The organism is Paenibacillus sp. JJ1722, from assembly GCF_048282685.1.
Taxonomy (GTDB): domain Bacteria; phylum Bacillota; class Bacilli; order Paenibacillales; family Paenibacillaceae; genus Paenibacillus; species Paenibacillus polymyxa_B.
The window spans coordinates 5,049,161-5,279,846 of sequence record NZ_CP182500.1 but is presented as its reverse complement, the minus strand read 5'-3'; the positions used below and the strand labels follow the sequence as shown (position 1 = coordinate 5,279,846).

At 46.4% G+C, this 230,686-nt stretch carries 175 protein-coding genes and 3 pseudogenes (2 of these 178 cut by a window edge); 132 read left to right on the top strand and 46 right to left on the bottom strand.

Annotated elements, in window-relative coordinates; genetic code table 11:
* From ACM1ND_RS23465 to ACM1ND_RS23430, 8 genes are all read left to right on the top strand, one after another.
* A protein-coding gene (locus ACM1ND_RS23465) for an amino acid adenylation domain-containing protein (protein ID WP_418026611.1) crosses the window boundary here: on the top strand, nucleotides 1–4,062 show its 3' portion. 10,905 nt of this gene lie to the left of the window's left edge; the window shows 4,062 of its 14,967 coding nt (coding positions 10,906–14,967); the start codon falls outside the window, past its left edge; its stop codon occupies nucleotides 4,060–4,062.
* Between the two features lie 154 nt (nucleotides 4,063–4,216).
* Complete coding sequence (locus tag ACM1ND_RS23460; RefSeq protein WP_310168857.1) at nucleotides 4,217–7,525, top strand: amino acid adenylation domain-containing protein; 3,309 nt, start codon at nucleotides 4,217–4,219, stop codon at nucleotides 7,523–7,525.
* Complete coding sequence (locus tag ACM1ND_RS23455) at nucleotides 7,515–9,341, top strand: ABC transporter ATP-binding protein (protein ID WP_028542658.1); 1,827 nt, start codon at nucleotides 7,515–7,517, stop codon at nucleotides 9,339–9,341. Before ACM1ND_RS23460 ends, ACM1ND_RS23455 begins: the two co-directional genes overlap by 11 nt.
* Nucleotides 9,338–11,071, top strand: a complete 1,734-nt coding sequence (locus ACM1ND_RS23450; RefSeq protein WP_028542659.1) for an ABC transporter ATP-binding protein — start codon at nucleotides 9,338–9,340, stop codon at nucleotides 11,069–11,071. Before ACM1ND_RS23455 ends, ACM1ND_RS23450 begins: the two co-directional genes overlap by 4 nt.
* Nucleotides 11,072–11,301: 230 nt before the next feature.
* A complete protein-coding gene (locus ACM1ND_RS23445) occupies nucleotides 11,302–30,144 on the top strand; it encodes a non-ribosomal peptide synthase/polyketide synthase (protein ID WP_418026610.1) in 18,843 nt (6,280 codons plus the stop codon).
* A gap of 500 nt (nucleotides 30,145–30,644) precedes the next feature.
* A complete protein-coding gene (locus ACM1ND_RS23440; protein WP_160789375.1) occupies nucleotides 30,645–30,860 on the top strand; it encodes a hypothetical protein in 216 nt (71 codons plus the stop codon).
* 146 nt (nucleotides 30,861–31,006) lie between these two features.
* Complete coding sequence (locus tag ACM1ND_RS23435) at nucleotides 31,007–31,261, top strand: hypothetical protein (protein WP_071558199.1); 255 nt, start codon at nucleotides 31,007–31,009, stop codon at nucleotides 31,259–31,261.
* Nucleotides 31,236–31,511, top strand: a complete 276-nt coding sequence (locus tag ACM1ND_RS23430; protein WP_023990460.1) for a hypothetical protein — start codon at nucleotides 31,236–31,238, stop codon at nucleotides 31,509–31,511. Before ACM1ND_RS23435 ends, ACM1ND_RS23430 begins: the two co-directional genes overlap by 26 nt.
* A 92-nt stretch (nucleotides 31,512–31,603) precedes the next feature.
* Here ACM1ND_RS23430 and ACM1ND_RS23425 read toward each other — a convergent pair whose 3' ends face one another.
* The 3 genes from ACM1ND_RS23425 to ACM1ND_RS23415 form a co-directional block, all read right to left on the bottom strand.
* Nucleotides 31,604–32,707 carry a sensor histidine kinase gene (locus ACM1ND_RS23425; RefSeq protein WP_028541743.1) on the bottom strand — a complete coding sequence of 368 codons (1,104 nt, stop codon included), beginning with the start codon at nucleotides 32,705–32,707 and terminating at the stop codon, nucleotides 31,604–31,606.
* Nucleotides 32,700–33,380 (bottom strand): response regulator transcription factor, encoded by a 681-nt coding sequence (locus ACM1ND_RS23420; RefSeq protein ID WP_053326163.1) that lies wholly within the window; start codon nucleotides 33,378–33,380, stop codon nucleotides 32,700–32,702. The genes ACM1ND_RS23425 and ACM1ND_RS23420 overlap by 8 nt, the downstream gene beginning before the upstream one ends.
* A 163-nt stretch (nucleotides 33,381–33,543) precedes the next feature.
* Nucleotides 33,544–34,110 carry a class I SAM-dependent methyltransferase gene (locus ACM1ND_RS23415; protein WP_418026609.1) on the bottom strand — a complete coding sequence of 189 codons (567 nt, stop codon included), beginning with the start codon at nucleotides 34,108–34,110 and terminating at the stop codon, nucleotides 33,544–33,546.
* 809 nt (nucleotides 34,111–34,919) lie between these two features.
* Between ACM1ND_RS23415 and ACM1ND_RS23410 the strand changes: the two genes are divergently transcribed.
* From ACM1ND_RS23410 to ACM1ND_RS23385, 6 genes and pseudogenes are all read left to right on the top strand, one after another.
* On the top strand, nucleotides 34,920–35,510 hold the full coding sequence (locus ACM1ND_RS23410) for a DedA family protein (RefSeq protein WP_023990456.1): 591 nt from the start codon (nucleotides 34,920–34,922) through the stop codon (nucleotides 35,508–35,510).
* Between the two features lie 44 nt (nucleotides 35,511–35,554).
* Nucleotides 35,555–35,836, top strand: coding sequence for a hypothetical protein (locus tag ACM1ND_RS23405; RefSeq protein ID WP_028541746.1), 282 nt, complete (start codon nucleotides 35,555–35,557; stop codon nucleotides 35,834–35,836).
* The gene (locus ACM1ND_RS23400) at nucleotides 35,837–36,433 is read left to right on the top strand and encodes a DedA family protein (RefSeq protein WP_068938306.1); all 597 of its coding nucleotides are present in this window, start codon (nucleotides 35,837–35,839) and stop codon (nucleotides 36,431–36,433) included. It begins immediately after the preceding gene.
* A gap of 1 nt (nucleotide 36,434) precedes the next feature.
* Nucleotides 36,435–36,560, top strand: a pseudogene (locus ACM1ND_RS23395) (winged helix-turn-helix domain-containing protein); the annotation flags it as partial.
* A gap of 547 nt (nucleotides 36,561–37,107) precedes the next feature.
* A complete protein-coding gene (locus tag ACM1ND_RS23390; protein ID WP_338532875.1) occupies nucleotides 37,108–38,277 on the top strand; it encodes an MGDG synthase family glycosyltransferase in 1,170 nt (389 codons plus the stop codon).
* Between the two features lie 46 nt (nucleotides 38,278–38,323).
* Entirely contained in the window at nucleotides 38,324–39,022 is a 699-nt protein-coding gene (locus ACM1ND_RS23385) for a polysaccharide deacetylase family protein (RefSeq protein ID WP_418026608.1), read from the top strand.
* A 193-nt stretch (nucleotides 39,023–39,215) separates the two neighbouring features.
* On the opposite strand, the gene ACM1ND_RS23380 is transcribed toward ACM1ND_RS23385, so the two are convergent.
* The 3 genes from ACM1ND_RS23380 to ACM1ND_RS23370 form a co-directional block, all read right to left on the bottom strand.
* Nucleotides 39,216–40,364, bottom strand: coding sequence for a sensor histidine kinase (locus ACM1ND_RS23380; protein ID WP_075154804.1), 1,149 nt, complete (start codon nucleotides 40,362–40,364; stop codon nucleotides 39,216–39,218).
* Nucleotides 40,357–41,037 (bottom strand): response regulator transcription factor, encoded by a 681-nt coding sequence (locus ACM1ND_RS23375; RefSeq protein WP_023990449.1) that lies wholly within the window; start codon nucleotides 41,035–41,037, stop codon nucleotides 40,357–40,359. Before ACM1ND_RS23375 ends, ACM1ND_RS23380 begins: the two co-directional genes overlap by 8 nt.
* Nucleotides 41,038–41,125: 88 nt before the next feature.
* Nucleotides 41,126–41,716 (bottom strand): class I SAM-dependent methyltransferase, encoded by a 591-nt coding sequence (locus ACM1ND_RS23370; protein WP_160789371.1) that lies wholly within the window; start codon nucleotides 41,714–41,716, stop codon nucleotides 41,126–41,128.
* Nucleotides 41,717–42,170: 454 nt separating this feature from the next.
* Here ACM1ND_RS23370 and ACM1ND_RS23365 point away from each other — a divergent pair, with 454 nt between their 5' ends.
* From ACM1ND_RS23365 to ACM1ND_RS23340, 6 genes are all read left to right on the top strand, one after another.
* Nucleotides 42,171–42,845, top strand: coding sequence for a phosphatase PAP2 family protein (locus ACM1ND_RS23365; protein WP_028541750.1), 675 nt, complete (start codon nucleotides 42,171–42,173; stop codon nucleotides 42,843–42,845).
* 210 nt (nucleotides 42,846–43,055) lie between these two features.
* On the top strand, nucleotides 43,056–44,162 hold the full coding sequence (locus tag ACM1ND_RS23360; RefSeq protein WP_076295693.1) for a TolC family protein: 1,107 nt from the start codon (nucleotides 43,056–43,058) through the stop codon (nucleotides 44,160–44,162).
* Between the two features lie 33 nt (nucleotides 44,163–44,195).
* Complete coding sequence (locus tag ACM1ND_RS23355; protein ID WP_076295692.1) at nucleotides 44,196–45,650, top strand: efflux RND transporter periplasmic adaptor subunit; 1,455 nt, start codon at nucleotides 44,196–44,198, stop codon at nucleotides 45,648–45,650.
* Entirely contained in the window at nucleotides 45,647–46,384 is a 738-nt protein-coding gene (locus tag ACM1ND_RS23350; protein ID WP_341063815.1) for an ABC transporter ATP-binding protein, read from the top strand. Before ACM1ND_RS23355 ends, ACM1ND_RS23350 begins: the two co-directional genes overlap by 4 nt.
* On the top strand, nucleotides 46,381–47,595 hold the full coding sequence (locus ACM1ND_RS23345; RefSeq protein ID WP_418026607.1) for an ABC transporter permease: 1,215 nt from the start codon (nucleotides 46,381–46,383) through the stop codon (nucleotides 47,593–47,595). The genes ACM1ND_RS23350 and ACM1ND_RS23345 overlap by 4 nt, the downstream gene beginning before the upstream one ends.
* A 133-nt stretch (nucleotides 47,596–47,728) precedes the next feature.
* Entirely contained in the window at nucleotides 47,729–47,980 is a 252-nt protein-coding gene (locus ACM1ND_RS23340) for an RNA polymerase sigma factor (RefSeq protein WP_418026606.1), read from the top strand.
* Nucleotides 47,981–48,315: 335 nt separating this feature from the next.
* Here ACM1ND_RS23340 and mprF read toward each other — a convergent pair whose 3' ends face one another.
* Nucleotides 48,316–50,961 carry a bifunctional lysylphosphatidylglycerol flippase/synthetase MprF gene (gene mprF, locus ACM1ND_RS23335; RefSeq protein WP_418026605.1) on the bottom strand — a complete coding sequence of 882 codons (2,646 nt, stop codon included), beginning with the start codon at nucleotides 50,959–50,961 and terminating at the stop codon, nucleotides 48,316–48,318.
* Nucleotides 50,962–52,262: 1,301 nt separating this feature from the next.
* Here mprF and ACM1ND_RS23330 point away from each other — a divergent pair.
* Both ACM1ND_RS23330 and ACM1ND_RS23325 read left to right on the top strand, forming a co-directional pair.
* Nucleotides 52,263–52,664 (top strand): VOC family protein, encoded by a 402-nt coding sequence (locus tag ACM1ND_RS23330; protein WP_071558210.1) that lies wholly within the window; start codon nucleotides 52,263–52,265, stop codon nucleotides 52,662–52,664.
* 208 nt (nucleotides 52,665–52,872) lie between these two features.
* Complete coding sequence (locus tag ACM1ND_RS23325; RefSeq protein ID WP_023990439.1) at nucleotides 52,873–53,109, top strand: hypothetical protein; 237 nt, start codon at nucleotides 52,873–52,875, stop codon at nucleotides 53,107–53,109.
* 403 nt (nucleotides 53,110–53,512) lie between these two features.
* On the opposite strand, the gene ACM1ND_RS23320 is transcribed toward ACM1ND_RS23325, so the two are convergent.
* A complete protein-coding gene (locus tag ACM1ND_RS23320) occupies nucleotides 53,513–56,362 on the bottom strand; it encodes an alpha-amylase family glycosyl hydrolase (protein ID WP_110455570.1) in 2,850 nt (949 codons plus the stop codon).
* Nucleotides 56,363–57,143: 781 nt separating this feature from the next.
* A complete protein-coding gene (bglS, locus tag ACM1ND_RS23315) occupies nucleotides 57,144–57,857 on the bottom strand; it encodes a beta-glucanase (protein ID WP_023990437.1) in 714 nt (237 codons plus the stop codon).
* A 500-nt stretch (nucleotides 57,858–58,357) separates the two neighbouring features.
* Here bglS and ACM1ND_RS23310 point away from each other — a divergent pair, with 500 nt between their 5' ends.
* From ACM1ND_RS23310 to ACM1ND_RS23290, 5 genes are all read left to right on the top strand, one after another.
* Nucleotides 58,358–59,335 (top strand): LacI family DNA-binding transcriptional regulator, encoded by a 978-nt coding sequence (locus tag ACM1ND_RS23310; RefSeq protein ID WP_023990435.1) that lies wholly within the window; start codon nucleotides 58,358–58,360, stop codon nucleotides 59,333–59,335.
* Nucleotides 59,336–59,499: 164 nt separating this feature from the next.
* On the top strand, nucleotides 59,500–60,825 hold the full coding sequence (locus ACM1ND_RS23305) for an ABC transporter substrate-binding protein (RefSeq protein ID WP_418026604.1): 1,326 nt from the start codon (nucleotides 59,500–59,502) through the stop codon (nucleotides 60,823–60,825).
* 59 nt (nucleotides 60,826–60,884) lie between these two features.
* Nucleotides 60,885–61,769: a carbohydrate ABC transporter permease gene (locus ACM1ND_RS23300; protein ID WP_029519358.1), complete on the top strand. Its 885-nt coding sequence runs from the start codon at nucleotides 60,885–60,887 to the stop codon at nucleotides 61,767–61,769.
* Nucleotides 61,769–62,596 carry a carbohydrate ABC transporter permease gene (locus ACM1ND_RS23295; RefSeq protein ID WP_068938300.1) on the top strand — a complete coding sequence of 276 codons (828 nt, stop codon included), beginning with the start codon at nucleotides 61,769–61,771 and terminating at the stop codon, nucleotides 62,594–62,596. Before ACM1ND_RS23300 ends, ACM1ND_RS23295 begins: the two co-directional genes overlap by 1 nt.
* 83 nt (nucleotides 62,597–62,679) lie before the next feature.
* On the top strand, nucleotides 62,680–64,095 hold the full coding sequence (locus tag ACM1ND_RS23290) for a glycoside hydrolase family 32 protein (RefSeq protein ID WP_068938299.1): 1,416 nt from the start codon (nucleotides 62,680–62,682) through the stop codon (nucleotides 64,093–64,095).
* Between the two features lie 75 nt (nucleotides 64,096–64,170).
* Here the strand turns inward: ACM1ND_RS23290 and ACM1ND_RS23285 are convergent, their stop codons facing one another.
* Nucleotides 64,171–65,358, bottom strand: coding sequence for a macrolide family glycosyltransferase (locus tag ACM1ND_RS23285; RefSeq protein WP_068938298.1), 1,188 nt, complete (start codon nucleotides 65,356–65,358; stop codon nucleotides 64,171–64,173).
* Nucleotides 65,359–65,557: 199 nt separating this feature from the next.
* On the opposite strand from ACM1ND_RS23285, the gene ACM1ND_RS23280 reads away from it, so the two are divergent.
* The 17 genes from ACM1ND_RS23280 (at nucleotide 65,558) to ACM1ND_RS23200 (ending at nucleotide 84,675) form a co-directional block, all read left to right on the top strand.
* Nucleotides 65,558–65,752, top strand: a complete 195-nt coding sequence (locus tag ACM1ND_RS23280; protein ID WP_023990429.1) for an H-type small acid-soluble spore protein — start codon at nucleotides 65,558–65,560, stop codon at nucleotides 65,750–65,752.
* A gap of 19 nt (nucleotides 65,753–65,771) precedes the next feature.
* On the top strand, nucleotides 65,772–65,942 hold the full coding sequence (locus ACM1ND_RS23275; RefSeq protein WP_007432293.1) for a hypothetical protein: 171 nt from the start codon (nucleotides 65,772–65,774) through the stop codon (nucleotides 65,940–65,942).
* A gap of 247 nt (nucleotides 65,943–66,189) precedes the next feature.
* Nucleotides 66,190–66,915, top strand: a complete 726-nt coding sequence (locus tag ACM1ND_RS23270; protein ID WP_023990426.1) for a FadR/GntR family transcriptional regulator — start codon at nucleotides 66,190–66,192, stop codon at nucleotides 66,913–66,915.
* A 48-nt stretch (nucleotides 66,916–66,963) separates the two neighbouring features.
* A complete protein-coding gene (locus ACM1ND_RS23265) occupies nucleotides 66,964–68,148 on the top strand; it encodes a M20 metallopeptidase family protein (protein ID WP_023990425.1) in 1,185 nt (394 codons plus the stop codon).
* 69 nt (nucleotides 68,149–68,217) lie between these two features.
* Nucleotides 68,218–69,765 carry an ABC transporter substrate-binding protein gene (locus tag ACM1ND_RS23260; RefSeq protein WP_068938297.1) on the top strand — a complete coding sequence of 516 codons (1,548 nt, stop codon included), beginning with the start codon at nucleotides 68,218–68,220 and terminating at the stop codon, nucleotides 69,763–69,765.
* An 85-nt stretch (nucleotides 69,766–69,850) separates the two neighbouring features.
* Nucleotides 69,851–70,768, top strand: coding sequence for an ABC transporter permease (locus tag ACM1ND_RS23255; protein WP_023990423.1), 918 nt, complete (start codon nucleotides 69,851–69,853; stop codon nucleotides 70,766–70,768).
* Between the two features lie 17 nt (nucleotides 70,769–70,785).
* Nucleotides 70,786–71,718 (top strand): ABC transporter permease, encoded by a 933-nt coding sequence (locus ACM1ND_RS23250; protein ID WP_023990422.1) that lies wholly within the window; start codon nucleotides 70,786–70,788, stop codon nucleotides 71,716–71,718.
* Between the two features lie 23 nt (nucleotides 71,719–71,741).
* The gene (locus ACM1ND_RS23245) at nucleotides 71,742–72,719 is read left to right on the top strand and encodes an ABC transporter ATP-binding protein (protein WP_023990421.1); all 978 of its coding nucleotides are present in this window, start codon (nucleotides 71,742–71,744) and stop codon (nucleotides 72,717–72,719) included.
* Complete coding sequence (locus ACM1ND_RS23240) at nucleotides 72,716–73,720, top strand: ABC transporter ATP-binding protein (RefSeq protein ID WP_053326145.1); 1,005 nt, start codon at nucleotides 72,716–72,718, stop codon at nucleotides 73,718–73,720. Before ACM1ND_RS23245 ends, ACM1ND_RS23240 begins: the two co-directional genes overlap by 4 nt.
* A 45-nt stretch (nucleotides 73,721–73,765) precedes the next feature.
* On the top strand, nucleotides 73,766–75,790 hold the full coding sequence (locus ACM1ND_RS23235) for a S9 family peptidase (protein WP_103744683.1): 2,025 nt from the start codon (nucleotides 73,766–73,768) through the stop codon (nucleotides 75,788–75,790).
* Entirely contained in the window at nucleotides 75,783–76,250 is a 468-nt protein-coding gene (locus ACM1ND_RS23230) for a hypothetical protein (protein ID WP_076161037.1), read from the top strand. The genes ACM1ND_RS23235 and ACM1ND_RS23230 overlap by 8 nt, the downstream gene beginning before the upstream one ends.
* A gap of 186 nt (nucleotides 76,251–76,436) precedes the next feature.
* Entirely contained in the window at nucleotides 76,437–77,675 is a 1,239-nt protein-coding gene (locus tag ACM1ND_RS23225) for a sensor histidine kinase (RefSeq protein ID WP_028541767.1), read from the top strand.
* Nucleotides 77,672–78,322: a response regulator gene (locus ACM1ND_RS23220; protein WP_069080157.1), complete on the top strand. Its 651-nt coding sequence runs from the start codon at nucleotides 77,672–77,674 to the stop codon at nucleotides 78,320–78,322. The genes ACM1ND_RS23225 and ACM1ND_RS23220 overlap by 4 nt, the downstream gene beginning before the upstream one ends.
* Before the next feature lie 201 nt (nucleotides 78,323–78,523).
* Nucleotides 78,524–79,915 carry an efflux RND transporter periplasmic adaptor subunit gene (locus ACM1ND_RS23215; protein ID WP_028541768.1) on the top strand — a complete coding sequence of 464 codons (1,392 nt, stop codon included), beginning with the start codon at nucleotides 78,524–78,526 and terminating at the stop codon, nucleotides 79,913–79,915.
* Complete coding sequence (locus ACM1ND_RS23210; RefSeq protein WP_023990415.1) at nucleotides 79,912–83,022, top strand: efflux RND transporter permease subunit; 3,111 nt, start codon at nucleotides 79,912–79,914, stop codon at nucleotides 83,020–83,022. Before ACM1ND_RS23215 ends, ACM1ND_RS23210 begins: the two co-directional genes overlap by 4 nt.
* Before the next feature lie 167 nt (nucleotides 83,023–83,189).
* Nucleotides 83,190–83,651 (top strand): MarR family winged helix-turn-helix transcriptional regulator, encoded by a 462-nt coding sequence (locus ACM1ND_RS23205; protein WP_028541769.1) that lies wholly within the window; start codon nucleotides 83,190–83,192, stop codon nucleotides 83,649–83,651.
* Nucleotides 83,638–84,675, top strand: coding sequence for a threonine aldolase family protein (locus ACM1ND_RS23200; protein ID WP_069080158.1), 1,038 nt, complete (start codon nucleotides 83,638–83,640; stop codon nucleotides 84,673–84,675). Before ACM1ND_RS23205 ends, ACM1ND_RS23200 begins: the two co-directional genes overlap by 14 nt.
* A 224-nt stretch (nucleotides 84,676–84,899) precedes the next feature.
* On the opposite strand, the gene ACM1ND_RS23195 is transcribed toward ACM1ND_RS23200, so the two are convergent.
* Nucleotides 84,900–85,739: a helix-turn-helix transcriptional regulator gene (locus ACM1ND_RS23195; RefSeq protein ID WP_023990412.1), complete on the bottom strand. Its 840-nt coding sequence runs from the start codon at nucleotides 85,737–85,739 to the stop codon at nucleotides 84,900–84,902.
* A 188-nt stretch (nucleotides 85,740–85,927) separates the two neighbouring features.
* Here ACM1ND_RS23195 and ACM1ND_RS23190 point away from each other — a divergent pair, with 188 nt between their 5' ends.
* Together ACM1ND_RS23190 and ACM1ND_RS23185 are read left to right on the top strand one after the other, a co-directional pair.
* A complete protein-coding gene (locus tag ACM1ND_RS23190; protein ID WP_103744681.1) occupies nucleotides 85,928–89,236 on the top strand; it encodes a pectinesterase family protein in 3,309 nt (1,102 codons plus the stop codon).
* 189 nt (nucleotides 89,237–89,425) lie between these two features.
* Nucleotides 89,426–90,643 (top strand): macrolide family glycosyltransferase, encoded by a 1,218-nt coding sequence (locus tag ACM1ND_RS23185; RefSeq protein ID WP_418026603.1) that lies wholly within the window; start codon nucleotides 89,426–89,428, stop codon nucleotides 90,641–90,643.
* A 7-nt stretch (nucleotides 90,644–90,650) separates the two neighbouring features.
* Here ACM1ND_RS23185 and ACM1ND_RS23180 read toward each other — a convergent pair whose 3' ends face one another.
* Nucleotides 90,651–91,877, bottom strand: coding sequence for a sugar efflux transporter (locus ACM1ND_RS23180; RefSeq protein ID WP_023990409.1), 1,227 nt, complete (start codon nucleotides 91,875–91,877; stop codon nucleotides 90,651–90,653).
* A 457-nt stretch (nucleotides 91,878–92,334) separates the two neighbouring features.
* On the opposite strand from ACM1ND_RS23180, the pseudogene tnpB reads away from it, so the two are divergent.
* A pseudogene (gene tnpB, locus ACM1ND_RS23175) lies at nucleotides 92,335–92,585 on the top strand (IS66 family insertion sequence element accessory protein TnpB).
* 196 nt (nucleotides 92,586–92,781) lie between these two features.
* On the opposite strand, the gene ACM1ND_RS23170 reads toward tnpB, so the two are convergent.
* Nucleotides 92,782–94,287, bottom strand: coding sequence for an alpha/beta hydrolase family protein (locus tag ACM1ND_RS23170; protein WP_418026602.1), 1,506 nt, complete (start codon nucleotides 94,285–94,287; stop codon nucleotides 92,782–92,784).
* Between the two features lie 430 nt (nucleotides 94,288–94,717).
* Nucleotides 94,718–95,491, bottom strand: a complete 774-nt coding sequence (locus ACM1ND_RS23165) for an alpha/beta fold hydrolase (RefSeq protein WP_069080161.1) — start codon at nucleotides 95,489–95,491, stop codon at nucleotides 94,718–94,720.
* Between the two features lie 185 nt (nucleotides 95,492–95,676).
* On the opposite strand from ACM1ND_RS23165, the gene ACM1ND_RS23160 reads away from it, so the two are divergent.
* The 3 genes from ACM1ND_RS23160 (at nucleotide 95,677) to ACM1ND_RS23150 (ending at nucleotide 99,082) form a co-directional block, all read left to right on the top strand.
* A complete protein-coding gene (locus tag ACM1ND_RS23160) occupies nucleotides 95,677–97,269 on the top strand; it encodes an alkaline phosphatase family protein (RefSeq protein ID WP_418026601.1) in 1,593 nt (530 codons plus the stop codon).
* Between the two features lie 81 nt (nucleotides 97,270–97,350).
* Nucleotides 97,351–97,704 carry an ArsR/SmtB family transcription factor gene (locus ACM1ND_RS23155; RefSeq protein WP_418026600.1) on the top strand — a complete coding sequence of 118 codons (354 nt, stop codon included), beginning with the start codon at nucleotides 97,351–97,353 and terminating at the stop codon, nucleotides 97,702–97,704.
* Nucleotides 97,705–97,792: 88 nt separating this feature from the next.
* Nucleotides 97,793–99,082, top strand: a complete 1,290-nt coding sequence (locus ACM1ND_RS23150; RefSeq protein ID WP_023990404.1) for an arsenical efflux pump membrane protein ArsB — start codon at nucleotides 97,793–97,795, stop codon at nucleotides 99,080–99,082.
* A gap of 30 nt (nucleotides 99,083–99,112) precedes the next feature.
* Here the strand turns inward: ACM1ND_RS23150 and ACM1ND_RS23145 are convergent, their stop codons facing one another.
* Nucleotides 99,113–99,508 carry a winged helix-turn-helix transcriptional regulator gene (locus ACM1ND_RS23145; RefSeq protein ID WP_023990403.1) on the bottom strand — a complete coding sequence of 132 codons (396 nt, stop codon included), beginning with the start codon at nucleotides 99,506–99,508 and terminating at the stop codon, nucleotides 99,113–99,115.
* Between the two features lie 159 nt (nucleotides 99,509–99,667).
* On the opposite strand from ACM1ND_RS23145, the gene ACM1ND_RS23140 reads away from it, so the two are divergent.
* Nucleotides 99,668–100,228, top strand: a complete 561-nt coding sequence (locus ACM1ND_RS23140) for an NAD(P)H oxidoreductase (protein ID WP_028541776.1) — start codon at nucleotides 99,668–99,670, stop codon at nucleotides 100,226–100,228.
* 122 nt (nucleotides 100,229–100,350) lie between these two features.
* On the opposite strand, the gene ACM1ND_RS23135 is transcribed toward ACM1ND_RS23140, so the two are convergent.
* The 3 genes from ACM1ND_RS23135 to ACM1ND_RS23125 form a co-directional block, all read right to left on the bottom strand.
* Complete coding sequence (locus tag ACM1ND_RS23135; RefSeq protein ID WP_023990401.1) at nucleotides 100,351–101,601, bottom strand: ABC transporter permease; 1,251 nt, start codon at nucleotides 101,599–101,601, stop codon at nucleotides 100,351–100,353.
* On the bottom strand, nucleotides 101,585–102,904 hold the full coding sequence (locus ACM1ND_RS23130; RefSeq protein ID WP_023990400.1) for an HlyD family secretion protein: 1,320 nt from the start codon (nucleotides 102,902–102,904) through the stop codon (nucleotides 101,585–101,587). Before ACM1ND_RS23130 ends, ACM1ND_RS23135 begins: the two co-directional genes overlap by 17 nt.
* A 134-nt stretch (nucleotides 102,905–103,038) precedes the next feature.
* A complete protein-coding gene (locus ACM1ND_RS23125) occupies nucleotides 103,039–103,572 on the bottom strand; it encodes a MarR family winged helix-turn-helix transcriptional regulator (protein WP_076161070.1) in 534 nt (177 codons plus the stop codon).
* Nucleotides 103,573–103,907: 335 nt separating this feature from the next.
* Here ACM1ND_RS23125 and ACM1ND_RS23120 point away from each other — a divergent pair, with 335 nt between their 5' ends.
* The 4 genes from ACM1ND_RS23120 (at nucleotide 103,908) to ACM1ND_RS23105 (ending at nucleotide 107,902) form a co-directional block, all read left to right on the top strand.
* The gene (locus ACM1ND_RS23120) at nucleotides 103,908–104,474 is read left to right on the top strand and encodes a helix-turn-helix domain-containing protein (RefSeq protein WP_023990398.1); all 567 of its coding nucleotides are present in this window, start codon (nucleotides 103,908–103,910) and stop codon (nucleotides 104,472–104,474) included.
* A 251-nt stretch (nucleotides 104,475–104,725) separates the two neighbouring features.
* Complete coding sequence (locus ACM1ND_RS23115) at nucleotides 104,726–105,961, top strand: CynX/NimT family MFS transporter (RefSeq protein WP_028541778.1); 1,236 nt, start codon at nucleotides 104,726–104,728, stop codon at nucleotides 105,959–105,961.
* Nucleotides 105,962–105,963: 2 nt separating this feature from the next.
* On the top strand, nucleotides 105,964–106,395 hold the full coding sequence (locus tag ACM1ND_RS23110; RefSeq protein WP_023990396.1) for a universal stress protein: 432 nt from the start codon (nucleotides 105,964–105,966) through the stop codon (nucleotides 106,393–106,395).
* A gap of 331 nt (nucleotides 106,396–106,726) precedes the next feature.
* Nucleotides 106,727–107,902, top strand: a complete 1,176-nt coding sequence (locus ACM1ND_RS23105; protein WP_023990395.1) for an alanyl-tRNA editing protein — start codon at nucleotides 106,727–106,729, stop codon at nucleotides 107,900–107,902.
* 12 nt (nucleotides 107,903–107,914) lie between these two features.
* On the opposite strand, the gene ACM1ND_RS23100 is transcribed toward ACM1ND_RS23105, so the two are convergent.
* Together ACM1ND_RS23100 and ACM1ND_RS23095 are read right to left on the bottom strand one after the other, a co-directional pair.
* Nucleotides 107,915–108,616: a YoaK family protein gene (locus ACM1ND_RS23100; RefSeq protein ID WP_023990394.1), complete on the bottom strand. Its 702-nt coding sequence runs from the start codon at nucleotides 108,614–108,616 to the stop codon at nucleotides 107,915–107,917.
* Between the two features lie 194 nt (nucleotides 108,617–108,810).
* Nucleotides 108,811–109,329: a DJ-1/PfpI family protein gene (locus ACM1ND_RS23095; RefSeq protein WP_023990393.1), complete on the bottom strand. Its 519-nt coding sequence runs from the start codon at nucleotides 109,327–109,329 to the stop codon at nucleotides 108,811–108,813.
* A 149-nt stretch (nucleotides 109,330–109,478) separates the two neighbouring features.
* Between ACM1ND_RS23095 and ACM1ND_RS23090 the strand changes: the two genes are divergently transcribed.
* Complete coding sequence (locus ACM1ND_RS23090; protein ID WP_013312050.1) at nucleotides 109,479–109,871, top strand: winged helix-turn-helix transcriptional regulator; 393 nt, start codon at nucleotides 109,479–109,481, stop codon at nucleotides 109,869–109,871.
* A gap of 170 nt (nucleotides 109,872–110,041) precedes the next feature.
* Here the strand turns inward: ACM1ND_RS23090 and ACM1ND_RS23085 are convergent, their stop codons facing one another.
* Nucleotides 110,042–110,377, bottom strand: a complete 336-nt coding sequence (locus ACM1ND_RS23085; RefSeq protein ID WP_023990392.1) for a winged helix-turn-helix transcriptional regulator — start codon at nucleotides 110,375–110,377, stop codon at nucleotides 110,042–110,044.
* Nucleotides 110,378–110,644: 267 nt separating this feature from the next.
* Here ACM1ND_RS23085 and ACM1ND_RS23080 point away from each other — a divergent pair, with 267 nt between their 5' ends.
* The 5 genes from ACM1ND_RS23080 (at nucleotide 110,645) to ACM1ND_RS23060 (ending at nucleotide 119,129) form a co-directional block, all read left to right on the top strand.
* Entirely contained in the window at nucleotides 110,645–111,751 is a 1,107-nt protein-coding gene (locus ACM1ND_RS23080; RefSeq protein WP_339200950.1) for an FAD-dependent monooxygenase, read from the top strand.
* A gap of 68 nt (nucleotides 111,752–111,819) precedes the next feature.
* Nucleotides 111,820–112,584, top strand: coding sequence for a GTP cyclohydrolase II (locus ACM1ND_RS23075; RefSeq protein ID WP_075154778.1), 765 nt, complete (start codon nucleotides 111,820–111,822; stop codon nucleotides 112,582–112,584).
* The gene (gene ribD / locus ACM1ND_RS23070) at nucleotides 112,581–113,681 is read left to right on the top strand and encodes a bifunctional diaminohydroxyphosphoribosylaminopyrimidine deaminase/5-amino-6-(5-phosphoribosylamino)uracil reductase RibD (RefSeq protein ID WP_028541782.1); all 1,101 of its coding nucleotides are present in this window, start codon (nucleotides 112,581–112,583) and stop codon (nucleotides 113,679–113,681) included. Before ACM1ND_RS23075 ends, ribD begins: the two co-directional genes overlap by 4 nt.
* A gap of 580 nt (nucleotides 113,682–114,261) precedes the next feature.
* A complete protein-coding gene (locus ACM1ND_RS23065) occupies nucleotides 114,262–117,180 on the top strand; it encodes a glycosyl hydrolase (RefSeq protein WP_418026599.1) in 2,919 nt (972 codons plus the stop codon).
* Between the two features lie 830 nt (nucleotides 117,181–118,010).
* A complete protein-coding gene (locus ACM1ND_RS23060; protein ID WP_069080674.1) occupies nucleotides 118,011–119,129 on the top strand; it encodes a slipin family protein in 1,119 nt (372 codons plus the stop codon).
* Nucleotides 119,130–119,191: 62 nt separating this feature from the next.
* Here ACM1ND_RS23060 and ACM1ND_RS23055 read toward each other — a convergent pair whose 3' ends face one another.
* Nucleotides 119,192–119,605 (bottom strand): chemotaxis protein CheW, encoded by a 414-nt coding sequence (locus ACM1ND_RS23055; protein WP_023990387.1) that lies wholly within the window; start codon nucleotides 119,603–119,605, stop codon nucleotides 119,192–119,194.
* A 275-nt stretch (nucleotides 119,606–119,880) separates the two neighbouring features.
* Here ACM1ND_RS23055 and ACM1ND_RS23050 point away from each other — a divergent pair, with 275 nt between their 5' ends.
* The 14 genes from ACM1ND_RS23050 (at nucleotide 119,881) to ACM1ND_RS22985 (ending at nucleotide 133,801) form a co-directional block, all read left to right on the top strand.
* On the top strand, nucleotides 119,881–120,816 hold the full coding sequence (locus ACM1ND_RS23050; protein WP_023990386.1) for a sugar-binding transcriptional regulator: 936 nt from the start codon (nucleotides 119,881–119,883) through the stop codon (nucleotides 120,814–120,816).
* A 209-nt stretch (nucleotides 120,817–121,025) separates the two neighbouring features.
* Entirely contained in the window at nucleotides 121,026–121,688 is a 663-nt protein-coding gene (deoC, locus tag ACM1ND_RS23045; RefSeq protein ID WP_025722509.1) for a deoxyribose-phosphate aldolase, read from the top strand.
* A 30-nt stretch (nucleotides 121,689–121,718) separates the two neighbouring features.
* A complete protein-coding gene (locus tag ACM1ND_RS23040) occupies nucleotides 121,719–122,114 on the top strand; it encodes a cytidine deaminase (protein ID WP_023990384.1) in 396 nt (131 codons plus the stop codon).
* A gap of 75 nt (nucleotides 122,115–122,189) precedes the next feature.
* Nucleotides 122,190–123,368, top strand: coding sequence for a NupC/NupG family nucleoside CNT transporter (locus ACM1ND_RS23035; RefSeq protein WP_023990383.1), 1,179 nt, complete (start codon nucleotides 122,190–122,192; stop codon nucleotides 123,366–123,368).
* 29 nt (nucleotides 123,369–123,397) lie between these two features.
* Nucleotides 123,398–124,582 (top strand): phosphopentomutase, encoded by a 1,185-nt coding sequence (deoB, locus tag ACM1ND_RS23030; protein WP_418026598.1) that lies wholly within the window; start codon nucleotides 123,398–123,400, stop codon nucleotides 124,580–124,582.
* A gap of 91 nt (nucleotides 124,583–124,673) precedes the next feature.
* On the top strand, nucleotides 124,674–125,381 hold the full coding sequence (gene deoD / locus ACM1ND_RS23025; protein ID WP_023990381.1) for a purine-nucleoside phosphorylase: 708 nt from the start codon (nucleotides 124,674–124,676) through the stop codon (nucleotides 125,379–125,381).
* A 32-nt stretch (nucleotides 125,382–125,413) separates the two neighbouring features.
* Entirely contained in the window at nucleotides 125,414–126,715 is a 1,302-nt protein-coding gene (locus tag ACM1ND_RS23020; protein WP_025722513.1) for a pyrimidine-nucleoside phosphorylase, read from the top strand.
* 134 nt (nucleotides 126,716–126,849) lie between these two features.
* The gene (locus tag ACM1ND_RS23015) at nucleotides 126,850–127,899 is read left to right on the top strand and encodes a leucine-rich repeat domain-containing protein (RefSeq protein WP_028541786.1); all 1,050 of its coding nucleotides are present in this window, start codon (nucleotides 126,850–126,852) and stop codon (nucleotides 127,897–127,899) included.
* Nucleotides 127,900–127,927: 28 nt separating this feature from the next.
* On the top strand, nucleotides 127,928–128,422 hold the full coding sequence (locus ACM1ND_RS23010; RefSeq protein ID WP_316244237.1) for a hypothetical protein: 495 nt from the start codon (nucleotides 127,928–127,930) through the stop codon (nucleotides 128,420–128,422).
* A 116-nt stretch (nucleotides 128,423–128,538) separates the two neighbouring features.
* Complete coding sequence (locus ACM1ND_RS23005; RefSeq protein ID WP_053326131.1) at nucleotides 128,539–129,222, top strand: hypothetical protein; 684 nt, start codon at nucleotides 128,539–128,541, stop codon at nucleotides 129,220–129,222.
* 354 nt (nucleotides 129,223–129,576) lie between these two features.
* Nucleotides 129,577–130,641, top strand: coding sequence for a sulfate ABC transporter substrate-binding protein (locus tag ACM1ND_RS23000; protein ID WP_023990376.1), 1,065 nt, complete (start codon nucleotides 129,577–129,579; stop codon nucleotides 130,639–130,641).
* Nucleotides 130,642–130,719: 78 nt separating this feature from the next.
* Nucleotides 130,720–131,553, top strand: a complete 834-nt coding sequence (gene cysT, locus ACM1ND_RS22995) for a sulfate ABC transporter permease subunit CysT (RefSeq protein ID WP_028541788.1) — start codon at nucleotides 130,720–130,722, stop codon at nucleotides 131,551–131,553.
* A gap of 79 nt (nucleotides 131,554–131,632) precedes the next feature.
* A complete protein-coding gene (gene cysW / locus ACM1ND_RS22990; RefSeq protein ID WP_013312030.1) occupies nucleotides 131,633–132,508 on the top strand; it encodes a sulfate ABC transporter permease subunit CysW in 876 nt (291 codons plus the stop codon).
* 162 nt (nucleotides 132,509–132,670) lie between these two features.
* A complete protein-coding gene (locus ACM1ND_RS22985) occupies nucleotides 132,671–133,801 on the top strand; it encodes an aminotransferase class V-fold PLP-dependent enzyme (protein WP_418026597.1) in 1,131 nt (376 codons plus the stop codon).
* An 85-nt stretch (nucleotides 133,802–133,886) separates the two neighbouring features.
* Here the strand turns inward: ACM1ND_RS22985 and phnE (ACM1ND_RS22980) are convergent, their stop codons facing one another.
* The 4 genes from phnE (ACM1ND_RS22980) to ACM1ND_RS22965 form a co-directional block, all read right to left on the bottom strand.
* A complete protein-coding gene (phnE, locus tag ACM1ND_RS22980; protein WP_013312028.1) occupies nucleotides 133,887–134,684 on the bottom strand; it encodes a phosphonate ABC transporter, permease protein PhnE in 798 nt (265 codons plus the stop codon).
* Entirely contained in the window at nucleotides 134,681–135,535 is an 855-nt protein-coding gene (phnE, locus tag ACM1ND_RS22975; protein WP_034095097.1) for a phosphonate ABC transporter, permease protein PhnE, read from the bottom strand. Before phnE (ACM1ND_RS22975) ends, phnE (ACM1ND_RS22980) begins: the two co-directional genes overlap by 4 nt.
* Entirely contained in the window at nucleotides 135,532–136,302 is a 771-nt protein-coding gene (gene phnC / locus ACM1ND_RS22970) for a phosphonate ABC transporter ATP-binding protein (protein WP_023990372.1), read from the bottom strand. The genes phnE (ACM1ND_RS22975) and phnC overlap by 4 nt, the downstream gene beginning before the upstream one ends.
* Nucleotides 136,303–136,435: 133 nt before the next feature.
* Entirely contained in the window at nucleotides 136,436–137,404 is a 969-nt protein-coding gene (locus ACM1ND_RS22965; RefSeq protein ID WP_025722520.1) for a phosphate/phosphite/phosphonate ABC transporter substrate-binding protein, read from the bottom strand.
* Nucleotides 137,405–137,656: 252 nt separating this feature from the next.
* Between ACM1ND_RS22965 and ACM1ND_RS22960 the strand changes: the two genes are divergently transcribed.
* The 4 genes from ACM1ND_RS22960 to ACM1ND_RS22945 all read left to right on the top strand — a co-directional run bounded on the left by ACM1ND_RS22960 (nucleotide 137,657) and on the right by ACM1ND_RS22945 (nucleotide 144,162).
* Nucleotides 137,657–139,567, top strand: coding sequence for a bifunctional 2',3'-cyclic-nucleotide 2'-phosphodiesterase/3'-nucleotidase (locus ACM1ND_RS22960; RefSeq protein ID WP_069080671.1), 1,911 nt, complete (start codon nucleotides 137,657–137,659; stop codon nucleotides 139,565–139,567).
* Nucleotides 139,568–139,813: 246 nt separating this feature from the next.
* The gene (locus tag ACM1ND_RS22955) at nucleotides 139,814–141,220 is read left to right on the top strand and encodes a hypothetical protein (protein WP_023990369.1); all 1,407 of its coding nucleotides are present in this window, start codon (nucleotides 139,814–139,816) and stop codon (nucleotides 141,218–141,220) included.
* Between the two features lie 197 nt (nucleotides 141,221–141,417).
* Complete coding sequence (gene thiD, locus ACM1ND_RS22950; RefSeq protein ID WP_013312022.1) at nucleotides 141,418–142,227, top strand: bifunctional hydroxymethylpyrimidine kinase/phosphomethylpyrimidine kinase; 810 nt, start codon at nucleotides 141,418–141,420, stop codon at nucleotides 142,225–142,227.
* Between the two features lie 237 nt (nucleotides 142,228–142,464).
* On the top strand, nucleotides 142,465–144,162 hold the full coding sequence (locus ACM1ND_RS22945) for a M3 family oligoendopeptidase (RefSeq protein WP_028541792.1): 1,698 nt from the start codon (nucleotides 142,465–142,467) through the stop codon (nucleotides 144,160–144,162).
* 159 nt (nucleotides 144,163–144,321) lie between these two features.
* Here the strand turns inward: ACM1ND_RS22945 and ACM1ND_RS22940 are convergent, their stop codons facing one another.
* Complete coding sequence (locus ACM1ND_RS22940; RefSeq protein ID WP_316244231.1) at nucleotides 144,322–145,296, bottom strand: ring-cleaving dioxygenase; 975 nt, start codon at nucleotides 145,294–145,296, stop codon at nucleotides 144,322–144,324.
* A 250-nt stretch (nucleotides 145,297–145,546) separates the two neighbouring features.
* Here ACM1ND_RS22940 and ACM1ND_RS22935 point away from each other — a divergent pair, with 250 nt between their 5' ends.
* A complete protein-coding gene (locus tag ACM1ND_RS22935) occupies nucleotides 145,547–146,077 on the top strand; it encodes a GNAT family protein (protein ID WP_316244230.1) in 531 nt (176 codons plus the stop codon).
* Between the two features lie 231 nt (nucleotides 146,078–146,308).
* Here the strand turns inward: ACM1ND_RS22935 and ACM1ND_RS22930 are convergent, their stop codons facing one another.
* Both ACM1ND_RS22930 and ACM1ND_RS22925 read right to left on the bottom strand, forming a co-directional pair.
* Entirely contained in the window at nucleotides 146,309–147,829 is a 1,521-nt protein-coding gene (locus ACM1ND_RS22930) for an MFS transporter (protein ID WP_069080669.1), read from the bottom strand.
* Nucleotides 147,826–148,023: a hypothetical protein gene (locus tag ACM1ND_RS22925; protein ID WP_023990363.1), complete on the bottom strand. Its 198-nt coding sequence runs from the start codon at nucleotides 148,021–148,023 to the stop codon at nucleotides 147,826–147,828. Before ACM1ND_RS22925 ends, ACM1ND_RS22930 begins: the two co-directional genes overlap by 4 nt.
* A gap of 172 nt (nucleotides 148,024–148,195) precedes the next feature.
* On the opposite strand from ACM1ND_RS22925, the gene ACM1ND_RS22920 reads away from it, so the two are divergent.
* Both ACM1ND_RS22920 and ACM1ND_RS22915 read left to right on the top strand, forming a co-directional pair.
* Nucleotides 148,196–148,663, top strand: coding sequence for an Lrp/AsnC family transcriptional regulator (locus tag ACM1ND_RS22920; protein WP_023990362.1), 468 nt, complete (start codon nucleotides 148,196–148,198; stop codon nucleotides 148,661–148,663).
* 289 nt (nucleotides 148,664–148,952) lie between these two features.
* Nucleotides 148,953–149,268 (top strand): annotated as a pseudogene (locus ACM1ND_RS22915) (transposase); the annotation flags it as partial.
* Nucleotides 149,269–149,457: 189 nt separating this feature from the next.
* On the opposite strand, the gene ACM1ND_RS22910 reads toward ACM1ND_RS22915, so the two are convergent.
* The 4 genes from ACM1ND_RS22910 to ACM1ND_RS22895 all read right to left on the bottom strand — a co-directional run bounded on the left by ACM1ND_RS22910 (nucleotide 149,458) and on the right by ACM1ND_RS22895 (nucleotide 154,372).
* The gene (locus tag ACM1ND_RS22910) at nucleotides 149,458–151,998 is read right to left on the bottom strand and encodes an ABC transporter permease (protein ID WP_418026596.1); all 2,541 of its coding nucleotides are present in this window, start codon (nucleotides 151,996–151,998) and stop codon (nucleotides 149,458–149,460) included.
* Nucleotides 151,995–152,672: an ABC transporter ATP-binding protein gene (locus ACM1ND_RS22905; RefSeq protein ID WP_023990360.1), complete on the bottom strand. Its 678-nt coding sequence runs from the start codon at nucleotides 152,670–152,672 to the stop codon at nucleotides 151,995–151,997. The genes ACM1ND_RS22910 and ACM1ND_RS22905 overlap by 4 nt, the downstream gene beginning before the upstream one ends.
* 108 nt (nucleotides 152,673–152,780) lie before the next feature.
* Entirely contained in the window at nucleotides 152,781–153,698 is a 918-nt protein-coding gene (locus ACM1ND_RS22900; protein WP_069080676.1) for a sensor histidine kinase, read from the bottom strand.
* Nucleotides 153,695–154,372, bottom strand: coding sequence for a response regulator transcription factor (locus tag ACM1ND_RS22895; RefSeq protein ID WP_069080668.1), 678 nt, complete (start codon nucleotides 154,370–154,372; stop codon nucleotides 153,695–153,697). Before ACM1ND_RS22895 ends, ACM1ND_RS22900 begins: the two co-directional genes overlap by 4 nt.
* 328 nt (nucleotides 154,373–154,700) lie before the next feature.
* On the opposite strand from ACM1ND_RS22895, the gene ACM1ND_RS22890 reads away from it, so the two are divergent.
* From ACM1ND_RS22890 to ACM1ND_RS22860, 7 genes are all read left to right on the top strand, one after another.
* Nucleotides 154,701–155,654, top strand: coding sequence for an ABC transporter permease (locus ACM1ND_RS22890; protein ID WP_023990357.1), 954 nt, complete (start codon nucleotides 154,701–154,703; stop codon nucleotides 155,652–155,654).
* Nucleotides 155,644–156,594 (top strand): iron chelate uptake ABC transporter family permease subunit, encoded by a 951-nt coding sequence (locus ACM1ND_RS22885; protein WP_069080667.1) that lies wholly within the window; start codon nucleotides 155,644–155,646, stop codon nucleotides 156,592–156,594. The genes ACM1ND_RS22890 and ACM1ND_RS22885 overlap by 11 nt, the downstream gene beginning before the upstream one ends.
* Nucleotides 156,588–157,346, top strand: coding sequence for an ABC transporter ATP-binding protein (locus tag ACM1ND_RS22880; RefSeq protein ID WP_039273792.1), 759 nt, complete (start codon nucleotides 156,588–156,590; stop codon nucleotides 157,344–157,346). Before ACM1ND_RS22885 ends, ACM1ND_RS22880 begins: the two co-directional genes overlap by 7 nt.
* Before the next feature lie 12 nt (nucleotides 157,347–157,358).
* Nucleotides 157,359–158,339 carry a siderophore ABC transporter substrate-binding protein gene (locus ACM1ND_RS22875; RefSeq protein ID WP_069080666.1) on the top strand — a complete coding sequence of 327 codons (981 nt, stop codon included), beginning with the start codon at nucleotides 157,359–157,361 and terminating at the stop codon, nucleotides 158,337–158,339.
* 33 nt (nucleotides 158,340–158,372) lie between these two features.
* On the top strand, nucleotides 158,373–159,116 hold the full coding sequence (locus ACM1ND_RS22870) for an alpha/beta hydrolase (protein ID WP_418026595.1): 744 nt from the start codon (nucleotides 158,373–158,375) through the stop codon (nucleotides 159,114–159,116).
* 280 nt (nucleotides 159,117–159,396) lie between these two features.
* Nucleotides 159,397–160,308: an aldo/keto reductase gene (locus ACM1ND_RS22865; RefSeq protein ID WP_069080664.1), complete on the top strand. Its 912-nt coding sequence runs from the start codon at nucleotides 159,397–159,399 to the stop codon at nucleotides 160,306–160,308.
* 148 nt (nucleotides 160,309–160,456) lie between these two features.
* On the top strand, nucleotides 160,457–160,783 hold the full coding sequence (locus tag ACM1ND_RS22860; protein ID WP_013312008.1) for a thioredoxin family protein: 327 nt from the start codon (nucleotides 160,457–160,459) through the stop codon (nucleotides 160,781–160,783).
* Between the two features lie 129 nt (nucleotides 160,784–160,912).
* Here the strand turns inward: ACM1ND_RS22860 and bacA are convergent, their stop codons facing one another.
* Complete coding sequence (gene bacA, locus ACM1ND_RS22855; protein WP_013312007.1) at nucleotides 160,913–161,710, bottom strand: undecaprenyl-diphosphate phosphatase; 798 nt, start codon at nucleotides 161,708–161,710, stop codon at nucleotides 160,913–160,915.
* 125 nt (nucleotides 161,711–161,835) lie between these two features.
* Nucleotides 161,836–163,206: a hemolysin family protein gene (locus ACM1ND_RS22850; protein WP_028541809.1), complete on the bottom strand. Its 1,371-nt coding sequence runs from the start codon at nucleotides 163,204–163,206 to the stop codon at nucleotides 161,836–161,838.
* Between the two features lie 224 nt (nucleotides 163,207–163,430).
* On the opposite strand from ACM1ND_RS22850, the gene ACM1ND_RS22845 reads away from it, so the two are divergent.
* The 12 genes from ACM1ND_RS22845 (at nucleotide 163,431) to cydC (ending at nucleotide 179,583) form a co-directional block, all read left to right on the top strand.
* The gene (locus ACM1ND_RS22845; protein WP_068938264.1) at nucleotides 163,431–164,231 is read left to right on the top strand and encodes a DUF1836 domain-containing protein; all 801 of its coding nucleotides are present in this window, start codon (nucleotides 163,431–163,433) and stop codon (nucleotides 164,229–164,231) included.
* 204 nt (nucleotides 164,232–164,435) lie between these two features.
* Nucleotides 164,436–165,377: a glycosyltransferase family 2 protein gene (locus ACM1ND_RS22840; RefSeq protein WP_023990348.1), complete on the top strand. Its 942-nt coding sequence runs from the start codon at nucleotides 164,436–164,438 to the stop codon at nucleotides 165,375–165,377.
* Nucleotides 165,378–165,418: 41 nt separating this feature from the next.
* Complete coding sequence (locus tag ACM1ND_RS22835; RefSeq protein WP_053326118.1) at nucleotides 165,419–166,372, top strand: glycosyltransferase family 2 protein; 954 nt, start codon at nucleotides 165,419–165,421, stop codon at nucleotides 166,370–166,372.
* Between the two features lie 73 nt (nucleotides 166,373–166,445).
* Nucleotides 166,446–167,825 carry a lipopolysaccharide biosynthesis protein gene (locus ACM1ND_RS22830; protein ID WP_028541812.1) on the top strand — a complete coding sequence of 460 codons (1,380 nt, stop codon included), beginning with the start codon at nucleotides 166,446–166,448 and terminating at the stop codon, nucleotides 167,823–167,825.
* Nucleotides 167,800–168,774, top strand: coding sequence for a polysaccharide pyruvyl transferase family protein (locus tag ACM1ND_RS22825; protein ID WP_160789442.1), 975 nt, complete (start codon nucleotides 167,800–167,802; stop codon nucleotides 168,772–168,774). The genes ACM1ND_RS22830 and ACM1ND_RS22825 overlap by 26 nt, the downstream gene beginning before the upstream one ends.
* A 301-nt stretch (nucleotides 168,775–169,075) precedes the next feature.
* Entirely contained in the window at nucleotides 169,076–169,657 is a 582-nt protein-coding gene (gene def, locus ACM1ND_RS22820; protein ID WP_028541815.1) for a peptide deformylase, read from the top strand.
* A 165-nt stretch (nucleotides 169,658–169,822) separates the two neighbouring features.
* Nucleotides 169,823–171,613 carry a cache domain-containing sensor histidine kinase gene (locus ACM1ND_RS22815; protein WP_053326117.1) on the top strand — a complete coding sequence of 597 codons (1,791 nt, stop codon included), beginning with the start codon at nucleotides 169,823–169,825 and terminating at the stop codon, nucleotides 171,611–171,613.
* Nucleotides 171,606–173,264: a response regulator transcription factor gene (locus tag ACM1ND_RS22810; RefSeq protein WP_075154760.1), complete on the top strand. Its 1,659-nt coding sequence runs from the start codon at nucleotides 171,606–171,608 to the stop codon at nucleotides 173,262–173,264. The genes ACM1ND_RS22815 and ACM1ND_RS22810 overlap by 8 nt, the downstream gene beginning before the upstream one ends.
* A gap of 405 nt (nucleotides 173,265–173,669) precedes the next feature.
* Nucleotides 173,670–175,076, top strand: a complete 1,407-nt coding sequence (locus ACM1ND_RS22805) for a cytochrome ubiquinol oxidase subunit I (RefSeq protein ID WP_028541817.1) — start codon at nucleotides 173,670–173,672, stop codon at nucleotides 175,074–175,076.
* Nucleotides 175,063–176,076: a cytochrome d ubiquinol oxidase subunit II gene (cydB, locus tag ACM1ND_RS22800; RefSeq protein WP_068938260.1), complete on the top strand. Its 1,014-nt coding sequence runs from the start codon at nucleotides 175,063–175,065 to the stop codon at nucleotides 176,074–176,076. Before ACM1ND_RS22805 ends, cydB begins: the two co-directional genes overlap by 14 nt.
* Nucleotides 176,076–177,836 (top strand): thiol reductant ABC exporter subunit CydD, encoded by a 1,761-nt coding sequence (gene cydD, locus ACM1ND_RS22795; RefSeq protein ID WP_418026594.1) that lies wholly within the window; start codon nucleotides 176,076–176,078, stop codon nucleotides 177,834–177,836. Before cydB ends, cydD begins: the two co-directional genes overlap by 1 nt.
* Nucleotides 177,817–179,583 (top strand): thiol reductant ABC exporter subunit CydC, encoded by a 1,767-nt coding sequence (gene cydC, locus ACM1ND_RS22790; RefSeq protein WP_418026593.1) that lies wholly within the window; start codon nucleotides 177,817–177,819, stop codon nucleotides 179,581–179,583. The genes cydD and cydC overlap by 20 nt, the downstream gene beginning before the upstream one ends.
* A gap of 75 nt (nucleotides 179,584–179,658) precedes the next feature.
* Here the strand turns inward: cydC and ACM1ND_RS22785 are convergent, their stop codons facing one another.
* The gene (locus tag ACM1ND_RS22785) at nucleotides 179,659–180,135 is read right to left on the bottom strand and encodes a GyrI-like domain-containing protein (RefSeq protein WP_023990335.1); all 477 of its coding nucleotides are present in this window, start codon (nucleotides 180,133–180,135) and stop codon (nucleotides 179,659–179,661) included.
* Between the two features lie 241 nt (nucleotides 180,136–180,376).
* Here ACM1ND_RS22785 and ACM1ND_RS22780 point away from each other — a divergent pair, with 241 nt between their 5' ends.
* The 16 genes from ACM1ND_RS22780 (at nucleotide 180,377) to ACM1ND_RS22705 (ending at nucleotide 201,389) form a co-directional block, all read left to right on the top strand.
* The gene (locus ACM1ND_RS22780; protein WP_023990334.1) at nucleotides 180,377–181,390 is read left to right on the top strand and encodes an ABC transporter permease; all 1,014 of its coding nucleotides are present in this window, start codon (nucleotides 180,377–180,379) and stop codon (nucleotides 181,388–181,390) included.
* A gap of 15 nt (nucleotides 181,391–181,405) precedes the next feature.
* Nucleotides 181,406–182,308, top strand: a complete 903-nt coding sequence (locus tag ACM1ND_RS22775; protein WP_023990333.1) for a carbohydrate ABC transporter permease — start codon at nucleotides 181,406–181,408, stop codon at nucleotides 182,306–182,308.
* A gap of 74 nt (nucleotides 182,309–182,382) precedes the next feature.
* Nucleotides 182,383–184,077 (top strand): ABC transporter substrate-binding protein, encoded by a 1,695-nt coding sequence (locus ACM1ND_RS22770; RefSeq protein ID WP_023990332.1) that lies wholly within the window; start codon nucleotides 182,383–182,385, stop codon nucleotides 184,075–184,077.
* A 106-nt stretch (nucleotides 184,078–184,183) separates the two neighbouring features.
* The gene (locus tag ACM1ND_RS22765; protein WP_418026592.1) at nucleotides 184,184–186,661 is read left to right on the top strand and encodes a glycosyl hydrolase family 95 catalytic domain-containing protein; all 2,478 of its coding nucleotides are present in this window, start codon (nucleotides 184,184–184,186) and stop codon (nucleotides 186,659–186,661) included.
* Nucleotides 186,661–188,007, top strand: a complete 1,347-nt coding sequence (locus ACM1ND_RS22760) for a GH1 family beta-glucosidase (protein ID WP_023990330.1) — start codon at nucleotides 186,661–186,663, stop codon at nucleotides 188,005–188,007. The genes ACM1ND_RS22765 and ACM1ND_RS22760 overlap by 1 nt, the downstream gene beginning before the upstream one ends.
* Nucleotides 188,008–188,222: 215 nt before the next feature.
* Nucleotides 188,223–188,471, top strand: coding sequence for a hypothetical protein (locus ACM1ND_RS22755; protein WP_013311984.1), 249 nt, complete (start codon nucleotides 188,223–188,225; stop codon nucleotides 188,469–188,471).
* Nucleotides 188,472–188,814: 343 nt separating this feature from the next.
* Entirely contained in the window at nucleotides 188,815–189,798 is a 984-nt protein-coding gene (gene cyoA / locus ACM1ND_RS22750; RefSeq protein WP_023990329.1) for a ubiquinol oxidase subunit II, read from the top strand.
* A gap of 25 nt (nucleotides 189,799–189,823) precedes the next feature.
* A complete protein-coding gene (locus ACM1ND_RS22745; protein ID WP_023990328.1) occupies nucleotides 189,824–191,800 on the top strand; it encodes a cbb3-type cytochrome c oxidase subunit I in 1,977 nt (658 codons plus the stop codon).
* Nucleotides 191,800–192,408, top strand: a complete 609-nt coding sequence (gene cyoC, locus ACM1ND_RS22740; RefSeq protein WP_023990327.1) for a cytochrome o ubiquinol oxidase subunit III — start codon at nucleotides 191,800–191,802, stop codon at nucleotides 192,406–192,408. Before ACM1ND_RS22745 ends, cyoC begins: the two co-directional genes overlap by 1 nt.
* Entirely contained in the window at nucleotides 192,409–192,744 is a 336-nt protein-coding gene (gene cyoD / locus ACM1ND_RS22735) for a cytochrome o ubiquinol oxidase subunit IV (RefSeq protein WP_023990326.1), read from the top strand.
* A gap of 201 nt (nucleotides 192,745–192,945) precedes the next feature.
* Nucleotides 192,946–194,070, top strand: a complete 1,125-nt coding sequence (locus ACM1ND_RS22730) for an NADH:flavin oxidoreductase (protein WP_023990325.1) — start codon at nucleotides 192,946–192,948, stop codon at nucleotides 194,068–194,070.
* 148 nt (nucleotides 194,071–194,218) lie between these two features.
* Nucleotides 194,219–194,587, top strand: a complete 369-nt coding sequence (locus ACM1ND_RS22725) for an ArsR/SmtB family transcription factor (RefSeq protein WP_007432172.1) — start codon at nucleotides 194,219–194,221, stop codon at nucleotides 194,585–194,587.
* A 190-nt stretch (nucleotides 194,588–194,777) separates the two neighbouring features.
* On the top strand, nucleotides 194,778–197,219 hold the full coding sequence (locus ACM1ND_RS22720; protein ID WP_069080518.1) for a heavy metal translocating P-type ATPase: 2,442 nt from the start codon (nucleotides 194,778–194,780) through the stop codon (nucleotides 197,217–197,219).
* A 306-nt stretch (nucleotides 197,220–197,525) separates the two neighbouring features.
* Nucleotides 197,526–198,977 (top strand): PEP-utilizing protein, encoded by a 1,452-nt coding sequence (locus ACM1ND_RS22715; RefSeq protein WP_023990323.1) that lies wholly within the window; start codon nucleotides 197,526–197,528, stop codon nucleotides 198,975–198,977.
* Nucleotides 198,978–199,134: 157 nt separating this feature from the next.
* Nucleotides 199,135–199,332 (top strand): hypothetical protein, encoded by a 198-nt coding sequence (locus tag ACM1ND_RS22710; protein WP_071558240.1) that lies wholly within the window; start codon nucleotides 199,135–199,137, stop codon nucleotides 199,330–199,332.
* Nucleotides 199,333–199,406: 74 nt separating this feature from the next.
* Entirely contained in the window at nucleotides 199,407–201,389 is a 1,983-nt protein-coding gene (locus ACM1ND_RS22705) for a heavy metal translocating P-type ATPase (RefSeq protein ID WP_305728700.1), read from the top strand.
* 146 nt (nucleotides 201,390–201,535) lie between these two features.
* Here the strand turns inward: ACM1ND_RS22705 and ACM1ND_RS22700 are convergent, their stop codons facing one another.
* On the bottom strand, nucleotides 201,536–203,059 hold the full coding sequence (locus tag ACM1ND_RS22700; RefSeq protein ID WP_023990320.1) for a DHA2 family efflux MFS transporter permease subunit: 1,524 nt from the start codon (nucleotides 203,057–203,059) through the stop codon (nucleotides 201,536–201,538).
* 9 nt (nucleotides 203,060–203,068) lie between these two features.
* Nucleotides 203,069–203,704 carry an HlyD family efflux transporter periplasmic adaptor subunit gene (locus ACM1ND_RS22695; RefSeq protein WP_028541823.1) on the bottom strand — a complete coding sequence of 212 codons (636 nt, stop codon included), beginning with the start codon at nucleotides 203,702–203,704 and terminating at the stop codon, nucleotides 203,069–203,071.
* Between the two features lie 133 nt (nucleotides 203,705–203,837).
* Between ACM1ND_RS22695 and ACM1ND_RS22690 the strand changes: the two genes are divergently transcribed.
* Both ACM1ND_RS22690 and ACM1ND_RS22685 read left to right on the top strand, forming a co-directional pair.
* Complete coding sequence (locus tag ACM1ND_RS22690) at nucleotides 203,838–204,392, top strand: NAD(P)H-dependent oxidoreductase (protein ID WP_028541824.1); 555 nt, start codon at nucleotides 203,838–203,840, stop codon at nucleotides 204,390–204,392.
* A gap of 10 nt (nucleotides 204,393–204,402) precedes the next feature.
* Nucleotides 204,403–204,864 (top strand): hypothetical protein, encoded by a 462-nt coding sequence (locus ACM1ND_RS22685; protein WP_068938252.1) that lies wholly within the window; start codon nucleotides 204,403–204,405, stop codon nucleotides 204,862–204,864.
* Nucleotides 204,865–204,945: 81 nt separating this feature from the next.
* Here ACM1ND_RS22685 and ACM1ND_RS22680 read toward each other — a convergent pair whose 3' ends face one another.
* Complete coding sequence (locus ACM1ND_RS22680; protein WP_053326102.1) at nucleotides 204,946–205,677, bottom strand: ZIP family metal transporter; 732 nt, start codon at nucleotides 205,675–205,677, stop codon at nucleotides 204,946–204,948.
* Between the two features lie 281 nt (nucleotides 205,678–205,958).
* Here ACM1ND_RS22680 and trxB point away from each other — a divergent pair, with 281 nt between their 5' ends.
* The 5 genes from trxB to ACM1ND_RS22655 all read left to right on the top strand — a co-directional run bounded on the left by trxB (nucleotide 205,959) and on the right by ACM1ND_RS22655 (nucleotide 211,804).
* The gene (gene trxB, locus ACM1ND_RS22675) at nucleotides 205,959–206,900 is read left to right on the top strand and encodes a thioredoxin-disulfide reductase (RefSeq protein ID WP_025724162.1); all 942 of its coding nucleotides are present in this window, start codon (nucleotides 205,959–205,961) and stop codon (nucleotides 206,898–206,900) included.
* 58 nt (nucleotides 206,901–206,958) lie between these two features.
* Entirely contained in the window at nucleotides 206,959–207,189 is a 231-nt protein-coding gene (locus ACM1ND_RS22670) for a glutaredoxin family protein (protein WP_007432162.1), read from the top strand.
* A 364-nt stretch (nucleotides 207,190–207,553) separates the two neighbouring features.
* Nucleotides 207,554–209,443 (top strand): beta-glucoside-specific PTS transporter subunit IIABC, encoded by a 1,890-nt coding sequence (locus ACM1ND_RS22665; protein WP_418026591.1) that lies wholly within the window; start codon nucleotides 207,554–207,556, stop codon nucleotides 209,441–209,443.
* A 50-nt stretch (nucleotides 209,444–209,493) separates the two neighbouring features.
* Entirely contained in the window at nucleotides 209,494–210,330 is an 837-nt protein-coding gene (gene licT / locus ACM1ND_RS22660; RefSeq protein WP_418026590.1) for a BglG family transcription antiterminator LicT, read from the top strand.
* 16 nt (nucleotides 210,331–210,346) lie between these two features.
* Nucleotides 210,347–211,804, top strand: coding sequence for a glycoside hydrolase family 1 protein (locus ACM1ND_RS22655; RefSeq protein WP_023990313.1), 1,458 nt, complete (start codon nucleotides 210,347–210,349; stop codon nucleotides 211,802–211,804).
* 71 nt (nucleotides 211,805–211,875) lie between these two features.
* On the opposite strand, the gene ACM1ND_RS22650 is transcribed toward ACM1ND_RS22655, so the two are convergent.
* Nucleotides 211,876–213,048, bottom strand: a complete 1,173-nt coding sequence (locus tag ACM1ND_RS22650) for an ROK family transcriptional regulator (protein ID WP_339200907.1) — start codon at nucleotides 213,046–213,048, stop codon at nucleotides 211,876–211,878.
* A gap of 133 nt (nucleotides 213,049–213,181) precedes the next feature.
* Here ACM1ND_RS22650 and xylA point away from each other — a divergent pair, with 133 nt between their 5' ends.
* Together xylA and xylB are read left to right on the top strand one after the other, a co-directional pair.
* Nucleotides 213,182–214,498, top strand: coding sequence for a xylose isomerase (gene xylA / locus ACM1ND_RS22645; RefSeq protein WP_068938249.1), 1,317 nt, complete (start codon nucleotides 213,182–213,184; stop codon nucleotides 214,496–214,498).
* 48 nt (nucleotides 214,499–214,546) lie between these two features.
* Nucleotides 214,547–216,070 (top strand): xylulokinase, encoded by a 1,524-nt coding sequence (gene xylB, locus ACM1ND_RS22640; protein WP_023990310.1) that lies wholly within the window; start codon nucleotides 214,547–214,549, stop codon nucleotides 216,068–216,070.
* 117 nt (nucleotides 216,071–216,187) lie between these two features.
* Here xylB and ACM1ND_RS22635 read toward each other — a convergent pair whose 3' ends face one another.
* Both ACM1ND_RS22635 and ACM1ND_RS22630 read right to left on the bottom strand, forming a co-directional pair.
* Nucleotides 216,188–219,409, bottom strand: a complete 3,222-nt coding sequence (locus ACM1ND_RS22635; RefSeq protein WP_418026589.1) for a type 2 lanthipeptide synthetase LanM family protein — start codon at nucleotides 219,407–219,409, stop codon at nucleotides 216,188–216,190.
* A gap of 107 nt (nucleotides 219,410–219,516) precedes the next feature.
* Nucleotides 219,517–219,738, bottom strand: coding sequence for a mersacidin family lantibiotic (locus ACM1ND_RS22630; RefSeq protein WP_103050334.1), 222 nt, complete (start codon nucleotides 219,736–219,738; stop codon nucleotides 219,517–219,519).
* Nucleotides 219,739–219,972: 234 nt separating this feature from the next.
* On the opposite strand from ACM1ND_RS22630, the gene ACM1ND_RS22625 reads away from it, so the two are divergent.
* The 4 genes from ACM1ND_RS22625 to ACM1ND_RS22610 are packed head-to-tail and all read left to right on the top strand — an operon-like array spanning nucleotide 219,973 to nucleotide 224,361.
* Entirely contained in the window at nucleotides 219,973–220,215 is a 243-nt protein-coding gene (locus tag ACM1ND_RS22625; RefSeq protein WP_338532838.1) for a response regulator transcription factor, read from the top strand.
* Nucleotides 220,199–222,361: a peptidase domain-containing ABC transporter gene (locus tag ACM1ND_RS22620; RefSeq protein ID WP_341057723.1), complete on the top strand. Its 2,163-nt coding sequence runs from the start codon at nucleotides 220,199–220,201 to the stop codon at nucleotides 222,359–222,361. The genes ACM1ND_RS22625 and ACM1ND_RS22620 overlap by 17 nt, the downstream gene beginning before the upstream one ends.
* Before the next feature lie 16 nt (nucleotides 222,362–222,377).
* Nucleotides 222,378–223,631, top strand: a complete 1,254-nt coding sequence (locus tag ACM1ND_RS22615) for a hypothetical protein (protein ID WP_418026588.1) — start codon at nucleotides 222,378–222,380, stop codon at nucleotides 223,629–223,631.
* 13 nt (nucleotides 223,632–223,644) lie between these two features.
* Nucleotides 223,645–224,361, top strand: coding sequence for an ABC transporter ATP-binding protein (locus tag ACM1ND_RS22610; protein ID WP_338532836.1), 717 nt, complete (start codon nucleotides 223,645–223,647; stop codon nucleotides 224,359–224,361).
* 140 nt (nucleotides 224,362–224,501) lie between these two features.
* Here ACM1ND_RS22610 and ACM1ND_RS22605 read toward each other — a convergent pair whose 3' ends face one another.
* The 3 genes from ACM1ND_RS22605 to ACM1ND_RS22595 are packed head-to-tail and all read right to left on the bottom strand — an operon-like array spanning nucleotide 224,502 to nucleotide 226,957.
* The gene (locus tag ACM1ND_RS22605; protein WP_418026587.1) at nucleotides 224,502–224,675 is read right to left on the bottom strand and encodes a FeoB-associated Cys-rich membrane protein; all 174 of its coding nucleotides are present in this window, start codon (nucleotides 224,673–224,675) and stop codon (nucleotides 224,502–224,504) included.
* 36 nt (nucleotides 224,676–224,711) lie between these two features.
* On the bottom strand, nucleotides 224,712–226,721 hold the full coding sequence (gene feoB, locus ACM1ND_RS22600; protein WP_341056696.1) for a ferrous iron transport protein B: 2,010 nt from the start codon (nucleotides 226,719–226,721) through the stop codon (nucleotides 224,712–224,714).
* On the bottom strand, nucleotides 226,712–226,957 hold the full coding sequence (locus ACM1ND_RS22595) for a FeoA family protein (RefSeq protein ID WP_016820309.1): 246 nt from the start codon (nucleotides 226,955–226,957) through the stop codon (nucleotides 226,712–226,714). Before ACM1ND_RS22595 ends, feoB begins: the two co-directional genes overlap by 10 nt.
* Before the next feature lie 280 nt (nucleotides 226,958–227,237).
* On the opposite strand from ACM1ND_RS22595, the gene ACM1ND_RS22590 reads away from it, so the two are divergent.
* Both ACM1ND_RS22590 and ACM1ND_RS22585 read left to right on the top strand, forming a co-directional pair.
* On the top strand, nucleotides 227,238–228,365 hold the full coding sequence (locus ACM1ND_RS22590; protein ID WP_418026586.1) for a transglutaminase domain-containing protein: 1,128 nt from the start codon (nucleotides 227,238–227,240) through the stop codon (nucleotides 228,363–228,365).
* A gap of 47 nt (nucleotides 228,366–228,412) precedes the next feature.
* Nucleotides 228,413–229,789: an MFS transporter gene (locus ACM1ND_RS22585; RefSeq protein WP_028541833.1), complete on the top strand. Its 1,377-nt coding sequence runs from the start codon at nucleotides 228,413–228,415 to the stop codon at nucleotides 229,787–229,789.
* A 118-nt stretch (nucleotides 229,790–229,907) separates the two neighbouring features.
* Here the strand turns inward: ACM1ND_RS22585 and ACM1ND_RS22580 are convergent, their stop codons facing one another.
* Nucleotides 229,908–230,686: the 3' portion of an amino acid permease gene (locus ACM1ND_RS22580; RefSeq protein ID WP_023990305.1), read on the bottom strand. Its footprint extends 688 nt past the window's final position; only the last 779 of its 1,467 coding nucleotides appear in the window; the start codon falls outside the window, past its right edge — the gene reads right to left on this strand; the stop codon is at nucleotides 229,908–229,910.

Sequence of the window (230,686 nt, the reverse complement as noted above, 5' to 3'; positions counted from 1 at the left end):
CTGCGCGTTCAGTACAAAGACTACACCGTTTGGCAGCATTCGCAGGAGCAGAAGGAACGGCTTCAGCGTCAGGAGGCGTACTGGCTGGACATGTTCCAAGGCGAGCTTCCGGTGCTGGAAATGCCGACCGACTATCCGCGTCCGGCCGTGCAGAGCTACGAAGGCCAAACGCTGGAGTTTTTCTTCGACGCTTCGAAAACCGACGGCCTGAAGCAGCTGGCCTCGGAAACGGGCACAACGCTGTTTATGGTGCTGCTTGCGGCGTATAACGTCCTTCTGCATAAATATTCAGGTCAGGAAGACGTGATCGTCGGTACGCCGATTGCCGGAAGGAATCATGGGGATGTGCAGCCGTTGATCGGGATTTTCTTAAACACGCTGGCTATCCGCAGTTATCCGGCTTCGGAGAAGACATTCCTGTCATACCTGAACGAAGTCAAAGAAACGACCCTCCACGCCTTCGAGCATCAAAACTATCCGTTCGAAGAATTGGTGGACAAGGTGCAAGTCACCCGTGATTTAAGCCGCAATCCGCTCTTCGACACGCTGTTTACGATGCAGAATACGGAGGACGAGGAATTTGAGCTGGAAGGGCTTCGCCTGATTCCTTATCCGAGCGCACTGGATACCGCGAAGTTTGATATCAGCTTGGATGTGGGCGAGGAGAACGGCGGCTTGGATTACAGCTTCGAATATGCGACGGCTCTCTACAAAAGGGAGACGATCGAACGGCTGGCGAAACATTACGAGCAGCTGCTCGTAACGATCGTAAGCCGTCCAGATGCGAAGATCGCCGAGCTGAACTTGCTGACGGCAGAGGAAAAAGAACAAATTCTCGGCGCGTTCAACCCAGCGCAGCCGGAAGCGGCTCCTGTGGCCGCGTTCCACCGGCTGTTCGAGGAACAGGCGGAGCGCACGCCGGAAGCGGAGGCCGTCGTGTACGAGAACGACCGGCTTACGTATGCGGAGCTGAACGAGCGGGCGAACCGTTTGGCGGCCACGCTGCGCGCAAGCGGCATCGGCCGGGAGACGATCGTCGGCATTCTCGCCGAGCGTTCGGTGGACTTGCTGGTGGCCGTGCTGGCCGTCTGGAAATCGGGCGGGGCGTATGTGCCGCTCGACCCGGATTATCCGGCAGACCGCGTGCGGTTCATGCTTGAAGACAGCGGAGCGAAGGTGCTGCTGACGCAAACGGCGCTGCGAGAGCGTGCCGAAGCCTGGTTCGGCGAAGAGGAGCTGGCGCTGGCGGCGGTGCTGTACCTCGACGACGAAGCGTCGTACAGCGACGAGCGGGCGAATGCGCCGCTGGAAGCGGATGATCACTTGCACGAATGCCGTCCGGAGGACCTGGCGTACGTGATCTACACGTCGGGAACGACGGGCAAGCCGAAGGGCGTGATGATCGAGCACCGCAGCCTGGTGAACACGGCGGCGGGCTACCGGCGGGAATACCGGTTGGACCAGTTCCCGGTGCGGCTGCTGCAGCTCGCAAGCTTCTCGTTTGACGTGTTCGTGGGAGATATCGCGCGGACGCTGTATAACGGAGGCACGATGGTGATTGTGCCGAAGGACGATCGGATCGATCCGTCTCGTCTGCACTACTGGATTGAGCGGGAGCGGGTCACAATCTTCGAATCGACGCCGGCGCTGATCGTGCCGTTCCTGGAGTACGTGCACGAGCAGCAACTGGACATGAGCCGGGTGGAGCTGTTGATCACGAGCTCGGACAGCTGCAGCGTGGCGGATTACCGGACCTTGCAGGAACGCTTCGGCTCGTTGTTCCGGATCATCAACGCATACGGCGTGACGGAAGCGGCGATCGACTCAAGCTTCTACGACGAGCCGCTGACGAAGCTGCCGCAGACAGGCCATGTGCCGATCGGCAAAGCGTGGCTGAATGCGAAATTCTACATCGTGGACGCGTATCTGAACCCGGTGCCGGTCGGGGTGCTGGGCGAGCTGGTCATCGGCGGAGTCGGGGTGGCGCGCGGGTACTTGAACCGTCCGGAGCTGACGGAAGAGAAGTTCGTAGACAGCCCGTTCGCCGCGGGCGAGCGGCTGTACCGCACAGGAGACTTGGCGCGGTGGATGGAGGACGGGAACGTGGACTTCATCGGCCGGATCGACAACCAGGCGAAAATCCGGGGCTACCGGATTGAGACGGGCGAGATCGAGTCGCAGCTGCTGCGGGTGGAAGGCGTGCGCGAAGCGGTGGTGCTGGTTCGAAGTGACGCGAACGGGCAGAAGGCGCTATGCGCGTATTACACGCCGGATGCCGGAGCGGAGCTGGCAGTGAACGATCTGCGCGGCGCGCTGGCGCAGGAGCTGCCGGGCTACATGATCCCGTCGTACTTCGTGGAGCTGGAGCGCCTGCCTCTGACGCCGAACGGAAAGATTGACCGGAAGGCGCTGCCGGCGCCGGAAGGGGAAGCGGGAAGCGGAACGGAGTACGTCGCACCGCGCAATGAGCTGGAAACGAAGCTGGCGGCGATTTGGCAGGAGGTGCTGGGGCTTGCGAAGGAGATTGGCGTTCACGACAACTTCTTTGACATCGGCGGCCACTCCCTGCGAGCGACGACGCTGGCGGGCAAGGTATTTAAGGAATTAAACGTCAACCTGCCGCTGCGCGACGTATTCCGTCACTCGACGATTGCGGCGATGGCCGAGGCGATCGCCCGGATGGAACGGCGGGAGCATGAGGCCATTCCTCAAGCGGAGGAGAGAGAGTACTACCCTCTGTCCTCCGCGCAGAAACGGCTGTTCATTCAGCACACGCTGGATGGAGCGGATCAGCTTTACAACATGCCGGAGCTGGTGCAGGTGGAAGGCGAGTTTGATTTAGACCGGTTGGAAGCCGCCTTGCGGAAATTGATAACACGGCATGAATCGTTGCGCACCGGTTTTGAAATCGTGAAGGGCGAAGCGGTTCAGCGGATTTACCCGCAGGTCGATTTTGCTATCGAGCATCATCAAGCGGATAAAGAAGATGCGGTTCAAATCGAGCAGATCGTCCGCAGCTTCGTTCGTCCGTTTGATCTCGGCAAGCCGCCGCTGCTGCGAGCCGGGGTCATCGAGCTGGAGTCGAACCTGCATATTCTCCTTTTCGACATGCACCATATGGTGTCCGACGGCGTATCGATGGCGATTGTGATCGATGAGTTCTCAAGTTTCTACGCCGGGGAAGAACTGCCGCCACTGCGCATTCAATACAAGGATTATGCCGTTTGGCAGCAGTCGAAGGCCCACCGAGAGCGGATCGGGCGGCAGGAAGCGTACTGGCTGCAAACCTTCGAAGGCGAGCTGCCGACGGCGGACCTGCCGATGGACTACGAACGGTCTGCGGCTCGCAGCTACGAAGGCGCGCATCTGGAGTTCGACGTCGAAGCTTCTCTCTCTGCGCGGCTGCGCAAATTGGCGGCCGAGCGTGAAAGCACGCTGTTCATGGTGCTGCTTGCGGCTTATACCGTGCTGCTGTCCAAGTACAGCGGGCAGGAGGACTTGGTCGTGGGCACCCCGGTGGCGGGAAGAACGAACGCCGATTTGGAATCGGTCATCGGGATGTTTGTCAATACGCTGGCGATCCGCAATCGTCCGTCGGGCGACAAAACGTTCTTGTCCTACCTGGAAGAAGTGAAGGAAACGGCTTTGGGTGCTTTCGAGAACCAGGATTATCCATTCGAGGAGCTCGTGGAGCGTTTGAATGTGAAGCGGGAGCCGGGCCGCTTCCCGCTGTTCGATGCCGTTTTCGACTTGCAAAATATCGAAGAACGAGACGCCGAGCTGGAAGGGGTCAGCCTGAAGACTTACGAGCTTGACCATTTGGAAGAAGCGAAGTTCGATCTGACGCTGTTTATGTATGAAAACAACGGGGCGCTGAGCGGGGGCCTTTTCTACGCCACCAAGCTGTTCAAAGAAGCGATGATCCGCACCTTGACCGAGGATTACCTGCGGGTACTGTCTCAAATTGCGGAAAATCCACAACTCGAGCTAAGTCGGATTGAATGTCATAAACCGGCGGCAGGCGCAAAGAGTGCCGTCGATACGATCGAATTCGCGTTCTAATCCTACAAGCGCGCCTCCGCCGTCAAGCGAAAGCGGCGCGCATCCCAAGGAAGACGGCGAACAACGTCCAAGCCCGTAAACGCGCAGGCCGAAAGCAAGCTTTTTCGGACCTGCGCCAGGGCATGCGGTCACTTCATTTTTAGGGGAGGTACAAATGAAATCTTTGTTTGAAAAGGAAGAACGGTACTGGAGCGGCAAGTTTGATGCCGATGACAGCCTGAGCTTCCTTCCCTACAGTCAATCCTCCAAATTATCCGCCGACGGGGAAGCTGCGGCCGAGCCGGGCTTGCTTCACCGTACTCTGCCGAGCGAACTCTCGGAGAGAATCATTTGCCTCGCCAACGGTTCGAATTTGGCTTTGTACATGATTGTTTTGGCAGGAGTAAAAAGCCTGCTGTTCAAATATACCGGGCGGGACCAAGTGCTGGTCGGCATGCCTTCTTATAGCGCAGACCCCGACGGGACTCCGCCGCCGCATGACATCTTGGTGATCAAGACGTCCGTAAGCCGCCAGACGACGCTGAGAACGCTGCTCGGGGGCATCAAAGCCTCCATCGGCGAGGCGCTGGAGCATCAGCACCTGCCTTTTCGGAAAATGGTGGAGCCGCTCCATCTGGACTATACGGGGGACGGCCTCCCGGTCGTCAACACCGTCGCATCCTTCGCCCCGATTCATCCGGAACCGCTGGTTAACCGGGTGGCGGCTGATACGGTTTTTCGCTTCGACCGCCAAAACCACTCCATCGAGCTGGAAATAAGCTTTGACGGGCAGCGGTACGAGCGGGCATTTGTGGAACAGGCGGCCGACCATCTTGTTCGGCTGCTGTCCGTGCTTTTATTTCAGCCGGATCTGGAGCTCGGACAAGCCGATGTGCTGTCCCCAGACGAGAGGGAGACGCTGCTGAAGCGATTTAATGACACCGAAACCGGGTTCGAGCGGGGGAAAACGATTTACGGCTTGTTCGAAGAACAGGCGGAGCTTTACCCGGACAACGTGGCCGCCGTCATGAACGAGCGGCAGCTGACCTACCGCGAGCTGAACGAGCGATCCAACCGCCTTGCGCGGAAGCTGCGGGAGACGGGAGTAGAAGCGGACCAGCTGGTAGCGATTCTGGCCGAACGATCGCTCGATATGGTTGTCGGCATTCTGGCGATTCTCAAAGCGGGCGGAGCCTACGTGCCTGTCGATCCCGACTACCCGGAGGAGCGCATCCGCTTCATGATCGAGGATTCGGGCGCGCCGTTATTGCTGATTCAAAAGCATCTGCACGAGAAGACCGACTTCGCAGGAACGCGCCTCGAATTGGACGATTTCGTTTGGGGCGACAGAGGGGCGGACGCCGCCGATGCGCTGGACGCTTCGAACCTGGAGCCGATTTCCGGGCCGGGCAACCTGGCATATGTCATCTACACGTCGGGAACGACCGGCAGACCGAAAGGAACGCTGATCGAGCATAAGAACGTCGTGCGGCTCCTGTTCAACGACAAGAACCTGTTCGACTTCGGGCCGTCCGACACGTGGACGCTGTTCCACTCGTTCTGCTTCGATTTCTCCGTCTGGGAAATGTACGGAGCGCTGCTGAACGGAGGCAAGCTGGTCATCGTACCGCCGCTCACGGCGAAAAATCCGGTCGATTTCCTGGCGCTGCTGGGCCGCGAACAGGTCACGATTTTGAACCAGACGCCAACGTACTTCTACCAGCTGCTGCGTAAGGTCTTGGCGGACCATCCGTACGATCTGCGGATTCGCAACGTCATCTTCGGGGGCGAAGCGCTCAGTCCGCTGCTGCTCAAGGGCTTCAAAACGAAGTACCCGGAGACGAAGCTGATCAATATGTACGGCATTACCGAGACGACGGTTCACGTGACGTATAAGGAAATCACGTGGGTCGAAATGGAGGCGGCGAAGAGCAATATCGGCAAGCCGATCCCGACGCTGAGGGTGTACGTCCTGGATGAAAACCACCGCCCTGTGCCGATCGGCGTAGCGGGCGAAATGTACGTGGCCGGGGAAGGGCTTGCGAGAGGATACCTGAACCGTCCAGATCTGACGGCGGAGAAGTTCGTCGATTCCCCGTTTGCGGAGGGGGAGAAACTGTACCGCTCGGGCGACTTGGCGACTTGGCTGCCGGACGGCAACATCGAATACCTGGGACGGATCGACCACCAGGTCAAAATCCGCGGGTACCGGATCGAGCTGGACGAAATCGAGACGCAACTGCTGAAGATCGCCGCCGTGCAAGAAGCCAAGGTGCTCGACTGCGACGACGCGAACGGCCAAAAGCAGCTTGTCGCTTACTATGTCGCGGAAACGAGGCTGGCGGCGCATGAACTCAAGGAGGAGCTCGCCAAGCAGCTTCCGGGGTATATGATTCCTTCGTACCTCGTGCAGCTTTCGGGGATGCCGCTGACCCCGAACGGGAAAATCGACCGCAAAGCGCTGCCCGCGCCGGAGGAAGCCGCGGTCGGAGGAGCGGAATATGTCGCGCCGAGAACGCTGCTTGAAATGAAGATCGCCCGCGTCTGGCAGGATACGCTTGGCGTTCCGCAGGTCGGCGTAAAGGATAACTTTTTTGAGTTGGGTGGCAATTCGTTAAGTCTGATGAGGCTCGTTCAAGCCGTTTATGATGAAACGGGATTTGAGATACCGCTGAACCGCCAATTCCATAATGTAACAGTTGAAGCCATGGCTTTCGGAGAGGGGGATCTCGGCCTGGATAAAGGAGGAGACTCCTTCATTAAGCTGAATAAAGCAGGAGATCTGAACGTGTTCTGCTTCCCTCCGGGCAGCGGCTTCGGCATCGGTTATCGAGAGCTCGCAAGCAGGCTCGACGGCCGGTTCGTGCTCTACGGCATTGATTTTATCGACGATGCCGTCGATTACAAGGCCATGCTGAACCGTTATGTGGACGAGATCGTCCGCATCCAGCCGGAAGGACCTTACGTGCTGCTCGGCTACTGCTTCGGAGGCAACCTGACGTTCGAGGTAGCCAAAACGATGGAGAAAAGAGGGTATTCCGTAACGGACGTGCTCATGGTGGACTCGTGGATTAAGGACGCGCTGACGCCTTCCGAAACGTCGGAGAAAGAGCTTGAAGAAATGCTTGCTGATTTCGACGAAGAAGAGAAGGAATTAATGAGCAACCCGCTCGTGCGGGAGCGGGTTCATCGGAAGGTCAAAGCGACCTTGGCGTACGAAGCGCAGCTTATTAATTCCGGCACGATCCCGGCCCGGATTTACGAACTGATTGCGAAGGACAGCGAAGCGTTCCGCTTGAAGTACCAATTGCCTTCCTGGCGGGGGGCAACGACGCAAGCTTATGCCGATTACCGGCTGGAGGGCGCGCACGAGGAATTGCTGGAACTCGCGCGCGTGGAAGAAACGGCCGTCGTCATCCGGGACATCTTAGAGCAAGTCAAGCGGCAAATCGAAGCGGAGGCCGGGGTACTGCATGGAAGCTGACCGACAGCCGTCTGTTCTAGAACAAGGCACAGCGGCGTCTTCCAGGCGCCAAACCGCTTACGCCGCCTGGAAAGCGTTCCGCTGGCTGATGTCCTATGTAAGCCGTCACAAAGGCTGGATGATCGTCGGTATCTTGTCCGCGATTGCCGCCGCCGTTATTGAGGTATGGACGGGAAGTTTGATCGAGCAGCTGACCACCCAGGCCGAGAAGGGGGCGGGGCCAGTCGTTCTGCAAATCGTGTACACGGTCTTTGTGGTCATCTTGATCGGTGTGCCGGCGAAGTTTTTCATGAGCTTCGGCGTGGAGCGAAGCAGCGCCTCTGCGGTGCAGGATATCCGCAATCATGTCATGCGTCATATCGGCAAACTCCCGGTCTCCTATTTGGAAAAGCAGCATTCCGGCGACGTGTTGTCGCGGGTCAACAACGACCTGCAGCTCATCCAGCAGTTTATGGTTCGGGACTTCGCCCAGTGGTTTTATCATCCGCTTTTGTTCATCGGCTGTTTCGCTTATTTGATCTACCTCCAATGGGAGCTGATGTTGTACAGCCTGCTGTTATTTCCCTTAGCGCTGCTGGTTTCCCAATGGATCGGCAAGCAGTTGGAGCGGTTAACGGAGGAAGCCCAGGTGAACATGGGCCGAATGAACGTCAACCTCCAGGATACGCTTGGGGGTATGCCTATTGTAAAAAGCTATCTGCTATCCGGCATGTTATCTCGCTCCTACCAAGTGCTGCTGCAATTGACGGCTCAAAAAAAGCTGGCCGTGAAAAAGCGGGAAGCCTGGGTCAACCCGCTGCTTTCCACGCTGATGATCAGCCCGATCATTTTCGCCGTCAGTTACGGAAGCTATTTGATCTACAACGGGCAGCTAGGTGCGGGAGAGCTGATTGCCTTCCTGTACTTGCTGAATCTGTGTCTGGAGCCGCTGGAGCATATTCCCGAGCTCATCACGCGGACGTTCGAAATGTCCGGTGCCCTGAGAAGGGTCTCCGAAATCGTCGAGCAGCCGACCGAAACGGAAAATGGCCGTTCGCTTCCGAAAGCAAGCGCCGCCCCCATCGAGTTTCAGAACGTAACCTTCGGGTATGAGGAGAACTCCCCGATTCTGCGGAATGTCAGCTTCTCAGTGCCGGAAGGAAAGACGATCGGGCTTGTCGGAGCGAGCGGCGGAGGGAAGAGCACGGTGTTTAAGCTTGTATGCGGCTTTTATCCACTTCCGGAGGACCAGGGAGAAATCCGCGTGTTCGGCAGCCTGATCCACGGCGCCGATCCGGAGCAGCTTCGGTCGTATTTTTCCGTGGTAACCCAGGATTCATATTTGTTTAGCGGCACGATCGCCGAAAATATCGGCTACGGGCGGGAAGAAGCGTCGATGGACGAGATTATCGAAGCCGCCAAAGCCGCTCAGGCGCATTCCTTCATTATGCAGCTTCCTGGCGGCTATCAGACGTATGTCGGAGAGCGCGGAGGCTTTTTGTCCGGCGGGCAGCGCCAGCGCATTGCAATGGCCCGGGCTTTTCTGAAGGATGCTCCCGTTCTGCTGCTGGACGAGCCAACGTCGGCTCTTGATCCGGAGTCGGAAAGCGCGGTTCAGGAAGCGCTTAACATATTGCTGAAGCAGAGAACGACGATGGTTATTGCCCACCGGCTTTCCACAGTACAAAACGCCGACGAAATTTGGGTCATGGAACAAGGAAATATTGTGGAAAAGGGCACTCATGAACAATTGCTGGAGATGAAGGGACTGTACGCCCAGTCGTACTACCAGGAATTTACCAAGTCTGCCGAACGCAGGGAGGTGGCGTACACTTGAAAAAGGGCGGATGGCTCTCGCAAGTGAAAGAACTCTGCTACTTGCTGACGTTTATGAACGGCAAGCGCAAAACCCAGTACGCTATTGGCCTGGTCGTGACGGCGCTCTCCCAGACATTGTTCCTGATCGCCTTCAGCTTGGTCGTACAAAACTTGGTTGATTTCTCCGTGTCCCGAGATACGTCCCTGATGGTGGAAGCCTTTATTATTTTGGGCGTGTCCCTGTTCCTGGAAAATATAGTTTCTCCCTGGTTCATTTACTTATACCAGCGCAGTGTCGAGCTGACTGTGCTGAATATCCGCGAACGTCTTTATGACAAGCTGTGCCGGGTGCGGCCGAAATTTCTGGAGCAGACGCACCATGGGGACTTGCTGTCGCGAGTGAACAACGACGTAACGACCGTTGAGTTTACATTCTCGCAGGTTTACTTCGTTTTGCTGCTTCAAGTTGTCTTTTGCATCGGCTCCATTGTCTCCATGGTGTTGATCGATTGGCGTTTTGCCGGCGTATCCTTTGTCATTCTGCTGCTGTCCTCCGTGGTCAGCCTGAAATTTGCGCGGGATGTTCGCGTCTTGTCCGAACAAGGCTTGCAAACGCTCGGTAAAATGACCGAAAAATTCAAAGATTTTATGGGCGGCATTCAATTGGTGAAGCTGTTCCGCATCCGCACGATTTACGGCCAGTACGAGGCGTTGAACGAACAAATGACGCAGACGCTTCGGCAAACGGCGCAGAAGAACGGCATGCAGGCTGCGGTGAACCATTTTATCAGCTACGTCACGTTCTGCGGCATCATCGTCATCGGCAGTCTTCTTTATGCCTACGGATTGATGGGAATGGGAAGCGTCGCCGCCCTGGCGGTTCTGCAAGTGAATCTGACGCACGCCTTGTTGAACTTGGGGATGGTTCTGTCGATGATCCAAAATTCGCTCGCGGGCGCTCACCGGATTCAAGAGGTACTAAGAGAGGAAGAGGAACCGGAGCGTTTGGGATCTCCTCACAGCGAGCTCGTGTCGGAGGCTGCGGTGGAGTTTCGCGATGTGGAATTTTCCTATCAGGCGGATAAAAAGGTGCTTGTCGACATGTCCATGCAGGTGTTTCCCGGCCAGGTCGCCGCTATCGTGGGGGCCAGCGGCAGCGGAAAAAGTACGCTGATCAAGCTGCTGCTCGGCTTTTATCCTGTGGACAGCGGAGAAATCCTGCTCCAAGGCAAACCGTTCGGCCATTACACGCTGGACGAAATCCGCAGGCAGATTGCATACGTTCCGCAGGAGCCGTTCTTGTTTACCGGCACGATTGAGGAAAACATCCGCTACGGCAACCCGGATGCAACGGATGAAGAAGTGATCGAAGCGGCCAAAGCGGCGTACGCTCACCATTTCATTCAGGAACTTCCTGAACAGTATAAAACGCCGGTGGGAGAGAGAGGAGCGTCGTTGTCGGGCGGACAAAGGCAGCGAATTGCGATCGCCCGGGCGATTCTCAAAAACGCCCCGATTCTGCTGCTGGACGAAGCGACTTCCGCGCTGGATAACGAATCCCAGCATTGGGTACAGCAGGCCCTGAACGTATTGATGAAGGGGCGCACCACCATTCTGATCGCTCACCGTCTCAGCACCGTGGAACATGCGGATTTGATTACCGTCATGAACCAAGGGACGGTCGTCGAGCGGGGCCGCCATCAGGACCTGCTGGCGCTCGGGGGTTATTACGCCCGGCTGTACGGCTAGACCCGCTTTACGGCGGGCGGCTTCCTGCTTGCGAATGCGACAGAGTCTTTTAGTAATCCAAGGTATGACTTTATAACCGGTAGTTACCAGAAAACGTAGACACGAAAAAGGAGGAAGAGTCCGAAGGAGCCGTTCCGGGAATGGCCTGCGCGGTTCTTCTAAGAGTGACTAAGTGACATCTAGGTACAAAGCCTATCTATAAAGAATCTCTAAACCGGGAGTGTGTCGATGTGAGAGAGAATACCAACGAGCAATATGGATTAACGCAAGCCCAGCGCCGAATATGGTTCATGGAAATTATGAATCCGGGAACGTCCATCACGATGCTTTCCGCGACCTACCAGATTACGGGCGAGATCAACACACAGCTTCTGGAGCAAGCGGCGGCAGAGATCGTCAAAACCTATGACGTTTTCCGAATCCGCATTAGTGGGGATTTGCAAAATCCAACGCAGTGGTTCGAAGAGCCGGAGAATGTCCAAGCTAGGATAAGCCGCCTCGAAATAGGCACAACCGAACAATTCTATGCTTGGGTGAAAGAAGTAAGCGAAAAACCGGCCAGCGTGTTCGACGAACACCTCTACCAATTTACGATTATCCATTTTGCGAACGGCCAAGTATGGCTCAATTTGACGGTAAATCATATTATCGCCGACGGCTTGTCCGTCAATGCTTTGCTGCATGCGGTGATGGAAAAATACCTGGAACTGCGCAAAGGCATCTCCAGCAGTTACCAGGCCCCTTCCTATCTGGATTATATTTCCGCGGAGCGTGAATATGAGCAATCGCAGCGTTATCAAAAAGGCAAGGAATACTGGCTGACGAAGTACAACACTTTGCCTGAAACGACCGGCATTAAATCGTATCCGCCATTCTCGATCGGCAGCGAATCCAATAAACTGGCCATCACTTTGGACGGTTCCCGGTATGAACGCATTCTGGCCTTTAGCGAACAATATCAGGTCAGCTTATATACGTTATTTCTGTCCGCCATGTACGCCTTATTGTACAAGCTGACCGACAGCACCGATGTTCCGGTCGGCACGGTTTTCGCCAATCGCACCAGCAAGAAGGAAAAAGAAACGATCGGCATGTTCGTCAGCACCGTGGCTACGCGGATTCGTCTGAATCCAGACAGGCACTTGCTTTCCTTGATCCAAACGGTTTCCAAGGAAAATACGGCGGATCTGAGGTATCAGAAATACCCTTATAACCAATTGATCCAGGATTTACGCGAACAACACGGCCGCAACGATCTTTCGGGGCTGTTCCGCACGTCTCTGGAATATCTGCCTTTGAAAATCGTGGAGTACGAAGAAATCAAGGTACGCCTGGAGGCTCACTTCGCTAGGCACGAGATGGACGATTTGCTGCTGCGCTTCGACCATATGCTGAATGAAGGCCATGTAATTCTCCATGCTTCCTATCGTACCGGCCTGTTCGAGACGGCCGAGATTGATCGGATTATGGAACAGTATGTAACCGTTCTGGACCAGTTTCTTCAGACTCCCGAACTGCCGGTACGCGAGATTTCTCTGCTGAGCGATGAGGAGAGACACCGCATTCTCAACGTTTTTAACCCGCCGGTGGCCGGGCTGAGCGAGGGAGAAGCGTTCCATCGGTATGTTGAAAAGTTTGCCCGGGAAATTCCGGATCATCCGGCAGTCGTCTACATGGACAAACAGCTGACCTACGGCGAATTGAACGAACGCGCCGAGCGGCTGGCTTCTCTCCTTCGCGAACAGGGCGTGGGAAGGGAGACGATTACGGGGATCTGGGCGGAGCGTTCGGTGGAACTGCTGGTCGGGGTGCTCGCCGTTTGGAAAGCCGGCGGAGCCTATGTACCGCTGGACCCCGATTATCCGGCGGAGCGGATTGAGTACATGCTCAGCGATAGCGATGCATCGGTGCTGCTTACGCAGCGTCATCTGTTGGAGCGGGCCGGAGGTTGGTTGGCCGATGACCGGCTGAAGCTTCAAGCTGTCTATGCCATGGACGATGAACAGATTTATAACGGGGATGCCTTAGCCGTGGAATTTGAATCTGCCGGCAGCGCCCCGCAAGACTTGGCTTATGTGATTTACACCTCGGGTACGACGGGACGCCCGAAAGGCGTCATGATCGAGCACGGTAGTCTCGTGAATACGGCGGATGCGTACCGTCGCGAGTACCGGTTGGATCAGTTTCCGGTGCGGCTGCTGCAGCTGGCCAGCTTCTCGTTTGACGTGTTCGTCGGAGACATCGCGCGGACGCTGTATAACGGAGGCACGATGGTGATTGTGCCGAAGGATGACCGGATTGATCCGAACCTCTTGTACGGCTGGATTCGGGACCAAAACATTACGGTATTCGAATCGACGCCTGCGCTCATCCTGCCGTTCATGCAGCATATTTATGAAGAAGGGCTGGACGTTAGCTCCATGCAGTTGCTGATTACCAGCTCGGATGCTTGCAGTGTCACCGATTACCGATTGCTGCAGGAAAGATTCGGCGGACAATTCCGCATCATCAACAGCTATGGCGTTACCGAAGCGGCCATTGACAGCAGCTTTTACGGTGAGCCGCTGGATAAGCTGCCGCCGTCGGGTCATGTGCCGATCGGCAAAGCTTGGCTGAACGCCCGGTTTTACATTGTCAATGCCGCGTTAAAGCCGGTTCCTGTAGGGGTTCCGGGCGAGCTTGTCATCGGCGGCGCCGGGGTGGCGCGCGGGTACTGGAACCGTCCGGACCTAACCGCCGAGAAGTTTGCAGACAGCCCGTTTGTGCCGGGCGAACGTCTGTACCGGACAGGCGATTTGGCCCGCTGGCTGAAAGACGGCAACGTCGACTTCATCGGCCGGATCGACTATCAGGTGAAAATTCGCGGGTTCCGGATCGAACTCGGCGAAATTGAAACGACCCTGCTGCGTTTCCCGGGCGTCAAGCAGGCTGTGGTGACCGACCGTACGGATGAGCAGGGGCAAAAGTATTTGTGCGGCTACGTGGCGGCGGATGCTTCCTTGCAGCTGAGCGATCTGCTGTCCCAATTGAAGCAAGAGCTGCCGGCCCATATGGTCCCGGCCCGGCTGGTGTCTCTTGATAAGCTTCCGCTCACGCCGAACGGCAAAATTGACCGTAAAGCGCTGCCTGAACCGACCGGAGAGGTAGAAGCAGGCCGTGAGTATGTGGCTCCTCGCACAACGCTGGAAACAAGACTTGCTCTCATTTGGCAGCAGGTGCTGGGTATTGCGCGAGTTGGAGTCCAAGACGATTTCTTTGACTTGGGTGGTCATTCCTTGCGGGCCTCCACGCTTGTTTCCAAGATTCGGAAAGAGCTGCAAGTCGAGGTTCCGTTGCGGGAAGTTTTCCGCTACACCACGATCGAACAGCTGGCCCAAAGAATCAGCGGTTTAAGGCAGCAGGAGACGTATGAGATCACAAAGGCGGCTGAGGCCGAGTACTATCCGGTTTCATCCGAGCAAAAGCGTCTGTACGTCCTGCGCCAGCTTGACGGGGCCGAGCGCAGCTACAATATGTCGGCGGCGCTTCTTCTCGAAGGCAAGCTGGACCGCACGCGCGTCGAGCACGCGTTCCGGGCGCTGATTCAGCGCCATGAGACGCTGCGTACCGGGATCGAGCAGGTTCAAGGCGAGCTTGTCCAGCGCATCTATGACGAGGTGGAGTTTGCTGTAGATTATTTCCAGGCGAGCGAGCGGGAAGTGGACCAAGTGGTGGAAGCTTACTATTATCCGTTTGATGTGACCAAGCCCCCACTTCTCCGCATCGGCCTGATCGAAGTCGCCGAGGATCGCCACATTCTGCTGTTCGATATGCACCATATCGTCTCGGACGGCATTTCGACAGCGCTGCTCTTCGACGAGTTCAGCCGCCTGTATCGGGGCGAGGAGCTGACCCCGCTGCGCATTCAATACAAAGATTATGCCGTTTGGCAGCATTCCGAAGCTTACGGGCAGATGCTTCAGCCGCAGAAGGAGTATTGGCTGGAACAGCTGTCGGGCGAGTTGCCGGTCTTGGAGCTACCGACGGACTTCCCGCGGCCTGCGGTGCAAAGCTTTGACGGCCGAACCGTGAAGTTTTATATCGAGAAAGATCGGACGGAGAAGCTGAAAGAACTGGCGGCACGGACGGGGACGACCCTGTACATGGTGCTGCTGTCGGCTTACACCATCCTTATGCATAAATATTCGGGTCAGGAAGATCTGATCGTAGGAACGCCGATTGCCGGAAGAACGCAGGAAGAAGTGCAGCCGATCGTAGGGATGTTTATCAACACGCTGGCCATTCGCAGCCGTCCGGAGCGTTCCAAGCCGTACCTTTCGTACCTGGAAGAAATCAAGGACATCACGCTCGGGGCTTTCGAACACCAAAATTATTTGTTCGAAGACTTGGTAGTAAGTCTTCACATTCCGCGCGCGACCGGCCGGAATCCGCTCTTTGACACGTTCTTCTCCCTACAAAATACGGAGAACGAGCAAATTGTCATCGAGGGGCTGGAGCAATCGTTTTATCCACTGGAAAACCAAACATCCAAGTTCGAGCTGCTCCTGGATATTTCGGAGCTGGACGGTCAGCTCGAATGCCGGTTGGAGTACGCTACGGCTTTGTATAAACAAGAGACCGCGGAGCGGTTCGCCAGACATTATGACAAGCTGCTCGAAACCATCGCAGCAGCGCCGGACGGGGATATTGCCTCGCTGGAAATGCTCACGGAGGAGGAAATCCGCGAGCTGGTGCGCGGTTTCAACGATTCGGAGACGGACTACCCGCGGCAGCAGACGATTCACGGCTTGTTCGAAGAGCAGGCGGAGCTTTACCCGGACAACGTGGCCGCCGTCATGAACGAGCGGCAGCTGACCTACCGCGAGCTGAACGAGCGATCCAACCGCCTTGCGCGGAAGCTGCGGGAGACGGGAGTAGAAGCGGACCAGCTGGTAGCGATTCTGGCCGAACGCTCGCTCGATATGGTTGTCGGCATTCTGGCGATTCTCAAAGCGGGCGGAGCCTACGTGCCTGTCGATCCCGACTACCCGGAGGAGCGCATCCGCTTCATGATCGAGGATTCGGGCGCGCCGTTATTGCTGATTCAAAAGCATCTGCACGAGAAGACTGACTTCGCAGGAACGCGCCTCGAATTGGACAATTTCGTTTGGGGCGACAGAGGGGTGGACTCCGCCGATGCGCTGGACGCTTCGAACCTGGAGCCGATTTCCGGGCCGGGCAACCTGGCTTATGTCATCTACACGTCGGGAACGACCGGCAGACCGAAAGGAACGCTGATCGAGCATAAGAACGTCGTGCGGCTCCTGTTCAACGACAAGAACCTGTTCGACTTCGGGCCGTCCGACACGTGGACGCTGTTCCACTCGTTCTGCTTCGATTTCTCCGTCTGGGAAATGTACGGAGCGCTGCTGTACGGAGGCAAGCTGGTCATCGTACCGCCGCTGACGGCGAAAAATCCGGCCGATTTCCTGGCGCTGCTGGGCCGCGAACAGGTTACCATTTTGAACCAGACGCCAACGTACTTCTACCAGCTGCTGCGTGAGGTCTTGGCGGACCATCCGTACGATCTGCGGATTCGCAACGTCATCTTCGGGGGCGAAGCGCTGAGTCCGCTGCTGCTCAAGGGCTTCAAGACGAAGTACTCGGAGACGAAGCTGATCAATATGTACGGCATTACCGAGACGACAGTCCACGTGACATATAAGGAAATCACATGGGTCGAAATGGAGGCGGCGAAGAGCAATATCGGCAAGCCGATCCCGACGCTGAGCGTGTATGTCCTGGATGAAAGCTGCCGCCCTGTGCCGATCGGCGTAGCGGGCGAAATGTACGTGGCCGGGGAAGGCCTTGCAAGAGGATATCTGAACCGTCCGGATCTGACGGCGGAGAAGTTCGTCGATTCCCCGTTTGCGGAAGGGGAGAAACTGTACCGGTCGGGCGACTTGGCGGCTTGGCTGCCGGACGGCAATATCGAATACCTGGGCCGAATCGATCACCAGGTCAAAATCCGCGGTTACCGGATCGAACTGGACGAAATCGAGACGCAGCTGCTGAACGTCGAGGGCGTGGAAGAAGCGGTGGTGCTTGCCCGTCAGGACGGCGGGGGCGAGAAGGCGCTTGTCGCCTACTTTGTGGCGGACCGGACACTGACGGTCAGCGAAATGAGAACCTCGCTGGCCCAGGGAATGCCGGGGTACATGATCCCGTCGTACTTCGTGCAGCTGGAGCGCATGCCGCTGACGGCCAACGGCAAAGTAGACCGCAAAGCGCTGCCGGAGCCCCAAGGCAGCTTGCAGACGGGCGTCGAATATGTAGCACCGCGTAACCGGACGGAGTCCGAGCTTGTGAAGATCTGGGAGGAAGTGCTGGGTTACTCCGGCATTGGAGTCCTGGACAATTTCTTCGAGCTCGGAGGCCACTCCTTGCGGGCGACGAACCTTGTCAGCAAGATTCGGAAGGAAATGAACGTCGAACTTCCGCTGCGCGATGTGTTCCGCTATATGACGGTAGAATCGATGGCCGGGGCTATTGCCAGCTTGGAAGAATCGCAGCACAGCTCGATTCCGAAAGCGGAAGAGAAAGCGTACTATCCGGTTTCCTCCGCGCAAAAAAGGCTGTACGTCCTGCACCAGCTGGATAGCTTGGAGCTGAATTATAATCTCCCAAGCGCCTTGCAATTGAGAGGGGCTTTGAACGAGGCCAAAGTGGAAAAGGCGCTGACTACTTTGGTGGCCCGGCACGATATGCTGCGCACCGGATTTGAAATCGTGAATGGGGAGCCGGTTCAGCGTATTCATCCGCTCGTAGCTTTCAAGGTCGAGAAGCTTCAAGCAAGCGAAGATCAGGTTGCGGCCATTCTTGAAGGCTTCATTCAGCCTTTTGACTTGACCCAGCCGCCTTTGCTGCGCGCCCTGCTGATCGAACTGGAGAAAGAGAAATTCCTGCTCGCGCTGGATATTCATCATATTGGTTCCGACGGCCTTTCCATGGACGTGCTGCTGCGTGAATTCGTGCGGCTTTACAATGGGGAAGAATTGCCGGAGCTGCGGATTCAATACAAGGATTACGCCGTTTGGCAGCAATCCGAGGAGCAGCGCCAGCGCATCAAACGGCAGGAGGAATACTGGCGCGGGGTATTCAGCTCCGAGCTTCCGGTTCTTGAGCTGCCTCTCGACTTCTCCCGCCCGGCTGTCCAGCAGTTTGACGGTCAAACGCTCACGTTTACGCTGGATGCGGAGAAAAGCGAAGCTCTCAAACGGCTTGCCGGCGATTCGGGAGCGACGCTGTACATGCTTCTGCTGGCTGCGTACTCCGTATTGCTTCATAAATACGCGGGACAGGAAGATATAGTGGTCGGCACTCCAATTGCCGCCCGTTCTCACGCCGACCTGCAGCCGATTATCGGCATGTTCGTCAATACGCTGGCCCTTCGCTTGGGTCCGGCGGCGGAGCGGACGTTCCTGGATTACTTGCAGGAAGTGAAGGAAACGACGCTTGGAGCCTACGAGCACCAGGACTATCCGTTCGAGGAGCTGGTGGAAGCTCTTCAGGTGAGCCGGGATTTAAGCCGGAATCCTCTGTTTGACACCATGTTTTCTTTGCAAAAGCACGAAAGCTTGGATTTAACCCTGGAAGGCTTGCAATGGTCGCTGTTCGACATCGAGGAAAAGACGGCAAAGTTTGATCTTAGCTTTGATATCGTGGAAGCCGATAACGAGCTGGTTTGCAAGATCGAGTACGCTACCTCGTTGTTTAGACAGGAAACGATGGTACGGCTGGCGGGTCATTACGAGCAGCTTTTGGCGTCGATCCTGGCTCAGCCGGGTGCACGGATTTCGGATTTGGATATCTTGACGGACAGCGAAAAGCATGATTTGCTGGTCGGGTTTGACGTGTCGTCTTCGGCTCTTGCGAAGCAACCCGCCGCAGAGGGTACAGGTTTGGAAGCGGATGAGTCGTGGAGAGAGAGAACGTTCCACGAGCTGTTCGAGGAGCAGGCGGAGCGCACTCCGGGAGCGCTGGCGGTTGTCTACGAAGACAGCAAGCTGACGTATGCGGAGCTGAACGCCAAAGCGAATCGTCTGGCGTATGCACTGCGGGCGCGCGGGGTGAAGCCGGAACAGGTGGTCGGCATTCTGGCCGACCGTTCGGCGGAGCTGTTGATCGGGGTGCTCGCCGTATGGAAAGCGGGCGGCGCTTATGTGCCGCTCGACCCGGACTATCCGGCGGAGCGGATCGAGTATATGCTCGCGGACAGCGGGGCGTCGGTGCTGCTCACGCAGACCCGCCTGCTGGAGCAGGCGGAAGCTTGGCGCAGCGACGGAGCTCTAGTGCTGCAAACGGTGCTTGCGCTTGACGACGCCGCGACGTACAGCCTCGGAGCGGCGGAAGCGGCTGTGGGCGAAGCAGGCGCAGAGGCGGAGGCTTTGGCGCAAGCGGAAACGGCTGCCGCCGAAACGTCCGCCACGGCAGAAGCCGAGAAGAACGTACTAGCGGCGGATCTCGCATCGAATCCGGCGAATGTGAACAAGCCGCGCGATTTGGCTTACGTCATCTACACCTCCGGTACGACGGGCCGTCCGAAGGGCGTGGCGGTGGAAAACCGCAGCCTGGTGAACACGGCGGCGGGCTACCGGCGGGACTACCGCCTGGATCAGTTCCCGATCCGGCTGCTGCAGCTCGCCAGCTTCTCGTTCGACGTGTTCGTCGGCGACATTGCGCGGACGCTGTACAACGGCGGCACCATGGTCATTGTGCCGAAGGACGACCGGATTGATCCAACCCGCCTCTACGGCTGGATTCGCGACTACGCCGTGACGGTGTTCGAATCGACTCCGGCGCTGATCGTGCCGTTCATGGAGCATGTGCATGCCGAGGGTCTGGACCTCAGCTCGATGCAGCTGCTGATCACAAGCTCGGATGCGTGCAGCGTAGCGGATTACCGCACCTTGCAGGAGCGCTTCGGCTCGCAGTTCCGTATTATTAACAGCTACGGCGTAACGGAAGCGGCGATTGACTCCAGCTTCTATGACGAGCCGCTGGAGAAGCTGCCGAAGACGGGCAGCGTGCCGATCGGGAAAGCGTGGCTGAACGCCAAGTTCTACATCGTGGATGCGAATCTGAAGCCGGTGCCGATCGGGGTGTTGGGCGAGCTGGTTATCGGCGGAGCGGGTGTGGCCCGCGGTTACTTGAACCGCCCGGATTTGACGGCGGAGAAATTCGTAGACAGCCCGTTCGCCGCTGGGGAGCGTCTGTACCGGACGGGCGACCTGGCGCGCTGGATGCCGGACGGCAACGTGGACTTCATCGGCCGGATCGACAACCAGGTGAAAATTCGCGGCTATCGGATCGAGCTTGGTGAAATTGAAGCGGCTATGAAAAATTTTGCCGGCGTGCGTCAAGCGCTTGTCATCGACCGGACGGACGAGCGGGGGCAGAAATATTTGTGTGGGTATGTCGTAGCGGATTCCAGCTTCGATCTGGAAGGGCTTGTGGCCCATCTGGACGCCGCGCTGCCTTCCCATATGGTGCCTTCGCGCATCATGCGCCTGGATCAAATGCCGCTTACGCCGAACGGGAAGATCGACCGTAAAGCGCTGCCTGTGCCGGAAGGAAGCATTCGTGCCGAGGCTGCATACACGGCGCCTCGTACTCCTGCCGAGCAAGCACTTGCGTCGGTCTGGCAGTCGGTGCTGGGCGTGGATCAGGTCGGCACGATGGACAATTTCTTTGCGCTCGGCGGCGATTCGATCAAGGCCTTGCAGGTATCGTCCCGTCTTTTGCAAACGGGGTACAAGCTGGTCATGAAAGATTTGTTCCATTACCCGACGATTTCCGCCCTTAGTTTGCAGCTGCAAACGGCGGAGAGAACGGCAAGCCAGGCCGAAGTGAGGGGAGAGGTCATCTTGACCCCGATTCAGCGCTGGTTCTTTGAACAAAATCCGGCCGACGTGCATCACAGCAACCAGGCGTTCATGCAGTTCTCCAAGCAAGGCTTTGACGAAGAAGCTTTACGCCAAGCGGTGCGTCAGCTTGTCGTGCATCACGATGCTCTCCGTACGGTTTACCGCCAAACCGAGAACGGCTATACCGCCTGGAACCGCGGCGCCGGAGAGAACGAAGCGCTGTTCGATCTGGAAGTTGTCGATTTCAAGGGAGTCGGCGACGTGAAAGAAGCGGTAGAGGCTAAGGCGAATGACATTCAAGCGAGCATCGATCTGGAAAACGGTCCGCTGGTGAAGCTCGGCTTGTTCCGCTGCGACGACGGCGACCACCTGCTCATCGCGATCCATCACTTGGTCGTAGATGGCGTATCCTGGCGGATTCTGCTTGAGGATTTTGCTGCCGGCTATGAGCAGGCGCTGCAAGGGCAGCCGATCCGTCTGCCGCTCAAAACGGATTCATTCCAAACGTGGGCGAAACAGCTCGCTGATTATGCGAACGGTCCGGCGATGGAAAGCGAGAGAGAGTATTGGCAGCATATCGAGCAATTGACCTATGAGCCGCTTCCGAAAGATTTTGAACAAGGCAGATCCAAGCTGAAGGACAGCGGGCTCGTGACCGTTCGCTGGACGGCGGAGGAAACCGAACAGCTGCTGAAGCAGGCACACCGTGCTTACCATACGGAAATGAACGATTTGCTGCTTGCCGCGCTTGGCCTCGCGGTACAAGCTTGGAGCGGCCGGGAACGCGTGCTGGTGAATCTCGAAGGCCACGGCCGGGAAGATATATTGCCGGATGTGGACATTACGCGCACGGTAGGCTGGTTTACAAGCCAATTCCCTGTCGTTCTGGAGCCGGGTCACGCCCAGGCGCTCGGTCATCAGGTGAAACAGGTTAAAGAAAGCTTGCGTCGCATTCCGAACAAAGGAATCGGCTACGGCATCCTGCGTTATTTGTCGGCGCCGCGTGACGGCGAGCGCTTCGCTTTGGAGCCGGAGATCAGCTTTAACTATTTGGGTCAGTTCGACCAGGCTTACGAAAGCAGCGGCTCGAGGCCGTCTCCGTTCAGCCCGGGCTCCGATTCAAGCCCGAATGCAGTGATGGATTATGTCCTCGATATCAACGGTATGGTGTCGGAAGGAGTGCAGGAACTCACGATCCGTTATGGGGAAACCCAGTATAAACGGGAAACGGTAGAGCGCCTGGGCACCCTGCTTCATTCGAGCTTGCGTGAAGTCATCAGCCATTGCGTATCGAAAGAGCGGCCGGAGCTTACGCCTAGCGACGTACTGCTTCAAGATGTGACGTTGGAGGAACTGGAGCGGCTGACCGAACATACGGCGGCGCTCGGCGAACTGGAGAATGTATACACCCTGACTCCGCTGCAAAAAGGGATGTTGTTCCACAGCCTGCTGGATGCCGATTCGGAAGCTTACTTCGAACAGGTGACCTTCGATCTGTACGGAAGCCTGAATGTCGAAGCCTTCACCCAAGGATTGGATACGCTGGTGCAGCGGAATGAGGCGCTGCGGACCAACTTTATTACCGGCTGGAGAGACGAGCCGATTCAAGTGGTATTCCGTGAGCGGAAGTGTGAAGTGTACTTCGAAGATATTCGCTCAGTAAGTGATGAAGACCCGGAGAAGACGATAGCCGATTTCGTCAGCGCGGATAAAGCGAACAAGTTCGATATGGCCCGAGGCTCTCTTATGCGCGTGACAGTTTTGCGCACGGGCGACGAGTCCTACCATGTGATCTGGAGTCACCATCACATTTTGATGGACGGCTGGTGCATGTCCTTTATGATCAAGGAAGTGTTCGACACCTACTTCGCGTTCCAGGAGAAGCGGACGCTGGAGCTTCCTCCGGTTACCTCGTACTCCCGGTATATCGAATGGCTGGAAGCTCAAGATGCCGCGAAAGCTTCGCGTTACTGGTCCGAGTATTTGGCGGGTTACGATCAGCAGACCAAGCTGCCCCAGGAGAAAACGCAGCTGAAGCAGGGCGCTTTTGAAGCGGCTGAAATCGATGTGGAACTCAGCAAGGAACTGACCGGGCAAATCGAGCGGGTGGCGCGCCAGCAGCAGGTGACGCTCAATACGTTCATGCAGACCGTATGGGGACTGGTTCTGCAGGTATACAACAACAGCGAGGATGTCGTATTCGGCTCCGTCGTATCCGGGCGTCCGGCGGAAATTCCGGGCATCGAAAGCATGATCGGCCTGTTTATTAATACGATCCCGGTCCGTATTCAAGGCAAAGCCGAGGAGACGGTAGCCGATATCTTGAGAAAAACCCAGGATCAAGCGCTGGCATCGGGAGCTTACGAAACGTTCCCGCTGTTCGAAATTCAGTCGCTGAGCGAGCAAAAGCGCGATTTGATCAACCATATCATGGTCTTCGAAAATTATCCGATGGAAGAACAGATTGAGCAGGTCGTCGGCGGAGACAAAGAAGCGCTGAAAATCGCTAATATCCAGTCGCCGGAGCAAACGAACTACGACCTGGACATTACCGTCATTCCGGAAGAGCATATTTTGCTGCGGTTTACGTACAATGCGCTGACGTTCAGAGAGGAAGACATCAGGCTGATCCACGGTCATTTTGCCCGGGCACTGGAGAAGGTTGCGGCTAACCCAAACATCCGCGTGAATCAGTTGGAGCTTTTGACGGCGGCGGAAAAAGAGCAAATTCTTGGCGCGTTTAACCCGGCGCAGCCGGAAGCGGCTCCTGCGTCGGCGTTCCACCGGCTGTTCGAGGAACAGGCGGAACGCACGCCGGAAGCGGCAGCTGTCGTGTACGAGAACGACCGGCTGACGTATGCGGAGCTGAACGAGCGGGCGAATCGCTTGGCGGCTACGCTGCGCGCAAGCGGCATCGGCCGGGAGACGATCGTCGGCATTCTCGCCGAGCGTTCGGTGGACTTGCTGGTGGCCGTGCTGGCCGTCTGGAAAGCGGGCGGGGCGTATGTGCCGCTCGACCCGGATTATCCGGCAGACCGCGTGCGGTTCATGCTTGAAGACAGCGGAGCGAAGGTGCTGCTGACGCAAACGGCGCTGCGAGAGCGCGCCGAAGCCTGGCTCGGCGAAGAGGAGCTGGCGCTGGCGGCGGTGCTGTACCTCGACGACGAAACTTCGTACAGCGAGGAGGGGACGAATGCCGACAGCTTCCATGAAGCCCGTCCAGAGGACCTGGCGTACGTGATCTATACGTCGGGAACGACGGGCAAGCCGAAGGGCGTGATGATCGAGCACCGCAGCCTGGTGAACACGGCGGCGGGCTACCGGCGGGAATACCGGTTGGATCAGTTCCCGGTGCGGCTGCTGCAGCTGGCAAGCTTCTCGTTCGACGTGTTCGTGGGAGATATCGCGCGGACGCTGTACAACGGAGGCACGATGGTGATTGTGCCGAAGGACGATCGGATCGATCCGTCTCGTCTGCACTACTGGATTGAGCGGGAGCGGGTCACAATCTTCGAATCGACGCCGGCGCTGATCGTGCCGTTCCTGGAGTACGTGCACGAGCAGCGGCTGGATATGAGCTGGATGGAGCTGTTAATCACGAGCTCGGACAGCTGCAGCGTGGCGGATTACCGGACCTTGCAGGAACGCTTCGGCTCGTTGTTCCGGATCATCAACGCCTACGGCGTGACGGAAGCGGCGATCGACTCAAGCTTCTACGACGAGCCGCTGACGAAGCTGCCGCAGACAGGCCATGTGCCGATTGGCAAAGCGTGGCTGAATGCGAAATTCTACATCGTGGATGCGCATCTGAATCCGGTGCCGGTCGGGGTGCTGGGCGAGCTGGTCATCGGCGGAGTCGGGGTAGCGCGCGGGTACTTGAACCGTCCGGAGCTGACGGAAGAGAAGTTCGTAGACAGCCCGTTCGCCGCGGGCGAGCGGCTGTACCGCACGGGAGACTTGGCGCGGTGGATGGAGGACGGGAACGTGGACTTCATCGGCCGGATCGACAACCAGGCGAAAATCCGGGGGTACCGGATTGAGACGGGCGAAGTCGAAGCGAAGCTGCTGAGTGTAGGTGGCGTAAAGGAAGCGGTCGTCGTCGTCAGGGAAGATCAAGAAGGTCAGAAAGCTTTGTGCGCTTATTATACAGCGGAAGAAGGCTTGACGGCGGCGGACCTGAAGCGGGCGATTGCCAGCGAGCTGCCGGGGTACATGATCCCGTCGTACTTCGTGGAGCTGGAGCGCCTGCCTCTGACGCCGAACGGAAAGATCGACCGGAAGGCGCTGCCGGCACCGGAAGGGGGAGCAGGCGGAGGCCGCGAATACGTGGCGCCGCGCACCGAACTTGAGGAGAAGCTGGCCGCCATTTGGCACGATGTGCTTGTTCGGGAGAAGGCGGTAGGCGTAACGGACAACTTCTTCGACCTCGGCGGACACTCCCTGCGGGCGACGACGCTTGTCAGCAAAATGCATAAGGAGCTAGGCGTTGAATTCCCGCTTCGCGACGTATTCCGCTACTCGACGGTTGAGGAAATGGCCGCGGCTATGGAGCAGCTGGAGATCGGCTCGTTCACGGCTATTCCGGCTGCGGAACCTAGCGAGTATTATCCGCTCTCTTCCGCTCAGAAACGTCTCTATATCTTGAACCAGCTGGAAGGAGCCGAGCTGAGCTACAACATACCGGGAGCTATGCTGCTCGAAGGGGAGCTCGACCGGCAGCGGTTTGAAGAAGCGTTCCGCGGGCTCGTAGCTCGTCATGAAACGCTGCGTACCGGCTTTGAGATGGTAAAAGGCGAAGCGGTTCAGCGGATTTACGAAGAAGCCGCCTTCCAGGTGGAATATGTGCAGATCAGCGGGGAGCAGGCGGAAGAAACGGTGCGCCAATTCGTTCGTCCGTTTGATCTAGCGAAGCCGCCACTTCTGCGGGTAGGCCTTGCCGAACTGGCGCCGGACCGGCACATTCTAATGTTCGATACGCATCATATCGTATCTGACGGCGTTTCGATTGACGTACTGATCGAAGAGTTCGTCCGCTTGTACAGCGGGGAGCAGTTGGAGCCGCTCCGCATTCAGTACAAAGATTATGCGGTATGGCAGCAATCGGACGAGCAGAAAGCTCAGCTTGCCAAGCAGGAAGCCTACTGGCTCGACATGTTCCGCGGAGAGCTGCCGGTTTTGGAATTGCCGACGGACTATCCGCGCCCGGCTATGCAGAGCTACGAGGGCCGCACGCTGCAATTGTTTATGGATAGCGAGAAAAGCGAGGGTCTGAAACGGCTTGCAGCCGAGAACGGCGCAACGCTTTACATGGTTCTGCTTGCTGGTTATACAATATTATTGCATAAATATACAGGGCAAGAAGACGTGGTGGTCGGTACGCCGATTGCGGGAAGAAATCACAGCGACATTCAGCCGCTGATCGGGATGTTCGTCAATACCCTGGCCATCCGCAGTTATCCGGCTGCCGGTAAGACGTTCCTTGACTACTTGAAGGAAATCAAGGAGACGACGCTGGGCGCTTTTGAACATCAGAATTATCCGTTTGAGGAACTGGTGGATAAGGTGAACGTGACTCGTGATTTACGCCGCAATCCGCTGTTCGATACGATGTTTGCTTTGCAGAATACAGAGAATTTGGAAATCCAGCTTCCCGGACTCCATTTGTCGACGTATGCCAGCGAAGAAATTGTTTCTAAATTCGATCTCAGCTTGGACGTCACGGAGATCGAGGAAGGCTTGGAATATCTGTTTGAATACGCCACTGCTCTTTATAAAACCGAAACGGTGGAGAAATTGGCCGCTCACTACTTGCAGCTGCTTGAATCCATTCTCTGCAACCCGTCGGCGACTATTGCCGAGCTGGGCATTTTGACACCGGCGGAAAAAGAGCAAATTCTCGGCGCGTTTAACCCGGCGCAGCCGGAAGCGGCTTCTGCGGCCGCGTTCCACCGGCTGTTTGAGGAACAGGCGGAGCGCACGCCGGAAGAGGCGGCCGTCGTGTACGAGAATGACCGGCTGACCTATGCGGAGCTGAACGAGCGGGCGAACCGCTTGGCGGCTATGCTGCGCGCAAGCGGCATCGGCCGGGAGACGATCGTCGGCATTCTCGCCGAGCGTTCGGTGGACTTGCTGGTGGCCGTGCTGGCCGTCTGGAAAGCGGGCGGGGCGTATGTGCCGCTCGACCCGGATTATCCGACAGACCGCGTGCGGTTCATGCTTGAAGACAGCGGAGCGAAGGTGCTGCTGACGCAAACGCTGCTGCGAGAGCGTGCCGAAGCCTGGCTCGGCGAAGAGGAGCTGGCGCTGGCGGCGGTGCTGTACCTCGACGACGAAGCGTCGTACAGCGAGGAGCGGGCGAATGCGCCGATTGGCTCCGGCATGGTCTCCGGCAAGCTGACGGATGCTGTGGACGACGGCGATGAGAGCCATCAGAATGTTGGCATCGACAGCTTCCATGAAGCCCGTCCAGAGGATCTGGCGTACGTGATCTATACGTCGGGAACGACGGGCAAGCCGAAGGGCGTGATGATAGAGCACCGCAGCCTGGTGAACACGGCGGCGGGCTACCGGCGGGAATACCGGTTGGATCAGTTCCCGGTGCGGCTGCTGCAGCTGGCAAGCTTCTCGTTCGACGTGTTCGTGGGAGATATCGCGCGGACGCTGTACAACGGAGGCACGATGGTGATTGTGCCGAAGGACGACCGGATCGATCCGTCTCGTCTGCACCACTGGATGGAGCGGGAGCGGGTCACCATCTTCGAATCGACGCCGGCGCTGATCGTGCCGTTCCTGGAGTACGTGCACGAGCAGCAACTGGATATGAGCTGGATGGAACTGTTGATCACGAGCTCGGACAGCTGCAGCGTGGCGGATTACCGGACCTTGCAGGAACGCTTCGGCTCGTTGTTCCGGATCATCAACGCATACGGCGTGACGGAAGCGGCGATCGACTCAAGCTTCTACGACGAGGAGCTGGCGAAGCTGCCGCAGACAGGCCATGTGCCGATCGGCAAAGCGTGGCTGAATGCGAAATTCTACATCGTGGATGCGCATCTGAATCCGGTGCCGGTCGGGGTGCTAGGCGAGCTGGTCATCAGCGGAGTCGGGGTAGCGCGCGGGTACTTGAACCGTCCGGAGCTGACAGAAGAGAAGTTCGTAGACAGTCCGTTCGCCGCGGGCGAGCGGCTGTACCGCACGGGAGACTTGGCGCGGTGGATGGAAGACGGGAACGTGGACTTCATCGGCCGGATCGATAACCAGGCGAAAATCCGGGGCTACCGGATCGAGACGGGCGAAGTCGAGTCGCAGCTGCTGCGGGTGGAAGGCGTGCGCGAAGCGGTGGTGCTGGTTCGAAGTGACGCGAACGGGCAGAAAGCGCTGTGCGCGTACTACACAACGGATGGCGAACTGACGGCGGCAGACCTGAAACGGGCGATCTCCAGCGAGCTGCCGGGTTACATGATCCCGTCGTACTTCGTCGAGCTGGAGCGCCTGCCTCTGACGCCGAACGGGAAAATCGACCGGAAGGCGCTGCCGGCGCCGGAAGGGGGAGCAAGCGCAGGCCGCGAATACGTGGCACCGCGCACCGAACTGGAGGCGAAACTGGTCGCCATCTGGCAGGACGTGCTCGGGCCGGTCACGATTGGCGTGACGGACAACTTCTTCGACCTCGGCGGGCACTCCCTGCGGGCGACGACGCTGGTCAGCAAGGTGCACAAGGAGCTGAGCGTGGACCTGCCGCTGCGCGATGTGTTCCGGCACTCGACCATCGAAGCGATGGCCGAAGCGATCAGCCAATTGGAGCGGCAGGAACACCTCTCCATTCCAGTTCTGGATAAGAGGGATTACTATCCGCTTTCCTCCGTGCAAAAACGGCTGTACATCCAGCAGCAGATGGAAGGCGCCGAGCTTAGCTACAACATGTCCGGCATGACGGTTCTCGTCGGGCGTTTGGAACGGAATCAATTCGAGGCGGCGCTCAAAGGATTGATAGCTCGTCACGAAATTTTGCGAACCGGCTTCGAAATGGTCGACGGCGAACCGGTACAACGGATTTATCCGGACTTGAAGTTTGCCGTCGAGTATACGAAAGCGACGGAAAGTGAAACGAAGAGCATCGTAGACGGCTTTGTACGCGTCTTTGATTTGGAGCGGCCGCCGCTGCTGCGTGTGGGCTTAGTCGAATGGGAAGCGGAACGGCATCTGCTCATGCTGGACATTCATCATATCGTCACGGATGGCATGTCGATGGGCATCTTCGTCGAAGAGCTGCTGCGCCTGTATAACGGCGAGACTCTGGAACCGCTTCGGATTCAATACAAGGAATTCGCCGCTTGGCAGCAGTCCGAACCTGTAAAAGAGCGGCTGAAACGTCAGGAAGCCTACTGGCTGGACGTGCTGGAAGGCGAACTGCCGACGCTTGAACTGCCTACGGACTTTGTCAGACCTGCCGCTCGCAGCTTTGAGGGAGATGTGCTGCCTTTCAGCATCGACAAGCAGATCACCGACAGCTTGCAGCGCATCGCCGATGAGAACGGTGCCACCCTTTATATGGTGTTATTGGCGGCCTATTCAATCCTGCTCAGCAAGTACTCGGGACAAGAAGACTTCATTGTAGGCACGCCGGTTTCGGGCCGCACACATGCCGACCTGGAGCCGCTCATCGGAATGTTTGTCAACACTTTGGCGATTCGCCATTATCCGTCCGGGGAGAAGACGTTCCTCGCTTACTTGAACGAAGTCAAAGAAACGATGCTGGGGGCCTACGACCACCAGGATTATCCGTTCGAGGAGCTTGTGAAAAAGCTGCAGGCGCCGCGAGATCAAAGCCGTAATCCTATATTCGATGTCATGTTTGCTCTGGAAACCAAGGAAGATAACGTTCAAAGCTTCGGGGATATCAAGATCGAATCTTATCCGGAAACTCATACGGTTTCCCAATTTGATCTTACCTTGGTCATTTCGTTGCTGGATGAGGGAATGAACGGGCAGTTTGAATATGCCACCAAGTTGTTTACGCTCAATCTGATCGACAATTTCGCTCAGGACCTGCTCGTGATCATCACCCAAATTTGCGAACAGCCTTCGGTGCTGTTGAAGGATATTTCCCTGAACGGGCAATCCGAACAGGAGCAAGATGTGCTAGAGGCCATTGATATTATTTTCTAATCCCTTACCCGGCTTGGGTGTATGCCGTATTTCTCTCGGTACGCATCCTGCCGGGTGTTTTTTTCCAAATGAAAGGGAAAAATCCACCACAGGAATCTGACGTCAAGTGCCGCTGAGTAACTATTTCAATTTATTGGAAAATCGACAAAACACAACAGACTACCATCCAAATCTGCTTGGTAGTTTTTTTTGTAAAAGGGGTCGAATAAGCTGAATTGAGATTTTTAAGACTCTCTTTATACCCTGCATTTCCTGCATAAATCCCATTTAGATTTATCATAAAATGATGCTGTTTTTTCAAGGCTTATCCATCGAGATATTTTTTGTGCCAGTTTTTTTGTTTTCAGATCATTATCTCACTCACGGTTAATTGAACGAACAATAGGCTCACCTCATTAGGTTTTTTAATATCGTATGATGGCACGAAGACTGTACGGCTCCCGTGACACTAGATACCTTGGAAGCCTTAGAACAACAAATAAAAGTAATAAAGCACGATAATGGAACTTTATAAAGTTAGAACGATTACAGACGAAGAGGAAGAATCAACAATTAGAAAAGAAGACGTTAACGGAACTGAACTCGATTACGAAGAATATGATGAAGGGGGTGATTACTTTGTTCCATTACCTACTAATATTAAACCAATAATAGATAGTTTGAATTCACTAGATGACAGAAGAGTTCAAACTGTTATAAATTCTTATTATTGCTAATTGTTGCGTATCATATCTTTCGTTACTTATAAATACACTTGTCTCAAATATCTCGAACGAGAACCAATTGTCAGTTTATTATGACAATTTAATTGAGAGAGTAAAAAAATTTTAAGGAAGATCAGAAGGAAGAGTTTATCGGTTTAATGGTGGATATAATTGATTCGCTTAAGGACTATGTTCACAAGGGTCAACTTAATGGGAAAAAGAATTTAGCGAAACCAAACTTAGATAAATTGAGCTACCTTTTAACTATTTGCGGAAAATCAATCTATAAATCTGCTGAATTAGAGTACAAAGATGTCCAAACCGAAGTATGTTTAGTTCCAGGGTATCAAGAGATAAAAAGGAAACGTGAAGCTCTTGGAGAAGACAATGGCTTCATTGAAAGAAGTGAATAATGAACTAGTAAGAGATTTGATAGAAGAATTTAATAAAATAAAAATGGATAATAACCTAACTTTAGTTCAAAAAGAGCATCTGAAGACAGCACTTCTTCTTGAACTCTCACGAACTACAGGGCGGTTAGTTCAAATATATGGACAATGGACTAAAGATGGACAGATTATTAGAGATAATTCTTTGAAAAAGAAAATTGATCATTTAAGCACGTTATATGCGACATTCAGTATATTGAGGAAATGGTTATGAAATAGGAATATCCTGAGTCGCTGTAAATGGATTTATTAAGATGTAAAATCATAATAATCCGCCACTGTATAAATATTCTTTAAGGACTGCGGTTAGCTACTTGAGTTGTTTACAAAAGGTAAATTCAATTGGAATGTAAATACGTTATGACTATGATTGAGCGTTAGGGTGCCTTGATGTAACTCAACAATATTCCTAGCGATGGAAAGACCCAGTCCTGCTCCAGTTTGGATACCTTCGCTACTTCTTGAATGGTCAACCTTATAAAAACGATCAAATAGCTTCTCCTCTTGATCTTGCGTGAGGGGAGCTCCTTTATTTTCGACCTCAATCGTAATTTGCTCAGGACTCGTTTTCAGTCGAATGCAAATGCCTCCCGGCTTCAAGGAATACTTTAAGGCGTTCATGAGAAGATTATCGATTGCTCTAGCAATTTTATCGCTATCAATGGAGGTAACCACTGGGGAGTCACCGATATCTTTTACGATATATACACCGTTTTCTTGAGCAATGGGTTCGAACTCGAACAGCAATTGATCCAAGAGTTGAAATAAATTGATCCTTCTCAGATTTAAGTGGGTATCGACTGAAGTGAGCCGAGTATATTCGAACAAGTCATCGAGCAACTTCTTCAAATGAATCGCTTTGTTATAGGTGTTTTGAACAAAGCGCGTATATTCATCTTTATCCTGATATGAGTCTGTTCTTAAAAGCTCGATATAGCCGATAATGCTTGTCAGAGGCGTGCGCAAGTCATGTGAAATACCTGTGATCAAATCCATCTTGGATTTCTCTATTTCACGTTCTTTTACAATCTGTTGCTCTAAACGTTCTGTCATTCGATTGATGTTGAGCGCAACCCGTCCAAGTTCATCTTGCCGAACAACAGGTACCCGATATTTTAAATTACCTTCGGAAATAATCTGAAGCCCTTGCTCCAATGTAATTAAGTCTCTAACGATTCGCCGTGTCAAAACTAAAAAAGTAAAAATAAACGTTACCATAAACAAGGGGGTAAGAAGATAAGGAAAAAAATTGCGAAACCAATGCCATTCCATAGTACTGCTAATTTTCAAGAAAAGTAAAATGAGAATATCATTTATAGCAATGGCGATAATAAAACTTAGCACCATTCTGATTAAAATGTTGACTTGAATCCGTTTTTTTCGTTTTGACTTTTGTACATGTTCATTCAATTTTATAGCCAACTCCCCACACCGTTTTAATATACTGAGGATCTCTTGGGAACTGCTCTAATTTTTCTCGTAAATTACGAATATGAACCATTACGGTATTATCAGAAAATCCATATGGCGCCTTCCATACATTTTCGTAAATGTGCTCCGAACTAAAAACCTGCCCAGGATGGCTGGCAAGCAAGACCAGAATAGCAAACTCCAGAGGAGTCAACGAAATTTCGTTGCCCTTTAACTTTACGGAATGTTTACTCTTATCGATGATCAGGTCTTTAATAAGAATAAGGGAATTAAATTCTTCTTTTCCTATTAATGTTTGACGACGTAGCTGCGCTTTTACGCGAGCAAGCAATTCTAATGGATTGAACGGTTTGGTCATGTAGTCATCGGCCCCGGTAGTCAGTCCGTTAATTTTATCAATATCTTCTTCCTTGGCTGACAGCATAATAATCGGAGTATTCGATATTTCCCTTATTTTAAGGCATGCTCTGATTCCATCCATTCGTGGCATCATGACATCCAGGATAACCAGTTGAATCGGTGTTGTCTTTATGGCATCCAGGGCTTCTTCACCATCGGCTGCTTCAATCACATGGTATCCTTCATTACGTAGATATACATGAATGACATCCCGAATCTCGGAATCATCATCCACGACAAGAATGGTATTCATTACTGACTGCTCCTTCTTTTTTGACTGGGTAGAATTAAGGTATTTAAGGTACCTGAAATTACGCAACTAGTATAGATATCTTGATAATAAGGTAAAGTCTTCACTTTTTCTACATAGGCATAAGCGAAACATTTAATGGAGTGAATGAAAGTGTCATCATCATTTAAATTGTTTCCTTTTTGCGACAGACGTAAACGAAAGCGGGAGGGATATTGAAAGGTGCTAAATCAATTTTTTCAATGATAAATTTTTCGGAAAGCTGCTTTTTCATTTGAAGCGAATATTGAAAGGCGATAAACAAGCCTCCAGGTTTGAGTGCTTTATAGATCTGTTCAACCAAGGTATCTCTCAATTCACGCTCAAAATTAAAAAAAGGTAGTCCGCTAAAAATACAATCCAGCTGATGAATGTGCTCTTTCTTCATTGCTTCTACTAACTGAGCAGCGTTCGGATGACAGGAGAAGTCTGGGTATTCTGTCTGTAAATTATTCCTCATAGTCTCATTCATCTCAAACAATAACACTTTCGTGGGTTCACTCACCTGGGCGTTGATAAAGCGGGTGATGGCACCTGTACCCGATCCGAGTTCTGCGACTGCCTTAATCTCGTTCCAGGGGGCTTGTTTAACCATTTTGGTCGCTAGAAACTGGGAGCTTGGTATAACACTGCCTACATTTTTTGGGCTGTGAATAAAGCTTTGCAAAAATAAAAGGTATTCATTAAGTTTCAACTGATTTTCCTCCATTACTGTTTTTATTGTCAGGAACAATGCTGAATATGGCACAAATATTAAACAAATTTATTTCTTTTATCGAAACGGATGGATACCGAAACGATTAAAAATGAGAAAATTGAAGTGAAGACATAGGGAGAAAATATCGTACGATTGGGAAGAACATACCGATGCACATGGCCCAATCTCTCTATTTCTGCACCTCTTTATTGTTTCGATACAGAAATCATAATGAAAAAAACTAAGGAATTAATGAGTATATTTCTAAAGAAAATCTAAAGATTCATCTATAGAAGGTTTAAAATCTATATCATCCAACCCAAAAAGCCTTACCAACCAAGTCGGTAAGGCTTTTTTATAAGGGCAAACTGTTCCGCCACGCAACTCAATGATATTTATGGCTATAGAAAGACCTAGTGCGACTCTAATTTGTATCCCTTCATAATGTTGGGAGGGGGATGTTTATGAGATCGTGTATTTTCTTCTACTTGTATGTGAAGCTATGTTTTCACTAGTACGAGTGGGAATAGGAGAGTGAACTCTCTCTTTTTCAATTTCCATCAGTGCTAAAGAAGTAGAATTACCAAAGTGTTAGGATAAAGTTGAGGTCTGATTAGCTTGGTTAAAAGCTGATCAGACCTTTCCTACATTGGGCGTAAAACAGTTTAAGATGTCAAGCCATGGCTTGGAGGGGAGAATTAAAGGCGTTTTTGTATTACTTCAGAATTTCTTTAGAAATATCCCTATAAGCTCCTAAGATTTTTATAATAATATACTTTCATCGACATTAACGAGGAGGTTAGAACATGATTAGTGATATCGTCTTACAGCTAGTCGATCATTATGGATATCTCTTTTTTTTCTTAGCCTTCTGCCTAGGCCCATTCGGCGTCCCGGTTCCAAATGAAATAACCATACTAACAGGTGGAATTTTGAGTAACAACGGAGCTTTAAACCCGTGGATTGTATATATTGTTATTCTCGCTGGCTTATTTACAGCAATTACAATTGCTTATTTTGCGGGCAGAATCTTTGGAGAAAAATTTAAACTAAAGTTTCAAAACAACCGTCACTTTCAGAAAGCAGAGAAATTTTTTGAACAACACGGAGATATCGCAATGTGTCTTGGACATTTCATACCAGTCATTCGGTATATTTTGCCTGTATTCGTTGGTCTAAACGGTACCTCATACAAGAAGTTTGCTTTGATTTCGTATTCCAGCGCGTTTGTTTGGACCGCTACGTTCTTTACCTTTGGCAAGTTCCTTGGACATTATATATTGGCTTTGCTAGATTTGATCGATCCTAAATTGGCCGTGGTTGCTCTAATGATAGCCGTTGGCACCTTTATCACAACCAAGTGGTTCAAGTCGAAATTATCCAACTTTACTGCATAAGCTGGTGAACAAATGAAAAAAATAGAAGAAAGGGGGAGAGTCATTTGACTTCAAATCAGTATGCAATGTTCTTGCAACGATTTATTAAAAATCCAAAGCGAGTTGGAAGTGTTTTGCCCAGTTCACGGTTTCTGGCGAGTAAAATGGTTCAATCTGTGTCATGGGATGATGTGAGCACAATTGCAGAATTCGGTTCTGGCACAGGAGCTATCACACGCTTTATCGAACTGCGAGTAAATCGATCTGCTATTGATAAAATCGATTTTGTGCCCCTCAATTTTCCTCCTGCTTTTGTTTATACATGTCGTAAGAAGGAGGGGATTTAAGTGAGTTATGACACACTAATTCATTGGATTGCGCAGTTTGGTTATGCTGCTTTATTCTTTGCATTATGGCTCGGAATTGTTGGAATGCCAATACCGGACGAGGTTGTCGTTATGACCGGCGGAGCCGTTAGCAAAGTAGGATTACTCCATTATTTCCCAGCATTTATTATCACTTATTTAGGAGTTATCTCCGGGCTTTCTCTTGGTTATATTCTAGGCAGGTTTTTCGGTTCGCCGGTGCTGGATAAACTTCGCCATAAAAAAAATTTGGGGAAGCATATACAAACATCAGAACACCTTCTAAATAAATATGGAAATATTGCATTGAGTTTTAGCTACTTTTTTCCGGTGGTGAGGCATATTGTTCCCTATTTAGTCGGAATTAATAAAATGTCATTTCGCCGTTATATTCTTTATTCCTATACAGCCGGTCTTGTTTGGACGTCTGTCTTTTTTGTAGTTGGCCAATTTGCAGGTGGTCATGTGGAAACAATCGGGACAATGATTTATCACTACGGTATATATGTGGGACTTGCCTTAATCATAGGAATTGTCATATTCATGATTCTTAAAAGTCGGAAAAGGAGCAAAGCGTGATGTGTGGAATCAACCTTTAGGAGATTTAGATAATACGGTAGTAGTTCAAATTCTGAATTTACACGAGAAAATAGATGATCTTCCAAGAGAGCCGCGATATATAAAAACCGTTTGGGGAGTTGGGTAGAAAATTGAAACTGATAAACGGCAAAAGAAATGTTTGCTTTGAGATTTTTTTGGCGTTAGTTTTCAGTCTCGTCATTGCATATCTCAGTTTCGCCATTGTAATAACTTGTATCAATTTGTTTGTAAATCGATTACAAGCGGGATATTTTTTTCTAAAGCTAGACCAGCCTTTATTTCCCCCTTTTTTTAAACTGACCCGACACATGTTTAAATACATTTTCGATTTGCCCGAAGGTTCGCAAGTTCACTTTTGATAGATTTAAAGGAAATACAACAAAGTTATGATTTCCTGTTGCTATATATTCTAGCAGCTCAAACGATTTTCACATAAGGCGAAATGCTGATTTAAAAATATTAATCGTCCTAGTCAGATATACCCCCACCAACTCCCGAATTTCATTTCATCATCAATAATAAGAATCGTTTCTTTGGCATATGAAAGCATCCTTTCTGTGCCTTCAGTTTATGCCGATTTCTCTTAACATAAAAGGAAAGTAATTCTTAAACGTTTCTGAGATTTGATTTTTTGAAAAGGAGAGCTGTGTTCCATGAAAAAAGGAACGAAAGAAAGAATGTTGATTCTTACCGGAAATTATGGAGATGGTCACATTCAAGTAGCCCAAGCGATACAAGATGCGATGCAAATTCGATTTCCTCATATGGAACCTGTCATTATTGATTTTATGGAATGGGTCCATCCTTATATGAATCATTTGAGTCGAAATGTTTATCTCCAAGCCGTAAAAACATTCCCTCAAGTTTATGGATATCTATATCAGAAAACGCGGAGACAAAACACCCTATCCTATATTATAAAGACCGTTTTTTCTACAGGAATCGGACGAATGATGAAATTGATTAATGAAATACAGCCAGCTATTGTAGTATGCACCTTCCCCTTGGCGGCAGGCGTGATGTCGAAGTTGAAATCATATGGTTCAATCGATATTCATACTGTTACTATCATTACCGATCACACGGATCATAGTTCATGGATTTATCCATATACAGATCAATATATTGTGGGTTCCAGAAGTGTACGTGATTCTTTAATTCAATTAGGTGTTGAAGAGACTCGGATTGCAGATACGGGAATTCCCATTCGCCCGCAATTTTCTCAGTCCATAGAAAGAGAGAAAACAGCTAAGAAGTATGGTTTAGATCCTCATATGCCTACTGTGCTTGTGATGGGAGGAGGTTGCGGCATGATTGGCGATGGAAGCTCTACTATTCAGAAATTTGATCTATTGTCACAGCCTGTACAATTCATCCTTGTTTGTGGGCATAATGAAAAACTTCGAATGAAATTGAATGAGAGTCTGAAAATTTCCAAACATCGCATCTATTTAACAGGTTATATTAACTATGTTCATGAGTTAATGGCTATATCTGATATTATGATTACCAAACCAGGAGGAGTCACGACTTTTGAGGCGATTGCTATGGAACTGCCGATGCTACTTTGTAAACCAATCCCTGGTCAAGAACAGGATAATGCCAAATTTTTAGTTCGTTCTGGGGTAGCCATTCATGCAGAGACATCTGGGGATCTAACCGAGCGCCTATCGGAATTACTAGATGATGCAAAACTTCTTCAACATATGATAGAAAATACTAAACAGTTCCATCCTAAAGAGTCCGCGTTTGCTTCATTAGAAGTTATTTTTGGAACTATTGCAATGAATAATAGATCCAGTGAAATAAAGATATGCTCCTAGAAAAAAGGCAAGCATGGATTTATTACTGTTAAAAAGGAGCAGGATCATGAAGCAGACATTCATAATTCTCATTAGTGCATTACTCGTATACACGATTATCCCGACCCTTATAATCCGACTATTTGGAATCGGAGTTTATAAAAGGGGAACGGGCGAGCAGCCCATTGCGTTAACTTTTGATGACGGTCCGGACGCAGAATTTACGCCTCTTTTGCTTGATTTATTAAAGAAATATAATATAAAGGGTACCTTTTTTGTCCTTGGTCGCAAAGCAGAGAAATATCCCGATTTAATCCAACGGATGCACAATGAAGGACATCTTGTCGGAATCCATAATTATGTACATTGGTCAAATGCTTTAATGAGTCCTAAGAGGGTTCGCGAGCAGGTAAACAAAACGGCCAATGTCATTAATCGTATTATTGGAGAGAAAGCCTTCTATTATCGGCCCCCGTGGGGAGTCATTAACCTATTTGATTTTTTTCTGATGAAGCAATTTCGCATGATTCTTTGGTCTGTTATTGTAGGTGACTGGAAGAGCTCTGGCGGCAAGCAAAAAATTAAGCAAAGGCTGCTGTCCAAGCTAAGGGGTGGAGCTGTTATCGTTCTTCATGATAGCGGGCAAACGTTTGGAGCAGACAGGGATGCACCTGCATACATGTTGGAGGCATTAAATGAATTTATCATTGAAGCATTATATACGGGATATTGTTTTCAGAGAGTAGATGAGAAAAGAGCTGCATAATGAACAGGCTAAATATATGAGCATTAATTATGGTACGGCCGTGATAAGCGCGGCTTTTTTGTTTTACATAAACACATTATCTGTCAGCACTCTCGAGGATTATACTTAAAAAACAGAGTAAGTTTAATTTGGATACTAAAAATCAAAACTTAAGCCCGGGACAAAGTATTGTTCGGGGCTTAAGTTTTTTTACTTATACATCAAGGTTGCCGGAGTGGCCTTCTTCTGATCCAATGGAACGGGTCAGAACTCCTTCGAAAGGCAAAGTAAGAGTAAATTTAAATATGTTATTTATATGAATGAGCGTTAAGGTTCCTCCATGCAACTCAATAATGTTTCTAGCAATAGAAAGGCCCAGACCTGCTCCCGTTTGAATGCCTTCACTACTTCTTGAATGGTCTACTTTATAAAAACGATTGAAGAGTTTATTTTCTTGCTCTTGTGTGAGGGGATTCCCTTTATTTTCGATCTCAATACTAATTTGCTTATTATCCAACTTCATTAAAATACGTACGGTTCCTGGCTTTACAGAGTACTTAAGGGCATTCATGAGTAGATTATCGATTGCTCTGGCAATTTTTTTACTGTCAATAACGGTTATAATAGGAGAGTTACCTAAGTCTTTAATAATATGGATACCGTTCTCTTGAGCGATCGGTTCAAATTCAAAAATTAATTGATCTAGAAGCTGGAATACATCGATTTTATTTAGGTCCAGGCGGGTATCGACCGAAGTAAGTCGGGTATATTCAAACAAATCATCGAGCAATTTTTTTAAATGAATAGCTTTGTTATAAGTGTTTTGAACAAATCGCGTATATTCATCTTTATTTTGAAATGAATTTGTTCTTAAGAGTTCTATATAGCCAATAATGCTTGTAAGTGGCGTACGCAAGTCGTGTGATATGCCTGTTATCATTTCCAACTTGGAGATTTCTAGTTCACGTTCCTTTTCGATCTGCTGTTGTAGACGTTCCGCCATCAAGTTGATATTAAACGCAACCCTCCCAAGCTCATCATTTCGCATGACAGGCACTCGATAGCTTAAATTACCCTCGGATATAATTTGAAGCCCCTGCTCCAACGAAATTAAGTCTCTTACGATTCGTCGAGTTAAAGCTAGGAAAGTAATAATAAAGTTAACCATAAACAGGGGGGGGAAAATATACGGAATGAAATTGAGGAGCCACTCGGATTCCATGCCATGGCCAATATCCAGTAAAAGTAAAATGAGCATGTTATTTATGGTTGTGGCGATAATGAGACTTAGCATCATTCTGATTAAAATATTGACCTGAATCATCCTTTTTTTTCGTTTTGGTTTTTGCACATGTTCAGTCAATTTTATAACCAACTCCCCAAATCGTTTTAATATACTGAGGATCTCTGGGGAACTCCTCTAATTTCTCTCGTAAATTACGAATATGGACCATCACGGTATTATCGGAATACCCAATAGGATCTTTCCACACGCTTTCGTAAATCTTATCAAAGCTAAATACTTGCCCAGGGTGGCTTGCAAGCAACTCTAGAATTGAAAACTCAAGAGGGGTCAGCGAAATGTTATTTTCTTTCAATGTAACTGAATGTTTACTCTTATCGATCACAAGATCTTTGATGAATATAACAGAATTAAATTCTTCTTTTCCTATTAATGATTGTCGCTGCAAATGAGCTTTTACTCGAGCGAGTAATTCTAACGGATTAAAAGGTTTTATCATGTAATCGTCCGCACCGGGAGTAAGACCCGAAATTTTACCAATATCTTCTTCCTCCCCCGATAGCATGATAATGGGGGTGCTCGATATTTCCCTTATTTTAATGCAAGCATTAATGCCATCCATTTGTGGCATCTTAATATCTAAGATGACAAGTTCGAAAGAGATTGATCTTATTAAATCTAACGCTTCCAGACCATTTGCAGCTTCTATGACAAAGTATCCTTCATTGCGCAAATAAACGTGAATGACATCTCGAATCTCTGTATCGTCACCTACAACAAGTATTGTATCCATTACATGATGCCCCTTTCCTACTTTTTATGATTACGGCTACTAAAATTCTATAATTAAGACAAATCCAATGATTGCTACGAAAAGTTTATTAATACCGATTATTGCCTCCCCTTTTGCGACAGGTATATACAAAAGCTGGAGGGAAATTGAAAGGTACGAACTCGATTTTTTCGATGATTAAATCTTCGGCAAATTTTTTTTTCATTTGAAGTGAGTACTGATAAGCGACAAAAATCCCTTCTGGTTTTAGTGCCTTAATAATCTGATTAAGTAAGCTTTCTCGCATTTCACTCGTAAAATTAAAAAATGGCAATCCGCTAATAATACAATCAAGCTGGCCGATGTCATCTTGATTCAATTTTTTGATTAATTGGCAAGCGTTTGAATGACACGCGAAATCTGAGTATTTTGTCTTCAGAGTAGCTCTCATTTTCTTATCCCTTTCGAACAATAGCACTCTTGTTGATCCGGTTAACTGTGGCTTCATGAAACGTGTAATAGCACCTGTACCTGACCCGAGTTCTGCGACTGCCTTTACCTCATTCCATGGTATAGACTCAACGATTTTAGCTGCTAGAAATCGGGAGCTAGGTATAACACTTCCTACTCGTTGTGGATTTGTGAGAAATCCTTGCAAAAAAAGTAGACATTCACTGATATTCAACTGTTTTTCCCCCATTATTTAATTTCTCCCTTTTGGGTACCCAACAAATAAAGGGATGATATACCGAACAACTGGAAGGAATAATCCAAAACATATTGCCATATCTCCTCGTTTTGTTATTTATATCAATATAAAAATAGTAACGAAAAAATCTAAGGATTTTACGAGGATATATCTAAAGAAAATCTGAAGATATGTACACTATTCAGACTCGAAGTTTGCAAGAAGTGCATGAAAATCAGAAAGCTGATCTGATTGAAGAACCCAAAAAGCCTTGCCAACAAAAAAGTTGGCGAGGCTTTTTATTACGTAAATTGTTGATAAGATTCCCTATAAATAAGATGTGAGAGGGAATACCCCTTACCAACTAATGTTAAGGAATTCTTTAGAAAAATCCTCTAAAGTTCTTCAGAGTTTATCATTATGATGGGTTCATTGCTATAGATGAACCTAATCAGGAGATGATAACGTGACTCACCCTACAAAACAAACCTTCCTTTCAACTTGGCTGTCTCTTCTATGGCTTACAGTGGTTCCGTTATTGTATATTTTCTACGGTATACTTAACCATCCTACCGAACACGTCTATAGCCTCGTAACGGATCTAGATCGCCTAACGCCATTCGTTCCGTCCTTTATTATTCCTTATGTTCTTTGGTACCCGTTCATTGCATCTGTACTGATCGGACTTGCGTTCAAGGACAGAACAGCTTATTACCGGACGCTACTTGCGCTCTGTGGAGGGCTGATCCTTTCTTATATCGTCTATGCCCTTTTCCAAACGGCTGTTCACCGTCCAGACAATCTAGCCCAGACAGGCGTCATCAACCGTTTGGTCTGGTTGGTGTACAGCCATGACCAGCCGTTTAACTGTTTCCCGAGCATTCATGTGCTAACCAGCTACCTGATGCTTCGTGGAGCAAGGGTATTCGGAAGAACGATTCGCTGGGCAGTCACCGCGATGTCTATTGTCATTATAGCGTCCACTTTGCTGGTCAAGCAGCATGTACTAGCAGATGTCGTTGGCGGTATCCTAGCCGGAGAGCTGTTGTACCGATCGGCGGGCATAGCCTTATCATACCTACGGGGACATAGAAATCGCCTGACTCTGAAAGGAGGCGAGCGTCATGTTTCTGCTGAGTAAAGAGAGACGCTCATTCATATCTCATTTTATGAGAAAACCCTGACATATGATTACATTGCTAGATCGTTTCATCCCGAAATACTTTTAGCCAAAGCAGAAAGCAATCTGCACGTGTCTATGATTCATTTGTAGTTGCTCAAAAGAGAACAATAGATAATTCATATAAGAATGTGTTTGTACAATTATTTAAAAATAGAAAGAGGGGGTTCTATGAAAAAACGTATGTTCATTTTATTGCTGTTGGCCTTATCAACCAGTTCTTTTTCAGGGTCCTTTGTTCAAGCAGAGGGGCAGCAATTGGCTTCCAATGCAAGTGTGAAACTAACATTGAGTCAAGCCCAGCAATGGGCGCGATCCAATAGCTTTAGCTTGAAGGAGGCCCAGCAAACGATAGATCGCAATCGGATTAACTTGAAAAATGCAGGTAAGAATCTGGACTTCATTCCCGCAGGTACAGGTAATGGAGAAGAGGATGCGGCCAGTAGTTCAGCATGGAAGGGGTATGCCTCATCGACGGTTTCTTATCTGGAATCCAAGAAGCAAATCGAGCTTGCCCAAGATCAGACAGACTACACTACAATGAAGAACTATTATGAGGTACTTCTGGCTGATAACAAGGTGAAGAGCAGTGAGGATGCACTTTCGCTTGCATTATTGGAGGAAAAAGCTGCTGAGGCAAAAGCCAACCGTGGGAAAATTTCTCCAAGTGATCAAAGCAGCATTATTCAGACTCGTATAGAAGCACAAAAAAATATAGAGATTGCAAAAGCTGCGTTGCAAAAAGCGATGGATTCACTAAATACCCAAATGGGGCAACCGCAAGGTACGGTCTATGAACTGGTGGATCGACCTGTTTACCGAAAAATGGATAGCACGAATTTGGATACGCTTGTGACACGTGCCATTTCGGCGAGTCCTTCGGTATGGAGACAGGAGGAGGCTGTCAAGCTGGCAAAGATGGAAGTTAAATATTACACGTGGAACTCAGGGAATGATGATTATGAAATTAAACAGATCGATGTAGATTCAGCACAAGGTGGACTGGAAAATACCAAAGACCAATTGGCAGAAACATTGAAGAGTATGTACTTTAATTTACAGCAAAATGATGAGCAATACGAACAACTGCAAAGTAATCTGCAGAACGCTAATAAAGTATTAAACATTTCTCGTAAAAAAAAGGAACGGGGATTTGCCACAGGTATGGAGGTCGCTACTAATCAGTTAAAAGTGAAGCAAATAGAACGGAATATGGATGAATTGATTGTTCAAATGACACAGTTACAACATGCTTTAAACAAACCGTGGAGTGTATAGGATTTAAAAAAATATATTTAAGGGGATATGACATTGCCGGAAACAGTAAAAAAAGATGCATTGCAAATATTAAGAAAAAAAAGAAGATTAAAAGTGATCATAGGTATTCTGGCCTTGATCATTATAGTGGGAATCGGTGGTACTGTTTATATGAATAGGGGGCAGGAAAAGCCCGTGGAGGGTCCTGCGAATCAGATTGTTCAGGTGAAAAAAAACAATATAACCGAATCGCTTGCCGTGACTGGGACCGTTCAGGCTTCCAAGGAAGTGAATATTAATTTTACAAATGTCGAGGGTGCCAAGCTCATTGCGGTCAATGTCAAAGCAGGAGATAGTGTTAAGGCGGGCCAGGTTTTAGCTCGTTTAGATGATTCAGATGCCAAATTACAAATTAAAGATGCCCAGTCCAATGTTGCGATTGCAAGGGCCAAGCTAGAGGAAGCCAAGCGTGGACCAAAGCAAATTGATATTGAGCTCCAGAAGGCAAATGTCCTAAAGACACAGATGGCGATTAAAACAGCCAAGGACGGGATGGAGTTAGAGGAAGCCGCTGCACAAAAAGAGGTTGCCAAGGTGACCTTGGATAAAGCCCAGAAGGATTATGATGACCAGACTTATCTAGTTCAGAATGATGCGGCCGCAGAAAGTGACCTGGCGACGGCCAAGCAAAGCTTGGATAAGGCAAAATTGGATATGAGTAATGCCGAGCTTCAATACAAGAAGGCACAGATCAGACAAAACCAGGCTATTGAAGATGCTGAAATGGGTTATAAAACCGCTTTAATTCAATTAAAGGCAGCACAGTCCCCGCCTGAAGCTTCCAACATTCAATCTGCACAGGCTTCTTTACAGCAGGCCGAAACAGAATTGGAGCAAAAGAAAAGTGTTCTGAATAAATTACAGGTTACGGCGCCGTGGGATGGGATTGTTTTGAAGGTCAACGGCGATGTGGGCACCAGTCCTACTGCACCTTTTATCATAATGAATAACTCCAATACAGGGGTCATGAAGGTTAGTGCCAAGGTTAACGAAAGTGATATCGCCAAATTGAAGACCGGACTTCAGGCTACAATGCATACCAATTCATTTCCGGACAAGCAATTCAAAGGAGAAGTTCTTTTTGTTTCTCCAGAGCCAGTTGTGGAATCCAATGTGACTACATACAAAGTTGAATTGTCTTTGGATAGCCAAAAAATAAGGCTGCAACCGGGGATGAACATGGATGTATCCCTTCTGTTAGCTGAACACAAAGACGCGCTGTCTGTGCCATTGTTTGCATTGAGATCTGAAGGTGGTGTAGATGGAGTATATGTGGCGAAGAACGCGGCAAATCCTGCTGATTATGGATTTAGACCGGTGAAACTAGGCGTATATACAGCGGATCAGGCCGAAATCAAGTCTGGTGTCAAGGAAGGCGAAACTATTGTTATTCCTCCTCAGAACAGCAGTGCTGATCCGAATGGCAGTGGAGGGGGGCAGGCACAATGAGCGAAACTCAATCCAATAAAACGGTGATCGAAATTAAAGAACTGAAAAAAATGTATGAAGTAGGCGGTCAGGAGATTCAGGCTCTGCGCAGCGTGAATTTATCCATTAGCGAAGGTGAGTTTGTTGCTATCATGGGACCCTCTGGTTCGGGCAAGTCTACCATGATGAATGTCATTGGTTGCCTGGATCATCCGGATACCGGAAAATACTACCTGGATGGGTATTCCATATTGGATGCTCGTGAGAACGAACTTTCGGAGATTAGAAATCAGAAACTAGGTTTTGTGTTTCAAAAATTTTATTTACTTCCCCGAACTACAGCATTAGCCAATGTAGAGCTACCTATGATGTATGCAGGTATACCTGCCAAGGAACGCCGGGAACGAGCCGTGGAGGCGCTACGAAGCGTTGGCCTTGCCGAACGGATGTATAACAAGCCTAACGAGCTTTCTGGTGGTCAGCAGCAGCGTGTCTCCATTGCACGTGCATTGGTAAATAATCCTGTTATTCTGCTGGCAGATGAACCTACGGGCGCACTGGACACGAAAACGAGTATTGAGATTATGGAACTGTTTCAAGGGTTGAATGAGCTGGGAAAAACTATAGTTCTGGTTACTCATGAGCTGGAAATAGCTGAATATGCCAAACGATTGATTAGTTTTCGGGATGGTAATATTGAGCGGGATGAGCAAATTACGAATAGACGAATTTCATCAAGGATGGTAAGCCTATGAATGTGATGGAAACGATCCGTGTATCAATGAATAGCTTAACCACCAACAAGATGCGTTCATTTTTAACGATACTCGGTATTATTATTGGGGTGGCAGCGGTTATTGCCATTATGGCAATCGGAAACGGTTCTAAAGCCAGCATTAAGGAGGAAATAAATAGTCTAGGGAATAATGTGGTTATGGTTGCACCAGCCATGCCAATGACCGAGGAAGAAGTCAATGGGGACAACTTGCCCTCCTTTACGTGGGCTGATATCAAGGCAATGGAACAAAAGAGTTCGATTGCGGCATTAATGCCCAGTATTTCGAGCAATTCAAAAGTTGTATGGGGTCGATATAACTATAATGCAACTATTATAGGAACATCCGCTTCGTTTTATAAAGTTAAAAAGTTTTCCTTTGCTGAAGGCAGGACATTTACCAACGATGAGTTGGATAAACGTATGAATGTTGCTATTCTGGAAAGCCAAGCGGTTGTACGTCTTTTTGGTGGGGATACCAAAAACGTGGTGGGACGAACGTTTCAAATTAAACAGATCCCCTTCAAAGTGATCGGAGTATTGAATTCTCAGCCCGTTACGAATTTAAGCCGCAGTACAAATGATCAAATTTACATCCCTGCTACAACCATGATGAACCGTCTGGGTGAGAGAAATATCACCAGCCTGGATGTCTCCGCCAAGTCACCAGCTATGATGGATCAAGCTCGTTCAGATATATTGGATAGCTTGCGTGTGACGCATCAGCTAAAACCCTCAGAACCGGATCAATTTCAAACTATGAGTCTGTCCGAAGCAGCAGGTGCAGCTTTGGGTGTAGATAATATCATGAGCAAATTGCTGGGAGGTGTAGCCGCAATATCGCTCGTGGTAGGGGGAATCGGAATTATGAATATTATGATGGTCTCCGTTATAGAGCGTACAAGAGAAATCGGTATTCGCAAAGCGATTGGCGCCAAGCCTAGAGATATTATGATTCAATTCCTGTTCGAAGCAGTCATTTTCGGTCTAATGGGAGGTATACTTGGGGTTGCTGCTGGCATAGGAGCGTCTAAAATAATTGAAGCAACAACTCGTATGACCATTGAATTCACGGTCTCGCCGATCATATATTCGTTTCTTAGCTCTGCAGGTATAGGTATCTTATTTGGGGTATACCCAGCTTATAAAGCAGCGAGATTGAAGCCGATAGATGCATTGAGATACGAATAATTTTATTGAAAAATGTTCATGAAACGTAAATAGGTATTGTTGAGGGTGCAGTATTTGTTGAAAAGCAATCGAAGCAGGAAGGAAAAGTAATGCCAAAAATCTTGCTATAGATGTATTAAGAAAACGAAAAAAGATGAGAGAATACTCTTCACATAGAGAACTATTTGATTATCACTGGGATACCCTCGATTTTGTAATTCAAGAGAAAGTCAAGCGAATTCTTTTGATGGTAAGTAATGACGAGCAAAGGACTGTACTCGAATTGCGCCTAGTCCAAGGATACTCCATAAAAGAAACAGCTAAAATTTTAAACAAGAGCGAAGCTGCCGTGAAGTCGTCGCTGTACAGAGCTTCTAAACATATTAAATTAAGATATATTTCATGAACTGATTGGGAAGAACCTAATAAGCAGTAGGACTGACAGTATTCTTTTTGCTAAAAGAGCTTTTTTTTCAAGCTCTGATCCTTAAATATCTTGTTATTGATCCAACCAATACCTCTAGTTTATCTGTTATCTAATACAATAAACCACGTTTTTTATGTCTAGAAGAGTGTAGGTAGAATAGTTGAGTCAAAACATTAAAAAGGTGGTCAAGTGACCACCTTAGGATGTGAAGGAATTCTGAATATCTAGCCGTGAAAAATAATTGCTTTCATTCTATTGCCCTCATTTTTTCAGTCCACGTAACTGTAGCCTATCCAAAGAATTTATTCTGAAGGTTAAAGAAGCTCTACTTGTTCTGGACGACGAGATACCAGTCGGACCAGATCCAGCGTAAGCATTGGAAGTGTCATACCTGCCGGATAAGCTAAATATCTTGCTTGCCATTCAGGTGAGAATTTTTCCTTGTAACGGCGCAATCCCTCAAATCCATACCAGTGCCCACCATATCGGAACACCAGCCGAGCTAATTTTTCTTCACGATGCGCATTCTGATTTTCACCCACACTGGAGAGAGGAGACATACCCAAATTGAAATAAGAATAACCTTGTTCTTTTGCCCATTCAATTATACGTACAAATAACACATCCATCGTTCCATTCGGTGTATCATTCAAATGGCGCATCAGATCAATTGAGATCACTTTATTTTGGTCATAAGCTGGAGCTAATGTTGCAAAAGCCAAAATGTGACCCTCAGCATTACGAAGCAATGTTAAGGGAGAGCGTTGAATATACGCTTCGTTGAACCAGCCTAAAGAATAAGCTTTTTCTTTACGATCGCCTAGCCACTCATCCGAAATCTGACGTAATTCAGACAGTAATTCTGAATGATAGGGTGGGGCAAGCACTTCAAATATTTGACCTTCACGATCTGATTTATTTTTAGCAGTTCGCAAGTTCTGCTTACTTTTCCCACTTAATGTGAATGTAGTTAGAGGAACCAAAGCTTCTTCGCCTAGTTTGAAGAATTTGTAACCATTCTCATGATAGATCGATAGATATTCAGGTGTTGCTTGATAAAAAACAACGGTTAATGCATACTGATCCGCATACCTCTGAAATTCTTGAATCGCAGCAGAGACAAGATTTTTATTACCAACTGGGTCGCCAAGTACAATTAATTTGTGACGCACTCGAGAATAGGGAATTAAAATTTGATCAATTTGCGCCCAATAAAAATTTTTGTCTCCTAGATAGAGAAGATGAGTCAAAAGATTACCGTCTTCTTTGGCAATAAATTGAGTTAATTTCTCTATACCCGCCTCATCTGGACGTATTCCTGTGTAGCGATGCGGGCGTAATGTGAATATAGATGCCATTAAAATTAAAGCACCGATTAATCCAACAAGGGCCGTCACTGCATATTCATGCGGGTTCAAAAACCATTGTTGAGCACGCATTGGTAGATGTCGCAAAATAGCTGGATGAATATGTGTACCAATAACGTAATACGATAACGATGAGATAAAAGCAAGGAACGCCCAAATCCAGATACTACGTAAAGAAATACTAGCACTTTCACTGTTAAATCGAGCCCGAGATATCCATAGCACCAATGCAACAATAAGTAAAATAATAGCTTCCTCGTAATCGAACCCTTTGGCAAATGTGAAGATAGCACCTGCTAACAACAATGCTCCTGTCCATATGTAAGCGCGACGAGTACGCATTGAAATACCACGTGATACGACAATAAGCATAATACCGATAGTCACAGATAACTGTTCTGAAAAACGCATAATAGGTAAAGATAACACATGTTCCATAAAACGTAGGCGAGCAATTAGGCCTGGGGTAGCCGCAGAAAGTAGTAATATGATACCACTGGTGAATACTAACTTTCCAAGCGCCCATGCTCCTAGATCACTAAGTAGACCGAAATGAGAAGGCCAGCCCCAGAATTTGACCCATGTGTTACGTGAAGCGTCCAGACTAGTTGTAATCATTTCACGCATTTGTTTACTGTTCGGACTCATCTCAAACGTAGCTAGCACAAGACCGATCAACCAAGGAACTACAAAGTAAAAAATGCGGAACAATAACAAAATCGTTAGTGCACGTGATGGATCAACACCTAATGTCTGAAGTCCAAGCAACACGATCAGATCAAATGCTCCAATACCACCTGGCGCCATACTAATAATCCCTGCAATTGCTGCTACAATATACACACCGAATACCGGGGCAAACGGTAAATGATTCAGATCATAAAAAGTGAATAACCAAAATAATGCCCCTGCACAAGCCCACTCTAGAACAGAGGAACCTAGAGAAGCGATGACTACTTTCCAAGGTAACTTGCCATCGCCCTTATGAAACCATTTGGCGAACAGGGAAGATCGTTGCATTAATAGGAAGAACGGTAAGTACAATGAAACTCCCCATACACCGATACGAAGCCAAGGAAGTTGTTCAAAAATAGGTTCTACAGGAAAAACACCGACCAGTACAAGACAGCCAAGTAAAGATAGACCGACTAATACGATAGGCGATAAAAAGAGTGCAGCAGCTCCCATTGTTTTCATAGGAACGCCACTTCTCTTATACAGTAATGTACGTAGTCCTAGACCGGTAAGACCAGCGAACCCAATCATATTATTAAATGTATTGGCTATCCATGCATATCGATAAGCCGTTTTCCAATTGATATCAAGCTTAAATTGTTTTCGTATTAAATAATCATAAGTACTCATTACAGATACCGCTATAAAAGAAGCAATGATCAATTGAATAACGACATGAACGGGCATCATGCGTAATTCATGAATAATTTTAGCTAAGTTAATATTCTGAATTTCGTGTCTTCCATATACATAGATAATGACTAAAATAGCTACAGGAATCAGTATCCTAATAATTTTAGCACGGTACAAAGCCAAAAATAGCTGTAAAATTTTAAGCTTTCGAAGCAATTCTCTCATTGTGTCGTCGACTCCACCTTCGGACAAAATAATAGCAATATTTTTAATACAAGACGGATTGTCAAACCAAATGCGACAGGACTTCTGTGAAAGATTCGTGAGCGGTCCTCCAATCCAGACATTTTCGGGGTCGGTGGTTAATTAGATCCAGTAAATGAAGGAGATCTTCATCCGTGACCCAAGCCATCAGTACTCTTGGGGAGGAACCCAGCAGTAAACCGTTAGCATTTTCATTCAAACTGCGTTGCTAGGACAAATAGCGTCAGCAAAACAAACTAGCAGGTTAAGTATAGCCTCCATATCCGCCTGGCAAGCAAACTACTTGGTTCAGTTAGCAGTGGCTGTGAATAAGCTGCCTGCGGGGTACTGTGTGATGATTACACCTAGCGCAATCTCTATGAACAACTCCGTACGATCGGCATTGTTGATGGGAGTATACAAGCGGGTTTATGTTCAATTATTGTGGCTACGTACGCTTCATCCTTACCGTGGGCCAGATACGAGGATACTAGATGTAGTTTCATATGGGATTGTATTCTAAAAGAACTCAGAGAGAGGGCGAAATAAGAATAGATAGGCATAGTGTTAATTAGATTTATTAAGTTATTACTGACCATTTTGAACTTCTCTCTTTTTCTTTCAGAAAGCATAATAAAAAAAACTAAGGAATTAATGAGTATATTTCTAAAGAAAATCTAAAGAATTTGTATAACTAAGTAATAACTTGAAATGGAGATTCTTTCGCTAAGACTCTCCACCGTTAAAGTTGAACAGGGCTTCCTACGCAAGTGCTCCAGTTGCAAGCTCCATGATTAAGCTTCAGCGCCCCTCATCTCGGTTAGAAGACGGAATTCAGTGTGAAAGCTCTAGCTACGCATGAAGAGTTGAATATATTCTTGACTGAATCGTATTTGGTTTATTGATACTCGGATATTTTATTGTTTTGTGAATATAAAAAATCTTATTACCAATAAATATAGTTATAAGCTAAAGGGAAGAACGATGATGCCCCTAAAATCAGATTCTTTGAAAATATATGATTTTGCTTCAGTGACACCTTTGGGTATCCATTATCGGCATGCGCATTCAATATACCCAACTGACTGGAAGCTTCTTTACCTAGATACGGATCCCGAAGAACTTGAAGAGTGCAGAATTGTTGTAAGAGAGTCATTACTTTGATGCGAAATCCATTCTTGGCTAGATCGATACCTTGCGGTTTCTTTTATAAGATTCGCTTCTGCTGCCAGAAGTAGAGTATAGTAGGAGTAGTTGAAAATATATTCCAGGAGGCTACAGCCATGTCACAGGAGATCTGGATTAATCTGCCGGTCAAAGATGTTGAGAGGTCAACTGCCTTTTTCAATGAGATTGGATTCCATGCGGCTAGCGTTGGTAACGAGAGAGCCAAGCTTGCCATAGGCCAAACAACGATTCTGCTGTTCCCGGATGCGGCGTTTGAGAAATTTACAGGTTCAAAAATCGCAGATACTTCCCATACCGCAGAAGTAATATTTTCCATTGGCGCTGAAAGCAGAGAAGAAGTAGATGCCTTTATTCAAAAAGTAGAGTTTGCCGGAGGAAACATCTTTGGCAAACCGAGTGAAATTGACGGCTGGATGTACGGCGCAGGATTTGCCGACCTGGACGGTCACCGCTGGAACCTGCTGTACATGGATGAGAGCAAAATGCCGAAACGCTAATATGAAAACGCCGGTCACCTGCTTAAGGTCACCGGCGTTTTTTACACCCCCTATAATCTCATATCCGTAATTCAAATCAAAATCGTTGCTTAGAAGGAAAAATTCGTGGGTTAAATTTATACAAATCACCTGGGCTATCCCTAAGCTAAGGGATATATTAGATATTTCCAATCCTTTTGAAAATCTCGATCGCTCAAGAGTAGAACTTGTGCATGGATTGACCCATTTGCTTAATAATGCGGGATTAGACCCTAATAATTTAAGTGCTTTTTCTTTAAGAACAGAAGTTATAAAAATCACGGCCAACTTTAACAGCTGGCCTGCGGAAGTAATAGATTTGTATCTAACAACTTCAAAAAACGTTCTAGAAGGTATAAAGGAGATTATTCAGTCTTTTGCTGACCCGAACACACAGCTGAAAGAATTGTTAAAGAAACGTGTGTGAAATACAATGCAAATGGAGGAAACAACTATAATGATTGTATTACAGTTTTGCCTATCATTATTATGGCAATAGCATTATACATTCATGAAGGACATCCTCAATTATCATATGCTTTAGGTACTTTTGGTCTAACGCTTGTACCCGTTGTATGCGGTAGAACATATCCGGATGACCGGTCAGAACCCGTTAATACTTGATGGTTGTTGGTCATTAAATATACGGAGGAATGTACGCACATAGAAGCTGTCGTTGGTGCATCTTGGTTCACTCCCCATCCGTTAAAAATTTAGTCCAGAGCAATATCCTGACTCTCTCTCTTGGATATACTTTTTAATTGGAAGCAACCTTAGCACGGTGCAATACCGAACTGAGGTTGCTTCAGTTAACTAAGACATACTGCCGTTTACTTCAGATAGGTTCCCGTTTCTCCAATTCCACCGCTGCCATTCAATACATATACCCTTGCGTTTCCTTTGCCGGAGCATGTCAGGGTAATCTTGCCATCAGTAACGGTTTTGGAATTACCAGTCACCGCATCCACATAGGTTCCGTTCGGAATTCCGGTAAATGTGGCGTTTCCTGAAATCGTGACCAATGCAAAGCTGTCAATGCCTTTGGCGCTGTCGGTATATCTTCTCTTAAACGCCAGATTGCCCGTTACATTCTCTGTGGAATACTGTCCTTTTTGCAAGGCGGGAACAGCTCTTCTGATTAAATTAAGCTGTCTGATATGTTTTGCCAGAGGATGGTTGAGCGATTCCGCAAGTGTGCCGGTAGCATTTGTGTATTTGCCGTAATCTTGTACTGTAACACTGCCTTCCATGTGATCGCCGTAATAAGCCCGTCCCGTTTTGCTTAGTGGTGCGTTTGGACCCGGATCAATGACAGCCCCCTTTTGGAATTCGATTTCGGAACCATAGAAGATAGCGGGTATTCCGCGGAAGGTGAACATCAGATCGAGATTCTCGGCCCAAGTGTCCTGTGTGCCCGCAAATCTTTGATTTTCCGGAGCCTGGTCGGGCGCATAGTCATGCGAGTCGATATAGGTTACATTCCAGGTAGCATCATTATAGTATTGATCACCACTTCTCATATTGAATGCTTCCTGCGCGGTCTTGAATGCCCAATGCATCGGAAAATCAATCACATCCATGCCCGATTTCATTGAATAGTCAGGCGTATGATAGGTATTTCCGTTTAAGAGAGCATTGTTCGAGGTTGGCTGTCCTGCTGTAGTAGAGTTGTCCGCCCACTCTTGTTCAACCGACACTTTATTGGAGGCGTAATCATTCTTTCCATCGCCCGGATACGATTTCGAGCTTTTCCAAGTATAGAATGGCGTCGAGATCGCCGGAATTCCACTGTTCCAGACATCTCTGTAACGGGTGGCTACTTCTCCAAAAATATAGAAATCCGAGCCGCCTCTTGTCTTCCAGGCAGGAATATAGTATTTATTGAAAATATACCGGCTCACATGCTTCACCGTATCGACACGGAAAGCGTCAACACCCATGTCTATATAGTGATTGTAGGTATCAATTAAATATTCGTTAACTGCAGGGTTTTCCGTGTTCAAATCCACGCAATCTCCCGCTATCTGACCAGTTTGAACAGTATAGGATTCCCAGGAGAGGCTTTTCTCTGTATGGTAAATGTTATTGTTCGTTTCCGCGTTCTTCATTAAAGCGAGCCTTGCCTGATACTGCTGATCGGGTGTCATAGTATCATAGTTTGACGGCAGCTTATCCGTAGTTTTCACCAAGTTGTTAGCCGTATCCGGTTTAGCCGGATCTTTCTTGAACATGGGGTACAGATTCTCTTCACCGAAATTACCGGTATGATTGACAACGATGTCTTGAATAACCTTCAGCCCTTTGGCATGGGCCGCATTGATCAAATCCTGGTAAGAAGCTCCCGCCGATTCATATCTTGGGTCTACTTTGGCGAAATTTATTGCATGGTAACCATGATAATCATAACCGCTGGCATTCTGCACAACAGGTGTAATCCAGACGGCGCTGAATCCGAGGGCTTTGATATAATCGAGCTTTTGAATCAGCCCCTTAAAGTCCCCTCTCCAAGCCGGGTCCGAATCCGGATTACGCGCCTTGGCATCATCCCATGCGTGCATGTTGTTGCTCGAATCACCGTCATAGAACCGGGAAGTAATCACGAAGTAAATAGTATCTTCCCGAAAATCACCTTTATTTCCAATATTATAAACAAAGCTTTGTTTGGTTTGATTGCCAGCGCCGTCTATAACGAGAAATTTTAATGTCGTGGTCTTGGAGATAAGGATGGACGGTCCGGTCAATCCGGCCATAGCGTTGCCGAGGATATATACTTTCGAGCTTATGGTTGGTTCCGTACCATCGTCCGTGTAGTATGCCTTGGTCGTTGCCGCCTTGTTATCATTTAGGTTGAAGGATACAGTCACAGAGGAATCGGAATGTCTGGTAGGCAAATTCGCTGTGATTGTCGGAGCTTGCAGATCTGAATTCAGGTCAATCATATAAGCGAAAGAGGATGCATTTCCAGTTTGACCGATTGAGTTGACACCGAAGGCCTTAATGGTCAAAGAGGAAGCAACTTGGATTGGAGAGGTATACAAGGTAGAGGATGTCGTAGGTGTCGAGCCGTCTATCGTATAGTAAATCTTATCGTCACTGTTGGTGCTGGAAAGCGTCACCGATTGGGACGAATCATATGTTTTGGGTACAGGAGAGGCGGAAATCGCCGGAATTTTAGGCATTTCCGGGCTGGTATCATACCATGTGTTATCTGTGTAATACCAGCCCTCTTTCACACTGCGGGACAAGTCGGCCGTCTGTTTGCCGCTACCGTCATTAAAGATGAGACTTGAGCCTGTGGCCTCGGCAATGGTGTAGCTGTACCAGTCGTTTCCATCCGACTTCATCAGGATTCCCGGCCACGCTCCGCTTATCGGAACGGTTGTCGGATTCAGATTCCAGTAATGGATTCGAATCGCTGAATTCCAGCTTGAAGGTTTCTTAAAGTGAACCGTTAACCCAGTTTGAGTTGATTTAGGTATTGTGGTAGGTGCATACGTTGCGGTAACGGTAGACGTGATCGAAGCGGTTGTAGAGGGAAGGGTAGTCGCTGTGGAATTCGTGTAGGTGGCTGTATAATCGGTGCTACTGGCCGAAGCTACGCCGGGTAAACCGAAGAAGTTGAAGCAAAGCGACAAAATAATCAACCAAGAAATAAAACTCCCAGTTTTTTTTCCTAGCAAGTTAACAACCTCCTGATAATATTTAGTGGAATAGATAATGCAACCGGTTGCATTAAAAATAAAAAAAAAAGAAGACATTTATTTTGATAAAATGGATTCTTTGATCGCCTCCTCCGTGGTATATATGGAAAATAATCATTGTACGCGCTTACAAAAGAAACTATGAGAAAAGCCCATTCACACAGGGCTCTATACCAATGATTTTTTCCTTTTATGATTATATCATCCATACTTTTACTGGTCAATGAATTGCTAGGGACATATTTCAAACCTAAGCTAGCCTGTTCATAATTGAAGCCAACGTCCAAAAAGCCTTGAAAGGCACATGTTAATGTATCAAAGCGAGTCGCTAAGCAGATGTCAATAAGCAGTATATGGTCAGGAAAGAAAATAGAAAACGCGAGCGTGAGTATCCTAAGGTGGAATGGACAGCAATATAAGCTTGAACTTGAAGCTGAATCGGGGATGATTCCTTCAAACGTAATACTTGTTGTCTGACTTCCCTTCATTAAAGTTGGTTCCTGAGTTATAAACCGATTGGAGTTACATGACCCCTTTCCTATATTGGTATCTTTAAAGTAATTGAAGCAGGAAATGCTAACCACCCGCAAACATATGGGTTAAACTGGGGATTTATTAAATACCTGATTATATTCAAGTTGCGCATCGGTGTCGCCAGCTCTGAATAGATTTCCAGCGATTTTCTTCATGGCCGGAACATGGCTGAATCAATGCATCATCAAAAAAAACAGCCACTACAGGGCTGCTTTTGTACTACGGGCTAATTGCTCGTGTATTTTACCCAATCATATTCAGCGTATAGCGGATTCGCTCCATTATACGAACCTAGCCAGTCGTCAACGCCAGTGCCATTCCATAAATTCATCATAATCTTGCCTGGCGTGCTTGGTATGTTTGTAGTTGCCGTATGCTTTAGAACCCCGTCAACATACCACTTAATGTATCCTGGCTGCCAATCGAATGCATAGGTGTGAAAGCCTTTTGATGCATCGAAGCCCAGGTCTACAATCTTCTCGTGACCACCGACCCCGTTTGTATAATAGTTGAATTGCACTTTTGTCGTGTCTTTGCCTAAAAATTCAATATCTATTTCATCCCATTGCGTGCCATCAGTAGGTCCCGTATACGTAAAAAAGGAAGATACGATCCCTGTATTTTTAGCAGGCTTCATGCTGACCTCGTATAAGCCGTATCTGTAAGTGTTCGTCGATCGATACTCTCCGCAGTCAAATTTATTGTACGCAGAACTTGTTAAGCCAAGCTTCATTTTGCCATCGTTCGTAAAATTGACATTATTGGCACGCCAAGTGCAATTAAACATGTTCCCATTGGAATATCCATCCGCTTTTTGCCATGCACCAGAATTGAAACCATTAAGTGGTTCCCAAAAAACATTCCCCGCATAAACGCTTACCGAAAAAAACAGAGAGACAATTCCAGTTGCCAGTAAAGTAAACCAAGATTTCTTCTTCATTTTACACCTCCATAAAAGATTGACCAAACATGAAAGAAACGGCTGACAATGATACATTATTTCAAGTATTGACCGGCTTACCGGAAAAATATAAAACGCTTCCATATTTGGTATCTTCATTGTAGCTTGAAATTGAGGCGTACACTATAGCAAACTTAACGCTTGAAACATAATTTTAAAAAAAACTAAATTTTATCAAGTTGTGGTTTAAAAATGCACCGCTGGGCCGCTACGCTACTCACCCCGATAACCAGAGCCTTTACGTCCGGCGGGGAAGTTGAATCCAAGAAGGATGGTTAAAGAAAAGATAGCAAGACCTTTTTAAGGGGGCCTTGCTATCATTATGGTTTAGAGCAATTGTGACCTTTAATTTTGGATTTGCAAAGTTCAGTCACCTAACATTTACGGCCATTTTGAGGCCTTCCGTTATGTAAGGTTGTTGAAATGATGAGGAGAGAGTATAGTTTGTATGTATTTATTTTGTGCGGGAAGAGGTTAATATGGCGACAATTCATGATGTAGCATTAAAAGCGGGCGTGTCAGTCACTACAGTATCCCGTGTAATGAATAACCGAGGATATATCAGCGAAACTACACGCAAAAAAGTGTTTGACGCAATGGAGGAGCTTAATTATCAACCGAATGAAATAGCACGATCTCTGCTACGTAAGCAGTCCAATATTATTGGCCTTATTATTCCCAATGTCTCGCATCCTTTCTTCGGTGAGCTTGCCAATCAGGTCGAGTATTATGCCTATCAGCATGACTGCAAGGTCCTGCTGTGCAATTCACATATGGATCCCGTGAAGGAAAAAGTATATATCGATATGTTGAAGCGGAACCGGGTGGATGGCATCATTATGGGTAGCCATACATTAGAAGTAGAAGAGTACCGACATTTGAATTCACCGATCGTGACGTTTGATAGGCAGATCGACCCGTATATTCCTTACATATCCTCGGATAATTATCGCGGAGGCGAGCTGGCTACGGAGCTGCTCATTCGCAAAGGCTGTCAGAAAATTGCGCATATCTGCGGAAATCTGGAGCTGAACATGCTATCCAATGAGCGGACCAAAGCATTCCGGGATGTCGTGGGCAGGAATGGTGTCGAGCATGTGATCGTTCAAACAGACTTGAATGTGTTCGATCAGAAGGAGTACGAGCGAATCATTTCAAAACTCGTTCATGAACATCCGGATGTGGATGGAGTGTTCGCAACAAGTGATATTATTGCCGCTTTTGCGCTGAAAGAATATATTCGCGCTGGAAGGCATGTGCCAGAGAATGTGCGCATTGTAGGCTTCGATGATGTAAGCGTTGCTTCCTGGCTGACGCCGGAACTTACATCGGTAAGACAGCCGATTGCAGACATCGGCAGACTGGCGGTCGAGCTGATCCGCAGGCAGGCGGAAGGGGAGCAGGTACAACCTGTCAATCTGCTGCCTGTTGAACTAATTGAGCGTGCAACGACCTGAATGAAAATCTGTTCCTCTAACAAGGGGAACAGATTTTTTTTAGTACATGTTAAAAATTCAACATGTCAAACGATTGACACAAGTTAAACCTTTGACATATAATCCGTTTGTAAGCGTTTTATTTAAGTGTTCAGAGCCATTATATAAATAAGGGGATGACAACAATGAGGAAATTCAAAAGAGTTCAATGGATGGTAATGCTGCTTCTTTTGGTTATGGTGGTGTCTGCATGCAGTGGCTCCGGAGGAGAAGGTAATTCGGCTTCTGGAGGGGGATCAGGGGATTCAAAAAATGTGAAAATTACGCTTTTGAACTCCAAAGGCGAAATCCTTCCACAGCTGGAGGAAGCCGCTAAGGCGTTCCAGAAAGACAATCCGGGCATTACTGTTGAAATCCAGCCGGTTCCGACTGGTGGTTCTCCTTTTGAGCGTGCCTCCGCATTGTATGCATCAGGAAACCCGCCGACCATGATCATGCTAGATACAGGTGATGTTGAGAAATTCAAGGACCGTATCCTCGATTTAAGTGGGGAAAAGTGGAATGCGGACACTGTTGAAAACGCTACCACTGCTACGACATTTGATGGTAAAAATTACGCGTTTCCACTGGCTGTTGAAGGCTACGGATTCATTTACAACAAAGCCGTTGTAGATAAAGCGGTAGGCGGAAGCTTTGATCCCACCACAATTAAAACCCGAAATGACCTTGAAAAACTGTTTCAGCAAATCGAGACATCCGGAAAGAAAGCACTGGTGATTTCATCAATGGACTGGTCCCTGGGCGCTCATTATTTGCCTCTTGCTTATGCAGGCCAGAACAAAGACATGGCTGAAGTGGACAAATTCATGGCGTCACTAAAAGCGGGCCAGGCGGACTTGGCTAATAATCCTGTATTTAACGGACTTATGGATACATTTGACGTCATGATGAAATACAATATCGATCAGGCTTCTCCGCTAGCAGGAACTTATGAACGCGGACCGGAACTGCTCGGCAAAGGTGAAGTTGGCATTTGGTTCATGGGCAACTGGGCATGGCCGCAAATCAACAGTTTTGATACCGCTAACAAAGAATATGGTTTTCTGCCTGTACCAATCAGCAACAATGCCGATGACTACGGCAATCAGGAGATTTCGTCTGCTGTATCCAAGCGCATTGTTATTGACAAGGAGAAGACTACTCCGGAACAGCAAGAGGCGGCGAAGAAGTTCCTGAACTGGATCGTATATGATGCGAAAGGCCAGGATTTCCTCGTGAACCAAGCGAACATTATCCCGGCGTTCAAAAATATTACACTGCCTGCGGCCGACCCGCTTGGCAAGTCCATCCAGGATTATATTGCAAAAGGCAAGTCAGAGCAGTCGATGAGCATGCTGCCTGCCGACCACTGGTCCAAGACAGGATCTTCCATGCAAAAGTATCTGGCGAAACAGGGCGATCGTGCAACACTGGTTAAAGAAATCGAAAACTACTGGAAAACGGTTAAATAAGGTTATTTTCAAATTACCTGGAATAGAGAGAGAAACCCGGAACAAAGGGAGGGATCATCATGATTACGGAAAAAGGAGTATGGAACCGGCTGCGGACGCGGCTACTGTTTACCGGCCCAACCTTGTTTGCCTTCATAACGGTAATGATTATTCCATTTTTGTATGGCATCTATCTGACGTTCACAAACTGGGATGGTATTTCCACCACACTATCGCTGGTAGGCATCCAAAACTATCTGGCTGTTTTTAGAGATATTGAGTTTTGGAAATCGTTCGGCTTGACGCTTAAGTATGTGTTTTATACCGTTGTTCTTATCAATGTGATCGCTTTTATGCTGGCTTATGTGCTGACAAAAGGGTTAAAAGGACAGAGTATTTTCCGGGCGGGATTTTTCCTGCCCAACCTTGTCGGCGGCATTGTACTCGGTTTTATATGGCAGTTTATATTCAACAACGTGCTTGTCTATTTGGGACAACATGCCAGCATACAGTCGCTCAGCACGACTTGGCTGGCTGATCCCGACAAAGCGTTCTGGGCACTCGTGATTGTAACCGTGTGGCAGAACGCGGGTTACATGATGGTCATTTACATCGCGGGATTGACGGGTGTGCCGAATGATATTATGGAGGCCGCAAGCATTGATGGGGCGAACAGCTGGACCAGACTGCGGAAAATGGTGCTGCCCTTGATGGTTCCTTCTTTCATCGTATGTATATTTTTGTCCCTGCAGCGCGGTTTTATGGTCTATGACGTGAACCTTGCGCTCACGAAAGGTGGGCCGTTCAGCAGTACTCAAATGGTGTCGATGCATGTGTATGAAAAGGCATTCCTTTCCCGTGATTATGGTGTGGGGCAGGCAGAAGCATTCGTGTTGTTCCTGATGGTTGCTCTCATCACTCTGCTTCAGGTTTATTTTAGCAAGAAGTTGGAGGTGGAGGCGTAATGACAAGAAAAAGAGTTGCTTCCTCCGTGATCAAATTCATTGTGTTGACAGTCATACTCATATTGTTCATCGTACCGTTCGTCTTTCTGCTGATCAATTCGTTCAAGGAAAACATGGCCATCACCTCAAATCCGTTATCGCTTCCAGAGAGCTTCAGTATGGTCAATTATATGAATGCATTCGATAAAATGAATTACATCGCTGCCTTCACCAACTCATTGGTCATAACGGTGTTAAGTGTTCTGTTTATCTCACTGTTCGCGGCGATGACGGCTCATTATTTTGTCAGAAACAATACCAAGTTCAACCAATATATATTTATGTTGATGGTTGCATCCATGATCATTCCATTCCAGGCTATCATGATTCCATTGGTGAAAATCTACGGGTCCCTTGATTTGCTGAACAGTAAGTGGTCGCTGATTTATATGTATATCGGTTTTGGCAGCTCGCTGGCCGTCTTCATTTATCATGGTTTTGTAAAGAGTATTCCAAAGGAACTGGAGGAAGCGGCGCTAATTGACGGATGCACGCGGTTTCAGACATTCTTCCGGATCGTGTTTCCGGTACTGATGCCCACGACGGCCACCATTTCCATTCTTAATGTGCTGTGGATCTGGAATGATTTTCTGCTGCCTTCCCTCATTCTGGTCGATCCGGAGCAAAGGACACTTCCATTGTCCACGTACAACTTTTATGGAACCTATACAGTGGATTATGGTCCATTGATGGCAAGTTTGGTACTGACGATATTTCCGATCATTATCATCTATCTGTTCGCCCAGAAGTATATTATTCAGGGTGTTATGCAAGGTTCGATTAAATAACTGCAGGGGAAGGATGCTTTATCAAACAAACTAAAGCGTATACGAGAGAGCGTGCAGATCAATTTATTTCCCAATCGAAGCATATGCTTCGGCCGGATTATCGCCTGAACTACCACTTAATGGCTGAATTCGGCTGGATGAACGATCCGAACGGCTTCATTCAATATAACGGGCAGTATCACTTGTTCTATCAGCATTACCCGTATAAATCAGTATGGGGACCGATGCACTGGGGACATGCAGTCAGCCGCGATCTTATGAAGTGGGATTATCTGCCGATCGCTTTGGCACCGGACGGTGAGTTCGACCAGGATGGCTGCTTCTCCGGCAGTGCGATTGAGCAGGACGGGAAGCTTGTCCTGATGTATACCGGACATGTTGTAACCGGGCCTGACAAAGATCAGGATTACAAGCAGTCGCAGGGAATCGCAGTATCAGAAGACGGAGTAACGTTCGAAAAGTGGGAGGGCAACCCGGTCATCGGTTATGACGCCATACCGGACACGATCAGCCGTAAAGACTTCCGTGACCCTAAGGTGTTCAGACACGAAGGTCAATATTACGCCGTTCTCGGTTCTAATGATGCGAAAGGGAACGGACTTGTACTGCTTTACCGTTCTGAAGACCTGAAAAGCTGGACGTATGTCAATGTACTAGCCGTGAGTGACGGACGCTTTGGCGATAATTGGGAATGCCCGGATCTGTTCCCGCTCGGTGGTCGGCACGTATTTATGCTGTCCCCGCAGCGCATGCCTGCACAGGGGGAGGCTTACCGCAATCTGCATTCCACCATGTACGGTATAGGTGATTTCAATTCCGTTGAAGGAACATTTACGGCAGAGCGGTATGCTCAGGTGGATCACGGATTCGATTTCTATGCCCCACAGTCAACCTTGGATGATAAAGGGCGGCGTATCGTCATCGGATGGATGGATATGTGGGAGTCGGAGATGCCGACCCAGCAGGGGCACCATTGGGCTGGGGCGATGAGTCTTCCGCGGGAAGTGGTTATCGACGGCGCCAGGCTGCTGTTCCGTCCGCTTGAAGAGGTAAAGAATTACCGATGCAATCTGTTCGAGCAGCGGGATATCTTACTGACAGGTGAGCAGATTATGGACGCGCGTGGAGATAGCTACGAACTGAAGGTCGTATTTGAGTTTGAGGCCAGTAACACCGATGAATTCGGTTTGAAACTGCGGGTGGGTAGTGAAGAGGAGACTGTACTGTCGTACCGTCCCGATGACGGTCTGTTCCGTTTCAACCGAGAACGTGCCGGTATAGGCCCAGGCGGGGAGAGAAGAGTGCCTGTGGGCTTAAACGAGGGCCGTCTGGAGCTTCGGGTTTTTGTCGATAAAAGCTCGGTGGAAATATTCATCGGCGATGGTGAATACGTCCTCACAGGAAGAGTGTATCCGGGAGTGGAATCTACGGGCATTCGAGCGTTCGCGAGCGGAAAGTGTACGATTGCTTCGTTCCAGAAGTGGGATATATCCACATAGGAAATGCATGACAAACAGGAACCCGACCATTGATGGTCAGGGCTCCTGTTTTTTGTAGAATTGTAATCGTGTGATTTACACAAGCTTATCTTGAAGATAGGCATCAATTTTTGCGAGGGCTTCTTCTGTACCGCCAGATTGCTGGAAGCTATCATTTATTTTTTGTACGCCCTCTTTATACGCCGCGTTCGACATTACCTCATCTACGGCATCTCTTAACGATTGGACATTGATTTGGTCTTTGGTTATTCGATAGCCAGCCTGAAGTTCTGTTAACCGCTGCGCGACCATGGGCTGATCCTTGTCCTGAGGCAGTACAACCAAGGGTACATTAAAGTGAATCCCTTCATTCACACTGTTCATTCCACCATGAGTAATAAATACATCTGAATGACGTAGTACCTCCAATTGGGGAACATAGGGCGAGATGATAAAGTGCTCTGGGGCTGGATTGATTTTCGTAAAGTCAGCTTTCTCGCCAGCTGCAATCACGATGATACCTTCAAAATCGGAAAAAGCTTCAATACAGGTGTTGAAAAAGTCCTCAACATGATCCAAAACCGTTCCCATCGAAATATACAGAACTTTTTTATCTTGTAGTGCGTCCAAAGGAAATGAATTTTCCCCTTTGCGTTCTGGGAAGCTGGGACCAATAAAGAGATTCTCTTCACCAAAGCTGTCAGCGTCTGGTTGGAAATATCGGCTGGTGTATACAACGTTTAGAGCCCCTGTATTGTTCATAAATTGAACCATATCTTTGGGAGCAACACCGAATCTTTCTTTCATGAGCTGTAGTGAGGTCGTGGCCTGTTCATCAAGTTGAAATGGCTCTTTTCCATTAGAGCGAAAGAGATTGGTAGCCATCCGATTCTTTGAAATCAGAAAAGATGGGGATGAAGCAATACCAGGGATTTTCAAATAGTCTCTAACTAACTCGCCAGCTCCGAATCTATCATAGAATACAAAGTCAAAATCAGTGCTTTCAGACAGTTGCTTAGTGATTGCTAATATGTCCATCGAAGTCTGAATATGAATATTCATAAATGCACTCAACCCAGCCGGAGTACTGGAATCAATAGAAGCAGTCCTGATCAGATCGGTATGCAGGTGAACCGTTGCTCCAACGGCTTCGAGTCTGTCCTTGTATTTCTCAGTTGTAATGTAATGTACTTGGTCCCCTCGTGCTGCAAAGGCTTGCGTCATCCCGATCGTAGGGTTCACATGTCCTTCTGCCGGAAAGTTAACCATTAATATGTTTAACATTCATCATTACTCCTTTTCTCTACAATTAAGATCGCAGTTTTCACTGAATCTCTCAATCCATAATAACAATAATATTTATTTTTTCAAATGATATCCTTTCACGATCGTGAAACACATGTTGGCATGAAATGTGTATAACAAATATTTAACTCGTGCATAGTAAAGGCGAACTCTACTTAGCAAGGGAGGTTTTTTCTAAGTGAATGTTCAAAGAGCGCAAGAAATAGCGTCCTCTTCCATAATGGCGAATGTGTTGTGTGATGGGTTACCCATTTATATTCAGCATGTGAACGAGCAGAGTGAGACGGCACGCATTTATGCGCTGAACCATCCAGAAGAGGAACGGGAAGTACCTTTGTACACGTTAACGGAAAGAGATCAGGTACTGGAATAAGAAAGGAGCGATATGAAAAATGAAACCAAATCAACAGAAAGTAGTCGAGGCAGACCGTTTGAATTTTCGTGACCAGACGGATGATGTGGTTAGAGAAGTGCCGGCCACGACGGATGCCAGCGAAGCAGTTGCAGCAATGACCTCACATATCAATAAATACGATGTACCGGATGAGTTGGAGGAGAAATAGAGAATGACCGAGCGCGCACAGGATAACCTGTTGCGTGCTTTTTATATGATGCATAAGGATAACCAAAGATTTAGCAGCTCTGTAAGGGGCTGCTTCTTTTTATTGTTTCGAAAGCATCATAAATATTTTTAAAAAAAGTATTGCATATAGGTTTACTAGGTATTATGATAACAACAGATTTATATTTTTTTGTTTTTTACAATGGTATAAGGTTTAGACCTTAAAGATTTATGATCGGAGTGTTCATATGTTAATCCAAACTCCTCTGCGCTTTGAAAAAGTATCAGCTAAAAAAGTGAGTGATTTTATTAGAGAGCAGTTGGAAGAGGCTATTATTTTAAAGGAATTGCTTAGCGAGGAGCAACTACCGACAGAACGGGAACTCGCAGAAATATTTAATGCCAGTAGAATTACAGTTCGTGAGGCGTTATCTCAATTGGAATCCAAGGGACTCATTGAAAAGAGAGTAGGTGCCAAGGGAGGGACCTTTGTTCTTCCAGTGACAGCAAACTCTCATAAACGTACCCGGGAAGAAATTGCAAAAGATTGGGAGCACATGCTGAAGGTCTTTGAATATCGGATGATTGTGGAGCCAGAGGGTGCTTTTTTAGCGGCTGCGCGGATCACCACGGATGAACTGGACCTGCTTCAGCATTACCTGGAACAGAGTATTGAAGCGGACTGTACCCGAGAATGGTTTCGGGCCTTGGATGTTAAATTCCATCTGGCCATTGCCAAAGCATCTGGCAATCCATTTTGTGAAGATGCGGTTAGGCAGATTCGTACCAAGATTAACCCGGCACTTGATCTCATGCCCTATGATGATCAGATTCGGACGGTGAATTACGACGTCCATACAGAAATTTTGAGTGCACTTCGGGCACGAGATGCTGAGAAGTCGCGGGAAATGATGAAGCATCATATCGGACATTCCGCAGATGCCATTTATGCAAGAGTAGTTGCAAAAGGCTAACGATATCATACAGAAAAAGAATACGATTCGAGTGGGGAGGGTGAAAACATGAACATACACGAGCTTTTGGCTTTATCTAGACCACTTCAAGAGCAATTGATCACATGGCGAAGGGATTTTCATCGCCATCCTGAAACGGGTTATGAAGAGATTCGTACATCGGGCATTGTAGCTGAGCACTTGCGTAGCCTCGGGTTGGAGGTGACAACCCAGGTAGGGAAAACCGGGGTTGTGGGTCTGTTACGGGGAAAGAGCCCAGGGCCTACCATCGGTCTAAGGGCAGATATGGATGCATTACCGATTCAGGATCAAAAAACGGTTCCCTATCGTTCGGAGATCCCAGGTAAGGCCCATTTATGTGGGCATGATGCCCATACAGCCATACTGATGGGAACTGCACAGTTACTTGCTCATTTGGAACGACCTGAAAGAGGAAATATCAAATTTGTCTTTCAGCCGGCTGAAGAAGGTTTGGCAGGGGCCAAGGCTATGATCGATGACGGTGTATTGGAGAATCCAAAAGTGGATGCGATGGCAGGACTACATATGTTCCCGGGTCTGAAGACAGGAACACTGGGGGTCAGCAAAGGGGTCGCTTTTGCATCGGCAGATAGCTTAACCATTAAGATTCTAGGCAAAGGCGGTCATGCTGCCCGTCCACACGAGGGAATAGACGCCATTGCCGTGTCCGCGCAGGTTATTTCTGCCCTGCAAAACATTCCAAGTCGTATGGTTGATCCCCTTGAAACCATGGTCATTACGATTGGCAAAATTAGTGGCGGTTATATGGGAGCGGCCATTGCACCGGAAGTAGAGATGATCGGTACCGTGCGTACCCTATCTGCGGAACTGCGTAACCGGATGCCTGAGCTGATCGAACAGGTGGTCCGTGGGGTGTGTGAGTCGTTCGGAGCTGGATATGAGCTGAGTTATCAGCAGGGCTACCCGGTTGTGCAGAACGACCCGGATATGGTCGATCTGATGACGGAAACGAGTGAGCAATTGTTTGGCTCCAAGGAGTGGGACTACATCAAACCGTCAACAGGCGGGGAGGATTTCGCTTTTTATTGTGAGCAGGTACCCGGCGTGTTTTTCCGGCTGGGATGTGGGAGAGGTGATGAAGATACTAGCTATCCATTACATCATCCCAGATTTGATTTAGATGAAATGGTACTGCCTTATGGGGTAGCCATGATGTCGGCCATCGCGCTGAATTTTTTGAAGACAACATAAAATTGGGATTAAGACGCTCAAATGCAGCTGTGTGGCAATATACAACCTTAATGGAGTGGAGTGGACAAGATGAATAGACATAAGTGGTTTAGAGGCGGGATTACGTTACTGATTGCTGCGATGATCCTGGCAGGCTGCGGTACCCAATCCACAGGCGATAGTAAAGACAGCGCAACATCGACCGACAGTAAAGTACTGACAATTGCTAATGCTACGGATATTGAAAGTTTTGATCCACATAACAATAACAATACGGCGAGTGAAGCTGTTCTGGTTAACGTATTTGACTACTTATTGAAAAATGATAGTCAGCAAAAGAAAGTACCTGGACTCGCTACTTCCTGGGAAAAGGTAGATGATACCACTTGGCGTTTTCATCTGCGCGAAGGGGTAACCTTCCATAACGGTGATCCATTCACAGCCGAAGATGTGAAGTACACGATAGAAAGAGTAGCAAAGGATAACACACTCAAACAAAATTCCTACTTTAAAAATATCAAAGAAGTGAAAGTGGTAGATGAACATACAGCAGACATCATCACCGATGGACCTGATCCGTTGCTGTTGAATCGTTTATCCAAAATGGGAGCTGGCATCTTACCTTCCAAGTATATTGAGAAAAATGGGATAGAGGCATTCCTTAAGAATCCGATAGGTACAGGCCCTTATAAATTTAGCCAATGGATCAAGGATGACCGGGTGGTACTCGTTAAAAATAATAAGTATTACGAAGGTCAGCCCAAATGGGATCAAGTTGTCTTCCGCTCCATTCCAGAAGCCTCTACGCGTGTATCTGAACTGCTCGCAGGCTCGATTGACATTGCATCTGGTATCCCTTCCACGGATATAGAACGTGTTCAAGGCGAAGAGGGTAAAAAAATCGTCAAGGCTCCGATCCAGCGTGTGCTGCAATTGATTTTACGTCAAAGTCAGGGCAGTGTTACGGCTGACTCCAAAGTGAGAGAAGCGATAGATCTCGCGATTGATAAAAAAGGAATCGTAGACAGCATCGCAGGCGGTGCTGGGATTGTAACCCGTACTTCCGTTACACCAGGCAACTTTGGTGCCGATCCTTCCTTATATGAGAAAACATTATATGATCCGGCTAAAGCTAAGGAACTGCTGAAGCAGGCCGGTTATGCTGGCGCAGGCCCGACATTGACCCTTTCAGTATCCTCAATATACAAAGAGTATGCCGAGGTCGTAGCGGCGATGTTAGATAAAGAAGGATTCAACATTAAATTGGACGTGCTGGAGCCAAGTGCTTTCAGTGAGCGTTACAGTTCCAAATCTTTCAAAGAAATGTTTATGATCGGCATTGGTAATTCTCTATTTGATGCTTCCAACAACTATAATCGATATCTGGTAGAAGAGGCAAAAGGCGAAACGGATTATAACAATCCGAAGGTAGAGAAGCTGCTGCAGCATGCGCTGACGAATCTGGATACAGCCTCGCGTGAAAAAGAGTATCAGCAAGTGCAACAGATTTTGGCTGAAGATCGTCCAGCCGTATATTTGTTCCAAATGGAAGGGATTTATGGCACCGGTAACGGCGTGAACTTCCAACCGAGAAGCGATGAAATGTTCTATGCAGAGGATATTACACCTGCTAAATAAAGATGAGAAATGAACGGGCGGGGACCTCAATGAAGGTTCCTGCCCGTCCTTTTAAAAAAAGCCTGCTGGTTACGGAGGTGACAGATTGAAAACGTATATCGCTAAATCACTGCTTCAGGTTATCCCTGTACTGTTGATTGTCTCCCTTATTGTATTCATCCTGGTGAGGGTAACCGGGGACCCTGTGGCCCTTATGCTGCCGGAGACCGCTACAGCTGAGGATCGTGCAGTGTTAACGCAGGCGCTGGGGCTAGATCAGCCCTTATATACGCAATACATTAAATTTATTGGCAGTGCCTTACAGGGAGATTTTGGCACCTCGTTTCGCTATGGTGAATCGGCTTTGCCGTTAGTATTGGAACGGCTGCCTGCCAGTTTTGAATTGGCAGTAGCCGCCATGATTTTTGCGGTCATCATTGCTGTGCCGTTGGGCGTCATCTCAGCAGTCAAACGGAATACCTTTACCGATTTAATCATTTCCAGTTTATCCGTAGTCGGAAAGGCCATGCCTAACTTTTGGATGGGGATTATGCTCATCTTATTATTTTCCGTCATGTTAGGGATGCTTCCGGTGTCCGGCCGGGGCGGGATGGATCATTTAATACTCCCGGCCTTTACACTGGGTGTCGGCCTTTCTGCACAGATGACCCGACTCATTCGCTCCAGTATGCTGGACATTTTGAATCAGGACTATATTCGAACAGCCCGAAGTAAAGGGATTCTAGAAATCGTGGTTATCGGAAAACACGCTTTCCGTAATGGATTGATTCCGGTCGTTACGATTATGAGCTTGCAATTTACGAGCTTGATCGGAGGTACACTGATTACAGAGACGGTATTTGCATGGCCGGGTTTGGGACAGTTACTTGTCGTCGCTGTGAATACGCACGACATGGCTATCGTTCAGGCTGCTGTATTTGTGATTGCCTTTATTGTGGTGGTCAGCAATATTTTAACCGATGTCGTTTACCGACTGCTTGATCCAAGGATTAAATACAACTAGAGAGGGGAGGGGGAAGCGTGGCAGGCATTCATGATGTACAAGCCCTTGGTCCAGATCTAAACCTGGATGGCAAAAAGCAGACACAACCGTCCGGTATCGGACGCATATGGAAGCAACTATTACGAAGTAAAACCGGAACGGTCGGCGCAGTAATCTTACTGCTCGTTAGTTTAACGGCATTATGTGCCCCTATGCTGGCCAGTCACAATCCTGCGGAAATTGACCCGCTTAACCGTCTGAAGCCGCCTATGTGGCTGGATGGTGGATTGCCGAAACATTGGCTTGGTACAGATAACCTAGGACGAGATATGTGGAGTCGTATCGTATATGGAGCGAGAGTTTCGCTTATCGTCGGTATTGGTGCAGTTCTGGTCTCAGGCACCATTGGCGCAATCCTCGGCCTCCTCGCCGGGTTTTATGGTAAATGGGTGGATGCCACCATAATGAGAGTTGCCGACGCCTTTTTGGCTATTCCGGCTATTCTGCTGATGCTGGTTGTCTTGGCCGTGGTAGGGCCTGGCATGACTACGCTCATTTTCGTCATTGGGGTTACAAATTGGGTTTCTTATACGAGAGTTGTCCGGGGCGAGGTATTGAGTATCAAGGAACGAGACTTTGTTAAAGCAGCCAAGGCGATTGGCTCTAAAAATAGTAGGATTTTGTTGAAGCACATTTTACCGAATGTCCTGTCTTCGTTTATCGTCATTTCCGGTATGAATGTAGCAACGACGATTATTATGGAAGCTTCTCTTAGTTTTCTCGGGTTAGGGATTACACCGCCGGCAGTGTCTTGGGGTGGCATGCTGAGCGATGGGAGACAGTATATAGCCACGAGCTGGTGGGTGGCAACGTTTCCCGGTCTGGCGATTACCATCACAGTCCTGGGCGTCATTTTTCTCGGTGACTGGCTTCGCGACGTGTTAGATCCCCATATGAAAGCGAAAGAATAACAGAAAGCGGGGGATCGGAAAAGATGACCACGAGATTGCTTGAAGTGAATCATTTGAAAACCTACTTTAAAACGGAGGATGGCATCGTTCCTTCGGTCAACGGTGTCAGCTTCACTGTGAATCCAGGCGAAACAGTAGCTATTGTTGGAGAGTCCGGTTCCGGTAAAAGTGTAACCTCCTTGTCTATTATGGGTTTAGTGGCAGCACCAGGTAAAGTCGTGGGCGGGGAGATTCTGCTTGAAGGACGAGACTTGCTCCAATTGTCCAAGGGAGAAATGCGCAAATATCGGGGAAACGAGGTATCCATGATTTTTCAGGAGCCAATGAGTTCGTTGAATCCTGTATTTACGATTGGCAACCAAATCAGTGAGGTCATCCGGCAGCATCAGAAGCTGAGCAAACCCGAAGCACGGCAGAAAAGTATAGAGATGCTGGAAAGGGTAGGTATACCTGGCGCGTCGAAAGTGGTAGGTTATTTCCCACATCAGTTGTCGGGAGGAATGCGTCAGCGGGTGATGATCGCAATGGCCTTGGCCTGCCAGCCAAAACTGCTCATCGCTGATGAGCCGACGACGGCCCTGGATGTAACGATACAGGCTCAAATTTTGAATTTAATCCACAAGCTGAGCAAGGAAGAGAATACAGGCATCATTCTTATTACCCACGATTTAGGTGTCGTCGCGGAAATGGCTGACCGGGTAGTCGTGATGTATGCCGGGGAAGTAGTCGAGGAAGCGGACGTATTTGAATTGTTCGAAAAGCCGGGCCATCCCTATACGATCGGACTGCTAGGATCACTCCCTAAGCTTACGGAACAGAGAGAATGGCTGGATTCCATTCCCGGTACCGTTCCTAATATGATGCAGATGCCGAGTGGTTGTCCATTTCATCCCCGCTGTCCTTATGCCCAGGAACAGTGCACAAGGATTCATCCTGAAATACAGGCTAAGAATCCAGGACACTATGTCAGATGTTTACGGATGGAGGAGGTGTCAGTATGAACGAGACAGCACAGAAAACACCGCTTCTCGAAGTGAATGGGCTTAAGAAATATTTTCCGATGAACAAGGGCTGGTTTTCCAGAAAGAGCGGTTATGTACGGGCGGTTGATGATTTGAGCTTTAAGGTGATGCCAGGAGAAACCTTAGGTATTGTAGGGGAATCGGGGTGTGGCAAATCAACAACAGGACAAATGATTACACAACTGCTAGAACCCACGGCAGGCGAAATTCGTTTTCAAGGGCAAAGCCTGTCTGATTTAACAGACGAAGAAGTCCGCAAAGTCAGACGAGATTTGCAATTTGTATTTCAAGACCCGTATTCCTCTTTAAATCCAAGAATGAAGGTTTTTGATATCGTCGCGGAACCGCTGCAGGTACACGGGATCGCTAGAGGCAAGGAGCTTAAAGCTGAAGTTTTTCGACTGTTGGAAACGGTAGGATTAGGCGCGCATTTAGCGGATCGGCATCCCCATGAATTCAGTGGCGGGCAGCGTCAACGGATTGGCATAGCGAGAGCACTGGCTATGAAACCGAAGCTCATTGTTTGTGATGAACCTGTATCCGCGCTGGATGTGTCAATTCAGGCTCAGATTTTGAATTTGTTAAAGGAGCTTCAGCAGCAGTTCCAGCTTACCTACATTTTTATTGCCCACGGGTTGCCCTCCGTCAAGCATATTAGCGACCGCATCGCGGTGATGTACTTGGGCAAAATCGTGGAGCTTGCAGATCGTGACGAGTTGTTTGCAAGACCGCAACATCCGTATACAAAAGCATTGCTTGAGGCAGTGCCTGTTCCTGATCCGAGGCTGCGTAAAGAACGGATCACATTGACGGGGGAAATCCCCAATCCTGCCAATCCGCCTTCGGGCTGTACTTTTCACACGCGTTGCCCCTATGCACAAGAGATATGCCGACTACAGAGTCCATTGCTCGAAGAGCATACTCCAGGACATATTGCTGCCTGTCATTTTCCCCTGCATGAGCAGGTGGCTCACGAATAGATGAACTTTTGGAAGTAGGCGTTAACCAAAAAAAGGAGGCTACTCATGAATAAACGATCAATTGTACCGGAGGATTTGTACGGATATCAGTGGATCAGTGATCCCACAATAAGCCCCGATGGAACGATTGCCTACGTCAATAAAAGCATAGATCGCCCAAAGAATGACTACCAAACACACATCCGTGTCGCATCCCTTCTTGGGAACGACGATCAGCCGTTGACCGGTGGCCACAAGGATTCGGCTCCAGCTTGGTCACCCGATGGATTACAGCTAGCTTTTTTACGTCTGGCGAATGGAAGCAAACAGCTATGGACGGTTCCGGCTGAAGGTGGAGAGGGACAGCAGCAGACGGAGGTGAAGCGGGGAGTGGGTGCATTCGTCTGGTCACCGGACGGAAAGTATATTGTATTCACAAGTATGGTGAGTATACACGCTGAGCGGGAAGCCATGGGGCTTGAGGAATATAGCAAGCAATCAGGTGAGCGGGGGCGTATTGTGGATCGCACCACTCCCAAAGCTGAAGGATCGGGCTGGTGGAATGGTCTATTTAGTCATTTATATGTATTGGAGCTTGAAAACGGCCGGATCACGCCAATAACGTCGGGACCTTGGAATGCATCTTACCCTGTATGGTCCACGGACAGCAAGCAGATTTCCTTCTTGTCCAAACGTGTAGACGACGACATGAAGGATGCAGACATGCTTTCGTTTTCGGATGTGTATACGATCGATTGCGACGGCGGTAATCTGGTGAAAGTTACGGATTCCAGCTTGGCGATTAGCCAATTTTCGTATGCCCCAGACGGAAAATCATTGACTCTGATCGCTAGTGATCGCATTTATGGAAGTGGTAGCCAGAATCGACTATACACCGTGCCTGTTACGGGGGGAGCCCCGGAACTATTGGTTCCTGAATTAGACATGCAAATCGGCAACTTCGCCTTAAGCGATATGAAATCATTTGGTCCGTCTCCATCTCCGTTATATGCTCCTGCACGATTGAAGCCAGAAATGTATGTGCTCGGGACGTTGCAGGGTGCTGTTCATATATACCGCATCACAATGGACGGGGATGTTCAAGCGGTGACTGGCGGAAGTGATAGAGATATCTATCAGTACACGCTATCTGCTGACGGCCGCTATTTGGTTTTTGCTGCACTTGATGTGGACCGGCCAGGCGAGCTGTATCAAATGAATCTGGAGACAGGGGAAGAGAAGCGACTTACGCACCATAACGACGATCATATGGCTTCCTTGCAAGTGAGTTCACCAGAGACATTTTGGTTTGAGGCTTCGGATGGCTTCAAGGTACAAGGATGGATTTTCAAACCGGCCGGAATGGTACCGGGGGATCAGGTTCCTTTGATCTTACAAATTCACGGCGGACCCCATGCGATGTATACTGGCACGTATAGCCATGAAATGCAGACGCTCCTTGCGCAGGGATATGCCGTGCTCATGACCAATCCGCGCGGTAGCTTTGGTTATGGTCAGGATTTTGCTCAGGCCTGCCGGGGGGACTTTGGGGGAGGAGATTATCGTGATCTGCTGGACGCCTTGGACTTTGTGCTGAGCCAGTTTGATTGTATAGATGAAACCAGGCTCGGGGTGGCTGGCGGCAGTTATGGCGGCCTGATGACCAACTGGATCATTTCTCACACGAACCGATTTCGAGCTGCCGTTACGCAACGCTGCATCTCCAACTGGCTCTCCTTCTATGGCTTGAGCGATATTGGTATTTCCTACACAGAGGGAATCGTTGGGGCTAACCCGTGGGAAGATCCTGAGCTACTCTGGTTCAAATCCCCACTGGCACATGTAAATAGCATTGAAACTCCGTTGCTGATTTTACACGGCGAGGAAGACCTGCGCTGCCCTGTTAGCCAAGGGGATGAGTTATATACGGCTCTGAAGCGGTTGGGTAAAATAACACGCCTCATTCGATATCCCGGGTCCAATCATTCATTGCTAAAGAGCGGTAAACCGTCCCTTCGTGTGGATAACTTTGAACAAGTGGTGGCTTGGTTCAATTCCTACTTGAGTAAAGGAGTATACTCCAATGAGTAAAGTGAAATTGTCCATCCCAGTGGCCTTTCTGATCGAGAACTTACGTACGAGTGGTGAACCGAAAGACGTCATCATTGAATGTATCAAAAAACAGGATTTCACTCCTTTGCTCGACAAGGTTAAAGAAAAAACAATGGATTTCAAAGAACGTTGTCAAACGGCAGAAGACATAGGAGACGAGTGGGAAGAAGCGATCCTTAGTGGTTATGAATTTAAGTTTTTACACATCAATGGATTGAAAAGGCTGCTTTATTTTCGTTTGGATCGAGCCCTAGATCGCGATTATGAGCAAGATGGGATCACGTTGAAAAATCTGTATCTTGATCCTATCGAAATTGATACTTTACAAGGGCTCATCGGCAGACAGTGGCAGGTGATTGCTGAAGACAATGAAGCTGCAGGTAACGTGCAGAGGAGAGTCAGCATTAAGCTTTTATACCGAAATGAAGATGATTCTTAAAAAGCAAATAGTATTTAATGCCCAAACGTACAAATGATATTGCCCATGTGTACGTTTTTTTCTTTTTGTTTTTTTGTAAAATAATATATAAATGATTTCTGTTCAAACTAAATGGACCAGGCGCTCTCATAGCGGCGTTGTCTCTAATAAGTTGAAAAGCCAAATTCAGAATTGTAGGAGGGAATTATGATTGATGTATTCAATGAACAGATTCAAAATCTAGATCCAGAAATAAGTGAAAGTGAAGGTGAATTTGAGAAGAAAGATATTTCAAAAGTGTTAACTATAATATGGATTTTTATAATTTATAGTGAGTCTGTCATTCTTCAACATTTGTCCAGCGGTCTAAATCTGCCGCAAAGTGTCTTATTCACTGTAATCATCATATTGCACATCCTCTTGTACTTGCATGCTCAAAGAGTTGCAAAATATTTTTCATGGGCTTATTTTGTTGTGCAAGGGGGATTGATCTTTTCAAGTGCATTTCTTCTACCTGAAAGTTTCTCCATTGTACTGGTTGGGTTAATGCCAGTTTTGGTGGGTCAGAGTATAGGCATTTATTACAAGCCGCTTAAGGTTATTCTTGTATTTTTGATCTCCTATGTACTTTTTTGTGTGGCTGTGGTCTGGCATAATGATGGCAAGCAATTTGTGTTGTTCATCCCGCTGTTTTTTCTAATTGCAGTTGTTATAGTAGCTTATGCCGTTCTTTTTCTCAAACAAGTCAAAGCACGAATCCGAACGCAAAACGTTCTTAAAGAACTTGAAATTGCACATCAAAAGGTCGAAGAACTTACAATTGCTAACGAACGACAACGTATGGCCCGTGATCTTCATGATACGCTGGCTCAAGGGCTTGCTGGGCTAATCATGCAACTTGAAGCCATTGATGCCCATCTGACAAAAGGAAGTACGCAAAGAGCTCAGGAGATCGTCCAACAATCGATGTCACAAGTGCGAAGAACATTGTCTGATTCAAGGCGAGCTATAGACAATCTGCGTTCGAAAACCATCTCGGAAGTTGATTTTGCAGAAGCAGTGGAGGAAGAAATACAGCGATTTACAATGGCTACGAGCATTCGTGTAATACGCAACATCAAAATTAAAGCTTCAGTTCCCAGACTGGTGTTCGAACATGGATTGTTTATTATAAGCGAGTGTTTAACCAACGTAGCGAAGCATTCACATGCTAATACCGTATGGATTAATATTTTAGATAACGAAGGCAAGATTGAAATCGAGATTCGCGATGATGGAAAAGGATTTGATACGGATATTATTGCCAAGCAAACAGGGCATTACGGAATAATAGGTATACATGAACGTGTACGGATACTGGGTGGAAAAATCAATATTAGCAGTATATTTCAAGAAGGTACAGCTATAAAAATAGAGGCGCCTCTTACTAAAGGAGACCTATCATGAAATACAAGATTTTAATTGTCGACGATCATTGGGTAGTTAGAGAAGGATTAAAGCTGGTGCTGGAGACCAATGACAGTTATGAGGTTATTGGTGAAGCCGGAGAAGGTGTAACGGCTCTTAAATTGATTGAAGAACTTCAGCCGCATGTCATATTGTTGGATTTATATATGCCACAAATGAGTGGTTTGGAAACCATGAAAGCCCTCAGAGAAAAACAAAATGAAACACCAGTCATTATCCTGACGACCTATAACGAAGATGATTTAATGATTAAGGGGCTCTCTTTGGGAGCAAAAGGATATTTATTAAAAGATACCAGTCGAGAAAATTTATTTCGCACTATTGAGTCTGCGCTAAGGGGGGAAACGCTACTTCAGCCAGAAATAACAGCAAGGGTATTCGCTGCCACGAATAAGAGAGAAGCTGAGATAGAGTCACACGAAAGAAACTTAGTTCTGACTGATAAGGAAAAGTATATATTAAAGTCTGTTGCACATGGTTATAAAAGTAAGGAAATTGCGTTTGATATGGGAATTTCCGAGCGTACCGTAAAGGCACATTTAACGAATATTTATAACAAGCTTGGTGTTGATTCCAGATCCGAAGCTGTTGCTGTTTCGTTGGAACGTGGTATTTTACAGCTTTAGAAATAATAACTGAAAATATGTTATTTATTTGCCCAGTCGTACATAAGGTGCTTGCCCCTTTGTACGATTTTTTTGTTTGTTCATTGTTATAACATGAAAAAAGGATGAAAAAGTTTACTTGACCCACGGGTTGCTGATAGCACCTTTAGAAGAGAGAATCAGAGAGGATGACATTAGTTGAAGAGAAAAGGAATCAGAATAATGATTGCAGGGGTTGTATTAGCTATAGTAGCTTCTGGTTGCTCCAGTGCAACGGAGAACTCTGTAACACAAGCCAGTCACCCGGTAAAAGTGGAGAAACTTGCAATGAAACCTTTGGCCAATGATTTTAATTTGGCGGGGACATTGCAGGCAAGTAATGAGGCCAATGTTTCCTTTGAAGCGGATGGACGTATATTGAACACCATGGTCGAGGTTGGAGATTCAGTAGAAAAAGGGAGTGTCCTTGCGAAGTTAGATACATCTGCTTATCAGTTACAGCTGGATCGGGCAAAGGCAACCATGGAAAAGGCAAAGGCTGGTGTTAGCCAAGCGGAGGCTTCTGTTCAATCGGCACAGGCGGGCATTCATAGTTCACAATCCCAGGTCAATGCGGCCCAATCCAAATTACAGGAATTGAACAATGGCGCCAAAAAGCAGGAGATTGCACAGTCTCAAAATGCGGTTACTGTAGCAACTAATAATTACAACAAGAAGAAAGCGGATGCCGCACGGTCCCAAAGTCTATTCCAGGCAGGTGCAGTATCCTTAACGGAAAATGAGAATGCACAGCTGGAATTAACGAACGCACAAGAAAGTTTAAGTGATGCGCAAGAGAAATTGTCTCTTTTGCTTGCAGGGGCATCCCAAGAACAACGTGCACAAGCTTCGGCTGGGGTAGATCAGGCCAGAGCAGGGCTGGAGTCAGCTAGGGCTACTAGGCAACAAGGGATAGCCAGCAAAGCCCAGGCGCAGGCTACCTATGAGGATGCATTGGCTGCTTATGAACAGTCATCCTTGTCACTGAAAAAAGCTACTTTAACCTCCCCGATCACAGGTGTTGTGATTGAAAAAAAGATATCTGATGGTCAACTGGGCTCCAGCGGGAGTGAGGCATTTGTTGTCGGGAATATCAAGACTTTAAAAGTACTCCTCCCCGTACCGGACAGTGAAATCTTATCTTGGAAGAAAAACCAAAAAGTAAATATGTCTCTCTATGATGAAATTAGAACAGGGACTGTTACCCAGATCTATCCATCGACTAACTCCAAAACGGGAAGCATCAATGTGGAAGTTAGCATTCCCAATCCTGAACTGAATTGGAAGCCTGGTCAAGTCATTAGTGCTTCTAAAAGCATGAATCAAAACGAAGCGCTTTTAGTACCCGTAGAGGCTGTAATTAGTACGGAAAATGACCCGTATGTCTTTAAAGTTGTGAATGGAAAGGCCGTAAAAGCCGCGATTAAACTGGGGAAAGTGACTAATAATCTACTCGAAGTGGTCTCTGGGCTACAGGCAGGCGATCAAATCGTTACGCAAGGAGCAGGAACCTTATTTAATGGTGATTTAATTGGGAATGATGTACTTGGGAAATCGGAGGAGTCGTCCGAATGATTAAATATATCGTTAAAAAGCAGAAAATCACACTTATTTTCTTTGGCATGTGTATTTTGCTAGGGATTTACAATTTTGCATCGTTACCTAAACAGGAGATGCCCGACGTTATTCCTATGTCAGCCAGTGTCACAACTGTGTATCCAGGGGCCTCACCTGAAAGAATCGAACAAACCATTACGAAGATATTGGAACAGAAAATTAAAGAAGTGGAGGGTGTCAAAACTATTTCTTCCACTTCATCTAAGGGCCAATCTAGTATAAGTATAGAAGCTTTGGATGAGGCAAATCCGACAAAAGTGTGGGCCGATCTTCGTACAAAGGTACAGGATGCGCAGTCTGAACTTCCGGACGATGCGATGCAGCCCATTATCAATGATAGTATGGCAGGCTCCTTCATCGGGTCATACGCAATCACTTCTGATAAAGTTGAAAATTTATATGCGTTAAATGAATTGATGAATAAATGGAAAGATCAATTAAAAACGGTCTCAGGAATTTCAAAAGTTAATATTCAAGGAATTCCAGAACAAGAAGTACGGATAAGCCTGAACACTCAAAAAATGCAGCAATATGACATCTCCTGGGAACAGGTCGTTCAAGCCATTAAAAATGAAAACGATAGAGTGCCTACAGGAAGTCTGGATTTCAATCAGCGTACGTATCAGTTGACAGTAGATGCTTCAACTGATCCCAATGTTTTAAATAATGTTCAGATTTCAAGCAACGAAGAAGGGTTCCCTATATCCTTGAAGGATATAGGTTCAGCCTCGCTTGTTTTAAAAAAAACGGGGAGTTATACGTATGTGAATACCAAGCCTGCTATTTCAATCAGTTTGAGTGGAGATAAAGGCACAGACGTACCAACGGTATCCAAAGCGGCAACAGCCAAAATCAACGAACTTGCGAGTAGTTTACCTAAGGATGTACATTTTGAACTACTTTTCGCTCAAAATGACCGTGTAAGTGAAATATTTGGTAATCTCTCCAAAGAGATGATGATTGCTATTGCATCGGTTATTGTGATTTGTACATTAGGTTTGAACTTGCTGACCTCTGCATTTGTGGCCTTGGCTATCCCTGTTTCTATTGCCATCGGTTTTATTGTCTTGCCGATGACAGGAACGACGCTGAATCAAATTTCAGTCATCGGATTAATCATCGTACTGGGGATACTGGTTGATGATGCCGTTGTGGTAAACGACAACATTGAACGCCGACGCTCTGAATTTGGGGAAGATGCTACGGAGGCGGCAATTAAAGGAACGAAAGAAGTATCCTTATCGATCATTACAGCCACGCTGGCTACGGTTGCAGCATTTGCCCCGCTTTTATTTCTACCGGGCAATATGGGAGACTTTATTAAACCGATCCCTACCGTTATTTCGTTAACGATGCTGGCCTCCATGATTATGTCGCTTACGATCATTCCTATTTTCCGTCAATGGTACGATAACCGTCATAAAGGTAAAGAACGTAGCAAACCGACCAAGCCTCCAGGGCTTCTTGGCAATCAAATTCAGTCCCTCTCTAATGTATACGCTAAAAACTGGATGCCGAGAATACTGCGTCGACCACTTTTCACTGCGCTTATTGGTCTTATGATTGGTACGGCAGCTTATGGACTGCTTGCTATTGTGCCCATTCAATTATTTCCTGAATCGGACCAACCGGATGCCACAATCAACGTAACGATGCCAGAAGGAACGTCGTTGCAGGCAACCAATCAGGTTATAACCGAGATTGAGAACTGGGTTAAAAAGCAGCCAGAAACCGAACATTTGGCAGCAACGGCAGGTGGTGGAGCACCTCAAATGTACAGCGATATAGTAGCTGGTAGTGGCTCCGTGGGAGCGGTACACGGACAACTTACTGTTGTTGGTAAAGAGGGAGTCTTTGATATCAAAAAAACAGTGGACAGCTGGACAAGTACGCTGCAAGCCAAATATCCAGCAGCATTAATAAGTATACGTGTTCCTCAATTAGGCATCCCAGTCGGTAGTGCAGTATCTGTCCGTATTAAAGGAGAAGACCTTGGAAAGTTGCAAACGATGACCACAAAAATAAAAGAAATTGTTGCGGGAACTTCTGGAGCTGTAGATGTGACCGATAATATGGGGATGCAAAGCTATAATTTGAATTTTCAAGTCAACCAGCAGGCCTTGGATAAATATCAGGTCAACTATTCCAACTTAACCCGCACTTTGTTGCTAATGGGTGACGGAGTGAAGGTCACGGATTTTGACACGGGTAAGGAACTGCTGGATATCAATATGTACATGGATAAACCTAACCATGATCCTGAGGTGTTATTCCAACAGCTAAGTGTCACTAATGCGGGAGGAGAGCAGATCCCGTTATCCCAGTTAGCAACGATGAAACCGGACTTTTCCATTCAGCAAATCCACCGCTATGATTTGGAACGGACGGTAACGATCTCCGCCAATGCAAAAGGGCGTACGGCTACGGAGCTCACCCAGGACATCCGTAGCAAGCTTACAAGTACACATTTCGATTCGGGGTACACTTGGGAAATGGACGGGGAAACATCTACGCAGACCGATTTGTTTAAGGATTTAGGCAAATTAGCCGTTATCGTTGTTTTTCTCATTCTGCTCTTGATCACCATGCAGTTTTACTCGGTTTCCACACCGATCATTATAATGACGACTGTGTACCTGGCAGCAGCAGGAGGAGTGCTTGGTAGCTTTATTACAGGTATGCCAATTGGTTTTATGAGTATTATGGGTATCATTTCACTTGCCGGTATCGTCGTGCGCAATGGTATTGTATTGATCGAGTTTATTGAAGATGCGCGGCGTGAAGGCGCAGAATTAACAGAAGCCATCTTAATGGCATGCTCTGCCCGTTTCCGTCCGATCTTGCTCACCTCGCTAACTGCGATCGTCGGAATGATACCGATTGCTACGATGGGAGAAATTCTATTCAAGCCATTGGCAGCGACCATTATATTCGGACTGATTTTTTCAACCATTTTAACGTTGTTTGTAGTTCCGACTCTTTATATGGTCGTAGCTCATCTGAAGCTGAAACGGAAGCATAAGAAGGAAAAGGCTATAAATAGCGATAGCTCAATGACCTTGTAAGTAAATATAGAAAAGAATATACTTCATTATTTCCTTATTATTATGAAATCGTACATTAGACGAGTGTCTTAATGTACGATTTTTCTTTTGTGATTATTATTTCATTGACATAGTCCACAAAAATCATTACTATAATTGTTGCAAAAGTCCACTAAATTGGGGGAGTTATGATCAATATAAATGCTAATATGATAGCGGATATGAGGCGTTTTAATCGGTTCTATACGAATATACTGGGTGTTTTAGATAGACATGTGCTGGATAGCGGATATTCCTTTACCGAGGCCCGTGTCATTATAGAGATCGGGTTGATCGAGCCATGTATTGCGAATACTCTTGTCGAATCTCTTAAAATTGATCGCAGCTATATGAGTAGGATCATTGCTAAATTTTGCAAAGAGGGCTTTCTTGTTAAGGAAAATTCAACGTTGGATAATAGAACAAATCTGATTCGTTTGACTCCTAAAGGAAAGGAGTTCTATAACCAACTGAATGAAAGGTCTGATGAACAAATTCTAAAATTAGTTCAAGGACTTTCAGAAGAAGAGATAAAGGAATTACATGCTTCTATGTTGTTAATTCAGAAGAAATTGGATAATTTGGAGAGGATACAGAATGATACGATTTGAATGCGACTATACCGAAGGTGCCCATGAGCGCATATTAAAGCGACTACTGGAGACTAATGATGAACAAACTCCAGGTTATGGTGTGGACGATCATTGTGAAAAAGCCAGAGCATATATTAAAGAAGCATGTGACTTCCCAAATGCGGATGTACACTTTTTGGTTGGAGGTACACAGACCAATACCACCGTTATTTCTTCTATTCTGCGTCCGCATCAAGGCGTCGTTGCGGCAGTTTCTGGACATATTGCCGTACATGAGACCGGAGCGATTGAAGCTACTGGGCATAAAGTACTTACTTTGCCAAGTGATGATGGGAAAATCCGGGCCGTGCAGGTAAAGGAGCTGTATGACGCTCACTGGAATGATGCCGCTCCTGAGCATAGTGTACAGCCCGGGATGGTTTATATTTCCCAACCTACTGAAAATGGAACGATTTATAGCAAATCAGAGCTAGAAGCATTAAGTAGAGTCTGTCAAGAGTGTGGTTTACCACTGTTTATAGATGGAGCCCGATTAGGCTATGGCTTGGTGGCCGAAGATAGCGATGCATCTTTAGCAGATATAGCGAAGCTATGCGATGTATTTTATATTGGTGGGACCAAAATTGGAGCCTTGATGGGAGAAGCAGTAGTCATTCTAAATGGTACATTGAAAAAAGATTTTCGATATATGATCAAGCAAAAAGGAGGGCTGCTGGCTAAGGGAAGAATGTTGGGCATTCAATTCGAAACTTTGTTTGAAGACGGTTTATACGTTGAAATTTCCAAACACGCTATAGATATGGCCATGCTGCTTCAAAACGGATTATCTGAGCAAGGGTTTTCTTTTCAATACCGTTCTACAACCAATCAGCAGTTTCCGATTTTACCAGATCGTATACTAAAGGCATTGAGTGAAAAATATACTTACTCCTTTTGGGAAAAGGTTGATGATGCACATAGTGCTGTTCGATTCTGTACCAGTTGGGCAACGAAGAAAGAAAATGTTGAATTGCTAATTCAGGATATTAAAGCATTGCGATAAAGGTCATAGAAAGAGTAATTTATAATTTTAAAGATGTAGAATGACTATGTAATAGCCATACTTCGTTGCATGCATTGCAGCGAAGTATGGTTTTTTTGTGTGCATTTTACTTATTCCAAAGTGGCTTGTCTTTAGTTCCATGAAAGAGCAAGTGGATATAAAAATGGGAAAACAAGACAAGAGCGGAGGTATAAAATCGGCGTCTAATTCTTTACACTGAATATCTACCGAACCTGCTTGCGGTACTGAAGAGGGGAGAGCCCAGTTATTTTTTTGAAGATTTTATTAAAGTGGGAAGCATGACCGAACCCGACATCCTCTGCAATATGCTGGATTTTGTCCTTGGTGGTTCGAAGTCTGGTTTGGGCCGCCCTGACCCTCACTACGCGGATGTATTCGCTGAAATGAAAACCAGTCAACTTTAGAAAGATACGGCTTAGGTACGCTGGACTAATGAAAAAGCAGGCGGCCACTTGTTCGAGAGTTAACGGTTCATTGTAATGATCCTGAATAAAAGAAGAAATTTCCGTGATTTTCTGATGCATGGGATGAGAGGAAACAGGTTCACTACGCTCGATCGCTTCCGATCGGTGCACCAGGATCAGCATTTCCAGCAGTAGATGCTGTACGCAACGGTCATGCAGAGGCTGCTTATTCCTGCATTCGGTATTCATCTGTAGGAATAAACGTTCAACTTCCACTTGCTCTCTCGCAGGTAAGCGAAGCAACGCGGATTGCTGATACGGCGGCAGGTCAAGAATGTCATGATCCTGCTGTGGGAGAAACGTCGGAGAAAAATGAATCAAGATGCGCTCTGTTTCCTGCAATTGCGTACTGGCGGTAGAGTGCAAGTCATGAGGAAGGATGAATATCAGATCCCCCTTGCGAGCGGTGTATACCTTGCCATTCATAAAATAGATGCGTTCGCCTCGCAGTAAGAGATACAGCTCATAGTTCTCATGGACATGAGGCCGGGGCATGACTGTGAAACCGGTACGATAGATGTGATGAATGGAAAATTGTTGTTCGCCAATGACATATTTATCTTCTTTCATTTCATTCATGTGCTTCTTCCTTTACAAATTAAGATAAGTAAGCGCATTCATATACCAACAGTATATATGACAACCTGCCAATGATAAAAGCAGAAAAGATTGATGAAAGGAGGTGAAGGCGCTTCTGAACGTCTCGAATCGTGTTTTTATAAAAATATGCGCTGATGTGGAAGAAAATCTTAGGGAGGAAACAGAATATGAGCAAGCAGCGTACATGGAAAAAGGTGCTATGTAATGTGGTTGTGGGTTCATTGTTGTTGACCTTGTGCCCACCACTAATCCAAGCGGAGACTGCGGTAGGAACAGAGATCGCAAAGGTGGCAAAAGTGGCGACGGATATTCCGGCGTTTCCGGGGGCTGAGGGTGGCGGTAAATATGTTACTGGTGGACGCGGAGGTGAAGTGTATGAGGTCACCACGCTGGCAGACTACGGCAAAGGGGAACAGATCATACCCGGATCTCTTCGCGCAGCGGTCAGCTCCGATAATCGGACGGTCGTATTCCGGGTGGGTGGAACGATTCATCTCAAGGAGCCACTTAAAATCTTGGGAAACAACCTGACGGTTGCTGGTCAGACAGCTCCTGGCGACGGTATAACTGTAAGCGATTACACAACAGGAATTGATGCAGATAACGTCATTCTCCGTTACCTGCGTTTCCGATTGACCGACCGTTACCCCAGTGAGGATGACGCGTTAGGGGCCAGATACCATAAAAACATAATGATTGATCACTGTTCCTTTAGCTGGTCGGTGGATGAGGTACTGAGCCTGTATGACAACGTCAATACAACGGTACAATGGTCCATTGCGTCCGAGAGTATGCTAATGACTACGCACCAGAAAGGTCGCCACGGCTATGGCGGCATATGGGGCGGACGGAATTCCACCTATCATCATAACTTGTTGGCTCACAATGCAAGCCGTAATCCGCGTTTTCCAACCGATAAAAAACAAATCGACGCTGTGGAAATGACCAATAATGTCATTTATAACTGGGGATTTTTCTCTTCATACGGCGGCGGTGAAGGATCGTATAATGTGCTAAATAACTATTATAAGTATGGCCCCAACACATATCAGGACGTTCGCGGTCAAATCTTTGTGGACGTGGGTAGTAAAAAATATAAAACACGCATCTTTATTGGTGGTAACTACATGTACGGCAATGACTCGGTTACAAAAGACAACTGGCAGCTTGGAACATCCATTGGGTCAATTATTGATCCTTCCACCCGTTTGGCGGAGCCGATTGAAGTTAGAGGGGAATACGACAACGGAATCTCACCAGATGCGTATGGTCCATATCAAGCGACAGATGCACAAACCGCATATACTGAGGTGCTTGCCGGCTCAGGAGCCACGCTGCCAAGAAGAGATGCGGTGGACGCTCGAATTATGAATGATGTGAACAATGGAACGGGTGCGTTTATTAACTCTCCGCGTGAAGCAGGGTGGATTTATGACGATTATAACGTAACGACGACGGAGCTTTCTGACAGTGACCATGATGGAATGCCGGATGAATGGGAACGTGCCAATGGGCTGGACCCCAATAATGCAGATGACCGTAACGGTCAGGGGCTTGCCGGTACAGGGGCGTATGCTCATTTTGCCAAGGGTTATACGAATCTTGAGGTCTATTTAAATGATCTTATTGAGAAGCTAGCGAATGGAAATGAGGTGGATAATCCAGAGGCCGTCGTTCAGGTGTCGGATGCAGACGGACGTCCACTAAAGCATAACGATATTTTGGAAGCAGGCCGGGATGCGACCATAACAGCAACAGCCAAGGATAAAGATGGTATTGCTCACGTTGAATTTATCATTGACGGCAAACTTGTTGGTAAAGTAGAGACCGCACCTTATCATCTGGATTGGAATCATGTAACAGACGGTACCCACAATATTATTGTACGGGTGACTGACCGCAAGGGGACTGCTGTATTTTCCAATCCTGTTACCATTCACGTCAATACGACTGCGCCATCGGGAAGTTGGCTCAGCGAAGAGATTGGCTCTGAGGGCAACGATGGTTATATAAAAGGGCATACTCAGGTCTTAAAAGAAGATGCAAGCGGTAGCAGCATACGACTGAAGTCAGCGGGAGACGTTGACGGTAAGGCAGATATTTTCCATTATGCTTATCAAAAATGGGAAGGTGACACTGAGATCACAGCCCGTGTGGAACAAATTACCCCGGTGGATGATAATGCCGAAGCGGGTGTAATGATTCGTGAATCGCTGAAGCCTGGATCAAAAATGGCTTTTATGTCTTTAGCATTTGTTAAATATGGCAAACAGGGTATTCTTATCAGTCGTGATCAAACGGATGGTAAGACGAAACGTGCGTCAATGGAGGCTTTTATTACAACGCCATATTCGGTTCGTCTTGTACGACAAGGACAAAAGGTTACCGGCTGGGTATCCGCAGATGGTGTGGCGAACTGGGAGAAGGTTGGTGAAACTGTTATAGATGTGCCGGATAATCAGCCGCTATTGATCGGGTTGGCTACCGATGCATCCAAACAACAAAACGATGTATGGAATTACAATACGTCGGAATTCAGCAATGTCACCATCCGCAACCTGACAGACTCAGGAGGAACTCATCCCACTAGTGTGGTGGTAGCGACCTATGGCCCTGCTGACTTTAGATCTCTTCAGGCAGCTATTGACGCAGTCCCTGACGACAGCAACACAAGGACAGTTATCCATCTCAAAAACGGTACGTATCGTGAAAAAATAAAGGTGAATTCCTCCAAAAAAAATCTGAGCATTATCGGAGAAGATCGCGACAAAACGATCATTTCTTTTGATGATACGGCCAAAACCGTGGTGGACGGAAAAGAATTAGGAACAAGCAACAGCTATACAATGCGTGTGCAAAGTCCCGATTTTGTGTTGGAGAATGTCACGGTTGCCAATACAGAAGGAACTGGGCAGGTGCAGGCTGTAGCGTTATATGCCGAAGGCGATCGTGGTAAGTATCACAATGTCAAAATTACCGGCCTACAGGATACGTTGCTTGTGAACCGTGGCAGACAGTATTTCAAGGACAGCTACATCAGTGGCAGTGTAGATTTTATATTTGGCAATGCACCTGCCGTGTTTGATAATTCGATCATACACAGCCTGCGTGCTGGATATGTGACAGCAGCTTCAACAGAAGAGAACAAGCCGGGCTTTGTATTTATTCAATGTCGGCTGACAACAGAAAATGGCTTGACAGGCAAGGTGGATCTCGGACGGCCATGGCGCCCTTACGCTCATGTTACTTTTTTGAAGACCTATATGGATGACCATATCAAGCCGGGCGGCTGGAACAATTGGGGCAAGGAATCCAATGAGCAGACCGCAAGATTTGGAGAGTTTGACAACTTTGGGCCAGGTGCAGAAAGTAGCGGGCGTGTACCTTGGGCCAAACAGCTTACCGCCGATGAAGCAAGCCAGTACACCGTTGAAGCTGTTCTGAGCGGGACAGACCATTGGGATTGGCGTCTTTAAATTTGATGTTCAATGGTTAAGCGGGGCAAGCGCTTCTAGCGTTCAGCCTCGCTTATTTCTATAGTTTGAGTAGAGGATACATACTTAATTTTCGGTGTTGAAAATACTTGTTTATATGGTAAATGTTTGCTATGTTAAAAGTGCATTTATTTCAAATTGTAATTTATTATTGATTTGGAGGTGTAAGGTATGGCACGTGTGTTAGTAGTGATCACGCCTGCTGAAGGCCATGTTAATCCGACACTAGGATTAGTGAAAAGGTTGGTAGACAGTGGGGAGGATGTTGACTATGTGTGTACGGAAGAATATCGTACGAGAATTCAACAGACAGGAGCACAGATGATCACCTACCCTTTTGTTGATGATGCTTTTTCTAAAGACTCTGATTTAAAGCCAGCAGAATACAAACATCATTATCAATTTGTGTACATGATGGTAAAAGGTATGATTCTTCCGATTATTCCAGAGGTTTTGAGAGTTATTGAAAACAGAACCTATGATTATTTAATCTATGATTCTTTGATGGGCTGGGGAGGCACGATTATTGCACAGAAGCTAGGAATCCCTGCTGTGTGCTCTATCGCTTCTTTTGCTTTCGTAGAGCCGTTGGGATCGGGACAAGGCATGAATGACAATGATCCGGAGGTAAAAAAGTTGTACACGGCTACGATGCAAATAACGCATCAACTAGCTAATGAGCTTCAGGTTGACGCTCCGGCTATAGAAGAGATTGCTCCTCATGGCGGGCGCTTAAGAGTAGTTTATACAAGCCGCTATTTTCAACCGCAAGCCGAAAAACTGGATCACAGTTTTATTTTTACAGGTCCTTCTATTGTACCGCGTAAAGATGCTCCATCTTTCCCGTTCGAACAACTTCGTGTTCTGCATCCACAGGCGGTTTACATTTCAATGGGTACTATATTGAATAAAGACTTGGAATTTTATAAGCTTTGTTTTGCAGCATTTCGCGATTTGCCTGTGCAGTTTGTGCTGTCTTCAGGCAATTATACAGACATGGAGCCATTGGCCCCGTGTATCCCTGACAATTTTATAATCAAGCCTTATATTCCGCAATTGGAAATGCTTCAGCATGTGGACGCTTTTGTTACACATGCGGGGATGAACAGTACAAGTGAAGCCCTATATTACAATGTACCGCAGGTCATGATTCCTTTAACATCGGATCAGCCGATCGTAGCCAGTCGGGTGCAGGAACTGGGAGCGGGTGTTGTTGTGGATAAAAATGAGCTTACACCCGCTAGTTTGAGAGCTGCCTTATTAGAGGTATTGAGTCATCCAACCTATAAAGAACAGGCTCATGTGATCGGCGAATCATTACGCCAGGCTGGTGGGTACAGACATGCGGCAGATACAATTATGAGTCATTTCTCCACCATAGAAAAATAAGCGCAGTCTATATACTGTGATTCCTTTCTTTTAAAGCAGCAGATTTTTCAAACTCTAATTTCTTCGAAATTGCCAGGAGACCAAGGGAGCAGATGATTAGGGCCAAACATACCCAATAGGTGTTTCGGTAACCAATCCATTGAGCGGTTAATCCGCCCATCAAGCTCCCTACCAGTCTTCCGATGGTTGTCGCATTGGAATATAGCGTCGATGCGTACCCTGGAAGAGAGGGCAACAAATCCTGCATGTAACTAATGCCAATGGCAGAAATCACTGCAACAAAAAAGGCTAGAAGAAGCTGCCCCACGAATAGCTGCCACATCTCCGTAGACATAATAACAAGGATATAATAGACAACTCCTGTTAATGCCCCTAAAAATACAAGCAAACGGTTGGAGTATTTAGCTGCTAGTACGCCTAGCATGAGCATCAATGGGATTTCCAAAATCGCACAAATACTGGATACTAGAGCAACGTCACTCGTGTCACCTTTTAAATTGTGAATGATGAACAAAGAAATATTTAAACTGTTCATCCAGTGAGACGTATAGAGCAGAGTAAGAACTAAAAAGGGGATCAGAATCTCAATATTTTTATGTAATGTAATGTTATGAAGTGAAAGTTGATTCTTATGTTTAAGCTGAGCGGGAGGCTGCTGGATAAAAAAGAATAAAAGAACAGCAATAAGAACAAAAATAGAGGTCGTTCCCATAAAGATACCCTTAAAGCCCGTATGTGCAATCAAAAAGGAACCAAAAAGCGGCCCGGTAATAAAGCCAAGAGAAAACATAGACCGAAGCGTTGAATTAGCAAAGGCGTGATCCGCAGATTTACTGCGATCTACTGCTTCACGTGCACTGGCAAATAACTGCGGCATCCCAGGAGCACCAATGGCCGTAAAGATCGTCATATAAACAAAAAGTACATAAAAATTTTGGATTACAAGATATCCTGCAAATGCTACGGCATTAAATAACGTACAAATCACCAAAATTTGTTTACGATCTAATCCGGTATCAGAACGTTTGGCAATCAGAGAGCTTATCCATATGCCACAAATCAAAGTCACCGCTGTAAACACACCAAAGGTTCCCACAGATACGCCAAGTGTACTTGTAAAATATACAGCTAAAAAAGGTGCGCTGATGGATATAGCCATGCCTTGCAATAACATGCAGATCATGAACAATGGGTAGTTAGGGATAACGAAAAGATTTTGAATACGCTTTAGCATTTCTTTTTTACACCCCTTCGGATTTAGTAGCAGAAACATTTCTATCCTTCCTAAACTATATATGATTTTAGTATAAAATGTATATTTACATGGTGTGAAATATTATATATTATTTTTCACTTTGAGGACCAGGTCAATATACAGGCAAAGATACAGTAACAGGCTAAGAGTCAAACTCTCCATACCTTCAACTACTAACCTAGCTATGAGATCATGAGATTAACCTGAATACGGAGGGTAACTCATGAATGCCAAAGAACAACGCAGACAAGATTGGCACACACGTATCGCAGCCTATCGGGCAAGTGGCCTCACGATGAAAGCAGCGTTTCTCCTTCTCTAATCCTTCATATCGGTGAAGCCAGTATCGAGCTTCATTCCCGCTTTGACCCAATGCTTTTGCGCGAAGTGATTCACGCGCTTACTTCACCATGCTGACCTTTCCAAGCATCAGCGTGTGTTTCTTGCTTGTGGTTCCACCGATCTGCGCAAGTCGATCGACGGACTTGCTGCCATCGTTCAGGAAAGCTTTGGTCTGAATCCGTTCTCCTCCGCTTATTCGTATTCTGTAACCGGGCATGCAACAAGCTCAAAATTCTATATTGGGATCACAATGGGTTCTGGCTTTACTATCGCAGCCTAGAACGTGGCAGATTTCAATGGCCTACAGGCAAGGAAGAAGTAGTAGCCATTTTACTAAGGTGGTAACGCTGATGTTATGTTTTTTGCTACTTCCACACGGCTGCTCTGTCCTGCTTTTAACTCCTGTATGATGGCTAGTTTCTCAATCGCATTGTATTCGTTCTTCTTAGACAAAGGAAAACTCCCCTTCAAGTAGCGGTTTATTTATTAAACCTGTCTACTTGAAGGGGAGCATATCAAAATCGGTAGCCTGTTCCGTAATTTATAATAGCGAGGTTACGAACTTCACCTCCGGAAAGCGGCTATCCGGTCCTTTCATTAAGATTCCGCCTTGATTTTTCAGATACCTATCGAAGAAATCCAGCATATAGGCATTGATAACGGAGTTCGCTCTTTCGGGCGCAATCTTTCCTGTAATGCCCAGCATTTTGAAAATCGGAGAAATGAACTGTACGTCGGCAAAATTCAAATGCTCCGTATTTTCGATATAGAGGACTTGTCCTCCTTCGTCGACCGTTTCGCGCATCCGTTCAAGCTCCAACTTTTTATCTTCCGTTACTTGATCCTCCCACTCTCTTGTTGAGCCCATATGGTTAAGCTCTGCATCCGTGTAGACCCGGTTATCCATCACCATTTTTAATTTTTCGAAATAGCTTTCCGAGTTGATGAACAAAAACGGCTTTCGCAGACCCTCTCTGTCACGCAGTCGATAAAGCCCTCCATCAAGGTCTATTCCAACCGCGATTCGCGGATCGTAAGAAGCGTCACAGGCCGTCGCTCCGCCGATGGAATGACCGAACACCCCGACATGACCAAGATCAATTCTCCCTTTTAGATGACTTGGAATCTGTCCCGATTGGATGAGCTCGAATTGGTCCAGCGCAAACGCCACATCGCCGGTTAAAACTTGTCCCAATTTGTCGCGATTTCCTCTACTCGTCTGGTAATCATGGTCGGGCGAGAATAAGTCGTTGGTTGTGCTGGTCGTGATTCGCCCGTCCGGAAACTCGGTTGCAAATGTATTGTAGGTGTGGTCGATCACTGCCACGATATATCCATGACTCGCGAGATTTTCGGCTTGCGACGTGTGGAGGTACCTGGAAGAGCCGTTGCCGGGATTCGCAAGGATCAGCGGGTATGAAGTCTGTGCCCAAGAGACTTCGGCCCCCGAATAAGCATGACTGGGTACGTACTTCAGGTGTTGAAAAGTAAACCCGGGAAGGCCATAGTCCGCGGCCATATAACGTAAAATCTGGGTTTCGGGAATAAAGGGAGCATACTTGCCGATGCCAGCTTGAGCTGGATACCATACCTGAACCATCAATTCCCTTTTGCCTGTCGTGGTTTTGCCAAATGTCTCCTCCCGGCTTGGATCGATGAAATGAAAGACTTGCGTACCTACCTTCAACTCGCCGGTTGGCGCCGGAAAGTCGAATACGGGAAACACATAGAGGAAGCACCCCGTTGCGATTAGCCCAATCACGATAAAAAGGCGGCCCAGCACCCTACGGATTCGCGAGGCAGTCCGAACGACTTTCAGCGTTATGAAAACGTCTATAAGTGAGAGCATAAGCATCAGGATCGTAAATCCGTATAAAAATAAAAGCTGAACCCTGTATCCTTCGACAAGCAAATGTATCACTAAAAAAATGGAGCCTGCTCCGCTTGTCAGGAGCAAAGCTGGTTTTCGAATACGTTGATTGATAATGAACAGGAGTGCCAACAAACAAGCACTTGAAAAGAATAGCAGCATTTCAAAAAACCTCACGCTAACTCCCCCTTAAAAATAATCCTATCAATGGATTAGTATAGAGGAGCAGCTAGGTTGATACCATTGATCTAGATGACAATTGCCTAACACTCTTGTAAGGTTGCGCGACGATGGCGCAGAAAACGGCATGTAATGTGCTGATTCCTGCCTTTCGGCCGGGGTTGTTTGTTTCACAATTGTGAAGACAGCTCAATCTCCAATCTCCGATAAAATGATTTTCAGAACTCAGCTTCTTGCTTCGTTTATGGAAGGGTTCAAAGGCGAGATTGACCGAAACACCTCGGTCAGCATCACTTCCGCTAACTTGTTAAATCATAATTCAGCATAACTTAGCCCTCATTTAGTTGAACAGGTGGGGGCTACTTGACGCTTACGTAACAGGAGTGGGATGTAGATATGTATGTGGAATTTTCCTGTAGGATTTACCTTAAAGACTGAAGCGATCTACGAACTGCTTGATCAGTTCATTCAATAATCTGGCGGCCTTCGTAGGAAGGCGATGATCAGCTTTCTTAAGGAAAACCAGCTCACTATTTGGTAATTGTTGATGCAATATTTTGGCATAGGGATGAAAGTGCTTATCTTCTTCACCATAAACGAGCAGGACAGGAAGCTGGATTTCCTTGAGCCGAGAGGTGCAGTTGTACTTCAAGCTGTAACGGTAATATTGTTCGACATTCCTGGGATTTCCCTGCTTCGCATCGTTGAATAACTTACGGAACAAAGATAGCTGTTTCGTTTGTGACCAAGCAATAGAAAGGGCAAGCGTACCGACTGCGCCGATTTTGGAAAGAGCAATGCCCAAAGAAATTTTGTTTCTTAGTCGCCATTCGTTTACTTCCGACATTCCACTGATAACAATTCCTCCCCATGCCCGATCTGGATGAGTCAAGAGGAACTCAAGTACTATCGAGCCTCCGGTAGAATATCCACACAAAAATACTTTATCTAAGCTCATCCGGTCCATCAAATGTTTAATATCCAGGGCGATGAGAGGATAAGTAACCGTTTGTTCGGAAGGCTGACTTTTACCGTGTCCTCTGATATCAAAAGCTATAGTTCGAAAATCGGATGATAACTCTTGGAATTGGTATGTAAAATTTAAGCTTGTGAGTACTGGAGGGTGAATGAATAGGATGGCCATTCCTTCACCAGAATCCATGTAATGCATAGAGTATTCGTTTATGTTTGTAGTAGCCATGGTTATGCTCCCTCCCTGAATGGTTTGATCTTAAATTTGGCCTATTAGATCCAAAAAATTCATGGAGGCGTAACTTTAATTGCTTGTATGAAATACCTTTGTCCCGATGATCCAATACAGGAATAATATTTTTAGTACAAGAAAAAAATAAGAGGATCAAGTTTTTCTAAGAAAGGGACACATACATGGGCATGAAAAATAAAGTTACCATAGCACTAGTGCTAAGTTTATTGTTGATGATCTTGGGCTGTAGAGCGGACTCCAGTCAACAGCTAAAACAACAAAGTGTGAAGTCACCTATCATAGTAAATCAAATGGGCAAAAAACCTGTCATTGTGATCTTGATTGATTCATTAATGGATAAGCCTTTGCAAGATGCGATTCAAGAAGGCCGTGCACCCGCGATGCAATATCTCCTTCATCAAGGGCAATATTTCCCGCAAGTAGTGAGTTCATTTCCCACGATGTCTGTGACAATCGACAGTACATTATTAACGGGAACGTATGCCGACCAACATCATGTGCCCGGACTCGTTTGGTACAGCGACCAAAAGAAACGCATGATTCTCTACGGCAATGGTGCCAAAGAAGCCTTGAAGATAGACCAACTGCAAGTATTCTTAGACGCAATTTACCAATTAAACCAAGTTCATTTGAATAAAAAAACGAAAACCATACATGAGGAATTGGCTGACAAAGGAAAAGAATCCGCGTCCATCAATGCTATTGTCTTCAGAGGGAAAACGAAACATGCCTTAAAAGTGCCTGACTTCATAGCGAATAGCAGCAGGGTGCCAGAAAAAATGATAGTAACAGGGCCTAAATGGTTATCTTATGCAGCTTTGGCACAATTGAATCCGAAAAATAGCTGGAATACTCCTTTGTGGAAAAAATTTGGGATGAACGACGAATTTTCCGCAAAAGATACCGCTTTTCTAATAAGCCAGAAGAAACTTCCAGACGTAACCATCACATACTTTCCAGAGAATGATAATTTAGCGCATAGAAAGGGTCCGACTCAACTGGAGGGAATCGAAAAAGCAGATCAAGCACTGCAAACTGTGTTGAATGCATATGGTTCGTGGGAACAAGCTGTAAACAATGCGATATGGGTTGTCATGGGTGACAGTGCGCAAAGCGCTGTTTATGATGATCGACAGGTTGCCGCTGTTGATTTAAAGTCGCTTTTGAATCATTACCGTATTGCAAAATTAAATCAACCTGTAAGAAGTGATGACCAAATCGTGATTGCCGCTAATGAACGGATGGCCTATATCTATGCGATAAACGATAACGTAGAGCTGTCCAACGTGGCGAAGCTTTTACAGCATGAGGACAAGCTCGACATTATCGCTATGAAAGATGGTACAAACCATATTCATGTTACAAAGGGAAAAAGGGATAAGCTGTTTTCTTATCATCCCGGTGGAAAATTCATCGATGAATATGGGCAATCGTGGACCTTGTCGGGCGAAGAGGACCTTGTGGATATTACGGTGAATAACAACCGGATCCAATATGGAAAATATCCAGACGTTTTGGCGAGGCTACACGGGGCAATGAATTCACATGAAGGAAGATATGTTGTCGTCACGGTCCAACCTGGATATGAACTCGTCGGCGAAAGTTCCCCTACTCACATCGGAGGGGGAGCTCATGGATCGCTGCATGAAAAAGATTCCCTTGTCCCATTAATTATTTCCGGAACGAATACACGTCCCAAAACACTGCGAATCGTGGATATAAAAGACTGGATTATGCAATTGGTGAACGAATAAGTATTATTCGTGCTTGATATTAAAACCGTACTACATTAGTATATAAGCATATAGTTATATAAGTGGAAGGGGGGGCACACCTTGGATCAACTTGGTTATGTAGCCGATCATTTAAAGCTATTGGGGGATAAAACTCGGCTGGCCATGCTTTCCCTGCTAAGAGAGAGAGAATGGTGTGTTTGCGAATTTGTAGATATCTTTGATATGTCGCAGCCAGCAATTAGCCAACATTTGAGAAAATTAAAGTCGCAAGGGATTGTAAAAGAAGAACGACGAAGTCAGTGGGTACACTATTCCTTAAATGTAGACGACAAGCCGCATATTCAAGCTGTTCTTGAGAGTATGCCAGACTCTAAGCAGATTTTAAAATGGCTGAATAAAGAGGAGCCGATCGCATCTTGTGGACCGGATTCATCGGCTTGCTGCTCATCCTAAAGGCTGCTCCGTTTAACTCCTTGCAGGGATAAAGATGTTTTTAATATAAGTATATGTTTATAAGGTGATGTAATGGAGGTTTAAAACATTGATTTTGTTGGCATGCATTATATTCTTAGCCACTTTAGTGTTGGTGATCTGGCAGCCTAAAAATTTGTCCATAGGATGGTCTGCCTGCGGCGGTGCCATACTCGCCTTGCTGGTGGGTGTCGTCGATTTGCATGATGTTTGGGAAGTTACTCATATTGTCTGGAATGCGACACTGGCTTTTGTAGCCATTATTCTGATTTCGTTGGTGCTTGATAAAATAGGCTTCTTCGAATGGGCGGCGCTTCACATGGCACGAGCTGCGCGAGGAAGCGGAACCCGGATGTTTGTTTATGTGACCATTCTTGGCGCCGTTGTTGCTGCTTTTTTTGCGAATGACGGTGCGGCCTTAATACTGACACCGATTGTACTGGCGATGGTTCGGGCACTTAAATTGGATGAGAAAATGGTTTTTCCTTTTATCATAGCGAGCGGTTTTATTTCAGACACGACGTCGCTTCCGCTTGTGGTCAGCAACTTGGTTAATATTGTGTCAGCCGATTTCTTTGGTATCACCTTTATGGAATATGCGAGTCGCATGATTATACCTAATTTATTTTCTTTAGCAGCCAGTATAGGAGTACTGTATCTCTTTTTTCGTAAAAGGATTCCGAAAACGTTTGATGCGACACAATTAATCAGGCCTGCGGAAGCGATTAAAGATCCAAAGATGTTCCGTATGTCCTGGATCGTTCTCGCGGTTTTGTTCATTGGCTACTTTGCATGCGAATTTTTTAATATTCCCGTTTCGGTGGTGGCCGGTATTATTGCTATCTTTTTCTTATTGATGGCGCGTAGAAGCCCTGCAGTGCCGATGAAAGAAGTCATCAAGGGCGCTCCATGGGCTATCGTATTTTTCTCCATCGGAATGTATGTTGTGGTGTATGGTCTGCGTAATGCCGGTTTGACGGATCTGCTGGCCCATGTGATTCAAGCGGCTGCCGATCAAGGTATGTTTGTGGCCACCATGGGCATGGGTTTTATTGCAGCGATTATCTCGTCGGTCATGAATAACATGCCTACGGTCATGATTAATGCGCTTGCCATTGATGCCACCCATGCAACCGGTATGGTCAAAGAGGCGTTGATTTATGCTAACGTGATTGGATCGGATCTGGGGCCGAAAATAACTCCGATTGGTTCATTAGCCACGTTGTTGTGGCTGCATGTGCTCCGTTCGAAAAACGTAAAAATTTCTTGGGGGACTTATTTTAAGACAGGCATTGTCTTAACCATTCCTACACTTTTTATGACCCTACTGGGCTTATACCTGTGGTTAGTCATTTCATAGGGCTATAGTATTTCAAACAAGCACGCCTCCTTAAAGAGGTGGTGCTTGTTTGGCGTTTTTTTCCCTCACAGTATACTCTTCCAGCACCTTTGTTTTATCTCCATAGATCCTATCCAAATGATCTTCTCCCCATAAGCAAAAACGATCAAGCAGATCTTTAAAATCCCATCCATATTCACTAAGCTCGTACTCCACTTTGGGTGGAACCTGGTTATAAATGATACGGTGGATGATTCCATCCTTTTCAAGCTCTCTAAGCTGTTGGGTGAGCACTTTTTGGGTGATTTTCGGAATGAGTTGACGAAGTTCGTATGTACGTTTTCTGCCGCTGATTAAATGGTGTAGGATGATGCCTTTCCACTTTCCACTGATGACCTCCAAAGTTGCCTCGATCCCGAGCATATAGGTTTTGGCGTTGTCTTCCATAAACTTTCCCCCTCCAATTTGTAGTTCTAAAAGCACTAAGGAACCTTAAAGTACCTACGGTACAATGAAGTGCGTACTTCACACTTTTATATATATCAACCATAATAGCATCTGTAAACAGGGTACACCAATCACGAGGAGAAAGAAGGTTACGGATACATGAAAGTTCTATTGGTCGTCACGCATCCTAGAGAAGATTCACTTACCCTTGCGGTCATGAATCGTTTTGTAGAGGGATTGAAAGAGAATAAGCACGAGGTAGATATTTTGGACTTGTATCGGGATGGGTTTAATCCGGTATATAGCGCGGCAGATGAGCTGGATTGGAATACGCCTCATAAACAATATGCTCCTGAAACACGGAGAGAGATGGACAGAATTGCTGCTGCGGATGCTCTGGTCTTTGTGTTTCCTCTATGGTGGTACAGTGTTCCTTCCATGCTAAAAGGGTACCTGGATAAAGTGTGGAACATAGGTTTACTTGAGGAGTTCAAGACAAAACAGGTCTTGTGGCTGTGCTTGGCGGGAGGAACGAAAGAACATCTGATCAAGTATGAATATCACGATTTAGTTACTAATTATTTGAATAAAGCCATTGCTGGTTACGCAAGAGTAAGAGAGTCCAAGGTGGAGTTCTTCTATGATACTTTGTCCGAATCGAAAGAATACATTGAAGGTTTACTGGAGCACGCTTATCAATTAGGTCGGGCATATAAGTGAATTTTATTCTGATAACAATGACAATTTAATATTATTGAGAATTTTGCAAAATCCTGATTATTGAAAAAGGGTTAAGGCTCGTTAGACGGCACTTAACCCTTTTTTATTTTATAGACGAGACTCTATCCTTTTATAGGCTCATGCATAGGTGCTGATGGTGCCCCTTGCATAGATAACCCGCCGCCAGTTGAGCTTGCTGGAACAACGGGATGTGGTGATCCCTTTTCAGAAGCATTGCCAGCAGTTTGCTTGGCCAGCTTTTGTTTTTCCCACAGTGCTCTGGCGATAACCAGCATGGAGAGTACACCCACATATAGTAACAGAGAACCGAGTTCGGGAAGCATCTCTTGCAAAGGTGCACCACGCAGACCCATGGTACGAAGGAATTTGTACATCCATACAAAGGGGAAGAAATCACCGATTTGAATCGCTAAAGGTGGAAACAGTGATCTGGAAAGAACAGCCCCTGATAAAACAAAAGCAGGCATGAGTATCATCACCATTCTGCCGATGGCTATTCCTGGATGTGCAGCGCCCCATGCAACCAGGACATTGATACAAACGGTACCGAATACATACAGGACAACCGGAATTATAAAGAGAATCGGATTGGCCTCGAAACGGCCTCCTCCAAACACTTTAAGCATCCCGAGAGAGAAGATTAAGCCAGCCGTCGAAAACAGCGTATAAGGAAGCATACGCAGTAGTATGTTGAACGGATTTTGCAGCTCAGCAGCCAGCCTCTTGGAAACCCGGAGTCTAGCGACCAGAGGTAAGCTATTTATATTGAGTATCATAAAAGAGAACATACAAGTGAATGCAAGTATCGTCGTATTCTGATAGTCATTCGTTGGATTAAACAGGGAACGCACTTCCAAGGCGATACCATTGAGGGCCCCTTGGGCCTGTTCTGCGTTCATCCCGGTTTTCAACATAGCTGGAACAGACAGTTCCATATTCTCGGAAACGCTAATTTCCTGCATAGCTGTACGAATCGAAGTAATAGATTGAACATTGGTATTATCGAGAATGAGACCCACGCGGCTGGAAAGGGAACGATTGTGATTATCCTCTAAACCATGCGGCAGGGAAATAACAGCCAAATATTGCTCATGATAAAAATACTGTTCAGGGTTGTCCGTATACGAAACAATCTCAGCTACGTTCATATACGGGGAAGCATCTATTTTCTGAATGAACTCACGGCTGTAAGCTGTGTTATCTTGATCCACCACTACCACGTTAGCGTCGTTAATTTGGCTGCTTGGGAGCAACAGTGAATACCCCAGTACGGCAATCAACGGGAAGATGATAGCTATGATCGGATACTTGGAGTGAACCAGATACGACCATTCATCACGAAGAGATTTCATTTGTATTCACCTCAACTGTCATGCCTGGTAGCAAAGCTGCTTCTCTTGTTACATATACACGTACCTGGAATGTAGCGGTATCTGCTTCTCCTTTTTCACGGGACATCTTCACATTAGCGAATTGTGGTGCGGCAGTTACATAGCGTACCGTACCTTTCAGGTCCTTATTGAGACCAGAGATATGAGTTTTAATTTCTTGATTGGCCTTGAATTTCCCCGCTTGTTCTTCATTCACATAGAGATCGTAATATAAATCATTGGTTTCCAGGGTAATCACAGGAGCCCCTTGCGCCACATTTTCGCCGACTTTGGTACTAATCGAAGTAACCTTGCCATCCTGTGGTGCTTTTAACACCAGGCGTTCTTTTTTGAGCAGCAACGTTTTAAGCTGAACTTCCTGTGTGTCTTTTTGTTGCTTTAAGAGGTCAATAGCCAGCTTCTGATCTGCCAACTGTTGACGACTCTGCTGAATGGTTTCCAGTTGGGTCTTGGAACGATCGACGGACAATTGGGCACCGCGAATTTCTTCCTCGGCTTGTTTTACCGAAACAGCTGCTTGTGTCGTCTGTTCACTGGCCTGCATACGTTCTTCAGAAGTGGCACCATGAAGTAGCTTTTGAAGAGACTCTTTTTGCTGGCTCAACTGATTTGTCGCTAAAGTCAAAGAGGATTCGGCATCATCCAACGCTGCTTTGGATGCACTTCCTGCATCATAGAGTGCTTTATTACGCTTATAGTTGGTTTGCGCTGTCTGAACGTTTTTGGTGGCTGAGGCTACGGCAATTCGTTGCTGCTGAACATCTTCATCCCGAGCCCCGTTATTGACCTGTTGTTCCGCAGCAGTGGCTTGACGCTCAGCCGCTTGTGCCCGCTGCAATGCGGCCTGACTTTTACTCTCAGTCACTTGAGCTTGCGCGATATCTAGCTGTGCCTGTTTTTCCTGAGTTGCTGCTCGTGTATACCCTAAATGGATGGATTGTTGCTGTTGGCTGATCTGCGTATTGAACTGGGCGATTTGTGTCCGCAGCTGCTCAATTTGCAGATCCACATCTTTGGAATCCAAAGTCATAAGGACAGTTCCTTTTTTCACCTTAGTTTCTTCTGTTACCGGGATGTTCAGGATTTTGCCTCCTACTTGTTCAAACGATACATGAATGCTATCCGCATTTAGTGTTGTGCCTTTAACAGATCGAGAAGCATTGACTTGATCTTGTCCGTTAGTCTGAAGCAGGAACCCCCCGCCGATAAGGCAGGCAATAGAAATGACAGGGATGATGAGGCTGGCGACTTGTGTGCGATTCATGAGTAATACGCTCCTTACATTCATAAAATGAGTTAAACATAGACTCGAATAAATATCCTGGTATGTACATTTTATTTATTCTTTTATTTAATAATTTAAAAGTTAGTCGGCTAACTAAAACGCAAAATTAAAACTTATTCTGGCTTTGCTGCTTTATATATCTCTTTTGCTTGAGGGATGCCGCTTTCTATTTTTTGGAGTAATGTCAGGAGCAGCTCTTTTTCATCGGTGGATAGGTGGCTCATCAGTGTGGAAGTGCTTGTGAAATGTGTAGGCAGCAGTCTTTCCATCATTTCTGTTCCTTGTTCGGTCAGTTTAACAATGCTCATACGGCGGTCGGAAGGGTGTACGGATCTCATAGTAAGCCCATCGCGTTCCAGGCGGTCAAGCAGACCGGTAACGGTAGGCTTGCTAACTCCTACTTTCTCCGCAAGCTCTGTAGCCAGCAATCCTGTATGGATGTTGCGGTACAGAAGAATTAGTATTGAAAATTTTCCATGAGATATACCGAACTTCTCAAAGCCCTCAAAACTGACTTTAAAAACACTGGAAGATACTCGCATAAAAAATAGCATAGCTTCTGTCGCTCTTACATCAATCTCGGGGATACGCTTAGAAAATTCTTGCAGCGCCTCACGAGTGGGCAAGTCCCGTAAATCAAAATCCATAGGGTTCTCCTTTCTTCTTACAGTATGTTCCAATCAACAAATTAGTTAGCCGACTAATCTTAATCTATTCAAAAATGAATTTCAAGCTAAATTTTGTTAATCGTCATGTAGATTTTTCACTATATGGAGGTTGTTGTCAAAAGAAAATAAAGTATTAGACTGAAAAATAAAGTGTTAGACTGACGATGCTTCATTAAGCTAACTGGCAGATTAGTTACATAGACGTCAGAATTTTGCATAGGAGTGTAGTCCACCATCCCATACTAATTGTATGGAAAAGAGTCTAGATAAACAGTATACTAGCTATAATTGTTTTTTGTTGAGGTGCATATCAAATGGATGAAATCGATGAATCAAAACAAATTGTATTACAAATCGGCGGTGTCTTGAAAAAGTACAGAAAAGAAAAAAACATGAGCTTAGACGACTTAGCGGAATTAACGGGTGTAAGCAAACTTACTCTGGGGAATATCGAACGTGGCGATACAAATCCAACTTTGGCGATTATATGGAAAATTTCAAAAGGCATATCTTTACCGCTATTAGCTTTGTTGAAATCAGAAGACCCTGTTAGTTTGTATCGAGCAGGCGAAGGACTGCGGTTTTCTAATGATCAAAAAAATTGGATCATTGAACCGGTCTTTAAAAACGCAAGCAACGATATTGAAATGTGTCGGGCTTACTTACAGCCGAATAGCTCGTATCACCCTGAAGGTCATCATGTGAATACAACTGAAATTGCGACAGTAATGACTGGTTCCATTGAAATTCAAGTCAATGGAGAGATTTACACATTGAATCAATATGATACGATCAGTTTTCGTGCAGATTGTCCTCACTCTTATACCAATCGTACGAATAGCGAAACAGTGCTCCATATATCCTTAAAGTATGGTTTCTAAAAGTCGAAAATTCCACTTATTAAATACAACTCCGAATTCCATGACGGGAATTCAGAGTTGTATTTTTGTTTTTAGATGAGTTAATGTGTGTTATAAAATACTTATTGTTAAAAATAATATATTACAAAATAATTATTGTTAAAAATAATATATTATAATATACTTTTATTGTTCGCGCGGATGTTATTTCATAGTTTTTCAATCAGCAGGAAACAAATTTTACGTATGAATTTAGTAAGGAGAAATGAAGAATGTCGAACAAACAAAATATAAAAGCCGTACCATCCTCTATAGGACTGATAATTCTCGGCATTATTATTATTGCAGCTAATTTACGTGCTCCCTTAACCTCAGTCGGTCCTTTAGTGAGTCTCATAAGGGATGACGTTCGTATTTCAAATACAGTAGCAGGCCTGATAACAACGCTACCTTTGCTTGCCTTTGCTTTATTATCACCTCTAGTACCCAAATTTGGACGAAGGTATGGGATTGAACGTATCATTTTGATTGCCCTAATCGTTCTGACTGTTGGCATTGTAATACGTTCTTTATCTGGCGCAGCTAATCTATATATTGGGACAGCAATTCTTGGATTCGCAATTGCCGTATGTAATGTATTATTGCCAAGTTTAATCAAAAGGGATATCCCAAATAAAATTGGCTCCATGACAGGTGTTTACTCAATTTCAATGAGTTTATTTGGAGCAATCGCATCGGGAATCAGTGTACCGCTAGCCGTGAACGCAGGTCTAAAATGGCAGGGAGCATTGGGAATATGGGGGATTCTAAGCTTTGTATCGATTCTCTGTTGGTTACCCCAATTAAGAAATCAAACGAAGCAAACAACCACGACGAGTCAACAGATGGCCAGCAACGATGTGAATGTTTGGCGATCCCCTCTTGCCTGGCAAGTAACCTTGTTTATGGGTATACAGTCCATGGTTTTCTATGTGTTGATCGCATGGTTGCCTGAAATTTTAAAGCAGCAAGGAATTGGCTCAAACCAATCAGGATGGTACCTCTCGATAATGCAGTTAGCTCTGCTTCCATTTACCTTTATTGTCCCCGTTATTGCTGGGCGCATGTCTAGCCAACGTTTGTTAGTGGTCATCACAATCATTTTGCTTTTAACGGGAACGCTCGGACTTCTATACGGAAGCTCCAATATCATTCTGTTGTGGATTATAATACTCGGAATTGGTGGAGGCTGCGCCTTTAGTTTGTCCATGATGTTTTTCGGTTTACGTACTGAAAATGCGCATCAAGCAGCGGAACTGTCTGGCATGGCGCAATCGATCGGATATCTTCTTGCCGCAATCGGTCCTGCCCTTATAGGATTTCTGCATGATGCGACAAATAGTTGGAATCTGCCACTTTTCATTCTGCTTGGCGCTTCGGTCTTACTCTTTTTAGTCGGTATAGGAGCAGCAAGAAACCGTTTTGTAGGTAGCCGAAATAGTTACGAGCTGCCACGGAAAGGACGATAAATATGTTTGACAAAATTATTGTGGCAATTGATAAAGCTGAAATAACGAACAAACTCCTCGATGCAACCGTTGAAATAGCTCGAAACAAACAAACTCAAGTTACCTTGGTTAATGTCAGCCAGGAATATGTATCGAATGGCATGACATATTTACCAGGGCATTTCTTGGAAGAAATATTGAACGAAATGGAGAAAGCGAGTTTGGAACAGTTGCAACAAGCCAAATCCAAATTAGAATCTGCGGGGATTAACCCGGAAACACTTCATCTTAAGGGAGATCCTGCACATGAAATATTAAATTATGCAAGAGATTCCAAGCAGCAACTCATTATTATTGGAAGCCGTGGGCTAAGTGGCATAAAAGAAATGATGCTTGGAAGTGTCAGCCACAAGGTTTCACAGCTATCAAGTTGCCCAGTCCTCATTGTGCATTAACTCCTTCGGGAACCGTAAAGATGATGCATTGTTATACTAACGGAGAACTTTAGTTCAATAAAACAGCGACAGTCTAGGACTTTATTTTCTCGTCCACGGCTGCCGCTGTTTTTATAGCTGGGGCCAGTCTAATACTTTTTTTACGAGATCTGACGGTTTTATAATTCGAAATGTCGCGTGGGACCAACATATCCAGTCTAGTACTTTATTTTCTTTCTACAGTTGTTCGTGCCATGGTTCAAGCTTTTCCCTACATTGATATTTACAATGAAGTGCTTGATAATAAGTGGATATCGTACGAGACAAAGAACCTAAAAGTGAGGAATCTGGAATGACGACAAAATTATACTACACTGCTCCAAATCTTACGGAGTGGGACACTCATATTACACAGAGCATGGAAAGAGACGGAAAATATTTGGTTATGCTGGAGGAAACGGCCTTTTATCCGCATGGCGGAGGCCAGCCTTGTGATACAGGAACAATTCAGGGCGTCCGTGTATTAGATGTTGTTCTCGAGGATGGGGATATTTGGCATCAGGTAGAGCATTTGCCGGAGGATAGGAAAGTAGCCTGCCAATTGGATTGGGAGCGCAGATTTGATCATATGCAGCAGCATAGCGGGCAGCATTTGCTGTCAGCGGTTTGTCTGGAGTTGTTGGGTGCGCGTACTGAAAGCTTTCATCTGGGACAAGAATATGCCACGATTGATGTGAACTGTTCGGATGTAACACCTGCGCAGCTATCGGCAATCGAACAGGAAGTAAATCAGCAAATCTATAGTAATCGCAACATAAAAAGTTTTTTTGTAACCAGTGAGCAATTGAAGGATATTCCGCTGGTGAAAACGCCCAAAGTGACGGAAAATATTCGGATTGTCGAGATCGAGGGCATTGAATATAATGCTTGCGGCGGTACACATGTAGCTCAGACCGGGGAAATTGGAATGATTAAATGCTTGAAATGGGAAAAGCAAAAAGGGATGGCGAGAATCCATTTCAAATGTGGTGCTCGCGCACTCCAGGACTTTAATGAGAGTGTTCGGATTTTGGACGTGTTATCTACGAAGTTCAATACTGGACGAAAGGATATTTTGACTCGATTCGAAAAGTGGGAGCAGGAGCATAAGCAGCTCAAGGCGCAAGTGGAGTTCTTGCAAGAGGAAAATGCATCGTACCAGGCGAAAGAGTTGCTGTCTGCTGTACAGGGGCATGTTCTTGCTCATGTATTTGAACAAAAATCCATTCAGGAGATGCAGCAATTGGCTGCCAAGCTGACCGCTGAGCATGATCTGCTTGTTTTATTTGCCACAACAGCCGAAAACAAAATCATTCTGGCACATAATGGTACCCATTCCATTAGCTGCGGAGCGTATTTAAAGGAAAATCTGGGCGCGTTTCAGGGCAAAGGGGGCGGTAGCAACCAATCTGCGCAGGCAGCATTTTCGTCCCGCAATGACCTCTTGAATTTCTTCGAAACGGCCCAGCGGCAGTTCATTCAGGGCTGATGTAATGGAGGATTAGTGACGAAGCGGCAGCTTCCACTTTTCCTCTTCTGTAAATAAAATAAAAGAAAAAATAAGTGCAACAACAGCGCCCCAAACGGCTTTATCCCCAATCGTCAAAGTCAGAAATCCCCCGAGCAAGGCTCCTACCAAGAAGGCAGCCAGGATGACACCATAACGCATCGCTCGAATGGCAGCGTTCGTGTCCTTGGTCGTTACAGCGACATACACAGCCTCGATAGCTGATCGAAGGTTACCGGTGCTGACCGTGGAGGTGTACGGCACATCAATGAGCTTGCGGAAGGAAGTCATTTGCACGGAAGCGACGAATGAGACGATCACCACTACTACCGTATTGGGAACTCCTTGCGGAATCAATCCCACGATGAAAAAAATCGCGATTTCCAGTAAAAGAATTGCGCGGGTCCAGTCTGGAGTTAAACGGTGGGTTGATTTGCGTTTAATCCCTTCAGCAACAAAAACCCCCAGTGAAAAGGCGATCAGAGGCGGGATATAGGATAATGCCTGAATCCAGTGCCCCTGAATGACTTTAACAGCCAGCAGCACGATATTGCCTGTCTGTGCGTTGGCGAAAACACCGCCTCTTCCAACAAAGGTATATGTGTCCAAAAAGCCCCCTACTAATGATAGTAAGGCGCCCAGTCGCAACGATTCGGACGTTACCTGATGTAAATGGATTTTGCCTTTCATAAACACGGCATATAAGCCTCCTATACTAAACGTCGATTCTTTAAAGCTAACACGAAAATCCAGGACCATACAATTAAATTAATCACTTAAGCATGAAAATGGCACAAAGAAGCCGCATCGGGTCCCATACAAAAGAAAGGACGCGATGCGGCTTTTTGGAGTGCTGTTTAAAGTGCCCACCTAGAACCTCAAAGATGTGCTTATTGCAGGGCTTTGACAAGTGCTGCGCCGAAGTCCTGTGCACCATCTGGACCGTCGGCTGTAATAATGTCGCTATGCGCAACGACATGCTGTGCCACATATTCGGCTTGATGCGATTGGAGCAGGTCCTTTTGTACATCCACAGGATAACATGTAGCCGTTCTGCCGGAGAGCAGTCCAGTTTGAGCCACGGCTACAGAACCTGCGCAGATGCCAGCCAATAGTTTCTTTTGCTCATGAGTTTGTTTCAGCAGAGCTTGGAGATCCGCGTTATTCCAAAGATAGTCATTCGTTCCTGATCCGCCGATCACAGATACCACATCATAATCAGCCAGCACAGCGTCAGTAAAAACAAGATCAGCTGTCGCTTTACCATTGTAGTCACCTATGATTTCGCCTGTTTTTGTACTAGCTAGCGTCACAGTAACACCTGCTTGCTCCAGTGCTTCCTTTGGTTTAAACAATTCATCCTCATTAAAGCGCTCTGGGGGTATAATAAAAAGAGCTTTTTTACTCATACTTCATTCCTCCTTGAATGTGAAACGATATCTACTATTGTAGGATGGCATCGTCAGGCTGTGAAGAATGCACTTTCAAGTACGGAGGTTACCTGTAGGTTACTATTAGAGTGCAAGACCATGATGATTTAGAAGGAGTTAATTGATATATGTCCGATACGCTAAGAGAAGAAATACGGGAGAAGATCGTCAACGGAGACTATAACTGCGAAAAGGAACTGACCCTTTCGGTCTTAAGCGGAAAGTGGAAGGTCGTCATTTTATGGCATCTGGGTGTAGAAGGGGCGCACCGTTTCAGTGACCTGCAAAGGCTGTTTCCGAAGCTGTCGCATAAAGTGCTGACCAATCAGCTGCGGGAGTTGATGGAGGACGGTATTGTGCACCGGGAAGTGTATCCCGAGGTACCTCCAAAGGTGGAGTATTCGATGACTGAACTGGGGATGACGATTTTGCCCATTGTGGAGATGATGTATGACTGGGGGAAAAAACGGGTGCAATCCATTCGTGAGGAAATGCAACGCAGCGGTGAGGGAAACGTTTAAATAATGGAATCGATATGTAGGTGAATCAATAAAGTTCCTTCATATGAAAAATAGAACGCCTTGCACTATGAGTACAAATTGTACTTAGAGCAAAGGCGTTCTTTGGCATGTTAGCAGTCTGTGTGTTTTTATCATGTTAGTTTAGGAAAAATAGCTGTAGCCCATATGGATCATTGCTTTTCAAGTGCTGGTAGAACCTCAATCCAGCGTGTAGCCCAAGTACCGATATGGTCAAACAAAGGAGCTAAATCGCGTCCCTTATCTGTAAGAGAGTATTCAATCCGTACAGGCTTCTCAGGATAAACCATACGTTGTATGATTCCTTCTTCCTCCAGCTCTTTTAGACGGTCGGAAAGGACCTTTCCACTTAAATTAGGGATTGAATTCTCAATAGCGACGAAACGTTGCGGACCATTGGTTAGTTGAAATACGATCAACACCGTCCAACGCTTACTCAGTAGCTCCATAGCTTTTTCAAACCGTGGGCACATCTGCGGAATGTTCATGTGATCACCTCATGCTCCTATTATTAACGATCCACTGTTAAAAGTAAATGATTTTACTTTACATAAATTTATTACTTGACGAAATGGTGTGATATAAATATACTTTGTTACATAAAGTAACTTGTTGGCTTTGATACGGAGCTTGAGATATGAATACTTAAAATTTGAACTTAATTTGATATTATTTTTGATATTATTAATGATGTAATTAAATGAACAGATACGAACTAATCGTTATGGTGTGGTTTGGGCGTAGGGGGAAGTCAGATGAAGTTGGAATGTGAAGTGTGCGTAGTTGGAGGGGGACCCGCAGGAACTTTGTTGTCCTGTCTACTGGCGGCGCATGGTGTATCCACGATATTGATTGAGCGGCAGAGCATAGCGGGAAAGGCTTTCCGCGGTGAAATCTTGAATGATGAGGGTCAGGAAGTGATCCAAAAGCATAAGCTGCTCGAACAAATTCATAAGGACTATGTTCTCGCCTCTACAAGAATCGAATATTGGGAGCATCAGCAGCAAGTGAAGACGGTCAAGCCAGCATCAGTAGATGGTAATGTGGGGGTTCATATTCCACAGCCTCGATTTTTGGAGGCTCTGCTCAAGCAGGCGTCAACCTACGGGTCCTTCCGTTACCTGGCGGGTACAACTGTGACTACCTTGGAAGGTAACAGCGAGCAGGGGTACACGGGCTTGGCCGCCCGCGATAAGAACGGTCATGAGATCACGATTGACAGTTCGTTGATTGTAGGGGCAGACGGTCGCTATTCGACTGTGCGCAAGCTGGCGCAGATGCCTGTGACAAACATTCGACACGGCTATGATCTGCTATGGGCGAAAATCACAGCACCTGCTGGGTGGGAGCCCGTCACTCGTCTGGCACGGGTCAACGGAGGGCAGTTGGCTTTATTCTCGCAGGCTGAGGGCTATATTCAAATTGGCTGGAATGTGGAGGAAGGTAGCTTTCCAACCCTGTTTAAGCAATCTTTTGAACCCTTTATACAACGGTTTACCGAGGCTTTTCCGGATTTGAAGCATAGTGTGCATGATCACATTCGTTCATGGAAGGACTTCGTACCGTTGGATATTTTCAGCAGTCGCAGTGACACCTGGGCGCAGAACGGGCTGGTCCTTATTGGAGATGCGGCGCATACCATGACACCTACCGGAGCTTTTGGCTTGAATGCAGCTTTGAAGGATGCCGATGTGCTAGCCAGTGAGCTTCTTCGTTTACGACAGAAGAGCTATACCGCAGGAGACCTAAAGGCGTTCGAAGACGGACGGCGACAGGCTGTCACCGAGCTTCAGGGACGGCAGCTGACGATGGAATCCACGTTTCATGAACATTTCTTACAAGCCGATAATCAAAGGATATAAATCCTGACAACAACATGAATTACCGGAATTTTCATATATAGAGTTTATATAAAGGATGGTGCAGAGAGATGAACCAAAAAGATGTAGCTACGCTACTTAACGATAAAATTCAAACCGTTCGCGGAGAGCAATCTTCGACGATTTTAGTAGGACCGATCAAGCTACCAGTTAATTTGGAAGGAGAAACGGTTGTTTTTCAGTGGTACTGCTGGTTGCCTGTACGGGATGAGGAAGATCGTCAGGACTTACTGAATGCCACCGCTGAGACGATTGTGAAGCGATTGTCCACACTGGATTTGGCAGAGGGACAACAGTCAAGCGTTTTGGTGTATGGCGATCTTCAACAGTCGGAAAATGCATTAGTTCGCATGCATAGTATTTGCCATACTGGAGATATTTTTGGTAGCAAGCGTTGTGATTGCGGATTTCAACTCCACCAGTCCATGAAAATGATTGCGGAACATGGAACGGGTGCATTGTTCTATCTGGCTAACCATGAAGGCCGCGGAATCGGTTTGTTTAGTAAAGCAATGGCTTATATTCTGCAGGAAGAAGGCATGGATACTGTAGAAGCCAACCACCAATTGGGTTTTGAAGATGATACCCGCAACTATGCAGACGCCATTAGTGTGCTCCGTCACCTGAGACAAAAACCGGTAACCCTGATCACAAATAATCCCAAAAAACTGGATGCCTTGAAGAAATCGGGTATGAATGTGGCGGGTCGCATGCCGCTCTGGGGCGATGTGTCGCAATATAATGAACGGTATTTGAATACAAAAGTGGAACGATCCGGCCATTTGCGGGATTCCGATCTCAGGGAGGTTCTATGACCACTCACGAAAAATATATGCGCCTGGCACTGGAAAATGCCAGAAGTGCTAAAGGGCAAACCGAACCGAATCCGCTCGTCGGATCAGTCATTGTCAACAACGGTCGTATCGTTGGGATCGGCGCTCATCTGAAGCCCGGCGAGCCACATGCCGAGATTCATGCGTTGCGTATGGCGGGTGAACACGCTCAGGGAGCGACAATTTACGTAACGCTGGAGCCGTGTTCTCATCACGGTCGGACAGGCCCGTGCGCGGAAGCCATTGTGAAGGCAGGCATTCGTCGGGTGGTGGTTGCAGCGCTGGACCCGAACCCGCTGGTTTCCGGCAGAGGGGTACAGATTTTGAAAGATGCGGGCATTGAGGTCATTGTCGGAGTATGTGAGCAGGAATCCATCCGCATGAATGAAGTGTTCAATCAATATATTGTGAGCAAGCGTCCTTTTATTACGATCAAATCGGCAGTAACACTGGACGGTAAAATTGCAACCCGGACCTCGGAAAGCAAATGGATTACATCTGAGGCTGCACGGGAGGATGTGCATCGTCTTCGTAACGAGCATGTGGGAATCCTGGTCGGTGTACAGACGGTGATTCACGATAATCCTCAGCTTACGACTCGTCTACCAGAAGGACGGAATCCGATTCGTATCATTTTGGATAGCAAGCTTCGTATTCCATTGGATGCCCGTGTCATTACAGATGGGGAGGCGCCTACCTGGATATTCACAGGACGCGCTTATGATGAAGGCAAGCGTAGCCAGTTGGAACAGCTAGGTGTAAAGGTATTTCCGACTCAGGATGAAAACAGCGATCGGGTTAACCTGCCGCAAATGCTGGATATTTTGGGTGCGGCAGAGGTATCATCGGTGTTCGTGGAAGGCGGAGCCGAGGTGAACGCTTCCTTCGTGCAGCAAGGGCTGGCAGACAAGCTGGTGCTGTACATGGCACCAAAGCTGGTTGGAGGACGCGCAGCCCCGGGATTTCTCGGGGGAGAGGGCGTGTCTGCGATGAGCGATGCGGTGGCATTGCATGATTTGAGCGTGACACAGGTTGGTGTAGACTGGAAACTAGAAGGGTATTTTGAGCGGGAAAAATGAGTGTTGTTTGCGGGGGAGAAGGCACTCCACTAAGGGGTTGATCTTCCGATCGCTGTTGCAGTGGGATTCTTCGGATTGATAAGACATTTAAAGGTAAGAATCCCACTGCAAAGGCGAACGCTTACGCTTCTCCAGATTCAACCCCTTCGCTCCGCTACTGCCCACCGCAAAGTCACTCATTTTTTCGAAATGGTGTGGAGCATGGGAAAGGCAAAAGGACTTAAATACTCAAAAGCTTATATACTTAAAAGAACAGAGAATCTGGAGGGCTAAAAGGCCTGGAGGATTCTTTTTTTATATACTAAACGTTTATTAGGGTGAATGATTAATGGGATGAATAACTCATAGGGTAAATGTCTAATGGGGTGAATTCGAGATAACATAATTACACATGCTTGGGTTTTTCGTCCTGGTTTCTTATGTATTTTTAGAGACTTTCGCCTCGTTTAGTTAGAATATAGAAATAAAAGGATTGACCTGGAAATTGAGATCAAGCACAATGAAGTTGAAATCAACTTGGAAGAGAAGGGAAAAGCCTTGCAGTGAAAGGGATTATAGAATTCAAAGGAGGATGTAGGTTGTGAAAAAAACGTTATTATGCTTGTTAAGTGCCAGTCTGATATTTTTAGCTGCACCGGTTTCTACTAAAGCCTTTTCGGGTGAGGTCACACAAGGCGCTGGCTCATATTCAACCACACTACCTGCCGGAGCAGCAACACCGCAAAACGAGATTTACAAAACAGCGAATGTAAACAGCCCAATGCCTACCAATGACTGGTGGAGCAGCCTCGCCTGGGTACCGTACTCCGAGGCTCAATATCCGCATCCCCTTGCCTTGAAAAATCAGCAAAACGGTTTACGCATCTTTAACCCGAGTGGGAAAATTACGGTAAATCCGGGATACATCGCAGGTTGGATGGATGATGTGAACGATTTTTCCGTCGGTCATTCTGTAAGCGCTTCATTTCCTGATGCCAAGGTGGACGGTTTCAGCGACTGGTTTGTCAAATCATTATTTCAAAGCGGCAGCAATAAAATGAGTGCTACCTATGGACACGGCTCCCCCTATGTTTTTTTTGAGTTTGGCGGTGGCAATCCCAAGCTTTCATTTAATGGGGTGCCAGAGGTTTGGTCTGGGTCAGCTAGTTCCCCTGTGCTTGGCATTACGGTTAATGGCTCACACTATGGTCTGTTTGGTCCTTCCGGCAGCACCTGGTCTGGCCTCGGAACGAGTACTCTGATCAATCAATTGAACGGGAAAAACTATTTTACAGTGGCGGCTTTGCCTGACAAAACAACCGCGACATTGGACAAATTTCAGCAATACGCCTATTCTTTCGTTACAAACTCCAAAGCACAGTACAGCTATAACGAAGCCTCTTCCGAAGTGACGACCACCTTTACTGTTGCGACAACAGCGAAGGAAGGCACGCAAAGCGGTACTATTTTTGCCTTATACCCGCATCAGTGGAAAAATTCATCACAACCCCTGCTAGGCTATACGTACAATTCTGTACGCGGTCTGATGAAAACAGCAGAAGGTGCTTCTTTTCAAACGAAAATGAAGTTTACAGGGGTACTGCCTTCCCTGCCCGACTTGGGGTCCTACGATAAAAATACGCTCAACAGTTATATAGACGAAGCGAAAGCGGAAGTCTACTCCGGCGATAGAGACACGTACTGGACTGGAAAACGTCTGGGCAAGCTAGCAGCGCTGGCGCCGATTGCCGACCAGGCTGGCAATACCGCAGCAGCGACCCAGTTCCGCAATGAGATCAAAAGCCGGCTGCAGGACTGGTTTAAGGCCAGTGACAGCTCGGGTAATCTGAAAAGCTCCAGTCTATTTGTGTATAACAACAATTGGGGGACGTTGATCGGTTATCCCGACAGCTTTGGCAGTGCGGTAGAATTAAATGACCATCACTTCCATTATGGATACTTTATCAAGGCCGCGGCCGAAATTGCACGTGTGGACAAGAGCTGGGCATCCAATTCCCAATGGGGGCAGATGGTACAGTTGCTCATTCGTGACATCGCCAATACCGACAGGTCTGATTCGAAATTTCCGTATTTGCGTAATTTTGATCCCTATGCCGGGCACACCTGGGCTTCCGGCCATGCCAAATTTGGTGATGGCAACAACAATGAATCCTCCTCGGAAGCGATGAATGCTTGGGCAGGTCTTATTTTATGGGGCGAGGCGACGGGAAATACTCAAACTCGTGATCTGGGCATTTATCTATATACAACGGAAATGAATGCGATTAACGAATACTGGTTTGATGTGCATGGCACAAACACCCCTGCAGGGATGCAAAGCGCGACGGCAAGCATGATCTGGGGTGGTAAAACGGTAGGGAATGCAACATGGTGGACCAATAATGCCGCAGAGGTTCATGGTATCAACTGGCTACCGATCACCTCGGCTTCCTTGTATCTGACGCAGTATTCAGATTATGCAGCTAAAAATTATAACGATCTGCTGCGAAAAAGCGGTGGGAATTTCAGTCCATGGGAAGATATTGTGTATATGTACAGAGCGATCTCGGACCCGTCCGATGCCAAGGCCAAATTCAGTGCACGCGTAGCGGCCATGACACCGGAAGCGGGGAATTCCAAGGCGAATGCCTACCACTGGATCTACAATTTGGATGCTTTAGGCAACATCGACCACAGCATCACCGCTAATTCACCTATTTATGCCGTATTTCATAAAAACGGTGTAAAAACTTATGTGGCCTACAATTTTACAAACCAGGTTAAAACGGTAACCTTCTCAGATGGGCACACTATTACCGTGCAGCCGAATACCTTTAATACCGGAAATGGAAGCGGCGGTGGCAATCCGCAACCTGATACGGAGGCTCCATCCATCCCGGCGAATGTTCGAGCTACGACCAAAACGGCTTCGGCGGTCACTCTGGAGTGGGATGCAGCTACAGACAATGTTGGCGTTACGGGTTATATCGTTTATAAGGACGGGGCTCAGGCAGCAGAGATAAGCGGTACTTCCGCTTCAATTACAGGGCTGAATGCAGCTTCCACTTACAGCTTTACCGTTAAGGCTCGAGATGCAGCTGGTAACCTATCTGCAGCAAGCAATGCGGTAGGGGTAACGACAGAGCCAGCATCTGGTGGTAATGAGGGTGGCGGGGAAACGGAGGATTATAAAGTAGGAGCTCGCTTTGTCAGCGATCATGAAGCATTGCTTCAATTTACACCCAAAACAGCCTCGGCCTATGTTGACGTGCATTATACTTTAACGGGTGGACAACAGCTCAATTACCGAATGACAAACAACGGCGGTGTCTGGGAGCAGCGGATTACAGACCTCGATATCGGGAAGGCTGTCAGCTATTGGTTTACCTATGAAAAGGCGGGATTGCAATATGAGACCCCTTCATTCAGCTATACACACCAGCAGACTGCTTCTACAACGACAGACGTTCCACAACTTCCGTTACCGAGCGTTGATCCCGTTTTCGAAAAAACATCCTAGTGGATCAGGCCTAAGATACGAACGCGACAGTTAACTATAGAAAGAAAGACACAAGGGAAGCACATACGCTTCTCCTGTGTCTTTTTTTGTTTTTTTATAGGGTCGTAATACTTTCGCCATGTTCGTGAGTTCCAGGTTGCGCGATAATGATAAAGGCTGATACAGGAAGATATTACCGAGGCGTGGATTTCCAAAGGTCCCGCAGTGCCTGCCCTGATGGGGTCAGGTATCCTGTAATTCTGATGTATCCACCAACATTAGGGTTCAATTCCCAATCGCCTTCCACGCGACTTCTGGTAGAGTATTCGAATGATCGAATAAAAACAATGAAAAGACCCGGATAAGAGCATCCCATGTCTGGTCTCGATGACAGGTACCGGGGCGATGGCTATGCGGCCAGCGGATACCGGAGAGAGCAAGCGCCGACAGGGTTCGAGGCTTCGGGGATACAGATTCACAATCGATGTTGGGCTGATGAATTCCATCCCTAGAACACGGAAACAGGCGGTATCTTTCTTTTTCCTTAAGCTTGACCCCGCCGTCCACACCGAAGGGATGCTCTGCAAGGGTCACTAACCCTACTACAACAAATAAAAAATCCTCATTTTAAAAATGTGTGTTTACTATAACATGCGAATCAGCGGAGCGGACCATTTGAATCTGAAGAAGCGAAGCGTTCGCCTTTGCCACTGAATTTAACCCTTTAACGGGTTTATCCATTCTAAAAATTCAGTAGCAACAGCGATCGGAAGATCAAATGGAACGTGAAGCCGCTACACGCGGAAATGTACATTTTTAAGTTGAGAATTTTAAATACTAGGAGTGATACGATGTTTAAGAAGATAACGATTAAATCTGATGAGCGCGGGCTGCTGTTCAAAAAAGGAAGCTACCACAAGTTGTTGCACCCAGGAACTTACCTATTGAAAACATTTCGGCAGGAAGCAGTTGAAATTTTGAATGTAGCCGAACCATTTTTTGTACCTGATCATGACATTCGTTTGTTTTTGACAGATCCCCTATTGCTTGAGCAATTGAATGTCATTGATGTAGAGGACCATGAATATGTGTTGCATTATGAGGATAATCGATTTGTGGAGCTACTGACGGCAGGGAAATATGCTTTTTGGAACATGCTCAAGAAACATCGTTTTGTTCGTGCAGATACTCGGCAGCCTGCGATTGATAAGGCATTGGGGCAAGCATTCTTGTCCAAGACACCGGGCTTCTGGAAGGCACTTCAGGTGGGCAGCTATGAATTGGGATTTTTGTATTACGATAATGTGTTGCAGGGTGAGCTAAAACCGGGCAAATATTATTTCTGGATGTCCACAGTGAATACAGAGATCAAAACGATAGATATGCGACAACAGCAGATGGACCTGATGGGACAGGAAATCATGACAGAGGACAAAATCACGCTGCGCCTCAACTTCGTCTGTCAGTACCGTATCATCGACCCGTTGCGGGCGTTGGAATTCAGGGCATACGAGGAACAAATGTACATTATGCTTCAACTGCTGCTGCGCGAATATGTTGGCACGATGAAGCTGGATGATTTGCTGAAAATGAAGCAGGAGATTGCGGAATATGTTTTGACTCGACTGAATGAGCAGAGTGGCGAATATGGAGTGACTTTTACGTCAGCAGGGGTGAAGGATATTATTTTGCCGGGGGATATCAAGGATATTCTGAATACCGTGCTGTTGGCAGAGAAGAAGGCACAGGCCAACCTCATCACACGACGTGAAGAGACGGCATCCACTCGTAGTCTGCTCAATACGGCCAAGCTGATGGACGAGAATGCCACCCTCTTTCGTCTTAAAGAACTGGAATTCATGGAAAAAATCTGCGAGAAGATTGGCACGATTTCGCTGACTGGCGGAAATACGTTGCTGGAGCAGCTGAACACACTGGTTCACATGAAAGAGGGGCAGGGACTCCAATAACTGAAAATACTCCCGAACGATGAGTGCAAGCCGGCTCAAGGTTCGGGAGTATTTTTTGCTTTTTAGTTCGTCTTGGTGGATGCAAGAAAAGCGTCCATATCGATCACCGGAATGAGGGTACCCTGATGCTCCATTACTGTAGGGAACAACTCGCGTTGCCACTCTTCCTCATTGCTTTGTAGCTGACTGTCCTCAGCAGAAGCTGTGTCTTCCACCTGATCGACAAGCAGAGCAATCTTCGCACGGCTGAGCAAAATCATTTTGTCCTCGGCGGAATCGCTTGATGCAGGAAGAAACAGCTTTTTGCGTAAATTAAGGATCGTAAATACATTGCCGCGAATAGTCACCATTCCTTCATGCCACGCCTCGGAAAAGGGAAGCGGCGTTCCTTTTTTGGCATTCATGACTTCTTCTACTTCCACAAAGTTTAAAGCGAACTTTTTGTCCGCCAGACTGCACACAATAAATTCAGACATAGCAATTCTCCTTACATATTCAGATAAGCCATCACAGATTGTGAATGAGCGGTAAAATGGTTTAACTATTGCGTTTTGACAGATGGAACGATAAAGTTGAGGATGCGGTAAAGTAGTTGTAGTTAATCACAGAATATCACAAACGAGCAGTTAAATCTTCCAAATTAACAACTATACGGCCAAGGCGTGGCTTCAAGTTTCCCTTCATATATAATGTTTGGGACTAAAGCTGTGTCCGCTGGCACTACATTTTAAGATAAGCGGGTTGAGGTAGAATGGATCATGAAAAGCAGCGATTAAGTATCGAGGCAGCCAGATTATACTATCTAAACGACTACAGTCAGCAAGATATCGCGGTCAGACTCGGGGTTTCGCGTCCTACGGTATCGCGGTTACTGCAGGCTGCCAAGGAACAGGGATACGTGCGGATCAGTATTGTGGACCCGATGGAGGATATGGACGCGCTCGGAGAGCAGGTGAAGAAGAAGTACGGACTGGATACCGTGTTAGTCTGTTATTCGCCGTTAAATGAATATCAGGAGATCAAGAAGCATATCAGCAAAAAAGCAGCCGATTATTTGCATGAAACGGTACAGGATGCTGATATTATTGGAGTGACATGGGGAACAACGATGCATGCCGTAGCGCTTCATCTCCAGCAAAAGCAGGTCAAGGGAGTTGAGGTGGTTCAGCTCAAAGGAGGCGTGAGCCATTCGCATGTCAACACATATGCCGTGGAAACCGTGAATTTGTTCGCAGAAGCCTTTCATACCATAGCACGGTATTTGCCGCTGCCTGTGATTTTCGACAGTCACGCCGTTAAGAAAATGGTCGAGGAGGATCGGCATATCCAGCGTATCATTGAACTTGGCAAGCAGGCGAACATCGCTGTGTTTACGGTGGGTACGGTCAAGGAGGATGCATTGCTGTTCCGATTGGGCTATTTTAACGGGGAAGAGCAGAAGCTACTGCAAAGAATCGGCAAGGGCGATATTTGCTCGCGCTTTTTTGACGCTGAGGGCAACATATGCAGTCAGGAAATCAATAGCCGTACCGTCGGGATTGATTTGCCTGATTTGCGAAAGAAGGAGAAGTCCATTCTCGTCGCTGGAGGCCAGCGTAAAGTGGAGGCCATTCGGGCATCGCTGCGTGGCAAGTATGCGAATATCTTGGTGACAGATCAGTTTACGGCACAAGCACTTTTACAATAGAGCAAGTCGTTCTCAATCCAGCAAAATACACGGTTATGGCGTTTCCCTACAGGGTAATATGAATTGTAGGTGACGCCTTGCGCATAAGCTTGAACATAATTTCAAAATGTGTTTTACATATGTTCAAAGGCGTGCTATGATGGTCTCATCACAGAGAAATAAAGGACTTTTGTCTTCACACTATTTATCTAATGAAGGAGCTTTTAGATATGAACATTGCAGCATTAATCGACCATACATTGTTGCGAGCAGATGCGACGAAGGATGAATTTACGAAATTGACTGCCGAGGCAAAAAAATATCAGTTTGCTTCTGTATGTGTGAACCCGACGTGGGTAGCTTATGCAGCAGAACAGCTCGCAGGCACAGGCGTAGCTATCTGTACAGTTATCGGTTTCCCGCTGGGAGCAAGCACGTCCGCAACGAAAGCATTTGAAACGAAAGATGCTATTGCTAACGGTGCGACTGAAATCGATATGGTTATTAACATAGGCGCTTTGAAGGCACGTGATGTACAGCTCGTCGAGCAGGACATCCGTGCGGTCGTGGAGGCAGCTGCTGGTACACTGGTAAAAGTGATTATCGAAACATGCCTGCTAACAGACGAAGAGAAGGTACTGGCATGTGAGCTGTCCGTCAAAGCGGGAGCGAATTTTGTGAAAACCTCGACAGGCTTCTCAACAGGTGGAGCTACTGCGGAAGATGTGGCTTTGATGCGCAAAACGGTAGGACCTGAGATTGGTGTTAAGGCTTCAGGCGGTGTACGCAGTCTGGAAGACGTGCAAAAATTAGTAGAAGCTGGCGCAAGTCGGATCGGTGCAAGTTCCGGTGTGAAGATCATCGAGGGCGAGCAGTCTACATCTTCCTACTAAGTTTATTTTAAAGTCATGGAGGGATTCGCGATGAAGGATCAATTGATTCAGAAAGCGCTTGAGGCGCGTAAACAGGCATACGTTCCGTATTCGAATTTTCAGGTGGGTGCTGCGGTTCTCGGAAGCGATGGCACGATTTATCACGGATGTAATGTGGAAAATGCCTCCTACGGCTTATGCAATTGTGCAGAGCGGACAGCGATTTTCAAAATGGTATCCGAAGGCTGCCGTCAAATTGATTCGATTGCGATAGTAGCTGATACGGAAGGACCTGTGTCTCCATGTGGGGCCTGTCGTCAGGTTATTTCCGAATTTGCTCATCAAGATACCAAAATTTATCTGACAAACCTTCATGGCAACACGGAAGAGTGGACGGTGGATCAATTACTGCCGGGTGCTTTTCGACCTGCGGATCTGGGGAAATAAAAAAAAGAATGCCTCTTTGGAGCGCATTCTTTTTACGGGGAATGTAAGCGCTTAATGTAATGAGGGGGAAATTAAATGAAATATGTAATCGCTCTGGTGGGACTGCTCGTTGTATTTGCACTTACTTACGTTGCCAGCAGTGACAAGCGTAAAATCAGGTATCGTCCGCTGATAGTTATGGTTGTTTTGCAAGCAGCGCTTGCTTTCGTATTGCTGAATACAGGAATTGGCGAATTTCTGGTCAAAGGCTTTGCAAAAGGTTTTAATAGTCTTTTGGCATATGCAACTGAAGGGATTAACTTTGTTTTTGGCGGAATTGCGAATGAAGGAGCAGCACCGTTCTTTATCGGTGTACTGCTGCCAATCGTGTTCATATCTGCGCTGATTGGTATATTGCAATATGTAAAAGTGTTACCTTTTATTATTAAATATATCGGGCTTGTCTTGAGCAAAGTAAACGGAATGGGTAAACTGGAATCCTACAACGCTGTAGCTTCGGCTATCTTGGGTCAATCCGAGGTGTTTATTTCCGTTAAGAAGCAAATTGGTCTGCTGCCAAAACATCGGTTGTATACACTGTGTGCGTCTGCGATGTCTACGGTGTCCATGTCGATTGTGGGAGCTTACATGCAAATGTTAAATCCCAAATATGTGGTCACAGCTTTGGTATTGAACCTGTTCGGCGGCTTTATTATCGCTTCCATTATTAATCCGTACAAGATTGAGAAGGAAGACGATTTACTGGAGGTTCAGGAGGAAGAGAAGCAGTCCTTCTTCGAAATGCTCGGGGAATATATTATGGACGGTTTCAAGGTTGCTATTACGGTAGCTGCAATGCTGATCGGTTTTGTGGCGTTGATTGCCATGGTTAACGGGATTTTCTCTTGGTTGTTTGGAATCAGCTTTCAGGCGCTGCTTGGATATGTGTTTGCGCCTTTCGCTTTTGTCATGGGTATTCCGTGGAACGAAGCCGTTCAGGCGGGCAGCATTATGGCTACCAAACTCGTGTCCAACGAATTCGTGGCCATGCTTGATCTGACCAAGCAAACAGGCTTGTCGGAGCGCACGGTCGGGATCGTATCGGTATTCCTCGTATCCTTTGCTAACTTCTCATCCATCGGTATCATTTCCGGGGCTGTGAAGGGTTTGCATGAAAAACAAGGAAATGTGGTGGCCCGCTTTGGTCTGAAGCTGTTGTACGGGGCAACGCTGGTTAGCGTGCTGTCGGCAACGATTGCAGGGTTGTTTTTGTAAAAAAAACAGCGAGTTAGGAAAGGATTTTTATGATGTCTAAATTCAAACGAATTCACTTGGTGGTTATGGACTCGGTTGGTATCGGCGAAGCGCCGGATGCTGCCCAGTTTGATGATTACGATGTAGATACACTCGGTCATATTGCCCGCGAACGCGGTGGTCTAAAGATGCCGAATATGGGTAAGCTCGGTCTATCCAATATTCGTTCCATAGAAGGTGTGGAAGCGGCCGACAAGCCGCTTGCGTATTACACTAAGATGCAGGAAGCGTCCAATGGCAAGGATACGATGACGGGTCATTGGGAAATCATGGGCTTGAATATTGCTGTTCCTTTCCGTGTATTTCCTGATGGGTTCCCGGATGAGCTGATTCAGCGCATTGAGGAGCACACAGGCCGCAAAGTTATTGGCAATAAGCCGGCCAGTGGAACGGAAATCATGGATGAGCTAGGCGAAGAACACGTGAAAACTGGAGCGCTCATCATCTATACCTCGGCGGACTCTGTGCTGCAAATTGCGGCGCATGAGGAAGTTGTACCTTTGAAAGAGCTCTATGAGATTTGCGAGTTCTGCCGTAAAATCACGCTGGAAGATCCGTACATGCTGGGTCGCATTATTGCACGTCCGTTCGTAGGCGAGGCAGGGAACTTCTCTCGTACCTCCAACCGACATGATTATGCGCTCAAACCGTTTGGTCGCACCACCATGAACGAGCTGAAGGATGCAGGTCTAGATGTGATCGCCTTGGGTAAAATCTCCGACATTTATGACGGTGAGGGTGTGACGAAGGCGGTGCGTACGGTGTCCAATATGGACGGCATGGATAAGCTGGTGGCTACGCTCGATGAGGATTTCACCGGATTAAGTTTTCTGAATTTGGTGGACTTTGACGCTGTATACGGTCACCGTCGTGATCCGCAGGGATATGGTCAAGCCTTGGACGATTACGATGCGCGTCTGCCAGAGGTTTTTGCCAAAATGACCGATGACGATCTGCTAATCATCACTGCGGACCATGGGAATGACCCGACATATCGGGGAACGGATCACACCCGCGAATATGTACCTTTGCTGGCATATTCCCCGCGTTTTACAGCTGGGGGCAAGGAGCTTGCAGTTCGTAAAACCTTTGCTGATATTGGAGCGACCGTGGCGGATAACTTTGATGTGAAACTGCCTGAACATGGAACGAGCTTTTTGGCAGAGCTTCAGTAATCAAGGACCAGCAAGAGTACAAGCAGGATTACTAGTAACGATATAAATAACGATACAAGCATGGACAAATGGGACGGAGGAATAAAAAAACATGAGTGTACACATTGGAGCCAAACCCGGAGAAATTGCAGAAACGATTTTGCTGCCAGGAGACCCGTTACGGGCTAAGTTTATTGCTGAAACGTATCTGGAGGACGTGACCTGCTACAACGAGGTACGCGGAATGCTCGGATTCACGGGTACGTACCAAGGCAAACGCCTATCTGTACAGGGAACTGGGATGGGGCTGCCTTCCATCAGTATTTATGTCAACGAACTGATTAGCGAATATGGTGTGAAAAACCTGTTCCGCGTGGGTACATGCGGCGGAATGAAGGAGCATGTGCACGTTCGTGACGTCATTTTGGCACAGGCATCCTGTACGGATTCCGGCATGAACCGCCATATCTTTGGCGGCTACGATTACTCGCCGATTGCCAGCTTCAATCTATTGAAGGGCGCTTATGATCGCGGTGTTGCCAAAGGCTTGAACATGCATGTCGGCAATGTATTCAGCTCAGACAGCTTCTACCGTGATGACAAATCAGTGGTACAAAAGCTGATGGAATACGGCGTGCTGGGTGTAGAAATGGAAACTTCGGCTTTATACACGTTGGCAGCCAAGTTTGGTGTAAACGCACTGACGATTCTGACGGTAAGCGATCATTTGCTGACGGGGGAAGAAACGACCGCAGAAGAACGGCAAACAACTTTTAAAGAAATGATGGAAGTTGCACTGGATACAGCAGTATCTCTGTAAACGATCATACGCACAGTGAGGAGAAATGACATATGAGAATGGTAGACTTGATTGAGAAAAAACGTGACGGAAAAGAACTGAGTACAGAGGAAATTAATTTTATTATCCAAGGCTACACTCAGGGTGAAATTCCTGATTATCAAGTCAGTGCATTGGCGATGTCCATTTTCTTCAAAGATATGACTGAACGCGAACGCGCTGATCTGACAATGGCGATGGTTCATTCGGGTGATACCATTGATCTGTCCGCGATTGAAGGTGTAAAGGTCGATAAGCATTCCACTGGCGGTGTGGGTGATACGACAACGCTGGTACTGGCTCCGCTCGTAGCGGCCTTGGACATTCCGGTAGCCAAAATGTCAGGCCGCGGCCTCGGACATACCGGAGGAACGATCGACAAGCTGGAAGCTATTGCAGGCTTCCACGTCGAAATCAGCAAGGACGAATTTGTGGATTTGGTGAATCGCAGCAAAATTGCGGTCATCGGGCAAAGCGGCAACCTGACACCTGCGGACAAAAAGCTGTATGCCTTGCGTGACGTTACAGCGACGGTCAACTCGATTCCGCTGATTGCCAGCTCGATTATGAGTAAGAAAATCGCTGCTGGCTCCGATGCCATCGTGCTTGATGTAAAAACAGGTGCAGGCGCATTTATGAAAACCGTAGATGATGCCAAAGCACTGGCACATGCCATGGTGAGCATCGGTAACAATGTGGGTCGAAAAACGATGGCAGTCATTTCCGATATGAGTCAACCGCTGGGTCTGGCCATCGGTAACTCTCTGGAAGTGAAAGAAGCGATTGATACGCTGCGTGGCGAAGGACCAAAAGATCTGGAAGAGCTGTGTATGGCTTTGGGCAGTCAGATGGTGTTTTTGGCAGGGAAAGCAGAATCCCTCGAAAACGCCGAAGAGAAGCTCAAAGAAGTCATTCGCAATGGCAAAGCACTTGAGAAATTCAAAGAGTTTATTGCGAATCAGGGCGGTGACGCTTCTGTAGTGGATCATCCTGAACGCTTGCCGCAAGCACAGTATCTTATTGAGGTGCCTGCGAAGCAGGACGGTGTGGTAGCTGAAATCGTGGCTGACGAAATCGGTACCGCAGCGATGTTGCTTGGAGCAGGACGTGCGACCAAAGAATCCGAGATTGATCTGGCTGTCGGCTTGATGCTGAACAAAAAGGTCGGGGATGCTGTTCAAAAAGGCGATTCACTGGTTACTATTCATGCGAACCGTGAAGATGTAGCCCAAGTGCTGGAGAAAATCTACGCGAACATCCGTATTGCGGATCACGCGGAAGCGCCAGTGCTAATCTACGGAACAGTGACAGAGTAAGCGATAAGCCATATTTATAAAGTCGTGTTGAGTGTCTTTGATCAAGTTTGAAAAATATGACAGCCGGACTCATAATAGATATGAGTTCGGCTTTTTTTATTGTAAGGCCGAGGGTTGCACAGAGGGGGAGAGACATGTTCAGATTATACAGCGATGTCCGGGGAGCAGCCTATGAAAGACTGATTGATTATGCTATGGAACGGGCAGACACGTTTATGCTGGGCATACATAAATGGGCGACAGAGGATGAGAATGGGGTGATCGACCAGGATGTCCTGTTCAAGGAATTGTTACAGCAATTGAATCCTTTTATGCTGTCCACACACTCTTATGAGGAAATTAGGGGCATCCATTCCATTGCCTACACACAAGGAACATTTTACCGATACCAGTGTGCGCCCGAGGCAGGGGGATTATTAAAGCAGGCGGCGTCTAGTTTGTTTTCCTGGGTACATCCCCAATTACCTGAGGATTTGTGCTTCCAGAATGCGGAGGGAAGGGATTGGATCATTAACATAGCTCACGAACGAATAGGTGGACTAAACATGGCTACAGAAGAAGCGGATGAATTGGAGAAGCTTATACCTGGTGTGTTTATTCACAAACCTGAATATCATCAGGATATAGATGTTTTTCTGGACGATGCTATTCGGCATCAACCGGATCGAGTAGAGCTTATGCGGTTTGGCTTGAGGGAGATACCGGAACGGATTAGAGAATTGTATTCCCTGAAGCATCTGACTATTTTCGAGCAGGATATACGAACACTACCGCACGCTTTGTTCGAATTGGAATCGTTGGAGTCACTGACGATACAAGTAGCGGATTTGGAAGAGCTACCCGCTGACATTGCCAAGCTGACCCATCTCAAAAACCTGAGGATCAGCTGTGGATGCTATGATCGTCCGGCCCCAGATTTCAAAGTGATTCCCAAGGCAGAGCTGGCATTTCGGCATTTGCCTCCTGAAATCGGAGAGCTGCAACAACTGGAGTATCTGGATATTCAGTATAGCGGAATCCGTACGTTGCCTCCTGAATTACAAAACCTGAAAAATCTACGCTCCTTGGACATTGTGAATGGATTCATCGAATCGGCACCCGATTTTATATATAAAATGACCTGGCTGAATCGCTTCCTTATAGAAGATAAGCCGTTCCATCTGTGCAATCACGGTGACGACTGAAGGAAAGATAAGAAGAGGAGGAAATCAAATGGTGGAGAAATGGGTTTGGATTGGGGCTGCCGGAGCCATATTGGGTTATGTCACTTTTGCTAGTTTTCCAACGAACACGTATACTACATCATCGGCGATTGTGACGCACCAGGCAACTCCGCTGAGCAAGCAGATTGAGCAAGGAGGCGCAGCGAAGCGAATCGTACATGACCAAAGAATGCAATTTGGAGGACAAGGACAAACGAGCTTTAGATTTGAAGAGGGGCGCAAGCTGTACATCAGTATCAAGAATACAGGTAAGCAACCCGTACAATACAAGCTCAATAGTGCGAATGGATTAGACTTGCAAGGGTCAACGAGCGGGTTTTCCAGCCGAACGTTGCAGCCGGGAGAACGCCACGATCTGGTGTTTGTAAAGCCAGAGGGACAGGATGAAGCTGCAAATGACTCCTTAAAAGAGATGATTTTAAAAGTAAGTACGGACGATGGATCGCAAGGAAACGTTAAAACCTTCGCATATATTACACTGTAAGCTCCTTCCAGAAAGGGCACGACATGCGGTCATTAGTCTACTTATGTTACAATAGAACGGTTGAAGACTTAATGAACAGAATAGGTCAGAGCAGAAAGCAGAAAGGATGACCCGTTGTGCCCAAAAACCATGAATTCGGTAATCAAAAGATGTCACGGAGGCTGTCACTCACAGCCATTTTACTTACACTTACCTTTGTAGCACTTACTGGCTGTGGTCAGGATAAGAATGCTGAAACCATTGATACTGGAAGCAGTACAAGCGTGATCGAGAACGGAGCCGGTGGTAGTCGTAGCGGTTCAGCCCAAAGTGACAAAACAGCGAAAGAGAGCAAGAGTGCAGAAAACAGCGGTACTGATGCACAAAAATCAACTCCTTCGGCTCCATCTGCTTCATCGGATACATCTTCTTCTCCGGCAACCTCCAATCCATCGCAAAATCCATTTGAGGTAGCAGGTATTCAAGATCCTAAAGCGTTTTTGAACACGTTCAAAGCGCTGCAGAAGGCAGTTGCCGACAATGACAAGGAAAAAGTGGCCAATTATATTTTGTACCCTCTGCGTGTTAATGATAGTGAAAAGTCGCTAACGATTCCGAATAAGAAAGATTTTATGGCCAAGTATGATCAGATTTTTACGGACGCAATTCGCGAGGCGCTGGTGAATCAAAAGACAGATGATTTGTTTGTTAATTATCAGGGAGTCATGGTGGGATCGGGTGAACTGTGGTTGAGAAGAGCTACGGACAATCCGAAGCTTTTTGGAGTCTTTTCGATTAATCTTGAAACGGTTGCCAACTAAGTCGTACTTCGTGTGTAAATGACCTCTAAACGGTCGGAAACATATATAATGTTTCTGACTGCCCCCCCTTAAAGAAAGAAAAGTCCAAATGATACATACCAAAAAAAGGTTTGACATCACTCCTAAACTCTCGTATCATATCCATATAACTCATTAAACAGGTAGGAATTAAAGAATTAATGTATGATCTCGCCATTTTGGCGGAGAACCTCTAGGAACAGCAGGCAGACACTGTCCACGTGACAGGTTTGACCTATCAGGGCTGCATCAGGGAATTCTCCGCTCTTTTTTTGATTATGTCTGTCAATAACAGGCGTAAATGAATACAAATTACATAGAATTCGGGGTGTCTTGATGAAGAGGCAATGGAAAAGTGGACTTATTCTCGGACTATCTTTGGTTTTAACGATTATGCTAAGCGCTTGCGGGGCAAGCAAGGGAGGGACGCAGGCGGATGGTAGCTCTGCTGCCGGTTCCAAGGACGTGGAGTTACTCAATGTTTCTTATGATCCGACCCGTGAGCTGTATGAGGCATATAATAAAGCATTTGCCGCCCATTGGGAGAAGGAGAAAGGGCAGAAGGTTACGATCAAGCAATCTCACGGAGGATCTGGCAAGCAAAGTCGTTCTGTGCAGGACGGACTGGACGCGGACGTGGTAACTCTGGCCCTGGGCTATGATATTGATGCGCTACAGGAAAAAGGACTCGTTAAAGAGGGGTGGCAAAGTAAATATGAGCATAACAGCGCCCCGTACACTTCAACCATCGTGTTACTGGTACGCAAAGGGAACCCGAAAGGGATTAAGGACTGGGACGATTTAATCCGTGGCGATGTGCAAGTTATTACACCGAATCCTAAAACTTCGGGTGGAGCACGTTGGAACTATCTTGCAGCCTGGGCCTATGCGCTCAAGAAGAACAATAACGATGAAGCCAAGGCCCAGCAGTTTGTACAGGAGCTGTATAAGCATGTGCCGGTACTGGATAGCGGAGCACGTGGAGCGACAACGACTTTCGTAGAGCGTGGAATTGGCGATGTACTGATCGCTTGGGAAAATGAAGCACTGCTCTCGGTGAAGGAGCTGGGTGCGGACAAATTCGATATCGTGTATCCGTCGATCAGTATTTTGGCGGAACCACCGGTAGCGGTAGTTGATAAGGTGGTAGATAAAAAAGGTACACGCGAGGTGGCGGACGCATACCTGAAATATTTGTACAGTGAAGAAGGGCAGACCATTGCTGCCGAAAATTATTATCGCCCAACACTGGAGAGCGTGACGGCAAAGTTCAAGGATCAATTTCCTAAATTGGAGCTCGTGACCTTGAAGGATGTATTCGGGACATGGAAGGAGACGCAGCAGAAGCATTTCAGCGACAAGGGCATTTTTGACCAGATTTATGTACCCGGCAGTTCATAAAATAGGTGGACTGTGTAGGGATTGGGTCGGTAGCCGCGAGTGTCATAGTCAATGGATTCAGAGAGGGATGGACAGAACATGAATCAAGTGCAAGCCACTCGAAAACGCGTACTTCCCGGGTTCGGGTTAACAATGGGTTATAGTGTGCTGTATCTCAGTCTGGTGGTGCTGGTGCCTTTATCGGCACTGCTTCTGAATTCAACTGGACTGACGTGGGAGAAATTTTGGGACGTGGCGACTGATGTTAGGGTGCTGGCTTCCTACAAGGTAAGCTTTTTGTGTGCTGCGGCTGCGGCGCTGATCGACCTGTTTCTCGGTTTATTGATAGCTTGGGTGCTGGTGCGTTATGAGTTTCCGGGAAAACGACTTTTTGATGCGGTGATTGATCTGCCCTTTGCTTTGCCTACTGCGGTAGCAGGGGTTGCTTTGACTGCTCTGTATGCACAGAACGGCTGGATCGGTTCATTGTTTGAACCGCTTGGATGGAGGATGGCGTACTCACAGACGGGGATTACGCTAGCATTGATGTTTATTGGCATTCCGTTCGTTGTACGGACAGTGCAGCCGGTGCTGGAGGAGCTGGACAAGGATGAGGAGGAGGTCGCTGCTACGCTGGGAGCTGGCAGATGGCGTATCTTCTGCAGCGTTATTGTACCGGAGCTGGTGCCACCGCTGCTGACGGGTTTTGCGCTCGCCTTTGCCCGTGGCATTGGCGAGTATGGTTCTGTCGTCTTCATCTCTGGCAATATGCCGATGAAGACGGAAATTGCTCCACTGCTCATAATGTCCAAGCTGGAGCAAAATGACTATGCAGGAGCTACGGCAGTAGCGTTGATGCTGTTGGTAATTTCATTCTTGCTGTTACTCGTGATTAACAGCATTCAGCGCTGGTCACGACGGCGTACTGCCTAAACGCAACTGTCTAATGTGACTATCTAATGTTAACATGCAGGGCTGCGCATGATATCCACGTTCTAAGGAGGGATAGATTATGTCACAAGCGATAACTGGGCAGGAGCTTGCTTCTGCACCAGTGCCTTCATCTGCACCGCCCAACAGGGTCACGACCGAGGCCGCTTGGGTGAAGTGGACGCTGATTGGTGCTGCTTTTTTAGCTTTGCTCTGGGTGCTGGTATTGCCGCTAATCGTCGTGCTTACCGAAGCACTCAAGCAAGGATGGGGCGTATACGTCGAAGCGTTACGTGACCCGGATGCCATGTCCGCATTGCGGTTGACGCTGCTGGTGGCAGCGATAACGGTACCGCTGAATACGGTATTTGGTGTAGCTGCCGCTTGGCTGATCACGAAATTTCAATTTCGCGGCAAAGGCTTGCTGGTCACCTTAATTGATTTACCCTTTGCCATCTCTCCTGTCGTCGGAGGGCTGATGTATGTATTAGTGTTCGGCGCACAGGGCTGGCTTGGACCGTGGTTGGACGAGCATGATATTAAAATTATATTTGCTTTGCCTGGTATTATTTTAGCGACGCTGTTCATCACCTTTCCATTTGTGGCGCGAGAACTCATTCCAATGATGGAAGATCAGGGACAGCAGGAGGAAGAAGCGGCGGTCATGCTGGGCGCGCGCGGCTGGCGCATTTTCTGGAAAGTGACGCTGCCAAACATCAAGTGGGGTCTGCTGTATGGCATCATTTTGTGTAATGCGCGAGCCATGGGTGAGTTCGGTGCAGTGTCCGTCGTTTCTGGACATATCCGTGGAGAGACGAATACACTGCCGCTGCATGTAGAAATTTTGTATAACGAATATCAGTTCTCGGCATCTTTTGCGGTGGCCTCGTTGTTGTTGTTACTTGCTCTGGCAACCTTGGTACTTAAAAGCTGGTTTGGACGCAAACGCGTGCATTAATTTATGATTTTGTATATGATCCCTCAGGGCCTCTCTTTGCGTCTATCGTCTGTTAACGGCGAGAAGATGGGAAGAGAGGCCCTTGTTCTAAGGTGGCTTATATGGATAATAAAATGATCATATCAAGGCACGTTGGTGTGCCCAGGAGGAGCGAAGGGAAAAATGAAACATCCGTTTCAGTCCTACCGTCAGCTGTTTCCAGTGCTATCCTCACATATCCATGTAGGAAGCTGTTCCCAGGGGGCCGTATCGAGGCCGGTTTCCGCTGCCATTGAGGAATATCATCGAAGTTTGCTGCAACACGGTCATAACGGCGATCTATCTATGGCACGTTTGGAGGAGGCCAGAGGGCATTTTGCCAAGCTCATCGGGGCGGAGTCTGACGAAATTGCGGTCCTGTCCTCAGCCTCTGAGGCGATTGCTGGGGTGGCTACAGCCCTTCCTTATGTACCGGGAAAAGAAGGCATTGTGTATGCGGACACCGACTTTCCGACGGTGGGACACATCTGGCAGGCACAGGAGATGTTCCATGATCACATCTGCTGTATCCCCTCCATCGAGGGAGAAGTGACGATAGAGCAGTATGAGGAGCATGTTACGGAGAAAACTGCGCTCGTTATGGTGTCACAAGTGAACTATACCAACGGATTTCAGCAGGATTTAAAATCCATTGCAGATATAGCTCACCGAAATCAGGCGTTGCTGTTTGTGGATGCTTATCAGTCTGCAGGGATCGTTCCAGTGGACGTTAAGGCAATGGGCGTAGATATTTTGGTCGCGGGAGCCCGCAAATATATGCTGGGAATTCCGGGCGTGGCTTTTCTTTATGTAAGCAAGGACCGAATAGACCGCTTCAAGCCCCGTCTTACAGGCTGGCTTGGGCAGGAGCCTGCTTCCCGGTTTGATATTGCTCACCCGTTTCCGGCGGCGGGAGCCCGACGCTTTGAGACGGGATTGCCTTCTTTTATTAGCATTTTTGCCGCCAATGCGGCTTTAAAGCTGCTGCTAGAGATTGGAGTCACGAATATTCAGACCTATATGAGTGAGTTGTTGGATTTTTCCGTTGAATATGGACGGCGCAAAGGGCTACACATACGTGTACCTTACAGGGGAGGCACATTACCAAGCTTGCTCGCTGTTGAAGTAGCCGACGTGTCGGCTGTGGAGAGGAATTTGAGAAGCCAAAATATGATCGTTTCAGCACGAAAGGATGTTATCCGTGTGGCTCCTCATTTTTACAATACGGCTGAGGAAGTCCGACGGGTCATAGATGAATTGGCAGGGAGATGTTGAACGACAAAAGCCTCTTCCGAGTGAATGGGAGCATGACATGTCCCTTTTTACACAGGAGAGGCTTTTTGGGCGTTTAGAGTTCTAATTATACGATCCGTTTGCGCAGCCAGCCGGAAATCAGATCCGTCAAAATGATCAGAACCACAATGCCGAGCAAAATAACGCCTACACGGTTCCAGTTGCGCATTTGGAGTGCAAATAGTAGCGGAGTACCGATACCACCTGCACCGACCAGACCGAGTGTGGTAGCAGAACGGATATTAATTTCAAAACGGTAAAGCGAATACGAAAGAAACTGTGGAATCACCTGTGGTAGCACGGCGAAGAAGATCACCTGCCAACGATTGGCACCGCACGCGATCAAAGCTTCCTGGGGCCCGTGATCGACACTTTCGATCGTTTCCGAGAAAAGCTTCGCCAGCATGCCGATGGAGTGAATGCCGAGGGCGAGAACACCCGCAAACGAGCCGGGCCCTACGGCTTTGATAAACAAGATGGCGACGATCATTTCGGGAAATACCCGGATGACACTAAGCACAAATTTCCCGCTACCCGATAAGGGACGCAGACGGGTCATATTGCTGGACGCCCAAAAGGCGAACGGAAGGCAGACAAATGCGGATACGAAGGTTCCGAGCACTGAAATGACCAGCGTATCCAGCAACCCGCGCAGCAAATCCTCTCCCTCAGGGATGTAGACGAACGACCAGTCGGGATGAAGGAAGCCGTCCAATATAGCGACAGAGACACTTTTAGCCGTCCCCTGTAATCCTTCAAACTGCATCCCGCGAAAAGCCCAAATATAAATGATGATTAGCAGAATAGCTATCGCCCATAGGCGCAGGCGGGAGCCAATAGGTCTGCGAAGCGTAGGATCATTCATAATAATTTCCTCCGTAGCAGGTTACTGCCGTAATCAATCGCAAGGACGATGACGAGGGTCAGTAGAATAATGATGCTTGCCCGATCATATCGGAACAGCCCCAGAGAACGGTCAAGCAACAGACCGATACCGCCAGCCCCGACCAGGCCCAGAACGGAAGCTGCGCGTACATTAACCTCAAAGGTATACAGCAAGTACGACACAAAATAAGGAAGAGCCTGCGGAACCACACCAAAGGCGATGACTTGAATGCGGCTCGCGCCAACAGCGGTCATGGCTTCCAGCGGCCCGGGATCAATGGCTTCAATCGCCTCAAAGGTCAGCTTGGCTATGATGCCAAAGGAGAAGAAGAGCAGGGCGAGCATCCCCGCAAACGGCCCGATGCCGAACACCGCCACAAAGATCGAGGCAAACAGCAAATCGGGAATCGTCCGTACTAGATTCAGGATCGTGCGCATCGGCAGCGAAATCAGTTTGCGCGGCATCACATTATAGGCACACAGTAACGCGACAGGGATCGCCAATATGGCTCCCAGTGTCGTGCCAACAATGGCGATCTGGATCGTTTCCAGCATCGGTTTCCAGATGGTAGGCAAGTAGCTCCAGTCGGGTGGAAACATTTCCCCCAACAATTTGCCCATCTCCGGCAAGCCGACGATCAACTGGTACGGTGTGGCATCCGTATGAATGGAGCAGGCTACCAGCACCACGATAAAAATCATCCAGGTGGCATAACGCTTGTAACGTCCTGGCAAAGGTGGCCCTGCGGGCGTCTTGCCAGGCTGCGGCGGTCCAGCATGCGGTGACGGTTGCGTCGAAGAGAGCGGCTGGGCAGTAGAGTCGGGCTTCATGATCCCACTCCCAGCAGCTCATCATGCTTGATGGCCCGGCCGTAGATCTCCGCAAAGGCCTCATCCGTAGCCTCCTCCGGTGTGCCGTCAAAGACCACTTCCCCGGCGCGCAATCCGATGATCCGCGTTGCATATTCGCGCGCGAGATCAATGAAATGCAGATTGACGATGGTCGTAATCTGCATTTCACGGTTGATCCGCTGAAGGTCATCCATGACCTGGCGGGTGGTCAGCGGATCCAGCGATGCGACAGGCTCGTCCGCCAGAATGATTTTAGCCTCCTGCGCCAGAGCACGGGCGATGGATACGCGCTGCTGTTGGCCACCAGACAGCTCATCTGCCCGGCTGTAGGCCTTTTCGCGGATGTTCACGCGCTCCAGCGCTGTTAGTGCCAGTTCGATATCTTCCTTCGGAAAGAGGCCGAGAATGGTTCGCAGCGTTGAATGATAGCCGACGCGGCCGGAAAGTACATTGCGGAGCACCGTCGAACGCTTAACCAGATTGAAGCTTTGAAAGATCATGCCGATATCCCGGCGAATGCGCCGCAGCTCGCTGCTTCCAGCAGACGTGACGGACCTGCCACCCACGACAATGTCGCCGGACGTAATGTCATGCAGTCGGTTAATGGAACGCAGCAGGGTAGACTTACCTGCACCGGATAAGCCGACGATGACGACCATTTCTCCCTCCTGAATCGTCAAATTAATATTGTTCAACCCTTTGGTGCCGTTCGGGTATGTTTTCGATACGTTACGAAATTCGATCATATGCTCCCAACTTTCTCCCCCGATGGGGTGGAATGAAAACAACACCGCCATGAATACATGGACGGTGTTGCCCTGTCATTCGTAAAGCCTGTTTCGTAGCTGTTACTTCATTACAGTATCTTGTTTGCTCCGATTACTTAACCGCTTGACCAACGGCTTCGGCGTATTCACGCACGGAGTCGAAGTTTTTATCGTCGCCCTTTTCATAACCTACATGGGTGTAAATCTCTTTAATGATTTCGCCGCCTGCAGGATCTTTGGCGATGTCAATAAAGGCTTGGCTGATCTTGTCTCTCCACGCTTGATCCATATCAGAACGTACGCTGACGGTGTCATTTGGAATTTTAGCTGTGTAATGAATGACGCGAGTTTTTTCAAATACATCCGGGATTTCCTTCTTCACCGTGTTACGTGCATCCTGGAAAACAGCTACCGCATCAACTTGACCGTTCAGCAACGCCAGAATAGCAGCATCGTGGCCTTTGATTGTCACACCCTGCACATCCGTATCCGGGTCCACGCCAGCTTTTTTCAGCTCTGCTGCAGGGTACACGTAGCCTGCGGAGGAGGTTACATTTTGCCAGCCAACCTTCTTGCCTTTCAGATCAGCTAGACTTTGAATCGGAGAATCCTTTTTCACCACGATCATTGCTTTATAAAAGTTTACTTTTTCAGTCGTGTCCTTGCCTGTAGCATCTTCAATTCCGTAGCGTTGAGCTTGCAACAGCAAGTCGGCTGCTTTACGGTTATCGTGGGCCAGTACATAAGCATTCGGCGGAAGGAATCCTACATCTACCTGTTTGGAAGACATGGCTTCCACAATCGTATTGTAGTCAGGAGATACCGTTACTTTCACCGGGATCCCAAGCTTGTCACCCAGTAGATTTTCGAGCGGTTTGGCTTTGGCTTCGAGCGTATCTGCATTTTGAGAAGGAACGAACTGTACCTTTAACTCCTTAGGAACATAGGCTGTGCTTTCGTTTTTAGAGCCATCTGTACCCGGAGTGGACGCGCTGTTGTTATTGCTTGCATTGGAGCCACAAGCGGCTAGACCCGCTGCCAGTGTGAAAGTCATGCACAAGGTCAGTGCTTTTTTGAACAAAATAATTTCCCCCTAAACATAGTGATAACGATAATAAAAAACCTGTAAATGCTGTGACAAACCAAATCTTAACAGCTAGTCCCGTAGCTAGGGTAAAAACCACTCCTGACTTTGGTAAAAATGATGTAAAATTTATCGTATGCTTAAAACCATTTTCTGGATTTATGCAAAATGCTTGTTTTAACATTCTCTTAACAGTGCTCTGTTAGACTTGTTCAAGCTCTATGACCGAAGCTGAGGGAGAGAACAAGATTGGATATTTTGGATATTAACGAAAAGGCAGACCAGGACAATGTAAGCCTTGTGAGAGTGAAATTCCGCATTATGGTTACAACCGATTTGCATGTCAGCTTGTGGAATTACGATTATTATACGGATCAGGAGACGCTGCATTACGGTCTGGCGCAAACAGCCAGCTTGATTCAAATAGCCCGGGCGGAGGTACCCAATCACCTGCTGCTGGATAACGGAGATGTGATTCAGGGGAATCCAATGGGAGATTATGCTGTACAGCGAATCCAACAGGACCCAAGCGCGGTGCATCCCGCCTATAAAGCTATGAATCTGCTTGGATATGAGGCAGGCAATATCGGGAATCATGAATTTAATTACGGACTGGAATACTTGCAGACTTGCCTTCGAGGAGCGCAATTTCCTTATGTGAATGCCAACATTTATATAGCGGGAGAACAAGAACGAAATTACTTTACACCTTATCTATTGCTGGATAAGACGGTAGAGGATGAAGCAGGTGGTAAGCATCTGTTGAAGGTGGGAGTCATCGGCTTTGTCCCTACGCAAATTATGCAATGGGACAAGGCGTGGCTGGAGGGGAAAATCATCGTCAAAGATATGCTGGAAACGGCAAGACGGTTTATTCCACAAATGAAGGCGGCGGGAGCCGATCTCATCATTGCTATGCCCCATGCAGGCTTTGAGGATATTCCCGAAACGCTTGATATGGAAAATGCGGTGCTGCATCTTAGCAGGGTGGAAGGGATCGATGCCATTGTGTTTGGTCATGCACATAAAGTATTTCCCGGACCTTCGTTTATGGGGAAAACAGGTGTTGATGTAAAGCGAGGTACCATCCACGATATCCCAGCAGTGGAGCCGGGCTTTTGGGGGGATCATCTGGGTATCATTGATCTGGAGCTGACCTTTAGTGGAGAGAAGTGGCAAGTGGCTGCATCTGCTGCCGAGGTACGCCCGGTGTATGATCCGATACGCAAGGAGGCGCTGGTACAACCGGATACTGCCATTCAGCTGGCGGTAGCAGAAGAGCACGCCGGAACACTGGAGTATATTCGTGCACCTGTAGGTCAGACGACGGTGGCGGTGAACAGCTTTTTTGCTCAGGTGATGGATGATGCTTCGGTTCAGCTGGTGAATGATGCGCAAATGTGGTATGTGAAGCAGCAGATGCAAGGGAGCGAGCACGAAGGATTGCCCGTTCTGTCGGCAGCAGCTCCTTTTAAAACAGGTGGCAGATATGGCCCATCGTACTATACCCATATTCCGGCGGGGACGTTGGCGATCAAGCATATCGCCGATCTGTACAATTTTCCGAATACGTTGCATGTCGTTCGGCTGAGCGGAACGGAAATCCGGGAATGGCTGGAGTGGTCTGCTGGACAATTCCGGCAAATTGATCCTTCAGCAGAACAAGAGCAAGAGCTGATTAATTCTGATTTTCCAAGCTTTAATTTCGATATCATCGACGGCATCAGGTATCAGATTGATGTAACACAGCCAGCCAGATATGATGCTGACGGGGGCCTAAAGGACCCAGATGCACACAGAATCATTCAGATGTCTTTTGATGACGAACCGATGGATATGCAGCGAAATTATCTGGTTGTTACGAATAACTATCGCGCGTTTTCCTCTGCGCTGGTCAATCCGGGTGGAGAGCGAATCATACTTGCTTCACCGGATGAGAACCGTCATGTGCTGACTGAATACGTGCGGCATATGAAGACGTTGACGCCAAAAGCTGATGGCCATTGGTCCCTCGCCCCATGGTCAGGGCGTCCGCATGTGACCTTCCTGACCTCACCGCAAGCAACGGATGCCGCTAATGCCTATTCGGAGTTGCTTTATGAAGGGTTAACGGTAGAGGGATACGCTAAGTTTGCCCTCGATTTCGGACGTTCACGGTAAAACTGCTAACTTGTTTTTGTCCTATAAGTCCACAGCATCAAAATAATAGAAAAAGACTGTCCCACAGAGGACGGTCTTTTTTCATAAAACAGTTTTAAAATCGTACAAAATTCGTGATTTTATATGTCCTGAGTCGTATTTAAAGTTATTGACCTCTCGTATAAATAGACATATACTTTGATTAAACAAATTTTGGTTTAAAAGGTAATGAAAAAGTCACCATCATTCGTTTGAGGGGGTGTCCCTTTGGAAAAAAACACCACGATCCGCGCAGAAATAGAAAAGTATATTCAAAGTGAAGGCATTTCAATGCAATGTTTTGCAGATGCTTCCAAGGTAAATCCGGGTACACTTAGCGGTATACTTAACCGGAACCCACCACGGCCTATTTCAGTCAATCAGCTGGATTTGATTACCGAGGCCATGGGATTGGAAGAAGGATCTTTGTTCGAGATGTATGTTGATGAATGTTTTATTCATTCCTTACCACACTGGAGAAGGTTGCGTCCGTTTCTCCTGCGTTGCTCAGAGTTGAACAAGCTGGAGTGTATACGCAGTGTACTTGGCTATTTGATGGACGATTTATCGAACGTTCCTGCTATTTTTGAGACCGCAGAAGCGATGTTTGAGGATGGCAGACATGAAGCTTCCATGCTTCTGTATGATTGTGTCATCGAGAGTGAGAAGTATACCCACTCTGAACGATTGGCGATCAGCTATTTCCGTATATTCCAGATTCAGATTAAGGATAACCAACGGAACTTGAAGGCTGCTGTACAATTCCATTTGTACCGTAGTCGTCTACCGGAAATTTACGCACTGGAAGGCTTACATATGCTATCTCAAGTGTTTGCTTTAAAAATGCAATGGTCCGAGATGGAAATGTATGCGGACGAGCTGAGAGAGCTGGCGCAGGCATTGTATCGCAATCGGAACCGTTTTGGAGATGAGCACCTGGAGCTGCTTAAGCCGCTCGTTTATTACTATGCTCAGGGGCATCTGCTCAAGGCCAGTTGCTATGAGTTTCAGGGTAGATATGAGGAATCCAAGCAATGGATTGAAGGTTATGCAGATTTGAGCTGGTTTGAGGGTTTAGACGAGGAAGGCTGGAAAGTGGTCAACCTACATCGTGTATATGCACAGGGCAACCGACTTTGTATTGAAATTAAAATGGGCAACACTTCTGCAATCTATGATTATATTACTTACCTGCGTGAGCATCCGGATGAGACACTGGAGGGCTTGAACACCTTGCTCGAATCAGCGAACCGGTTTGGTTATTTCGTGGATGCCGAACTGGGACTATTTAGTCAGCAACTCAAAAGCTTTTGGCAGCTTGCACCGGAACGATGGGACACTCATTATCGCAAGCACTTTAACGCATTTCGCTTTGCATCCTTTTGTAAGGTGTATGCGGAATACTATTTCCGAAAAGGCGATTACCCCGAGGGAGTGGGACAAACACTGCATTGCTTGCAACTGTCTGTCGATAATAGCTATACAGAACATATCATTGGTTGTATGGCTTTATTTGAGCAGCATCGGAATTTTGCTACACTGGAACAGCAGCAGTTGTATCAGAGTCTGTGCTTAGGCGTACGTGCAAATGAAAAGAATCATGCCTATGATCATAGTACCGGTGGGTATTTATAATTCTAAATTTCATTCGAATTCTTCATATAACACGTTATTGCGAGGATGTTCCTGTTTCAAAAGGGGATGTTCTCGTTTTTTAGCTACTGTCGTCGCCTGTGACTTTTAGCATAGAGAGGACCGTTTTGCGCGTTGACAAGTTTCGCGAGCGGGATTAGGATAAATGCAGCACAGAAAGTGAAGGAGAGCATGTACAAATGACGATTCCCAAAACATTAACGATAGCCGGCTCCGACACAAGCGGTGGAGCGGGTATTCAGGCAGACCTGAAAACCTTTCAGGAGCTTGGCGTATATGGCATGACCGTATTGACAACCGTAGTAGCGATGGGTCCTAAAACCTGGGATCATCTTGTATATCCTGTTGCGTTGGATGTGGTAGAAGCGCAGCTGCGTACTGTATTGGAAGGTATCGGTTTTGATGCGATGAAAACAGGTATGCTTGGTTCCGTTGAAATTATCGAGCTGGTAGCCAGCCATTTGAAAAAGCATGATCTGAAGCGGATCGTAATTGACCCGGTCATGGTCTGCAAAGGCACGGATGAAGTGCTCCAGCCGGAAAATACAGAGGCGATGCTGGAATTGTTGATTCCTGGCGCTGACCTGGTAACACCGAACTTGTTCGAGGCTTCGCAACTGGCAAAGAATGGACCGATCACGACACTGGAGCAGATGCAGGAAGCGGCTGCGATTATCCATGAGCGTGGAGCTAAGCATGTACTGATCAAGGACCGTGGCAAAATTCGCGCAGGTAAAGCGATGGATCTGCTATATGACGGAATCACTTTTGACTGGTTTGAAGCCGATGTTGTAAAAACAAACTTTACCCACGGTGCAGGCTGCACCACTTCGGCAGCGGTAACGGCTGGTTTGGCTCAAGGGCTGACTGTACGTGAAGCAGTGGATCAGGCCAAGAGATTCATTACACAGGCCATTGAAGGTAGCTTCAAGCTGAATGAATTCGTCGGTCCGACTTTGCATGCGGCACATCGTTTGCAAAATCAATAAAGCATAAAGGTCTGCGATCTTAGAAAGACTTATAAATCTCCATCAGGCTGAATATATATTAGATTGTTTTAGACCATGACTTTTTTGATATATAGAGTTAGATGAGGCTCAAGAGCCGCAATACATGGTATTGCGGCTCTTGAGGTTGTATTTTATTGGAATTATAGCTTCCAGTTTGGTCTAAGCGTACTGTATAATAGGCATCAGATTTATTATATTTAAGGAGGAACCGAAGCAATGACATTATTCAGCCAAATGGCTTACAGCCGACCAGAGCAACCTGAAATTGAACAGCGGTTTAAAACGCTGTTGCAGCAGTTTCGTGAAGCGGACAGCGTAGAACGTCAAAATGAAGTGATTCATGCGATTAACAAGCTGCGCAGTAACGTGGAAACGCAATTGCAATTGGTGGAAGTTCGGCACTCCATTAATACGGAGGACGCCTTTTACAAAGCGGAGCAAGAGTACGCTGATGATTTCATGCCGGTTATTCAGGAGTATGTAACCGATTACTACCGGGCATTGGTGGATTCTCCATTCCGAACCGAGTTGGAGAGCCAATGGGGCAGCCAGCTTTTCAGTATTGCCGAGGTAGCACTCAAGTCGTTCCACCCAGATATTATTGAGGATTTACAGCAGGAAAATAAGCTGACCTCGGAATATGCTCAATTGATTGCTTCAGCGAAGATCCCGTTCGAGGGAGAAGAACGCACATTGTCGCAGCTCCTGCCTTTTGAAATGGCTACCAACCGGGAGACGCGCAAACAAGCCTCCGAGGCTAAATATCAATTTATGAGTGAGCATGAGGACGAGCTGGACCGGATTTATGATGAACTGGTGAAGGTGCGCACGCGCATGGCACACAAGCTGGGCTATGACAACTTCGTAGAATTGGGCTATGCTCGCTTGGGACGTACAGATTACAATGCCAAAATGGTAGCCAATTTCCGCGAGCAGGTGCTGAAGCACATCGTTCCTCTGGCAACCAAGCTGAAGGAACGCCAGCGCGAACGGATCGGAGTAGATCAGCTTCGCTATTATGACGAGGGCTTCAACTTCCTGTCAGGCAATCCTACGCCTAAAGGTGACCCGGAGTGGATCATTCGCAATGGAGCACGTATGTATGAGGAACTTTCAGCGGAAACACATGAATTTTTCAGCTTTATGATTGAACGTGGATTGATGGATTTGATCAGCAAAAAAGGCAAGCAAAGCGGAGGCTATTGTACATTTTTGAGCGAATATGGCACGCCGTTTATTTTCTCCAATTTCAATGGTACATCCGGGGATATTGACGTATTGACGCATGAAGCAGGTCATGCCTTCCAGGTCTATGAAAGCCGACATTTTGAAATTCCTGAGTACCATTGGCCAACCATGGAGGCGGCTGAGATCCACTCTATGAGCATGGAGTTTTTCGCATGGCCATGGATGAATCTGTTCTTCGAGGAAGATACGGACAAATATCACTTTGAACATCTATCTTCATCGTTTCTGTTCGTGCCTTACGGCGTAGCCGTGGACGAATTCCAGCATGCCGTATACGAACATCCAGACTGGACCCCAGCCGAACGTAAAAGCGCATGGCGCTCCATTGAACGTAAGTATAAACCGCATCTGGATTATGAAGGCAACGAGTATCTGGAGCAGGGCGGGTTTTGGCACAAACAGGGTCATATTTTTCAATCCCCGTTCTACTATATTGACTATACACTCGCGCAACTGTGCGCGTTCCAATTCTGGAAACGCATGAGTATCGACCGGACAGCTGCGTGGGAAGATTATTTGAAGCTATGCCGTGCCGGGGGAAGTCGCTCTTTTACCGGATTGGTTGAGTTGGCTGGACTAATCTCGCCGTTCCAAGATGGCTGTATCGCCTCTGTAATCGGAGAAATCGAAGCATGGCTGAACAGTGTGGATGATAAAAAGCTGTAAGCATAACTAAAAAGGGCATTTCGCTTACCTGTCAAAGCTGAATAGCTTGCAGATGAGATCCTTTTTAGAATGAAAATAGAACAGTTGCACGAAAAAAGCCGGGAACCTCTACATGATGTAGAAGTCCCGGCTTTGCGTGATTTTAGAGCAAATATAACTCTATTTGTGTTTGGTATTAAGCGGTTTGAGATTGGCTTCAATAGAGGCACGGCGTGATTCCAAAAATGGCGGTAACGCCAGCGATTCACCCAGAAACTCCAGTTCTTCATCCGTATCAAAGCCGGGTCCATCGGTCGCCAATTCAAACAGAATGCCGTTCGGCTCACGGAAATACAAGGAACGGAAGTAAAAGCGATCTACAAAGCCTGAGTTGGAAATTTGCAGCTGCCCAATACGGTCTACCCACTGTTTGAGCTCTTCCTCAGTTTCAACACGGAAGGCTACGTGATGCACACTGCCACGTCCTGGTCGTTCTTGTGGCAGATCGTTGCGCTCTTCCAGATGAACTTCAGTTCCCGTACCGCCTTCACCCGTTTCATAGATGACCACATCTGGTTGTCCAGCAACAGGGGAAGGATAGGAACCCTTTTTGCGGAAGCCCATAACCTGTTCAAGAATGAGAATGGTATTCTCCGCTTTTGGAATGGTCAGATGAACCGGGCCAAGTCCGACGATGCCATATTCAGCAGGGACAGGGCTTTTCTCCCAAGGCGTACCGCCCCGCACTCCGTTGTCATGCTCATCCGAAACGAGGAAGAAGCGCTGTCCTTCAAAATCCTCAAACGAAAGCGCCAAACGTCCCGCTTGATCCGTAATTTCGCCATGTTTTACATCCAACTGCTCAAAGCGATCTTTCCAGTAATCCAGCGCCTTGTCATTCGGTACCCGCAGGGAGAGCGCCGAAATGCTGTTATTCCCTGTACGAGTTTGTCCCGCATGTGGAATTTCAAAGAAAGTGACTTCCGTACCCGCAGTTCCACGCTCATCTCCGTAAAAAAGGTGATACACACTAACATCATCTTGGTTCACCGTTTTCTTGATCAACCGAAGTCCCATTACCTGAGTATAAAAATCAACATTTTTAGCCGCCGCCGCTGTAATCGCCGAAACGTGATGCAATCCTAATAGTTTCATGTCATTATCCTCCTTGGTTTTTATATGATTAGGTTTTTCTAAACAAAATAAACAGTCGAAAAACTTTTCTTTATATTTATTATCTTGATATTAAGATATATTATTTTTGATTGTTTGTCAACTTAAATTACGATCTTGCTTGGAAGACGGACAAAACTAGAAATTCGAAATAATGCAAAAGCAGATACAATAAAGCTCAATATAACCCAAAGTAGATAGAATGAATTTTATTATTAAAGGAGTTTACTCAATGTATACGGATAAGGATTTAACGATTAGGCCTGTTACAGAAGAAGACCTGCCGGCTCTTTGGACGTTAACTTTTAAGGAAAAAGCACCGGAATGGAAGCAGTGGGATGCACCCTACTATGAACATAAGTCACTTTCTTTTGATGATTATTTAAAAGAGAAGGAAAAACGAATCGGACAAGATGACTTTTGGATCATTGAAGTGGAAGGCAAGGTCATAGGATCAGTGAGCTACTACTGGGAGCATCAGCCTTCACAATGGCTTGAAATGGGGATAGGTATTTATGATTCGCGGTATTGGAGCGGTGGGTATGGTACGAGGGCACTTCGACTATGGATCACACATTTGTTTAATACACTACCTCTAGTGAGAGTGGGCTTTACAACCTGGTCAGGAAACCATCGGATGATGAAGGTGGGGGAGAAGCTAGGCATGACCCTCGAAGCCAGGCTTCGCAAGTGCAGATATTATAATGGAGAGTATTATGATTCGATCCGAATGGGGCTTTTACGGGAAGAGTGGGAACTGTAGTTGTTCATACAAAGTACCTTTCTAAGCATAAAAAGATGACCTCTGAATTGATCAAGGCCACTGAAAAACTGTTGATTTCCGAAAATACAAAGATTTTAGGGGTACAAATATGTCTCCCTGAACGCGAAACGAGCCTTAGAAGCGATTCTAGAGGCTCGTTTTTCTTTGGATATTCTCTTACTCTCAACAATGGGGGACTTTTTCAGTACCTCGATATCCCCGGGATTGTCTTTATGCTCTCTTAGGTCCAAAAATCATAAAACTGATCGCGGCTAGAACCCAGACACCAATACCGCCATAGAGCATTATCAAGCCAAAGCCGTGCATAAGCGCCGCATGGACGACGGCTCCAGACGCATCCAGGGAGGAGAGTTCTGGCAAACTCTGCCTGAGAGATACAGTATTTCCGGCGGCTACTTTTTCGGCTACAGACCGCAATTGCACTGCACTGAGAGTCCCGGAAAGGGCACTCTTCAAATAAGACAAAATACCTGCCTGCAAGATGAATCCCATCACAGCGATATTGATGGCTAGACTGATCAATCTAGCACTCATATCTATACCGGAAGCCATGCCTGCACGGGCACTTGGAACAGAGCCGGTGGTCGTGTTGGTCACAGGCGTGTTCGTTAAGCCAAGCCCAATACCAGCCAACAAGGAGCCAGGGAGCATGGTCAACCAACTGGCGTGATCGCTGCCGCTGCCATATTTCATCAAAATGAAGCCCATACCGAGGATGAACAGACCTGATGGAATGACTATGCGCGGCTGGTAGCGGAGCGAAAAACGCTCTGCCAGAGGTGGAATTACCAAGGTGGGCAGCGCATAAGCCAAGAGAGACAGCCCGGCGGCTACGATGCCGTAACCCAGGCCACTCTGGAAATAGATCGGCAGATAGATCATGAACGGCCAGAAACTGAAGTTCATGCCGATGGAGCCAAGGAGAGCGCCGGAGAAATTACGTATCTTGAATACGGAAAAGTCAAACATCGGATGGGCGCTGAGCTTTTCCGCAAATAGAAAAATAATGAAACTTATTGCTACTGCAACAAGGATGCTGATGGATGCTCTGCTGGTAAAGCCGAGTTCCGGCCCTTGCGTGATAAAGTATGCAAGGCCAAAAACTGTCAATGAAAGCGTGACGATGCCGATAATGTCCAGCTTTTTCACCTGCGGATCTCTGGACTCTTCTATGCCACCAAAAACAAGAATCAAATTGAGGATGGTCAACGGAACGTGGACCAGGAAAACCCAATGCCAGTTCAACACGGCCACGATTATGCCGCCGATGATAGGTCCAAAACCGAGGCCGATACCGAACACAATCCCCCATATGCCAAAGGCTTTGCTGCGTTCTTGTCCTTCCTGAAACCGATGTGAAAGAATTGCTATCTGGCAAATCTGCATCGCACCAGCACCCACCCCTTGAAGAAACCGACTGATGATCAGAACCGATGTGCTTTGCGCCAAGCCACAAATCAAGGATGTAACACCGAACAAGACGAGGCTGATAATAAAAATACGCCTCCTTCCATACCGGTCAGCCAGCGTTCCAACAGCCATCAGAACTGTGGCACATGCAATGGTATAAGCGTTCATAATCCACTGCATATCCTTAAGATCGCCATGCAATACTTTCTCCAGAGTTGGCAGTATCACTGGCACACTGGAAATTTCGAGGCCGAACATCAATGCGGACAAACATATAGCAGCCAATGCAATTATATTTTTGCGGGAGAGGGAGAGGCTCACTGAGAGGTCCCTCCAGACTTTTGTTCACGGTCTGGACATCCGGCAGCGCAACTATAATATTGCGCCTCATTAAGCGTAACTCGTATACCAGCACCAACCAGCCTTTTTTCGACAATTGTACGATCAATAGCCTCTTCAATATGTACTTCTAAATCTGCTACTGTTCCTACCTTATTAAAAACGTATTTGCTCAAGGGCAGCCATCCTCTCTATCTTTTCATGTTTGGTTCACCTTATCGATATGAGTTTTATTATATAATCTAAATCATTCATTTTACATAACGCAATCAATCCATTATGATGATTATACAAAGTAATTAAATGAATTTCTCATAAAAACGTTAAATTTAAAGGAGAGAATTCAAAGTGGATCATGTAGACAAACAAATCCTCTTTTATCTTCAAAGTCAGGCGAGAATTTCAATGACAGAGCTAGGGAAATGCGTGGGTTTATCCCAACCTGCTGTAACAGAACGAGTTAAAAGAATGGAAGAAAAAGGTATTATCAAGGGGTATCGCACTATCATCTCTCCTGAAAAAATAGGAAAGGATACGGCAGCCTATATATTGTTTCGGACTAGAGATTGCCATGCATTTCTTGATTTTGTTCATACATCTCCACATGTTGCCGAGTGCCATCGTATAAGCGGAGAACACAGTTATTTATTAAAAGTAGTGACCAGCTCGACACGCACCCTCGAAGAGTTTAGCAACCAGTGCGATAAGTATGGAACCTACACGAGCCTGCTTGTCATGTCGTCACCGATCGATCATAGACTTCTCATTCATTCTCTGGAAGAAGCAAGTGGAGCTGCTCATTCAGAAAAAGATTAAGGATGAAAAAAAGACAACCCCGGATATCCCGAGGCCACTGAAAAAGTCCTAAATTCTAAAGCGAGACAGTTCCTCCATAACAGAGGTTACTGTCTCGCTTTTTCGGTATAATTAAAATATCCAAATAAAGGCGGGTGGTTCCGGTGCTTCCGAAACAGCAAAGCATGGTCTAAGTCCATATATTGAACTATACAATCTGTTGATTCCCAAAGACCATCTGTTACGGAAGAATGGACGAATTGGTGGACTTTAGCTTTATTTATGAGGAACTGAACGAAACCTATTGTCACGACAAGACGAGTTCGAGTTTAACAAAGATGCGGGAATGTACGTATGCAAAGCTGGACATCTGGCGATCCGCAGAGCGCGTGAAGGCAAAAAAGTATAAAAAGCCATGAGCATTTGAAGAAGTTACGTTTCAAGAAAGCGAAAGCTTTAAAGCCAAGGCCAAAGAACGATACAAAATTGAGGCGAAGAATAGTGAACTGAAGCACAGACACGGGTACGATGTAGCGTCCTCCTCGGGTCTGATAGGTATGGAAATCCAGGGGGCTATGGCGATATTCACTGTCAATTTAAAACGAATATTGAAACTGATGGAGTAAGCAAGGGCCACATGAGGCGGAGAGCAAGAGAAAAGACGACGGTTCATTCTGTGAATTCAGAATAAACCGTCGTCTTTTTGATTCGTGTTCTTGTTTTTTTCACGAAAGGCTGGTTTTTCGGTGGCCTCGAATTGATCAGGAGTCATCTTTTTATTATTCACACTGGTATTATGGACTTTCTCGGTAAATCTACTCTGATTCTCGAAGTCGTTCCACAATACTTTGTTTGTCGTTCATAGAATAGACCGCTACTGGAATAAGTATCCCAAGCAATAACAGTAAAGGCAATAAGGCTAGAAGTGGCCAGATTATAAAGTGATAGCTCAAAAACCACATCATACTGCTTAGGGGTTTCACAATTGAAATAGAAAATATGATCCCTAATAAAATGGAGAATAGGGCGGTGCCGAGAACATAATATAGCCCTTCATAGATCAGCATACCCCGCAATTGCTTTTTGGTCATGCCGATACTTTGCAGCATGGCAAACTCCTGACGCCGTGTCAATATACTCGTCAGAATTGCGTTTACAAAGTTGAGGATACCAATTAGGCCGATAATCAGACTAAGCGTGCCGCCGATCATCATGATGGTGTTTTGCATACCGGAAAACTCATTCATTGAAGTAAATTTGGATGTGTAGTTCATTACCGGCTCTGTAGTTTCGGTGTAACTTTTTAAAAAAACCTCCATGGCCTCTTCCTGATCAGGGGATACATTAAAGGCATAGCTCATCACAGCAGGTTGCTCCGCAAGCGGCTTGTAAATATTCGCTGGAAGATAAAAATTATACTTATCTGAAAGGCGATCAGAATTGGTCATATATTTAATTGCAACATGACCAAGCACTGTGAATGCATGCGTAGTATACTCTTTATCCAGCGGAGCTTCTGCTGCTCCCATATAACTGTGAAGCGTGACCTTTTCACCCACCTTATAAAGAGCTTCTTCCATATGGGGGATGTTATGGTCATCTAAATCTACCCCTTCCAATATATACTTACCGGAAGCCAGCTTCTCAAAATCAAGCTCACCGTCTAGCAATTGCAAACGGTGCAATGGTAAATCTTCCAGCCCATATACTGTCGCCATGAAGTTGCCGCGAGAGTCAGTCACATCGTCCTCATGGGTGTCTTTTCCATTCTCGACAGTAAGCACTAATTTGCCGCCGTACAAGCGACCGCCCTCTTCAAAGCCGGGCTGTGTCTGTACAGCCTGAATAAAACTCTCGGAGGTCTCATTTTCAGGGCCTTTAAAAAAGGGGCTATGGAAATATTCAGCATGAGCAATGAGAAAGTCGGTGTCATTGAAATTGGATACAAACTTATCCATATCAATGCTCTTAGACAGGGTGAAGGCCGTGTTAAGAAGTACAAGGCTCAACGAAAGACTGATGACTACCAACACGGTACGCTTTGTATTGCGCCCCAAGTTGGAGCGAGCCATGTGGATCATTTTAGCGCCTTTGGTGGATTTTTTCAGCTTACGGCTGCCCTTGGTATTTCCGTCTGTGTATCTTACTGCCTCAACCGGCGAAACAGCTGCCGCAATCCTGCCTGGCTTGAAAGTGCTGATCATTACGGTAATGAGCGCGAACAAAGCCGATCCTATAAAAATCCATGGGTTGGGAGATACCGATATCTCGGTGCCAGCAAAGGTAGTGTTGTTCATAAGAAGTGGTATAAGTGCTTTACCGACAAAAAAACCTGCTATTAATCCAAACGGGATTCCTATCACTGAAAGAACTAACGCCTGTCTGCGAATGATCCGGCGGATCTGCTTGCCGCTTGTGCCGATCGTCTTTAAAAGACCATAAAAACGAATATCTCGCATCACCGATATTTGAAAAATGTTATAGATGATCAAATAGCCGGTAAATACGATCAGTATCAGGGCAGAAGTAAGTGCCATGATTGTTCCCGCATCCATACTGAAATTGGTCGAGATGTATGACCAATTTACATTATTCGCGATATAGTTCGGTGCCTCTTCGTCAAGCGAATACCCGCTTTCGGTAATCACTTTACTGAGCTTTCCCTGCAAATCAAGGCTGTTGTCGAACATCATATATGCACTAATGGTTCCTGTATAGAAGTGATCCTTTTTATAGTTGCTTTGTAATTCCTGAGCATGAGCATCGACATAGGATCTGGAGGCGAATATTTGTCCTGTGTTAAACACAGGATCGCTTTTCCACCAGCCGGAGAGGATAAAATCACGCTGTACTTCTTTACCTCGTATGTCAAGCTTTAGTCTCAAAGGTGCTCCAACCTCCAGTGGAACACCCAATAGCTGCAACGTCTTGGAGTCTGCGATTACTTCATTTTCCGCCGCAGGCTTGTGCCCCTCTTTAAGCTCAATAAAACCAAGCTTCATCCCTACATCGTCGTAATACCAGAACTCCGTATGGCGTTTTAGAAAATTATCGTTCATAACTCGATCGCTTAATATACGGTTATAAGCTATTTCCTTGATCAACGGATGATCCTTGACATGATTAAATTCGTCATCCGTTATATATTTAAGTACGGCATGTCCATCTCCACCGACCTGGCGCATGGTCGCCCGTTGTAAGTTTTCCACAGCGCCAATCCCCATAGTGAACAGTGTTGTAAATAGCAATGAGGTTAGTGCTATGGCAACAATGGCAATAATGTTACGGGTTTTGTTCACTTTGAAACTCTTATCAGCCAGATTGCGGATTACTTTTTTGTTCTTTACCTTGATCATTTGGCATCACCGCCGACAATTTTACCGTCCTCAATACGGATGATCCGGTCTGCCATTTGCGCAATTTCCTCGTTGTGGGTAATCATCACTATCGTTTGGCGGAACTGCTGGCTGGATACTTTGATCAATCCCATCACATCCAGACTCGTTTTACTGTCCAGATTTCCGGTGGGTTCATCTGCCAAGATAATGGCGGGCTTGGCTGCCAGTGCTCTGGCAATAGCTACACGTTGCTGTTGTCCACCGGAAAGATTGTTTGGCAGATTATTCATTTTGTGGTCAAGGCCCAAGGTATGTACAATTTTATCTATGTGGGTTTTGTCTGGCTCTTTACCGTCCAGTTCAATAGGAAGCACAATATTTTCGTAGACATTCAAGACAGGTACCAAGTTGTAATTTTGAAACACAAAGCCAATCTTTCGTCTGCGAAAAATAGTCAATTCTTCGTCTTTTAATGTAGAAATATCTTTGCCGTCAATCGTAACGTTTCCACTTGTTGGACGATCAAGTCCACCCAGCATATGGAGAAGGGTAGATTTGCCGCTCCCGGACGTACCGACAATGGCGACAAATTCTCCGCTTTCCACCTCCAGATTCACACCATCTAAGGCATAAACAGCAGTATCTCCGTTTCCATAATGTTTTTTTAATGCCTGAGTTTTCAATAGACCCATATACGTTCTCCTCCACAAAAAAATGTCTGTATCGTAGTCATCTACAGTACAGACATTAACACACTGATCTTTCTACAATCTTTCTGAAATCTAACGGTATTGAAAGAATTAAGTATCCATAGAAAGAAAAATAGAGAAGGTAGAACCACGGCCGTAGCGTGATCGTACCTTGATGTAACCCCCCTCCGCAGCGATGATTTCTCTAGCTAAAAACAGTCCAATACCTACACCCTCTTGCGAGTTAACAGTGGGGGAGCGATAGAAGCGGGTAAAGATTTTACCTTGTTCTTCTTCTGCAATCCCTATACCACTGTCGGTAATATCAATCCGGCAAAATAAATCGTATGCCATTACTTTTATATTCATGCTTCCGCCTGTCTCTGTATATTTTATGGCGTTATCCATAATGTTATAGACAGCTTCACTCGTCCACTTTAGGTCAAAATAAGCATGAATAACTGTGTCCTCCATAACAACTGAAATCCCTTTGGCATCTGCTTTTAGCATCATTTGCTCCAGTGCAGCATCAAGGAGCTTTTGAACAGATTCTCGCCTTGGGGATACCGTGATAATCCCCGTTTCAAGCCGCGATGTTTTCAACAATGCCTGGATCAGGAAGTTAAGCTTTTCGGCCTGTGCAGATAGAGCTTTCACACAAGTGGAGGTATCCTGTGATAGTTCGTATTCGCTAAGTAGTTGGGAATAAAGCAGGATGTTGGCCAATGGTGTTTTCGTTTGGTGTGAAATATCGGAAATCAGCTCATTTATTTTATTCTTTTCGGCAAGCAGATTTTTGGAGGACACGGAACAAATGGAAAGAAACTTCGCAAATTTAGCTTCTATTGCAGAGAGAACGGATTCATCAAAGACATCCTCTGAGAAGCTGCCATTTATCGCGGCATCCAGCATGTTCTCAATAGTTTTCATTGTTTTATGGATGCTCCTGCGATAAAGCATAATAGCACACACAGCGGTGCATACAGCAACAACGGCAATTCCAATACATATATAGAGGAGTGTTGTCATTTCAACGCCCATGTGTAGCCAATACCATAAATAGTCTTAATGTATCGAGGAGAGGAGGGGGAATCCTCCAATTTATCCCGAAGCCTTTTTACTGTAACAGACAAAGCGTTTTCACCTACATACTCAGCTCCATCAGTCCAGATGCTGTCTACTAAATGATCGCGAGATACAGTATTGCCTCGATTATCGATTAGGATGCGCAACAATTTTTGTTCAGTTTTACTTAGTTCAATGGGCGTACCATTCTTAGTAAATTCCATCCTCTCGAATGAAAAGGAAAAATTGTCGAGCTGAATGGAGTCTGCAAGCGAGTATCTGGATTTCTTTAGCTGAACGCCGACTCTTGCTCTCAGTACCATAAGACTGAAAGGTTTGGTGATATAGTCGTCAGCACCCAGCTCAAAACCAGTGACGACATCTGTTTCCATATCATTCGCAGTCAGAACGATGACTGGTAAAGTTGTTCTTTTTCGTATATGGGTTAACAGATCGAGTCCACTTCCATCCGGCAAATTTACATCAAGAATCACTAGGTCAAAGGCGGTAACGTTCAATTGTTCTTTTGCAGTAGCTATGTCATACATTTGCGTAAATACGTTGTTAGGTTCTTTAAGGGCAAGAACAATACCGTTACTCAAGGCGATATCGTCCTCGATGATTAATATGTGATTCATCATTGTCCTCCTATTTTTTTACTAACCAAAGTTAATGAACTCGGTTTCCAGAACTGCTCACCATAAACATAAAAAAGGGCTCCCAAACTCTCTATTTCCAGTTTACCGGATTTTACTCTTATTTGCTCCTTGGGTTGTCCAGGTGGGGTGTCGAGAAAGTTCTCTGCAGCTTTTTTGTCCAGCTTTAAAACCTCATCACATTGACAGATACGGTATGACTGATATAATTTATGCTAGTTGATTTTGATAATCATTATCATTATTGGAGGGGAGGACAGGGCCGAAGCTTGGTACAGGTTGTTGGAGAACAGGCTCCCTTGGTTAGAACATGAAATTGCGTTATTTAATACTGGCTTTTCTGGTACTGGCCTTCGCCTCGGTTTTTATCGGTGTTCATGATGTAACTCCACTTGATGTGTTCCACTTAACCAACGATCAGGCGCAGGTACTCCTGATTAGCAGATTCCCACGATTGATCAGTATCATTATCGCAGGGGCGAGTATGAGTATCTGTGGGCTCATTATGCAGCAGCTTACCCGGAACCGATTTGTATCTCCCACCACTGCAGGGACGATGGATGCGGCACGATTGGGTGTGCTGATGGCTATTATGGTGTTTGGAGCAGCAGGATTTTGGACGAAGATGCTGACGGCTTTCGGATTTGCTCTAGGGGGAACACTGATTTTCATGAAAATACTGGATAAAATCCGTTTCAAGGACCCGGTATTTATCCCGCTTGTCGGTTTGATGTTTGGAGGCATTTTAAATTCGGTAACGACCTTTTTTGCTTACAAATACAATCTGATCCAGGGCATTTCTTCGTGGATGCAGGGAGACTTTTCTCTAATCATGAGTGGTCGCTACGAGATGCTATATCTTAGTATTCCTTTGGTTGCGTTGGCGTACATATATGCGAATCGTTTTACAATTGCAGGCATGGGTGAGGATTTTGCGGCCAACTTGGGTGTACATTACAAGCGCACCGTCAATGTCGGTTTGGTGATCGTGGCTTTGGTTTCCTCTGTTGTCATCTTAACGGTCGGAACGATTCCCTTTTTGGGGCTGGTTGTACCCAATCTGGTCAGCATGTATATGGGGGATAATCTGAAAAAAAGCCTGGCCCATACAGCGATCTTGGGCGCCGTCTTTGTGCTGTTTTGCGATATTTTGGGACGGGTGATCATTTATCCGTATGAAATTTCTGTAGGGCTTACGGTTGGTGTGATCGGGAGCGCGTTGTTTTTGTATTTGCTGCTGAGGAGAAGGGCTTATGAATCCTAAATTAAAAATCGGAATATTAGCCGCTGCCGCGCTTGTGTTGATTGCTGCTTTCGTGTTTATAGATCTTCCGCATACCTGGCATTACGCGCTGCCACGACGATTGAAAAAGATCGCAGCCTTCATTCTGACAGGTGGCTCCATTGCTTTTGCAACAGTTATTTTCCAGACGGTAACGAATAATAAGATTTTGACTCCGGGTATTATCGGTCTGGATTCACTGTATATGCTGATTCAGACGACGATTATTTTTGCATTTGGTTCCGTACCCTTCATTTCGACCAGCAAAGAATTGAACTTTTTGATATCGGTTGGGCTGATGGTGCTGTTCGCAGGACTGCTATACAAATTAATTTTCCGCAAAGATGGACGCGGGATTTATGTACTTTTGCTGATCGGTCTGGTGTTCGGCACACTATTCAACAGTCTGTCTACCTTTATGGAGGTACTGATTGATCCGAATGAATTTGCGAAAATCCAGGACAAGAGCTTTGCCAGCTTCAGTAATGTAAACACTGAGCTGCTGTGGCTTTCTGTATTCATTCTTGTGCTCGTATTTGCTTATGCGTGGAGATTCATCAAGTATCTGGACGTGCTGTCGCTCGGACGAGAGCATGCGATTAATTTAGGTCTCCCTTATGGTTTTATTATCAAAAGGCTGCTAATTATCGTAGCGATTCTTATCTCCATATCCACGGCACTGGTCGGGCCGATTACGTTTCTCGGATTAATTGTGGCCAATGTGACTTATCAGGTGATGAAAACCTATCAGCATCGTTATATTATTCCGGCCTCTATCTGTGTCAGCGTCATTGCGTTGGCAGGATGCCAACTGCTGGCAGAAAGAGTATTCGACTTATCGACAACGGTCAGCGTCATTATTAACTTTATCGGGGGGGTGTACTTCCTGTACCTTTTGCTGCGGGAGAATAAATCATGGTAGAAGTCAAAAACGTATCCAAACGCTACGGGAATAAAAATGTGGTGGATCAGGTATCCGTCACTGTACCTAAAGGTACGATTACCTCCTTTATTGGACCTAACGGCGCTGGAAAAAGCACCTTGTTGTCGATGATCAGTCGCCTGACTGACAGTGATGAGGGAGAAATCCTCATTGACGGGCAGGCCGTGAGTCTGACGAAAAGTGAGGAGCTAGCCCGGAAGATATCTATTTTAAAACAGACGAACGATGTCAATATCCGCTTAACCGTGAAGGAGCTGGTCAGCTTCGGCCGTTTTCCGTATTCCAAGGGCAGATTGAACAGCGAGGATCGCAAAATGGTGGAGCAGTCTATGGCCTACATGGGACTGGAGGATATGAAGGATAAGCATATTGATTTGCTTAGTGGGGGACAGCGACAGCGGGCTTTTATTGCCATGATTCTGGCTCAGGACACAGAATACATCCTGTTGGATGAGCCGCTGAACAATCTGGATATGAAGCATTCGGTTCAGATTATGAAGACGCTGCGCGGTTTGGTGGATGATCTCGGCAAAACGATTCTGGTCGTGTTGCATGACATTAATTTCGCCTCCTGCTATTCAGACTATATTGTAGGGATGAAGGATGGCAGGTTGCTAAAACAAGGAACGGCTGACGAGATGATTGATAGTCAGGTATTAAAGGATTTGTACGATATGGATATTCCGATTCAACAGATTGGTGACCATAAAATTTGCGTTTATTTCACTTAGGGGGAATGTTAAATGAAGAAAAATATGATGTTTTTAACGCTGATGCTTGCATTGGTACTGATCGTGTCAGCCTGTGGCAAAGCAGCTCCGGCAACACCGGAAGCGACTGGAAACGGCTCCTCTGCTGCAACAACGGAATCCAAAACCATCTCGGTCAAACACGCACTGGATGAAAACCCGGTCCAAGTCAAAGTTAATCCAAAAAATGTCGTTGTCTTTGATTTTGGTTCATTGGATACGCTGGATAAGCTGGGCGTTGACGTTGCGGCAGTAGCGCAGCAGGATCTTCCTACGTATTTGAGCAAATATAAAGATTCCAAATATGCAAGCGCGGGCACGCTGTTTGAACCGGATTACGAGAAAATCAGTGATCTGTCTCCTGAACTCATCATCATCGGCGGCAGACAAGCTGATGCATATAAAGAGTTGAGTAAAATTGCACCGACCATTTCAATGGCGGTAGACACCAAGGATTATATCAATTCCTTTAAGAAAAACGTTGAAACATTGGGTCAAATCTTCGATAAAGAGGATGCTGCCAAGCAGGAACTGGCTGCGATTGATAGCTCCATCAAGACCGTACATGACAAGGCTGTAGCGAGCAAAGCTAAAGGACTGATCGTGCTGACGAATGAAGGAAGCCTGAGCGCATATGGCTCACAATCCCGTTTCGGTATCATTCATGATGCTTTTGGCGTAACCCCTGTAGATCCTGGTATTAAAGTATCCACGCATGGACAAAAGGTTTCTTTTGAATATGTACAGCAAAAAAATCCGGATTATATTTTTGTTGTTGACCGTGGGGCTGTGGTGGTCGAGGAAGGCAAGGAACAGGTTACAGGTAAACAAACCATTGAGAATGAACTGGTGAAGAAAACCAATGCATTTAAAAACGGTCATATTGTATACCTTGATCCTAACTACTGGTACCTGTCAGGTAATGGTCTGGAATCCGTATCTGAAATGATCAAGGAAATGGATGCTGCACTGTAATGAATACATTCACATCATGGGGGACTGTGTAGGATGAAAGGTCATGTAGATGAAATTCCATTAGATGGGTACCTTGTGCACGTCTATACACCTCCCGTCTCCGTGAGTCATAATGAGCTGCATCCTGTGCTGTATGTGCAGGATGGCAGCTCTTTATTTCTAAACGGGTTGGATGAGCTGGAAAGAGGTTTTTCTACGGGAGAGTTGCCCCGTGTCGTGCTGGTAGGTATTCAGCCCGTAAATCGGCTGGATGATTATACGCCTTGGAAGGCAGCTGCTTTAGTAGAAGGAAGACCTGTTTTTGGCGGTGACGGAGATGCCTATCTGGCGTTTGTGGTTACAAAAGTAATGCCGTACGTCGAGGGGAGATATCCGGTAAAAACCGGACCAGAGCATACGGGAATCATCGGCGCCTCATTGGGCGGATTAATTTCCATGTATGCCGTCTTCAAGTATAAGGACATATTCGGACGCGTCGGTTCCATCTCAGGCTCGTATTGGTATCCGGGTATGATTGGTTATATGCAATCTGCATCTTGTGCAACTGTGAGGGATGGGATACATCGCTTTTATATATCTGTCGGGACCCGTGAAGGTGAAGGGAAGACGAATGTACAAAAAGATATGGTTCCGCTGACCCTCCAGGCACACGAGGTGCTGCGGACACAGGGACTGGATGCAAAAGATATGCTCCTTGAGTTGGATCAGGATGCGGTGCATCGTGTGGATTGTTTTCAGCGTCAATTTCCTAAGGCCGTCCGATGGCTGTTCGGATAGCATGAATGGAATACGAATTTCATACAACAACCTCAAAGGATTGGAGAGCGTGGAGTCTCTATGCCTTTGGGGTTGTTTTTTTTGTATATTTTTTTTCGTATAATAGAATCAATTTCATAATACCTTGAGTAGCTTTAATAAAGAGTACATATAGATCAAAATGGTTTAATTTGTCTATATGAGGTTTACATTTCGTTAGTTTAATCATTTATGAAATTGATTCAATAGAGAAATATTAAAAATTTAAAATTATACGTTATTGGAAGTGAGGGGAGCATAAATGAAAAAAAACCGCCTGGGATCATCGGATTTGCTGGTAGGTGAAATTGGTCTGGGATGTATGTCGGTCGGTACGGAGGAGCAGCAAGGTGTTTACTTGATTCATGAAGCGCTAGACAGGGGCGTAAACCTGTTGGATACGGCAGATTTGTACCAGCACGGACGCAATGAAGAAATCGTAGGTGCAGCGATCCGTGGACGGCGACAGGAGGTCATCCTGGCGACCAAGGTTGGCAATCGGCGTCTACCGGGGCAGGAGGGCTGGGGATGGGACCCATCCAAGAAATATATTCTGTCTGCTGTTAAAGAGAGCCTACGCCGCCTTGGAACGGACTACATCGACCTGTATCAGCTGCACGGAGGGACGATTGACGATCCGATAGACGAAACGATAGAGGCCTTTGAGCAACTACAGCGGGAGGGCGTCATCCGTTATTATGGTATTTCCTCAATTCGCCCTCATGTCATCCGTGAATATGTCAAACGCTCGAATATCGTTAGTGTTATGAATCAGTATAGTTTGCTGGATCGGCGTGCAGAGGAAGAGGTACTGTCTTTGCTTCAGGAACGGGGAATTAGCGTGATTGCACGTGGGCCAGTGGCCAGTGGTGTATTGGCTGACCAAGGGGAAGGGAAGATAGCCAAGGGATATCTGGACTACAATGAAGCAGAGCTGCTGGACGTGCGTAAGCAATTAAAGGCATTTGCAGGTGCGGACCGGAGTATGGGTCAGACAGCGATCCGTTATAGCCTGTCTCATCCGACTGTCGCTGCTGTTATTCCGGGTGCAAGCTCTTTGGGACAATTGGAGCATAATATTTCTGCTGCGGATATTGCACCGCTAACCAGGCAAGAGCGGCAGACGCTACAGCAAATCAGCCGAGCCAATCGGTATGATGCGCAATACCGCTAATCCGAGCAAGTATAGGACAAGTGTCAAACATGTACCCGTCCCAGTTGCAATTTATAAAAGAATCATTACAATATAGGAATAAGCCTCGGTTTATAATTCATATGTGAATATGGAGACGTTATAAATACACTCTAGGAGGGACCAACGAATGGAACGCATCGAATCTCAGCAGCAATATCAGGATTTAATTAATGGTGACGGTCTGACTGTCGTGAAATTTGATACAACCTGGTGTCCGGATTGCAAGACACTGGATAAATTTATGGACGGCATTATTGAGGAAAACGCAGATAAGCGTTTCTTTGCGCTTGATGCGGAGAAATTCCAGCCGATTGCAGAAGAAAATCAAGTGCGCGGCATTCCGAGTCTGCTCGTGTTCCGTAATGGCGAAAAAATTGCTCATTTGCACAGCAAATACGCTAAAACGCCAGCTCAAATCTCGGAATATTTGACTACGCTGGAATCCAAACAATAATCAGAACGCATGATAGGGATAGTTCCAGACTATCTTTCCTTTCAGCAAAATAGTAAAAGGGATATCCAAGGCTGATCATTCAGATCCTATGGATATCCCTTTTACTATTTATTGGTACCAAACGATGGCTTATAAAATAATGAAAAAGAACACAGCCGCCAGCACGAAGCGGTAAATGGCGAACGTAGTCAGGCTCAAGCGTTTGAGCAGACCGAGGAATGTTTTGATCGCCAGCATCCCGACGATAAAGGCAGTAATAAAGCCGGCCGCGAACACTGGGAAATCACTCATAGACAGATGATCCATACTTTTGATCATATCAATACCCGATGCACCCAGCATGACCGGAACAGATACGAGGAATGTAAATTCCGCGGCTGCCGTATGGCTTACACGTGCGAATAGGCCCCCAGACATGGTTGAGCCTGAACGGGAGAATCCTGGCCATAGGGCTAGGACTTGGAACAAACCGATCGTAAAAGCTTGTTTGTACGTGATCTCATCCAGCGTATGTGATCTAATAGGCGGATGAAATTTTTCAGCCGCGATCATGAGCAGGCCCCCGATCACCAAACTGTATAAAACCGTTTCAGGACCAAACAGGTATTGCTTAATTACATCACGGAACAGTACGCCAATCAAGCCTGCAGGGATCATGGCTAAAATAATATGTAACAGGTTTAGACGTGGCTGACTCGAGATTTTGCGTCTGAAATCAAACAGGCTCAGGAATCTGCGCCAGTATAATACGACGACTGCCAGCACAGCACCTAATTGTACGATAACCTCAAACGTTTTGACCGTATCATTCTCTGTGTTTAATCCTAGAAGATCAGCCGTGAGGATCATGTGACCCGTCGAAGAGACCGGCAAAAACTCTGTCAGTCCTTCAATAATTCCCATAATAATAGAAGATAAAATATCCACTTTACTAGCTCCTCCTTACACGCGTGCAGGGCAAACGACCTAAGTCGTTTGCCCTGGGAATATGTCATTTCAGTAGGAGTGAACACAAGTGTCAAGTGCAAAGATAAACGCTCAGGTCACACGGTTCACTCCCGGGAAGAAGTGTCCGATTCTGCTTCCAATTCAGATGCGGGGGATGTGTGGTGTAAAATAATCTCCACCCGACGAATACGATTTTTACCCATTTCACGAATGATAAATTTCACATTCTCTTCTATGAATTCCTTGCCCTGTCTAGGTTCCGGAACCCGGCTATACACCCACCCTCCGACAGTATCCACGTCTTCATCGTCCAATGTCAAGCCCGTCAGATCACTCAGATCGGAAAGCATCACTTTACCATCCATCAAATAACTGTTCTCCGTCAGTTTCTCGATTTCCTTCCGTTCATCCTTATCAAATTCGTCCCGAATTTCGCCAACAATCTCCTCCAAAATGTCCTCAATGGTAATGAGGCCGGAGGTTCCACCGTATTCATCGACCAGGAGAGCGATATGAACCTGCTCCTTCTGCATACGTTTCAGCAGTGTGTTGACGGGGATAACTTCCGGAACGGTCAAGATCGGTTGAATCAGACTGTCGAAAACAAGTTCTGGATTGCGATCATACTCAAGGAATAGCTGTTTGGTATTAATCATACCAATGATCTGATCCTTGCTGTCTGTCGCCACCGGAAAACGGGTATACTGCTCTTCGTGAATAGTCAGCATGTTTTCTTGTAGCGAGCGATTCGTAAACAAGCATACCATATCTGTACGTGGTACCATAATTTCTTTGGCAACGGTCTCGTCAAAAGCAAAGATACGATTTACGTAGCCATATTCGGTGTTATTGATCTTACCACTTTCCACGCTTTCGGACAAAATGATCTGAATTTCTTCCTGAGAGTGCGCTTCTTCATGCTCACTAGCCGGTTGAAGACCAAACAGACGAACCAGACGATTGGCCGAGCCGTTAAGGAGCCAAATAAACGGATACATAATCCGATTAAACCACACGATGACTGGGGAGGTTAACAGACTGACAGCTTCCGCTTTGCGGATCGCCAATGTTTTGGGAGCCAGTTCGCCGATCACCACGTGCAGGTAAGTTACAATGACGAATGAAATAATAAAGGCCAGGATATGTGAAAAATCCCCATTGATGTTGAGCTGTTGAAAGAGAGGCTCCAGCAATTTGACTACGGTCGGTTCACCGAGCCAGCCGAGTCCCAACGCTGTAATCGTAATACCAAGCTGACAGGCGGACAGGTAGCCGTCCAGATTATTGACGACTTTTTGTAGCGCCAGTGCGTTTTTACGGTTCTCCACGACCAGCTGATCGACCCGGCTGGAACGGATTTTAATAATCGCAAACTCGGTAGCCACGAAAAAAGCACTAAATAAAATCAACACCGCAAACAAAAATAGACTGACACCTATACCCATATAATTTTCACTCATCCCTTTTTCGTTCAATTTTTTAAGGAACTCCATTTTAAGTTCACTTGAACTTATTTTAAGAACTTAAAAGGAAATATACAAGGTTCATATGGAATCATAGCAGGTCACCTACCTCCAATTTACACGGAAAATAAGGCATAATAGAACCCGCACGGCTCATTGCTTCACTTTACAAGCCTAGTTTGAGGGCGTATGATGAGTTCAAATGAACTTGAAATGTAATAAAGGGAGGAAAGCAGATGGAGTCTTTTACCCTTACTCGTCGTGATATGGCCCATTTGCTGCTGGCCATGGAAGGTCGCCGCGAATTGCAGCCTTTGGCCGTTCTACAGGACGCCTGGAGGCGCACTCATAGCCATCTCGCCCGTTCCGGGAGCACGATGCCGACATTTTTATACACCGACGTGACACCTGTGCTAGATAAAATCATCAAGGGTAAGCACAGCGCAGCCTTTTCGCTGCAGGAGATCGTTTCCCTGGGTCAACTGGTCGAATACAGTCATGTCTCACTGGCATCTATGCAAAATTGGGTCAAACGCGACTTCAAGGAATTTCTCGGCGCTCCGAAGATCGGCAAAAAATACTCGGTCAACCAGGCAGCTATATTGCTCATTGTGGAAGATTTAAAATCATGTCTTGATTTTGAATCCATTCGTCAGCTATTTCATATCCTGTTCCAACAACCCGAAGATGATACGGACGATCTGATTCAGCCGGTCGATTTGTACGCCGCTTATTCAACTTTGTTTGAGGAGCTGGATGCGAACGGAGACCAACTGCTCGATGTTGCTGGAGCAGGCTATGCAAAGGACAACGGAAATTCCGTTACAGGACAGCAGCGCCAGGAAGCTGCGACAGAGGAGCTGCTGGTTCAGGCGGCCGATCAATACACCAGCCGTTTACAGCATTTGACCCCTAACCAGTGTGAAGCAGTGCGTAATACTTTGCTGGTGGCAGCGGTAGCGGTGCAAAATAGTTATTTTTTGTCCATGGCACGTCGGTATGTGAATGCGACGTTGTTTCTGGACTTCCAGGGGTAAATCAGGATTGGCACTAGAAGCCAATCCTATTTTTTTGCTCTTTTTAGAGGATTGTCTACCCTTTTGGAGACTGAAAAAGTATACAAAAGAGGTATATACACTAAAACGCTGTCAAAGATACAATAAACATATATAATCCAGCAATTGGAAAAACTTAGAATATCTCTTCCAAAGCATCTGGATACACACACAGGAGGTAATGGCATGTCCGATGTCTCCATCATCATTTGTACCCGCAACCGGATCGAAGACCTGACACGCTGTATACAATCTATTGCAGTACAGCAGCAATTGGAGCATACGGCTGTAGAACTGCTGATTGTTGATGACGGCGATATTTCCGACCAACAGATCGAGCAGTACCGTCACATGGTATCCGGATTGCCTCAAAGCGTTTTGAAATATTATAAAAAAAGTCGTCCCGGCGTTTGGTTATCCCGCTATGAGGCCTTGTCCCTTGTGCGGTATGATATTGTGCTGTATTTTGACGATGATGCAGAACTGGACGATAAACTCTATATCCGGCGCTTGCTCGATACCTATGATCAGGATGAAACGATTGTGGGTGTTGGAGGGATTGCAAAGGGATTACATTCGAGCCGGGCAGGAAAGCTGCTGGGCGTTTTGACATTTCAGATGTCTTCATCCCTCGGCAAGCTCTCGCCTAGTAGTCTGGCAGGTTCTTTGCTGCGTTGGGGCGAAGCGACTGAGGTTTTCGATACAGAATTTTTCCATGGTTGCAATATGTCATTTCGGAGGGATGCGCTTCGGGACATGAAGCCGTATCCGTGGATGACCAGTTATGCCGTGGCTGACGATTTGTACATGTGCCAGTTGGCGAGCCGTTACGGCAAATTGGTTATCAATCCTGACTTAACCATCATTCATCATGAATCTCCAAGCTCGCGCGATAAGGCGGGCAAAGTAGCCAAGGCTACAGCAATTAACCACTATTATTTTCTTGCTTTGAAAAAGGCTGGAGTGATTCAGTATGGAGCCCTTTTATGGACCTTATCCTACTTGATGCTCAAAGAAACGCTGCGTCGCAATTTTAATGCCGCAGATGGATACAAGCAGGGGGTGTTGTTCATTCTGAACCCGCGCAAGCAAAAATATAACGAATATTTAGGCCCGGCGGTTCAGTAAACTGTTTTCTTTACACACTGACAGGATAAAGGGGGAGTATGATGTTAAGCTTGTCCATTGCTCTGTGCACCCGAAATCGGGTTGATGATCTGACCCGATGCATTAATTCAATTGCCATTGGGGGAGCACCGGAGGCATGTGAAACCGAGCTATGGATTATTGACGACGGAGAACTGCCAAAGCATGTGCTGGAACGTTATGAGCGTCAGTTGGGCAGAGCGGGAATTACCTACCGATATCATCGCAAGGAGCAGCCGGGATTATGGTTATCTCGTGTAAAGACAGCTGAACTTGCGCAGGGTGACATCATTTTGTTCCTTGACGATGACGTTGAGCTGCCGAGCAACTATTTGAATGAGTTGATGCGTACCTATGAGGCTTATCCGCAGGCCGCTGGTGTTGGCGGTATTGCACAGGGAATGAGTAACAGCTTCATGGGAACAATTCGATGCTTGCTGTCATTCCAGCAGTCTTTGTCCAAAGGGAGGTTGTCCCTCAGCGGTCAGTCCGGCTCGATGTATAACTGGCATAAGGCCAAGAAGACGTTTAGAACCCAGTTTTTCCATGGCTGCAATATGTCATTTCGCCGTGAGGCGATTCGCAGTCTGGAGCCGGTACCTTGGTTGCAAAGCTATAGCGTAGGCGAGGATTTATTACTTTCACGCATCGCAATGAAAAGTGGTCCGTTATACATTAACCCGGCGCTTACGCTGCTTCATCACGAATCGCCGTCCTCACGCGACAATATGGAACAGGTTACTTATATGCGGGTGATGAATCATATTCATTTGCTGCGTGACGAGGGATCTGGGCCGATTGGTTATGCAGCACTATACTGGACGACGTTGTATCAGATTTTGAGAGAAAAGCCCAAGAAAAATCATACTGCCATTCAAGGCTATAGAAGAGCGTTGAAAGCAATCTTTTCAAGTCCAAAGGAGCCTGTTGGCGGGGGACAGTTGCCTGAACGCAATTCCAAAAAAACGGTAGGCTGATGGAGGTGCGTCAAAAGACGCAATGTGAGCATAGAGACGAGAGGCTTAATAAGGAACAGGAGTTGGACGTAACATGAGCACATGGACAGCAGCAAGGAAAGTATTCACGGGTGACAGTCTCGCCAAAACGATCATGCGCACGAGTTTTAACAATTTTTTTGTGCTAATCGTCACGACCCTGACTTCCATCCTGACCGCACGTATGCTCGGAGTAGAGGGGAAAGGAGAACTGGCGGCAGTTCTGTTCTGGCCTACGCTGATCGGCAGTGTGTTGAGCTTCGGATTACCAACGTCGTTAATTTATAACATCAAGAAGAAAACAGGCACGACGGAAGAACTACTGGCGTTGTCACTCTGGATTCAGTTGCCTGCCAGCTTGTTGGCGGGAGCGGTGGCCTGGATATGCATGCCGCTGTGGCTGAATGGTTATGGTGCGGACATCATCCAGCTGTCCCAGCTTTATTGTGCGGCAGCCATACCGCTGGCAGTGCTTACAGCGCTGACGACAGCATTGTCGCAAGGGCTGGATCGATTTAGCGTATATAACGGCCTGCTGTTTTACTACCCATTACTGAATTTCATCGGTCTGGTGACACTGTGGCTGATGGGCCTGCTCAATGTGCAGCTGGCAGGAGCAGTGAATTTTGCCGCGAGTTTCCTTGCGCTAGTATGGGCGTTCCTCCGTTTGCGCAAGTATATGAATTTGCGTGCTTTCCGTCCATTTACCAGCCGCCAAGTGCTTCGTCCTTATTATAGCTATGGAGCGAGGGTTTACGGGATGGAGCTGATGGGGACGCTGTCCACACAAACGGACAAAATCGTTATTGTGGCGCTGCTATCACCCAAAGCGTTCGGTCTGTACTCTGTTGTCTACGCCTTGTCTCGTGTGTTCAATGTGGTGCAAAATGCCGTCACTAACGTTACTTTTCCTAAGGTGACGGGGATGGAGCACAGCAAGATTGTCGAAACAGTAGGTCGTGCTTTTCGCATCTCTATGGCTGCGATGCTAATCGTCATTGTGCCTGCTCTCTTCATTGGACGCTATATGCTGGGTTTGCTGTACGGCCCCGCTTTTCTGGAAGCATCGCTAACGTTCTACCTGCTGTCACTGGAATGTATCATTGGTGGCGGCTCATGGATTCTGGCTTCGGCCTTTAACGCGCTGGGACGTCCGGGACTGGTATTGTTCCGGCAAATTGTAGCCTATGCGATCACCGTCGGTCTATTTTTTATTTGTACACCGATCTTTGGTCTGGACGGCATTGCTATTGCTTTGCTTGTAGGCGCTTGTGTACGGTTGGCATTCTCACTGTTCTCGTTCCCCATGTTTTTCAATGTTCCGCTATCACGGATCATTTTTGATAAAAGTGATATTACATTTGTCATTCAGACTATACAAAAGAAGCGCAGGAAGGGAGAACTGAAAGATGCCGAATTTGCATCCCATGGCTAAACTGAAAAATAAGCTGAGCGTCATTCTCGACGTAGTCCCCCAAGGTTCGAATATCATTTATGTCGACTATCCCGTCTATAATAACGGTGGGGATGTACTCATCATGAAAGGCACCGAGGCGTTCTTCAAGGATAATGGCATCCGTGTCCGTGCCCGTTATAGCGCCATGGATATTCCCGATCAGCTTCAAATTCCGGGTGACTGGATTATCGTGTGCCACGGCGGCGGCAACTTCGGCGATCTCTATTCAAATCACCAAAATTTGCGGGAACGCATCGTTCGCGATTTCCCTGACCACCGAATTGTAATTATGCCGCAAACGATCCACTTTCAATCTGAACAGAAGGCTAATGAGGTCGCTGCCCTGTTTAATGCTCATCCGGATCTACATATGTTTGTGCGGGATACACGCTCTTATCAGTGGGCTAAGGACAAGCTGAACCAGTGCAGTATCACACTATGCCCTGATATGGCGCACCAGCTCTGGCCATTGAAGCCGACTACGGAAACAGTGAAGGATGTATTGTATTTCCTGCGGACTGATATTGAAACGGTGGGTGGACAAAAGAAGTTCGATGACGAGGCAGATGCCGCTCACCGGCTGGACTGGGATACTTTGTTCACTCCGCTGGAAGTGAAGGGAATTGTTTATTTCCAGAAGTTTTATCGACTGGATAAGAAAATCGGTGGACCGTTGCCTACACGTACGTTCTGGTACAAGTACACAGACCATCTCATGAACAAAGCGGTTACGCTGTTCAGCTCTTACCGCGAGGTTCGCACTTCACGGCTGCACGGTCACATTCTGGCCTGTCTGCTTGATATGCCGCACGTTGTCATTGACAATTCCTACGGCAAGAACTCGCAATATTATAATACCTGGACACAGCCGAATCCAAAGGCGCAGCTGTTTAGTGAAGCTCCAAGTGCGTTAGAGCAGCCATCTTAATAGTAAGAAAAGATACGTATGATTAATTTCAAAGGTATGATAACGGCAAAAAATCTCCTGACCACTTCATTGGTTAAGGAGGTTTTTCGTTTTGTGCTATATAGAGCATAAGTATAATTGTTAATTAGATAAACCATTAAGGCAATGAATATTTAATGACTTAAATACCGCTTCATTTTGACAATTCATTTCATGAATAGATATAATTTATGGGATAAAACGTGTAGGAATATTGGGAACTCCCCTAACTTTTGCTGAATAACATGAAAGTATATTTATTTTAATGAATCGAGGCTGACGAATGAGTAATCAATCGATGGACATGCTTCTCACGAAGGATATCGTGCGTGAAGGGGAGTCTATTTTGCGTACGAAGGTTGATCCGGTATGCTTGCCACTGTCTGAAGAGGATCTTCAACAGATGCAATGGATGCTGGATTATCTGAAAAATAGCCAAAATGAAGAGCTGGCTACCCGCTATGAACTGCGCCCGGGTGTGGGATTATCTGCGAACCAGGTAGGTTTGAACAAAAGAATGTGCGCTATTTATTATGAAGATGGGGACAAAACGGTAGAGTATGCGTTGTTTAATCCGAAGCTGGTCAGCCACTCCACGTCCATGATTTATTTGGAACAAGGTGAGGGGTGCTTGTCTGTAGATCGGTACGTAGCCGGATATGTACCTCGTTATGAAAAAATTCGTATTAAGGCCAATTTGCCAGACGGAACACAGGAGCTATTGACTTTCAAAGGTTATGCAGCGATTGTAGTACAGCATGAAATGGACCATTTGGACGGTATTATGTTCTATGACCGTATCAATCCGGAAGATCCGCACAAGCTGCCGCAGGGAGTGCATATCGAACCTTTTGTACGTAAATAGCTCATGATCCGTAAAGTGTGGTGACTCCGTTCGCCACATTTTTTTAATTTTGCAAAAAAATATGGATATAGAGGTTACGAAGCTTTAAACTGGAAACATGTAGCTCGTGATAGAGGATGTGAAAATACACAAAAATGTAAGCGCTTATCTTATGGGAGGGATGACATGAATCGTGGAGTACGGCTTCTGATGAATAATATGCGTATGCGGAATAAGCTGCTGTTCTCCTATGTACTGATTGTCATGATCCCGGTGCTGGTGGTAGGCGGCTGCGTTACTTTTTATTTGCGAGAGCAGGCATTGAATAGTGCAATTGCCCAGACAGTAAACAATGTGGAAAAGATCAAGAGCCAGACGGCAAATTTACTGCGTGTGCCAACGGATATTTCAAATGGGCTCATGTTCGATAAGAGGTTGAGGGAGATGGCGAACAGACGGTATCCGGGTATGGTGGAGCTGATGAATGCGTATCATCAATACAAGGATTTTAATGAGTATACTCAGCAATATAGAGAGATTGCTACCATCCGGTTCTATTCGTACAATCCGACGCTTGTCAATAATCTGGAGTTTATTCCAGTGGACTCTAACATTGAGCGGCAGCAGTGGTTCCAAACGGCTTTGAAGGGGACGGCGATTAACTGGTTTTACATTCAGGATAAGGAAGATAACCCGGTTAATCGCCTGAGCCTGGTACGGCAAATTCCATTTCCCGAATACAATACCAAGGGAGTTCTGATGATATCGCTGAGTCAGACCGAGTTGAATCATATGCTGAGCAAGGAGCCCTTTGAAACATTGATTGCAGATCGTAATGGTATTGTGGTCGCAGCTACTCGTCCGCAGTCGGTGGGTCAGACGTTGGGAGATTTACATTTGGGCTTTGATGTTCAGCGTGCGGGTAAGGGAATATATGAAGCGAAAATCAACGGAAAGTCCTCCAACATCATCGTGGATGAGCTGCTGCCCGCCTCCAGTGTGAGCGGATTTACGATTATTTCAGTGTTTTCGACGGAGCATATTGTACAGGGAGCCAACCGAATTAGCTTGATTGGTGCTCTATGTGTTCTTGCGGTGCTGGTTATGGCACTGATTCTGATCACCATCATTTCCTGGCTGATTACCAAACGCCTACAGCGGTTGAGCTATGAACTGGGTAAGGTAGCCGCGGGCGATTTTCATGTGGTATCGAGTGTGGAGGGAAGGGACGAGATCGGGGATTTATCCCGCCGTTTCAACTATATGGTGAACAGTATTCGCCAACTCATGGCGCAGGTCTATGAGACGAGTGAGCATAACAACAGACTAGAATTGGCACAAAAGGATATCAAGCTAAAAATGATGGCTAGCCAAATTAATCCGCATTTTCTGTTTAATGCGTTAGAATCCATTCGAATGAAAGCACATCTGAATGGGGAAGCGGAAATTGCAACGACGGTGCGTTTGCTTGGCAGGCTGATGCGCCGGAATCTGGAGATTGGCAGTGGTAAAACGACGGTACTACAGGAGCTGGATATGGTGCGATCCTATTTACAAATTCAGCAGTTCAGATTTGGAAATCGTTTGATTTATGAAGTGAATTTGGAAGAAAGCGCGACGGACCTGTCGATTCCTCCCTTAATCATACAACCGCTGGTGGAAAATGCAGTCATTCATGGCCTGGAAAATAAGGAAGAGCCAGTTACCGTGAAGGTAGATATTGCAATAGAACGAAGAGAGCTAAAAATTAAAGTAGAAGATGATGGGATTGGCATGGAAGCTGGGCAACTGACCCGTCTGCTAGCTCGGATCAGGGGGACGGAAGAGCCGGAAGGAAGCAGTATTGGCCTGCGTAATGTACATCAACGTCTAACATTGATGTACGGCGAACGTTATGGACTGCATATTGAAAGCGCATTACAAGAAGGAACAACCGTATACTTTTCCATACCAAGGGGGGAAGAGTCGAATGTATAAAGCAATGATTGTAGATGATGAGCCTGCGATTCGTGAAGGATTGTCCTCCATTATTGACTGGGGGAATTGTGGCTTCCGTATTGTCGATACGGCAGGGAACGGACGCGAGGCTCTGGATAAGTTCGGAGAGCATCGACCGGAGCTGGTCATTGTAGATATTCGTATGCCCGGGATGAGTGGACTGGAGGTCATACGAAGCATACGTGAAAAGAACGGAGAGCCGTTTCATTTTCTCATATTAAGCGGATATGCAGACTTTGATTATGCACGGCAAGCCATGGGCTTCGGGGTGGATGGCTATCTACTGAAGCCAGTTGATGAGGAAGAAATGACGACAGAGTTGAAACGGGTACGGCAAAACATTGAGGACGAGAAAGAAGACGGCAAATGGGGGAGTCCGCCTTCCCATGAGCGTAATTGGATCGAAGCACTATTGTTTCCGGATCATCGAGAGCATGCTCGTAATGCTGTGGAAAGCAGTGATTCTCTTCACAGAGCATCCAAGCAAGCTGAACATCAAAGCGGTAACGGAAAACATGGACAACAGCCCGCGTTACCAGCCTTGGACTGGAGTAGCTATCAGGTTATTCTGCTGGATTTACGTATTCCTGACTGGGATCGGCAAGCTCGGCTGGCGGCAGCAAAGCAGCGGCTAACAGAATTGTGCCATGAGCAGGGCAGAGGTATCGTGTTTGAGGCTGGAATATATATGGGTCTTTTGCTTCCCGCCACGTTAAAAACGGAGAAAGATGCTGTTCAGTTACTGGCTGCTTGGCGACAGGAGCTAAAGCCGTGGGCTACGGAAATTTATGTGGCTGCCGGTGATTCTGTAGCCATTCTTAACGACATTCCCAGATCTTTTGAGCAGGCACTACAATTATTGGAGCGTACGTTTTTGTTCCGGGCAGAAAGAGTCATGCTTTCCGGAGACTTACACGAATTGGAGACAGTCGAGACTGAAAGGAGTGGAGCGTCTGATAGTGCCACAGATGATCCCATACGTTATGCAGAAAAGCTGTACTATGCGCTAGATATGGCTAATAGTGAAGCTGCAACCCGTGTCATTAAGGATATGGAAGGCCAATTTCCACGGATTTATCGCACAGAATCTGCAATCAAGGCGGCGTTCGCCCAAACATTCACACTGGCGTTGAACAAGTATGCAGCTGGACAGGATCACAGCCGAACCGTGCTGGAGGAGCACTCCAGCTTTATAACCGATGTATATGCTTATTCCACATTGGGCGAGCTGGTGGATCACTCGCTGGAGCATGTGTTGCAATGGATTGGCCAGACTGAATCTGGTGGCAAGGGCATCATCATGAAACAAATGATTGACTTTATACATAGTCATTATGATGAAAATTTGCGACTGGAGTTACTGGCAGATATGTTCAATTACAATAGTGGCTATTTGGGCAAACTGTTCAAAAGTCATACTGGCGAGGCCTTTAATGCCTACCTGGATAAGGTGAGGATTGAGCGAGCAAGAGAATTGCTTGCTCAAGGAATTAAGGTGCACCAGGTGGCGGAACGCGTAGGATATGCGAATGCAGATTATTTTCATAGTAAATTTAAAAAGTATGTTGGAATGTCACCTTCCTCCTACCGTAATCGGGTTCAAAAGAACGGAGGAACAGATGGCTGTTGATAGAATCCCTAGGTTTAACGCTATGAAGTCTCTCTTACAGATGTCGGAGGTACGACCTCCGAACGAAGAGAGGCTCTTTTTTATGGCGGATAAATGGATAGATCAATCGAAAATGTCACATTTATTATGTAGTTTAGGCCGTTTTCATCAAATCGCCATCGTTATGACACATATTTGACACGATGTTCACATTTTCGATTCTATTTCATTTAAATTTATTCTATATAATGGGGATAATCTGAAGCCGGATCATGACAACCATGGTGAAGGTAGTTGAGTGAGTCATTTTCTAAAAAGTGACCGCTGCATATGTAAGAATGTGAATACTATCACAAATGTAGAAGACTTCAGATTACAGACACTATAAATCAATGTTAAGAGAAGTGCAGGGGGAGGAGCAACATCATGGACGTATTGGATTTGGCACGGTTGCAGTTTGCAACCACAACGATTCTTCACTTTGTTTATGTGCCGATCTCCATTGGATTGTCGTTATTGGTGGCAATTATGGAGACTATGTATGTTATCAAAAAAAATGACTTGTACAAAAAAATGGCTCAATTCTGGGGAACGTTTCTGCTGATTAACTTTGCATTGGGCGTAGTCACCGGGATTTTGCAAGAATTCCAGTTCGGGATGAATTGGTCGGACTTTTCCCGTTTTGTCGGTGATGTATTCGGTACGCCGCTGGCGATTGAAGCGCTGCTTGCATTTTTCCTGGAATCGACCTTTATCGGATTATGGGTATTCGGTTGGGAAAGATTGTCCAAAACGGTCCATTTAATCTGTATGTGGCTGGTATCTATCGGTACGATGCTATCGGCATTGTGGATTCTAGCTGCTAATTCATTCATGCAGCGTCCAGTAGGATATGAGATTCAAAATGGACGTGCAGAAATGAAAGATTTTGCTGCTCTGTTAACGAATGAACAACTGTTATGGGAATTTCCGCATACGTTGTTTGCTGCTTTTGCAACGGGGGCATTTCTTATCGCGGGTATCAGTGCATGGAAGCTGATGCACAAAAAGAATATGGACTTTTTTAAACCTTCTTTTAAATTGAGCATTATTGTTGCCTTAATCAGTGCCATTGCTATTCCTTTGTTTGGTCATGGTCAGGCTCAATATTTAGTGAAAACACAACCGATGAAGATGGCTGCCAGTGAGGGCTTATGGGAGAACAGCGGTGACCCCGCTCCTTGGACAGTTATCGCGGGTATTGATCCTGAAAAGAAGGAAAATACCTTTGAAATTAAAGTTCCTTTTGCTCTGAGTTTTCTATCTTATAGTAAATTTTCCGGCTCTGTGCCTGGTATGAATGAGCTTCAAGCAGAATATGAAAAAACCTATGGTCCGGGCGATTATATCCCGCCAGTACGTACCACGTTCTGGAGCTTCCGTATTATGATTGCGGCGGGATGTGGCATGATTGCACTCGCTTTATACGGTACTTACCTGACGTTCCGTAAAAAGCTGGAAGGTTCACATCGCTGGTTCTTCCGTCTTATGATATGGGGGATATCCCTTCCATTCATTGGGAATACTGCTGGTTGGATCATGACCGAAATAGGTCGCCAACCGTGGACTGTATTTGGTTTGCTTCAAACAAAAGATTCTGTTTCGCCCACGGTTGTGGCAGGAGAAGTGCTGTTCTCGTTCATCTCATTTACCACATTGTATTTAATTTTAACAGGTGTGCTGGCATTTCTGTTTTACCGTACGGCTCGCAAAGGTCCAGATATCGAGCCACATCAGCAAACGGTAATTCATGATCCATTTGCCCAAGGGGGTGACAATAATGACGCTAAATGATTTATGGTTCTTATTGATCGCAGTGTTGTTTACCGGTTTCTTTTTTCTGGAGGGTTTTGATTTTGGCGTGGGGATGGCCACGGGATTGGTACCGCGCAATGACCAACAAAAACGTTTGATGATCAATACGATTGGTCCATTTTGGGATGCCAACGAAGTGTGGCTGATTACAGCAGCAGGTGCGATGTTTGCCGCTTTCCCGCATTTTTATGCAACTATGTTCAGCGGATATTATCTGGTATTTGTCTTTATTTTGCTAGGTTTGATCTTGCGTGGAGTTTCTTTTGAGTTCCGCGGCAAGGCTGAAGGGAAATGGTGGACAGGAACGTGGGATGCCTGCATTCTGATTGGTAGCTTTCTACCGCCGATGCTGTTCGGTATGGCTTTTGCGGCTTTGGTGAAAGGTGTACCTATTCAGCAAAACATGGATTTGAAAGCTGGATTTTCCGATGTGTTCAATGGATACACCGTATGGATTGGACTGACAGTGGTCGGAATGTGCCTAATGCATGGGCTGACGTTCATTTCCCTGCGGACGATTGGAGAAGTACGGGATCGTGCTCGCGTGATTGCGTCCAAATTTCTTCCGGTATTGGGCATTTTACTCGCTGGCATGGTGGTATGGACTTATTTTGCAACGGATTTATTTGCACGTCGCGGTCCCTTTATGTATGCTGCGGTAGCAGTGGGAATTGTCGCCTATGTGCTGACGTGGTACTTCCTGAAGCAGCGCCGCGAAGGATGGGCCTTCGGGATGACAGGTGCATTGATTTTGCTGACCTTCGTTTCGTTATTCGTTGGTTTGTTCCCAAGATTTATGGTGAGCTCGATTAACAGTGCTTTTGATTTGACGATTTATAATGCAAGCTCCAGTCATTACACACTGAAAGCCATGACGATTGTTGCAGCAACGCTTTTACCCTTTGTGCTGGCTTATCAGGCGTGGAGCTATTTTGTTTTCCATAAGCGTCTCAGTGAGAAGGATCATTTGGAATACTAATGGATAAGGCATGGTTAGAATTAAAGGGCATTCGGCCAGTAATGCTGCTACTGGCTGCCCTTTCCCTGCTCCAGGGGGCTGCTGTGATTGCACAAGCAGTCTTCTTGGCAAAGGCTGTTACGATTTTGTTTGAACAAAATCCGCTGGTGATGGCTTGGCCGTCGCTGGCGTTGTTTTTCGCAGCTTTTGCAATGAGGCATACGATGATCTGGCTGCAACGTCGGACAGCCGGCCGTTTTGCCGAAGCTTCAGGCGCTTCCTTACGGGAGCGTCTGCTTGCACGTTTGTTCGAACGGGGGCCGGGTTTTGCAGCGCAGGAAGGCAGCGGCAAGTTGGTGACGCTAGCGCTGGACGGCATGGATCGTTTTCGCACGTATTTGGAACTGTCCATTCCTCGAATGATTGACATGATGGCTGTAACTATACTTGTGCTTGTGTATGTTTTCACATTGGATGTCATTTCAGGTGTAATTTTGACGACTACGATGCCGATTCTGGTGGGCTTCTTTATTTTGCTCGGCTTGGCAGCGCGGAAGCAGGCAGACAAGCAATGGCGTTCCTATCGTTTGTTATCTCACCATTTCACGGATTCGCTACGTGGACTTCAGACACTAAGGTTTTTGGGTCGTAGCCAAGAGCATGGGGAAACGGTTGGGAAGGTCAGCGACCAATACCGCACAGCAACGATGCGCACGCTGCGGGTAGCGTTTCTTTCCTCATTTGCCCTCGATTTTTTTAGTATGCTATCGGTCGCTTTTGTCGCGGTAGGCTTGGGGCTGCGCCTGATTAGTGGCTCGGTGGGTCTGGAGGCAGCGCTTGCGGTGCTTATTCTGGCACCAGAATATTTTATGCCCATACGCCAATTGGGATCAGACTATCATGCTTCACTGGATGGTAAGGAGGCTTGGGGAGCAATACGCTCCATTCTCAGTACAGAAGATGATGCGACCAAGCCGAATAAACAAGCAGCTAACGATAAAGGATTGGACATCACGGGACAGGATAGTCTCGAGCTGTCTGATGTGTGCCTCCTTAATGAAGACGGTTCCGCCCGGCTTGAACATGTGTCTGCACATGTTGAACCGCACATGAACATGATCGGCATCGTTGGGGCTAGCGGTGCAGGTAAAACGACGCTGCTTAGTCTGCTTGGCGGCTTTGCTGATCCGACTTCAGGCGAGCTACTCCTGAATGGATGCGGATTGGCTGGGGATGCCAAAGCTGAATGGCAACGGCATATTGCCTATATTCCACAGCATCCATACCTGTTTAGCGCTTCTCTGGCAGATAATATCCGCTTTTATGAACCGGAGGCATCCAACCAGCAGATAGAGTGGGCGATTGACGCGGTTGGACTGCGTGAACTGGTAGACGGTCTTCCGGGTGGATTGAATGAGCCCATTGGTGAAGCAGGTCGGACACTGAGCGGAGGGCAGGCGCAACGGATTGCATTGGCGCGGGCATTGCTCAGTAATCGTCCGGTCGTTTTATTGGATGAGCCTACGGCCCATCTGGATATTGAGACAGAATGGGAGCTAAAACAGACGATTTTATCGGTTTTGAAACATAAGAGAATGTTTCTTGCCACCCACCGGCTTCATTGGATGCCAGAAATGGACTGTGTCTGGATGATGGATCAAGGTCGCCTGGAAGAAGTAGGCTCCCATCAGCAATTGATTGCCCGTAAGGGAGCATATTACCGATTGCTGACGGGGATATCGGAAGGAGGGAACGGACGATATGAGAGTAACGGACAATAGCAGACAAGGCTGGTTTGTGACGTATCTGAGACAATATTTTTGGGCCTTTCTGGTAGCTGCTCTTTTGGGCGCGCTGGCCATTGGATGTGCGGGCGCGTTGCTCTTTACGTCCGGTCATCTGATTACCCGTTCGGCCTTAAAACCGGAAAATATATTAATGGTGTACGTTCCAATTGTGCTTGTGCGAACATTTGGCTTTAGTAAAGCGGTTATTCAGTACCTGGAGCGCTTGGTAGGACATGATGCCGCACTGCGTCTGGTGTCCTGTATGCGGGTACGCTTATATCGGGCAGTAGAACCGCAGGCGCTGATGATTCGCAGCAAATTCCGTACAGGGGATCTATTAGGATTGCTGGCAGAGGATATTGAGCAGCTTCAAAACATCTATCTGAAGCTAGTTCTGCCTGCGCTATCGGCTTTGCTGATTTATGCAGCAGGCATCTCGGCGCTCGGACGGATGGACGGAACCTTTGCCTTGCTCATGGCGCTATATGGCGGATTTTTGCTTTTTATTGCCCCAGCTATCTCACTATGGACCTCACTCGCCAAACGGCGAATGTTCAAGCAGGAACGGAGTAAAGCCTATCAGGAGCTGACGGATGCTCTGTTCGGCATGAGTGACCTGGTGCTGAGCGGACGGACTGGGCATTTCCTGAGTACCTTTACACAACGGCACAATAGGGCTACCGTGATGGAGAATTCACTTCGCCGGAGTGAGTGGCGTTCTCATTGGATCGCACAATGCGTTGTAGGCGGCGGGATTGTGATTATGACTGTGTGGGCCGGGGGACTGGTAGCACAGAATCGTATAGAAGCCACATGGCTGGCATCCTTTGCCCTTGTGGCTTTTCCATTGCTGGATGCCTTCGTTCGCGCTGGAGAAGCGGTGGTTCATGCACCGGAGTATCAGGATTCACTTCGACGGTTAAAGGATTCGGAGAAAGACACACCTACACCGGGAGCAGGCGGAACAGCAGACATTCTAGAGGAACAGGCTACCGCTATGCGATTGGGCCTCGGAGGAGACCTGCTGCTGAACAACGTAAGCTACCGCTATGCGGCAACGCAGGAATGGAGCGTGCGTAATATCTCCCTACACGTACCGCAGGGGGGCAAGGTTGCATTGCTTGGCCGCAGTGGTGCGGGCAAGTCCACGCTGCTGAACCTGATTCAGGGAGCATTGCAGCCTGATGAAGGTAGCGTCACTGTCGCAGGGATTCCCGTATATACAGGTGGAGCATACTCCAGTTTATTTGCGGTGCTAAACCAGCAGCCGTATTTATTCGATACAACGGTAACGAACAATATTCGGCTGGGACGACCCGATGCTACGCTGGATGAGGTTCGTGCAGTAACAGAGCAGGTAGGGCTTGGAACTCTAATTGATTCTTTGCCGGAGGGCTACGATACCCGAATGCAGGAGACGGGGCTTCGTTTTTCCGGTGGAGAAAAACAGCGAATTGCACTGGCGCGGATTTTGCTGCAAAATCACCCGATTGTTTTGCTGGATGAGCCAACAGTGGGACTTGACCCACTGACAGAGCATGAACTCATGCAGACGATGTTTCGTGTGCTGAAAGGCAAAACATTGATCTGGATCACGCATCATCTGACAGGAATGGAGCATATGGACGAGGTGATCTTTATGGAGCAGGGCACCATTTCCATGCGGGGCAGTCATGAACAGCTTTGGCAGGAGCAGCCCCGATACCGCAACCTGTATGAGCTGGATCATCCGAGTCTATGAAATAGGAATAGAATGACCTAAGCAAACTTATAGCCCTCAACACATTTTGTGCTGGGGGCTATTGTTGTGTCTTGCTCATTTCAATGCTATAAATAATTCAATCTCATTGTCTGAACTTTCTGGATTATATTTCTCACCCCAAATTTCAAAATCGTAATCCTTCGGTTCATTTCCGGTATCTTTAATCCATTGGCCATATATGTAGTCATACGAATGATCAAGCTCCGATTCGAGCCCCTTATGTGTGAAAGTTACATACTTACTTTCATTTACAGTATGACTTATCATATTTAATGGAACCTCACCTAGTTTACTTATTTCATAACAGATTATATTTGTAAACTTATCTACCTGAGGATTAAAATCAGGCTTCATGGGATAAATTTGCATTAAAATTACATTCTCATTTTTCCTGTCCCGAATTTCATCTTTTCTTTCAATTAATGAATGATAGATGCTCTTGCCAAGACCAGACTCAAATTCATTAATATTGGCTTCGATTCTGTAACCTGCAACATGAAAAAGAGGTAATGTTATTACGTTAGTTTCCATAAAGTCTCCTCCATCCAATAAGTTTGTCAAGTTTGATTATAATGTAAACCCCAATACAATTTTAGTCATCTTTCACTATAGGATCGATTTTGTTTGGAATCCGCAAAAAAGTTATGCTTGGAAGGCATAGAGACCCCTCATATATCTAATTTTGAACTGATTTTTCTCCTAATTCGTCGGGTACCCGCTTCCAAGCCAGCAAAGTATGATAATAGTATCTAGAGATGAGGAGGAGCTTGTTATGGAATCTTCAACTGAAACCGCTTCCAACAATGGTGCTGTGATTCCTGAATCCAATCGTGGAAGACCACGCAAGGCTCGCGGCCCGAAGCCTGAACGTGGTAGAAAAGGCTTGTGGGACAGTGTGAAGCAGCAAAAGTATCTTTATTTTATGTCCATTCCTTTCGTCATATGGGTGTTTGTTTTCAGCTATCTTCCGCTTTGGGGCTGGACGATGGCGTTTCAAAATTATAAGCCAGCCAAATCCTTTACGGACCAGAAATGGGTAGGGCTGAATAACTTTATTGAGTTATTTCAGGACGAACGATTTTATCTAGTATTACGTAATACACTGGCGATGAGCCTGATGGGGATTATATTTGGTTTTGTCGTACCAATCTTTTTTGCAATTCTGTTAAACGAGTTGCGGGGAATGCTGTTCAAACGGTTTGTGCAGACGATATCCTACCTCCCGCATTTTGTATCCTGGGTAGTTGTGGCTGGATTGGTCACGAAAATGCTGTCCATTGACGGAGGCATTGTCAACGATATATTGGTAGCGCTTCATATTGTGGATGAGCCGATTCAGTTCATGGCAAAGGGGAGCTGGTTCTGGTACATTGTAACCGCTTCCGACATATGGAAAGAGACAGGTTGGAATACGATTATTTATTTAGCTGCAATCACCGGAATTGATCAAGAACAGTATGAAGCATCGCGCGTGGATGGAGCGAGCCGCTGGAGACAGATGTGGCATATTACACTGCCGGGTATCCGCTCGACGATTGCCGTTCTGTTCATTATGGCGATTGGGCATCTGGTGAGCAATGGTTTTGAAAAGCAGTTCTTGCTTGGCAATAGTCTCGTGACGGATTATTCCGAGGTGTTGGATCTGTACGCGCTCAATTACGGGATTAATTTGGGTCGCTTCTCTTATGGGACGGCAATTGGTATTTTCAACTCACTGGTTAGCATTTTGCTGTTGTTTACGGCGAACGGTATATTCAAAAAACTGACCAAAGAAAGCATCATGTAGGGAGGGAGAAGCGAAATGACGAATAAGGCATTTAATGCTACCCGGTCTGAGAAGCTGTTTGACCTGTTCAATTATATCCTCATGGCTCTGATCGTGGTGTTGACGCTGTACCCGTTTCTGAACGTACTTGCGATTTCCCTGAACAATTCAACGGACACGGTTCGCGGTGGAATTTATATATGGCCCCGCCAATTTACGCTCGAAAATTACAAAACGATTTTCCAGTACGATGGCCTTCTTCAGGGACTGCAAATATCTATTCTTCGTACTTTGGTCGGAACAGTACTCGGATTGATTTGCGCGTCTATGCTTGCTTTTACATTGAGTCGGGTCGAGTTTCGCGCTCGTAAGTTTATTTCTACGTTTTTGGCGTTGACGATGTATTTTTCTGGCGGGATGGTGCCCGTGTTTATTTTGATGCGTGATCTGCATCTGCTGGGTTCGTTTTGGGTGTACATTTTTCCAGGCTTAATTAGCGCATTTAACGTGTTTGTCATTCGTTCCTTTATGGACGGTTTGCCATATGCGCTACAGGAGTCTGCCAAACTCGATGGGGCGAATGATTTTACGATTTACTGGAGAATTATTTTGCCGCTGTGCAAACCAGTATTGGCAACGATTGCTCTTTTTCTGGCAGTAGGTCAGTGGAATGCTTGGTTTGATACGTATTTGTATAATGGTGGGGCGCCGCAATGGACGACGCTACAGTATGAGCTGATGAAGATACTGCAAAGTACGCAGCAAGGCGGCTCCAGTATGACGAATAGTAACGATATGGCTAAGCAAATGGCTCAAATTTCACCAGAGTCGATTAAAATGGCAATCACGATTACGGTTACGCTCCCCATCCTGATGGTATATCCGTTCCTGCAAAAATATTTTGTAGGCGGGATGACACTGGGGGCAGTGAAATCATAAAAGACAGGATTCCGGTAGTAAAATAGCAGTTATTTGCAGGAGAAGTCATCATAGGAATATAGGAGGATTTATACATGAAAAAACACTGGTCCAGATTTGCACTGATTCCCTTGCTCGCGGTGTCCCTTACCGCACTCGCAGGTTGTGGAGGAAGCGATAAAGCAGCGAAGGAAGGCACATCCAGCGGCACAGACCCGATTACGTTTAGCTTTTTCGGAGCAGATACAAGCCCACAATGGAATGGAATGAAGGATGAAATAGGCAAGGAAATCACCAAGAAAACAGGTGTAACCTTGAATGCGGAATTTGATGTCAGCGGTGGAGGTGGAGATGACCGAATTGCTTTGATGGCAGCAAGTGGAGAATACCCGGACTTGGTTTCTCCTAAAGCGAATATTAACAAGCTTGTGGATGCGGGGGCCATGATTGATCTGACAGATCTGATCAACGATCATGCACCCAATCTCAAAAAGCTATATGGACCCTATATGGATCGTTTGAAATACAGTAATAAAGATCAATCCATCTATGTCCTTCCTACGTATGCAGGTGTGGGACAGGAGAGTTTTGACGCGACGGGGGGATTTGAAATTCAGCATAAGGTGCTCAAGGAGCTAGGATATCCAAAGGTAAGAACGCTACAGGATTATGAAAACGTACTCAAAACCTATGCAGCCAAACATCCGACGATCAATGGCAAAAAAACGATCCCACTCACGTTGGATGCAGACGACTGGAGAATTATGATTACCGTAACAAATCCTGCCTTCCAGACGACTGGAGCGCCGGATGATGGTGAATATTTTATTGATCCCAAAACATTTGAAGCGAAGCTTCATTACAAACGTCCGGAAGAAAAGGAATATTTCCGTTGGTTGAACCACATGTACAATGAAGGACTGCTCGATAAAGATTCATTTGTGCAAAAAAGTGATCAATACAAATCCAAAATTGCCAGCGGCCGTGTCCTCGGTCTGATCGACCAGGAGTGGGGTTATCAGGATGCCGAAAATGCGTTAAAAGCGTCAGGTAAATCCGAATCCAGCTACGCGCATTTTCCAGTTACACTTTCGGAGGAATACAAGGATCGTTCCTTTCAGGATACGGGCTTCACGTCCGGTTATGGAGTAGGTATTACAGAAAATTGCAAGGACCCGGTGCGGGCTATTAAATTTCTTGATTATTTAGCTTCCGATGAAGGACAGGTGCTAGTGAACTGGGGGATCGAAGGCAAGCATTATGAAATTAAAGACGGCAAACGCGTCATTCCTGCTGATGTACTGGAACAAAAAACGAACAATACAACCAACTTCAATAAATCTACGGGTATAGATTTGTACACGCTCATCAGCGGACACTATGGTGACGGCGTGAAGGACCCTACAGGTAACTACTATACTGCCAAATTCCCGGAACAAATTATCGCGGCTTATTCGAAGCCGGAGAAAGAATCACTTAAAGCGTATGGCGTAAAAACGTGGAAAGATCTGTTCCCGGACAAGAAAGAATTTGATGTAAAGCCTTGGGGCGCAGCCTATAACCTGACAACAGACAATGAATCCAGCTATAACGTTACATTCAAAAAAACGACAGACATTATCCGCAAACGTATACCGGAAGCTATTTTAGCACCGGCTTCCAATTTTGATACGGTATACGACAACATGATTAAAGAACTGGATGCCGCCGGAGCTGTCCAAATGGAACAGCAATACACGCAACTGGTGAAGGACAGAGTGGAGTTATGGAGTGGCAAGGCTTCTAAATAGCTGACTGCTTTTAACGAAATTTTGAATGCCGGAATGACAGAGCGCTTGTCCTTGTGGTCCATACGGGATTAGCGCTCTGTTTGATCTTGATAGGGGAGGGTTTGATGTGACGAAAAGCGAAAGACCACAGTCCCTGCGTTTATGGTATCGCCAGCCTGCTGAGGTATGGGAGGAAGCATTGCCAGTCGGTAACGGAAGGCTGGGAGCTATGGTATTTGGCGGAATCAGAGAGGAGCATTTGCAATTAAACGAGGATACGCTCTGGTCCGGATTTCCCAGAGACGGCGTTCAGTATGATGCATTGCGATATTTGCAGCCTGTCAGAAAGCTGATTGCAGATGGAAAATACAAGGAAGCGGAACAACTGATTAATGCGAATATGCTAGGTCGCGATACGGAAGCCTATCAGCCTTTGGGAGATTTGTGGATTACGCAGGAGGGCCTAGGGGAAATTGCACATTATGAACGGGAACTGGATTTGCTGACCGGAACGGCAGCGGTCACTTTTCAGAGTGCTGGAGTCTGCTATACCCGTGAAGTTATCGCCAGTGCGCCAGATGGAGTCATGATGGTGTCACTGACTGCGAATAAGCTTGGGAAGATCCATGCATCCGTGCGCATCACTTCCCTCCATCCTTGTGAAGACGAGGTTGGAGAGGATATACATTTTGGTGATTCATCCAAATGGGATAGCGATAAGGAGGACGCTCCATCCGAGGAGCCGTCCGGGGACTTTATTACGTTGACTGGACGAGCGCCCAGTCATGTGGAATCTAATTATCACGGCGATCATCCACAGTCTGTTGTTTATGAAAATGATTTGGGGATGGCTTTTGCAGTTCAGGCGAGGGTTATTCCCGAGGGAGGAACCTTGACGAAGGGTGCTGATGGAGCACTGATCATCTCAGGCGCGGATAAAATCACGGTGTATTTGGCAGCAGCTACCGGATTTCGGGGATTTCACACTATGCCGAATAGTGATGCAACGGAGTCAGCAGAAGCATGTCAAGTCATTTTAGACGGAGCAATTTCGCTGGGAAGTGAGCAGGTGCGGCAACGCCATGAACAGGATCACCGAAAGCTGTTTGACCGCGTTGTATTAGAACTGAGAGGTGATACTTTAACCGACGACTCCGTTCTACCGACCGATCTGCGATTAGAACGTTATCAGAAAGGTCAGGACGACCCGGGGCTGGAGGTGCTGTTATTTCAGTATGGCCGCTATTTGCTCATGGGCAGCTCGCGTCCGGGGAGTCAGCCTGCCAATCTTCAGGGCATCTGGAATGACCGGGTGCAGCCGCCGTGGAACAGTAATTATACAACCAATATCAATGCTCAGATGAACTATTGGCCCGCCGAGGTATGCAATCTTGCCGAGTGCCATGAACCATTGCTGCACATGATTGGAGAAGTTGCCCGCACGGGACGGAGGGTAGCCTCCATCCATTATGGTGCTCAAGGGTGGGCAGCTCATCACAATGTAGATGTGTGGAGATACGCTGGACCTTCAGGGGGCCATGCCAGTTGGGCGTTTTGGCCGCTTGGGGGTGTATGGCTGACCGCCCATCTATGGGAGCGCTATCTGTTTACCCTGGATACAGCCTATTTGGCAGAACAAGCTTATCCACTCATGAAGGGGGCGGCAGCCTTTTGCATGGACTGGCTCGTGGAAGGCCCGGAGGGTTGGCTTGTGACATCCCCATCCACATCACCTGAAAATAAATTCAAAACGCCGGACGGCGAGGAATGCAGTATATCTATGGGCTCCACCATGGATATGACGCTGATTCGGGAGCTGTTGGGTAACTGCATTCAAGCTGCGGACCTGCTGGAATTAGACGATGAGTTCCGCAACCGTTGCGAGGAGACACGGGACAGGTTAATGCCCTATCAAATTGGCCGTCACGGTCAGTTACAGGAATGGTTTGTCGATTTTGAGGAAGCGGAGCCTGGGCATCGGCATGTCTCGCATCTATATGGGTTGTACCCCGGTCGACAAATTCACATCCGTGATACCCCGGAGCTGGCTGAGGCGGCCCGTATATCGCTGCGTCGACGGCTTGATCACGGTGGTGGGCACACCGGATGGAGCTGTGCCTGGTTGATTAACCTGTACGCTCGGCTGGAAGATGGCGATGCCGCACACAGGTATGTTCGCACGTTGCTGTCGCGATCGACCTATCCTAATTTATTCGACGCACACCCGCCTTTTCAGATCGACGGTAATTTTGGTGCGACGGCGGGGATCGCAGAAATGCTGCTACAAAGCCGTCCGGGAGAACTGACGTTACTGCCTGCCCTACCAACGGCCTGGTCGAAGGGACGGGTCAGTGGATTGAAGGGACATGGCGGGATGACGGTTGGCATGGAATGGTCCTGTTCCCGGCTTGTCCGTGCTGAACTGGCCACATCCATCTCAGCAGGAAGCTGCACGATTCGCAGTGCACATCCGTTTAGCGCAGATGCTCGTCAGGCTCTGCCTGATCCTGAGTACGGAGGATTCATTTTGTCATGGATTTTTACCAAAGAGCAGGAAATAACGAACGGACATACGATTATAATTAAAGGAGAGGAAGAGACATAATGACCATTTTTCAATTTCCGCAGGACTTCATGTGGGGGACCGCGACGGCAGCCTATCAAATCGAGGGAGCTTATGAGGAGGATGGGAGAGGTTTGTCGATCTGGGATACCTTTGCCCATACGCCTGGCAAAGTATTCAACGGTGATAACGGCAATGTAGCTTGTGACAGCTATCATCGCTACGAGGAAGATATCCGCCTAATGAAGGAGCTGGGCATTCGTACATACCGTTTTTCAGTGTCCTGGCCGCGTATATTTCCCAATGGTGACGGTGAAGTCAATCAAGAAGGATTGGACTATTATCATCGCGTAGTCGATTTGTTGAACGAAAATGGGATTGAACCGTTTTGTACACTGTACCATTGGGATCTGCCTCAAGCGCTTCAGGATGCTGGAGGCTGGGAGAATCGTCGCACGATTCAAGCATTTGTCCAGTTTGCAGAAACGATGTTCCGCGAGTTTCACGGTAAAATACACCAATGGCTAACATTCAATGAACCGTGGTGCATCGCCTTTTTATCCAATATGCTGGGTGTTCATGCCCCGGGTCTGACAAATCTTCAGACAGCCATTGATGTAGGACATCATTTGCTAGTTGCGCATGGTCTTTCTGTGCGCCGCTTCCGCGAGCTGGGCACCAGTGGCCAGATCGGTATCGCTCCCAATGTCTCCTGGGCTGTTCCTTACAGCACATCTGAGGAAGATAAAGCCGCTTGTGCGCGCACCATTTCCCTGCACAGTGACTGGTTTCTTCAACCTATTTATCAAGGCTCGTATCCTCAGTTTTTGGTAGACTGGTTTGCGGAGCAGGGAGCCACCGTGCCTATTCAGGATGGGGATATGGATATTATCGGCGAGCCTATTGATATGATCGGTATCAATTACTATGCTATGTCAGTTAATCGTTTTAATCCTGAAGCCGGGTTCCTTCAATCTGAAGAAATCAATATGGGGCTACCTGTAACGGATATCGGTTGGCCAGTGGAGTCGCGTGGGCTGTACGAGGTACTGCATTATTTGCAAAAATACGGTAACCTCGATATTTATATCACAGAGAATGGGGCTTGCATCAACGATGATGTCGTGAATGGCAAGGTTCAGGATGACCGTCGTATTTCGTATATGCAGCAGCATTTGGTGCAGGTACACCGGGCTATTCATGACGGCCTTCATGTCAAAGGATATATGGCATGGTCACTTATGGACAATTTTGAGTGGGCAGAGGGATACAATATGAGATTTGGCATGATTCATGTCGATTTCCGCACACAGGTCCGCACCCCGAAGGAAAGTTACTATTGGTATCGAAATGTAGTAAGTAATAACTGGTTGGAGACCCGACGTTAAACGAAGAGATGTTTTGAAAATAAAGCAGATTTACGCCTGTCTCTGCTCCCTTTTGTTTGAATAGGAGGCCCTCTGGGGTAATAATAACCAAGATGAATGCAGGTTGTTTCAAGTATGTAGAGACAGCAGGAATAAAAAAATAAGAAGTGTGCATACTGAAAAAAATACCTGACGAGGGCGTTTTAAACCATTTTAAACCAGAGGGAGTGGAGGGTATGGCTTCGAATGTTAGGAAATCAGGATCAAATGATAACCAAATGAGCCGCACGGTATCTGTTATCGCTTGGATCGCCTGTATTGCAGGAATTATCCTTATTTTGCTTGATATAGGTAATTTAACTGATCGAAATATATATTTAATGACAGGTATTGGCTGCGTTGTTGCCGGGATTTTTATTTTTCTAGTTGGGAAATCATTTGTCATTGCACGCAAGAAGGAAGACCAGGAAAACGGCCGCAGTTAATACAATTTAAAAATGATTTAAAGCAATATATACCGAAAACAACAATGTGGGGCTTCGAGCAGTGTAGGATGATAACTGTAAGGAGTCCCCTTTTTTCTTTAATATAACTTCTTTAAGATACACAAATAACGTTTTTATTATGTCATCTTTGTATTAATAAGAAATTTTGAATTTGCAAGAGAAATTTTATTTTTAGAGATGTTTTTCACAAAAAACGGACAAATAATCGACAATTCTGTTAACAATAAAAAAAGTGGCCGCTTTTCTGCTATCTTATATAAGGGCAACATTACAGGAGTTCGTAAGTTTTGAGTAATTTATTATTTAAGGAGAGGGGAACAACATGAACAAAAAACCAAAAGCGATTATTGCGTTGGTTTTGACCGTGCTCACGGTAGCATTGCTCATTTGGACGTGTTTTTATGCTGGCGGAAAATACGTTGTTTTCGATCCAAAAGGACCTATTGGGCAAGCACAAAAAGAGCTGATCATTCTTTCAACGTCTATGGCTGCACTGCTGATTGTACCGGTCATGATTTTGACTTTTTTCATCATTTGGCGATATCGCGACGCACCGGATAACAAAGCCAAGTACCAACCTCATTGGGATGACAGCAAAAAGCTGGAGACCGTATGGTGGGCTATTCCAATCATCGTTATCTGCATTCTTGCGGTTATAACTGCGAGATATACCTACTTGCTGGAGCCTTCCAAGCCGTTGGCAAGTACACAAAAGCCAGTAACCATTCAAGTGACTTCACTGGACTGGAAATGGCTCTTTATGTACCCTGAAGAAGGTATTGCTACAGTCAATGAAATTCACATTCCTAAAGGTGTTCCAGTCCGTTTTGAACTGACTGCCGACGCCCCGATGAACTCGTTCTGGATTCCGCAATTGGGCGGTCAGATCTACACCATGTCAGGCATGGCAATGAAACTGCATTTGCAGGCCGACCACGAAGGAACATACTTTGGTTCGGGTGCAAACTTTAGCGGTGAGCATTTTGGACAAATGCGTTTTGATGTAGAGGTTCAGTCGGATGAAGAGTACAAAAACTGGGTCGCTAACATCAAGAAGCAGTCTAAGCCGCTGACGAAAGACGGCTATTTGGCGCTTGCAAAACCAGGTTTGTCCCAACCTGATGAGTATTCTTCAATTCCAGATGGCTTGTTCCAAGACATTGTAAGCAAGTATGTAGTGGATGGTGCTTCTAACCCGCATGCTGGACATGGCGGACACACATCCACAGAAGGTTCTTCCAAGTCCGATACAGAAGATGAAGCTGCAATGGACATGAGTCATATGAATATGAGCGGACACCATTAAATGATTACAGGGAAGGAGGCCCCCAATGCTTGACAAAATAAAAGAGTTTGCATCCACTTTCTTCGTTACTGGAGACCCGATGATCTATGGAGCGGACGTTTCCATCGCACTAGCAACGATCGGGATCGTGTTTGTGCTCACTTATTTCAAAAAATGGGGCTGGCTTTGGAAAAACTGGTTGACTACCGTTGACCATAAAAAAGTCGGTATTATGTATATTCTTGCGGCCATCTTGATGTTATTCCGCGGAGGCGTGGATGCATTATTGATGCGTGTTCAACTTGCTACACCGGATGTTACACTACTGCATCCTGAGCATTACAACCAGATTTTTACAACACATGGCACGATCATGATCTTGTTTATGGCGATGCCGTTGATGTTTGGTTTGTTTAACATTGCCGTACCACTTCAAATTGGTGCGCGCGACGTTGCGTTCCCTTTCCTGAACGCATTGAGCTTCTGGCTTTTCTTTATGGGAGCGATGTTGTTCAACCTGTCCTTCGTTATCGGCGGTTCGCCAGATGCAGGTTGGTTGAGTTATCCACCGCTTTCAGAAATGCAATTTAGTCCCGGCGTTGGTCAGAACTTCTATATCTGGGGTATTCAGATTTCGGGTATAGGTTCATTGGCTACAGGGATCAACTTTATTGTTACTATCATTAAAATGCGTGCACCTGGTATGACTTGGATGAAGATTCCTGTCTTTACGTGGTCCGTATTTTCATCATGTGTTATTATCATTTTCGCGTTTCCAATTCTGACGGTTACTTTAGCCTTGCTATTCCTTGACCGCTTTGGAGGAGGACACTTCTTTACGCTTGATTTCGGCGGTAACCCGATGATGTATATCAACTTGATCTGGATGTGGGGTCACCCTGAGGTATACATTGTAGTTTTGCCTGCCTTCGGTATTTATTCCGAGGTCATCAGTGTATTCTCCAAAAAGAAATTGTTTGGATACAAGTCCATGGTTTACGCCATGTTCATTATTGCGATCTTGTCCTTCTTCACCTGGGCGCATCACTTCTTCACGATGGGATCAGGCGCAGATGTTAATGCATTCTTTGCGATTTCGACGATGGTTATCGCAATACCAACAGGGGTTAAAGTATTTAACTGGCTGTTCACCATGTATCGGGGTAAGATTACATTCAAGACCCCTATGATGTGGTCAATTGCTTTTATTCCTAACTTCTTGATTGCTGGTTTGACGGGCGTCATGTTGTCTGTAGCGCCTGCTGACTTCCAGTTCCATAACAGTTACTTCCTGATCGCTCACTTTCACTCCGCTCTGATTGGTGGTGTAGTGTTCGGTTACTTGGCAGGTCTGTACTATTGGTGGCCTAAAATGTTCGGTTTCACATTGCCTGAAACGCCTGGTAAATGGGCTTTCTGGTTCTGGAACATCGGTTTCTATGTATGTTTTATTCCGCAATATTCTCTCGGTCTGATGGGTATGACGCGTCGTCTGAGCACTTATGGCTGGGATACCGGCTGGCAGCCGCTTAACCTCGTTTCGACCGTTGGGGCATTCCTGATGGGGATTGGTTTCTTGTTCCAGGTTCTTCAAATTCTTCTGGGCATCAAGAATTATCGTAAGCTGAAGGATACAACAGGCGACCCTTGGGGTGGCCATACGTTGGAATGGTCGATTCCTTCACCTGCACCGGAGTACAATTTTGCTACCATTCCACAAGTAGAAGAACGTGATGACTGGTGGGCAGAAAAAGATAAACGTGCAAAAGGTATTTTCAGAAAGCAACCGCCAATTGAAGCGATTCATATGCCGAAGAACTCGGCGATTCCATTCATTATGTCGGTATTCTTTTTCATTGCAGGTTTCGGGTTCGTATTCGGATGGTCGTTCTTCTATATTCCAGGGTTGATCGGTGTGGCAATTTGTATGATTTGCCGTTCGTTCTTCTCCTATGATGGCGACTACTATATCCCTGCGGATGAAGTAAAACGCACGGAAGCGGCAATAAGGGGGTCTGTATAATGGCACAAGCAGCAGCACACCAAAGCCATGATCATGACCACGGGCATCACGATCCGCAAGAATTGAAGATGCTTGGTTTTTGGATCTTCCTCGTAACGGACGTAATCCTGTTCAGTACCTTGTTCGCAACCTTCGTCGTCCTTCGGAACAACACAGCCGGAGGACCGGGTGGCGCAGAGCTGTTTAACATGACGGGCGTTATTATTGAAACGTTCCTCTTGCTCACGAGCAGCTTCACAAGTGGTCTGGCTGTGTTGGCCATGAACAAAGGAAGCATGAAGGGATTAATTAACTGGTTAATCGTGACGGCGATCCTGGGTCTTGGTTTTATCGGTTTTGAGGTTTACGAGTTTGTTGAGTTGGTACACGAAGGAGCCAATTTTGGAACCAGCGCGTTCTTGTCGGCATTCTTCACTTTAGTCGGAACGCATGGACTTCACGTTTCGTTAGGTCTGGTTTGGATGATTGGACTCATGTTCCAGTTGAAGAAACGCGGGCTTACACCAGAGACGAAGGGCAAAGTTTCGGCATTGAGCTTGTACTGGCACTTTTTGGACGCTGTCTGGATCTTCTTGCTGACAGTCGTCTATTTGATGGGGGTGATGTAGATGGCACAGCATCAAACAGGAGCGGGTTCGCATGGTCATGATGATTCTCACGGTTCAGTGAAATCCTATGTTATCGGGTTTATTCTGTCCATCGTACTGACCATCATTCCTCTCGGTGTGGTTATGAATCATATGTTGAGCCGCACTTCGACCATGGTTGTTATTTTAGCCGCGGCAGTGCTGCAATTTCTGGTTCAGCTTTTCTTCTTCATGCACATTCGTGAAAGCAATGGACCACGCTGGAATGTCATGACTTTGATTTTCGGGGTAGTTATCCTGTTGACCATTGTTGGTGGTTCTGTATGGATTATGGAATACAACATGGTAGCACACTAATAACAGGATTTTTGCAAAATCACTCAAGTAAAAACGAATTAGGAAAGAAGAAGCGGACTTAGAGCCGCTTCTTCTTTTTTTGTGTAGCTTATTAAAAATAAAACTGTGGCTTCTTGAACTCAAGTTTACATATGTGTAAAATGGAATTGTATAACAGTAGAGTGAAAACGATAATACTAGTGGAGAGCGGAGGAAAAATTAATGAACACAGAATTACTGTTTAAACCTTTTAAGGCAGGTAATTTATCTCTTCCCAATCGGATTGTTATGGCGCCTATGACACGGAATTTTTCTCCTCAAGGTATTCCAGGGCCTGAAGTGGCCGCGTATTATCGTCGCCGTGCGGAAAATGCAGTTGGATTGATTATTACGGAGGGCACTGCTATTAATCATCCTGCAGCTGTGGAGCACACAAGCATTCCTAATTTTTATGGAGAGGGATTAGAGGGATGGGCCAAGGTAGTTGAGGAGGTTCATGCGGTAGGTGGCAAGATTATACCGCAGCTCTGGCATGTGGGTACGGCCCGTAAAATAGGTGCAGATAATCAACCGAATCCCGAGGCATTGCCTGTCGGTCCGTCCGGTATTTCTCCCGCTGGTGAAAAGGTGGTCGAGCCATTGACGGAGGCTGAGATTGCGGATATTATCTCCGCTTATGCTCAGGCCGCTGCCGATGCCCAGCGAGTGGGGTTTGACGGTATTGAGCTTCATGGAGCACATGGCTATTTAATCGATCAATTTTTCTGGGACAAAACGAATAAGCGTACCGATCAATACGGAGGCAATTTGGTCCAGCGTACTCGGTTTGCGGTGGAGGTCATTGAGGCTTGCCGTCGTGCAGTGGGGCCGAATTTCCCAATTGTACTGCGATTCTCCCAGTGGAAGATGTATCACTATGAAGAAAAGCTGGCACAGACACCACAGGAACTTGAACAGTTTCTCACTCCATTAGTGAAGGCCGGGGTGGATATATTCCATTGCTCAAGCCGCCGTTTTTGGGAACCGGAATTTGAAGGGTCTGATCTAAACCTGGCAGCTTGGACCAAAAAGATAACAGGCAAGCCAGTGATTACTGTGGGCTCGATTGGTTTGGAGAAGGCCTTTTTGAGTGATTTGGAAAAAAATAATAATCGTCAAACCGATCAATCCAGTAGTGTAGAGGCAAGATTAGAACAACTCGTGGGGCAAGTAGAACGAGAGGAAGCTGATCTGGTTGCGGTTGGGCGTGCTTTGTTGGTTGATCCAGCGTTTGCGGTGAAGTTACGTGATCAACAAATAGAAGAAATTATTCCTTACAGTGATGAAGTATTAAAGACGTTGAATTAAGCTTTATGTCGTGTAAAGCTATAGTGTTAGGCAAGCATTGAAACTTGGAAGTTTTCTGTTACAGGGCAAGCTGTAATATAAGCTATTCGTAAACTCTACGAATTTGCTATAATAGAAGCATCAAGTCGAAATACACGGGGTGAAAAGGATGAATTCTGAAACGGAAGCTTTGGATTGCGAGCCGGCTTGTCACGGTTCAGATCAGGAAATCGAGCGCATAAAATCTTCCCTTGTCGAGGATTCCATCGCATACAAAATGTCGGAGCTGTTTAAAGCACTGGGTGACCCGACACGGATTAAGCTGATTTATGCCCTGGCACAAAAAGAATTGTGTGTTCATGATCTGACCCAGGTGTTGAACATGGGACAATCTGCGGTATCCCACCAGCTTCGCTATTTGCGCAACCTGCGTATTGTCAAACGACGCAAGGAAGGCAAGACGGTGTTTTATTCACTGGATGATAATCATGTGGAGCAGATCTTTTTGCAAACCCATCAGCACATATCACATCAATGATTTTTTGGAATAAAACAACAGTAGGGCGCCAAGTGATTGGCGCTCTTTTGGCGTTTGTCCGTTGAAGTCGATTTTTTTGTTAAAAAGGGGCTAGAGTCATTGACTTTTGACCCTGATCCTGAATATAATGGCCTTAACAAATAATATATGAACAGTTGCTCATATATAGTTAATTGGAGGCCGATGGATTATGGATGCTCTAAAAAGAACGGAACGGCATGAATGGATTTTGGAAGGTTTGGATTGCGCCAACTGTGCTCTAAAGATTGAAAATGGAGTCAGTAAAATAGAAGGGGTCCTGGATTGCTCGGTCAATTTTGTTACGAAAACGTTGACGATGACCACAAGTTCGGATCAAAAAGAAGAGGTTTTTCGCCAGACTGAACGGAAGGTTCACAGACTCGAGCCGCATGTTCGAATGGTTGTAAAAAATGCTCGTGGACGCTTGCGTGAAGACAGCCGAAGCAATGCTGGTGCAGTACAGTCAGACAGCACAGAGGATTGTGCATGCGGTCATGAGCATGATGGTGAAGGTGAAGGGCATACACACGAGGTCGGGCAACATGCGGCTCACAGCCACGCTGGTCATCATCATGGAGCACATGGCAAGCAAGCCCATACGCACGATGGACACAACCACGGCGATCATGGACACGAGCATCACAACCACCATGCAGAGCACGAACATGGTGAAGCCACCCACGCTCATTCACATTCGCATGGAGATGATGGCCACGCTGGACATACGCATGATCACGGTACGGACGGTATGCGCCGCATGATTGCGCGTTTGGCTATTGGTGCGGTCGTTGCGGCTGTTGCCTGGTGGTTACCTGTCGAAGGTGTAGGCAAGCTGGCCCTATTTTTACTGGCATATATCATCGTTGGCGGTGATGTTGTCTTGCAGGCTGCGCGCAGCCTGGTGCGTGGAATGGCCTTTGACGAATACTTCCTGATGACGCTGGCTACTGTGGGTGCATTTGCGATTGGGGAATACCCGGAAGGCGTAGCTGTCATGTTCTTTTATCAAATCGGAGAGCTGTTTCAAGGCATTGCAGTTAACCGTTCACGTAAGTCCATCAGTGATCTGATGGATATTAGACCGGACTATGCCAACCTGAAGACGGCTGAGTCCGTACGGAGAGTGTCCCCAGAAGACGTTCGCATTGGGGATTTGATTGTAATTAAGCCGGGCGAGAAGATCCCGCTGGATGGTAAAGTTATAGATGGTAAATCGCATGTGGATACCTCTGCGTTGACTGGTGAATCGGTGCCTCGTACTGTAGAGCCGGGAAGCAGTGTGTTGAGTGGATTTATCAATACGAACGGACTTCTAACGGTAGAGGTTAGCAAAGAATTTAGTGAATCCGCGGTCTCTAAAATTTTGGAATTAGTGCAAAATGCGAGTGCCAAAAAAGCGCCGACTGAAAAGTTTATCACGAAATTTTCCAGATACTATACTCCAGTAGTGGTTATTGTAGCGCTGTTGTTGGCGGTTGTTCCACCGCTTGTTGTGCCAGGTGCACAATTTGCAGATTGGGTATACCGTGCGCTTGTTTTCCTCGTTATTTCTTGTCCTTGTGCGCTGGTAGTATCCATTCCACTGGGCTTCTTTGGGGGAATCGGGGCAGCCTCCCGTTCAGGTATTCTGATCAAGGGCGGGAACTATCTTGAAGCTCTGAATCATGTGAAATACGCTGTTTTCGATAAAACGGGCACACTCACCAAAGGTGTTTTCCGTGTAACAGGGATTTATCCTGCCGGAGATTTTACAAACGAAAGCTTGCTCGAAACCGCCGCTTTGGCGGAGCTGCATTCCACACACCCTATTGCTGCGTCTTTGCGTGAATCCTACGGTAAAGAACTCAGAGCAGAACGGGTTCAGCAATATAGTGAAATATCGGGTCACGGGATTCAGGCACAAATAGATGGTCGTCTGGTATCGGCCGGGAACGCCAAGCTGATGGAGCGGGAGCATGTGGTTTTTAACGCGGCGCAGCAAGCAGGGACGCTGGATGAAGGAACGGTCGTACATGTGGCTGTAGACGGAACGTATGCTGGGTGCATTCTGATTTCAGATGAGGTTAAGGAAGACGCAGCCCAAACGGTTGCTTCACTGAAAAAGTTGGGTGTGGTGAAAACCATCATGCTGACGGGTGACAATCGGACAGTTGCCGAGGCTGTAGGACGACAGCTGGGTTTGGATGAAGTACGGGCAGAGCTGTTACCTCAACACAAAGCTGAAGCCATCGAGCAGTTGTCTGCAAGTAAAAAAACGAGCGACAAAATTTTGTTCGTAGGCGATGGGATTAATGATACACCCGTACTGGCACTGGCAGATGTCGGTGTAGCGATGGGCGGTTTGGGATCGGATGCTGCGATTGAGGCGGCAGATATCGTAATCATGAACGACGAGCCTTCAAGGCTAGTTACGGCGATCCATATCGCTAAGCGCACACGTCGTATCGTATGGCAAAACATTATATTTGCGCTAGGCGTCAAAGCTGTGTTTCTTACGCTGGGAGCATTCGGTATTGCTACTATGTGGGAGGCTGTATTTTCCGATGTAGGTGTAACATTGCTAGCCGTATTGAATGTGATGCGTGTATTGAAGGTTCGTTCTTACGAATAAAAATAAACACCCCTGGGTTAGCATTGGATGTATAGGCATCCTGTGAAGACCGGGGGTGTTTATTTTATAGGTTCCTTTTTCGAGTGGTCTTGTGCCAGCAGTATAGAGATTTATTTTGGGATGTAGGGTGGTTGTGCCCAGATGTATAAATGTGTGGCGTGCCTAATACGTTAAGGTAGGGGCTTTACAGGTAAGGCCCATGTAAGATTCGGTTGCTCCATAATGAGTAAGCGTTTTCTTTGTTTGGAGGGGTACTCGAATTCGTGTGTGCCAACTTGCTGACGGAAGAAAGGATGGATTAATAGCATGGAGGCTAAACTGATGCATGTATTCGCAGAGCTGTTGGGTGGCAAAAACAGCCGGGATCTCAAAGTTCCAGAGTCGGGTACGGAGGCTGCTGCACAGAGGTTGGCTATGGAGACGCTAAGGGCAGGCAGCCATGAAGTATCTGCTACGCAGGAGGAAGATCCGTTGGGCTGGCTGGTTGGTTTAGCTGAGCAGGGCGTAATCAGTCGAGCGGAGGCTTTGATGGCTGCGAATCCGGAATTACTTGGGGAAACGATGCTGAATAACAGCAACGATATTGGGCAAGCAATGGGCACACTCCTAAAATGGAGCGATGAATACAGGCGTACCTCCATACGGATTTATGCCGATGCTCCTGCAAGTTTGAGTCGCATCAGTACAGAGACAGCATCAGAAATAGGCAGTTTTGACGGTTATAGTCTTCTGCATGGTCCCTTGTCACAGGCATCTGGCCGCGTGGGGGAATTATGCTATGCCTATCTGGACGTAGCTGAGTCTGGACAGATGATTCATGCCCCTGACGGGGAGCCCGATCCCATCCTTATTCCCGGTTCTCGTGCATCTGACACGTACAAAACCTTTAACCAGGCATCTGGCCTGCCTGGATTGTGTGAGCATTTGTCCCGCCGAATTATCAGTTTGCTGGAAACAGAATATGAAGGCTTATTCGAGTCTTTGAACGGATCACCACTCACTATAGCTCTAATTGAGCAAAACAATGCAGTGGGTCTTGGAAGCCTGCAAGATATGCAGCTGGAGGCATTACTGCGTGCGGCGTTACGGAGCGTGCGGCAGGGGGGGGAACCCAAGCTGGAGATTATGGTGCGCAATCCGGCTGACGTGGACGAATTCCGGGCAACCCGAGACTGGATTGACGGCGTTGCGGAGCAGACCTTATGCGAACGTCTTCGGTGCATTCCATATCGGGTAGGCGTACTTTTGACAGTTGATCCGTCTTTGGTGCCTAACGTAAGCCAAACAGGGAACAGGCCAGCCGCACGGTCGGGGGAGTCAGCCAACCCCAATAACATGTCCGAAGTGGGCGCACGACAGATCAAGCAGGTGGCTCAAGCTGCAGATCTGGCACGCTTTGCCGATACGATCATTTTAGAAGTCATACCAACTCCATCCGATGACATTAGGGCTGAGAATCAGTTGATTCCATCCGGTGTCGATGGTCATGTGAATACTAGTGATACGATAAAATGCATAATGGAGGCTGTTCGGCGTGTAAAGCCCGAGCTTCCTTTATGGGTAGCAATAGATGAAATTAACCAGTCTCTGGAAGGGATTTCGATCTGGGAGAATGAGCTGACGGGGGTCATTTGCCCGGACACAGCAGTTCCCGCTGCACGCCTTGCGGCTGCGCGTTTGGAACTGCAACAGCCCGCAGATCGTCAGCATACTTCAGGAACTGCACACAACCATGCGTGGAAGTTTCCTTTAGCCTGAAGAAACCCCGAATTCATGTAATAGAGGATTTTGCAAAAATCCAATAAGCGACTTTCAATGAACAATATATAGATCGAAATGGTCTAGTTCGTCTATATATTGCACTTTGGAGCGACTGGAATCGAATTTTGCAAATCCTGAATAGGATGCTTTAAATATGGAGGATACCTGCGGTGTTTGCGCGGGTATCTTTTTTTATTTAGGCCATTACTGGTTTACAAGTGGAAAAGAAAAGGTATATAATAAAACAAAAGTTTCTCTAAACCAAAATAATTGTATAGATGCAAAAATGATTATCATTCTCATTGCCAAACATGCTGCTTCGGGCTTCCCGAAGCAGCATGTGCTATTTTAAGGCACTTAACAATGGATATCATTCTCAATGAGATGCTAGTACAAGGAACAAAATATGGAAAGGAACGTGACATGATGCAAGCTGCTCAACGATTACAAGATACATTGTCTTCCTCTAACCGAACCCTTTCAAAAAACAGTGGCAGCGGACGACCCGGTCCGAATCGCAAGCCGCAATTTCAGCTTAAAAGCATGCTGAAAAACAAGGAGATGCAAGCTGCTCTAGGTAGTGGATTGCTGATGCTAATGGCATGGGGGATTTCACATTGGTGGCAATGGCTATCGGTCATTCTGTATGTGGTGTCTTACGCCCTTGGGGGCTGGTCCAAAGCCAGAGAAGGGATCGAAACACTGATCCGAGAACATGATCTGGATGTTAATCTGCTCATGATCGCTGCCTCCCTAGGAGCTGCGGCCATTGGCTATTGGAATGAAGGAGCCATGCTGATCTTTATTTTTGCTCTCAGTGGTGCGCTGGAGAGCTATACCACCGAGCGTAGTAGTAAGGATATTTCTGAGCTCATGGCGTTGAAGCCGGAAACGGCTTTGCGCTTGTCTCGCGAGGGGACGGAAACGGTCGGCATTGAGCAGCTGTTGCCAGGCGACCTGCTGCTGGTGAAGCCGGGCGAACTGATTCCGGCGGACGGGCGAATCTCCAAGGGCGTTTCGGCAGTGAATCAGGCATCTATTACCGGGGAATCTGTTCCGGTAAATAAGGTGGAAGGTGACGAAGTATATGCCGGCACCATTAATGGAGAAGGCGTGCTATATGTAGAGGTTAGTCAGTCCTCGGAGGACACTTTATTTTCAAAAATCATTCGTATGGTGGAAGAGGCCCAGACCGAAGTTCCTGATTCCCAGCGGTTTATTAAAACGTTCGAATCGGTGTACGCCCGAATTGTTGTTGCTGTCACGCTGATCGTCATTGCCGGTGCACCCATAGCATTAGGCTGGACGTGGGCAGCAGCGTTCTACAAGGCTATGGTGTTCCTCGTCGTGGCCTCACCCTGTGCGCTCGTGTCATCCATTATGCCAGTGATGCTATCGGCCATTTCCAACCGTGCCCGGCGGGGCATCCTGTTCAAAGGTGGCGCACATGTGGAGAATATGGCATTGACTTCTGTTGTTGCTTTTGACAAAACAGGCACGTTAACGATGGGGTCACCTGTCGTCACGGATTGGATTACCGCCGCAGAATACGATGCCGATGAGCTATTGCACATTGTCGCTACAATCGAAAGTTATTCTTTGCATCCGCTGGCGCGAGCGATTGTAGCCAAAGCCGAAGCTGAATGGGGACAGAGAGAGCTGCTCCCAACCGAGCAAGTGCAGGCACTCACCGGATGGGGGATGGAAGGCATCATAGGCGGGGTGAAGTGGAAAATCGGTCGTACAAATGTACTGGATGGACCTAGTCCTCTGGCAGAGCCACAGTGGATGGAGAGTCGGGCCCGGCTGGAAGCTGAGGGCAAAACCGTATCCATTATCCTCGCGGATGATCGGATTGCCGGGATGCTGGCACTACGCGACGAGCTGCGTCCGCAGGCCCAAGAGTCCGTGAAACGCCTGCAAGCGCAGGGGATCTGGGTCGTCATGCTGACCGGAGACCGCCCAGAAACGGCTGCTGTGATCGCGGAGCAGGCCGGAGTCGACGCCGTATATGCTGGCTTAATGCCGGAGGACAAAGTCAGCCATATTCGCATGCTGCGGGAGCAGTACGGGCATGTCGTCATGGTCGGCGACGGTGTGAATGACGCTCCAGCGTTGACTGCAGCAACCGTTGGACTAGGCATGGGGATGCATGGCAGCGGAGCAGCGCTAGAGGTCGCTGACGTGGTACTGATGAACGATGGAATCGAGGAGATTGCTCCGACGATAGCACTGGCGCGCAAGGCGCAGCGGGTGGTCAAACAAAATATGATCTTCGCGGTAAGTGTCATTTTGCTGCTTGTGATCAGCAACTTTGTGCAAGATATAGCCCTGCCATTTGGGGTTATTGGGCATGAAGGCAGCACATTACTTGTCATTTTGAATGGCCTGCGCTTATTGCGGTCATAGGACTAATAATTACAAGATGACAAACAGGAAGGAGCATTCATACCTGTTAAAATCCAGGGGGATGAATGCTCCTTCTTTTGCAGTGCCAGCCTATCTGTCTGAAAGGCAAGTTCATCTCATACCTCTAGTTCGCTAACGCTGTACGTCTATCTTCGTCGCGGTGTAGACCGTCGCAAGAACAAGGAAAACAATAGCCCTGCAAGCGCAATCCCTGTAGCAATGATGAAGGCATCATTAATGCCATGGATCGTCGATTCCGTAACAGCACTGCGGTACACCTGTTGTAGCGCCAACGCTGAACCACTTTCTGTTGAAACGCCCGCTGTTTGCGCGAGGGTTTGTCCCAACTGTGCTACTCCTTCGGTTAAAGGAACATTGGCGGTGGTAGCGACATTCGCATAATCCGCTACATGAATCGTGGTCCGGCTGCTCATTACAGTAATGAGCCAAGCGGTACCGATAGACCCAGCGATTTGCCGTACTGTGTTGGACATGGCTGTACCGTGGCTACCGAGATGGGCAGGTAGCTGGTTTAGCCCTTCCGTCTGGACGGACATCATCAGCAATGACATTCCGAAGCTGCGAATCGTATAGATGATCATAATATGTCCGTAGGTGGTGGCATCGGTCAGCAGACTGAATTCCCATGTCGTGACTGCCGTAATGATCAGTCCAATGATCGCCAACGGCCTCGCGCCGATACGGTCAAATACTGCCCCTGATATCGGTGACATCACACCCATCAGCAGTGCACCCGGCAACAGCAGCAGACCGGATTGCAGCGGTGTAAAGCCGCGTATATTTTGCAAATAGATCGGCAGCAGCAGCATCCCGCCGAACATTGTCATGTTGACGGTAGCCCCGACTAAGGTCGATACAGTGAAAATATCATATTTAAACACACGGAACTCCAGCATCGGTTGTATCATGTTCAGCTCACGTACGATAAACATTACAATAAACACAATCCCGGCAGCGAGTGTAAGTATTACCGTATTGCTACTCCAGCCTTTGTCTCCAGCTGAACTAAAGCCATACAGCAGAAAGCCAAAACCAAGGGTGGAAAAGATGGTTCCCAACAGGTCAAAGTTCGGTTTTGTTAGCTTGGATACATTTTTGAGCCAGCGTATGGCGAACAGAATATCAATGATCGCCAGCGGAATAACCAGCAAAAATAGCAGCCGCCAGCTGTAATGCTCCACAATCCAGCCGGATAAAGTCGGTCCAATCGCCGGGGCAAACATCATGGCGATCCCCATGGTACCCATGGCAGCGCCCCGTTTTTCCGGAGGAAACACAGTCAGGAACACGTTCATGACCACAGGCATGATGATGCCCGCTCCGCTGGCCTGGATAACGCGTCCAACCAGCATAGGCGCAAAGCCGGTACTGGCAGCACAGACGACAGACCCGGCAGTAAATAACCCCATCGCGGATATGAACAGCGCACGTGTTCCGAATGACTCAATCAGAAAAGCGGTGATTGGAATCAAAATCCCGTTGGTTAGCATATATCCGGTGGATAGCCATTGAACGGTCGTTGCAGATACATTGAAATCATTCATCAAGTGTGGAATGGCTACGTTAAGCAGCGTTTGATTCAAAATAGAAATGAAGGCGCCTAGCAGCAGCACGGACAGAATACGTCCGACGGACATTTTTTGATCCATGACAGCCTCCTACTTGTGAACTCTGATGGTCGCACTCATTCCCGGGATAATACCCAGCCCCTTGTAACCTTGAATGGAAATATTGACAGGCACGACCTGTGTTACCTTGGTATAGTTGGCAGTGGTATTGGAAGTGGGCAGTAGTGAAAAAGTCGATGCGGTCGCCAGGCCGATCTTTTCGAGTTTACCGCTCAGGGACGTATCCGGGTAAGCATCAATATATACATCTACGGTCTGTCCTACTTGAAGATCCTGTACAGCCGTTTCGTCTATATTGGCGGTAATCCATAAATTGTTTAGATCAAAAGCCTTCGCTAAAGGCGTGCCTGCCCCAACAATCGAGTTATTGACCGCAGATTGCTGCACGATGGTACCATCGGTTGGAATCGTAACGCTAATTCGACTTCCGCCTCCTTCTACATTCCCAAGCGTGCTTCCAGCGGTGTAGGTTTTACCAACTTCAGCATTCCAGCCTGTGAGCTTGCCCGCGCTTGGAGAGGCAACGGTAACCGCTTGTCCGCTCACTTGGGCATTATCGGTTTTTATGTAGTTGGCGGATTGATTATAGTAATAGGCGGCGGCTCCACCTCCTGCCAGAATAATGATAATAACTAGCAAGTTGACTAATATGGCGCGTGAATTCATGTGTAACATGCCTCCCTAGTTCTTGGATTTTCAAAGTATGCGTCAAACGATTCATAATATTCAGATGGATTTTGGGCAAGGTTAAGAGCGCATGCGAAAAGGATGATTTTGCTGACAAAGGATGATGCGCATAATGACGACCAGAATCATGATTGTATATGACAGTGAAAATGAGCATACCGAACGTCTCGCTCGCTCCATCGCAGAAGGCGCGCGCCTTGAGCACACGGAAGTGTTGCTAAAGCATGTGAACGAGGCCGATGTGAACGAGCTAGTGAATGTGGACGCGATCATATGGGGTTGCCCGGGCCATTTTGGTACCATTAGTAGCGGTCTGAAAAGCTGGATTGATAAGCTGGGGTATCTGTGGGCACAGGGCAAGCTGGTGGATAAAATCGGCGCTGTGTTTTGCACAACCGCTACTGTTCATGGTGGATTAGAATCCACACTTCTGAATTTGATTACTCCGATGCTTCATCAAGGCATGATTGTTGTAGGACTGCCAGCTAATATTACGGAAAATGCGTTATACGGCTCCTATTACGGCGTAGGGATAACATGTCCGGTGGAGACAGACCCCAATGGACCGCCTAATCTTCCAACGGGTGATGATCTTGCACTAGGTCGCTCTTTGGGCAAACGGGTCGCTGAGATAGCGAGACGGTACCGTAGCGCTGAAAGAGAATAGGAGGCCGCCGATGACCATTGCTTTTATCGTAGTAGCTGCGGTTGCCTTTATTTTTTTGCTGGTATTTAATACGAAGATGACGCGCAAGTCCTCTCCCAAGACTCACCCCACCGAAGAGGATACACGGCAAAGAAGCAAACGTCCTTATCCTGTGCAGGTGGAACCCGAGGTGCGTGAATTGACAGATCATACGCGAGAGATGCAGCATAAAAATCTCGACGTCGAAGAACACCATGCCGAGGAGCATCGCAATATGCCGGATATCCAGACGGATAAGAAGGTGGAAAAGGATCGCGAGAACATCAAAGGTGCTTACGGGGATCAGGATTATCGTGCGGCTTTACGTGGTTTTGCTGGAAAAGACGAAGAAAAGGATGAACGTTCCCAAATATCTGATAGAGAGAAGGAGACTCACAAAAGTGAGGATGAGCAGTACCGTGAAGCACTGCGCTCCATGAACCAAAAAAAATGAGGTACCTTCATGTGAACATGCCAAAAAGGCTGCTTATCTGTCTGGATTACAGGCAGAAGGCAGCTTTTTTGTGTTGCTCGGCTATAGCCATTCGGTTAGCCCAATCATCGTAATTAAGCCGAGAATAAAAGAGAATGTGGCGATCCGCTGGTTGCCATCCCCGTGACTCTCGGGAATCAGTTCCTTGTAGACGATAAACATCATGGCTCCGGCGGCAAAAGCAAGCCCGTAAGGTACCAGTCCGTTCACCCAGCTACTCAAATAAAACCCGATCAGACTCGTTATGATTTCCACGGCTCCGGTGAGGGTAGCAATGCCCAATGCCTTGAAACGGCCAATGTTTTGATTCACAAGGAATAATGCTACGATAAAGCCTTCCGGGGCATTTTGCAGGCCGATAGAGAAGGCGATCAGATTGCCGAGATTGTGAGTCTCACTTGCATAGCTGACTCCAACGGAAAGCCCTTCTGGCAAATTGTGCAATGTAATAGCTGCGATAATGAGAAAAGATTTGGACTCCAGATGAAAGGTCTTGGAGTCCGGGTCCTCCAAATCCGCATGGGGAATGTACATTTCCATCACCAGTAATACGAGACAGCCGAGCAGGATTCCCGCAGTCAGCACGAACCAATTGGAATGCTCGATCGCTTCGGGAATGAGGTTATACACGGATGCAGAGGTCATAATTCCTGCGGCATAAGCCAACAAAACATCGCGAAGCCGATGCGTGATATTACGCATAAATAGTATGGGCACGGCGCCGAGTCCAGTGGACAGGGCAGAAATAAAGCTACCTACAAAAACGTCATTCATAATCGGGATAATCCCTCCATACCTAATTTATCTTTAAGCTTCGCTTCATGAAAACTTCATTTGACTGTTTACAGCTATTTCCGCATAATGAAATTAGGATTTAGAATCAGTCTAAGTCATAAGAACCTACAAAACAAGTGATTCGTTTTTGCAATATCCGGGTGTCCACATTTTGGGATAAGCTTCTGGTGGAATTACTTTTAGAGTATATGCAGCTGCCCAGCGCCCGGTACCGAAAACTCGTTATATAATACTTATGATATTTTAGGAGGAACCAAGATATGTACAAGTCCATTATTATAGGTACCGGCCCTGCCGGTTTGACCGCTGCAATTTATCTGGCACGCGCTAACATGAGCCCACTGGTGATCGAAGGACCACAGCCAGGCGGACAATTAACCACGACTACGGAAGTCGAAAATTTCCCAGGTTTTCCTGAAGGAATCATGGGGCCCGATTTGATGGATAATATGCGTAAGCAAGCAGAGCGTTTTGGCGCTGAATTCCGCACAGGTTGGGTAAACAAGGTAGACACAACTGCTCGTCCATTTACACTGGATGTAGAAGGGTTGGGTGAACTGATTACCGACACACTGATTATTTCCACAGGGGCGACTGCCAAATATCTGGGTATTCCCGGTGAACAGGATAATATCGGACGTGGCGTAAGCACTTGCGCAACATGCGACGGCTTCTTTTTCCGTGGCAAAGAAATTGTTGTCATCGGCGGTGGAGACTCTGCATTGGAAGAAGCCAATTTCCTGACTCGTTTTGCTTCCAAAGTAACGTTGGTGCATCGTCGTGAAGAAATGCGCGCCTCCAAAATTATGCAGGATCGTGCTCGTGCGAACAACAAAATTGAATGGGCGCTTAATCGTACTCCTGTAGAAGTGATCGCTGACGAGAACGGAGTCACTGGCTTGAAAGTGCTGAATAATGCAACAGGCGAAGAGGAGATCATTACAGTTAGCGGCGTATTCGTGGCGATTGGTCACCATCCGAATACAGGCTTCCTCGAGGGGCAAATTACAACGGATGCGAACGGTTATATCGTCGTAAATCCGGGGACTTCCGAAACAAACGTGCCAGGCGTATTCGCTTGTGGCGACGTACAGGATACACGCTACAGACAAGCAATTACCGCAGCAGGTAGTGGATGCATGGCTGCTATGGACAGCGAGAAATACATCGAAAGCTTGGAGCACAGCGCACTGGCCCTGTAATGATCTTCGCAAGGTTGAATAAATATGATGTAACAAAATAAATGATGAGGTGATATTCATGGAAAAAGCAATTGTATACACATCTACAAACTGCCCGCATTGCCGTCAAGTAAAAAGCTATTTGAGTGAAAAAGGCGTGGAGTACGAAGAACGCAACATTGAAACCAATGAAGCTTTTGCTCAAGAGGTTTGGGATATGGGCATTCGTGCCGTTCCATTGACTTTGATCGGGGAAGAACGTATTTCCGGTATGAACAAAACCAAGTTTGAAAAAGTGTTGAACGCTTAATCCAACCTAACAGCAGATGACGGTCCTATGATCGTTATATGGTTTAATAAGACCCTCATTGCAGTTACATGCTGCGATGGAGGTCTTTTTACTTCTTTTTAAAAAGAGAGAATTTTGTCGAAAAGTATTGCATCTGTAGATAATCGGTGCTATATTTTAAATGTAAGCGCTTAAAACCCGGGTTGCTTCTATGTAACAATTCATCAATGCACCATCAATTATGACTTCTAATTAACTAAATAGCACAATATCCAATAAAGGCGTGTTACTGTTCGGCAGGCAAGACCTAGATTGGGTAGGATATTTTTCCCTACCCTTTTTAGGTCTTTTTTTGTTCCTTATTTTAAGAAGGTAGGTGTAACTCATGAATTACAAAGATATCGCACAAGCCATTTTTAACAAAGTGGGCGGGAACGATAATATTAACAGTGTCATTCATTGCTCTACTCGATTACGGATGACGCTTCGTAAGCCGGAATTGGCACAAACAGATGAAATTAAAGCTTTGGACGGAGTTATGGGAGCCGTGAATAGCGGTGGACAATATCAGGTCATTATAGGAAATGATGTAGGCTATGTCTACAATGAGCTAGTCAAATTGCTGGACCCGAATCAATCGTCTTCCGATGAAGCCGAAAAAGTGAAGATGGATCGAAGCTTTAAGGGATTGTTCAATAGTTTTGCGAGCATGATTGCAGGTATTTTCCAGCCCATTATTCCGGCCATTGCTGCATCAGGGATGTTAAAAGCACTGCTCTTGCTATGCACAGTAACCGGAATCATGAGCAAGGAAAGCCAAACGTATATGATCCTAAGTGTAATCTCGGATGCGGCATTTTATTTTCTGCCTATGCTGCTGGCTTTCTCCAGCGCGCAGAAATTCAAGACTAATCCATTCGTATCCGTACTCCTAGGGGGTGTGCTACTTCATCCGAACTTAATCAGTTTGCTAGGAGGTGAGAAAGCTGTCACATTTGCGGGCCTGCCCGTAGCATCGGTACAATACGCTACCTCCGTTATTCCTATTATTTTGACCATATGGCTTATGTCATACATTGAGAAATTTGCTGATAAAATCTCTCCCGGACCTGTGAAAATATTTCTAAAACCATTAATCGTCATTCTGATTGTCGCACCTGTTTCTCTCATTGCCTTAGGACCTCTAGGTACGTATTTGGGCTTAGGTATGTCCAACGGTGTATTCTGGATTCAGGAACGAATCGGCTGGCTTACAGTCGTATTGATGTCTATCGTGATGCCGCTAATCGTCATGTTCGGCATGCACAAAGTATTCTATCCTATTATTTTTGCTGCGCTGGCTTCACCAGGATATGAAACATTGGTACTGGTTGCCATGTTGGCTTCCAATATGGCCCAAGGCGCGGGTGCATTTGCCGTCTCGCTGAAAACGAAAGATCCCAAGTTCAAACAAATTGCTTTGTCCGCAGGTATTTCAGGGGTATTCGGCATTACGGAACCCGCTTTGTATGGCGTACATTTACGCCTGAAAAAAACACTGTTCGCCTGTATGATTGGAGCCGGGGTTGCCGGATTGTTTGCAGGTCTTATGAATTTAAAAGCTTATGCAGCTGTGGGTCCAGGTTTTGCATCACTGCCGATGTTTATCAGTGAAGATCACTCTAACCTGGTATATGCGCTTATTACGATGGCTATTTCGATCATTGTGACGTTTATTGCAGTTTATATGATCGGCTTTCAAGATACGGTTACCGAACCGGCTAAAAAAGAAGCTCGTCCCGAGCCTGCTAAAGCACAAAGTATAAGTAAAAGCTTCAAATCTAAAACCGTTATTTTCGCACCTATGGAGGGCACCGTAATTCCCTTACAGCAGGTCAAAGATGAAGCATTCTCTCAGGAAGCAATGGGTAAAGGGATGGCTATTCAACCAAGTAGCGGAAAAGTGGTCGCACCTTTTGACGGCATCGTAGCAAATGTATTCCGCACCAAGCATTCCATAGCCTTAAAATCAGTTGAAGGCGTAGAACTGCTCATTCACATCGGTTTGGATACCGTTAAGCTGAAAGGCCAGCATTTTACTGTGCATGTACAGGAAGGGGACGAAATTAAGCATGGGCAACTTCTGATTGAATTTGAACTTGAAGCCATACAAAGGGCGGGGTATGATACGATAACTCCGATTATTGTGACCAACATGGCGGACTATCTGGAAATCATGGGTCATGAAAGTTCAGAAAAGACAGGGCCGGAGAAGCCTCTAATTACTGTACTTTAACAGTGTGTTTGTTGGGGGAATCAAGCCTGGAAAGTGAGATGTCGTTGGATATGAAAGTAATTAAAGTTCTCAATACGAGTATTGTTCTTGCCAAACGTGAGGATCACAAAGAAATTATCGTGATGGGGAAAGGGATCGGCTTTAAAAGCAAACCTGGTGACTTCGTCGATGAGAACGAGATTGAAAAGATATATGTTCTTGAAAATGAAAGCATGTCTTCTGATCTGACGGCGCTAATGAAGGAAACACCCAAAGAGTATTTGATTCTGGCAGACGAAATCATATCTTATGCCAAAAATACACTATCCAGTCACTTGAATGAGCATTTATATGTATCCCTGACAGACCATCTGTACATGGCAACCAAACGATTTATAGAAAATATGAAGATTCAGAATCGGATGCTGTGGGAGGTCAAAAAGTTTTATCCGGAAGAGTTCGGTATTGGCTTGTATGCGCTCTCCTTGATTGAAAAGCGTATCGGTCTAGAACTGCCTGAAGAGGAAGCGGCGAATATCGCCTTTCATTTGGTTAATGCTCAACAAACCGATAACAATATGAACCAGGTTTTATTGATGACCAATACGGTCAAAGACATTTTGAACATCATTAAACTGCATTACCAAATCGAACTGGATACCCACAGCATCAACTATTCGCGTTTTCTAACGCACCTTCAATTTTTTGTTCAGAGATTACTTGAGCATAAAATGTTAGATTCTCAAGATCCAGAATTAATGAGCCAAATTGTGAACAAGTATCCTGAAGAAGAGAAGTGTGCATTATCGATTCAACAATATATTGAAGCCAAATTCGAACTTTTGATCCCGGATGAAGAACTCATGTATCTGATCATTCACTTAAAACGAGTCATAAGTAGAAATTAAAGAGGAGGAGCTAGAGATGACAGAAATAAAAAGAACATTTCCGAAAGGTTTTTTATGGGGAGGTGCGGTAGCCGCAAATCAGGTGGAGGGCGCCTGGAATGTCGATGGTAAAGGGATATCTACAGCAGATATGGCTATTTACAAAAAGAATGTGAGCAAAGCTGATTATAAAAAACACAATTCAATGACTGAGGAACATATCCAAAAGGCGATGCAGGACACGTCAGATCATGATTATCCCAAACGTCAGGGAATTGATTTTTATCACCGCTATCCCGAAGATTTAGCATTGTTTGGTGAAATGGGATTTAAAACGTTACGAGTTTCTATTGCTTGGACGCGTATTTTTCCCAACGGAGATGAGGACAAGCCCAACGAGGCTGGACTGCAATTTTATGATCGGCTGTTTGATGAAATGCATAAAAACGGGATAGAGCCACTTGTCACCCTGTCCCATTACGAAATGCCAATGTATCTTGTAAACCATTACGGAGGCTGGACCCAACGGAAAGTTGTAGATTTCTTTATCCATTTTTGTAAGACTGTATTTAAAAGATACCAAAATAAAGTAAAGCACTGGATCACTTTTAATGAAATAGATAGTATCGTGCGCCATCCGTTTACGAGCGGTGGTATTTTACCGGAGCGCTTTGAAAATGTAGAGCTAGCGGTTTATCAGGGGCTGCATCATCAATTTATAGCTAGTGCTCTGGCCGTAAAATACTGTCACGAAATCATTCCAGATTCTAAAATCGGCTGTATGTTAACCCGGCTAACGACGTATCCGCACACCTGTAATCCGCAAGATATTCTGGCAGCGTTTAAAGATAATCAGTTCAACTATTTTTTCACGGATGTACAGGTTCGTGGAGCGTATCCCCATTATATGAAACGCTTCTTCCGTGAAAAGGAAATCGTGATTGAAAAGCTCGAGGGTGACGATGAAATTTTGAAGACGCATCCGGTGGATTTCATTTCCTTTAGTTACTATATGTCGTTGGTTGCTAGTGCGGATAGTGAAGGCATGGAAAAAGTCAGTGGGAATACGATTGGCGGCGTTAAAAATCCTTATCTGGAAACGAGTGATTGGGGCTGGCAGGTTGACCCAGTCGGCTTGAGACTCTCTCTGAATGAGCTGTACAGCCGCTATGAAGTACCATTGTTCATTGTAGAAAATGGTTTGGGGGCATACGACAAGGTGGAGGAAGATGGTAGTATTCAGGATGATTACCGTATTGATTACTTCCGTGCACATTTTGAACAAATGCATGAAGCGATTCTAGACGGGGTTGAACTCATGGGCTACACCAGCTGGGGAGCGATCGACTTGGTCAGTTATTCCTCATCTGAAATGGAAAAAAGATACGGATTTATATATGTGGACAAAGACAATGACGGTAATGGGACACTTGAAAGAAAACGAAAAAAGAGTTTCTACTGGTATAAGGATGTTATCTCCAATAACGGGTTGTAAGAAGAGGATTTTGCAAAATCCCGAGAAAAGTGGGCGTACAGGAACTTGAGTGTTCCCGTACGCTTTTTTTCTTATAAAGATACGCGCACACGCCCGAGAAAAGGAGCGGTTGCTGCATAGGCGGCACCTAGCATCGTCGAACGGCTGCCAAGCGTGGAGAAACGGATCTGTAGTTGCCGACGGTGATAGGGCAGAGCACGTTCGTCAATCACTTCACGCATACTTTGCTCCAACCAAGGTCTGGCTTCCGCCAGTGGACCGCCGATGATAAGCATTCCGGGGTTGAGGCTGTTCACAATGTTGGTAATACCCACACCCAAATATCGCCCAATATCACTAAGGACGCTTAATGTACTCGCTTCACCTTGCTGAGCAAACGGCAGTAATTCCGCTGTATTATGTGCAGGCAGTTTCAATGTGGATGCTACATACGCCTTCTCCGAAGCATACAGCTCCCAGCAGCCGCGACTACCGCAGGAGCAGAGCCGTCCGTTCCAATCAATGGTCATATGACCCGTCTCTCCGGCGTACCCCCAAGCTCCTTGATACGGTTTGCCGTCAATGATAATCCCGGCCCCGATCCCGGACCCTGCACTGATGTAGACCAGATCCCGCACCAGCTGTCGGTGATCACCGTCCATACCATAGTACAATTCGCCCTGCGCGCCGACGTTGGCTTCGTTATCCACTACGACGGGCAAACCTAGCTCAGCCTCAAGCTGCTGCCGCAGCGGAACCTCTTCCCAGCCCAGATTGGGTGCGAACAAAACGGTTCCGGTTTCATCCACCATACCCGGTACCCCCAGCCCAATGCCGACGATACCATGAGGGGAGGGAGGAGTGACCTGCATGAGCTCCTGAACGAGCTTTCGAATCTGTTCCATGATAAAGGCAGGATCATGCTGGGTTAGGGAAAAGGTAAGCTCTGTTTCAATGGTACCTGCCAGATCGGTTAGAGCGCCCTTGATGTACTGTACACTCACCTCAATACCGAGTACAAAGCCTGCACGGCTGTTGAACAGTAGCATCAAAGGCTTACGCCCGCCGCTGGATTCCCCTAATCCCGTCTCATACACAAGTCCATCGGTGATGAGCTCTGCCACCAGATTGGAAACGGTGGCCTTGTTTAATCCAGTTTGACTGGATAACTGTGCGCGGGATAGCGGAGCATGAAGGCGAATACGCTCCAGCACAATGGATTTATTCAGCTTTTTGACAAGCGCCTGATCGCCAGTGACATTCATGTTAATTCACTTCCTGTTGGTGTAATTCCTGATATTATATCATAAAAACAAACTTAGTTTAAGCAATAGACAAAGTCTTTTAGCTGTGCTAGAATCGTTTTTGTAAACGTTTACTATAAAGGAGGAACTTATAATGGCTTATTTCGAACAGGTATCTAAAATTAACTTTGAGGGCAAGCAATCCGACAATCCTTTTGCGTTCAAATTTTATAATCCACAGGAAATTGTAGCGGGAAAAACGATGGAGGAGCATTTGCGTTTTAGCATGGCCTATTGGCATACACTGGTTGCAGGCGGCTCTGATCCTTTTGGTGTAGAAACAGCGGAACGTCCATGGTCCAAGTTTACCGGGCTGGATTTGGCGAAGGCACGTGTGGAAGCTGCCTTTGAGCTGCTGGATAAGCTGAATTTACCTTATTTTGCTTTCCACGATGTGGATATTGCACCAGAAGGCGCGTCATTGAAGGAATTTTACAGCAATCTGGATACCATCGTGGATCTGATTGAGGAACATATGAAAGCTACGGGGAAAAAACTGCTGTGGAATACGGCGAACATGTTTAGCCATCCACGTTATTTGCATGGAGCTGCCTCGACTTGCAATGCAGATGTATACGCACACGCAGCTGCTCAGATTAAAAAAGGGTTGGAAGTGGGCAAACGTCTGGGCGCGGATAACTATGTTTTCTGGGGAGGCCGTGAAGGCTACGAAACACTGCTGAACACGGATTTGAAGCTGGAGCAGGATAATTTGGGACGTATGTTCCATATGGCCGTAGACTATGCGCGTGAAATCGGCTTTGATGCTCAGTTCCTGATTGAGCCAAAACCGAAGGAGCCAACTAAGCATCAGTATGATTTTGATGCGGCGACGACGATTGCCTTCCTGCAAAAATATGATCTGGATCAGCATTTCAAGCTTAATCTGGAAGCTAATCATGCAACTTTGGCGGGGCATACTTTTGATCATGAAGTACGTGTAGCACGGATTAACGGCATGCTGGGATCACTGGATGCAAATCAGGGAGATTTGCTGCTGGGCTGGGATACGGACGAATTCCCGGTTGATCTGTATGATGCCACACTGACCATGTATGAAGTGCTGCAAAATGAAGGCTTGGGCCGTGGCGGTATCAACTTTGATGCCAAGGTGCGCAGAGCATCATTTGAGCCAGAAGACTTGTTCCTTGCGCACATCGCAGGTATGGATACGTATGCGAAGGGACTGAAGGTAGCCGCCAAACTGATCGAAGATCGTGTGTTTGAAAACTTTATTGAGAAGCGCTACAGCAGCTTTAAAGAAGGTATTGGAGCAGACATCGTATCCGGAAAAGCAACGCTTGCTTCTCTTGCTGAATATGCTTTGGCGAACGAAACACCACGCAAAAACGTATCCGGTCGTCAGGAATATCTGAAAGCAACATTAAATCAATACATTTTAGCTGACTAATGCCAGAACTTATAAGGGTAGTACGATAACAGGGAAGGAGGAACTCCAATGCAGGAGAAGCTAAATCAGGAGCAGGAACGCTATGTCATCGGCGTAGATTTGGGTACCAGCGCGGTCAAAACGGTGCTGGTTAACCGCAAGGGGCAGGTGTCTTATGAAACCTCCCAGTCTTATCCGCTCCATCAGCCGAAGGCGGGGTATAGCGAACAGCACCCTGAGGACTGGGTCAGTGGCACGTTAGCATCACTGAAACAGCTTGTGGAGAAGGCCGGAATCGGCGGCACAGATGCCGTGGACGGTATTAGCTTTTCGGGACAGATGCACGGGCTTGTGCTGACTGACAAGGAAGGCCAAGTGCTTCGTCCGGCTATTCTGTGGAATGACACGCGTACAACAGCACAATGCCGTCGTATTGAAGAAAAGCTCGGATCGGAGCTGCTGAACATCGCACGTAATCGCGCGCTGGAAGGCTTCACGCTGCCCAAGCTGCTGTGGGTGCAGGAGCATGAGCCAGATGTGCTGGCCCGTGCGGCACATTTTATGCTGCCCAAGGATTATGTGCGCTACTGTCTGACAGGAGAGCTGGCGACGGAGTATTCGGATGCGGCGGGCACGCTGCTGCTGGATATTGCGAACAAGCAGTGGAGCGAAGAGATTGCTGCCGCGTTTGACCTACCGTTGTCGCTGTTCCCGCCGCTGGTGGAATCCTTTGATCAGACGGGTACGCTACTGCCGGAGATTGCGGAGCAGAGCGGGCTTTCGCCTGAAACGAAGGTCTTTGCAGGTGGTGCGGACAACGCATGTGGCGCGATTGGCGCCGGCATTTTGAGCGAAGGCCGCACCCTGTGCAGCATCGGCACCTCAGGGGTTGTACTTTCTTATGAGGAACGCAAGGATATTGATGTGCAGGGGCGGGCGCATTTTTTTAATCATAGTGAGCAGGATGCTTATTATATTATGGGGGTTACGCTCGCGGCCGGATACAGCTTGACTTGGTTTAAGGATACCTTTGCACCAGAGCATTCTTTTGATGCACTGTTGGCAGATGTGAACTCTATTGAGCCGGGCAGCCAAGGGCTGCTGTTCACGCCTTATATCGTCGGCGAACGTACACCTCATCCAGATGCAACCATTCGAGGCAGCTTTATCGGGATGGATGCGGGGCATAAGCTTGCGCATTTTACACGGGCGGTACTGGAGGGAATTACGTTTTCGCTCAAGGAATCCATTGATATTCTCAGAGGAACGGGCAAAACGGTGAACGAAGTCATTTCCATCGGTGGCGGTGCACGTAATGAGGCATGGCTGCAAATGCAGGCAGATATTTTTAATGCGGATATCATCAAGCTGGAAAGCGAGCAGGGACCTGCCTTGGGGGCGGCCATGCTGGCTGCTTATGGTAGTGGCTGGTTTGAATCTCTGCAAGCGTGTGCTGAAGCTTTTCTGCGTGAAGCAGCGAGATATTCACCAAACCCGGAACATGTGGCACGGTATGAAGGCCTATACGAACTGTACCGTGAAGTTTACCTGCATACGCGAGAGCTAAGTGAGCATTTGGCAGTATATCGGTGAATACGGGACTGCTTGGGGCAGGAATGAATCAAAATCACCTTTTACGTAATCAAAAGCCACAATTAAGGTGTCCTCATTAAGGATAACCTTTATTGTGGCTTTTGGATTCTAAGGATGTTAAATGCAAGAGGACTCCTTTTGAAGTGGCTCTTGTAGTGAGAGGATACTTGGTAGGGAAGTTAAGGAGTAAAGGCGCATGAGTTGATACCCTATTCCAGACAAGCCTAGCCACAGCCCCTGGGAATCTAACGCAGTGGGCAGACCAGTCTTAAATTTACCATGCTCCAAATAATAATTTAACGCATTGTTACCCTGTTTCCTTGCTTCCGTAACCCAATCCGGACGGTTAAGAGCTTGTCCGGCTAAAATTAATAATTCAATATTTCCGAGGCTTCCATGACAAATACAATGGCTCTTATTGAATCCATATTTTAAAGTTGTATTAACTGCTCTTTCGATATTATGAACGATATCAGGTACTAGACTGGACTTTAAATAAGGTATACATAAGGTTAGTCCTATGCCAATTCCACTAGCCCCATGACACCAATTAGCAAGATCATGATTCTCCTTATTACCATGATCAATCCAGTTAAAATAGTCTGGAGAATAAGATTCTGTTAAGTGAGCCAATGCTTTCTCTGCAGTAGCATAGTAGCAATTTTTTTTAGTAACTGCTGCAAGACGAAACAAGGCTGAAGCAATACCAATGCTACCGTGGCCAAAGCCTACATAGGGGGTTGGAGATACATTAGATACCCATGAAATCACTCCGTTATTCTTTTTTCCATGCTTTAACAAATGCTCTCCGTATTGAATTGCTACTTCTAGAGTCTTTGCCGATTTTGTATGGTTATATTCATTTAAAAGAACGTGAATAACACCTGCCGATCCTCCTAAGAGATCAAAGAAAGCATCCTCTTCTACGCTATCTTCCAAATTACTTATAATGTCCGATTTTCGCTTGCTCCAAGCATCGTTAAAACCTAATAGGTTCTCAAAATGAGAGAGAATATATAAGAGAGAAGCTTGACCATAGAAGGCGGATGGGAACTTCAATTGTACAGGTATTTTACTTAGTGCTGTTTCTAATGCAGCGAGAGCTACACTAGTATATTTTTCATCTTCTGAGATTTTTCCGAGATAAGCCAGAAATAATGCAATGCCTGCTGTACCATCATATAATCCAGGGCTTAAGGCGGACAAATAAAGCTGTCCACGATAATTTAAGTTCATTCCAATCCAAGTTACATACTTTTTACTTGGACTAAAAACAGATTTTTTAATTAACTCATCGCCAAGGATTCTTGCTGTCTCAAGAAATTTTTTAGAGTGTAATGGTTTTGGACTGTAACCGTTTATCATTACTTTTTCATTTGGAGAGGGACCATGCACTTTATGTACATGTTTTCCTAATGATGAGCCTGCTATGGAAGAAGAGATCCAATCGCTATATAAAGAAATACTGTCAGTAGTTAAAGATTTCAGTCGATCTTCTACTATTGACATGCTTGTTCGGGTGAACACATCTTTTATACATTTTCCATAGCTATCCCAAAGGTCAAGAGAATTAGGCTTACTAGTGAAATATGGAATATCTCCTGCTCGTAAATCTTGTAGTTCTGAAGAAATAATTCGATCATCCAGCCATGAAAACCAAATCCGATCAAGTAAATTCTCTTGATTTAGAGCATCGCGACCATAATCAGGGTGACGAGATTCTAGAAGAAAATTTGTATAAAATTGTGTTGAACGTAATACGATACGCACTGGCGCATCCTTAAAAGTAAAGAGAGGACTTGTTGGGGCTAACAAATCCATTCTGTATTGGAGAAGCATGGAACATAATGATTGGAAACCGTTTACAATTTCAGCAGTATAGTCACCTGCATTTTTTAATTCTCCCTCCAATGAAGGGCGATTGTTACCCGTTGAAGTGGCTTGAGACTTCCTAATGTAGCGCATATTATCAGTATTTAAATCTATCAAACTCAAAACCGGGTAAGGTGTCATTTGCCTTTCTCCATTTACACCACTTAATTCAATTCCAAATCCCTTATCATCTTGATGAAACAAGATGGGGAGGAGAGAAGTACCTAATGGAGAATTACGAATCCTAAACTGAGCTTCTATATCTGCCGAGTCGGGTACATCATTGTATACCTGGTTGTGAAAGAGGGTTTCCAAATCAATCAGCATGGGATGCTCCCCAAAAGCAATTAAATTTTCATAATGAAAATCGGTCCCATCCAGTAAATATATAATGGCTAAAAGCGCTCCTAAACGTGTATAAAAAAGTTGGATTTCTTCTTCAGTTTTGCAAGGCTTTGCTTCGATAAAATTTTCATAACCATAGCCTTCTAGTACGATAACAGAATTTTTTTGGAGAATAGGAGCAAAACCTTTATCATTAAACCATTGAATTAAATCTTGAAAATGGAGTGAGATATCTAATGGCTTTGGTTTATACATAAACGATTGCCCGTTTGCAAGATATAGCCGCATTACTGTGCGACCTTGCTGATGAGAATCACCGAAACTAGCATCAATACGCGTAAGTTCTGATGAATGTAAAGAAAATGAATCGATAATCATAGATCTATTTAAGAGATAACGGTCTAACGTTTCTTTTATTACATTTACAAACAGCATAGTTCTTTCAGCTAAAGTGCGGGCAATAACTGCATACTCAGAAAAAAATGATACAAGTTGTTTATGTTCTACAAATTTTTTCTCAATGAAAGAGATAAATCGTTCCTCCGGAGTTTGCCCTTCTAATTCTTCCAAAGCTTTAGCTATATTTAGTTCTAAAACAAATGACCGACCTGCGATTTGGATTAATTGAAAAGACAATGTATGCAAGACCGAATTTATCGTACTCTCATGTAAAATAAAATCCTGGACGTTATCTATGTTTGATAAGTGCTGTTTTAATTGATTTCTTGCCCAAATTATAAATGGACGAATAAGAACATTCATCGTTCGAGACTCATTTTGTAAAACTGGGTGATTTTCATTCATTTTTAGAGCCTCTTCCAAAACTCGAAACCAATCTGCTTGATACTCTTTGATTATCGCTAAATAGTTCTCATCCCATTTAAGATTTTCAGTAGATTGAATCAAGGCTCCAAATATCTCTTCATTCATACTTGAAGCTTTAAACCGAGCTTCCTTTTTGGATTCCGTACTAATTAGAGCAAACTTAAACCATTCGTCTATTAGTTCTGTTGTCTTTTCTTTATCTTGTCTCCAATTTTTATTATTAAAACCTTGAAAGGCTTGATCAACAAGGTTCTTACGTTCATGTAAAAAGAGAGCACGCATGATCTGCTCTTTCATAATTACCCCGTCCTCGTTTATGTGAAGTTAAAAAACTCAATTTTAAGAAATAAAATAACTTAGGTATACGCCAATTAAGGCGTATACCTAAGTGGCATCCACTTATTTTATCCAGCATGCCCTGGAAAGCAAACTAGCACTGTGACACCAATAACAGTAACAGTAATAGTTGGAGTAGAATCTGGTTGCACTCCTAAACCGCCATGTACACGAGCGAGCTCATCAGCGCTCAACTCGACCAAAGCGTCACCTGCAGGATGATCAATACCTTCTCCAGCTACACGAAGCTTTGGATTTTTCCATGCTTGGATCATTTCTTGTTTTGTCATTATTCTTTACTCCTCTCAGGAATGTAGTGATATAAGACAAACTTAATGATAAACATATTTTTTAAAAATTTGCACTTCATAAAAATGCATTTTAATGTAAATATCTAAAAGAATTCAAAAAAATACTTTATTTTAATCTATTCTTTTAAATTTTACAAATATTTATTAAGTATGTATTGAATTTTTTCCTTAATTATGAAAAAATATTTACAAAAGACTAAGGGGGAGTGAAAATTGAGAGAAAATCAAAATTTATCTCCAAAAGAACAAAAAGTTGCAATTTGTATAGCTCAAGGATACAAAGACAGCGAAATCTCCCAGGATTTATCTATTAGTATGAGACGTACTGCCGAAATTGTGGCTTCAATTAAAGAGAAATGGAATATAAAAACAAGAGTTGAGATTGGCATATTTGCTTATCATTATGGTTTAGTTTTTTTGACAGAAGGTATGGAGGTGCATTCCTCTGAAGCTTAATAAGAAAGTACCTTTTATTGAACAGATGGAACATAGTGAATGTGGATTAGCAAGCTTGGCTATGATTTTGGGTTTTTATGGACATAATATTTCTTTAACAGAATTAAGAAATCAGGTTGGTGCAGTGCGCGCAGGTATGTCTATGCAACAACTTCAAGAAATAGGGAGTACATATCATTTAACATCACGAGGATATCGGGCAAAGGCATCTCAATTAAATGAGCTAACCGCTCCTTTAATTTTGTTATGGGATAATCAGCATTTTGTGGTTCTTGAGAAAATAAAAAAGAAAAAAGCAATAATCCTTGATCCAGCTTTTGGAAGACTAATTCTTTCCCTTCAAGAATTCACAGAGAAATATTCGGGTTTTGCACTTTCATTAATCCCAGTAAAGGATTTTCGTAATAAAAGAAAAAGACCAAAATGGACGTTCTATATCAAATTAGCTTTTAAGAGCAGAAAACTTCTTATTTCTGTATTTTTGGTCTCAATACTTCTTCAAGGATTAGGTATTTTAATACCTAAGATCACCCAATTTACTGTTGACAACTTATTAGAATCCAAAAATTATTCTTTCCTGATCACGTTGGGGGGAGCGATTTTTACTATATTTGTGTTCTCACAGTTATTCCAATTTTTAAGAGGTTACTTGATTGCCAAGTTGCAATCCCAAATGGATACATCTATGATGACACAATTCATCGACAAGCTTTTTAAACTTCCTTTTGATTTCTTCGAAAATCGAAAAGGAGGAGAATTGGTATTTAGAGCTAACTCCAATGTAACAATTAGAAGGGTATTATCTAATCGAGTTATAACTATTTTTATTGATGGGCTTTTACTTGTAACTTATGCAACACTAATGATTAATCAACTATGGCAAATTGGATTAGTAGTTACAATTGTAGGCTTTCTAATGTTACTTATTATAGTTTTAAGTTCTTTTATTACTCACCGTTTATCTAGAAAGGAGATTTCGAGCCAGGCTGAGATGCATGGTTTTTTATCAGAACATATACATGGAATTACAGATGTAAAAGTTTTAGGGTTCGAGAATAGAGTGTTTAATAAGTGGGAGGAGCTTTTTAAAAAACAGCTTACCACTACGGAAAAACGTGTCATTTGGAATGTATCACTTGATTCTATGACAGTTAGCATCCAGTTTGTTTTTCCCCTCCTGATTCTATGGATTGGATTTCATTATGTGCTTGAGGGATGGATAACTTTAGGGGGCCTCCTTGGCTTACAAACGTTGTCAACTGCTTTTATGGTACCGATTGCTTCCTTAGGATCGACTCTTAGTGAACTCGTCACTGTGGGCTCATATATTCAACGAATTCAAGATGTTATTGAGAATGTAGAGGAGCCTTCAGGTACCCAAAAACCGAATCATACTTTTAGAGGATATATTAAGTTTAAGGATGTTTCCTTTAATTATTATCGATTTGGAAAATACGTTTTAAAAGATATTAATCTTGAAATACTGCCAGGTGAAAAGGTTGCAATTGTTGGTGCTTCAGGTTCAGGTAAGAGCACTTTGGCGAAGTTAATATTAGGACTCTATAAGGCTTCATTGGGAGAAGTCAGCATCGATAATATACCGCTGAATCAATGGCATTTGAGCGAGCTTCGTCAAAAAATAGGTGTTATTTTACAAGAAACAAAATTATTCAATGTTTCTATATTGGATAACATCGCCATGGACAATGGAGATTGTACCATAGATATGGTAGTTCAGGCAGCAAAGCAAGCCGATATTCATCGTTTTATTATGAGTCTCCCTTTAGGCTATCAAACTGTTGTTTCCGAGAACGGATTAAACTTTTCAGGGGGACAACGGCAACGTATTTTATTGGCGCGTGCTTTTTTGGCAGAACCTCAAATTCTTCTTTTAGATGAGGCAACAAGTTCACTTGATAGTGTTTCAGAGCAATTGATAACAGATTTCTTACAAGAAAGACATTGTACACAAATCATTATTGCTCATCGTCTTAGTACAATCCAACGAGCTGATAGAATAATTGTGCTTGATCAAGGGGAAATAATAGAACAAGGTAATCATCAGGAATTAATTGATTTAAAAGGTCAATATTTCAATTTATATAATTCTCAGAAAACTGATTTTCAGTTTGAACCAGTTTTGTGACTTGGAGACGAGGAAAATGACAAGTATAAAGTTATGTGAAATATTGTATTTGAAACAACTCGAAAAACTAACTAAAATGGATGCCGCTTTATTCATTTTTTTATTAATTCTAATACCCAATGGATTAGCTAATGTTACCTTGAGATTAAACAGCATGGGTTTTAAACCAATGACGTGGGCTATCATATATGGAATCATTGGTTTTTTGATTCATATTGGTATAAGTATATCCACTACAAAAATAGAGGAAATACGTTTTTTGTGGTCTATAGGAAAGGGGAATTTGTTTCTAACCCAATATACTATGGTAAAAAAAATCCCTTTTCTAATATTACTTTTATGGATCGTAGTTGGTCAGATCTTGTGGGGTGTTCATAACATTCATATTTATAATATGGTTTCAGGATTGATCTTAGGTGTACTTTTTGCCGAGATATTTGGATATATAACGTTATTTAAAAAATTCTATGGCTATGCAATAAGCTTTTTTTTTCTATCACTGAATGTAATCTATTTTATATTGCCAATGTCTCTGTCGGTACGTATTTTGACTTGGCTTTTGTTATGCATAAGCATGGGATATAAAGTTCTCTATTTTGCACAACGCTCTTGGTCTGTTTTTTTACAGTATCACGGTCCAAAAAAAATTTTGAGCCGACGCGGATGGCTATCTCAAAGTCCACTCCTAAAAAAAGAATTGTTATTCATCATTAGACGAGGCAACCTGTTTTCTTTTTTTATTTTAGCTATGGGAATTGAAGTTTTGAACTATTATATCATTAGAGAAAGTTCGCTTATTCTTCCAATCAGTAGCGCGGTATTAGCATGGATAGCTGTTGATATTTGGGCTGTCAAGAGTCTTATTATAGAGGAAAAAGGATTGCTAATATATAAAACAACGTTATTCGCTTGGAAGAAGATGCTGCGCACCAAATGGTTGATTTTATGTGTTGTAACCATAGGAATTATTTTTATGCATCAGTGGTTTTGGGGAATTTATTTACATATTAGTCCGATGAGTTTATTAATCCAAATTATATGGAATATATTCCTTTCAATTACTTTAATTAGTTTTGGTATGCCTTTGGGTTACAAATTTATATCCATTGATTATTTAGGAAATTACCGAATCAAGTTTTTCGGGAACTGGGTCATTGCAATGAGCATGCTATTACTATTGTACCTTCATCAATTTCATAAAGTATTATTCGCAGCTATATCTATTATGATCTATATAAGATTCATCTTTTTTTATAGAAAAGTATCTTAGGAGTGAGTCAACGATGACCCAAGAAAATAAATCACCATTTTTACAACTGGATCAAGTTTCTTTCGGTTATGGCTCTAAAGAAATTCTACATGAAATAAATTGGAATGTTTCAGACCACCAAATTACTGTGTTACTGGGTCCCAATGGAGCGGGGAAATCAACCTTATTAAGTTTAATTGCTGGTCTTCATCAGGTACAAAAAGGTACAATTCGATTCAATCAAACCATTATCGATTTTGAAAATCAAAACTATAAATCAATGATAGGCTACCTACAAGAATTCCCCTTTTATTATCCCGCACTTTCTGTATTAGAAATGATGCGGCTTATTGGGGGATTACAACAGGTACCGAAGAATCAGCTCGAAATACGTATCGCTAAATGGCTGGAGAGATTCAAATTAGAAGATTATCAAAATATAAAAATGGAAGAGTTATCTCAAGGAACTAAAAAGAGGGTTGCATTAGCCTCAACGCTCTTGCATGAACCTACAATTCTTATATTAGATGAACCGACGAACGGATTAGACCCTGATCAAGTGATGATTGTTAGAAGTACATTACAGGAGTATCTCACAGAAGGCAGAGTCATTTTGTTATCTACTCATATAATTGGGTTGGCTGAGAAATTAGCAGATCAGGTTGCCATTCTTCGAAACGGAAGGATAACATATGCAGGAAGGGCTACAATTGACCTCGAAACCTTATATATAGCACATCAACATGATTAGTTTATTAATGATCCTGACTAAAAGGTTGTTAAGGAATAAAGTGACGCAGAAAAAACTTGGCGACTGTTCCCCTGTAATGTATTTGGAGAGCAGCCGCCAAGTTTTTTTCTTACTATATCCATCCATTGTGGATGCTACGGTTAACCTTTGTGAACAGCTCTGGTATTTTCATTCACGACGCTTGTGGCACAGCCAGGACATGACTTGCTCGACGAACACCCTGCACAGGCGCCTTGACGGCTTTTTCGCAAAAATCGTACCAGCACCCACGCACTATAACCGAGGATCGCCAATAAAATGATGATATTGATCATGGAATCCACTTCCTTTTATTTACTGTAGGGCCTGACTTAACCCCAACCTAATAATCTGCCACATTGATAGATCAAGACGGCGATGATATATGCGACGGTCAAAGGATAGATCACAGAAAATGCGGTCCAACGCCACGAAAGGGTTTCTTTACGAATGACCGCTACCGTAGCCAGACACGGAACATACAACAGAATGAACACCATAAAGCTAAAAGAGGCAAGCGGTGTAAAGGCCTGTCTGACTTGTAGTTCAAGTCCCTGCATATCAGGGACGTGGTAAATAATATTCATCGTTGATACGACAACTTCCTTGGCCATAAAGCCTGTGAGCAGGGAAGCACCTGCTTGCCAGGTGCCAAAACCGAGAGGGGCCAGTAATGGAGCGAACCAACCTCCAACGGTGGCAAGCAGGCTGTCATCCATGTCTGCCCCGAAGCCCTGCGGACCGAAATTGGACAAGAGCCAGATGCCAACGGAACCTGCAAGAATAATTGTTCCAGCTTTACGGACGAAGCCTTTGACCTTCTCCCATGTGCTGCGGAATAGTGTAAGAGCCTGCGGCACTCGATAGGGAGGAAGTTCCACGATGAAGAGGGAGGGCTCACCCGACAAAATGGATACTTTGGAAAAAATTTTGGCAAGTATAAGTGAAACGATGATTCCTAACACATACATCAGCATGATGATGCTTGCCGCATGTGTTGGGAAAAACACACCCGCAAACAACGCATATACCGGCAGGCGGGCCGAACATGACATAAAGGGCACCAACAATGTTGTAATGAGACGTTCTCTGGGCTGTTCAATGGTGCGTGCCGCCATAATCGCAGGGACATTGCAGCCAAATCCGATGATGAAGGGAATGAAGCTTTTCCCGTTCAAGCCAACGGCTTGCATCAGGCGATCCATTAGTATCGTGACCCGTGCCATATACCCGGAGTCTTCGATCACTGAAATTATCAGAAATAAAATAGCAATTTGAGGCAGAAAAACAAGCACACCCCCGACTCCAGCCACGATGCCGTCCACGACTAGGCTTTGCGTAAAAGCGGACGCGTTCAAGTGAACGAGTAACTCAGAAATCCAAGTGCTGAGTGTCCCTGAAAAAAATCCATCCAGCATATCTGAAAGGATCGTACCCGCCCAATCGAAGGTGAACTTGAAGGTAGCGTACATCAGCAGCAAAAAGATCGGAATCCCCAGATACCGGTGAGTTAATAGTGCATCCAGCCTATCCGTCAGGCTGTGCGGTCTGAGTTTGGAGGTGTCGAGTGCCTTGGTGCACAGATCAGCAATCCATGCTGTTCGTACAGAACGAATATGCTGAGCAGGGGTGATGGCATGGCCTTCACCGAGAAGTTCTTCCTCGCAACGGTGGATGCGCACAGTTACTTGTTCACGCTGTACCTCATTCGTCATCCATTCCATGACGACAGGATTGCCTTCCAGACATTGCAGTGCGGCCCACCGCAGTTGCGGCACAGGTGCATTTGGCAGCAAGTCGCAAATATCGGTAATAGCAGCTTCAACGGCAGGGCCGTAGTCCAATTGAAAAGCATTGGATGTACGTCTTACCTCCCGAAGAGAAGCGAGCATTTGCTTACTTCCACTGCCTGTACGCGCCACCATAGGAATGATGGGAACGTTCAACTGATCGGCTAACAATTCCTTGTTTACACGAAGACCCGTGGCATCGGCTACGTCAGTCATGTTTAAGCCAAGTACAAGCGGACGTCCATACTCCAGTAGTTGTACGGTCAGATAGAGATTGCGCTGGAGCTGGGAGGCATCCACGATGTTGATCAGGGCCGTAGGTGGTTCTTCCAGCAAATATCGGGTTGCGACACCTTCATCCAGCGAAAGAGGGAGTAAAGAATAGGCGCCCGGCAAATCCACCAATACGGCGGACTTGTCACGCAGGATTCCTGTTTTCTTTTCCACTGTGACGCCGGACCAGTTTCCTACTTCTGCATACGTACGAGTCAGCTTGTTGAATAATGAGGTTTTTCCTGTGTTGGGATTACCGAATAGAGCGATCATGTCCATGTTGGAACAACCTCCAGTTGCTTCACTTGATTTTGACGGAGGCCAACCAGCTGGCCGTTGCATTCAATGACGATAGGACCGCCCAATAAACTGATTTTCTTTAATCGTATGATGGAACCTTCGTTGATACCCATATCTGTTAAGCGACGGCGCAATGAGGGATGAAGAGGGGCAAGAGATTGCAAACGCACAGTTTGACCTAATGGTGTACGAAGGAGTGAGATACATTCTGGCATGGTGCTCAGCCTTTCTGATCTAGAATGAGAATCAATATCATTTACTTCCGATGCCAGTACCATATCATGAGGAAACCTAGATTGCTGTGATAAAACTCTCTGCGAACGACAAGTCTGCTCGTTGTCCCATCTGTTATATAGGCGTGTATAATGTCACAACCTGTCTTGAACTGCTCCCTTACTCGTCTGCAACCGACAAAACTAGAGCGTTTGGGGCAACTGTTTTTATGGTAAGATATAGCTGTTTACAACTATGCTAAGAAGGGCAGGAACGCTCTGTATGAACAGAAAAATCGGGGTTAGGCTTGTAAAATGTCTGGTTGCGGGTGCAGCGCTGGCTGTGTTGCTGCCGCAGGCTGTGGAGTGGGGCAGCAATGTGTATGCGGCATCGACCAAGCCGGCTCCATCCGTATCATCGCAGCAGCTTCAGAACAAGCTTTTACAGGCAATGGCTACGCGGAGTGAAACGCTGACCTTTACATATCAAGGGCGAGTGAACGGTCTCAAGCAACAATTACAGACGGCCATCCAACAGGCCATGGAGAGCGATCCGTATGTGAATTATACGATCAAAAGCTACGCATTCAGCTATACAGGCACAACGACCTCCGCTCAGGTTACGATTCGTCTAAGCTACCGGGAGACGAAGGAACAGACAGCATATGTGGATAGCACAGTTAAAGCAGTGCTGGGGGATATTATTACGAAGGGAATGACGGATCATGAGAAGGTAAAGGCCATTCATGATTGGATCGTCGTTCGCCTGAAGTATGATGAAGCACAACAAAAGTACACAGCCTATGATGGCCTGAAAACGGGAAGCACAGTCTGTCAGGGTTATTCACTGTTGGCCTATAAAATGCTGGAACGTGCAGGCATTACGAACCGGATTGTGGAAGGAAGAGCAGGGGGCCAGCTGCATGCCTGGAATCTTGTTTTATTAGATGGTCGATGGTATCACATGGATACGACATGGGATGATCCAACCCCGGATCGCGCGAACGAGGTAAGCACTTCATATTATCTGTTGACGGATACCGAAATGCGACGGGATCACTCATGGGTAAAGCCGTATCCTCAGGCGAATACATCGTATCGTGAAACCTTATCAGTTCTGGTGGCTACCGGAGGATCAAAGGCTGCTGTGTATCAAAAACTGTACAATACCCTCGAATATCCGCTGCAAGACGGCAAGGGTCTGGTTAAAACATCCGCCGACATTAAGGAACAGGTGCGTAAGATTGTAAATAAGGGAGGGACGACACTTACCTTTGCCTATCAGGGAACGGAGCGAAGTCTCAAGGAGGATTTACAATCCTTATATCAACTCGGTTTAAAATCCATTTCCTATCAGATTACGGATCTAGGAAGTACCGGCAATCTTCGTGTAACCCTGAAATGGACCTAATCATCTTGCTGTAAAAAGCTACATTAACAAAGGAGTATTCTATTTATATGCACAAGCGTTCCTTTACCTACTTGCTTGGCACGCAGACTATGTCCAATGCGGCCGACATTCTTTACATTATGGCACTTGTGTCTCTGGTTTTTCATGAAACGGACTCGATCTTCTCTTCGGTACTCGTCCCGTTGCTGCGAATGGGGGCACAGATGATCAGCGGCTTTTTAGCACCGCTCATTTTGGTCCGATTCCAGCTTCCTTTTATTTTATTCGTTTCTCAGTTCGGGCAATTGGCTTTCTTTGCTGTTCTGCTGGGCCACTTGTGGTCAGCGGGTACGGAGCCGATATGGGTGATGGTGTTTACGTTGGTGGCAGCCATGTCCTTTCTGGACGGATGGACCACGCCTGCGCGTAATGCGCTGATTCCCCGCCTTGCGTCTGGGGAAGGACTCATGCGGGCAAACAGTCTGGTATCGGTCAGCGACCAGACGGTGCAATTAGCGGGATGGGGGCTTAGTGGTGTGCTCGTAGCCATGCTAGGCTCGGAAAAAACACTACTGGTGGCTGGCGGGCTGTATATGGTAGCAATGATCTTCACCAGCCTGATTCGAGATCCACTAGAGGGCAAAGCCCATTATTTGCTGCAACCTGGAACAAGGGTGCGAGGTGGAGATGTCTCAGTTTCCGAAACTGGTACTGAGTCCGGGCAAGGGCATCATGACTTGCCTCCTGCACGGTTGGAAGATACACTGTATGGCCCGGAATCAGAGAGCACCGCACTACCTCCCAAACGTAAAAAGGAAATACTCCGTGAAGGCTGGAGCCTCATCGGAGCCAGTCGCAGACTGAAAGCTCTTATTTTTATGGATATGATTGATCTTCTAGGAGGTTCGGTTTGGGTAGGCGCGTTCACGCTTGCTTTCGCTCAGCAGGTTTTGCACAAGAGCGAGGCATGGTGGGGATACATCAATGCAGCGTATTTTGCAGGAGCGATTGGCGGCGGCATCGTTGTTCTCGCCTGCGTCAAGCATTTGCAGCGCAGACTGCTGCCCGCCATGCTGGCGGGGATGGTAGGCTACGGGCTGCTGACAGCGTGGTATGCACTGAACACATTACCGCCGCTGACACTGCTTATCGTGTTGTTGATGGGACTACCTGCGGAAATGTCCGTCGTATCCCGCCGCACGATGATGCAAATGAGTGTGTCCGTACATGATTTGCCCAAGGTGCTGTCTGCCCAGGCCACACTGACAAGTTTGACCTTTTGTATATCGCTGCTGTTAATGGGCTGGATTGCAGATCATCTGGGCATCGTTAATTTGTACTTGTTTTCTGCAGTGCTGACGCTGATTGCTGTTATATACGGTATTTTTAGTCGTCGTGCCTTATCCATGTCTTTGTCAGCTTCATTGGAACCTTCCTCCAAATAAACAGAAAAAGCCCGTCTCCGGGCATATACAGGTGAAAATGCGGATAAACGGTCTTGGACCAGGTTTACCAGCGTGTTTTCCCTGATATGTGGAGACGGGCTTTTTTTACTGTTTTCTATTATTTATCCGAAGAAGCATCTGGACTCAAATCACATTCTTTTAACGGAACGATTTTAGTACGTTTGGTCCATTTGTAGCCGAGCCACAGCAAAAGGAACAGCGGCACACTCATATACGTAGCGATCATCGTTTTCCAGTCAATCTCCTGTCCGGTGAAGGCATCCGCCCCTTGCCCGATAATGACAATGATACACAGAGCGAAGGCGAACAACGGCCCAAACGGGAACCAGCGGGCTTTGTATGGCAGCTCACTTAGACTGTGACCCTGTGCAGTAAAGGCACGGCGGAAACGATAATGGCTGACCGCAATCCCGACCCACGTAATAAATCCACACATTCCGGAGGCATTCAGCAGCCAGTTATAGACTACACCGTCTCCATACAGAGAGGCGAGAAAGGCCAGCATACCGACAGCGGTCGTGATCAGAAGCGCGTTCATAGGAATGCCGCGTCTATTGATATGTCCGAGGAAACGCGGGGCTTTACCTTCCCGTGCCAAAGCGTACAGTACCCGAGTTGCCGCGTACATACCCGAGTTACCTGCCGACAATACGGAAGTCAAAATAACGGCGTTCATAACAGAAGCAGCAATCGCAAGCCCTGCTTTTTCAAATACGAGCGTGAACGGGCTGACCCCGATGTCACTGATGTCTCCCCGCAGCAGATTCGGATTGGTGTACGGAATGATCAATCCAATCACGAGAATCGCGAGAATATAAAAGAACAGGATGCGCCAAAAGATTTGACGGATGGCGCGCGGCACATTTTCACGCGGAT

Bases quoted from the DNA above. Each gene is read 5' to 3' on its own strand.
- ACM1ND_RS23460 (WP_310168857.1), top strand. From the start codon at position 4,217: ATGAAATCTTTGTTTGAAAAGGAAGAACGGTACTGGAGCGGCAAGTTT.
- ACM1ND_RS23455 (WP_028542658.1), top strand. From the start codon at position 7,515: ATGGAAGCTGACCGACAGCCGTCTGTTCTAGAACAAGGCACAGCGGCG.
- ACM1ND_RS23440 (WP_160789375.1), top strand. From the start codon at position 30,645: ATGGAACTTTATAAAGTTAGAACGATTACAGACGAAGAGGAAGAATCA.
- ACM1ND_RS23435 (WP_071558199.1), top strand. From the start codon at position 31,007: ATGGTGGATATAATTGATTCGCTTAAGGACTATGTTCACAAGGGTCAA.
- ACM1ND_RS23430 (WP_023990460.1), top strand. From the start codon at position 31,236: ATGGCTTCATTGAAAGAAGTGAATAATGAACTAGTAAGAGATTTGATA.
- ACM1ND_RS23420 (WP_053326163.1), bottom strand. From the start codon at position 33,380: ATGAATACCATTCTTGTCGTGGATGATGATTCCGAGATTCGGGATGTC.
- ACM1ND_RS23410 (WP_023990456.1), top strand. From the start codon at position 34,920: ATGATTAGTGATATCGTCTTACAGCTAGTCGATCATTATGGATATCTC.
- ACM1ND_RS23390 (WP_338532875.1), top strand. From the start codon at position 37,108: ATGAAAAAAGGAACGAAAGAAAGAATGTTGATTCTTACCGGAAATTAT.
- ACM1ND_RS23385 (WP_418026608.1), top strand. From the start codon at position 38,324: ATGAAGCAGACATTCATAATTCTCATTAGTGCATTACTCGTATACACG.
- ACM1ND_RS23375 (WP_023990449.1), bottom strand. From the start codon at position 41,037: ATGGATACAATACTTGTTGTAGGTGACGATACAGAGATTCGAGATGTC.
- ACM1ND_RS23370 (WP_160789371.1), bottom strand. From the start codon at position 41,716: ATGGGGGAAAAACAGTTGAATATCAGTGAATGTCTACTTTTTTTGCAA.
- ACM1ND_RS23360 (WP_076295693.1), top strand. From the start codon at position 43,056: ATGAAAAAACGTATGTTCATTTTATTGCTGTTGGCCTTATCAACCAGT.
- ACM1ND_RS23350 (WP_341063815.1), top strand. From the start codon at position 45,647: ATGAGCGAAACTCAATCCAATAAAACGGTGATCGAAATTAAAGAACTG.
- ACM1ND_RS23345 (WP_418026607.1), top strand. From the start codon at position 46,381: ATGAATGTGATGGAAACGATCCGTGTATCAATGAATAGCTTAACCACC.
- ACM1ND_RS23340 (WP_418026606.1), top strand. From the start codon at position 47,729: ATGAGAGAATACTCTTCACATAGAGAACTATTTGATTATCACTGGGAT.
- mprF (WP_418026605.1), bottom strand. From the start codon at position 50,961: ATGAGAGAATTGCTTCGAAAGCTTAAAATTTTACAGCTATTTTTGGCT.
- ACM1ND_RS23330 (WP_071558210.1), top strand. From the start codon at position 52,263: ATGTCACAGGAGATCTGGATTAATCTGCCGGTCAAAGATGTTGAGAGG.
- bglS (WP_023990437.1), bottom strand. From the start codon at position 57,857: ATGAAGAAGAAATCTTGGTTTACTTTACTGGCAACTGGAATTGTCTCT.
- ACM1ND_RS23310 (WP_023990435.1), top strand. From the start codon at position 58,358: ATGGCGACAATTCATGATGTAGCATTAAAAGCGGGCGTGTCAGTCACT.
- ACM1ND_RS23305 (WP_418026604.1), top strand. From the start codon at position 59,500: ATGAGGAAATTCAAAAGAGTTCAATGGATGGTAATGCTGCTTCTTTTG.
- ACM1ND_RS23300 (WP_029519358.1), top strand. From the start codon at position 60,885: ATGATTACGGAAAAAGGAGTATGGAACCGGCTGCGGACGCGGCTACTG.
- ACM1ND_RS23295 (WP_068938300.1), top strand. From the start codon at position 61,769: ATGACAAGAAAAAGAGTTGCTTCCTCCGTGATCAAATTCATTGTGTTG.
- ACM1ND_RS23290 (WP_068938299.1), top strand. From the start codon at position 62,680: ATGCTTCGGCCGGATTATCGCCTGAACTACCACTTAATGGCTGAATTC.
- ACM1ND_RS23285 (WP_068938298.1), bottom strand. From the start codon at position 65,358: ATGTTAAACATATTAATGGTTAACTTTCCGGCAGAAGGACATGTGAAC.
- ACM1ND_RS23275 (WP_007432293.1), top strand. From the start codon at position 65,772: ATGAAACCAAATCAACAGAAAGTAGTCGAGGCAGACCGTTTGAATTTT.
- ACM1ND_RS23270 (WP_023990426.1), top strand. From the start codon at position 66,190: ATGTTAATCCAAACTCCTCTGCGCTTTGAAAAAGTATCAGCTAAAAAA.
- ACM1ND_RS23265 (WP_023990425.1), top strand. From the start codon at position 66,964: ATGAACATACACGAGCTTTTGGCTTTATCTAGACCACTTCAAGAGCAA.
- ACM1ND_RS23260 (WP_068938297.1), top strand. From the start codon at position 68,218: ATGAATAGACATAAGTGGTTTAGAGGCGGGATTACGTTACTGATTGCT.
- ACM1ND_RS23245 (WP_023990421.1), top strand. From the start codon at position 71,742: ATGACCACGAGATTGCTTGAAGTGAATCATTTGAAAACCTACTTTAAA.
- ACM1ND_RS23240 (WP_053326145.1), top strand. From the start codon at position 72,716: ATGAACGAGACAGCACAGAAAACACCGCTTCTCGAAGTGAATGGGCTT.
- ACM1ND_RS23235 (WP_103744683.1), top strand. From the start codon at position 73,766: ATGAATAAACGATCAATTGTACCGGAGGATTTGTACGGATATCAGTGG.
- ACM1ND_RS23230 (WP_076161037.1), top strand. From the start codon at position 75,783: ATGAGTAAAGTGAAATTGTCCATCCCAGTGGCCTTTCTGATCGAGAAC.
- ACM1ND_RS23225 (WP_028541767.1), top strand. From the start codon at position 76,437: ATGATTGATGTATTCAATGAACAGATTCAAAATCTAGATCCAGAAATA.
- ACM1ND_RS23220 (WP_069080157.1), top strand. From the start codon at position 77,672: ATGAAATACAAGATTTTAATTGTCGACGATCATTGGGTAGTTAGAGAA.
- ACM1ND_RS23215 (WP_028541768.1), top strand. From the start codon at position 78,524: ATGATTGCAGGGGTTGTATTAGCTATAGTAGCTTCTGGTTGCTCCAGT.
- ACM1ND_RS23210 (WP_023990415.1), top strand. From the start codon at position 79,912: ATGATTAAATATATCGTTAAAAAGCAGAAAATCACACTTATTTTCTTT.
- ACM1ND_RS23205 (WP_028541769.1), top strand. From the start codon at position 83,190: ATGATCAATATAAATGCTAATATGATAGCGGATATGAGGCGTTTTAAT.
- ACM1ND_RS23200 (WP_069080158.1), top strand. From the start codon at position 83,638: ATGATACGATTTGAATGCGACTATACCGAAGGTGCCCATGAGCGCATA.
- ACM1ND_RS23195 (WP_023990412.1), bottom strand. From the start codon at position 85,739: ATGAATGAAATGAAAGAAGATAAATATGTCATTGGCGAACAACAATTT.
- ACM1ND_RS23190 (WP_103744681.1), top strand. From the start codon at position 85,928: ATGAGCAAGCAGCGTACATGGAAAAAGGTGCTATGTAATGTGGTTGTG.
- ACM1ND_RS23185 (WP_418026603.1), top strand. From the start codon at position 89,426: ATGGCACGTGTGTTAGTAGTGATCACGCCTGCTGAAGGCCATGTTAAT.
- ACM1ND_RS23180 (WP_023990409.1), bottom strand. From the start codon at position 91,877: ATGCTAAAGCGTATTCAAAATCTTTTCGTTATCCCTAACTACCCATTG.
- ACM1ND_RS23165 (WP_069080161.1), bottom strand. From the start codon at position 95,491: ATGGCTACTACAAACATAAACGAATACTCTATGCATTACATGGATTCT.
- ACM1ND_RS23160 (WP_418026601.1), top strand. From the start codon at position 95,677: ATGGGCATGAAAAATAAAGTTACCATAGCACTAGTGCTAAGTTTATTG.
- ACM1ND_RS23145 (WP_023990403.1), bottom strand. From the start codon at position 99,508: ATGGAAGACAACGCCAAAACCTATATGCTCGGGATCGAGGCAACTTTG.
- ACM1ND_RS23140 (WP_028541776.1), top strand. From the start codon at position 99,668: ATGAAAGTTCTATTGGTCGTCACGCATCCTAGAGAAGATTCACTTACC.
- ACM1ND_RS23135 (WP_023990401.1), bottom strand. From the start codon at position 101,601: ATGAAATCTCTTCGTGATGAATGGTCGTATCTGGTTCACTCCAAGTAT.
- ACM1ND_RS23130 (WP_023990400.1), bottom strand. From the start codon at position 102,904: ATGAATCGCACACAAGTCGCCAGCCTCATCATCCCTGTCATTTCTATT.
- ACM1ND_RS23125 (WP_076161070.1), bottom strand. From the start codon at position 103,572: ATGGATTTTGATTTACGGGACTTGCCCACTCGTGAGGCGCTGCAAGAA.
- ACM1ND_RS23120 (WP_023990398.1), top strand. From the start codon at position 103,908: ATGGATGAAATCGATGAATCAAAACAAATTGTATTACAAATCGGCGGT.
- ACM1ND_RS23115 (WP_028541778.1), top strand. From the start codon at position 104,726: ATGTCGAACAAACAAAATATAAAAGCCGTACCATCCTCTATAGGACTG.
- ACM1ND_RS23110 (WP_023990396.1), top strand. From the start codon at position 105,964: ATGTTTGACAAAATTATTGTGGCAATTGATAAAGCTGAAATAACGAAC.
- ACM1ND_RS23105 (WP_023990395.1), top strand. From the start codon at position 106,727: ATGACGACAAAATTATACTACACTGCTCCAAATCTTACGGAGTGGGAC.
- ACM1ND_RS23095 (WP_023990393.1), bottom strand. From the start codon at position 109,329: ATGAGTAAAAAAGCTCTTTTTATTATACCCCCAGAGCGCTTTAATGAG.
- ACM1ND_RS23090 (WP_013312050.1), top strand. From the start codon at position 109,479: ATGTCCGATACGCTAAGAGAAGAAATACGGGAGAAGATCGTCAACGGA.
- ACM1ND_RS23085 (WP_023990392.1), bottom strand. From the start codon at position 110,377: ATGAACATTCCGCAGATGTGCCCACGGTTTGAAAAAGCTATGGAGCTA.
- ACM1ND_RS23080 (WP_339200950.1), top strand. From the start codon at position 110,645: ATGAAGTTGGAATGTGAAGTGTGCGTAGTTGGAGGGGGACCCGCAGGA.
- ACM1ND_RS23075 (WP_075154778.1), top strand. From the start codon at position 111,820: ATGAACCAAAAAGATGTAGCTACGCTACTTAACGATAAAATTCAAACC.
- ribD (WP_028541782.1), top strand. From the start codon at position 112,581: ATGACCACTCACGAAAAATATATGCGCCTGGCACTGGAAAATGCCAGA.
- ACM1ND_RS23060 (WP_069080674.1), top strand. From the start codon at position 118,011: ATGTTTAAGAAGATAACGATTAAATCTGATGAGCGCGGGCTGCTGTTC.
- ACM1ND_RS23055 (WP_023990387.1), bottom strand. From the start codon at position 119,605: ATGTCTGAATTTATTGTGTGCAGTCTGGCGGACAAAAAGTTCGCTTTA.
- ACM1ND_RS23050 (WP_023990386.1), top strand. From the start codon at position 119,881: ATGGATCATGAAAAGCAGCGATTAAGTATCGAGGCAGCCAGATTATAC.
- deoC (WP_025722509.1), top strand. From the start codon at position 121,026: ATGAACATTGCAGCATTAATCGACCATACATTGTTGCGAGCAGATGCG.
- ACM1ND_RS23040 (WP_023990384.1), top strand. From the start codon at position 121,719: ATGAAGGATCAATTGATTCAGAAAGCGCTTGAGGCGCGTAAACAGGCA.
- ACM1ND_RS23035 (WP_023990383.1), top strand. From the start codon at position 122,190: ATGAAATATGTAATCGCTCTGGTGGGACTGCTCGTTGTATTTGCACTT.
- deoB (WP_418026598.1), top strand. From the start codon at position 123,398: ATGATGTCTAAATTCAAACGAATTCACTTGGTGGTTATGGACTCGGTT.
- deoD (WP_023990381.1), top strand. From the start codon at position 124,674: ATGAGTGTACACATTGGAGCCAAACCCGGAGAAATTGCAGAAACGATT.
- ACM1ND_RS23020 (WP_025722513.1), top strand. From the start codon at position 125,414: ATGAGAATGGTAGACTTGATTGAGAAAAAACGTGACGGAAAAGAACTG.
- ACM1ND_RS23015 (WP_028541786.1), top strand. From the start codon at position 126,850: ATGTTCAGATTATACAGCGATGTCCGGGGAGCAGCCTATGAAAGACTG.
- ACM1ND_RS23010 (WP_316244237.1), top strand. From the start codon at position 127,928: ATGGTGGAGAAATGGGTTTGGATTGGGGCTGCCGGAGCCATATTGGGT.
- ACM1ND_RS23000 (WP_023990376.1), top strand. From the start codon at position 129,577: ATGAAGAGGCAATGGAAAAGTGGACTTATTCTCGGACTATCTTTGGTT.
- cysT (WP_028541788.1), top strand. From the start codon at position 130,720: ATGAATCAAGTGCAAGCCACTCGAAAACGCGTACTTCCCGGGTTCGGG.
- cysW (WP_013312030.1), top strand. From the start codon at position 131,633: ATGTCACAAGCGATAACTGGGCAGGAGCTTGCTTCTGCACCAGTGCCT.
- ACM1ND_RS22985 (WP_418026597.1), top strand. From the start codon at position 132,671: ATGAAACATCCGTTTCAGTCCTACCGTCAGCTGTTTCCAGTGCTATCC.
- phnE (WP_013312028.1), bottom strand. From the start codon at position 134,684: ATGAATGATCCTACGCTTCGCAGACCTATTGGCTCCCGCCTGCGCCTA.
- phnE (WP_034095097.1), bottom strand. From the start codon at position 135,535: ATGAAGCCCGACTCTACTGCCCAGCCGCTCTCTTCGACGCAACCGTCA.
- phnC (WP_023990372.1), bottom strand. From the start codon at position 136,302: ATGATCGAATTTCGTAACGTATCGAAAACATACCCGAACGGCACCAAA.
- thiD (WP_013312022.1), top strand. From the start codon at position 141,418: ATGACGATTCCCAAAACATTAACGATAGCCGGCTCCGACACAAGCGGT.
- ACM1ND_RS22945 (WP_028541792.1), top strand. From the start codon at position 142,465: ATGACATTATTCAGCCAAATGGCTTACAGCCGACCAGAGCAACCTGAA.
- ACM1ND_RS22940 (WP_316244231.1), bottom strand. From the start codon at position 145,296: ATGAAACTATTAGGATTGCATCACGTTTCGGCGATTACAGCGGCGGCG.
- ACM1ND_RS22935 (WP_316244230.1), top strand. From the start codon at position 145,547: ATGTATACGGATAAGGATTTAACGATTAGGCCTGTTACAGAAGAAGAC.
- ACM1ND_RS22910 (WP_418026596.1), bottom strand. From the start codon at position 151,998: ATGATCAAGGTAAAGAACAAAAAAGTAATCCGCAATCTGGCTGATAAG.
- ACM1ND_RS22905 (WP_023990360.1), bottom strand. From the start codon at position 152,672: ATGGGTCTATTGAAAACTCAGGCATTAAAAAAACATTATGGAAACGGA.
- ACM1ND_RS22900 (WP_069080676.1), bottom strand. From the start codon at position 153,698: ATGACAACACTCCTCTATATATGTATTGGAATTGCCGTTGTTGCTGTA.
- ACM1ND_RS22895 (WP_069080668.1), bottom strand. From the start codon at position 154,372: ATGAATCACATATTAATCATCGAGGACGATATCGCCTTGAGTAACGGT.
- ACM1ND_RS22890 (WP_023990357.1), top strand. From the start codon at position 154,701: ATGAAATTGCGTTATTTAATACTGGCTTTTCTGGTACTGGCCTTCGCC.
- ACM1ND_RS22885 (WP_069080667.1), top strand. From the start codon at position 155,644: ATGAATCCTAAATTAAAAATCGGAATATTAGCCGCTGCCGCGCTTGTG.
- ACM1ND_RS22880 (WP_039273792.1), top strand. From the start codon at position 156,588: ATGGTAGAAGTCAAAAACGTATCCAAACGCTACGGGAATAAAAATGTG.
- ACM1ND_RS22875 (WP_069080666.1), top strand. From the start codon at position 157,359: ATGAAGAAAAATATGATGTTTTTAACGCTGATGCTTGCATTGGTACTG.
- ACM1ND_RS22870 (WP_418026595.1), top strand. From the start codon at position 158,373: ATGAAAGGTCATGTAGATGAAATTCCATTAGATGGGTACCTTGTGCAC.
- ACM1ND_RS22865 (WP_069080664.1), top strand. From the start codon at position 159,397: ATGAAAAAAAACCGCCTGGGATCATCGGATTTGCTGGTAGGTGAAATT.
- ACM1ND_RS22860 (WP_013312008.1), top strand. From the start codon at position 160,457: ATGGAACGCATCGAATCTCAGCAGCAATATCAGGATTTAATTAATGGT.
- ACM1ND_RS22845 (WP_068938264.1), top strand. From the start codon at position 163,431: ATGGAGTCTTTTACCCTTACTCGTCGTGATATGGCCCATTTGCTGCTG.
- ACM1ND_RS22840 (WP_023990348.1), top strand. From the start codon at position 164,436: ATGTCCGATGTCTCCATCATCATTTGTACCCGCAACCGGATCGAAGAC.
- ACM1ND_RS22835 (WP_053326118.1), top strand. From the start codon at position 165,419: ATGTTAAGCTTGTCCATTGCTCTGTGCACCCGAAATCGGGTTGATGAT.
- ACM1ND_RS22830 (WP_028541812.1), top strand. From the start codon at position 166,446: ATGAGCACATGGACAGCAGCAAGGAAAGTATTCACGGGTGACAGTCTC.
- ACM1ND_RS22825 (WP_160789442.1), top strand. From the start codon at position 167,800: ATGCCGAATTTGCATCCCATGGCTAAACTGAAAAATAAGCTGAGCGTC.
- def (WP_028541815.1), top strand. From the start codon at position 169,076: ATGAGTAATCAATCGATGGACATGCTTCTCACGAAGGATATCGTGCGT.
- ACM1ND_RS22815 (WP_053326117.1), top strand. From the start codon at position 169,823: ATGAATCGTGGAGTACGGCTTCTGATGAATAATATGCGTATGCGGAAT.
- ACM1ND_RS22810 (WP_075154760.1), top strand. From the start codon at position 171,606: ATGTATAAAGCAATGATTGTAGATGATGAGCCTGCGATTCGTGAAGGA.
- ACM1ND_RS22805 (WP_028541817.1), top strand. From the start codon at position 173,670: ATGGACGTATTGGATTTGGCACGGTTGCAGTTTGCAACCACAACGATT.
- cydB (WP_068938260.1), top strand. From the start codon at position 175,063: ATGACGCTAAATGATTTATGGTTCTTATTGATCGCAGTGTTGTTTACC.
- cydD (WP_418026594.1), top strand. From the start codon at position 176,076: ATGGATAAGGCATGGTTAGAATTAAAGGGCATTCGGCCAGTAATGCTG.
- cydC (WP_418026593.1), top strand. From the start codon at position 177,817: ATGAGAGTAACGGACAATAGCAGACAAGGCTGGTTTGTGACGTATCTG.
- ACM1ND_RS22785 (WP_023990335.1), bottom strand. From the start codon at position 180,135: ATGGAAACTAACGTAATAACATTACCTCTTTTTCATGTTGCAGGTTAC.
- ACM1ND_RS22780 (WP_023990334.1), top strand. From the start codon at position 180,377: ATGGAATCTTCAACTGAAACCGCTTCCAACAATGGTGCTGTGATTCCT.
- ACM1ND_RS22775 (WP_023990333.1), top strand. From the start codon at position 181,406: ATGACGAATAAGGCATTTAATGCTACCCGGTCTGAGAAGCTGTTTGAC.
- ACM1ND_RS22770 (WP_023990332.1), top strand. From the start codon at position 182,383: ATGAAAAAACACTGGTCCAGATTTGCACTGATTCCCTTGCTCGCGGTG.
- ACM1ND_RS22760 (WP_023990330.1), top strand. From the start codon at position 186,661: ATGACCATTTTTCAATTTCCGCAGGACTTCATGTGGGGGACCGCGACG.
- ACM1ND_RS22755 (WP_013311984.1), top strand. From the start codon at position 188,223: ATGGCTTCGAATGTTAGGAAATCAGGATCAAATGATAACCAAATGAGC.
- cyoA (WP_023990329.1), top strand. From the start codon at position 188,815: ATGAACAAAAAACCAAAAGCGATTATTGCGTTGGTTTTGACCGTGCTC.
- ACM1ND_RS22745 (WP_023990328.1), top strand. From the start codon at position 189,824: ATGCTTGACAAAATAAAAGAGTTTGCATCCACTTTCTTCGTTACTGGA.
- cyoC (WP_023990327.1), top strand. From the start codon at position 191,800: ATGGCACAAGCAGCAGCACACCAAAGCCATGATCATGACCACGGGCAT.
- cyoD (WP_023990326.1), top strand. From the start codon at position 192,409: ATGGCACAGCATCAAACAGGAGCGGGTTCGCATGGTCATGATGATTCT.
- ACM1ND_RS22730 (WP_023990325.1), top strand. From the start codon at position 192,946: ATGAACACAGAATTACTGTTTAAACCTTTTAAGGCAGGTAATTTATCT.
- ACM1ND_RS22725 (WP_007432172.1), top strand. From the start codon at position 194,219: ATGAATTCTGAAACGGAAGCTTTGGATTGCGAGCCGGCTTGTCACGGT.
- ACM1ND_RS22720 (WP_069080518.1), top strand. From the start codon at position 194,778: ATGGATGCTCTAAAAAGAACGGAACGGCATGAATGGATTTTGGAAGGT.
- ACM1ND_RS22715 (WP_023990323.1), top strand. From the start codon at position 197,526: ATGGAGGCTAAACTGATGCATGTATTCGCAGAGCTGTTGGGTGGCAAA.
- ACM1ND_RS22710 (WP_071558240.1), top strand. From the start codon at position 199,135: ATGGAGGATACCTGCGGTGTTTGCGCGGGTATCTTTTTTTATTTAGGC.
- ACM1ND_RS22705 (WP_305728700.1), top strand. From the start codon at position 199,407: ATGCAAGCTGCTCAACGATTACAAGATACATTGTCTTCCTCTAACCGA.
- ACM1ND_RS22700 (WP_023990320.1), bottom strand. From the start codon at position 203,059: ATGGATCAAAAAATGTCCGTCGGACGTATTCTGTCCGTGCTGCTGCTA.
- ACM1ND_RS22695 (WP_028541823.1), bottom strand. From the start codon at position 203,704: ATGAATTCACGCGCCATATTAGTCAACTTGCTAGTTATTATCATTATT.
- ACM1ND_RS22690 (WP_028541824.1), top strand. From the start codon at position 203,838: ATGACGACCAGAATCATGATTGTATATGACAGTGAAAATGAGCATACC.
- ACM1ND_RS22685 (WP_068938252.1), top strand. From the start codon at position 204,403: ATGACCATTGCTTTTATCGTAGTAGCTGCGGTTGCCTTTATTTTTTTG.
- ACM1ND_RS22680 (WP_053326102.1), bottom strand. From the start codon at position 205,677: ATGAATGACGTTTTTGTAGGTAGCTTTATTTCTGCCCTGTCCACTGGA.
- trxB (WP_025724162.1), top strand. From the start codon at position 205,959: ATGTACAAGTCCATTATTATAGGTACCGGCCCTGCCGGTTTGACCGCT.
- ACM1ND_RS22670 (WP_007432162.1), top strand. From the start codon at position 206,959: ATGGAAAAAGCAATTGTATACACATCTACAAACTGCCCGCATTGCCGT.
- ACM1ND_RS22665 (WP_418026591.1), top strand. From the start codon at position 207,554: ATGAATTACAAAGATATCGCACAAGCCATTTTTAACAAAGTGGGCGGG.
- licT (WP_418026590.1), top strand. From the start codon at position 209,494: ATGAAAGTAATTAAAGTTCTCAATACGAGTATTGTTCTTGCCAAACGT.
- ACM1ND_RS22655 (WP_023990313.1), top strand. From the start codon at position 210,347: ATGACAGAAATAAAAAGAACATTTCCGAAAGGTTTTTTATGGGGAGGT.
- ACM1ND_RS22650 (WP_339200907.1), bottom strand. From the start codon at position 213,048: ATGAATGTCACTGGCGATCAGGCGCTTGTCAAAAAGCTGAATAAATCC.
- xylA (WP_068938249.1), top strand. From the start codon at position 213,182: ATGGCTTATTTCGAACAGGTATCTAAAATTAACTTTGAGGGCAAGCAA.
- xylB (WP_023990310.1), top strand. From the start codon at position 214,547: ATGCAGGAGAAGCTAAATCAGGAGCAGGAACGCTATGTCATCGGCGTA.
- ACM1ND_RS22635 (WP_418026589.1), bottom strand. From the start codon at position 219,409: ATGAAAGAGCAGATCATGCGTGCTCTCTTTTTACATGAACGTAAGAAC.
- ACM1ND_RS22630 (WP_103050334.1), bottom strand. From the start codon at position 219,738: ATGACAAAACAAGAAATGATCCAAGCATGGAAAAATCCAAAGCTTCGT.
- ACM1ND_RS22615 (WP_418026588.1), top strand. From the start codon at position 222,378: ATGACAAGTATAAAGTTATGTGAAATATTGTATTTGAAACAACTCGAA.
- ACM1ND_RS22610 (WP_338532836.1), top strand. From the start codon at position 223,645: ATGACCCAAGAAAATAAATCACCATTTTTACAACTGGATCAAGTTTCT.
- ACM1ND_RS22605 (WP_418026587.1), bottom strand. From the start codon at position 224,675: ATGATCAATATCATCATTTTATTGGCGATCCTCGGTTATAGTGCGTGG.
- feoB (WP_341056696.1), bottom strand. From the start codon at position 226,721: ATGGACATGATCGCTCTATTCGGTAATCCCAACACAGGAAAAACCTCA.
- ACM1ND_RS22595 (WP_016820309.1), bottom strand. From the start codon at position 226,957: ATGCCAGAATGTATCTCACTCCTTCGTACACCATTAGGTCAAACTGTG.
- ACM1ND_RS22590 (WP_418026586.1), top strand. From the start codon at position 227,238: ATGAACAGAAAAATCGGGGTTAGGCTTGTAAAATGTCTGGTTGCGGGT.
- ACM1ND_RS22585 (WP_028541833.1), top strand. From the start codon at position 228,413: ATGCACAAGCGTTCCTTTACCTACTTGCTTGGCACGCAGACTATGTCC.